The sequence below is a fragment of the Paracoccus seriniphilus genome, assembly GCF_028553745.1.
GTDB classification, from domain to species: Bacteria; Pseudomonadota; Alphaproteobacteria; order Rhodobacterales; family Rhodobacteraceae; genus Paracoccus; species Paracoccus seriniphilus.
Genome location: NZ_CP067129.1, coordinates 1,827,542 through 2,053,179, shown reverse-complemented (window position 1 = coordinate 2,053,179; position 225,638 = coordinate 1,827,542). Strand labels below are relative to the sequence as shown.

Below are 225,638 nucleotides of genomic sequence, written 5' to 3'. Positions count from 1 at the left end.
GCCCGAACGGAGACTCGTCTCCGTTCAGGTGCGCGAGGTGCGTCTGCCGGGCACTGACGGCGATCTGACCGCCATGCCCGGACATGCGCCGACGATCGTGACCCTGCGTCCGGGGCTTGTGACGGTGCTTGCCAGCGATGGCACGCCAAGCGAGTTCGCGGTGACCGGCGGTTTTGCGGAAATCAACCATGAATCCGTCAGCCTGCTGGCGGAGCGCGGTCACCCGCGTGAGGAACTGACCCAGGAAGTCTTCAACGACCTGATGGCCGATGCACATCGCAAGAAGAAGGCGATCGAGCAGAAGCATGGCAGCGTGGGCGAAGAATTCGTTGCCGCTGCGGTCAAGTTGCTGGCAGATATGGAAGCCCTTGGCACACATGTCGGGCTGGATCCGAACCAGGCCAGCGTTCCTGACTGATCTTCGCCTGCTGGTTGAGTTTGAAGGAAAAAACAAGGCCCCGGCAGATAGCCGGGGCCTTGTGTTGTCGAGGCCTCATTGTAGTCTGTCGCTGGGGAGGGACGAGAATGCAATTATTCAGCCATAGCGCTGTCGCCGTGATGCAGGGCAGTGTCCTGATGTTTTCCGCATTTCAGGACGATGGCCCCATGTGGACTGACACGGGGCCGCGCGCCGAGCGCAGGCAGATCTCGTTCGAAAAACCCTTCCTGGCACCTCCGGTCGTCCATGTTTCCTGCGGCATGTGGGATATCGACGGCAGACAGAACCAGCGCGCCGATATTTCGGCGGAGAATGTCACGACAACAGGTTTCGAGATCGTGTTTCGAACCTGGGGAGATACAAGGGTCGCGCGGATCCGTGCCGAATGGTTGGCCATTGGGGCCATGCGACACGAAGATGATTTCGATCTGTAGAATGCCCTGAACCGCCCGCGGTCCAGGGCTTCTCCTGTCTCAGGCCCGGTCCAGATTCAGCGCGACCAGCCCGGCGACTTCATCGGGATGGGTGATGGGCAGCATATGCCCGGCTGCAGGAACAGTGGCCCGCCCCACATCGGGCAGGCGCGCGGCAAGCGCATCGGCGATGCCATGAACCACGGCCGGAGAGCGCTCTCCTGAAATGAACAGAACCGGCGCATCTATGGCTTCCAGTCCACCGGGGCGCAGAAGATTCGCGTGATCGTGGCTCAGGGTTTCTCCGGCAGAATGGACCAGCCCGATACGGTCGCACATCTGTCGCTGCATGGCTGCGGGCAGTTTGTCATAGGGCTGGGCACCCCAGGTGGCCAGAAACAGTCGCGTGGCCTGCTCCATTTCACCTTTGGCAATCAGGTGGCCCATCTCGCGGTCACGGGCCTCTTGCTGGGTGTCGGCGGCGGCGGCAAAGAGCACCGGTTCGATCAATGTCAGGCTGCGCACGGCCTCTGGCGCGGCAACAGCGATGCGCAGGGCGACCGTCGCCCCCATGCTGTGGCCGATCAGATCGAGAGGGCGGTTGATGAAGCTTGCCGCCATCCGCGTGACCGCCGTGTGGTAATCCGGGTCATCGGCCTTGGGCTGCCAGTCATCGCTGCGACCATGCCCCGGCATGTCGAAGCTGTGCAGATCCACCCGTTGCTCCAGACGCTTGGCTATTGCACCCCAATAGCTGCCACTGGCCAACATGCAGTGCAGCGCAAGCGCCGGACGATCGGAATCGCCCGGCCAATGACGCGTATGAATGCCGGTCATAGGCTGGCCAGATGCCGGTCCAGAAAATCAAGCCGGTCCTGTCCCCAGAAACGCTGACCGGTTTCGCGCACCACATAGAAGGGCGCACCGAATGCGCCGTCATTGACGGCCTGTTCCAGATTGCGCTCATAGGTTTCGGCACCGACCAGCAGACCGGAATCGGCCAGTTGCGGGTCGAAGCCATGCGCGGAGAGGATATCGCGAATCACCGCGTCATCCGCGATATTGCGATCCTCGGCCCAGACGGCGCGAAGGAAACCCTGAACAAGCGCCCCGACATTGCCAGTGCCGCCGCGCTGTGCGGCGATCACCGCATAAGAGGATGGTGCCGCATTGCAGGGCCAGAAGGCCGGGTTCAGCTTGAAGGGCATGTTCAGATGGTCGGCCCACCGGGTCAGCTCTTGCGCGCGGTATTCCATGCGGCTGGGATGACGATCCGCCGGTTTGACCCCGCCCGTGCGCGAAAACAGCTGCAACAGGTCAACCGGTTTGTAATTGATGGTTGCGCCGTGTTTTTCGGCGATTTCTTCCAGCCTGTTCGCTGCCAGATAGCAATATGGGCTGATTGTCCCCAGATAATAGTCGATGTTAGCCATAACGACCGTCCTTGTTCATTTGCTCGCAGGCTAGCCCGGTGCTAATGGCTGTGCAATCCGACTAATCCTGCCAAAGGCCTGCCCCATGCCCGTCATGACCGAACCCAAGCTGATTTCTGGAAATGCGAACAAGACGCTTGCCACGTCGATCGCCCGACGCATGTCTATGCACCGGGGGATGAATGTCAGCCTGTGCGATGCGCGGGTCGAACGTTTCAACGATCAGGAAATCTTCGTCGAAGTTTATGAGAACGTCCGTGGCGAGGACATGTATATCGTCCAGCCGACCTCGAATCCCGCCAATGACAACCTGATGGAACTGCTGATCATGGCCGATGCGCTGAAGCGGTCCTCGGCAGCGCGCATCACGGCGGTGATTCCCTATTTCGGCTATGCGCGTCAGGATCGGCGCGCCAAGGCCCGCACCCCGATCAGCGCCAAGCTGGTGGCGAATCTGCTGACCGAGGCCGGGGTTGACCGGGTTCTGACGCTGGATCTTCACGCGGCACAGATTCAGGGCTTTTTCGATATTCCGGTGGATAACCTCTACGCGGCTCCGGTCTTCGCACTGGACGTGCAGCATCACTTCAAGGGTCGGATGGACGATCTGATGGTGGTATCGCCGGATGTTGGCGGTGTGGCCCGTGCGCGGGAACTGGCCGCCCGTATCGGCGCGCCCCTGTCGATCGTGGACAAGCGGCGCGAAAAGGCCGGGGAAGTGGCGGAAATGACCGTGATCGGCGATGTCGCCGGCAAGGCCTGCATCATCGTGGATGACATCTGCGACACGGCCGGCACGCTGTGCAAGGCCGCGCAGGTGCTGACCGATAATGGCGCCACCGAAGTTCACGCCTATATCACCCATGGCGTTCTCTCGGGCCCGGCGGTCGAGCGGGTGTCGAAATCGGTGATGAAATCACTGGTGATTACCGATTCGATCGAGCCGACCGAGGCTGTGAAGGCCGCACCCAATATCCGAATCGTGCCAAGCGCGCCAATGTTCACCCAGGCGATTCTGAATATCTGGAACGGCACTTCGGTCAGTTCGCTGTTCGAGACCGATACCCTGCTGCCTATCTATGAAGGGCTGTATTCGACCATCTGAATGGTTCGGCAACGGTCATGAAACGGGGCAGGGGGCCAGCAGGCATCCTGCCCTTTTTCCTGTCCGTGCCAATGGCCGAGCCGAATCAGCACCCATGCCCTGACCGGGATCGGTGCTGCGGATCATCTAAACTGGTGGGAAATGGGTGAGAGGCTGGACAGCGACCCAAGCGGGACTCGTTGCGGCTGCTTCCTTCCGGACCTGACCGGGTTGGCGAGGCGCTTGCCCGCGCCAACCTCTCGCCGCGACAGATATGACGAGAGGCGGGGCGATGCAACCCCCTCGGAAGATCACAGATGCAGTCGAAGCCGCAGAAAACCATCTTCGGCCCGGCCCAGGGCCTCGATTGCCCGGCCATGATGGCGGATCAGCGCATGGAGGTGTTTCAGCACGCCGGGACCGGTCCGAAACAGCGCTGTGGTGCCGGGCATCCGGACAAACTGCCAATTTCCTCTGTCCTGCATCGCGACATGACGGCGCTGTCGGACATAGTTGCGCAGAATGTCGGTGGTATGTGCCTGCCCCTCATACAGCAGTTCACATTGACGCGTGATGTCTTCGAACAGCCCGCAGGCCGACAACCGGAAGGAATTGGTCGCCAGAATGAAAGCTTCGTCCGGGTCGACCGCGCGACCACGATGACGCAATCCTGTCACCCGAAAAGCTGCGGGATCGGCAAGCCGACCATCAGCATGGAACCGGGCAGGACGGGACAGGTCGACCTGCCATGAAATTCCTGAGATCAGGTCGAAATTATAGGCGGGGAAATCCGGGTCGACCAAGGGTACATCCTTCTGACCGGGGTTGACTCTCCGGAACAGCGACGCGGTGCGCTCCAGCCAGTCGGCCAGCTGCGCGCCGGTGATCTTCAGTGCGCAGATGCGGTTGGGAAAGCAATAAAGATCCGACAGGTTGCGCAGGCGCAGGGGGCCGGCCGGAATATCGGTATAGAAATTCGGCCCGCCCCGACCTCCGGCCCGATAGGGCGCTGCGGCCGAGAGCACCGGAATGTCGCGGTTTCTTCCGCGCGACAGTCTTTGGCGGACATACCACATCTGCGCCATGTTGATCAGTCGCAATCCGGGATCGGCACCCAGCAACGCGCCATGGCTGAAGATTGCCGAACTGGAATGGCCGACCCGCCCGCCAAGGCGGCGGCGCGTGGCATGATGCGCGGCACTGGCCGCTGCCATGATGCGCCTGTCGACGGGCATATCCTGTGGGACCGCTTCGGCGCGGGTCAGAAAGCCCGAGACCTGCCATCCTTGCCCCTCCTTGCGGCAAAGTCGCAGGTCGATCCGGCCCAGATGCGAGCCGCCGACCCCGGGCATGACGGCAGGCTTGCCGGAAAGTGCGCCCAGAACCGGGTCGATGCCGAGCCGTGCGGCGATATCCGGTCCGGGAAAGACCTGATGTGCGTGCCCGGCAATGACGACGTCGATCTGCGGCACGGCGGCCAGTGCAGCCGCGGCATTCTCGCTGCCCGGTCCCGATGTGATGCTTCCGATGCCGCTATGGGCCAGCGCGATGATGATATCGGCACCTTCGGCCTTTATCCGTGGCAGGATGCGGTGCGCTGTCTCCAGGATGTCGAGGCATTCGACCTGACCGGCGAGCTGTGTGTCCCATGCCGCAGTTTGTGGGGGCAGCAAGCCGATGACGCCGATCGAAAGCTGATGTTCGATGCCGCTTCTGTCAATCAGGTTGCGCCGCAGGATCGTGTAGGGTTTGAAGCCCGGCCCGTTTCGGACATGCAGATTGGCAGCAAGAAACGGGAAGCGCGCCTTGCTGGAAAGCGCACGCAAATAACGCAATCCATAGTTGAAATCGTGATTCCCCAGCGCCGCCGCGTCATATCCAAGGATATTCATCGCCTCGATTGCCGGATGGCTTGTGCCCGCAGGGCTGCGTGCCAGAAAATCGCCCATTGGCGTGCCCTGAAAGATATCACCATTGTCAAACAGCAGGCAGTTGCGTGCCTCTTTCCGGCGTATGTCGATCAGTGAGGATATCCGGGCCATTCCCGGTTGCCCGCCCGGCTTGTCGGCATAATAATCATAGGGCAGCACCTGCATATGCAGGTCAGAGGTCGCCAGAATGCGCAAATCAAGCCAGCTCGTCGCCAAGGCGGAATCGGATTTGCCGCGGTCAATATCGCCACACCCGTCGGGCATTTATATCCTCCTCGGCCACGCAAGGCAGAGTTTGATTCGACATTTCATATGTCGGAAAATGCTGGAAGATAAATTTTTTATCAATCCATGGTTGTGATTTACTCAAAAATAATCCAAGAAGGCGGATTAGACAAATTGAACAAATCAATGAAATCCCGGTATGGCCGCTTTCTGTGACAACCGTCTGTTGAAATGCCCATATCGGCACGTTCCGCAACTTGGTTGAACAACTCGTCTTTTTCGGATTATGAGCGTGGTCAAACGGCTCAGCATCTCGTGCAGCCACGCATCGGCTACGGATTTTTGTCATGAAGTTTTCAGCGCGTTTCGATATCGACAGCCAGGCCGACGCCTTGTTCGATTCGATCGCCGATTTTTCCCGGTTTGAGCGGATGATGATGGGGCGCGGTGCTACCGTGACGCGAATTGATCCGGCCCAGCAGCAGGGCATCGGGATGGGCTGGCTGATCGGTTTCCTCTGGCGGGGACGTTCCCGTGATCTGCGCCTTGAAGTCACGCGCTTTGACAGGCCGGAAAGACTGTCGCTGGCCGGTCACTCGGATTCGCTGGATATCCGGATCGACGCGACGGTCATCGCCCTCAGCAAATCGCGGTCGCGCCTGATCTTTGAATGCGAGATTCGTCCGCGCAACATGAAGGCGCGGTTGATGTTGCAGACGGCCAAGCTGGGCAAGTCCCAGCTGGACCGCAAGTTCGAGCGCCGCGTGGCAGAATTCCTGCAGGAAATTCAGGCTGCCCACTAGGGCGGGCGTCTTATTGGTTGTCGGTGCCCTTCTGCCGGGCCCGCAGCGGATCGGCCGGATAGACCCCCAGAATATCCAGTCTGGATGTAAAATAGCTCAACTCGTCCAGTGCCAGTTTGACATTGGCATCCTCGGGGTGGCCCTCGATGTCGGCATAGAACTGCGTGGCGGTGAAGACCCCATCGACCATGTAGCTTTCCAGCTTGGTCATGTTCACACCATTGGTCGCGAAGCCGCCCATTGCCTTGTAGAGCGCGGCCGGAATATTGCGCACGCGGAAGACGAAACTGGTCAGCATCCGGTCGGCGCGACGGCTGCGGTCGGGTTCCCGCGCCATCAGCAGAAATCGGGTCGTATTGTTCTGGCGATCCTCGATTTCATCGGCCAGGCGTTCCAACCCATAGATCTCGGCCGCAAGGGGCGCGGCCAGCGCCGCCAGCGACCTATCGCCGCGGGCGGCGACTTCCTTGGCCGAGCCAGCCGTATCCGCCCCGGTGATCGCACGGATGTTGTTGTCACGCAGGAAGCCGCGGCACTGGCCCAGCAGGACAGTATGGCTCATGGCCTCGCGGATCTCGGACAGGGGCGTTCCCGGCACGGCCAGAAGGCTGATATGCACGCGCACGAAGGCCTCGTCCACGATATGCAAACCCGATTCGGGCAGCAGGTGATGGATGTCGGCGACCCGGCCATAGGTCGAGTTCTCGACCGGCAGCATGGCGATATCGGCCGCGCCGCTGCGCACGGATTCGATCACGTCCTCGAAGGTCCGGCAGGGCAAGGGCTCCATGTCGGGGCGGGCGTTGCGGCAGGCTTCATGGCTATAGGCGCCCGGCTCGCCCTGAAATGCGATCCTGTTGTGTGACATGAAGCGGCCTCATCGACTGAATTTTAAGTGCATATCGGTAACTATACCTTGATCACCCAAAGCGAAAGCGGATAGATACGGCGCGAATTGACGAGCTTACCAGAGCGGGGACCGCACGCGATGTTCAACACCATGACCGTGACCAAGGCCGCAGGTGCGCTGATTGGCGCGCTGCTGTTTCTCTTGCTGGCCAATTGGGCGGCCAGCGGTCTGTATTCCGTCGGCGCGGCCCATCACGGCGGCGAAGGCGAAGAACATGCCCAAGCCTATACGATTCCTGTCGAGGAAAGCAGCGGCGGTGCCGAGAAGGAAGAAGTGCAGATCGATTTTGCTGCGCTGATGGCGGAAGCCGATCCCGCCAAGGGCGAAAAGGCCTTTGGCAAATGCAAGGCCTGCCACAAGCTGGACGGCAACGATGGCGTCGGCCCGCATCTGAACGGTGTCGTGGGCCGCAACGTCGCCTCGGTTGACGGGTTCTCCTATTCCGATGCCATGCATGCACATGCAGATGAGGCGCCCCAGTGGACGCCCGAGGCGCTGCAAGAGTTCCTGACCAACCCCAAAGGCGTCGTGAAAGGCACCAAGATGTCCTTTGCCGGTTTGAAAAAACCCGAAGATCGCGCAAACCTGATCGCCTTTCTTGAAACGCAGCAGTAAACTGCCCTAGATCATGCAGACCGGAACAGGGCGCGGCCGAAGGCTGCGCCCTTTTTCCTTGCGCTGCCGACAATATGCCGGGTGCTCACGAAAACGCGGCTTGATCGTCTGCGCCAGACTGGCCTAGCGTGCCCGGACCTGTTTCCAGCCGGAGTTCGCCTATGCGCCCTTTCGCCCTGATCGCCCTTCTTGCCACCATTGCCGGCGGGCCCGCGCTGGCCCAGGAGGACAGGATCATCGCGCATGGCATTGGTGTCTTCGATGAGCTGAAGCTGCCGCCGGATTTCGACCATCTGCCCTATGTCAATCCGGACGCCCCCAAGGGCGGAGAGCTTTCCGAAGCCATCCCCAATTCCACGGGCTTCGACAATTACAATCCCTTCACCTTTCGCGGCCGCGCTGCCGTCCTGTCCTCGATCATGCTGGAATCGATCCTGACTGGCACGGCGGATGAGGTTGGCGCCGCCTATTGCCTGCTGTGCGAGTCGATCGAATATCCCAGGAACCGGGACTGGGTGATCTTTCATTTGCGGCCCGAGGCAAGATTCAGCGATGGCACGCCGTTGACCGCGAACGACGTGCTGTTCAGCTATGAGACCCTGCGCGACAAGGGGCTGTCCTCGTTTCGTCTGGTGATCGGCCAGCAGGTTTCCAAGGCCGAGGTGATCGACGATCACACCATCAAGTTCACCTTCACGCCCGATTATCCGCGCCGTGATGTGATCCAGTCGGTCGGTTCCCTGCCGATCTTCTCGCGCAAGGATTTTGTCGAGAATGACCGTGATCTGGAAGCGACCATGGAGACTCCGATGATCGGTTCGGGTCCCTATATGTTCGACAGCGCCGAGATCAACCGCAAGGTCATCTATCGCCGCAATCCCGACTATTGGGGCAAGGATTTGCCGATCAATCGCGGGCGGCATAATTTCGACAGGATTCGTTTCGAATATTTCTCGGATTACGATGCCGCATTCGAGGCCTTCAAGGCCGGCGAATATGCCTTTCGGCGCGAGGTCAGCAGCATAATCTGGGCGACGCGCTACAATTTTCCGGCGCTGGAAAAGGGCTGGGTCGTCAAGGAAACCCTGCCGGACGGGCAGATTGCCTCGGGTCAGGCCTGGGTGCTGAACCTGCGCCGCCCCGACTGGCAGGATATTCGTGTCCGCCAGGCCATCGGGCTGATGTTCAACTTTGAATGGTCCAATGACGCGCTGTTCTATGGCCTGTATGATCGTGTCGACAGTTTCTGGGACAACAGTGATCTCGAGGCCAGCGGTCCGCCCGACGAAGGCGAGCTGGAGCTTCTGGAACCCCTGGCGAAGGATCTGCCCGAGGGAATCCTGACACAGGATGCGGTCACCGCACCGGTCAGCGGGCCACGTCAGCTTGATCGCAAGAACCTGCGCAAGGCCTCGAAACTGCTGGACGAGGCGGGCTGGACCGTGGCCGACGACGGCAAGAGGCGAAATGCGCAGGGCCGTCAGCTGAGCATCGAAATCTTGAATGACAGCCAGACTTTCGATCGGGTTATCAATCCCTTCGTGCAAAATCTTCAGGCTTTGGGTGTGGATGCGCGCAATGTCCGCGTGGACAATGCCGAATATGAAAACCGCAAGCGCAGTCATGATTTCGACCTGATTTCCGACCATCTGGGACAGGATGAAATCCCCGGTTCGGGGCTTCAGCAGTATTTCGGCTCGGCCAATGTCGGGGATGTGTTCAACCCGATGGGTCTGGCCAATCCTGCCATCGACGCGCTGATCACCCAGGTCGAGGAAGCCGAGACGAAGGACGAGCTGACCACACGGGTCCATGCGCTGGATCGGGCGCTGCGCAGCCTGCGTTTCTGGATTCCGCAATGGTACAACGCCAATCACCTGGTCGCCTATTACGATCAATATGGCCGCCCCGAGACCCTGCCGCCCTATGCCCTGGGGGAAATGGATTTCTGGTGGTATGACGCGGACAAGGCCAAGGCATTGCGGGATGCGGGTGCGCTGCGCTAGGGCAAATGTCTTGATTTCCCCTGCCGGATTGCCGACAAGGCGGATCAATCGAACAGGACCGCCAAGGTCCGCAACGTCCCGAGGGGCGGGCAGAAGGACAGGCTGATGGGCGCCTATATCTTGCGGCGTTTGCTGCTGATCATCCCGACGCTGGTCGGCATCATGCTGGTCAATTTCACGCTGACGCAATTCGTTCCGGGCGGGCCGATCGAACAGATCGCCGCGCAGATCCAGGGCGAGGGGGATGCGTTCAGCAATATTACCGGCGGCGCCGCCGAGGCTGGCGGCGGGGCAATCAACGATCAATATCAGGGCGCGCGGGGTTTGCCGCCCGAGTTCATTGCCCAGTTGGAAAAGGAATTCGGCTTTGACAAGCCGCCGGTCGAACGGTTCTTTTCCATGCTGTTCAACTATCTGCGCTTTGATTTCGGCAGCAGCTGGTTCCGATCGGTCAGTGTCGTGGATCTGGTCATCGAAAAGATGCCGGTCTCGATCACACTGGGGCTGTGGTCGACGCTGCTGGCCTATATCATCTCGATCCCGCTTGGCATTCGCAAGGCGGTTCGGGACGGGTCGCGCTTTGACACCTGGACCTCGGCCGTGATCATCATGGGCTATGCGATTCCGGCCTTTCTGTTTGCCGTGCTGCTGATGGTGCTGTTCGCGGGGGGCAGTTATTGGAAAATATTTCCGCTGCGGGGCCTGACCAGCGACAATTTCGCCGATCTCGGCACATTGGGGAAGATCAAGGATTACGCCTGGCATGTCACCCTGCCGGTGCTGGCCTCGACGATTTCCAGCTTTGCCACGCTGACCCTGCTGACCAAGAACAGCTTTCTGGATGAGATCAACAAACAATATGTCATGACGGCCCGCGCCAAGGGGCTGACCGAACGCCGCGTGCTGTATGGTCATGTGTTCCGCAATGCCATGCTGATCGTCATTGCCGGTTTTCCGGCGATGTTCCTGGGCGTGTTCTTTGGCGCCTCGATCCTGATCGAGACGATCTTCTCGCTGGACGGGCTGGGGCGTCTGGGCTTCGAGGCGGCAGTGCAGCGCGATTATCCGGTGATCTTCGGCACGCTTTATGTCTTTGGCCTGATGAGCCTGATCGTCGGGATTCTGTCCGATCTGATGTATGTCTTCGTCGATCCCCGTATCGACTTTGAATCGAGGGGCGGCTGATGGCGATCTCGGAACTCAACAAGCGTCGCTGGCGGAATTTCCGCCGCAACGGCCGGGCCTTCTGGTCGCTGGTGGTCTTCTCGATCCTGTTTGTCGTGGCGATGTTTGCCGAGGTGGTGGCAAATGACAAACCCATCGTCGTCAGCTATCGCGGAGAGCTGTTCTTTCCGGCCTATCGCTTTTACCCCGAAACCGCGTTCGGTGGCGATTTCGGCACCGAGGCGATCTATCGCGACGAAGCCGTTCAATGCCTGATCGTGACCGGTGGGCGCCAGGAATGCTGGGACGAGCCCGAATCGCTGATAGAGGCGGTCAAATCCGGCGCCAGCGACATACCAAAGGATGAGCAGGGCTGGATGATCTGGCCGCCCATTCCCTATCATTACAAGACCATCAACAATGTCGGCACCGCCCCCAGCGCGCCGGATTCCGATCACTGGCTGGGCACGGATGACACGGCGCGCGATGTGCTGGCCCGGGTGATTTACGGGTTCCGCCTGTCAATCCTGTTCACGCTTATCGTGACGGTCGTGGCGTCGACCATCGGCATCGCGGCGGGGGCGATACAGGGGTATTTCGGCGGGCGGACCGATCTGGTGTTCCAGCGGGTGCTGGAGATCTGGGCCTCGACGCCGGGGCTTTACGTGATCATCATTCTCTTCGCGATATTGGGGCGCAGTTTCTGGCTGCTGGTCTTCGTGACGATCCTGTTCGGCTGGCCCGCGCTGGTCGGCGTGGTGAGGGCCGAATTCCTGCGCGCGCGAAATTTCGAATATGTGCGTGCGGCGCGGGCGCTTGGTGTCGGGGACCGGACCATCATGTTCCGGCATATCCTGCCCAATGCCATGGTGGCGACGCTGACCATGATGCCCTTTGTGGTGACGGGCACGATCAGCGGTCTGGCGGCGCTGGATTACCTTGGCTATGGGCTGCCGGCCTCGGCGCCTTCGCTGGGGGAACTGGCCTTGCAGGCCAAGCAGAACCTGCAGGCACCCTGGCTGGCCTTCACGGCCTTTTTTACCTTTGCCATCATGCTGTCGTTGCTGGTCTTTATCTTTGAAGGCGTGCGCGATGCATTCGACCCCCGAAAGACCTTCAAATGATCTTGCAAGACGACATGGCCGCGCCTGACACGGCCGCTTCCGCCGGGGACGTGGTTCTGAGCGTGCGGGATCTGACCATCGGCTTTCGTCAGGAAGGCGAGGTCATTCCAGCGGTCAAGGGCGTCAGCTTTCACATCAATCGTGGCGAAACCGTTGCTCTGGTAGGGGAATCGGGGTCGGGAAAATCGGTCACGGCGCTGTCCACGGTGCGTCTGCTGGGCGATTCCGCAGAGATCGACGGTTCGATCCTCTACGAGGGACAGCAGATGGTCGGTGCCTCTGAGCGGTTGCTGCGCAAGATTCGCGGCAATGACATCAGCTTCGTTTTCCAGGAGCCGATGACCTCGTTGAACCCGCTGCACACGCTGGAAAAGCAGTTGAGCGAAAGCCTTGCCCTGCACCAGGGCCTGACCGGAGAGGCCGCGCGCAAACGGATCATCCAGTTGCTGAACCGGGTCGGCATCCGCAATCCGGAAAGCCGTCTTGCCGATTATCCGCACCAGCTGTCGGGCGGGCAGCGCCAGCGGGTGATGATCGCCATGGCTCTGGCCAATGGACCCGATCTGCTGATCGCGGACGAACCGACAACGGCGTTGGATGTCACCATTCAGGCGCAGATCCTGGAATTGCTGGCCGAGTTGAAAGAGGATGAAGGCCTGTCGATGCTGTTCATCAGCCATGATCTGGGCATCGTTCGCCGCATCGCCGACCGCGTCTGCGTGATGAAGGACGGCCAGATTGTCGAGCAGGGCCCGACCGAACAGATCTTCAGCGACCCCCGGCATGAATATACCCGGATGTTGCTGGCCGCCGAACCCAGGGGCGAGGCCGATCCGGTGGCCGAAGGTGCCGAGGTGATGGTCGAGACGCGGGATCTGAAGGTCTGGTTTCCCGTCCAGCGCGGGTTGATGCGCAAGACGGTGGGCCATGTCAAAGCCGTGAATGGTGCCACGCTGACCGTGCGGGCGGGCGAAACGCTGGGGATCGTGGGCGAATCGGGCAGCGGCAAGACCACGCTGGCACTGGCGATCATGCGGCTGATCGAAAGCAACGGGCCGATCCTGTTCATGGGACAGGATATCTCAAGCTGGGGTGGCCGACAGCTGCGGCGCCTGCGCCGGGACATGCAGATCGTGTTTCAGGACCCTTACGGCAGCCTGTCCCCGCGCATGACGGTCGAGCAGATCATCGCCGAGGGGCTGAGCGTCCACGGCCTGCGCGAGGGGGTGGACCGGCGCCAGATGGTGGCGGATATCATGGTCGAAGTCGGCCTGAAGCCCGAGACCATGAATCGTTATCCGCATGAGTTCAGCGGCGGGCAGCGCCAGCGCATCGCGATTGCGCGGGCCATGATCCTGCGACCAAGGGTGGTGGTTCTGGATGAACCGACCTCGGCGCTGGACATGACGGTACAGGTGCAGATCGTCCAGCTTCTGCGGGGGCTGCAGAAGAAATACGGCCTGGCCTTCCTGTTCATCAGCCATGATCTGCGGGTTGTGCGCGCCATGTCGCATCAGATCATGGTCATGCGCGCGGGCGAGGTCGTCGAACAGGGCAGGGCCGCCGAGATATTCAACGCGCCTCAAAGCGACTATACTCGGGATTTGTTGAAGGCAGCATTTCTCGACAGGTCATGAAAATACTTTTCGTCCATCAGAACTTTCCCGGGCAGTTCCCGCATCTTGCGCCGGCACTGGCCAAGCGGGGGCATGAGGTTCTGGCACTGACGGACGAAAAGAACCAGCGCCCCAGCCCCGTGAAGACCCTGCGCTACAAATCGCCCGAGCCGGTCAAGACCAATGGCGTCCTGGGACGCTGCTATTCCGATTTTGCGGAACGTGGCTTGCTGGCCGCACGCGGTGCGCGGGCGATGCGCGACCGGCACGGTTATGTCCCCGATGTGATTATCGGTCATACCGGCTGGGGCGAGACCCTGTTCCTGCAGGAAATCTGGCCTGATGCGAAATTGCTGGTCTATGCCGAGCTGATGTATCGCACCAAGGGGCATGATGTCGGTTTCGACCCCGAGATGCATCCCGACAGCGACGAGGGGCGTTTTCTGACCATCTCTCGCTCTGCGCATTTGCTGCAGGGCATCGTGCAGGCAGATGCCGCGCTTTCCCCGACGCGATATCAGGCCGAGAGCTTCGCCCCGGAATTGCGCAGCAAGATCACCGTCATTCATGATGGCATCGACACGACGCGGGTCTGCCCCAATCCGGACGCCTGGATCCAGCTGCCTGACGGGCCGCGCCTTTGTGCGGGGGATGAGGTGCTCAGCTTCGTGTCGCGCTCGCTGGAACCTTATCGCGGCTTTCACGTCTTCATGAGGGCGTTGCCCGAGGTCCTGGCGGCCCGTCCCGATGCCCATGTCGTTCTGGTGGGGGGCGATGATGTCAGCTATGGCAGCGCCCCCCGCGACGGGCGAAGCTGGAAGGATGTCATGCTGGCCGAACTGGGGGGGCGGCTGGATCTGGACCGGGTCCATTTCGTCGGACGTCTGCCCTATGCCCATTACCTGTCGCTGATTCAGCTGACACGGGTGCATTGCTATCTGACCTATCCCTTCGTGCTGTCCTGGTCCCTGACCGAGGCTCTGTCTGCGGGCGGCTATGTGGTGGCCTCGGATACCGCGCCGGTGCGCGAGTTGATTCGTGACGGTGAAAACGGGCGGCTGGTGCCATTCTTCGACATTCCGGCGCTGTCGGCGGCGCTGATCCACGGGTTGTCGGGCGACCACGAGGCCCCAAGGCTGCGCGACGTCGCGCGTCAGACCATCTTGTCGGGTTATGACCTGCACCGACACAGCTTGCCGCGGCAGATTGAATGGGTGGAAAGCTTTGACCCGATGAGGTAAGTCGCTGTGACTTTATAACAGAGGCGCATCATGGTCGAAATCCGGCTGACGAATACCCGCACGCGCAAGAAGGAAATCTTCGAGCCGCTGGATCCTCGCAATGTCAGGCTGTATCTGTGTGGCCCGACGGTCTATGACCGGGCCCATCTGGGCAATGCGCGGCCGGTTCTGGTCTTTGATGTATTGGTGCGGCTGCTGCGACATGTCTATGGCGACAGCCATGTGACCTATGTGCGCAATTTCACCGATGTCGATGACAAGATCAACGCCCGCGCCGCCGCGACGGGGCGCAGCATTCGCGACATCACCGAAGAAACCATTGGCTGGTATCACGCCGATATGGATGCGCTGGGGGCCGAACGCCCCGATCACGAGCCACGCGCGACAGATTACATCACCCAGATGATCGCCATGATCGAAAACCTGATCACACGCCGCCATGCCTATGTTGCCGAAGGGCATGTGCTGTTCGATGTGCGATCCTACAGCGAATATGGGCGGCTGTCGGGGCGTTCGGTCGATGACATGATCGCGGGCGCGCGGGTCGAGGTTGCGCCCTTCAAGCGTGATCCGATGGATTTCGTGCTGTGGAAGCCTTCGGCGCCGGACCAGCCGGGCTGGGACAGCCCCTGGGGACGCGGAAGGCCGGGCTGGCATATCGAATGCTCGGCCATGTCGGCGGCACTGCTGGGGCCGACCTTCGACATTCATGGCGGCGGGATCGATCTGCAGTTCCCCCATCATGAAAACGAGGTCGCGCAAAGCTGCTGCGCCCATCCCGATGGCGATTTCGCGCGCTTCTGGCTGCATAACGAGATGCTGCAGGTCGAAGGCAAGAAAATGTCAAAATCTCTTGGCAATTTCTTTACCGTCCGGGATCTGCTGGACAAGGGCGTGCCGGGCGAGGTGATCCGCTTTGTGATGCTGTCGACCCATTACCGCAAGCCGATGGACTGGACCGAAGCCAAGGCCAGCGAAGCCGAGGCCGTGCTGCGGCGCTGGCGTGGTCTTGTGGCGGGCATCGAACCCGCCCCAAGCCCCGCGCCCTCGGTGGTCGAGGCTTTGTGTGATGACCTCAATACGGCGGGCGCGATGGCGGCCTTGCACGATCTGGCGGGCAAGGGCGATCTGCCGGGCTTGCTGGCCTCGGCCAATCTGATGGGGCTGCTGCTGCCCACGATGGGAAAATGGGCTGCGGTCGATGAAAGCGCCTCGGCGGTGATCGAATCCTTGCTGAATGCCCGGAGCGAGGCCCGAAAGGCGCGTGATTTCGCCCGCGCCGATGCCATTCGCGATGGTTTCGCGGCGGCGGGTGTCGAGGTGAAGGACACGGCGGCGGGGGCTGAATGGGCCTTGACCCCCGGTTTTGATTCCGATCGTCTGGATGAGCTTGCACGGAACTATGCATCGTGACGATTGAAGCCTGCACAGAACTGCTGCGGCAGCAGGACCCCGATCGCTTTGGCGCGGTTCTGGTGGCCGATGCCGCGCAGCGACCGGCGCTGGTGACGCTCTATGCGCTGAATCTTGAAATCGCCCGCGCGCCCTTTCAGTCGGATGAGCCGATGCTGGCAGAGATGCGCCTGCAGTGGTGGGTGGACCGGCTGACCGAGATGGGACGGGGCGTCGCGCCACCGCTGCATGATGTGCTGACCCCGCTTTGGGAACATTGGGGGGCAGAGGCGGGCGGTCTGGCCGATCTGGCCGAGGCACGGCGGCGCGATTGCCAGCGCGAGCCCATGTCTGGCCCCGAGGTCGTGGTCAGCTATGTGGATTCAACGACCGGGGCCTTGATGTGGCTGGCAGCGCAGCGGTTGGGCGCGCCGGCTTCGGCGCGGCGCATCGTCGCGGATCATGCGCTCGGTTGCGGAATCTCGGCCTGGTTGCGCGCCCTGCCGCGATTGCAGCCGCTGGGGCTGGGGCTGATCGAGCGCGACCCTGCGGCCTTGGTCCGTCTGGCCGAGATTGGCCAGGAGGCACTGCGCCGCGCGGCGCGCGGGCGCCGGGCAGTGCCCGGCAGTGCCGTGGCGGCGCTGTACCCAGGCCCGCGGGTGCCACGTTTCCTTGCCGAGGTCCGGCGGGGCAACATTGACTGCTACAATGAAACCCCGGCCATTTCGCCATTCCAGCGCCGGGCCTCGCTTGCGCGGCTGGCACTGACCAAACGGTGGTGGCGCTAGGGAAGTAAATTCACTTCCCATCCCGATCGCACTGTGGAAATACTTGGGGAAAGGCCCGTGCCAGACGGGTGGTTTTCGGGGCGGTGGAATGACGAAACGCTTTGACGCTGAAGCCAGACAGGGACTTTTCCTTCTTGCACCGCCGTTCGTCTATGCGTTGCTTGTGCTGGCGGCCCCGCTGCTGACGATTCTGACCTACAGCTTCTTCAAGGATGGCTATCTGGAGGTCATCAGCGAATTCACCCTGGACAATTACCGCGAGGTGCTCGGCGACCCCATCGTGCGCAAGATCATGCTGCGCTCGCTGATGGTGTCGGCGCTGGTGACGTTGGTAACCGTGGCGCTGGCCTTTCCGATTGCCTATTATGTCAGCTTCATGGTCCGGCCCGAGCGCAAGTCGATGTGGCTGTTCCTGATCACCATTCCCTTCTGGACGAGCTATCTGATCCGGGTGTTCCTGTGGAAGGTGATCCTTGGCTATAACGGCGTCATCAATTCGACCCTGACAGGACTGGGGATCATCGACGAGCCGCTGACCTTCATCCTGTATAACGTCAATTCGATCGTGCTGACGCTGGCCCATGCCTATGCGCCCTTCGCGATCCTGCCGATCTTTGTCGCGCTGGAAAAGATCGACCGTTCGCTGCTGGAGGCGGGGCGCGATCTGGGGGAAAGCCGGGTGATGACCTTCTGGCGAGTCACATTGCCGCTGGCGATGCCGGGGGTGATTGCGGCGACCCTGATCGTCTTTATCCCGACCATCGGTGATTATGTGACGCCGGAACTGATTGGCGGGGGCAAGATCCCGATGATCGCCAATATGATTCAGGTGCAGATGCTGGCGCTGGACAACCGGCCGCTGGGATCGGCGCTGGCGGTGACCGCAATGTTGATCGTGGCGCTGGTCAGCGTGATCTTCCTGTTCCTGAACCGTCGTTTCCTGAAGGTGCGCCAATGAGCCAGCATTCCCTTGAAGGCAGCGGTCTGCGGATCTACGCGATCCTGTATCTGCTGTTCCTCTATGCGCCGATTGCGCTGTTGCCGATCTTTGCGTTCAACTCGGGCACGATCATCGCCTTTCCGTTGCAGGGGTTCACCACCGACTGGTTCAGCCAGATGTGGGCCAATGCCACCCTGCGCCGCGCATTGACCAATTCGCTGATCATTGCGGTGTCATCCTCGGTTCTGGCGACCTGCCTGGGGATTTTCGCAGCCCGCGCCTCGACCCGGTTCAATTTTCCGGGCAAGGGCGGGATGATGGGCTTCATCATGCTGCCCATGGTCCTGCCCGAGATCATCGTCGCCATGTCCCTGCTGGTCGTGCTGCTGGGCAGCGGGCTGAAACTGTCCATCCTGACCGTGATTGTCGGGCATACGCTGATCTGCATGCCCTATGGCATCGCGATCCTGTCCACGGCCTTTTCCAGTCTGGACAAGTCGCTGGAGGAAGCCGCCTATGATCTGGGCGAAACGAAATGGAGTGCGTTTCGTCTGGTGACATTGCCCTTGGTGATGCCGGGGATCATCAGTTCGCTGTTGATTTCCTTTACCATCAGTCTGGACGAATTCATCATCGCCTTCTTTCTGGCGGGAAGCGAGCCGACACTCCCCACCTATATTTTCAGCCAGTTGCGGTTCCCCAAGCAGATTCCGATGATCATGGCCTTGGGAACGGTTCTGGTCGCATTGTCGATCGTCCTGTTGGCGGTTGGTGAATATTTCCGCCGGCGTGGCTTGGCCCGGATCGGCGGCAAGGATAGCGGAGGCTTTCTGTGAGCGACGACCCAAGGGCAATGATCGAATGTCAGGACGTTCATAAGTATTATGGCGATTATCACGCTCTGCGCGGGATCGATCTGACCATCCGCGAGGGCGAGTTCTTTTCGCTGCTGGGCCCCTCGGGCTGTGGCAAGACGACCTTGCTGCGCACCATTGCGGGTTTCGAGGACATATCTTCAGGGGCGGTGCTGATCGACAGCAAGCACATGGAGGATGTGCCTGCGAACCAACGTCCGACCAATATGGTGTTTCAGTCCTATGCAATCTTTCCGCATCTGACCGTGGCGCAGAATGTGGCCTTTGGCCTGCGCCGCGATCCGCGGAGCAAGGCGGAGAAGGCCGCCCTTGTCGAGGAAGCGCTGGGGATGGTCGGGCTGAAAGGCTATGGCAATCGCGCCGCTCATGCCCTGTCGGGCGGACAGCGGCAGCGGGTTGCACTGGCGCGCGCGCTGATCCTGAAACCCAAGGTTCTGTTGCTGGACGAGCCGCTTTCGGCACTGGATCGCAAGATGCGCGAACAGATGCAGGTGGAACTGATCAAGCTGCAACGGCAGGTCGGCATCACCTTTGTTCTGGTGACGCATGATCAGGAAGAGGCGCTGGTCATGTCGGACCGGATCGCGGTCATGTTCGAAGGCGGCATTGCCCAGCTTGACGAACCCGAGACGCTCTATGCGCGCCCGACCGACCGTCGCGTGGCCGATTTCATCGGCGTGATGAACTTCCTGCCTGCAGAAGTCATTGCCGAGAGTGACGATCTGGTCACTGTCGAGGTTGGCGGGCTGGGGCGTGTGGAACTGCCTCATGCACAGATCAGCCGATCCAATCCTGACGATAGCGCCGTGATGATCGGGTTCCGGCCTGAAACCATGACGCTGATCGGCCCGTCGCAGCCCCATACTCAGGCGCGAGAAACCGAAGCAATCATTGATGAAGTCGTCTATTACGGCGATATGACCTATTACGATCTGCGTCTTGAGGGCGTGCCAGATCCGGTGCGGATCTCCATGCGCAATGTCTTTGGGCGCGATGTGCAGGAGGTCGGCACGCGCACGCGGCTGGCCTGGTCGCCCGGCTCACTGGTGCTGTTTCGTTAAGCGGGGCGTTGCTTCGGGGCGCGGGGGGTCAGGCGCAGCATGATTCCGTTGCGCCCGCGCACGGTCAATCGGGCCACGGGGACCGGAGTCTGATCCGTGGGCGTCAGATGATAGGCTGCGGTGATGCGCGACAGCATCAACACGCCCTCCAGCATCGCAAAACCCGCGCCCGGACAGACGCGCTGACCGGCTGAAAAGGGGATATAGGCCTTGCTTGCGCTGGCCTTCCCGGCCTCGCTGTCCCAGCGGCCGGGGTCGAATTCATCGGGTCTTTCCCACAGACGCTCATGCCGGTGCAGATGCCATGGCGACAAGACAAGCTGGGCGTTTTTGGGTACATTTCGGCCGCGAAAGGTCTCTTGCTGACGCGGTTGGCGCACCATCATCGGCACGGGGGGATACAGGCGCAGCGTTTCGCGAAAGACGGCGCGGGTCGCACGCAACCGGTTGATCGCCGAAAAATCACGTGTGAGGGCGGCACCCTCGGTGGCAACGCGCTCTTGCCAGTCAGGATGCGCGGCCAGCAGCCAAAGCGCCCATGCCAGTGCCGAGGCGCTGGTTTCATGGCCGGCCAGAAAGAAGATCGCCACCTGGTCGACCATTTCCGGCCCCGAGAAACAACGGCCAGTTTCAGGGTCTGGGGTAGTCATGATCTTGTTGGCCAGATCGTCGGGGGCGGTGCCATTGCGGATCGCATCCAGCCGCTTGGCGACAAGGGCCTCGATCAGCCCGCGAATCTCGGCAGCGGTGGCGCGGGTCTTCCGCGAATGCAGGCGCGGCACCCATGGCGGCAGGGGCAGCAGTGCGGCGGGATTCACGATGGGCTGGGCTTCCTGATGGGCGCGAAAGGCGCGAAAGACACTGTCGGCGATCTGATGTTCGATCGGCAGGGAAAACAGGGTCCGAAAGATCGCATCGGCGGCGGCATGGCTGGTGGCGGGTTCGATATCCGTTTCGCCCGGTTCCAGCCGCGCGATGGCGGCATCGGTCGCCGACCACAGCGCCGGAAAGACTTCGCGCAACCGCCCACCTTCAAATGCCGGGTCGATAATCCGGCGCTGATGGGCCCATTCCGCGCCATTGGTGACAAAGACGGAATTCCCCAAGAGCGGCGCCAGACCTTCGCGCAACCGATTGGACTTGGGGAAATCATCGGGTCGTTCACGCAGGATCAGCCGGACCAGAGCCGGATCGTTGCAAACAAAGCTGTGGATCAGCGGGCTGCGATATTCGGCCATCCATGCGCGGTAAAGACGCGCGGGCAGGGCAGACAGAAGATCGCTGCGAAAGGCTTTGGCCAGGCGCAGGACATTGCTGCGGCCTTCGGTGGATCGCGGTTTGGGCGGGATCAACGGGCCAACCCCCGTCCAGCGGGAATGGTGATACGTCCCGGCGAATGGTCGCGCTGCGCAAAGCGCTGGGCAAGGCCAAGCGGCCCTGCCGTGATGGCGAAATAATCGTAATCATTGGGGCGATCAAAGGCGCAGAGATACTGGAAATGCAGGCGAAACCAGTGATGGCGCAGCTTTTTCATCGTTTCGGGCGACAGGGTCTGGTTGAAGGCGGCCGAGATCACCAGCGGCCAGCGCTGTTCCGGTCCGGCCACACCGGTCACCGCGACGGGATCGCACAGCCCGAAGCAGCAGGCATCGCCCGGCGCGGATACATCCAGCCAGAACAGTTGCGGGGACTGCGACAGCCAGGCCAGATCGGCACGCAGGCGTTGTGAACGGGGCAGGAAAGAGGCCATTGGCACCACATGTCCCAAGGTCAGCAGGGCAAGATGGGGTTGATCCGTCCGGGGCTTGTGCTGTCGCAGGACATCGGCCAGCAGCGAAATGGCCAGATAGGCCCCGGAACTGTGCCCGACGACCAGCACCTCATCCAGATCTTCGTTCAGGACATCCTGAAGTTGTGCGGCGAATTCGGCCAGGCGGGCCTCCAACTCGGGCGGATATGCCCCGCGGTTCTGGGCGGTAAAGGCGTAATCATGCATCAGGTAATAGGCAAAGATTCGGTTATCCAGTCGGCGAAACAGGTTCAGAACCAGCCAGACAATCACCAGCGCCACCGGCAGGCCCAGCCACCATGTGGAGATCTGGCTAAGCCCCCAACCCGCGATCGCGCCCGCGCCGATTGCCACGGCCAGTTGCAGCAGCAGCACCACAATCGGGTAGAGCGCGGCCAGAACCGGCCCGCGCCGCAACTTCATCAGCCGCCATAGAGCGCCCGATGCAATATAGGTCCAGGCCGTGCTGACCAGCTGTGCATAGGTGCCCGCAATCCCGCGGCGCATGGAATCCTGCACCAGGTCGTCCCAGACCAGGACTTCGAAACGGCTTTCTGCCCGGGATTCTGGAAAGCTGGCCGAGCAGTTCCAGCCAAATCGTCGTCCCGAGGTCCCGCGTGTCATGTCGATGCGATAGCCGGAAATCCGGCCCTGTTTCTCTGCCTCGCGGCGATACAGCTCGCGGTAGCGCCTTGGAGGGATCGGATCAAACCCGGGGATATAAAGAACTTTGCGGCGAAATGATTGTGACATGACCAGGCCTTTCTGCCCGGTGGCAGAATAGGACAAATACATCAGGTAACAAGGTGTTATTCCCGCGACCAACGGGTCTCATGGTTCTGGATGGCCGCGATCCGTTTCCGAGCGGGCGGGTGGGACAACAACCATGCCGGAGTGGTTCCGCGCGCAGTGCCGCTCATGCGGTCCAGTTTCCGGAACAGCGATTTCTGCGGTTCGGTGCCATAGCCGGCCTTGATCATCAGTGCCGAGGCAAAACGGTCGGCCTCGAATTCATCCTGGCGCGACAGCCGTGCCGAAACCGCCGTCGCGACGATATTGGCGATCCATGCCCCCAAACCGGGAATGAATCTGCCCAGAATGGTCGACAGCGCAAGGCGTATGGCGTTCTGACCGGCGAAATCGATCATCCGCCGCCGACTGTGCCCATGGGCGACATGGCCCAACTCATGGGCGATCACGCTTCCCAGTTCCTCTGGCGTGACCTCGCAGGCATCCAGCTTGCGAATGAAGCCGCGGGTCAGGAAGATCCGGCCATCGGGGGCGGCCAGACCGTTCACGGGTTCGACCTCATAGATATGGGCCTTGACCGGAGGCAGGTCCATTGCCTGTCCCAATTCGGCCAGAACCCTGTTCAGCCTTGGATGGTTCAGCGGGGTCGAATTTTCATCCAGATCGCGTTTGAGCCGCCAGGCCGAGAAAAACCACATGGCGGCGAGATAGGCGAACAGAAGAATGAGCGGCAGGAGCTTCAGCATGATCCATAAGATGGGGTGTCGGGGTCGCGCCTGCCAGTGGCTGGGCCGACGAAACTAGCCAAGTGCCTTCATCGCCTGTGTCAGCCCCTGCAGGGTCAGCGGCATCATGCGGTTTTCAAAGATTTGCCCGATCATCGCGATGGATTGCGTATAACCCCAGTGGTTCTGCGGCACCGGATTCAGCCAGACATGATCGGGCCATGTCTCGCAGGCCCGGCGCAGCCACAATTCGCCCGGTTCCTCGTTCCAATGCTCATTCGCCCCACCGGGCACGGCAATCTCATAGGGCGACATCGAGGCGTCGCCGACGAAGATGCATTTATAGTCGCGTCCGAAACGATGCATGACCTCCCATGTCGGAATCTGTTCGGTCCAGCGGCGGCGGTTGTCTTTCCAGACGCCCTCGTAGAGGCAGTTGTGGAAATAGAAATGTTCCAGGTGCTTGAATTCTGCCCGCGCGGCCGAAAACAGTTCATCCACCATGCGGCTGTGGTCATCCATGCTGCCGCCGGCATCCAGAAACAGCAGCACCTTGACGGCGTTGCGCCGCTCGGGGCGGGTCTGCACGTCGATATAGCCGTGATCGGCGGTGGCGCGGATGGTTGCGGGCAGGTCGAGTTCGTCATGGGCACCATGCCGCGCCCATTGCCGCAGGCGTTTCAGCGCCACCTTGATGTTGCGGGTACCCAGTTCCACCCGGTCATCGAAATCGCGGAACTCGCGCTTGTCCCAGACTTTCACGGCGCGGCGGTGGCGGCTTTGGTCCTGGCCGATGCGCACGCCTTCGGGGTTGTAGCCATAGGCCCCGAAGGGCGAGGTTCCTGCCGTCCCGATCCATTTGTTCCCGCCCTGATGGCGGCCCTGCTGTTCTGCCAGCCGCTCGCGCAGCTTTTCCATCAGCGCCTCGAAGCTGCCGCTGCCTTCGATTGCGGCCTTTTCTTCGGCGTTCAGCAATTTTTCGGCCAGCTTTTCCAACCAGTCGGCGGGGATTGTCTGTTCATGGACCAGAGCCTCGACCGGAATCTGTTCCAGCCCGGCAAAGCTTTCCGAAAAGGCGCGGTCGAACCGGTCCAGATGCCGTTCATCCTTGATCAGGACAAGACGCGCCAGATGATAGAACCCGTCCACCGAGAAATCGGAGACCCCGGCCTGAAGTCCGCCCATCAGATCCAGCCATTCCCGCAGCGAGACCGGCACTCCGTGGCGGCGCAGGCTGTCGAGAAATGGGATGAACATTACGCCAGCCGTTCGATGATGACGGTGGCAAACAGGCCCAGCATGGCAAAGGCCAGACCGAATGCGGCGGCATATTGAACCTTGTCGCGGGCCACTCCGCCAAGACGGGCAGCGCGATACCAGCCCACTGTCATGCCGATAAGAAGGGCAAGGATAACGATCATGGCTGCCTCACATGGTTAGCTTGCCCAGCAGATAGACTCTGACGGGTTCACGCGCAACCGCGTGGCGCCGTGACCTGTCCGCCCAACATGGCGCGAAAGGCATGCCAGCTGGCTTTCGGACTGCGCGCCAATGTGTCGTAGTCGACGTGAACAAGTCCGAAGCGTGGTCCATAGCCATGCGCCCATTCGTAATTGTCCAGCAGAGACCAATAGAAATAGCCGTGCAGATTGACGCCCCGGGCCAGCGCGTTCTGGCAGGCCAGCAGGTGATCGCGGATGAAGGCGATGCGGGGCCGGTCATCGGTGATGTCCCCGGAGGTGGCCAGGGCCATGCCGTTTTCGGTGACATGAACAGGCAGATCGCCGATATGGTCACGCGACAGCCGCAACAGGAATTCGCTCAGGCCTTCGGGGCGGATTTCCCAGCCCATCTGCGTTTTTGGCAAGGGGCCGTGGCTGGCCTGGTCATTGGGCCAGAGGCCGGGGGCATGGGCATGCAGGGTGCGGGTATAGTAATTGACGCCCAGCCAATCCAGTGGCGCGGCAATCGCCTGCATGTCATCCTGCCACCCCTGCGGCAGATGCGGCTCCAGCCCTTCCAGCGCGGCAGGGGGGTAACCCTGTCCCATAAGCGCGCGAATGAACCATTGATTGTAGATCGCGTCTTGTCGCTGCGCGGCCAGTTGCGACTGCTGGCTGTCATCGGCCGGATGTGCAGTTTCGAAATTCAGCACGATGCCCAGATTTTTCGCGCCTTCGGCCCGCAGCGTGGCAATGCCCTGCGCATGGGCCAGCAGGACATGATGCATGGCGCGGGCCGTCGCCCGGATGTCGCGCAGCCCCGGCGCGTGATGGCCAAGGAAATGTGACAGCCAGGCGATGCACCATGGCTCGTTCAAGGTGGCGGTGCTGGTCAGCCGGTCGCCAAGACGGGCATGAACCACGCGGGCATAATCGGCAAACCACAGCGCGCTATCCCGATTTCGCCAGCCGCCCCGATCGGCCAGCGCGGCGGGCAGATCCCAGTGATACAGCGTCAGAAAGGGTTTCAGGCCACGTTTCAGCATGCCATCCACCAGGCGATCATAGAAATCCAGCCCTTGCGGATTTGGGTTGCGCCCATCAGGCATGACCCGTGCCCAGCTTGTCGAAAAGCGATAGGCGTCAAAGCCCGCATCGCGCATCAGGTCCAGATCGCCTTCCCAAAGATGGAAATGGTCGCAAGCAAATGCGCCGCTGCTGCTGTCGGAGATATTGCCCGGCGTTGCCGCGAAACTGTCCCAATGCGATGGACCGGCTCCGCCGAATCGGGATCCTTCGATCTGATAGGCGGCGGTGGCGGCACCAAAGATGAAATCTTCGGGAAAGTCGGTTCTGCTGGGCAGCATGGCGGAACTCCGGTCGGGAACAGGGACAAACTGCCATGCCACCGCCCGTGGTGGAAGCCTGTCATCGGGGTGCCATCCGCCCCGCCGCGATGCTATCTGGCAAGGCAGCGGAATGGATGCAGGGCGGTTGCAGGAACGGATGCAGATATTTGACAAGATCATTTCCGACCGCGGGTCGCGCTATGCGGTCTCGGGCGGAGCGGCCTCGACCCGCGAAGAGGTCGCGGCCCTGTTGGCGCAGCTGAAGCGCAACAAGCGCTTTGCCAAGGCCACGCATAACAGCTGGGCCGCAATCCTGTCGGGTGAGCCGGTCAAGGATGACGATGGTGAATCCGGCGCAGGCGCATTGATGCTGCAGATGCTGGAAAGGGCCGGGCTGCAGGATCACGTGATCATCGTGACGCGCTGGTATGGCGGCAAGCATCTGGGCGGCGACCGGTTCCGCCATGTTGCGGATGCGGTGCGCCACTATCTGCGCGAAACGGGTCTGAACGGGGGCGCCTAGGGTGTCCTAGTCCTGTCCGGCCAGCTTTTCGGCCATGTAGCGCTGGAAATTCTGTTCCTTTTCATATCCATGTTCGCGGACCCATTGAAACAGGAACAGCGTGGTCCCTTTTTCAAAGGCGCCGGGCATGGTGGCCACTGCAGCCTGTGCGGCGCTGACATCTTCGGGCACCTCTTCGGGCAGAAACAACATGGTGGGCGTGAAGATCGCACCCCAGCGGTTGACCATCTTCTTTTCGCTCAGCTCGGTGCCATCGAAATCGGTCACCTCGACATCGCCGAACATGTTCAGCTGCACCACGAAATAATTGTCCGCGATATAGCTGGCGATCTCGGGATCGGAAAACACCTCTTCATGCATGCGGGTGCAATAGATGCAGCCGCGCTGTTCGATCAGCACCATCAGCCGCTTGTTCTCGGAGTTGGCTTCGGCCAGATCCTCGCGCAGATCCTTGAATGTCTCGCGGATCCAGGGCTCGTCATGCAGACCGTCATCGCCGAGCGTCGCGGCGGACAGGGGCGAGGCCAGCGTGGCCGCGAACAGCAGCGGGGGCAGAATTGATCGAAGAAAACTCATCTCGGCCTCATGTCAGGTCAGTGTGGCGGTCCAGTCGAAATTGCGGATCATCCAGTCGGCAATCAGGTTGACGGTATTGGTGGCGATCAGCAAGGCAAAGACGATCAGCATGATCCCCATTACCCGTTCGACATGGCGAAGATAGCGGCGGTTGCGATTGGCCCATGCCAGAAACGGTTTGGCAAAAAAGGCCGCCAGCACGAAGGGCAGGGTCATCGCCAGCCCGTAAACCAGCAGCAAGCTGCCGCCCCGCCACAGATCCTGCGAGACCGAAGCCACCATCAGGATCGCCGTCAGCGCCGGGCCGACGCAGGGGGTCCATCCAAATCCGAATGCCAGCCCCATGACATAGGCCCCCAGCAGAGAGGCGGGGCGGGCTGGCCCCTCGATCCGGGCTTCGCGATACAGGAAAGGAATCCGCAGCACGCCAAGGAAATGCAGCCCGAACAGGGCCAGAATGGCCGCAGCCAGATAGGACAGCGGTTGACGCCATTGTGCAAAGAGCTGCCCCAGCGCTGTCGCACCCAGACCCAGCAGCACGAAAATACTGGTCACGCCCAGGGCAAAGGCGATAGCGGACAGGACCAGACGGCGCTGCGCCCCCGCCGAAATGCGCCCGTCGCTGCGCAGTTCGGCCATGGAAATTCCGGCCATATAGGACAGGTAGAAGGGCACCATCGGCAGGATGCAGGGGGACAGGAATGACAGCAATCCGGCAATGGCCGCGCCCAGATATCCGATTTCAAACATGCCCGCTCCTGTTTGGTTCCCCCGCAACGGGCGCGGGATCGCCAGACTGATAGCAGAACGACGCCCGCGCGAAAGGGTGCGCGGGCGGATATTGTTCAACGGCTGTCAGATCGCGCCCGATCCCAGATAGTCCGCTATGGCCGCGCGCACGCCATGTTCATGGATCAGCGTCAGGCGCTCGGCAAAGCTTTTGCAAAAGCGCGGATTGTCGGCCAGCGCCCCGAATACCGCGCGGTTTTCAAGGAAGGCCTGTGGATCCTGACGCGATGCCAGCGCAAGACGGCGCAGCATCTCGTGATTGTCGTCATTGGGCGGCAGCGCATTCCCGGCCTCGTCACTGCCTTCGCAATAGCGGCACCAGAAGGCGACTTCTTGCGCCAGACCGTCAATCGCGCCATCGCCGCGCAGCCCGTCGGCCAGCGTCGGCAGGATGAATTTCGGCTGCCGGTTCGATCCGTCCTGGCAGAGGCGCGCGATGGTATCGCCGATTTCGGGATTGGCAAAGCGCGAGACGATCAGGTCAAGGTAGCTGGCGAAATTCACACCTTCGATGGGATCCAGCGTCGGAATGATCTCGCGGCTTTCCAGCGCCGACAGCCATGCGGTGATCAGCGGATCTGCCATGGCCTCATGCACGAAATGATGGCCCAGCAGGGCAGAGGGATAGGCGATGGCGGCATGTCCGCCATTGAGGATGCGCAGCTTCATCAGTTCATGCTTGCTGACATCATTGACAAATTCTGCACCGACGCGTTCCAGCGCAGGACGGCCCTGGGGGAAGTTGTCCTCCAGGACCCATTGCCGGAAAGGCTCGCAAACGACGACGGCATCGTCGCTGATCCCGAAACGTTCGCGCACAAGGGCCCTTTCGCGATCCGAGGTTGCAGGCGTGATGCAATCGACCATGGAGTTGGGGAAGGCCACATTGTCGCGCACCCAAAGCGCCAGATCGGGATCGGACAGCTGTGCCAGTTCAGTGACCGTGCGGGCGCAGACATGGCCGTTTTCGGGCAGGTTGTCACAGGACATGACGGTAAAGGGGGGCAGGCCCGCAGCACGGCGTCGGCGCAGGGCCGCCAGAATCATGCCAAAGACGCTTTTCGGTTCGTCGGGATGGGCGGCGTCATGGACCATGTCGGGATGGCTGGCATCGAAACCGTCGGTCTTGGCATCGACGTAATAGCCACCCTCGGTGATGGTCAGTGACAGGATGCGGATGGCCGGATCGGCCATGGCGGCAATGACGGACTGCGGATCGACGTCCACGAAATCGATCATCGACCCGATCACGCGGGCATTCAGCCCCTTGGGGTCCAGTTCGATCAGGGTGGTCAGCCAGTCCTGCCGTTCCAGCCGCGCGCGCATGACGCTGTCTCCGGCGCGCACGCCTGCGCCGACCAGCGCCCAGTCATGGCTTTCGCCCAGCTCGAACAGCCGGTCGAGATAATAACCCATATGTGCGCGGTGAAAATTGCCGACCCCGACATGCAGGATGCCGGGCGAAAGATCATCGCGCCGATAGCCGGGGGTCTCGACGGATTGCGGCAGTTGATCAAGCGCAGAGAGTGACAGGGGGGTCGTCATCGCGGAACCTTTCGTCAAAGGCCCGTCATGTCGCAAAGCGAGGGATTGCGCGTGTCGGGCTGTCATGGACCGGAAATGCGGCGCATCGCCCGCGCCGCCGGTGATATCTGTTCAGGACGGTCCGGGGCAGCGCCCTTGCGGCGCACCCCAGCCTGTTTCTTCTTCAGGGCGCCATACGGTCGCCATTGGCGTCGAATCGGTGGATCTTGTCCTCGGCCGGGGTCATCCAGATCGTATCGCCGTGACGCAGCGCGACCTCGCCATCCGCGCGTACGGTGACGGCCTCGGCCAGACCGGTATCCTCGACATAGAAGAATGTGTCGGAGCCCAGGTGTTCGCTGACCCCGATGCGCCCCTTCCATTTGCCGCTGTCGGGCGAAACGGAAATATGTTCGGGACGCACGCCGATGGTCTCGGCACCGTATTCGCGCGCGGCATCGCCCGTGAACAGGTTCATTTTCGGGCTGCCGATAAAGCCGGCGACAAAGACGTTGCGCGGGTTGCGATAGAGTTCCAGCGGGCTGCCCACCTGTTCGATCCGGCCCGCATGCAGCACGACGATCTTGTCGGCCATGGTCATGGCCTCGACCTGGTCATGGGTGACATAGATCATCGTGGTCTTCAGCCGATTGTGCAATTCGCTGATTTCCAGCCGCATGCCGACGCGCAGGGCCGCATCCAGATTTGACAGGGGTTCGTCGAACAGAAAGGCTGAAGGCTCGCGCACGATCGCCCGGCCGATGGCGACACGCTGGCGCTGACCGCCGGAAAGTTGTCCGGGGCGGCGGTCCAGGTAATCGGTCAGGTTCAGCGCCTTTGCCGCATTGTCGATGCGGCGTTTCTGTTCGGCCTCGTCAAGCCCCGCCATGCGCATGGGAAAGGCGATATTCTTGCGAACCGACATATGCGGGTAAAGCGCATAGGATTGAAACACCATCGCCAGACCGCGCTTGGCGGGGGACAGCGGGGTGGCATCGACGCCATCGATCAGGATGCGCCCGTCACTGACATCTTCCAGCCCGGCAATCAGGCGCAGCAGGGTGGATTTTCCGCAGCCCGAGGGACCGACGAAGACCACGAATTCACCGTCTTCGATGTCCAGGTTCAGTGGCGGGATGACCTCGGTCTCTCCGAAACGCTTGGCCACGCCTTCCAGGGTAATGCGTCCCATGATTTGTCTCCGTTACTTCACCGCGCCAAAGGTCAGGCCGCGAACAAGTTGCTTTTGGCTGAACCAGCCAAGGATCAGGATCGGCGCGATGGCCATGGTCGAGGCCGCGCTGAGTTTCGCATAGAACAGCCCTTCGGGGCTGGAATAGCTGGCGATGAAGGCCGTCAGCGGCGCGGCATTCGCAGCTGTCAGGTTCAGTGTCCAGAATGCCTCGTTCCAGGACAGGATGACATTCAGCAGCAGGGTCGAGGCGATGCCCGGTACGGCCATCGGCGTCAGCACGTAGAGGATTTCCGATTTCAGCGTGGCGCCATCCATGCGCGCGGCCTCGAGGATCTCGCCCGGGATTTCCCGGAAATAGGTATAGAGCATCCAGATGATGATCGGCAGGTTGATCAGCGTCAGGATGATGATCAGACCGCTGCGCGTGTCCAGCAGACCCGTGTTGCGAAACAGCAGATACAGCGGCACCAGCACGCCGACCGGCGGCAGCATCTTGGTGGACAGCATCCACATCAGCACATCCTTGGTGCGCTTGCCCGGCACAAAGGCCATGGCCCAGGCCGCGGGGATGGCAATGATCAGCCCGATCAGCGTCGAGCCGAAGGAGATCACGACCGAGTTCCAGAAATGCCGGAAGTAGTTCGAGCGTTCCTGCACGGCGGCATAGTTTTCCAGTGTCCAGTCAAAGAACAGGAAACGGGGCGGGGTCGCGACGGCCTCGGCCTCGGTCTTGAAGCTGGTCAGGACTGTCCAGAAGATCGGAAAGAAGATCAGAAGGCCGATCGTCCAGGCGATGACGGTCATGATCGCCTTGCGGCGGGGGGTGATTGCGCGTGCCATGGTCGGTTATCTCCTCACGCGTCCAGATTCTTGCCGATCATCCGCATCAGGAAGATGGCAACGATATTGGCCAGGATGATGGCGACAACGCCCCCCGCCGATCCCAGTCCGACATCGAACTGCAGCAGCGACTGGACGTAGACAAGGAAGGTCAGATTGGTCGTGGCTGTGCCGGGGCCGCCATTGGTTGTCACCAGGATCTCGGCAAAGACCGACAGAAGGAAGATGGTCTCGATCAGGATGACGACGGTGATCGCGCGCGACAGATGCGGCAGAATGATGAACCAGAACCGCTTGAGCGTTGGCGCGCCGTCCATTTCGGCGGCTTCCAGCTGTTCGCTGTCCAGGGATTGCATCGCCGTCAGCAGGATCAGCGAGGCAAAGGGCAGCCATTGCCAGCTGACGATGCCGATGATCGACATCAAGGGTGCTTCGGTCAGAAAGTCGACCGGCTGCATGCCAAGGGTTTTGAACAGCCAGGCAAAGATGCCGTTCACCGGGTTCATGAACATGTTCTTCCAGACCAGCGCCGAGACCGTCGGCATGACGAAGAAGGGGGCCAGCACCAGAAGGCGGACGAAGCCCTGTCCCCAGAACGGCTGGTCCAGCAGCAGGGCCATCAGGACTCCGCCTGTCACGCTGACCAGAAGCACGCCGCCCACCAGCAGCAGCGTATTGACCAGAGCCGAGGTGAATGCGGGGTCGCTGAAGAAATAGCGGTAGTTTTCCAACCCCGCCCAGCTTTCCATACCCGGCATCAACAGGTTGTAGCGGAGAAGCGAGAAATACACGGTCATCGCCAGGGGCACGATCATCCACATCAACAAGAGGATGACGGCGGGCGAGATCATCAACCGCGCGGCTGTTTTCGATGCCTTGGTTGCCATTGGAATCGCCTTTCGGATCGCGACATCTCATGCGCTTCACAAGTTGAAGCGCATCGGTAGAAGTGTCGCGGCGTCTGCTGTTCTTGAAGAAATTGGCGGGCCGGCCGGAGGAGGGCTGGCCCGCCGTTCGGCCTACTTGAAATACCCCGCGCGGGTCATTTCCCGTGTCGTCAGCTGCTGGGCATTCTGGAGCGCCTGTTCAGCCGAGACCTGCCCTGCGAGAGCGGCCGAAAACTGTTGCCCGACCAGGGTTCCGATACCCTGAAATTCCGGGATCGCGACGAATTGCACGCCGGTATAGGGGACGGGGTCCACGGTGGGATTGATCGGATCCGCGGCCATGATGCTTTCCAGAGTCATCTTCGCGAAAGGCACCTTCTGGTATTCGGGGTTGTCATAGAGGGATTTGCGCGTGCCCGGCGGAACATTGGCCCAGCCTTCGTTCTCGGCGATCAGCGCGGTATATTCCTTGGATGTGGCCCAGGCGACGAATTGCTTGGCGGCATCGACATGCTGCGATCCTGCCGGAATGCCAAGGGTCCATGCCCACAGCCAGTTGCCGCGCTTTCCCAGACCGTTATCGGGCGCAAGTGCGAAACCGACCTGATCGGCAACCGTCGATTCATCGGGATTGGTCACGAAAGAGGCCGCGACGGTGGCGTCGATCCACATGCCGCATTTGCCCTGTTGGAACAGTGCCAGGTTTTCATTGAAACCGTTGCTGGCTGCTCCGGGGGGGCCGTAATTGGTCACCAGGTCCAGGTAGTCGGTCAGCGTGTTGCGCCACGGCTCGCTGTCGAACTGGGGGGTCCAGTTCTCGTCGAACCAGCGGGCGCCATAGCTGTTCGCCATCGCCGACAGGAATGCGACGTTTTCGCCCCATCCGGCCTTGCCGCGCAGACAGATGCCATAGACTTCGTTGTCCTTGTCGGTCATGGCCGCAGCGGCTTGCTTGATGAGGTCCCAACTGGGTGCGTCAGGCATTTCCAGCCCGGCTTTCTCCATCAGGTCCTTGCGATACATCACCATCGAGCTTTCGCCATAGAAGGGCGCGGCAAACAGTTCGCCATCAATGGTCAGGCCATTGCGAATGGCGGGCAGCAGGTCGTCGACGTCATATTCGGCAGGCAGATCGTTCAGGGGCACAAGCCAACCTTGCCCGGCCCAGATCGGAACCTCGTAGGTGCCGACCGTGACAACATCATATTGCGCGTCATGAGAGGCACCACTGGTCGCGACATCGGTGGTGACGCGCTGGCGCAGGACGTTTTCCTCAAGCGTGACCCATTCCAGTTTGATGCCGGGGTGCTGTGCGGTGAACTCATCCGACAGGCTCTGCATGCGGATCATGTCGCCGTTGTTCACGGTGGCGATGGTCAGGGTGACGCTATCCTGGGCAAGGGCAGTGCCCGCAAGCGCACAAAGCGCGGTGGCGCCCATGGCGGCGCGTATTGTCTTGTTCATCGTGATCCTCCCTTAGATCTGGGCATATGCCAATCCCATGGGCAAATACTCACAACTTGCAGGCATTCTGTCAAGATGGATCTATGGAAAGGCCCCGCTCTCGCATGAGAGGCGGGGCCTAAATAACTGTAACAAAATTCAAAATTTCTTATCCGGAATCGGCCATGATCAGCAGTCGTTCAGCGGTTGCCTCCGACGTTATCAGCCCGTTGACCAGCCGTCCCGTCAGTGCCGCACGCATGGCGGGTACTTTGGCTTCTCCTGCGGCTACGGCGATGACCTGATTTTCCGGCGCTTGTGGCAGGGGGGCCGAGGCCACGCGGGCATTGAAATCGCAATCTATGATCCGCCCCTGGGCATCATAGACCCAACTGGTGATCTCTCCCGCAGCGCCGGCCCTGGCCAGTTGCTCCATCTCTGCCGCGCTGGCGAAACCATCAATGAACAGCGGTGCGCTGCGATCCATCTGGCCAATGCCGACCAGCGACAGATGCGCCTTTTCGCACAGAGAGATCGTGTTGCGCACGGCTTCCTGGCTTTGCAAGGTGGCAAGTTCGGCGGCATCGCGGGCCACCACCGGAAGCGGATAGGGATAGTGAGGCGCATCGATGCGCTCGGCAAGCCGGATCGTCGCGTTATAGGGCGAGGCCGAGCCATCCTGCATCATGTTGCCCAGACGCGAAACGATCACATGTTGCGGGCATGACATGCGTGGCAATTGTTCGACGGTGGATTTCAGTGCCCGACCGGTGCCGAGGCTTATGATCCGGCGTTCCGGTGATTTCAGCACGCGTTCCAGTTCGGCTGCGGCGGCAATGGCCAGCCCGGTCAGAAGGTCCGGCGCATCAGGATCCGAGGGCACGACCTCGCAAAGGGTCAGTTCAAAGCGGTCTTTCAATGCGTTTGCCAGATCCATGCAGCGTGCGATCGGGTGATCCAGCCGAACCTTGATCAGCCTTTCGCTGACCGCCATGGCCACAAGGCGTTGCGCGGATTGACGGCTGACGCCAAGCTTGCGGGCGATTTCATCTTGGGTGTTGCCCGCGACATAGTAAAGCCAACCGGCACGCGCGGCATCATCAAGGCGTGTCGTCTCGGGGTTGAAACGTCCTGCATTCACGAATGGGCCGCCTTCTGTTGGATTCCACCCAAGAGATGCTCAAATTCGTTCCAATTGTCAAAAGCAGGCACATCGGATCGTTGGTGCGGGACGTCCTTCAGATGGGTGCCGCCGGTGTAATGCAGAACGATCATGCCCGCCGCCAGACCCGCATCAATGCCGGGAGGGCTGTCTTCGATGACCACTGTGCGGGCGGGGTTGCTGTTCATCTGATGGGCGGCGAAAAGGAACAGATCCGGGGCTGGTTTGCCACGGGCGACCTGGCTGGCGGTAAAGACATGCGGGCCGAAACATTCGCTCAGTCCCAGGATCTCCAGGGTGCGGCGCACGCGCGGCGGGCTGGAAGAGGTGGCTACGCAGATCGGCAGGTCGATCCGGTCCAGCAGGTCGCGCAGGCCCGGTGTCGGGACCAGATCCTTTTCGAAGCGTGCCAGAAGGGTGGCGCGGTAGCGGGCCTCGAAGTCATCGGGCAGAGGGGTGCCGAAACGGTCGCGGATCGTCTGCGCGACGGTGGGAAAGCTGCGCCCCAGAAAGTCGCGCCGAACATCTGCGAATGTGACGGGAATGCCGATCTCGGCCAGTTGTTCGATCAGAACCAATGCGGACAGGACTTCACTGTCAGCGATCACGCCATCACAGTCGAAAATAACAAGCTCGGGCCGCAATCGGGTCTCCTGCACAGGGGCGGATTGGCCTGTCCGGCACGGATCCGGTTCTCAAAATGCCTTGGAATTGGGTGCCGATTCCTTTGCCGGGGCAAATCGGTTCATGGCAACCAGACCGATCTGGGTCAGCCCCAGGGTATAGATCAGCAGGCCCGCGACCCAGAGTTCCAGCCGCAGCGCATGATCAACCAATCGGGACAGGGCAGACGGGAAGCCGAGCGAGAGAGCATAGACGTGATTGTCGACATGTGCCTCGTTCAGGCCCAGGACCTTGCCGATCTCGTAGGATTGCAACTCGGCAGCCCAGAGCATCGGGGCATGGAAGGTCTGCCAGAAGATCATCACGAGCCCCAGGATGATGCATGCACCGGCCACGGCAAAGCCGATTCGGTCACGCAGCTGAAAGACCGGTTCGCGGTCCGTCGAGGCCATGAAAAGGCGGGGCAAGAGCGTCGCCAGCATGCCCAGATTTCCTGCCAGCCAATAGCCGATCAAGGCCGCTTTCAGGCCAAAACCGGTGACAAGCGCCATGCCGAATGCCGCAGAACCGCATGCAATCGCTACAATTATGGCGGGCACGATCAGCATGGGCTCACCGTGCCATGAAGCGGTTCGGCCGCTGATCTCTGGTCGGGAGTTCAGTGGGCAAAACCTCACGCAGAGCCGCGCGGCAAGTCATGTCACCTTGACGCTGGCGGTTCCGGTTCATGAAGGGTTCGGCACTAAAATACATGCTTATAAAATAGGTCAAATTCCTTGCGCTGTATAGCGGTGTCGCAACCCCTGGGTGAATTTCACCGCATGGCAAAATCCTGGGGGCGGGACGCTCCGCCTCGACAGAAGCACCGCAACGCAGTCGCTTGACGCCTTGGCAGAGTGGGATTAGGCAGTGGCTGCTGCGTGGGCCTGTAGCTCAATTGGTTAGAGCAGGGCGCTCATAACGCCTTGGTTGGGGGTTCGAGTCCCTCCGGGCCTACCACGTCCACTGCAAGCGCTTGATTATTAATCGCTTTTTCTGAAGTTTACAGAAATACGAGAACGGTTTACTTCGTTCTGTTTTTGTTTCGTTCCAGTAACAAGGAATTTCAACTGGGCCGAAGAGGTGTATTTCTGGGCCTCGGCAAGTGTCTTGTGACCGCCCCATGCCATGATGGCATGCGCAGAACCGCCATGTTCGGCGATTAGAGTCAGGCGGCTTTTCCGCAGTCCGTGGGCGCTTCGTCCGGTCAGACCCGCGTCCTGGGCGGCCTGACGGATCATGTTCCCAAGCCCTTTTACGCTGCGGGATTTTCCACCGGCGGTCTGAAGAAACGTCAATCCGCCGGACATGTGCTTGAGTGATTCGTGCATCATGTCTCGATCATCCAGCCACGTGCCGGCATAGTCGGGAAGTGTTGAAAACCACGGGACGTGGGCCTTGCCGCCAGTCTTGCTCTGGCTGAACACCAGCACGCCATCATCGCGATTGACATGCTGCGGGCCAATGCTGACAGCATCGACGGTGCGGGCGGCGGTCCAGAACAGCAATTCAAAGCACGCCCGCTGCACGGTTCCTATAGGCCATCTGGCGCGAAACGATTCGATTTCGGCGATGCTCCAGGCAGAATAGCCGTCTGTCTTGATGTTTATCTTCCGCAGCCCGACAGATGGATCGGAAGTGATTCTCGCCCCGTCCTTTGCGCTCTTGCAGATCAGTCGCCAGACCTTCAGGCGAGCGTTGCTTTGCCGATCGGTCAGTTTGTCCAGGTCGGCCCTGATGTGATGCTCGCGAAGTCCCGCAATCGGCGCAGTGCCGTAGAGGCTTCGGATCGTGTCGGCCTCTCTTCTGACCTCATGCCGGTAAACCTTCGAGTAGGCCTTATACTTCTTCGATGACAAGACGGCTTCGATTTCCGCCGCGATCGTCCCTCCGGGCGCCTTTCTGTCAGATGGCCGGACCGATGCTTCCGCAGAAGCCCATGCGGCAATAAAGTCAGGGTGCGTCTCGGGAATGCCGTCAGGCAGCTTGATTCGCGTAGGGCGGTGCCAGCGATAGACCTTGCCGCCCTTCGTGACCCTATGGACCCGCGGCAAATTCACAGACCGAATGCCTTGTCGCATGCCTTCACCTCGTCGGCCTCGCCCTCGGAGGGCAGGCCGGAAGCATAAGCATCAAGGGTCAGCCTGTCATAGAGTTTCTTCCCGTCCAGCAACCTGCGCGGGATGCCAAGCGTCCGCAGCTTTGTTTCGCTGACGCCAAGATAGGCGGCTGCGATGGGCGAGGGCAGCAAGCGCGGTGCAAATGACAGATCGGCGCGGCTCATTGCATTCTCCTGTCTGGGCAAGTTGGCGCGGTGGCGGTCTTGCGCCCGCGGCGGATCTCGCGTGCCTTGTGATCCAGCTTGGCGACGGCCATGACGGCGGGCTTCAGCTCGGCGGGGGCTTCGTCGTATTTCACGCCAGTCCAGCGCCCGCTCAGTCGGGGCAGCAGGGCCCGCGGGATCAGTTCCCAGTTGTCGGGGTCGCAATTGGTCTTGTCGCCATCCAGGCATTTCAGGACATGGCCTTTCGGGACCGGTCCATAGCGCTGTTCCCAGAGATAGCGGTGCTTGTGCACGGGGCGGGTGTCGGCGCCGGTCCAGGGGTTCTTCTCGGCGACGATCATCACGACATAGCCGTCCTTGCTGTCGATGCGCTCATGCCCGTGACCGCGATGATTGTGGGGAAGGTTGCCCTTCTTGAACGCGGTGCGCAGGCATTTCTGGCGCAGATCATCCGGCATCGGCTTGCCTTTGTTGTGTGGGGCAAGACCCTTTGGGAACTGCCCGGTGCGCCCGGTCATCCAGCCTTTGCGCTTGCAGAGCGCATTGTAGTTGCTGAGCGACACGTCATCGCGGCTCCAGGTCGCGCAAAACAGGGCGTGTGCCTGACGGCGCGGCATTTTCTTGCGCGCCTCGATCCATGCCAGTTCCTCGGCGCTGTAGCTGATCCGCTTGCCCTTCATTGGTCGGAACTCCCGATCTTGGGCAGCATCGGCATGATCTGCGAGCCATGCTCGGCCCAGAGCTTCGCGGCTTTCAGCTGAAGGTCTGCATTGCCGATGATCTTGTCGGCGACGGAAACGATGGCGTCGGCGCGTTTGGCCTCTTGCTCGATCTGGTCGCTGTTCAGATCCTCATCCGACAGCCGTTCGAGCGCGGCAAAGAGGTGATTGTTCAGGTCGCCAAGCTTGTTCTTCATGATGATATTTCCCTCTGATGTGGGGCGCGGGATCGTGCGCCGGTCAGACGAGCAGCCACAGGGCGATGGCCCCGCCCGCGAAGGTGCAGGCCATCGCGATCAGGGCCGCGATAATATCGCCCCAGATGATGGCCTGAAGCGGCGTCAGATCATCGGGTTCGGCAATGGCTGGCAGGTCGATTGGCAGGGTTTCGGTGTCGTCAGAGATCCGGCGTTGCGCGGCGATCATCGCGAGACGGCAGCGTTCGGACGCCTCGCGCTGGGTCAGGTCATCCCAGCCCAGATAGGGCGAGGCATAGACGATCCGGCATTCCTGATCGGTCAGCGGGCGGGTGCGATGCGATGCGTTCATCACTGCGGCCTCCGCAGCGATCGGGGGCGATGCGGCAACTGGCGAGCGGGCTGGCCATGGGCAGAGGCGGTGACAAGCCATGCCAGGCGGCGCAGGGATTCAGGGGCCGCCGCTGCGGCATTGGCGCAGGAGACCAGCGCACGCGCGTCATCGACGATGGCCGGGGTGATCGGGAGAAAGTGAGAGCGTGGCAGAGACATCGTTCAGATCTCCATCGGGTTTCGATGGTCTGAAGATGCGCGGTAAAATAACCGCTGTCAATAATGGGCGGTAAAAAAACCGCTAATAGATAGTTTTGTGCGATTCGCGTTTCTGCACGCGACATCTGGCAAAGTTCATTATGTGCAGTCTTGTGTCTGCCTTGATCGTTCGCTTAATGTTCCGTTGCGTAAGGTGGGAGGGCAACGATGACCGAGGTGGAGATTTTTCGACAGAGGCTGAAAGAGATCATTCTGACTCCTCCCGGTTCTGATCGCGAAACCCTCTTGCAGCAGCTCGTATCATCTGAAGCTCTGAAGCATCTAGTTGATGCAGAAGGTCAACAATTTCAGAAATTACAGAGTCTTCTGGGGCTGGATCCGGCCCCTCTCCGGTAAGAAGCCAATCCGGGGTGACGCCCAATGCGGCCGCGACCTGCTCAATCTTCGCTATCGTCGCACTTGCAGGTTTTCCAGCGGCCACACTGCGTCGCCAGTTCCGGATTGTGTCGGAGGAACCGGTTGCCGCCATGGAGATGGCGCGCTCGCTGGTTTTCTGGCCATCAGCATTCATCAGTTCGATGCGACTGCTGATCCTGGCTAAGATTGCATTCATATCCATGGCGGGAAAAATACCGCACTATAGCGGTTTAATAGAGCGGTTAAAAAACCGTTGACAATGCGGTAAAGAAACCGCACACATTGAACATGATCGATGTGACTTCTCTCATAAAACGTGCCGACGCCTACAAGCGCGCCGCGGGAATCAGTGAAGACAAGACCGTTTCCTATCGCGTCTTTGGCGATGGGAAGAAGTTGTCCGCAATGCGTGCCGGGGCCGACATCACGACCCGCCGTTTCAACGCGGCGATGGAGTGGTTCGATCGCAACTGGCCTGAAGACACCAACTGCACAAATCATAACGAGTACTCCCATGTTCAATCAGAAGATACCGATGCAGCGTGATCGCTGCGGTCGTCAAATGTCCCATGCCAAACAGTTCGAGGGCCGTGCGCGCAATCGCGCGGCGATGCGTCGGGCGCATGTTCACGCGCAGCGTCCCGACCGTGCGCGGTTCCTGCGGCGCTGGTCATTGCTGATGATTGCCAGCTTTGACAGCCGCGAAGCCTGCGCCGTGCATTTCGGCGTGACCTTCCAGACGGCCTGCAACTGGTTTGACGGGCTGAATGCGCCTTATGGCCATCACGTCGATTACGCGCATGCCACCTTGCCGCGTTTCGACCAGATCATGCGGCGTGGGTGATGCAGATCGGGTTAACAGGTTGCCCGAGGCGGGGGAGAGGTAGGGGCGCAGTACCTGGCCATGCACCCGTCGCGATTTCGTCCGCCTCGGGCGGCTGTGGAACCGGGATCGCGAAACCTGCGGCTGGCCCGGCCGAGAGTTGCGCGGGGGTGACGGAAGATCACCTTCAGCGGGCGGGGCAGAGTTTCCTGCCGGTCCGGGTCTTTGCCCGGTCCTGCAGATCTGCAGCGCAAAAGCTTTTTCCGAATATTTTGGGGGTGGAGATGACTGTCCGATTGTCCGGTTTCAAAAGCTCGCGGCTGCCATGCGTCGTGAAGGGCAATGAGCATATCACCGAAGACGATTGTCGCGAGCTGTGGTGTGCTGTGCTGGCCGAGGCGTGGCGCGAGGCATTCACGACCAGCACGACGGCTACCCCCAGGGATATCGCTGTTGCGCGCCGCTGGTTCGGATCACGCGATTTCCATACGGTCTGCGCCCTTGCCGGTCTGGACGGGGATTACGTGATGTGCGGGTTCAGGGCCGCAGTGCGCGGCGACCGGCCAAAGGATGTCGGCTTCAATCCCCGCGGCACCGGTCCGGTCCCGAAGGTCTGGGTGGCGGCATGAATACCTCTGTTCGCAACCTTAAGCCCGTGGATAGTGGAAACCTGCCGGCCTATCCGATTTCCAGCAAGGATCGGTTGGATTCGCATTTCTTCATCCAGTGGAACCTCAAGCGCTGGCGCAAGAGCCGGTTTCGTCAGCTTGCTGATCCCGAGGTGGGGTGGGTTGGTTTCCAGCTGTTCTGCGAGGCCCATGACGAAAGCCCGGTTGGCACGTTGCCGATTGACGAAAGGCTGCTGGCGCGGGCGGGCGGCGTGTCGGTCGAGAAATGGCGCGATCTGTGCGCAAGGCCGATCTCTCCGCTGCACAACTGGTACAGGGTCCGCTGTGACAACGGCGAGATCCGCTTTGCCCATGAGGTGGTCACCCAGGTCGCCATCGAGGCCCTGAACAGTCACCGCAAGAACCGCCTGGATATGGATCAGCGACGCCGGGCCAAGCGCATCAAGGATCTGCGCGAAATGATCGGGGTCCGGATCGGGGCCAAGCAGTTGCTTCAGGCGCCCGACTTCCTCGACCGGTTCAACGACTGGCTTGAAGAGCATCATCCCGAAGCGCAGCGCCGCGAGACATTCATTCGCCAAGCTTTGGAGGAGTTCCAGATGAGGAATGGGGCATGAGCGGTTCCGTCACATTCCGTGATATTCTGTCACCGTCACAGAATATTCCCGGAAAGTTACAGAACGGAACGGAAAAATCACGGAATCTTCCGTGTTTTTTCATGCTCGTCCCTTTTTTTTGCGCGGTTTCTGTCACCGCTGAAAAGAGAAGAAACGAAAAGAAATGAAAAGAGATTACGGGAAGCGCAACAATTCGAGCGCTCTGCCTGTGGATAAGTGGGCAGGCTGAGAAAGGAGGGAAGGCGGATGAATGGTGTAACGGGGCTTTGTTGCACAAATAGGCGGGGGATTCACTGCATGAATCCAGCGTGATAGCTGGGAGGCATGAGCAGTTGGGCCCCTACGAAGTACAAGACCAGGAACTGGCCTTCGTACAACACAGCACTGAAGCAACGCGGATCGCTTTCGATCTGGTTTGATCCGGAGATGGGCTGGACGCCACCGCCAACAGGCAAACGTGGGCGGCAGCAACAATTCAGCGATGCCGCGATCCAGACCTGCCTGACCCTGAAGGTGCTTTTCGGCATGCCGCTCCGGCAGACCACGGGTTTCGTCGAGAGCTTGCTGCGGTTGGTCGGGTTGAACTGGGCGGTGCCGGACTTCAGCACCTTGTGCCGCCGCCAGAAGACATTGAACGTGATCCTGCCCTTTCGTGGCGGCACCGGCCCGCTGAACCTGCTGATCGATAGCACCGGCATCAAGTCGGAAGGCGAAGGGGAATGGAACGCCCGCAAGCATGGCGGCTCAAAACGACGCATCTGGCGCAAGATACACATAGGGATCGACGAAGAAACGATGGAAGTGCGGGCGGTCGAAATCACCACCAGCAATGTCGGCGACGCGCCCATGTTGCCGGAGTTACTCGAGCAAATCCCGCCAAACCAAGCCATCGGTAGCGTCACGGCTGACGGGGCCTACGACACTCGAAATTGCCACGACGCGATTGCCACCCGCTATGCCCACGCCGTCATCCCGCCGCGCAAGAACGCCAAACCATGGAAACCCACAAGCGCCGGAGCTGTCGCCCGCAACGAGGCAGTCAATGCATCGCGATACCTCGGCCGCGCCATCTGGCGAAAATGGAGCGGATACCACCGCCGAAGCCGCGTCGAGAGCAAGATGAACTGCATCAAGCTTCTCGGCCAATCCCTGATGTCGAGAGACTTCAACCGGCAGGTCGCCGAAATCCAGATCCGCGTCGCGGTGCTCAACCGCTACACCGCTCTCGGCATACCCGTCACGGTGCCCGTAGGATAGGTCTGTCCGGGGAAAGGGAAAGTCAGGTCGCAATCCGATTTGTGCAACAAAGCCGTGTAACGGCAGAAGCGAAGGCGCGGGTTGAGCGGTTGCTGATGCAGCCCCTGGCGGGATTGGCGCGCAAACGCGGGGTCAGCGCCGAGGCGCATGAGAAGAGTCTCGAGCGGTTGCGGGGTTTCCTGACCTATATGTCGGATGCGAATCTGGTCGGTCTGGTTGATCTGATTGCGCGTCATGCGTCCAAGGGCGTCTGGCCGGAAGAAGGGCTGGTGCGTGCCTGGGCGATGACCTTGCAGACACCGCCGCCGCGCGACTGCGCCTATGCCCGCAGCCTGATCCGCTCGGCCATGGGGCGGCGCGCGAAGGAGGAAGGCTGGGCGGTCGAACTGTTCCAGGTGGCCCGTCGATTGGGCCCGCCGCCGGGCAAATACATCATCGCCCATCTGAAGCGGGACGCGGAAGAGCATCGCCACCGCCGCCGCGTGATCCGCGAGAATATCGAGGCCGGACTGGCGACAGCCGAAGAGCGCAGGTGGCTGGAGCGCTGGCATGCCGATCTGGCCGAGGTCGAAGCCATCCAGTCGGCAGTGGAAGAAGAGGCAGCAGCATGACAATCATCGACAGGCAGGCCGCATTGCAGCGCCATCAGGACGAGCGGGCGCGGATCGAGGCGATCCTTGCGCGGGCCATGCCGGCCGAGGGCTGCGGCCCTGCCATTCCGGTTGCACCGGCGCGCGGGGCATCAAGATCGGTCACACCGCAGGCCATGGTCCCCGATCCTAGGGACAAGACGGGATGGAAGGCGGAAAGCATGGGCTGGCGCGGGTTCAAGGCCGCAGTGGCGCTGGACATCTTCGATCGGCTGGCGATGAATGCCGCGCGGCGCAAGCAGCCGCCGCCCTTCACCAAGGGACAGGTGTCGATCGCGCGGCTCTATCGCGACCTGGTCGAGCGCCATGACGCAGGTGGCATGAAGCTGGCAAGCCTTGAGGGGCGCATGACATCGGGATCCGGCACCGGCAGGGATTTCATGGATGCCTATCTGGCCGAGGGCGATGCGATCCGGCGGTTGCGGGCCTCGATCGGCACGGGCGTGGCGATGCAGGTGCGACGGGTGCGCCCGTCGGCGCGAGGCGGGCAGGGCGCGCGGCCCATCCTCGACCGGCATCTGGTCGATGCGGTGTGTCTTCATGGCAAGAGCCTGCGCCAGGTGCTGCGCGATCATCGCTGGTCAGATGACGGGAAGCATGCAAAGGCGCTGACATCGGCGCTGCGCTCCTGCCTTGACCGGATGCAGGGCTATCATGGGTAGCGCAAAATTCTGCCTTGACGGTTAATCCCGCACGGCCCCATAAATATCGCCATCATCCAGAATTGCGCCCGGGGGAAACCTTTGCGGGCGCTTTTTCATTGCGAGGTGCGCCATGGTGATGAAGCTGTGCTGTGCGCCGGGTTGTGATGAGATTGCCATCGAGGGCCATCCGCATTGCGAGGAACATGCCGCGCTGGCGCAGGCGCGTCTGAAGGCGCGGCGCGATGTTGCGAAGACTTCGGCGGTCGCGCTGGCGGGCGCGGCGTTCTATCGGACACGGCGCTGGCGCAGGCAGTCGCGGCTCTTTCTCGATCGCCATCCGCTGTGCGCTGATTGCGCCGGGCTTGGCGTGGTCACTGCGGCGCGCGAGGTCGATCACATCACCCCACATCGCGGCGATGCGAAGCTGATGTGGGATCAATCGAACTGGCAGCCGCTGTGCAAGCCCTGCCACAGCAGGAAGACCGCGCGGGAAGTGCTGGTCGGAGCCGGATCTCGCGGCGGGCGCGGCTGAGCCGCAGGGACCGGGGGTGGTCGGAAAATTCTGGCCACCTGCCCGGGACCGGCGGGGGGAGCTTCCTGTTCGTGCGCGGCGATTTAATAAAAAAAGCCCACCTGTCAGCAGGTTAACCGACCTCGATCAGGTGATTTTCTGTCATTCCGGCAAGAGGAGACGCTACATGCGAGGTGCCAAACCATCGCTCGACAATGTCGTCCCGATGAAGGGTGACATGCCGGCACGTCATATCCCGGAACCCTTGCCGCATATGGCAGGCCGGTCCGTCGATGTCTGGAAGGAACTGGCGCCGCTTCTGGTGGCCAGGGATCGCCTTGATCCGCTCTATCTCTACCAGTTCGCCTCCTATTGCGAAGCGGTGGCCAATTTCATCGACGCGACCTACGCGCTCAGCGTCGACGGCCTCTATTACGAGGTCCAGACCCGCAACGGCCGCCAGCAAAAGGCCACGGCGGCATTCCGGGCCCAGCAGGAAGCGATGAACCAGATGCGCCGGGATTCGGCCCTGTTCGGGCTGTCGCCGGTCGATGCGGCGCGGATCTCGGCAGGAGCGCAGGGTGATCTTTTCGAAGACATCATGCGCAAGATCGATGGAACCGATTGACCATCCCGTCTCGCGTTACGCGCTCGACGTGGTCGAGGGGCGCGAGATCGCGGGGGAGCTGGTCACTCTGGCCTGCAAACGCCATCTGCTGGATCTGGAAACCGGCAGGGATCGCGGGTTGTGGTTTGATTGCAAGGCCGCCTCGCGGATCACGAATTTCGCGCAGTTGATCCAGCACACCACCGGGCCAAAGGGCGGCCAGCCGCTCAAGCTGGAACCGTGGCAGGTGTTTCGCCATGGCAGTGTGTTCGGCTGGAAGCGCGAGGAAGATGGGCTGCGCCGGTTCCGCTCGACCTATCACCAGGTCGCCAAGAAGAACGGCAAGACAACCGACACTGCGGTGCCGGCGCTGTTCACCCAGCTGTTTGACGGCGAGGCCGCGCCGCAGGGATATTGCGCCGCCACGACACGCGACCAGGCCGGGCTGCTGTTCAAGGAGCTGAAGCGGATGATCATTGCATCGCCCGCACTCAGCCAGTTGATGAAGCCCTGGCGCAGCTCGATCGAGGTCCCGCGCACCAGTGGCGAGATCAAATGCCTGTCGCGCGACGGCAATACATCGGACGGGATCAACCCGCATTTCGCGGCCCGCGATGAGGTCCACCGCTGGACGGATCGCGAGCTGGCCGAGATTGTCGTCAACTCGATGATCGCGCGGGCGCAGCCGATCGACTGGGCCATCACCACGGCCGGCGCGGATATGGTCTCGATCTGTGGCGAGCTGCGGGATTATTCCGAGCAGGTGCTGCGCGGCTCGGTCAGCGATGACCGGTTCTTTGCCTATGTGGCCGAGCCGCCCCATGAATGTGACATCCATGATCCCAAGATCTGGAAGATGGCCAATCCGAACCTCGGGGTGGCCTTCAAGGAAGAAGATTTTCGCGCCAAGCTGAACGAGGCCCTGGCGATTGCCGGGCGGATGCCGAATTTCCGCCGGTTGCATCTCAACCTCTGGACGGAAGGGGCGCAGTCCTGGATCGAGCGCAGCGTCTGGGACATGGGCGCCGAGCCTTTCGATCCGGTCAGTCTTTACGGGCGCAAGGCCTGGGTTGGATTGGACCTGTCCAAAACAACCGACCTCACCTCGATCGTGGTCGCGGTGCCGATGGACGGGCTGATCTACCTGATCTGCTACAGCTTCCTGCCCTCGGGGCCCAAGGGCTTCATCCAGCGCGCGCAGTCGGAAAAGCGCGAATATGTGCAGTGGCGACAGGAGGGATGGCTGGAGGTCCATGGCGGCGGTGCCATTGATGAGGATCAGGTCATCGAGCGGATGGAGGTCATACGCAATGTCTTTGATGTTCAGGAAGTCGCCTATGACCGCTGGGGCATGAAATATGTCGCCAAGGAACTGACCCGACGGCGCTTCCCGCTGATCGAACATGGTCAGGGCTATGCCTCGATGTCATCGCCGATGAAGCGCTTCGAACAGGCGGTCGCGCGGGGACGCCTTCGCCACAATGGCAACCCGGTGCTCGCCTGGGCCGTGGGCAATGTGCATCGCGATGAAGACGCGGCCGAGAATATCAAGCCCAACAAGGCGCGCTCGAAAGGCCGGATCGATCCGGCCGTGGCTGCGATCATGGCGGTCGGTCGCGCCGAGGCGGCCGAAGGGAAACGCAAGGCTCGGGAGATCGAGACGGTATGAGCATCTTCACGCGGATCTTTGGTGGCAGCTCCGGCCCGCAAAGGCGGGTCGAGCCGCCGGTCCGGGCTGTGGCCTGCGCGGGCGGCCCCGCCGGGACGGCATCGGCCACCAGCTGGATGGCCGATGCCGGCTGGACTGGTCAAAGCCGCGCAAAGACCCTACCGCGCGTCTCGGCCACCATCGCCCAGAAACATGCCACGGTGTTTGCCTGCTGCAATATCATCGCGGGCGATCTCTCGAAGATCCCGCTGAAGCTTTATCGGCGCCGCGATGACGGGCAGGAAGAACGGCTGCGCGATCACCCGGCCGCCTATCTGCTGAATGTCGAAAGCGCGCCCGGTGTTCCGGCGACCGTGACCCGCCTGGTGCTGGGCTATACCTTTGCCCTGCGCGGCAATGCCTATGCCTATGCGCCCCGCGACGGGGCCGGCGAGCTGGAGTTGATCGAGGCGATCGGCCCTGATGCGGTGTCGGTCCTGCGCAACGGGCGCGAGCGGTTTTACGATTTCGAGGATGGGGCAGGGGTTCTGCGCCGGGTGCCGTCGCGCTCCATGCTGCATCTGCGCTACATGGCGCTGGATGGCTGGAGCGGTCGCTCGCCTCTGGAAGTCGCTTTTGAAAGCGTCGGCGTGGCGCTGGCCGGGCAGGAGGCTGCCGCGCGAACAGCCTCGGGCACCTTGCTGCGCGCCTATATCAAGATGGAAGATGTCTTCGAGGATGACGAAGCCTTCCTGCGCAATGGCCGTCGGGTTCGCGCCGCGATCGATGATCCGGAAGCCAATGGCATGCCGATCCTCGGGGCCGGTGACGAGATCAAGCGGCTGGACCTTTCGGCGGCCGACCAGGAACTGCTGGCCTCGCGGCGTTTCGATCGCGAACAGCTCGCCTCGATCTATCGGGTGCCGATGCCGAAGCTGCAGATCCTTGAGAACGGCGTGAAGGCCAATGCCGAGCAGGCCGCCATCGACTATCTGACCGACTGCCTGCTGCATTGGGGCAAGCAGCTTGAAGATCAATATGCGCTGTCGCTGCTGAGCGAGCGGGAACGGCGCAGCGGCTTCTTCTTTCGCCATGATTTCGACACGCTGCTGCGCCCGACCACCAAGGAACGCTACGAGGCGCTTGGAAAGGCCGTTGGCGGGCCGTTCGTCTCGCCCAACGAGGCGCGGCGCAAAGAGGGATGGGCACCGATCGAGGGCGGAGATGCACTCTATCCGCCGCCCAACATGACACGCGACAGCAATGCAGGGGAAAACAGCGATGACGAATAGCATCAAGGCAATGCTGGCGGGGGCGCCCATGGCCATCGCGAGCGATCTTGCCCATGACCTGATGTCGATCGAGCTGCCCGACGCGGCGATGTCGCCCGGGCCGGAGGCGGCGGCACCGGTCGAGCGCTTCACCATCACCCGCGGCATCGCGGTCCTGCCGGTGCGGGGCATCCTGACGCCGAGCAGCGAGATCCTCGAGCGCTATCTGGGCTGGTCGACATATTTCGGGCTGACGGAAGCGGTGGCCGAACTGTCCGAGCGCGGCGATGTCTCGGCCATCGTGCTGGATGTGAACAGCCCCGGCGGGATGGTCGTGGGATGCGAGGGCGCGGCCGGTGCCATTGCCGCGGCAGCGCAGGCAAAGCCCGTCCATGCAATCGCGGCACCGATGGCGGCCTCTGCTGCCTATTGGCTGGCCTCGCAGGCCAACAGCATTGCGGTCATGCCCGGCGGTATCGTTGGCTCGATCGGTGTTGCGATGATGGCATCCTCTGTCGTTGGGCCTGACAGCCATGGCGAGCAAAAGTATTTCCTGACCTCGAGTCATGCCCGCGCCAAGCGCCCCGATCCCGGCACCGAAGAAGGAATGGCCGAGCTGCGCCGGTCGCTGGATGAGGCCGAGGGGCAGTTTCACGCGGCGGTGTCAGCGGGGCGGGGCATCGCGCGCGAGGCGCTGCCGGCGCAACTCTCTGTCACCGGTGACGAACGTGACGGTGGCGCGGTCTTTACCGGCCAGCAGGCGATTGCCCGCGGCCTGGCAGACAGCGTCGAAACAAGGGCGGCCTTCTATGCCCGGATGATCGAGACCTATGGCGCGGCGGGCGCAACCGGCCCGTCGGTCAGGTTCCGCGCGCGGGCCAGCGCCGCTGCGGCGCTCGCCCGGATCTAGACCTTTCTTCCCATTCCTGCCGGTCGCGGCAGGTTCACCCGGGCCGCGCAATGCGCGGCTTCTTTCGTAGGAGCACGGCAATGCCGAAAATCGATGACCTTCGCCGCGACCGTCAGGCCGCTGCCACGAAACTTCAGGACGCCGCCGACGCGATCGCCGCGCTGGAAGATGCCGGAACCGGTCCGGATGAGGATGCCCATAAGGAGGCCGTCGCCGGTTTCGATGCCGCCCAGGCAGAATTTGACACGCTGAATGCCCAGGTGAAACGCGCCGAGGCGGCTGAAGCTGCCCGCGCGGCCGCCGCTGTCGGAGATCAGGGTGCAACGGCGATCCCCGCGCCCCGTCCTGCCGTCGCGGCAGATCCCGATCAGAAAGGTGTCGGGCTGGGCTTCATGGTTCATGCTCTGGCGCGGTGTCGTGGCGATCGGGACAAGGCGGCCAGCTATCTTGATGCCGAGGGGCATTCGGGGATCTCGGCGGCGCTGTCGGGGGCCTCGGAAACCGCGGGCGGCGTGACCATCCCCCGGCCCCTGGCGCAGGAAATGATCGAGCTTCTGCGCTCGCGTGTCGTGGTGCGCCGGGCCGGGGCCCGGACCTTTCCGATGCCGGCCGGTCAGATCCGCCATTCCAAGCAGACCGCCTCGGCCACCGCGAGCTATGGCGCCGAGAATGCCCAGATTGCACCGAGCGAGCCCGAGTTCGACAAGCTCGACCAGTCCTTCAAGAAGCTGACCGGGCTGGTGCCCGTCGGCAATTCGCTGTTGCGCCATTCCGGCATGGCCATGGCGCAGCATGTGCGGGACGATCTTCTGAAGGTCATGGCCCGGCGCGAGGATCTGGCCTTCATTCGTGGCACCGGCACGGCCAATACACCGCGTGGGATCCGCAACTGGCTGCTGGCTGCAAACTGGATCGCCGCAACCGATGCAGGGATCGCGGCCAGCTCGGCGGCGGCCGAGGCGGCGCTGCGCACGGTCGTGTCGCGCGTCGAGGATGCCGATGTGAACATGAGCCAGGCGGGCTGGATCATGCGGGCCTCGGCCAAGAACTTCCTCGCCAATCTGCGCGATGACAATGGCAACAAGCTGTTCCCCTCGATCGAGGCCAATGGCCAGTTGCTGGGCTGGCCGATCCACATCACCTCGCAGATCCCGAACAATCTCGGATCCGGCGGTGATGAGACCGAGATCTATTTCGGGGAATTCTCCGAGGCGATGATCGGGGACAGCATGGATCTGAGCATCGGTGTGTCTACGGAAGCCGGGTATTTCGACGGCACGGAATGGGTCTCGGCCTTCCAGAACGATCTGACCCTGATGCGCGCCATCTCCGAGCATGATTTCGCGCTGGAACATGACGTGGCCTTCGCCGGTTTCAATGCCGCCGGCTGGTCGCTCTGATCGCCCGGGCGTGCGGGCGCAGATCCCGCGCGCCATTCCGTCCCCCAAATTTTCGGAGAGCAGCCATGAAGAGAGTGGCCATTGAATTCACGCGCGGCTGGTCGCGCTACAATCCCGGCGAGATCGCCGCCTTTGATGAAGCACAGGCCGTCGAACTGGAGAAATCCGGCTTTGCCAAACGCGCGAAGAAGCAACCCGCCCCCAAGCTGGAAAAGCTGACACTCGAGATCGGTGATATCCGCGACACCGATGCCTTCAAGGAGGCCCTGGGCGAGATCGAGCGCGAATGGCAGCGGCTGGAAGAAGAACGGGCCCGGCTGCTGGCTGAAGAGAAGCGCCTCGAAGGCGTTCGGGCAGAACTCGACCAGCGCATCGATGCCTCCGATCCGGGCGATTTCGGGGTCGTTGATGACAAGGACACGGCTCAAGACGGCGCGGAACCGGCAGAGCCCGAGGTGAAGCGTCCCGCCAAGGGCGGCCTGCCCAAGCAGGGCCGCTAGGGCGCGCTCACCATGAAGGTTCTCACCGATATCGTAGGGCTGCCGATCTCGGCCTCGGAGCTGATCGATCATATCCCCTTCGATCCCGAGGCCGCGCCCAAGCTGCAAGCGCTGATCGAGGCGGCCGTGTCGGTCGTCGAGACGGCCACCAACCGCCCGATGATGCGGCGCGAGGTCGAGATCGAGCTGCCCGCCTGCGGCTGGTCGCTCTTCTGGCTGCCCTGCGCGCCGGTCATTGCGCTGAGGGACGCGGAAGGTGCCGAACTGATCAGCGGTTTCAACGAGCCGCGCATCCGCCGGGGCACCTATGCTGGCGAGACGATCATTGCCGAGGTCGGCTATGAACATCGGGACAGGATCCCGCGCCAGATGCGCCAGGCGGTGATCCTGCTGGTGAAGGAATGGCTCGAGACCGAGATCTCGGTGGGCGAGCGCTATGATGCGCCGGTGCTGAGCTTCGGGTTTCACAGGCTGATCAAGCAGGTCAAATATACCCGCCCGCAGGTGCTGTGCTGATGGCGAGGTTTTCTTATGACCGGTCGGTGCAGTTCTTGCGGGCGGAAATCGTCGATGACGGGTTCCAGTCGCGCCGGGGTGAATATCGTCCCCATGGACCTCGTTGCTGGGCTGCAAAGAGCGAAATCAGCGACGCTGAGAAGTTCGGCGCGGGATCGGTCGTGCCCAACCTGCAGGCGAGGTTCAGACTGCCCTGGTCGAATTTTGCCGCCGGCATCGCACATACCGATCGGATGGCCTGCGAGGGCCGCGTCTACGCGATCGTCGGTATCAAGGAGATCGGGCGCCGGGCTGCCCTCGAGTTCACGACCGCATCGGTGACGCCATGAGTGTCACCATTGATGTCGAGGGCTTTGCCGAGCTGGAGAAGGCGCTCGACAACCTTTCCAAATCCGCGGGCAAAGCAGTCCTGCGCCGTGCATTGAAGAAGGCCGCGCAGCCGACGGCGGATCTTGCCCGCTCGATGGCACCGGTCAAGACCGGCAAACTGGCGAAATCGGTGATCGTGGGAACCCGGCTTGACGGTCGCCAGGCGCGGATCCACCGGCGCATGTTCCGCGATGACAAGGCAGCGGTCGAGATGTTCGTGGGGCCGTCCTATCTGCGTGGGGATGGCGGCAGACATGGCCATCTGGTCGAGTTCGGAACCAGCAAGATGGCGGCGCGACCCTTCATGCGCCCGGCATGGGATCAGGACAAGAACGCCATGCTCGAGCGGCTGTCCGACGAGCTGTGGGCCGAGTTGGAAAAGAGCATCAGGCGCGCCGAGAAACGGGCCGCGAAACTGGCAGCGAAAGGCTGAGCCATGGAAGAGGCGTTCCGCGCGATCCTGCTGGGCAATACCGCCATTGCGGTGCGGGTCGGGGATCGGGTCGACTGGGGCGAGGGGATGCAGGGCGGCGCGCTGCCCTCGATCACCTTGCAGGTGGTCAGCAGCGCAAACCAACACAGCATGCAGGGCCCTGACAGGCTGTCACAGTCGCGGGTTCAGGTCGATGTTTACGCAGCAAGCTATGGCGATGCGAAGGTGCTGCAACGTGCTGTCCTGGGCGCGCTGGACGGATATCGCGGCGGCTCGATGCAGGGAATATTTCACGCGGGATCGCGTGATGGACGGGAAACCGGAACCAGTGAGGCCGAACGGCCTTACCGGGTCTCGATGGATTTCATGACAAACTGGAGCGAATGACATGCCTGATGGTCAGATCGGCTATGGCAGCCGGGTGCGGATCGGAGTCGGCGAGACCCCGACCTGGACCGAACTGGAATTCGTGGGTGACATCGACATGCCTGACGAGCAGATCGATGAAATCGAAGTCACCCACATGAAGTCGCCCGGGCGGCGCAAGCAGTTCATCTCGGGGCTGACGGATGGCGGCGAAGTCAGCATTCCGATGAACTACATTCCCGGCAGCGCCACGGATGTTCTGCTTCTCGGGCTGAAGGCCTCGGGCGAAACCGTGCAGGTCGAAATCACCCTGACCGAGACCGGCACCCCTGAAATCTATGCCGGCTTCCTGAAGGGCTATGCCCGCACGGCCCCCGTCAATGACAAGATGATGGCGACGGCCACCTTCCGTCTGTCGGAGGCGATCGATCCATGAGCAACCGTTTTCTTGGCGAGGCGACGGCTGAACTTCACGGTCGGAGATACACGCTGCGTTGCGATTTCAACGCCATGTGCGAATTCGAGGATGCGACCGGCAAGGATGCCCTGGCGACTTTCGAGGCCTTCGAGGCGGGCAAGGTCAGCGTGAAGGACATGCGGGCCATCATGTGGTCCTTCATGCTGCATCATCATCCCGATGCCACGCTGAAAGAGGCCGGTGAATTGCTGAGCGCGGATGTCGATGTGCTCATGAAGGTCATCAAGGCCGCCAGTCCTTCCCGAGCCGAGGCCGCAGAACTGGGAAACGCCCCGGCCGGACCGGATCCGGCGGGTTAGATTACCTCGCGATGCTGCGCGCCTATGCGGCCGCCGGCTTCCCGCCGGGGGATTTCTGGGGGCTGACGCCGCGGCTCTATTTGACCCATATGCTGGGCGCGTCCGATCGCCTCGAGCGCGAGCATCGCAACACGGCCTGGCTGGCCTGGCATGTCGAGGCACTTCACCGCGCCAAGAAGCTGCCTGACGCAAAGCAGTTCATGTCCGGGGGCGGCGCGCGCGCTGAGAAGCAGGGGCAGGTCGCGATCCGTCTCGGGTGCCTGCGCGCCTCGCTCCCTCGCATCACGCAGGCGCAGTGGCGCGCGCGGTTTTCCAATCAATCGACATCGTAAGGAGGCTGGCCGTGTCGCAATCGGTCATTGGCGCGCTGCGGGTGAACCTCGGACTCGATAGCGCAAAGTTCGAAAGCGGTGCCCGGCGCGTCAAGCAGCCTCTTGCCACGATGCGCAAGCAGTTTCTGGCGGTTGCGGGGGCTGCCTCTGCCCTTGGGGCCGCGATCGGAGCCGCGGCTCTGAAGGGGGCTGGCGATATCGACAAGGCGGCCAAATCGGCCCGGCGGTTGGGCGCGACGGTTGGCGGTTTCCGGGCGCTGGAACTGGCCTCGAGCGAGGCGGGCGTGTCGCTGTCCACGCTGACGGATGCTGTTCAGACAATGGATCGCGAGGTCGCGCGCGGCGGCAAGAACGCGGCGGCGGCGCTTGAAAAGCTGGGCATTGCCGCGGCCGATCTCGATGGCAAGGATGCCGATGAGAAGCTGGCCCTGATCTCGGACCGGGTTGCGGATCTGGGCCTGTCGACCGGTGAAGCCTCGGCGCTGTTGCAGGATCTGGGGGTGCGCAACCGCGAAATGCTGCTGGCGGTCATGGCGGGCGGGAGTGCCTTCAGCAATGCCCGCAAGGATATTGAGGCATACGGGCTGGCACTTGGCAGCACGGATTCATCGGCCATCGAACAGGCAAACGACCGGATCGCGCGGCTGGGGCTGATCGGCAAATATGCCGGCCAGCAGCTTGCCATCACCATTGTGCCGTCACTTGGCCGGATGGCGCAGGCAATGACGGACAGCCTGCGCGAAGGCGGGTTGCTGCGCGCCGTGATCGACGGGTTGGTGAACAATATGCAGCGCCTGGCAAGCTATGTTGCGGTCGCGGTGACCGGCTTCGGTGTGCGCTATGTCGCCGCCCTGGCGGCCGCCAGAGTGGCAACGCTGAGCCTTTCGGGCTCGTTGGTGGTCCTGCGCGGTGCCCTGGTGCGCACAGGGATCGGCGCGCTCATCGTGGCCATCGGAGAACTGTTCTATTGGTTTGGCAGGGTGATCGGGGCCGCTGATGGTTTCCGGGATGCGCTGAGCCGTGTCTATACGGTCGGCAAGGCGGTCTTTTTGGGCGTTGGAAACACCGCCTGGGGATTGCTTGAAATTCTGGGTGGCGTCGCATCCGCGATTGCCTCGTCCTTCACGGCAGCCTTTGCCCAGATCGCGAAGGCCTGGGACGCGCTGGTGAATGGCATGGCGGCGGCATGGAATTCCATTGCGGGCTCGGCCCTTGGCGAAAAGCTCGGGCTTGGATTGCTGGAAAAAAGCGATGCCTCCGGAGATATCCAGAATCTGGCAGACAAGCTTTACAACAATGCCATCGAGAGCATCAGACGCGGCGGGCAGCGCATCAAGGATGCCGGGGCGGGGGTTGCCGAGGCCGTGGCGCAATCCATGACCCCGGTCGGGGGCGCCTCTGAGGCACTGGATCAAGGCATCGCATCTGCCGAGGATCTCGCCGAGTCCCTCGATGAGGTGTCGGCCGCGGCATCGGGAGGTGGGAAATCAGGTGGTGCCGCCGGGGCGATCCGCGATGTCGGCAAGGCCGCAGATGAAACCGGCAAACAGGCCAGCGATCTGAAGGCCTCTTTCGGCTCGGCCTTTGAAGGTCTGGTCACCGGCGCAAAGACCGCGCGGGAAGCGATCGGCGAATTGTTGAGCAGCCTTGCCAGGGTATTTGCGAACCGGGCCTTTGAGGCTCTATGGGCCGGGCTTTCCGGAGGCGGGGGTGCCTCGACAGCGGCTTTTGCAGCGATTGGCATCCCCGCTTTTGCAAATGGCGGGCAGCATGTCGGCGGGTTCCGCCTCGTTGGCGAGCGCGGCCCGGAAATCGAGGCAACCGGGGCGGCCCGCTATTACAGCGCCGCCCAGACCCGCGACCTGATGAGCGGTGGCGGCGGGGCGATGTCGAAGACGCAGGTCGAGATCGTGCCGAGCCAATATTTCGACGCGCGGGTGAAAGAGCTTGCTGACCAAAGCGCATCGCAGATGGGCGTGCAGGTCACCAAGTCGATCCCCTCGCAGATCCAGGAATACAACAAGAACCCGAGAAAGCGCCGCTGATGGCTTTGACATATCCCTATCCGTTAGAGTTCTTTTCCGACCTGTTGCGGGTGAACAAGAGCCGCCTTTACCTGCAGCGGTTTGACGAAAGCTCTGGGTCTGGTGACGGGCGGATCTGGTCGGCTGAACTGTCGCGCCCGCTCTGGGCGGCCGAGCTGAGCCTGGCGGATCGTCCTTCGCCTTTGGCGCGCGAGATCGACGGCAAGATCGACGGGCTGGACGGATCGCGCAAGAGCTTCCTGTTCAGCGATCCGACCTACGGTGGCCCGCAGAACGGTGCCACTGCGGGGCTGGACAGCGTCACGATCGCCAGCATTTCATCGGACAGGTCGCGTGCCGCGTTCTCGGGGTTTCCCGCGGGGTTCGAGCTGATGGTCGGGGATTACTTCTCGATCCGCTACGGGAGTGACAAGGTCTATTTCGGGCGGGTCATGGAAAGTGGCGGATCGGGGGGCGAATTGCGTGAGGTCCGCCCCTATCTGCCGCTGTCGATTTCCGTTGGCGCCAGCGTCGAGCTGGTGAAGCCGTATTTCAAGGCGATCATCTCGCCGGACGGATATGAACCGTTTGACTATGACTTGGGCGATATCGCGCGCGGTGGCAGCCTGAAGCTGGTCCAGAAGCCATGAAGATCCTTGAAGCAAGCCTGATGTCGTCGCTGCAGGCGGCGCGTGACGCGGGGATCGCCCCGGTCTATTTCGCGTGGATCGAGGGGCGCAACAGGGACACCGGCGCGGTCGAAGGGCTGGGGTTCTGGTCGGGCGATGAGGATCACGGCTTCAACGTCCAGACGCCCTCGGGCGGTCTGACCAGCCGCGCCTATATCGGGGGCTGCAATCTCGCGATCAGCGACCCGACCTATGTTGCAGACTGGACCGACAATCCGATCACCGTCTCGCTGTCCCAGATCGCCGATGCGGCGCAATACCTGGCCCGTGGCCTCGATCTGCGGCTGGCCTATGTCGAGACCCATGTGAGCACATGGGATGGCGGTCAGCTGAGTTCCAACCCGCAGCTGCACTGGATCGGGATTGTCGATGATGCGCAGATCTCGACACCCGCCGCCGGGGGCAATGGCGGCATCAGCCTGACCGTGCGCTCGGAGCTGCTGTCGCAGATGTCGACCGTGAACCCGGCCAAGTCATCGGATGCGCATCAGAAGCGCCGCCGGGCGGGTGACAAGTTCTCGATCTACAGCGGCATGATTGCCAGCCGCAAAATCCAATGGTGGAAAGAATGACGCTGCGCAGATTGGATGACTGGCGGGCCCGGCTGTCGGCCGAGCTGGACGCGCAGCGCCGCGTGCCCTTCACCTGGGGCAGCCATGATTGTGCGGTGGGCTTTGCCTGCCGGGTGGTCGAGGCGATCACCGGTGAGGATCTGGCCGCACCCTATCGCGGGCAATATGACAGCCCGCTGGGGGCGCTGCGGATCCTGCGCGAAAGCGGGGCGCTGACGCTTGGGGACTTCGTGGCCATGCATCTGCCCGAGATCAACCCGGCCTTCGCGCGCCTGGGCGATCTGTGCCTTGTTCCGTCAACTGGCCCGATCGGGCAGGGGCTGGGCATGGTCGATGCCACCAGCCTGATCGTGATGACCGAGAGCGGCCACGGGCGTCTGCCCCGCGCCGCCATGATCCGCGCCTTTCGCGTCGGGGAGTAAAACGTGAAGAAACTGCTGATGATCGCTGCCGCATTCTGTGCGGTGGCTGCGCCTGCCCATGCGGATCCGGTCACGGCGATTGCGACGTGGATTTCCGGGACCATCGGTGTGACCGGCGCGACGGCGCTTGCCATCGCCAATACCGTCATTGGTATCGGCGTTTCCCTGATCGCCTCTGCGCTGATGCCCAAGCCCGACTATCCCGGCGCGAATGTGTCGTTCGAGGTCCAGATGGGCGACGACCTGCCGCTGACCTTCACGGTGGGCGAATATGCGACGGCTGGGAAGCGTAAATACATCAAGTCATGGGGCAAGAACACGCGGTTCATCACCGAGGTGATCGAGTTCAGCGCCATGCCGCAGGGTCTGTCGCGCATGTGGATCGATGATGAGCCCTGGAGCGTGGTGCAGGGGCGGCGCGGGTCGGTTCCCACTGCATTCGGGCCTGACCCGATCGAGAGCGTGACCGGATATGACGAGGGCAATCTGCCGTCCGGCCATGTGGATCTGGGCATCGAGCTGGACAATTACCGCGACGATGGCGACAGCACCAACCCGCGCATGTGGGTCAAATGGTATGACGGCACGCAGGCGGCTGCCGACCCGCTGGTGATCTTCGCGGCGACGGATGACACGGATTACCCCTGGACCGATGAGATGATCGGCACGGGCAAGGCCTATGCGGTGGTGACGGTGCGCTATGACAGCGACTCGATGACCAGCTATCCGGCCTATCTGTTCGAACCGGAGCCGCTGCCCCTCTATGACATCCGCCATGACAGCACGAATGGCGGCAGCGGATCGCAGCGATGGGATGACCCGACCACATGGCAGCCGACCAGCAACGCGGCCGTGATCTCTTATAACATCATTCGCGGCATCTCTCATGGCAGCGAATGGATCTATGGCGGCAAGGGCCTGCCGGCATGGCGTCTGCCATCGGCGGAATGGATCGCGGCGGCCAATGCCTGTGACGATCCGGTCAGCCTGTCGGGCGGGGGCACCGAGCCACGCTATCGCTGCGGCATGGAGATCAGCGTCGATGTCGCGCCGGTCGATGTGCTGGAAGAGATCGGCCGGGCCGCGAACATGCGCTTTGCCGAGGTCGGTGGGCAGATCAAGCCGGTTGTCGACCTTCCGGCCACCAGTGTCTTTGCCTTCACGGATGAGGATATCATCATCACCGAAGGGCAGACGATGCAACCCTTCTATCCGGTGTCCGAGACCTATAACGCCCTGTCCGCCACCTATCCCGAACCCGGCGAGAAATGGGCCAGCAAGGACGCGGCGGAATATATCGACGCGGATGCCACGGCGGCGGATGGCGGGCGCTACCTGCCGACCTCGATGAGCTATGGCGCCGTGCCCTTTGCCAGACAGGTGCAGCGGCTTCAGCGCTCGCAGATGCGCGACTTTCGCCGGATGCGCCGTCACCAGTTCTATCTGCCCCCCGAGGCCTATGCGCTGGAACCCGGCATCGACACGGTGTCCTGGACCAGCGCCCGCAACGGCTATGACAACAAGCGCTTCATGGTCGAGACGGTCGTGAAGACGCCGGGCATGAATGTCCTGGTCTCGCTGCGCGAGATCGACCCGTCCGATTATGACTGGTCGGCCAGCTTCGAGGCCCCGGTCACCATCACCCCGCCCAAGAACCCGGTGCGCTTCACGCAGCCGATCAACGGGCTGACCGTGACTGCTGCGCTGATCGAGGATAGCGATGGGGTCGGCCGGCGCCCGGCCATTCTGGTCGCCTGCGATGGCGATGAGGCCGGCGTCACCAATATCCAGATCCAAGGGCGTGTGATCGGGAAGGACACCACGATCGACACGACGCGCAGCTTTGCCGATCCCTATGCCTGGTATCTGCGCGACGTGCTGCCTGCCACGACCTATGAGGTCCGGGCGCGGCTGCTGTCGAAGCTGACATCCAGATCGGAATGGTCGTCTTGGATCTCGGTTACAACGCCGGATGTTGGCCTGACGTGGGCAGACTTCGAAGACGAGGTCCGGCAGGCTGTCGATGATGCCCAGGCGCAGGCCTCCGCGGCGGCGCAGGCGGCTGGAGACGCGGAGGCGAATGCCGATCAGGTCCGCTCTGACCTCACCGCGGCGCAGTCTGCTCTATCCGACGAGGTCGAGGGCGTGCGGTCAGATCTGACGGCAGCGAATACGTCTCTGCAGGCGGATATCGACGCGGCCGAGCAGCTGGCGATGGACAACCTGAACATCGCCCGCGACTACACCGATACATCGGTGCAGAGCGAGGCCGTGGCCCGCCAGACGGCAACGGATGCTCTGGCCGCGCAGATCAACACCCTGACCGCTGTTCTGAACAGCGAGAACTATCTGGAAAACCCGCGCTTCAGCAACGGGCTGACCGGATGGTCCGGGCATACATCTGCGGCCACGGTGGTGGCTCAGGATGAATTGTCGGCTGATCCCATCATTGCCAATGTTCCGGCGGGTCAGTTTGTCGAGCTGGCCAGCAATGCGTCTTTCAATCGCGAGCTGTTGCAGTCGTTCCCGATCGATCTGAATGCTGGCGAGGTCGTCCAGTGGCGATTGCACGCCACCTCGGCCGGGGTCGATCGGGAACTGGCGGTGATGGTGCAGTTCCTTGATGACGGCGGCACGTCATTGGGACATCCCTCGAAAACGATCACGCTGGTCCAGGATGAGTGGCGGGTGTTCTCGGGTCAGGAGGTGCCGCCGGCGGGCACGGCAAGCATCCGGTTCCGGGTCCGCATCACGGCGACAGCCGAGACGGATCCGATTGCCATCACCGATGTCTCGTTCACCAAGGTCGACCAGTCGGCCATGGCCCGGATCACCGATCTGGAGGTCGTTGTCGCGAATGACCAGCAGGCTCTGGCGACATACATCACGACGGCAAACGCGCGGTTTGATGATGCCGAGGCGGCGATCCAGAGTGAGGCCACGACGCGGGCGAATGAAACCAGCGCGCTGTCCTCGACGGCCACCACCTTGAGCAGTCGGATCGATGATGCCGACGCGGCCATCTCTCAGGAGGCCATCACGCGGGCAGATGAAACAAGCGCGCTGAGTGGGACCGTCAGCACATTGAGCAGCCGGCTCGATGATGCCGAGGCCGATATCAGTCAGGAGGCCATCGCGCGGGCCGATGCGGACAGCTCGCTGTCTGCGCTGATCACCACGGTCGAGTCTCGGTTCGATGCCGCGCTGGATAGCGGCAATTACATCCGAAATGGCACGTTCTCCACCGGTGACTTCACCGATTGGGATTCCGTGAATGCGCAGTTCACCATCGAAGAGCGCGACGAGAATGGCAACCTGCATGCCATTCGCTCGGCGCCGACTGCGCATTTCCTGAAAGCGCCGAACACCACCGACCAGATTCAGCTGTTCAATCGTCCTGGCGTGGGCGTGCAGGAAGGGCAGAGGGTCTTGCTGGGTTTCTCTGCGGCTGTCGTGGGTGGGACGCAGTCGGTCTGGACCATTGGCGTGCGTTTCGTGGATGCGGCCGGTGACAATCTGAGTCTGGTGTCCCGCTCGATGACGGTGACGCAGAGTGGCTGGCAGACGAGCGATTTTGCTCCGATCGAGGTGCCAGCGGATGCGGTTGCCATCGGCTATGTCTACCTGCGCCGGAATTCCGGAGCCACGGGCGCGTCCTTTGTCACCAATGTCACGCTCGACAAGGAGCGGGCGTTCGAGGCCATGACGGCGGCGGCGATTGCGGAGGAGGTCGAGGCCAGATCGAGCGAAACTGGCGCGCTGGCTTCACAGATGACCACGGTTTCTGCAGAGGCGTCTCGCGTTCGGACCTTTCGAAATTCGACGGCGCCTGCGGATCCGCGCAATGGGGATATCTGGTATGACACCTCGGATCACAATCGGCCCTATCGTTGGTGGGATGACGAATGGTTGCCAGTCGAGGACACGCGCATCGGGACGCTGGAGGCTTCGGTCACGACGCAGGCGACGGCCATTTCCGACCTCGAGACTGGGGCCAGTGCCGGTTATCTGATCAAGGCGCAGGCGGGCAATTCGGTCTCGTTGCTGGACCTGGTCGCTGCCGATGGATCTGGCGGCACCGCTTCGGTCGCGAAACTGCAGGCTGACGATATCCTGCTGAAGGGCAGTGTCGCCGCCGACATGCTGACGGTGATGGATCTCTCCGGAAATATGGTTCCCGATGCCGAAATGGTCAGCGCGTCGAGCTGGAACGTCGAGGGTGATCCCGATTGGAGCCTGGCCGGTCCGGGGGCATTCGGCTGGTCCCAAAAGCGGAGCGCGGGCGAGGTCAGGTTCTCGGGCGGCGGCGGATCATTCGTCACCAAGTCTGGTGGCGTGTTCCGGGTGGTCGCGGGCGAGGAATACAGTTTTGCCGCCAGCATTCGGCGTGTGTCTGGCGGGACGGTCAATGCGGGCGTCCATGTGCAGTGGCTGGACAATTCCGAAAGCCAGCTGTCGGTGGGCTTGGTGGCGCGTCTGACCGACTCGTCCGGATCGACCCATGACAACACCTCCCTTGTGGCGCCGAATGACGCGCGGTTCGCGCGGATCCGTCTGTCTGTCTATTCCGGCAATATCGGCACGGTCGGCTTCAGCGGTGTGTCCTGTTTGCGCAAGCGCTCTGGCTCGACGCTGATCACGCCGGGCGGTGTCACGGCGGAGCTGATCACGGCAAACACGATGCGGGCGCTTAACGGCCAGTTCGCGGATCTTGCCGCCGCCAATATCCGCGTTGGCAATGCAGAGATCGGGACGCTGCAGATCGACAATAACGCGATCTATGCGCCGTATAATTTCAGCCGGTCGGACATGACCATTTCCCGCAGCCGATCGAACCCGCACAGGATTATCAGCAGGACAATCACTGGCTTTGAGGGTGGTGGCTTCTCGGTGATGTTCTCGGCAGTTGTGGATACGACAGCCCAGGGCCCTGACAACTTTTGCGAGATGTATATGGAAATTGACGGGGTCGAGGTGTCTCGCGCCCGTTTCGGGGCACGCGCCGGTGGTGGCGGGGACGTCAAATTTGCCATTCCTGCGCATCTGTTTGCAACGGCAGTCGGGAACAGCTCGGTGACTATCTCGGTCTATGGGTTCAGCCGTGAATTCAACGATACAACGGTTTCTTCTGGTCCTCTCGATATCACCAACATCACCTTGTCAGTTTCGGGGAGCAAGCGATGACCCGTTATGCCTATCTCGATCCTGATGACGGATCGATCGCCATCGACGATATCGCGCCGGCAGGGATTACATCCTATGCGGTCGCGGACAACACCGACCCGAACAGGATCTATATCAAGGATGATGCCGTCCATGCCGTGCCCCTGCGCCCGGATCATCCATTCGTGGTGTTCGATGTCGCGACAGAGCAATGGGTCGACCCGCGCGATCCGGCGCAGATTGCCGTCGATCTGCATCTGGCGCGATATGCGACCAATACGGACAAGAATCTGGTCTTCTATCGCCTCTCGGCCGCGGGGGCCTATCCGGCATCCGAACTGGCCGATGACAGCACATTCTTTCCCGCAACGGTCGAGGAATATCTGAACAGCCTGCCGCCGGCCGAGCATGACATGGTGAAGGCGGCCCTGAAATACGAGCCGAAAATCTGGCGGCTGCATCCCCATCTGGTCGGCGATGCGGGCATCACCGGTTTCGTGCCGTGGCTGGCCGTCCAGAAGGGCATCACCATCACCGAGGATCAGCTGGACCAGATCTTCGAGGTGCCGGTGCCCGAGCCGATCTACGCAGGGGAATAGGATGACGGTTTTTTCTTTCAAGCCGGGCGCGGCGGCACCCTTGGCAATCCGGCCCGAGCAGGATGACGGCATGGTCCCGGATCTGGCCGGGGTGGCGATGGAGCTGCGCATCGACACCGGCACGGCCTGCCTGTCCTTGCCGGGTATTCTGGATCCCGAGGATCAGCTCTTCGAAGTCGATGTCAACACGCTCGACCTGCCGCCCCGGCTGTATCCGGCTTCGGTCTGTTTCGACTGGGGTGATGGCTGGGTGCGCGAGGGCATCATTCATCTCGATATCGAAAGGGGCTGCTGAAGATGATCATCAAAGTCGGGTTTCGAGGGGGGCGCGGACCAGGCATTCCGGACGGCGCGCCCGGACAGGTCGTCGGATATGACGCGCAGGGCAACCCGGCCGCAATCGATCCCCGCGCAGCAGGGTTGCCGCCCGGCCAGCCGGGGCAGGTGCTGGGCTATGACGCAGAGGGCGTTCCCGGTCCGATCGATCCTCCGGTTCCCACGCATATCGACCTTGGCACGTTCAACTAGGAGAGAAAGATGCCTTCGATTCAACACAAGCGCGGCCTGAAGGCCAATCTGCCATCCTCGGCGCTGCTGGCGGGCGAGATTCATCTGACAACCGACCGCCAGACCGCGCATTTCCCGACCGATGCCGACACGATGGTGCCGATCGTGCCGGCCATTGGCGATCTGACCGCCATGGGCGCCGTCGATGGCGCGGCCGATTTCCTGATGCTGCATGACAGCAGCGCCGCCGGGGTGCAGGCGCGCCGCATCACCGTGGATGCGTTTCGTACCGCGCTGAACATCCCTTCGGGATCAAGCGATGAGCTGGTGGCGGTCACTTCCGGGGGAACCTCGGGCTATCTCTGGGGCACGGATGGCACCGACGGAATCATCCGCATGAACAGCTCGATGAGCTGGTCGAAGGATCCCGGCAACGGCTTCGTGACGCTGGCGGTCGGGGCGGTCGATTGCGGAGAGTTCTGAATGCCGAGCGTGCAGCATATGCGGGGGACGAGGGCGGCTCTGGATGCCCTCGCGAATGCCGGAGGGCTTTTGCCGTTCCAGATCTATGTCCTGACGGATGAGCAGCGCATTGCCGTTGCCTTCACCGAGCGCAGCTATCGGACCTTCTCGCCCGATGCGCCGCTCTATCCGCGCGCTGCCATCAGCCGCTCGACCGTGATCGGGCTCAGCGGCCACAGTTTCTCGGATGCGGGGTGGGGGCATGCTGCGGGCAAGCTGGGCGCGGATGGCAATACCATCCCGGACCACGGCGGCATCCTGTTAAGCGATATCTGGGGTGTCGATCTGAGTGTCGATCCAGATGCCATCCCCTATACGTTCCTGCCGTTTTCCTCGGAGGCGGCGCGCTACGCCATGAATGGTCCCGAGCGGACGGCCAGCTATGACGGCCCGCTCTGGGTGGCACCCTTTGGCAGCCAGGCCACAGGGCGCATGTGGGATCCGGGAACAACCGAATGGACCGAGCAGCGCAACACATTGGTGGCCTATGCTTCCGAGGCTGCCGCCGCCGGGCGGGCCTATATGGTCCTGCCGACGCTGTGGCCGCCGCAGGCGACCAGCGGGCCTGAATATTTTGAAGACATCAATCAGAAGACGCAGCGCCTGCGCGAAGAGATCGAGGCGGCCGTGCCGGGGTTCAAGGTCTGGGTTTGCCCGCGCGGGATGCTGTTCGAATATGCCCTGCAGACCTATGGCACCAGTGTCTATGGCGGCGACGCGCTGCATCCGCGCCGGCCAGATGAAAGCCCGACCCGCTACACCACATGGGCTTTCTCTCGCATGGATGACATGTTCATGACGCAGGAGCGTTGGGATACCACCGGCGATCCGGCTGAGCTGGCCGATCTGACCGACAAGGCCTGGGAGCTTCTGACCAGCTATGAATGGTGTGGCATGGGCGGCGCTGAGGTTATCACCGCGACGCCGGATCCGTGATTGTCGAGCGCGTTTTGCTCGCGGATATCCCAGAGCGGTCGTTCAGGAAGAGGGCATCCACGGACGAAAAGTAAGAGTTGAGCAGCTACTTTCCGATGGTCTCCATGCTGCATGATCGACGCTTCTTTAGGTTTGGCCGGATGAAACTACTTGAATTATGCTTAGCGATAACTTGGCGCATTCGGAGCGAAATCATGTTTCACAATACCCTCTACCGTTTAGAACGAAATCAGAAAGTAAGCCTAGCCTGTCTCGCAACACTTTTTTTGGTGTTGTGCGTCGTTTGGTCGATCACGGATGCAATGAAAGCAAGCTTCAACATGGAGCCAATCGTTGTTTTTTTCGGCGGTATCTCGACGCTTTTAGCTGTCTGGTGGCCTTTCTCGCCCGGATATCGCGACAAGCGGCTAAAGGGACGGATTGTCGCAGATTTTACATGCAACAATGGGCGCTTTTCGATCGGTAATGGAGAACTCACTTTCGAGTTGAAGTTTAGTCGCGCTGGAGTAGACAGTTTGCACTTTTATAACGATCACGTAGAAAGTGTGGCTCTCATTCCAGGCGCGGGCGCCTTTGAAAATGTCGCAGATTGTACATCTGCGAACTTCACCAGCAGGGTTGTCAATCTCGCAGAAGGGCAGATCGCTTGCGTTAAGAACAAGCTTGGCCACTACGCTCTGGTGCAGTTGTTGAGCGTAAGAGATACCAAAAGGGGAGACGATCGAAATGAGTTTAGTTTTCGGTACTTAATTAACCCCAAACAAGCGACAAATTTTACCTAACTGACTGCAGATATGGCTGCCCATGCGTGCTCTTGCTTCATCCTAATACGCTTTCCTGCTGCGGATTTGCAATCGTCCCGCACTGCTGCCTTTTGGCCATCGCGCTGCCTCCCGATCCCTTTACACGCCTCCACAGAAGTTCCCTTCATCAATTTGCATTCATCCTCGCAGGGCGAACCATCCGGGAGTCAATGAATGGGCATGACAGAGAAAACGCATTCGTTTTGGGATTTCGTGACCGATGAAGCAAAGAAATGGACAGCTCGCGTCGCCTTCGCGGGATGCGCGGCGCTGCTGGTTTTGCTGTTCACGCCCTGGCAAGAGCGGCTGCAGGCGATCTGGGACAGTCCCGATCGGTTGGCCAGCATCTCGGACAAGCTGGACTATCTGACGCAAGAGGTCATGCGCGCCACCGGCGAGGATCGCGTGATCCATGAGGCGCCGGGCCTGACCTATGTGACCGAGCCGGTCTACGTGGGCGACCGGATCACGCTGAACATCGTGGTGCGCCGCACCAGGACAGGTGCCGCCTGCACCTTGCTGACGCGCACGGCGCTGTTCACGGATGAGACCAATATCGCCACGCCCGGTCCCGGTGTCAGCCCTTCGCGGCAGGTGGGGGATTCTGACACGCCCATGCGCCTGCGTCTGGACGTGCCGCATCAGCTGAGACCGGGGCGTGTCACGGTGCATCTGTCGCTGGAATTCGATTGTGGGGGAAAGCGGGTTTTTGACCGAACCGCGCCGGTGGCATTCATGCTGCTGGAGCGAGATTGAATGAACAACCGGCGGCAAACCGCGCAACACAGAGTAACAAGCCACACACGCCGCACAGCTGGTGGCTAAACGATACCCTGATCAAACCTCAACGTCACGCTGACCTGAAGGATAGGTCCCACCTCCCGCCTCGCGCGGGTTTTTTCATGTGAGGATGCAATGAAACGGATCATCTGGCACTGGACCGCCGGATCGCATCGCGCCAGCGCGCTCGATCGCGACCATTATCACCTGCTGATCGAGGGCGACGGGACCGTGGTCTATGGCACCCGCCCGATCAGCGCCAATGCCGCCCCGCTGGCGGCCAATTATGCGCGCCACACGGCCAGCCTGAATACCGACAGCATCGGGATCGCCGTCTGCGCCATGCATGGGGCCGTGCAGTCGCCCTTTAGCGCCGGGCAGTATCCGATCACCGAAGAGCAGCTTCACCAACTGGTGCGCGAAACAGCGCGGCTGGCGAAAGGCTACGGGATCCCGGTCAGCCGCCAGACGATACTGTCCCATGCCGAGGTGCAGCTAACCCTTGGCGTGAAGCAGGCGGGCAAATGGGACATCGCGTGGCTGCCCGGCCGGACCAGCGCGACCGATCCGATCGGCTGCGGCGATCACCTGCGCTACCTGGTCGCCCAGGAACTGGCCGGCAAGAGCAGCCCGGCCGCTGTGGCCGATGACCCGGCGCCCGAGGCCGATCCCAAGAAATCAACGCCTGTCGCGCCCGCGCTGATCTTCGGCGGCGCGATCGGGGCATTCGCAATCCTGAAACTGATGGGAGTGATCTGATGCTGCGCATCATCCGTGAAATCAATGCGACCGTGAAGCTGGCGAATGAAATCGCCGCATCGGCGGGGCAGGGGCCACGCTGGACCCTGTTCGTCACCAACCGGTCCTTCATCGCCCAGGTGCTGGCCCTGGTCTTCGCGCTGGCCGGTCTGTTCGGGGTGCCGCTGCCCTTCGGGGCTGAGGATATCAGCGAGGTGATCTACCTGCTGGGATTCGCCGCGGCTGAAGGTTGGTCGATGGTCGAGCGTTTCACAGGCGACACCCGCGCTGTCTGGTCTCGTGAGCAAGCCGTGAAAGCCAAAGAGGAAGCCGACGCCCTGTCGGCCGCGTTGCGCCATGCGACATCGCAATGAAGGGGCGCAAGCTGCGCCCGAAGTGGTGGAAACTGTGGAGACGATGACGCCCGCCTCGATCAGCATCACCCGCGAGGGATTGTCTGTCTGGCAGGGCGGGCGTCGGATCCTGCTGGTCGATCATTGTGGCCTGCCGGGCATCGCGCAGCGGTGCCTGATCGCGTGGCATGAGGGGCAGTAAGGGGTGGCGCAAACTTTGTCTCATCGTTTGACAACCACCCCAAGAACACTGCCCGCGCCATGGACGGCGATTACAGCGTGATATCACCGTAGATCGGTTGCTTGTTGTGCAGGTGCCGCGCCACGAGTTTGCGCGCCTTCTTTGCGACGAATAGCGGTCGCGCGGGCTGAGCCAGGTTTTCAGGATCACACAGTTCGGGAAACAGGGCGCTGATTTCCTCGCGTGCCTCTGACGACAGTGATTTCAGCACTTCCGGTCCGGTGTACAGGGACTCCGTCTGGGCTCCCTCGGAGTAGACGATCTCGTGACGGTCGAACAGGATATGGAAATAGTCTACGCCCTGCTCGGGCGAATATTGCTCGATACCGGGCAGGTCCGTCAGCCGGATCGCGGGCACCAGCACTTCCGGAGTATCTGCCATCCGGTTGGCAATCTTTGAGCGCACCAGCACGCGGTGTTGTGGCGACACGATCAGGTCACGGGTCGGCAGTGATTCCCCGTCGGCAGATTGCCCCAGCGCACCGGCGCAAATCCGCACAGGGCAGAGTTTTGGCTGGTCGGCCAGGCGATGTGCATCAACATGGGTCATGCCCAGCCATTCAACGGGCTTCAACCCATTGTCGCGGGTCTTGACCAGATCACCCGGCTTCAGGCTCTCGACAGGGCGCGGCCCGTCCGCGGTTTCGATCAATGTGCCGCGCGCGAAGCAGAACAACGCATCCGACCCGATCATCAGCGCAGAGTTATAGTTGCTGTCGCCGAAATCGGCGATGACGATCTTCAGTTCATAGGTCTGACCTTCAACCACATTCAGCGTGGCCACGCCGGTCTTGATCGCGTTGAAGTCTGTCGAGTCATAGCTCAGCGTGTCATCAGTATCGCCATTGCTCAGATATGCGCCATTCTCGGTTGAATCGATGTTGAAATAACCACCGGTCTGATCGCTGATCGGAACCAGAACACCGTCAAGATAGACGGCGGCGGCGTCACTAAACCCGCTGTTGAAGTACTGGGGATATTCCTCGGTCATGAAAGTGAACGGAACAGTGAAAGACCCACTGGCATTGGCAGTGAAGTTGATCACCAGACCGGCCGCGTCCGCGCTGCCACCTGAGCCAACAGTGGTCTCCAACTGAGCATCGCCCGAGGAATCGAGGGAGTCACTCAGATGATCGTTGGTACTGTCGCCATCGTTGAAGTTGTAGGCGTTGCCCGTGGAGATGATCAGACCAGAGTTCTGCGGTGCAACGCCTTGGCTGACGGCATCTGCTGCATCGTCAAAAATCCTGATCTGCGCACCATTGCCAATCTGGGTGACCGAGTTGATCGTGGCCCCGGATCCAAGGATTTGCTGCGCGTATTCGGTGGCCGTTCCGGATGTAAAAGTTGCCATCAAGATGCCTGTAGGTGAAATGAGTGTGCAATTTCGGCAGGATTTACATGATTCAATTTTGAGTTGCAAACGGCAATCAAATCATGCCGCTACAGGCAAGAGGCTGTACGATGTCCCCAGTGAGGTGGTGCTATTGCTCCGTCCTTCACAGGGTGCCAAGCTACGCTGCAAGAGGTGTGCAGTGGCGCAATCTGTGTGCCGGAATCAGCACTTGCAAAGTGTGTAGCATCCGCCTGGATGCCGCCCTTCCTGCCAAAGTCTGTGACGCGCAGTAGGAAAATTGGAATTCCCCGTCTGCAAGTGCAGAATAATCGGCCCAGAACCGGGCTAGGCCACCACTTCAAAATGCTGCAATGCGGTCCGCCATTGCGGCCATTCGTGCTTCACGCAGCATCTCTGTCTCTCGAATAACAGCAGAGCCGGACGAAGCCGATTGTCGCGTCCTTATCGTCTGGCTGTTGTCTGAGATCATCATCGGCGCGACCGTTTAGCCGGGAAGCTCGTCGATCCTTGGGATGGAGCTCAGATCGTTGTCCCAGTCCGCGCGACTGGAACAGCAGATATGTGCGTTGGGTTGCATGTCGATCGGGCTGTCAAGCGACCCTGCCGGAACCACAAGCAAACCGACCTCCGGTTGGGAAACAGGCAGTGCGGATCCGCAGTCGGAGCAAAAGCTTTTCATGTGGCGTGAAGCGGGGAGACGGAAAGTCTTGATCTTTGCCTCGCCCGAAACCCAGATGAGCTTGGCCGTGGACGAAAACAGGTTTGCCGAATGGGCCGAACCGCTATCCTTGCGGCAGCGGGAGCAGTGGCACAGGAAAAAGCTCTCGAACTCTCCCAATATGCGGAATTTCACTGCGCCGCAGAGGCATTGTCCCGTAGTCGGATTGTTCTCCATTCACACTCCTCGCGACCGGCGCAGCCCTGCTGCCAGTCGAACGCATCTCTTTGTTCCCTTGTATCCGCGTGTTGGATCCCGGTCAAAAGCGGCTCAAAGAGAGACAGTCTCGGCGTCGCAGTACATCAGCGAATTGAAAACTATGTCTTCCGTCGTTCACGGCCGAGGCTGTGTGGAAACGTGCTGGCAAAACCTACCTGATGCTGGTTTCCCGCACTGCTCGTTTTTAGCGACCTCCGACCATTCCTTCGCGCGCATGGCGGCCTGATGAGCCCTTGCTGGGCAGAGCGTGACGACTGAGCCCGGGGCGGCTACCCGATCAGGCCGGAATGGCCTGCATCAGGCGCCGGAGGCCAATCAACGCGATCACTCGCTTGATATTATAGGCCAGAACATTGAGCGCCATTTCGGTGCTGACATTCTTCAGCCTCCGCGTCAGGAAATGGGTGTGCCCCATCCAAGCCTTGATCGTGCCGAACGGGTGTTCGACCGTGCAGCGGCGTAGGGTCATCGGGTCCGCGTCCCCGCTCAGCCTTTCGCGCATCGCATCGACCAGATGCTCATGGTCCCATCGCGTGATCCGGCGTTCTTTGCCACTGGTGCAGCGGTGCCGAACCGGACAATGCTGACAGGCATTGGTCCAGTAGCGACCGACCTGCAGCCCGTCTTCCTCGCGCGTGTAGCGGTAGGTCAACTCTTCACCCGCGGGGCAGGTATAGACATCGCGTGCCGGGTCATAGGCAAAATCGGCCTTCACATACATACCTTTGGCCCGGTTGCCCGAGGTTTCCGGGCGCGGCACGGTCGTGGTGATCCCCGCTTGATGGCAAGCCAGGATTTGAGACCCACTGAAATATCCCTTGTCGGCGACGGCGTGCAGGTCGTCGCGCTGCAGGGCTTCCTTGGCGGCGGTCGCCATTGGGCTGAGCTGGTCGCGATCGAAACCCTGATTGGTAACGTCGTGTGCCACGACCAGATGCGTCTCGGTATCGACCGCTGTCTGCACATTGTAGCCGACCATGCCGCTGTGCCGGGCGCTGGTCGACATGGCGCGGGCATCGGGATCGGTCAGGGATATCTGCCCGTCGGGCGCATCGGCCAAAGCCTTCTCCATTGACTTCAGCCGCGCGATCTCCTGCCGGATGCGGCCATAGCGACGGGCGAGATGGGCAACCTTTTCGGCCCGGGCCTTACCCTCCTCTTGACGGTCTATGCGCACCATCTCATCGATGTAGCGCTCAACATCGCTCTCGAGATGTGCCAGACGGCTGGCGATCTTGTTCTTCGTGAAGTTGTGGTCGCGGTTATTCACTGCCTTGAACTTACTGCCGTCGATGGCAACGCAATCCCCCTTCAGCACGCCGATCCGGCGGCAAAGTTCCACAAACTGTGCGCAGGTCCTGCGGATGGCCGGGCCATTGTCCCGCCGGAAGTCAGAGATGGTTTTGTGGTCGGGCACCAGGCGACCGGTTAGCCACATCAGCTCGACATTGCGACCGGCTTCGCGTTCCAGGCGGCGGCTGGACGGGATCCGGTTCAGGTAGCCATAGATGAAGAGCTTCAGGAGGACGGATGGATGGTAGCCCGGGCGACCGGTTCGAGCAGGCACACAGCGTCCGAACCCGAGCGCGAGAAGATCGAGCTCATCGACGAAGAGGTCGACAACACGGACCAGATGATCCTCCCCAATCCAATCTTCGAGACGCTCGGGGAAAAGCGTGGCTTGCTCCCGGTCGATGCCATCAATGAAACCCGCCATCCATGCCTCCCGCTGCCTCGCGGAAGTATACCATGGACTTCAGTTTCCACACAGCCTCGGCCCAATGCTGCCGTTCATCGAGGATCTGGACTGCTGCGGTGCGGCCTGCCATTCTGGACTTTTGCCGCGCATGCAAAGTCTAGTGGCCAACAACTCACGATGCTCTAGCAGATCAGCATTGAGAAACATGCTTACCAGAACGCAGTTAGCTGGCGAGGTTGTCAAATAGAGACAATTGCCGCTTGGGTAGCCACTGAAATGCATTGTTTTGGTCCCACTCCAAAGCTCTGCCCCTCATGTCTGACAGCAACATTTCGGACAGCCTCTTGCGGGAGAAGCTATTTGCTTCGTAGGATAATATCTCCTCATTGGAGATGTCCTTAAGCCCAGCTATAACGAATGCAGAAAGCCTTGGCCCGGTCTGAATTTCATCAGACAAGCAAATTGTTCGGAGTGTGCGCACAAGTGCACCAACTGCGTTCGGGTTCTCCTCCAGTACGAGCTCCAAATACTTCTGAGAAAGATCAGAAAAATAATTTTGGCCGTGGTGAAGCGAACCAGAGCGCCAGTCATATAGAATTGCGTCCCAATTGAAGAAGGTGGTTTCAAGGAGGGACAAGGGACTGTGAGCTTCGACGACACCCTCTGCAAAAGCCCAAGTTCGCGAGACCTCCCAAACATCAAAGTTCCATCGTCCAAAACGAACACGATGTCCGCCAAACTTGTTCTGCACTGCGTCGTGCCGCCCCAAGATGTCCATGAAGGTTTCACTATCGTGCACCTGAACAACGGTATCTACATCGCTGGCGAAGCTCGGAGCACCAAGAAGGGAGATATCCCTGAGCGCTCCACCAAAGACAAAAATATCTGCACAAACAGACACCTCATTAATGAAGCGCCCAACAGCACTACGTTCAGCCATCGGCTCATCAAAGAAGCGGTGTATACGCTTCTTGGCGGCTTTCCGGTCAAGTGCTGGTTTCATTTCTCTCCTCAACAGCGAAGCTCTCTAAGTTCCCGCTCGAAGCTTAGTGCGAAGCCATCTGTCATACCAGAGATCATATCTGCAAGCAATTGACAGCGGCGGTAACCTAGGGGCAGGGCCTCGTTCGGGCTTTCGAAAACTCGCCGATAATTCTCCGAGATACGTCCATAGGCGTATTTCTCAAAAGGAGTTCCAGGATGCCCTTTGGTCGCCTCCTGGGGGTCACCACGGCTAACGATGGCAGGCCAAAGCATATCCATAATTGAATGGATAACTTTGTGCCCTTCCAGTTCTAGCTCAAGAACACTTCGGTGCTTATAGGCGTTCTCGAGTGCAAAAGTTTTCAGCTTTTCGCAAAGCAACGCTGCGCTTGATACTGAGATCAGATCATCTTTCAAAGCACCTGTCTCGATGTCGGATTGCCTCTCTAAGAAAGCTTCAATTACCGCAGAAACCATGCTTCCGATGGCAAATACTCTGAACATCTGGGTTGAAAGATCATTTACTTCATTCGGCGATAGCTTAGAGTCTTTGTGCTTTTTGTGCTGTTCGTCCGCTCGCGTGCAGACATCCTTGATCACCGTGTCGGTTTCAGGTTTTCCGTCCGCCCCAGCTTCGAGATAGCTGATCAAGTCTCGATAGGAAATCAGCCCTTTCTTGACCGCATCTTCCACATCCAATACCGAGTAAGCAATGTCATCGCTAGCCTCCATCAAAAAGGTCAACGGGTGCCGCAGCCCAGCTTTCAGCCCTGTCTCTTTCTGAATGTCCGCCAGCACATCAAGTTCGGAGTGAAAGCACCCGAATTTTTTTGTTGCTATGTTTGACCTGTCCTGTTGCTCCGAAGTCCCAGGGTACTTCATTAGAGCAGCCAGGGCACCGCACGTAAGATTGAGCCCAAAGTTATCGTTCATAATCTGGAGTTTGGTGAGCACGCGAAGCGCTTGAGCATTGCCTTCAAACTTTTCAAAGTCGAGACGCATACGCTTCTTCTCATCTGAGGAAAAATTCAAGTTCTCGCATTCAAGAAACTCGAATACTGTGCCCTGATTCTTTTTGAACCAATCTCCAATGGCATACTCACCTTGATGACCGAACGGCGGGTTGCCTATGTCATGTGCCAGCCCCACTGTCGCTAGAATTGATGGCAGATCACGCTGATACTCAGCGGAATTGAACTTGGTCCCTTCGCGATGAGCAAGTGCGACACCAATACTCCGTGCAATATTGGACACCTCATGGGAATGAGTAAGGCGCGTTCTAACGCTGTCGTTTTTCTCCAACGGGAATACTTGGGTTTTGTCGGCCAACCGCCGAACGGGGGTGCTAAAAAGAACTCGGTCGTAATCTCGTTCAAATTCCGTTCGATCCCCGCCTGCATTCAGCGACTGCCCTTTGTCGTCGTGCATGTCCTTACGCCGGGTTGCGGACATGAGTTTTTTCCAATCCATTACATTCTCCATAATGTTCGGCTGTTCTGCAACTCGGTTCAAAGGAAGTGAAAAGACCTTTGTGGTGCCAGTCGTATTGTGTCTGTCCGTTTTATCATCTGTGGCTTCCGCCGTCTCCCGCCCGTTGCGGTCAAAATCTCTACTTCCGGTGATTTAATTAGTGCACTGTTAAGATCGTCGGAATGGGCAGGTGTTTGATTGTATGTCTGATCGAAAAAGTCTGCGACTGATAGCGAAGCCTCGGGAGTGCAATCTTTGAGGAACTTAGGTATGTCAGCCAAAAGTTCTTCCCTTGCTCCGCACCGTGAGTTCGCATCGAACAGGTACAGCGACGCATCCTCGATAGAGTTATACCGCAACATCTGCAAACCGGACCGACCCACATGCGCTTGCGAGTTCTTTTTTCGGTGTAAAATATCGTTGTAAACCTGTCTGGCCCGGAAAGAGTTTGCAAAATGTACCAGCCAGTACTCCCACCCACTTTTATTGTTAATAGAGAACGGGCTGACGAAATTTGCCAAAGCCTGGAATTCCTCAAATACTACCCTTTCTACTGCCGCAAGCCACTCCTTCTTGGTCTTGTGTAGGGAGATATCTGCAATCCGTCCGTCAAATATTCTCGTGTCTTGTCTTCTCGCAGGGCTGATAAATGCCAAGAAAGACTTGATAGAAAATGTCAGGAACACTTCGGAGGATCGCGTCAGCGAGAGAGCTGTACGAAGATGATCTTCAGATACATCAGCGTGACCATATTGATCGAGATTAAAGATGGTATTTCGAACCCTAGAGGCCAATACCATTTGAGAGATACTTGGAAGGTTTCTACCGAAATCTCCTTCGAAGTACTTCACGCGGAACATTGCACCGCCGTTCTCGTCTTGGTGTTCCTGCAGGAATGCATCAACACTACCTCGTAGGGTTTGTATAGCAACGGGGGAAAGATCATTGAAATACATGTAGAATTCGAAGCGAATCGGTTTGAACCCGTCTACTCTCCTTTTGAGATTCACCTCGGCGCTCACTGATTTTAGCGTTTGCAGCACCATCAGGGGTGAACCGAGCGTACCACATTCGTATGCGCCAGCCCCGCAGAAACCATCCACAAAGGACAGCCGAAATCTCTCTTGCTGAGGCAAACTGCACCTTACGCGAACGTACTCGTGAATGTACTCTTTGATAATCTCAAGTTTGATCTTGGAGTGCGGCCCAATCTTAGCACCGTTTTTCCAGTCATACTGTCTCTTAACCATGCTGAAGGCGCTCCGGTAACCCTATGGAGACACCGAGAATGTAGGCATTTCTTCCCAAACCTTCCCTCGAAACAGCCGCCCGTTGGCTTTCTTAGAGCGTTTCTTGTTGTCTTTTCCCCACGTTCCCCACTGCTTAAAGAAAAACGCGGTTCCGTAACGCTTGCACAAAGAATGGATTTCATCAATCCACTCCTCTTTGATGGGCCGCGCTTGCGGTCCACTTTCGCCTCCAACGATGGCCCAATGTATATTGCTTAGATCGACCTCTCCAACCGGAGCGATTAACGGCTCAAAGGAAATAAACCGGATTATTGCAGGAGTGCCAGAAAGGGCGTCAATTCTTGCAACTGTTTCCGCGCTTTCAACACTAGTTCCCAGCCAAACATTTGGAAGCACCGCATCGAGATGATCTCTCGTGAACTCAAGCATACGCTCAGGCCTTTTAGTCAAGATCTGATACTGGTGGTGCGGCGTATTCTTCATTGTTTGCCAAACTCTTTCGACGAAATCGAATGGCACTCTCTCGTGAAAGAGATCGCTCATGGAGTTAACAAAAATTTTTCGGGGCTTCCGCCATTTCAGCGGTGCCTCCAAAGACTTTTCATCCAGATTGATGGCACCTGTCCAAACGGTTCTTTTGCCTGAGCGCCGCGCGAGCCTTTGATACTTCTCCATTCCCATTGCTTCCAACCGCAGAGCCATATGCATCGCATAACAGTTCGTGCATCCGCTCGACGCCGCTGTACACCCTGCAACTGGGTTCCAAGTCGTGTCAGTCCATTCGATCTCTGACAAAACAGCCTCCATGGGTCAAAAATCCATCGATTTCCGAGAGATAGCACGAGAGCGGTAATCCTGTATCCCTGACGAGAGGTGAATTCTGATCGCTGAAGCGTACTTCCCGGAGACGACGATGGTGCCATGTTCGCAAACGGCAACCTAGCCGCACAATCGCCGAATGCCGTCCAAGTTGCAAGTTTGTTCACAGGTCGTCGAGCAAGTGAAAGACCTACCCATCGTCGTCAAGACGGGTCGGTTTCGTGTCGTGAATTCAACGTTGGCGTCGCAGGATGGATCGGTCGTGTCCTATTACGGTCTGAGGGGCTCCTCTCAGACCGCTTTGAATGTCAGCTTCCGCCCAGAATTCTTCGATACCGCTTTTGCAGCGAACGGCTGCTCTCCGCCCAAGTTGACGTGATTCGGTGTGCCAAAAAGTCGACCCAACCGCTGCACAAAAAAGCGTTCATAGCGTGAACCTATGGCCTTTCGCGGCCCTCTGAAGGCAGAGGTTTCAGGGGCGGCTGCACCATAATATTTGGACGAAAACCGGTTTACAATTTCATAGCTAACCCATTGAAATTTATAGACGTGGGTTTGCACCGGTTTACAGAATACGGGATTGATTTCACACGGTTTGCGCACGCCCTCCGGGCCTACCAGTGGGAGTCAAAATCCCTTTGAAATCCATGAATTTTTATTGTCCTGCCGTGCTGGTGGCATGGGGATAGGTCTTGCCAATGCCCACGAACCAGCCTTACGGGGCCAAAACGCTCTTGCCATCCGTGGGAAGGGTCTCTGCAAGATGGCGCATCATGTTGCCGCCCATGATCTTGGCAATCTGCGCTTCGCTCATGCCTCTGTCCAGCAGGGCCTGGGTCAGCGCCGCGAGATGCGCGGCATCGAAAGGTGCATCGACCGAGCCATCGTAATCCGAACCCAAGGCGACGTGGTTCTCGCCCAGCAGGGCGACGGCGGCCTCGATCGCGGCCGCAATATCCGCCGGGGTCGTGCCGCAGACCACATCGGACCAATAGCCGATGCCGACGATCCCGCCCCTTCGTGCGATTCGCAGCATCAAGGCGTCATCGAGATTGCGGGGCGTCCGGCAATGGGAATGTATGCCGGTATGGGACAGGATCGGTCGTGCGCCCTCGATCTCCAGAACATCCTCGACCATGCGTGGAGAGGCATGGGCCAGGTCGATGATCATCCCCTTTTCGATCATGCGCGTCACGACCTGTCGGCCAAAGGGGCTGAGGCCCGAACCTTCGCCGCCCTTTCCATGCAGGCTGCCACCCAGTTCATTGTCGAAGAAATGGGTCAATCCGATCAGCCGGAACCCTGCATCGAAGAAGACATCCAGATTGGCCAGATCACCCTCGAGCGGATGGCCACCTTCCGAGCCCAGCACTGCGCCCAGAATCCTCTGTCCGTTTTCGCGCGCGGTCAGAAGTTCTGCCAGATCCTCGCGGCTGCGGATCACGCGCAGTCGGTCGGGCGCGCGTTCGGCCATGTCGTTCAGGGCTGAGGCCTGAACCAGTGCTCGTTCGCGCAGCGAGAACCATGACCGCACCGGCCGCAGCTGCCCGATGAACAGCGGGGTGATATTGTCGGCGGCCCCGGCCTCGTTTTCCTCATAGTTCTGGCCGCGAGGGCTTTTCGTGACAGTGGTCAGCACCTGGACCGCCACATTTCCCTCCAGCAGGCGCGGGATATCGGTATGACCACGCGTGCTGCGCTTCAGCAGATCGCGATCCCACAGCAGCGGGTCGGCATGAAGATCCCCGATTACCAGCCGCTGATGCAACTGCTGCGCATTGTCGCTGACGGGCCAGCCGTCCTCGGGCATGCGCAGCGGGTTCAGCGCGTTCTCGACATAGCCAGGAGCCAGTGAAAAAAAGGCAATGGCTGCGGCGAAGATCAGCGCGCCAAAAAGGATCAGAATCCGTTTTGCCATTCCCCTCATGCCTTCTGCCTTATGCCTTATGCGTCTGTCTGAACGAAACCGGTCGCACCATCTGGCGCGGCCGGTTCAGCCTGGGGTCGGTCAGGCTTGCTGCTCAAGGGCTTCCAGCTCGTCGATGAAGCCTTCGATCATGGACAGGCCCTTGTCCCAGAAGGCCGGGTCCGAGGCATCCAGCCCGAAGGGGGCAAGCAGTTCCGAATGGTGCTTCGAACCGCCCGCGGCCAGCAGATCGAAGTATTTGGCCTGAAAATCGGGCAGGCCTTCTTCATAGGCCGCATAAAGTGCATTCACCAGGCCGTCGCCGAAGGCATAGGCATAGACGTAGAAGGGCGAATGCACGAAATGGGGCACATAGCTCCAGAAGGTTTCATAGCCCGGCATGAATTCAAAGACCGGCCCAAGGCTTTCGGCCTGAACGCTCATCCACAGGGCATTGATGTCATCGGGGGTCAGCTCGCCTTCGGCGCGGGCGGCATGCAGTTTGCATTCGAAATCATAGAACGCGATCTGGCGCACGACCGTATTGATCATGTCCTCGACCTTGCCGGCCAGCAGCGCCTTTTTCTGCGCGGGGTCGGTGGTCTTGGCCAGCAAGGCGCGGAATGTCAGCATTTCACCGAAGACCGAGGCCGTTTCGGCAAGGGTCAGCGGGGTCGAGGCCAGCAATTCGCCCTGTTTGGCGGCAAGACGCTGGTGGACGCCATGCCCCAGTTCATGTGCCAGTGTCATCACGTCACGGGGTTTGCCCAGATAGTTCAGCAGCACATAGGGATGCACGGTCGTCACCGTCGGATGCGCGAATGCTCCCGGCGCCTTGCCCGGTTTCACGGCCGCGTCGATCCAGCCCTTGTCAAAGAAGGGTTTGGCCAGTTCGGCCAGTTCCGGCGCGAAACCGGCATAGGCGTCCAGAACGGTGCTGCGGGCCTCGTCCCAACCGATGGTGCGTGGCGCATCGGTGGGCAGGGGCGCATTGCGGTCCCAGATCTGCAGTTTGTCCAGACCCAACCACTTGGCCTTCAGCGCGTAATAGCGATGTGACAGGCGCGGATAGGCCTGGGTGACGGCATTGCGCAGCGCCTCGACAACCTCGGGCTCGACATGGTTGGACAGATGTCGCCCGTGCTGGGGCGAGGGCATCTTGCGCCATTTGTCCTCGATGGCCTTTTCCTTGGCCAGCGTGTTGTGGATGCGCGAGAACAGTTTGATGTTGTCACCAAACACCTTGGCCAGCGCACGGGCGGCGGCTTCGCGCTGGTCACGGTCATGTTCGGTCAACAGGTTGAGGGTGGCTTCCAGCCCCATCGTTTCGCCGTTGACCGAGAATTCCAGGCTGGCGGTGGTTTCATCGAACAGCCGGTTCCATGCGGCGGCCCCGACAACCGAATTGTCATGCAGGAATTGCTCCAGCTCATCCGAGAGCTGATGGGGCCGCATGGCCCGCATGCGGTCAAAGACCGGCTTGTAGCGTGCGGGACCATCGGTGGCCGCGAAGACGGCTTCATAGGTCTCGTCCGGAATGCGGTTGAATTCGAGACTGAAGAAGACCAGTGCCGTGGTGATGTCGGTGATCCGGGCCTGCAGGTCCCCCAGCATCTTGGCCCGGTCCGCATCGGTGGTGTTCTGGTAATAGCGCAGCCCCGCATAGGACATGACTTGTCCGGCGATGATATCGATGGCCTCGTATTCGCGAATGCAGTCCAGCATTTCGGCGGGTCCGAGATCGGCCAGCTTGCCCTGGTAGCGTTTCGCAAAGGTCTCGACCTGCGTTGACAGGCTTTCCAGATCGGATTTCAACTCGGGTGAATCCGGGCCGGGGTAAAGATCGTTCAGGTCCCACTCTGGCAAATCGCCGAAAGCCGTGCCCTTTGTCTGCTCGACCGAGTCGAAATTCATATGTCCTGCCATCGGAATGTCCTTTTCAGCTTTTGACTAGATGTGGACCGCAGATGGCAGGATCGCAAGTCATCGAAGGATGAGAAACGCAATCACCATTCCTGCAGCAGCAATGACAACTGCGCGACGATACAGCGTCAGCGCGCGTTCCAGCGTGGTCGCATCGGGGTCGGGGGCCGCTCCGTTCAGCCACGGCTCATTGGCGACATGGTCGGCATAGACGCGCGGTCCCGACAGTCGGACCCCCAATGCCTTCGCCATGGCGGTTTCGGGCCAACCGGCATTCGGGGACCGGTGCCGCACCGCGTCCGCACGCAATCCGGCCCATTGCGTCTTTCCGCTGGCCAGCATGATCAGCAATGCGGTCAGGCGGGCGGGGATCCAGTTCGCCACATCGTCCAGCCGCGCCGCAAAACGCCCGAATTCGCCATGCCGGGGCGTGCGATGCCCGATCATCGAATCCAGCGTATTGATGGCCTTGTAGGCCGCGATTCCGGGCAGGCCTGCCATACAGGCCCAGAACAGCGGCGCAATTACCCCGTCCGAGGCATTCTCGGCCAGGCTTTCGGTGGCGGCACGCGACAGGGCGGCTTCGTCGGCGGTTCTGACATCACGGCCCACGATCATCGCCGTGGCCTGTCGGGCCTCGACAATATCATGTCGCGACAACGGCGTTGCAACGGCACGAAGATGATCATTCAGGGACCGTGCCGCGACCAGGGGCCAGGCAAAGACGGCGGCCAGCAGCGGCCCCAGCAGGATTTGCAGCACCACTGCAGGCAGCAAGGCCGCCGTGATGGTCACAAGGCTGGCGAACATGCCGCGCAGAACGCGCCAGTCTCCATGGTTCAGCCTGCGATCCAATCCGTCAATCAGGCGGCCAAGCCAGACGACAGGATGGCCGATCCGACGAAACAGGCGATCGGGCCAGCCGATCAGGGCATCGATCAGCAGGGCGATCAGGGCGGCCAGAATGGTCATGGCGCGGTCACATTGACGGCTTCGACGGACCAGAGGTCTCCGGTCCTGTGCAGCACCGTCAGCGACAAGGGTGCGACCGAAAAGGACAGTGCCTGCGGCCCCACCACCAGCGCAAGCGCGGCACGGACCGTTCCTGCATGGGCGATCAGCAGGCTGTCGCAGGTCAGGTCGCGGATGGCCTCATGGGCGCGTGCAGCCATATCGTGAAAGCTCTCACCCGTTTCGGGCCGGTAATCGGCCAACTCGCTGACTGGCAAGGGCCCCAGATCGGGCAGGCTTTCGAACGGCAGCCCCTCCCAGGCGCCGTAATCCTGTTCCCATAGCCGCTCGTCGTTGTGTGGAGCGGGAAAGCCCAGCATCCGGGCGGTCTGGCGGCAGCGCAGGGCAGGGCTGGTGATGACCTGATCCGGGTCGCCGATGCGTGCGCGCATGCGGGCAAAGGCGGCCTGGTCCGAACAATCGGCTTCGACATCTGTCCGCCCGGCCAGACGGCCATGGTTCAGCGCGGGGGCGTGGCGCAGGATCAGCAGTTTCACAGGGTCTCCTTCCGGGCAGGCTGCGGCGGCGCCAAGATGTCCTGTCACCGCCAGAGGGGCAAGACACCGTTGTTGACGCATTGCCCCATCCGGCGCAGGCTTTGCTTGACGTGACGCGGGGAGATACGGTAATACGCATTAAATGAACAACCGTTCAATAAATTCGGGAGGGCTCGGCGATGTTCACGCGAGGGATGGAATTCGATCTGGGAGAGGACGTCAACGCGCTGCGCGACATGGTGCATCGTTGGGCGCAAGAGCGGGTCAAGCCGCTGGCGGCACAGGTGGATCAGGACAATCAGTTCCCCAATGAGCTTTGGCCTGAAATGGGCGAACTGGGCCTGCTGGGGATCACCGTAGCCGAGGAATTCGGCGGTTCGGGCATGGGCTATCTGGCCCATGTGGTCGCAACCGAGGAAATCGCGCGGGCTTCGGCCTCGGTCAGCCTGTCATATGGCGCGCATTCCAACCTGTGCGTCAATCAGATCAAGCTGAACGGTACTGCCGAACAGAAGGCCAAGTATCTGCCCGATCTGTGTTCGGGCAAGGCGGTCGGTGCATTGGCCATGTCCGAAGAAGGCGCGGGCAGCGATGTCGTCTCGATGAAGCTGCGGGCAGAGAAGAAGAACGATCGCTATGTTCTGAACGGCAACAAATACTGGATCACCAATGCGCCGGACGCGCAGACATTGGTCGTCTATGCCAAGACCGATCCTGAAGCGGGCAGCAGGGGCATCACCGCCTTTATCGTCGAACGCGGCATGGAGGGTTTTTCCACCGGCCCCCATTTCGACAAGCTGGGGATGCGCGGGTCCAATACCGGCGAGCTGATCTTCGAAAATTGCGAGATCCCCTTCGAGAATGTTCTGGGCGAAGAGGGGCGCGGTGTACGCGTCCTGATGTCGGGGCTGGACTACGAACGTCTGGTCCTCTCAGGCATCGGCACCGGCATCATGGCCGCCTGTCTGGACGAGGTCATGCCTTATATCCGCGACCGCAAGCAATTCGGTCAGCCGGTCGGATCCTTCCAGCTGATGCAGGGCAAGATTGCCGACATGTATGTCGCGCTGAACACGGCGCGTGCCTATGTCTATGAAGTTGCGCGGGCCTGCGATGCGGGCAAGGTGACCCGCCAGGATGCGGCAGGCGCGGTGCTATATGCCAGTGAACAGGCCATGGTTCAGGCGCATCAGGCGGTGCAATCCCTGGGCGGTGCGGGCTTTCTGAATGACAGCACCGTCAGCCGGCTGTTCCGCGATGCCAAGCTGATGGAGATCGGCGCGGGCACCAGCGAGATCCGGCGGATGCTGATTGGCCGGGAATTGATGGGGCTGGTGTGACAGGCGCGGCGCAAGCCCTGCCGCAGCAGTTGCGGGGCCGACCGAAAGGGCGCCCCCGCCATGGCGACAGGGGACGCCGTCATCTGCACCGCAGGAGCGGCGGCTGGTCAGAATTTCATCACATAGCTGATGCCGGCGACGACAGGATCGACCTCGACCTCGCCAATCTTGCTGCCGTTCAGCTCGACATCGGCATCAATGTCGATCCAGCGCAGATCGGCCCGAATGGCGCTGCGGTCCGATACCCAGTAGTCGGCACCCAGATGCGCGGCCAGCCCCCAGCTGTTCTTGACCCGCAACTCGCTGCCCGCCAGCGCCCCGGTGGTGTCGGCATCGTAAAACCCGGTGAAGTTCACACCCACGCCGACGAAGGGCTTGAATTTCGGGGTCGCGTCAAAGTGGTATTGCAACGAGACGACCGGAGGCAGTTGCTTGACGGTTCCGATATCGCTGCCGTTCGAGGTGATCGTGTGCTTGAAGGGCAGCGCGGCCAGAACCTCGACACCCAGATTGTCGCGGATGAAATATTCCGCGGTGACGGTCGGACGGGTGCTGTCGTCGATCTCGACGGGAACCGTTCCTTCGGCCAGCGTGCCGTTGTCGGATTTGGGATTCACATTCGCAATGCCCAGCCCCAGGGTCCAGTCGCCCTGCGATTGCGCAAGCGCAGGCGTGGTCAGTCCCAGCCCGCAGGCGGTCAAGGTGGCGGCGATAAGCAGATGGCGCATCTTGGCGATCCTCATGTCTTGAATACCGGGGCGTCAAAACATGTTTTTCCCCCGTCATTCATTGATTTGAATCAATCACGGCACGCAGTCTTGCGGCCTGCGACAACCTGCCGCGTCGCTGCGAGTCACACGGAAGACAAGGCATCCGGCACGGCTGAGTCCGGGCACGCTTTCAAAACATGCAAGGACAAGGAATGAAACTGAGCTCTGCTGTCATCACGTCCTCGGACACCTTTCGTGCCAATCGCCAGGCGCATCTGGATCTGCTTGAGACGGCGCGTCAGGCCGCCGAACTGGCTGCCGCCGGGGGCGGTGCGCGCTCGATGGAGCGTCATATCGGGCGCGGCAAGATGGCGCCGCGCGAACGGGTCGCCAATCTGCTGGATCCCGGCTCTCCCTTTCTGGAAATCGGCGCGACGGCCGCGCATGGCATGTATGACGGTGCCGCGCCGGGGGCGGGTGTCATTGCCGGTGTCGGGCGCGTTCACGGGCAGGATGTCATGGTCGTGGCCAATGACGCGACGGTGAAGGGTGGCACCTATTACCCGATGACGGTGAAAAAGCACCTGCGCGCCCAGGAAATCGCCGAGGAATGCCATCTGCCCTGCGTATATCTGGTCGACAGCGGCGGGGCCAATCTGCCCAATCAGGACGAAGTCTTCCCCGATCGCGACCATTTCGGGCGGATCTTCTACAATCAGGCGCGCATGAGCGCGAAAGGCATTCCCCAGATCGCGGTCGTCATGGGATCCTGCACGGCAGGGGGCGCCTATGTCCCCGCCATGTCCGATGTCACCATCATCGTGCGCGATCAGGGCACGATCTTCCTGGCCGGACCGCCGCTGGTCAAGGCCGCCACGGGCGAGGTGGTCACGGCCGAGGATCTGGGTGGCGGTGATGTGCACACCCGCCTGTCTGGCGTGGCCGATTATCTGGCCGAGGATGATGCCCATGCGCTGGCACAGGCGCGCCGCGCCATTGGCAATCTGAACCGGCGCCTGCCCGACAGCGTGCTGTGGCAATCCCCCGAGGCCCCGGCCTATGATCCTGACGAGATCCTTGGCGTCGTGCCCGCCGATCTGCGCACCCCCTATGACATTCGCGAGGTGATCGCCCGTGTCGTCGATGGCTCGCGCTTTGACGAGTTCAAGGCCCGCTTTGGCGAAACTCTGGTCACGGGCTTTGCCCATGTCGAGGGCTGCCCGGTCGGCATTGTCGCCAACAATGGCGTGCTGTTCAGTGAGGCCGCACAGAAGGGCGCGCATTTCATCGAGTTGTGTTCGCAGCGCGGCATTCCTCTGGTCTTTCTGCAGAACATCACCGGTTTCATGGTCGGGCGCAAATACGAGAATGAAGGGATCGCCCGTCACGGTGCCAAGATGGTCACTGCGGTGGCCACGACCAATGTGCCCAAGATCACCATGATCGTGGGGGGCAGCTTTGGTGCCGGCAACTATGGCATGGCCGGACGCGCCTATTCGCCGCGTTTCCTGTGGACATGGCCCAACAGCCGGATTTCGGTAATGGGCGGCGAGCAGGCCGCTGGGGTTCTGGCCACCGTCCGGCGTGACGGGATCGAACGTCAGGGCGGAGAGTGGTCGGCCGAGGAAGAGGCCGAATTCAAGCGCCCGACCATCGAGATGTTCGAACGACAGTCCCATCCGCTCTATGCTTCGGCGCGGCTCTGGGATGACGGAATCATCGATCCGCGCAAGACCCGCGACGTGCTGTCGCTGTCGCTGCGGGCATCGCTGAACGCGCCGATCGAGCCGACGCGCTTTGGCATATTCCGGATGTAAGCCTTGCAAGATGCGTCAGGAAAAACCGGGCGGGTGCAGCGGGCGGGCAAAGGCCCGGTGCCTGGCCCGGTGATCGCGGGGCGCATCTGGAAAATTTATCTGCGGGGGCGCGGGGATGCGCGTGGCCTGCCCAGTTCAGCGAAGGTTCTGACATGTTTTCAAAGATCCTGATCGCCAATCGCGGTGAAATTGCCTGCCGGATCATCGACAGTTGCCACCGGATGGGTGTCGCAACGGTCGCCGTGTTTTCCGATGCCGACCGTGCGGCCCGACATGTCGCCATGGCAGATGAAGCGGTCCATATCGGCGGGCCGGCCCCGGCAGACAGCTATCTTCAGGCCGAGCGGATCATCGCCGCGGCGAAATCCACGGGGGCCGAGGCAATCCATCCGGGTTACGGCTTTCTCAGCGAAAATCCGGATTTCGTCGATGCGGTCGAGGCTGCTGGCCTGGTCTTTATCGGCCCCTCGGCCAGGGCGATCCGCGCGATGGGGCTGAAGGACGCCGCCAAGGCGCTGATGGAAGAAGCAGGCGTGCCGGTCGTGCCGGGTTATCATGGCAGCAACCAGGACCCGGACTATCTGGCCGGGCAGGCCGAGAGCATCGGCTATCCGGTGCTGATCAAGGCCGTTGCCGGTGGCGGCGGCAAGGGGATGCGCCGTGTCGATGACCCAGGGGACTTTGGCGAAGCCCTGATCTCGGCCCAATCCGAGGCCCGCAATGCCTTTGGCAATCCCGATGTGCTGATCGAGAAATATGTCCTGCAGCCCCGCCATATCGAGGTGCAGGTCTTTGGTGACGGGCATCGCGCGGTGCATCTGTTCGAACGCGACTGTTCGCTGCAGCGCCGTCACCAGAAGGTCATCGAAGAGGCCCCCGCGCCCGGCATGACCGCGGAGATGCGCAAGACGATGGGGGCCGCCGCCGTTCGGGCCGCCGAGGCCATCGGCTACAAGGGCGCCGGCACCATCGAATTCATCGTGGATGGGGCAAATGGCCTGCGTCCCGACGGGTTCTGGTTCATGGAGATGAACACCCGGCTGCAGGTCGAACATCCGGTGACCGAGGCCATCACCGGCGTTGATCTGGTCGAGTGGCAATTGCGGGTCGCAAGCGGCGAGGCCTTGCCCGCCCGTCAGGAAGACCTGCAGATTCGCGGTCATGCCTTCGAGGCGCGGCTTTATGCCGAGGATGTGCCGGCAGGCTTTCTGCCCGCGACCGGGCGTTTGGCCCATCTCAGCTTTCCGCAAGGGGCGCGGATTGAAACCGGTGTGCGCGAAGGCGATACGATTTCGCCCTGGTATGACCCGATGATCGCCAAGGTGGTCACCTATGGCCCGACCCGCGCCGTGGCGCTGCGGGCGCTGGAGACCGCGCTGGTCGATACCGAGGTGGCCGGATCGGTCACCAATCTTGACTTCCTGATTGCCTTGGCGCGCCATCCGGGCTTTCGCGCGGGCGAGGTGGATACCGGACTGATCGGGCGCGATCTGGACGCACTGGTGGCCGCCGCCGAACCTGATCCGCGCACGCGGGTGCTGGCGGTGATCGGTCTGGCCGGCCTGGCCGATCCTTCGGTCAAGGGCGGCATGACCCTGTGGCAGCCGCTGCGCCGGACCGTGGCATGGGAGGGCGGCGAGGCCGTGGTCGAGGTTCTGGGACCGGGTGCCGCACGGGTGACCCTGGACGGGCATGCGCATGAGGTTCGCTGGCAGGGTGACCGCTGGTGGGTTGATGACGCGCTGCGGCGCAACCGGATCGTCAGCCACGAGGCAGGGGTCAGCGTCTTTGGCGGGCGCACGGTGCATCTCAAGCCGCTTGATCCTCTGGCGCGCGATTCGGCCGGGGCGGGCGGTGACGCGCTGACGCTCTCGCCAATGCCGGGGCTGGTCAAATCCGTCCATGTCGCAGCCGGGCAAGAGGTCAAGGCCGGTGATCGTCTGGCGGTTCTGGAAGCCATGAAGATGGAACACAGCCTGACCGCCGCGCGCGACGGGGTCGTGGCCGAGGTGCTGGCGCAGGCCGGTGATCAGGTCGAGGCGGGTGCCGCGCTGATCCGACTTGAGGAGGAAGAGGAATGATCCGACTGCATCATGTACCCGGCTCACGTTCGATGCGAGTGTTGTGGCTGCTGGAGGAACTGGGTCTGACCGCCGAGTTGCAGAACTGGTCCCTGGTCGATGGTTCGCTGCGCAGCCCCGATTTTCGGGCGTTGTCTCCGGCGGGACGCATCCCGGCGCTGGAGGTGGACGGCAGGTCGATCTTTGAATCCGGGGCCATCGTGCAATATCTGACCGAGCGCGAGAACCGGCTGGCCCCGTTGCCGGGCGACCCCGAACGGATCGATTTTCTGGAATGGATCAATTTCGCCGAAACGCAAGCCAATATCATTCAGGCGCTGAACATCCATCATATTTTCCTGCGCCCGGAAACCGCGCGTTCGGTGGCGCTGATGAAGCTGGACACCAAGCGATTGGCGGTAACGGCGCGGGCGCTGAACGCGCATCTGGAAGGGAAGAAGAGCCTTCTTTCCTCGGGATTTTCTGCCGCCGACTGCATGATGGGCTTCAATATCGAGGCGCTGTTCCGCTTTCTGTCAGAGGGGGACTATCCCGCCGTCGTGGCCTATCGGGATGCGATGATGGCGCGTCCGGCCTATCAGCGCGCCCTGGCGCGGGGCGGCGAAGATGAAATCTATACCCGGGATTTCTACGAGTTGCCCGATGCCTGAACCCGTCGAGATATTTGAAATGGGGCCGCGTGACGGCCTGCAGAATGAAAAGCGGCTGATTCCCGCGGCAGAGAAGATCGCATTGGTCGATCTGTTGTCACAAGCCGGGTTTCGGCGCATCGAAGTGACCAGTTTTGTCAGCCCGAAATGGGTGCCTCAGATGGGTGATGCTGCCGAGGTCATGGCCGGTATCTCGCGTGTGCCGGGGGTCAGCTATGCGGTGCTGACGCCGAATATGAAGGGCTATGAGGCCGCCCGTGCGGCCCGTGCCAGCGAGGTGGCGATCTTTGCCAGTGCCTCGGAAGGCTTCAGCAAGGCCAATCTGAATGCGACGATTGCCGAAAGCCTTGAGCGTTTCGCGCCGGTCGTCGCCGCAGCCGCGCGCGACGGTATTCCGGTGCGGGGCTATGTCAGCGTGGTCACGGATTGCCCCTATGACGGCCCGACGCCGCCGGCGAATGTGGCACGTGTCGCTGCTGCGCTGCGCGATCTGGGCTGCTATGAAATCAGCCTTGGCGACACGATCGGGCAGGGCACGCCTGAAAGCGTCGACAAGATGCTGGCTGCCGTTCTTGATGAATTGCCGCCCGCGCAACTGGCGGGGCATTTTCACGATACGGCTGGTCGGGCACTGGACAATATCGACGCCTCTCTGGCGAGGGGCCTGCGGGTGTTCGATGCGGCGGTCGGCGGGCTGGGCGGATGCCCCTATGCCCCTGGTGCCAAGGGAAATGTCGCGACCGAGAAGGTTGCGGCGCATCTGGCCGCTGCGGGTCTGCAGACCGGGCTGGACATGACTGTGATCAATCGGGCGGCGCAGATGGCGCAGTCGATGCGGGAGGGTGCTGATGTTTGAAACGATCCGGATCGAGACCGACAGCCGCGGAGTGGCGCGGCTGTGGCTGGCGCGATCGCAAAAGCACAACGCGCTGTCACAGCAGATGATGGAGGAGCTGATCCAGGCCGCTGCCGATCTGGGCACCGATCCTGCCGTGCGGGTTGTTGTCCTATGTGCCGAGGGCAGCACTTTCTGCGCTGGCGGCGATCTGGCCTGGATGAAGGCGCAAATGCAGGTCGATGCCCAGACCCGTCGCGCCGCGGCGCGATGTCTGGCGACCATGCTGCAGGCGCTGAACCTGATGCCCAAGCCGTTGATTGCGCGGGTGCATGGCAATGCCTTTGGTGGCGGTGTGGGCATGATGTCGGTCTGCGACATCGCCATTGCCGCCCAGGGGACGCGATTCGGCCTGACCGAGGTCAAGCTGGGGCTGATTCCCGCGACCATCGGCCCCTATGTTCTGGCGCGAATGGGCGAGGACAAGGCTCGTCGGGTGTTCTTCTCGGGGCGACTGTTTGACGCAGATGAGGCCGAAAGACTGAACCTCGCTGCCCGTGTCGTGCCTGCGGAAGAACTGGATCAGGCCGTTGACGAAGAGATTGCGCCGTTCCTGCTGGGCGCCCCGCGTGCCATTGCTGCTGCCAAGGCACAATGCCGTTCGCTGGGTCCGCGCATTGACGAAGCGGTGATCGAGGACAGCATCGACCGTCTTGTTGCAACATGGGAGGATGGCGAAGCATCTGAAGGAATCGCCGCCTTTTTCGACAAGCGAAGGCCCGGCTGGCAAATCTGATCTGCTGGCAGGGCTGTTGCACAGGGGGCCATCGGCGCTATCAGGGTGGGGATTCGGCTAGACCGGAGTTCGACGACCTGGACGGCAGAGATGAAGCGAAAACTGATATACCGACCGGCGCAACGGGCGCGCGCTCTGGTCGGCCTGCGCAGATCGCCCCAAAGCGACCTTAGCCTTGCAACTCTTCTGGCCTTTGTGGCCGGGGCGTTGAATGCGGGCGGCTTCTTTGCACTGGGGCAATATACCTCGCATATGACCGGCTATCTGTCGCAACTGGCGGACAATCTGGTGATCCTGAATTTTCGTATTGCCTTTGTTGCGGCGCTGGCGATTTCGTCTTTTGTGGCGGGGGCAGGCTTTTCGACGATCCTGATCAACTGGACGCGCCGATATCGTGCCCGTCAGCAATATGCGCTGCCGCTGGCGCTGCAGGGCATCTTTCTGGTCTGTTTCGCAGGCGGCGGCATCTTTGCCTCGGAGGCAGGGCGGCTGTTCTCATTGGCCTGCCTGTGTTTCATCATGGGCATGCAGAACGCGACGATCACCAAGATTTCGCGCGCTCGCATCCGCACGACCCATGCGACCGGCATGATTACCGATATCGGAATCGAGTTGGGGCGCGGCATCTATGGGGCCATCATGCATGATGCGACGATCTTTCGCGATACCCGTAACCTGATGATTCTTGTCCGGCTGGTGCTCAGCTTTCTGCTGGGGGGAATCATTGGCGCGCTGGGTTTCGGGCATATGCGCTTTCTCTTCGCGCTACCGCTGGCCAGCCTGCTGCTGGTGGTGTCATTGCCCGCGCTGTTCCGGCAGACCTGGTGGCGCTGACAGGAAAACGCCGCCATGGCGGACCATGGCGGCGTGATCGTCTGATCATCTCCGATCCGTGGACCGAGGATTACATTCCGGCGTAGAGCGGGAAGCGGGCGCACATCTGGCTGACCTCGGCCTTGACCTTGGCTTCGATCTCGGCATTGCCCTCTCCGCCATTGGCGGCCAGACCATCGACCACTTCGACGATCCAGCGCGCGATCTGGCGGAACTCGTCCTCCTTGAAGCCGCGGGTCGTGCCGGCGGGCGCACCCAGGCGGATGCCCGAGGTCACGAAGGGTTTTTCCGGGTCGAAGGGGACGCCGTTCTTGTTGCAGGTGATATGGGCACGGCCCAAGGCAGCCTCGGTCGCCTTGCCGGTGACGCCTTTGGGGCGCAGGTCGGCCAGGCACAGATGGTTGTCGGTGCCGCCGGACACGATGTCGATGCCACCTTTCATCAGCTCATCTGCCATGGCCTGAGCGTTCTTGACGACCTGAGCGGCATATTCCTTGAACTCGGGGCGCAGGGCCTCACCGAAGGCAACGGCCTTGGCGGCGATGACATGCATCAGCGGTCCGCCCTGAAGGCCGGGGAACACCGCGCTGTTGACCTTTTTCGCGATATCCGCGTCATTGGTCAGGATCATGCCGCCACGCGGTCCGCGCAGGGACTTGTGCGTGGTGGTGGTCACGACATGGGCGTGGGGCAGCGGCGAGGGATGCTGTCCACCCGCGACCAGACCGGCGATATGGGCCATGTCGACCATCAGATAGGCGCCGACTTCATCGGCAATCTTGCGGAAGGCCGCCCAATCCCAGATGCGGCTGTAGGCGGTGCCGCCGGCGACGATCAGCTTGGGCTTGTGCTGGCGTGCGCTTTCGGCAATGGCCTCGAGATCCAGAAACTGATCCTGCTGGCGCACGCCATAGCTGACGACGTTGAACCATTTGCCGGACATGTTGACCGGCGAACCATGGGTCAGGTGGCCGCCCGAATTGAGGTCCAGCCCCATGAAGGTGTCGCCCGGCTGCAGCAGCGCCAGGAACACGGCCTGGTTCATCTGGCTGCCCGAATTGGGCTGCACATTGGCATATTCGCAGTCGAACAGCTCTTTCGCGCGTTCGATCGCCAGATTCTCGGCAATGTCGACATACTGGCAACCGCCGTAATAGCGCTTGCCGGGGTAGCCTTCGGCATATTTGTTCGTCAGGACCGAACCCTGGGCTTCAAGCACGGCTTTCGAGACGATATTCTCGGATGCGATCAGCTCGATCTCGTCACGTTGACGACCAAGTTCCTGACCGATGGCTTCGGCGATTTTGGGGTCACGGCTGGTCAGCGTTTCCGTGAAGAAACCGGTTTCGCGGGTAGGTGCGTTCATCTGTTTCGCATCCTCTCAGGCTAGGGGGCTGCAGGAATGGCGCTGTCATACCCCATGCCAGTCACCCTTGAAAGCGGCAAAACGACACCCGGGCCGCCAATGGCGGCAGCGGCAGCTTTGGTCGGGGGCTTGCCATCCCCGTCGCCCCGTTCGATGCTGCGCCCGGATCAGAGGGACCCGGACAAGATGACGCCTGCCATTCACTTCACCGCCAGCCATGCCGATCTTGCGCAAGAGGCGCTGAAACGCTTGTCCCATCGCTATGGGAATGCGCCTCTGGCCGAGGCCGGGGTGGTCGTTGCCCTCGGCGGCGACGGCTTCATGCTGCAGACCCTGCATGCGATGCAGGGCCGCGACATGCCGGTTTACGGAATGAACAGGGGCACTGTCGGATTTCTGATGAACAGCTATTCCGAGGAAATCCTGCACGACCGCCTGAACGCCGCTGAAGAGACCGTCATCAACCCGCTGCGGATGATCGCGACCTGCGCGGACGGGTCATTGCACGAGGCGCTTGCCATCAACGAAGTCAGCCTGCTGCGCGAAGGCCCGCAGGCGGCCAAGCTGCGCATCCATATCGATGGGCGCACCCGGATGGAGGAACTGGTTTGCGATGGGGCGCTTGTCGCGACTCCGGCGGGGTCGACGGCCTACAACTATTCTGCGCATGGGCCGATCCTGCCCATTGGCTCGGAAGTGCTGGCCCTGACCGCCATCGCCCCCTTCCGCCCACGCAGATGGCGTGGGGCCTTGCTGCCCAAGGCTGCCGAGGTCGAATTCGAGGTTCTCAATCCCGAGCGCCGCCCGGTCATGGCCGATGCCGACTCGCGTTCGGTCCGTCATGTCACGCGAGTCCGCATCAAGAGCGCCGCGGATATCCGTCACCGCCTGCTGTTCGATCGTGGCCATGGACTGGATGAACGGCTGTTGCGCGAACAGTTCGTCTAGCCTACCTAGCCCGCGCAGATCTGCTGCAGGGCCAGCCATTGCGGATCGGTCAACAGCGGCGGGCCGGGTGGGGCGGTTCTAGCGGGATCGTTCTCGATCAGTTCTGGCACCGCCGCGCCGGTCGGATCAATCGTGCGGGCATAGGCATCGCTGCCCAGCCCGCGCTGCGCAAGCTGTTCCAGCAGGGCTGCATCATCGGGACGGGGCGGGTTGCGCGACAGCAGCTTTTCGCCATATCCGGCCATGGCATCCGACGGCAGGTCGCCCAGGGTCATCAGGCGCAGCACCGCGCCCAATCCGGCATATTGCAGCGCGCCAAGGGTGACCTCGCGGTCGTCACTGGCAAGGCTTGCAGCGATGACATGGCCGGCGGCGGCCTCGGGGCCGGGGGCGCTGACCAGCAGATCGCCGCCCAGCACGTAAAGATCGCCGGGCAGGCGCAGCGCGCCGTTCAGCGGGCCGGGCACCACGCGCAGATGCGCCTTGCCGTCCACCAGCCGGGGCGAAAGCCAGTCCAGAACCGCCTGCCCGGATTTTCTCGTGCAGATCTTGCCGGTGCTGTTCTCGATATCCGACAGCACCGCCTGACCGATCTGTCGTGCCTGCGCCGGAGGGGCGATCTTCGCGGCATGACGAATGATCGCATCGGGCAGCCAGAAGACCAGTGCCGCCAGAACCGCCACCAGCGTCAGGATGGTCAGCGCTCCGCGCAACCGCCCCGGATGGGTGCGATGCAAGGAAATGGCCCGCTGAACCCGCGCGATGGCGTCGATCATCAGCGGGTCGTCGATTTCGACCGTCTCATCCGCGCGTTGCGAACCGGGCGCATAGACCGCAGGCATCTTGCCGGGGTTCAGCCGGGTGACGGCGGGCAGGGACCAATGCGTCAGGGGGCGGTCGGATTTCGGGTCGGACAGCACCAGCGTCGCCTCGCCGACCGACACGATCACCTCGCGCAGTTGGGCATCGGGTGTTTCCCGCCACGAGCCCTGTGCCTCTAGCCTTTGAAATTCCGTCAGCGCGGTCATGTTTATTGGTCTGCCTGCCTGTCAGGCGACCATAGCGTCACAACGCTTCAGGTCAATCATCGAGGCGCGCCTGCCGGCCGCTCAACTGTCGGGATCCGGGATGGTCATGCCCTTTTCCTGCGCCAGAACCCGCATCCTGGCCTGCAGCTTTTCAAAGGCGCGAACCTCGATCTGGCGAATGCGCTCGCGCGAGACCTCATAGCGACTGGACAGATCCTCCAGCGTCATCGGCTCGTCGCGCAGGCGGCGTTCCATCAGGATGTCCTTCTCGCGATCATTCAGCACATCCATTGCCGCGATCAGCATCTGGCGCCGGGTGTCCAGTTCTTCGGTCTCGGCATAGTTCTCGGCCTGATTGGCGTCCTCATCCTCCAGCCAGTCCTGCCACTGCGCGGTGGAATCGCCATCAGCCGAACCGACCGTGGCATTCAGCGAGGCATCGCCCCCCGACATGCGCCGGTTCATCTCGATCACTTCGCGTTCGGTGACATTCAGATCGGTGGCGATCTGCTTGACGTTTTCCGGGCGCAGGTCTCCGTCTTCCAGAGCGCCGATCTTCGACTTGGCCTTGCGCAGGTTGAAGAACAGCTTTTTCTGTGCGCTGGTGGTGCCCATTTTCACCAACGACCAGGACCGCAGGATATACTCCTGGATCGAGGCACGAATCCACCACATTGCATAGGTTGCCAGCCGGAAGCCCTTTTCAGGATCAAAGCGTTTGACCGCCTGCATCAGGCCGACATTCGCCTCCGAGATGACCTCGGCCTGCGGCAGGCCATAGCCCCGATAGCCCATGGCGATCTTGGCAGCCAGGCGCAGGTGGCTGGTCACCATGCGATGGGCCGCCTCGCTGTCGCCATGATCGGCCCATGCCTTGGCCAGCATGTATTCTTCTTCGGGTTCAAGCAGGGGAAACTTGCGAATCTCCTGCAGATAGCGGTTCAACCCCTGTTCGGGGCTGGGCGCGGGAAGATTACCGTAATTTGCCATGTCCGTGGCCTTTCGCAGAGTTCGGGCAACGCATCCACCAAGAATACGGTTCCGCCGTGCCGTCGTGATGCGGAGCCCGAAGAGTATGATAGCACTGTTTGCGATCTATTCTGTCGGGTTTCGAGGGCCGTGTAACGTGGTGATGAATCACGTTCCTGTCAAGGTGTCGCCCTGCGCAGTTCATCCAGCAATGATTGCATGTCATCGGGAAGGGGGCTGTCAAAGGACAGGAGTTCGCCGCTGACAGGATGTTCAAAGCCCAGATGTGCGGCATGCAGCGCCTGACGTCCGAAGGCTGCCACCGCCGTGGCGGCCGATCCCAGTGCTTTCGCCGAAGCCTTGCGGGCACCTCCATAGACGGGGTCGCCGATCAGTCCCAGCCCGGCATGTGCCATATGCACCCGGATCTGGTGGGTGCGCCCGGTTTCCAGCCTGCATTCGACCAACATGGCGCGGGGTGGCCTGCCGAAGGATTCCAGCAGGCGCGCCCGCGTCACCGCATGGCGGCCCTTGTCGAAATAGACGGCCTGTTTCTGCCGGTCGGTGGCATGACGGGTCAGCCGGGTCGCAATTTTCAGCGTGCCGCCGTCCTCGAAGCTGACCCCGGCGATGCCGCGCAGCCTTGGATCGGCGGGGTCGATCACGCCATGGGCCAGCGCCAGATAGCGTCGCTGCGCGCTATGCGCCTCGAATTGTGCGGCCAGACCGTGATGTGCGCGGTCGGATTTCGCCACCACCAGCAGGCCCGAGGTGTCCTTGTCGATGCGGTGGACGATTCCCGGCCGCCGTTCGCCGCCGATCCCCGACAATGTATCGCCGCAATGGGCCAGCAAGGCATTGACCAATGTGCCGTTCGGGCTGCCCGGAGCGGGATGCACCACCATGCCGGCCACCTTGTCGACCACGATCAGATCGTCATCCTCATAGGCGATGTTGAGCGGAATCGCTTCGGGGCGGGTCTCGACCTCTTCGGTCTCGGGCAGGGTGATATGGTATTCCTGGCCTTCGCTGACGCGGGTCTTGCCGTCGCGCACGACGCCGCCGGGGCCAGAGACCGCCCCCTGCTGGATCAGGCGCGACAGGCGCGACCGCGACAGCGCGGCTTCTGCTGGCACTGCCAGTGCAAGCGCCTTATCAAGCCGTTCGGGCGGCTGTGCCGGGATGGTGACAACGAGGTTGGACATGACCGAAGATGATAACGACTGGGACTCGGCAGCGAAAGCGGTTCCCGAGCTGCGGTTTCTCAAGGCGCTGGTGACCGGGCTGACGCTGGTGATGGGGCTGGGCATGATCGCGATTGTCGCCTTGCTGTGGATGCGTCTGGGCCAGCCGGTGCTGCCGGATCTGCCCGCCAATATCGAACTGCCGCCGGGCGCATCTGTCGCGGCCCTGACCTTTGCCGGTGACAGGATAGTGGTCGTCACCGGAGACGCGCAAATTCTGCTTTATGACAAATCAGGCCGGTTGCAGGGCAGTGCCGACCTGAAAGGTGCCGATCAGTCGCCCTGACGGCCAGCTTCCAGCGCATCCAGACGCGCCTTCAGTTCCGCGTTTTCGGTGCGTGCCTTGATGGCCATGTCGCGCACCGCGTCGAATTCCTCGCGGGTCACAAAGTCGCGATCAGCCAACCAGCGCTCGATCCAGCTGTTCATGGCTGTCTCGGCCTCGGACTTGGCGCCCTGCGCGACACCCATCGCATTTGTCATCAGTTTCGAGAAATCGTCGAAAAACTTGTTCTGTGTCGTCATTTGGCGTGGCCCTTGTCGCTTGCTTGCCCCCTATATGGGCCGGTCTGCGGTCGGGTTCAATGTTGACTCCGCGCGGGGTGAGACTAGCGTGCGCGGCGAATCCGATATCGAGGCCCCATGATCCCCTTTCCAAACATCAGCCCTGAAATCTTCACGATCGAACTGGGCGGGCTTTCGCTGTCACTGCGGTGGTATGCCCTGGCTTATCTGGCTGGCCTGCTGATCGGCTGGCAATTGATGATGCGCATGATGCGCCGTCCCGCCATCTGGGGGGATGGTGCGCCGATGAAGGCCGAGGATGTCGATGATCTGCTGACCTGGGTCATCCTGGGGGTCATTCTGGGCGGACGGCTCGGATTCGTGCTGTTCTACGAGCCGGGCTTCTACCTGTCCAACCCGGTCGAGATCCTGAAGGTCTGGCAAGGCGGGATGAGCTTTCACGGTGGATTCCTGGGGGTCATCCTGGCGGCGTGGTTCTTCTGTCGCGCCCAGGGCATTATGCCGTTGCGGCTGGCGGACGCCATGGCGGTGGTGGCACCGATCGGGTTGTTCTTTGGGCGGCTCGCCAATTTCATCAACGCCGAGTTGTGGGGGCGCCCGACCGACCTGCCATGGGGGGTGATCTTCCCCGGTGAGGCCGCACAGTCCTGCGCCACTGCCGCCGCGGCCTGCGCCCGTCATCCCAGCCAGCTTTACGAGGCCGGTCTGGAAGGGCTGTTGCTGGGGCTGATCCTTCTGGTCGTCGTGATGCGTGGCGGGCTGCGCCGCCCGGGGCTGACCTTCGGCATCTTTCTGGCCGGTTACGGTCTGGCACGGATGTTTGTCGAGCTGTTCCGTCTGGCCGATCCGCAGTTCATCACGCCGGACAACCCTCTGGGCCATGTCATCGGCGGGCCGGTCATCGGGCTGACCATGGGGCAGCTGCTGTCCTTGCCGATGGTGCTGCTGGGCCTGTATTTCATCCTGCGTGCCACGCGGCGCCCTGCTGTGGGCACCCCTGCATGACGGCGCTGAAGGATATCATTGCGCAACGGATCCGGGCCACAGGCCCGCTGACCATTGCCGATTACATGGAACTGTGCCTGCTGCATCCCCAGCATGGCTATTACGCCACCCGTGATCCCTTCGGGCGCGAAGGCGATTTCATTACCGCCCCTGAGATCTCGCAGATATTCGGAGAACTTTGCGGGCTGGCGCTGATGCAATCATGGCTGGATCAGGGCCGACCAGCGCCCTTTACCCTGGCCGAGCCGGGGCCGGGGCGGGGCACGCTGATGAATGACATGCGCCGCGCCATGCGTGCGGCCCCCGGTGCCATCGAGGCCGCGCAGATCGCTCTCATCGAACGTTCACCACATTTGCGGCAGGTTCAGCGGGATCTGCTGGGGCCGGTCCTGCACTTGGAGGATGTCACGGAATTGCCGGATCAGCCGCTGTTCATGGTGGCGAACGAGTTTTTCGATGCATTGCCCGTGCGGCAATTCCAGCGGGTCGAAAACGGCTGGGCCGAACGGGTTGTCGGACTGGGCGAGCAGGGGTTGCGGATCGGGCTTGCGCCACCGGTCGATCTGCCGCGACAGGGCAGGATCGGCGATGTGGTCGAGGATTGCGCGGCGGGTGTCGCCATCATCTCGGCGATTGCGGCGAGGATCGCGGCGCAGGGCGGGGCAGCGATCATCATTGATTATGGCGGCTGGAACGGTGTCGGAGACACATTTCAGGCGGTGCGCAATCATCGCAGCGAACATCCTCTGGACAATCCGGGCGAGGCCGATCTGACCGCCCATGTGGATTTCGCGCCTCTGGCGGCGGCCGCCCTGCGGGCGGGGGTCGAGGTTTCACGTCCGATCCATCAGGGCGACTGGCTGATGTCGCTGGGGGCCGAAACACGGGCCCGCAGGCTGGCAGAGGCTGGCGACACCGGCGCGATGGCCGCGCTTCGAAGGTTGACGCATGGTGATGAAATGGGTCACCTGTTCAAGGCGATGGCCATCTGGCCGAGAGGGGCACCCGCCGTGCCCGGATTCGATGCGCTGAGGCTGCATGCAAACGACACTTGAAATCCTGACTCATCCCTTGCTGGATGATGTGAAGCATGGCTTCTTTACCCGCAAGGGAGGTGCCTCTTCGGGGCTGTTTGCCGGGCTGAATTGCGGGCGGCGGTCCACGGATCAGGCCGATATGGTGGTGGTCAACCGGGCGCGCGTTGCGCAGGCCATGGGGGTCGCGCCCGAATTTCTGGCGACGGTCAAACAGGTGCATTCCGCCGATGTCGTGACCTTGGCCGAGGGTGATGATGTGGCGCAGGTGCGCGACATCAAGGCCGATGGAATCGTGACCCGGCGCGGTGACGTGGCGCTGGCGGTTCTGACGGCGGATTGCCAACCCATTCTGCTGGCCGATGGCAAGGCCGGAGTCATCGGGGCCTGCCATGCAGGCTGGCGGGGTGCAATGGCCGGTGTGATCGAGGCCACGGTTCAGGCCATGCGCGATCTTGGGGCCGACGATATCCACGCGGTCATCGGTCCCAGCATCAGCCAGGCCGCCTATGAGGTCGGTGAGGATTTCATGGAGGATTTTCTTGTCGAGGATCCCGGTTATCACCGTTTCTTCTGCGGTGGTCCCAACGGGCGTCCGCTGTTCAACCTGCCCGGGTTCGGCCTGATGAAGCTGCGCGACCTGGGGGTCGAGGCGGAATGGTCGGGTCATTGCACCTATTCCGATCCGGCGCGTTTCTTCAGCTATCGCCGCGCCACCCACGAGGGGCAGGTCGACTATGGAAGGCTGATCTCGGCGATCTCCCTGTAATTCGCGCGATTTGTCAGATATTCTGCGTAGTTACCTGGAATAATACGATTTTCTTGTTTTCAGGGCTTGCCGCAGCGCCAGTTTTAACAAGACGGCGGCAAGTGCGGCGATCTGACCCAGAACCAGACCGATCAGTCCGACAGCGAACATGACCAGATCGCTGACCCGGCGCAGCAGTTTCAGGCTCTTGCTTTTGCCCAGAACCTTCAATGTCTTGCGCGTGTCCTTTCGGGTGACCTCGGACAGACCGGCGATGCGGCGCAGGTCGGCGGGATCATCGGCGTAGCGCAGCAGCGGGATGACCTCTGCCATCGATGTCGATCGCGCCACCGTCGAGATATCGGACATGATGTGTTGCAGATCCTGTGCAGGCCGCGCACCGGTGGCCGCCGCGTGCAGGGCCCGGCGCATTCCCGGCGTCAGGGCCCTGGCGCGCCGTGCGCTGCGCAGCAACGTGGCCGATGTCTTGACCGGCACGGTGCTGCCGGCGCTGATCAGGCTTGATCCGGTGGCGACAAGACCAATAGCGGCCAGCGCAGCCTCGACTTCATCGACCTCGTCTCCGGCAATCGTGGCCTTGGCCTGACGGCCAAGCGCGGCCACATCGCCCGCAGGCGAGAGTTCGAAGGGGATGTTGCAGGCCGAAATCATGGTCAGGCTGGGGCAGGCCTCCATATCAGCCATGCAGCGCCCGCAATCTGCCATGGTGGCCCACAGGCCTTCATGCGCTTCCCGGCTTGTCTGGACACGGGCTTGCAGGGTTTCGGGCAGGGTGATGTCATGTTCCTGCGCCAGCCCGACCAGCAACTCCAGATCCTGCACGTCGCCTTTGTCCAGGGCCGCTTCGATGCGTGGTGTCAGCCATTCCAGATCTACCTGCCGCGCGATTGCCGCCTCGATCCGCAATTTCGCCTGAGCCGCTCCACGTTCGACATAGGGGTGAAGGAAAGGGTTCATCGACAGCACCCATACCGTTGCGGACAACGTGATCACTGCCCAGAGCAACAGGGTAAGACGGGCAATCCTGCGCAGGCCATCGGCAATCCGGTGAAATCCCGTCCGGCGCGGGGCGGGTGATGCCGGGCCGGACCCGGTCAGCAGGGATCCGGCAGGCAGCATGGCGGGGGCTATCCCGCCGCGCGGATGCGGGCCTCGACCACTTCGAAGGGCACGCCGGGTTCGTCCTTGGCGGCGCGGATCACCAGCGAAGTCTTGACGCTGGCGACATTGGGCGCGGCAGTCAGGTCATCGGTCAGGAAGCGCTGAAAGGTCGACAGATCGGGCGAGACGCATTTCAGGATGAAATCGATCTCGCCATTCAGCATGTGACATTCGCGCACAAGCGGCCAGTTCTGGATCAGTGCCTCGAAGGCGGACAGATCGCGTTCCGACTGAGAGGCCAGCCGCACCATCGCGAACACCTGCACTTCAAAGCCCAATTCACGCGAATCGATATCCGCATGATAGCCGCGAATGAAGCCCAGCTCTTCCAGCGTGCGGACCCTGCGCAGGCATGGCGGGGCCGAGATCCCGACACGCCGCGCCAGTTCGACATTTGTCATCCGGCCGTCGCCCTGCAGCTCGGCCAGAATCTTGCGGTCGATCTCGTCCAATTTTGCGCCGGCCATGCTGCCCGTTACCCCTTGGTCTTGTATTTTGCCGGAAACTACAATGTGCGCCCCTGACGCGCAACATTGTTTCTGTGGATAGCTTGTCCTGCGCAGGCATTGCGCGGGGGCTTCGGGATGTTTACCTAAGCCGCCAAAGGTTTACCTAAGCCGCCAAAGCTAGATCGGGGATATTGGCTGATGACTGACAGCACACATGTGAAACTTTTGATCGTGGGCTCTGGTCCTGCGGGCTATACCGCCGCCGTCTATGGGGCACGCGCGATGCTGGACCCGATGCTGATTCAGGGCATGCAGCCGGGCGGACAGCTGACCATCACCACCGAGGTCGAGAACTGGCCCGGTGAAACGGAAATCCAGGGGCCGGACCTGATGGTCAAGATGGAAGAGCATGCCCGCCAGATGGGGACCGATATCGTCACCGACATGGTGACCCGTCTTGATCTGCAGCAGCGTCCCTTCGTGGCCGAATGTGACAGCGGCAAGCGTGTCACGGCAGATGCGGTCATCCTGGCGACCGGTGCACAGGCACGTTGGCTGGGTCTGCCGAGCGAAGAGAAATTCAAGGGCTTTGGCGTCAGCGCCTGCGCGACCTGCGACGGTTTCTTCTATCGCAATCGCGAGGTTCTGGTGATCGGCGGCGGCAATACCGCCGTGGAAGAGGCGCTGTTCCTGACGAAATTCGCCAGCAAGGTAACGCTGGTGCATCGCCGTGACAGCCTGCGTGCCGAAAAGATCCTGCAACAGCGGCTGTTCAAGAACCCGAAGGTCGAGATCATCTGGGATCATGAACTGAGTGAAGTTCTGGGCACGGAATCTCCGATGGGGGTCACCGGCGCGGTGCTGACCTCGACCAAGGACGGTTCCACGCGGCAGGTTGCCGCTGATGGCGTATTCGTCGCGATCGGCCATGCGCCGGCCAGCGAATTGGTCAAGGATCAGCTGGAACTGCACAATGGCGGCTATGTGAAGGTCGAGCCTGGTTCGACACGCACTTCGATCCCCGGCGTCTTTGCCGCTGGCGATCTGACCGACCATGTCTATCGTCAGGCGGTGACCAGCGCCGGCATGGGCTGCATGGCCGCGCTGGATGCGGAACATTATCTTGCATCGCTGGACGAGGCCGGTGCCCCTGATGCGGCGCAGGATCAATTGCCCGCAGACGCCACGGCGGGCTGAAGCGGGGCGCGGGCGGCAAGTCGTGCCGCCCCCGTCCTTTCGGGGCCCTCCCGATCGGCGTATTCCCGCAGAGGCCCGGTGGCGTCGCGCTTGTGTGTCCGGAGCGGCGCGTCTAGTCATGATGGCACAAGCTGCATCGCTTCGTGCAAAGCGGTTTCGTCTTGTGTCCTGAACTGACGAGCATCCGATCATGACGACACCCAACCAGTTTCCCATCCCCGAGCTTTATGTGTCGCCCGAAGCGGCAGCGGCATTGACGCAAGAGGCCGCGCGCCTGCCCGGCTGGGTGCTGACGGCACGCCAGCTTTGCGATCTGGAACTGTTGATGAATGGCGGTTTCTATCCGCTGAAAGGGTTCCTGACACAGGCGGATTACGATCTCGTTCTGGCCGAGATGCATCTGGCGTCCGGGCATCTTTGGCCGATACCGGTCACGCTTGATGTCTCGGATGAATTTGCCCGCCAGATCGAACCGGGCAGGGATATCGCCCTGCAGGATCCGAAGGGTGCCGTCCTGGCGATCATGTCGGTCACGGACAAATGGGTCCCGGACAAACTTGCCGAGGCTCGTCAGCTTCATGGAACCGAAGACCGCTCTCATCCCGGTGTCGGCTATCTGATCGATAGCGCCGGGCCAGTCTATCTGGGTGGCAAGGTCAAGGGACTTCAGCGGCCATCATGCGGGTTTCACTCTGACTGCCGGACACCGAATGAACTGCGCCACCGGTTCAGAGATCTGGGTTGGACGCAGGTTCTGGCCGTGCAGCCCGCTGATCTGCCGGAACCCGACGGTCTGACGCGGATATCCCGCGTGGCGCAGGAAGCGCAGGCTGATCTGCTGATCCAGCCGATTGTCGGCATGGCCTCCCCGGCACAGGCCGATGAACTCTTGCGCGTGGCCCACGATTGGACGGGACCGGATGTCGAGCCTTCGGCGCTGAATCTGGCAACGCGGATGGCCGGCCCGCGCGAGGTGCTGTGGCATGCTCTGGTCCGCAGGAATCATGGAGCCACGCATGTCGTCTGCAGCGGGGCGGTGCAGGGCAAGGCCACCTATGACGCTGCGCAAAGGCTGTTTCAGCAGTATCACGGCGAGGCCGGAGTAACGGTGATCGGTCTGGAAACATGAAATTCATGAAATCGCCGGTTCCGGATACAGCAGCTTTCGCGTCAGGCAGGAGACAATGACCGGATTGGTGATCTCTCTGACGACGATCCCGCCGCGTCTGAACAGGATTCAGCCGACGCTGGACGATCTGCTGAATCAAAGCGCGCCGGTCGATGAAATCAGGCTGTATCTGCCCCGCAGCCATCGCAGGTTCCCGCTGGCCCGGTCGGATATTCCGCAGATGCCCAAAGGTGTCAGATTGATTCTGGTGGATGAGGATATGGGCCCGGCCACCAAGGTTCTGCCCGCGGCCCGTGATCTGCGCGGGCAGGATGTCGAGCTGATCTTCTGCGACGATGATCAGAAATATGATCCCGATTGGGCCGCGCGTTTTCTGGCGGCCCGCCCCGCGCATCCCGATGCCTGCCTGGTTCAGAAGGGCTACCATCTGGAAGACCGACCCAATGGGACCAAATATTTCCCGCGCCATGATCCGGCGCATCATCCGCGCGCGCAGCGTTTCCGCCGTGACCTGTGGTACCGGATGCGCCGCGCTGCCAGCCTTGGAGCATGGCGGCCTGCGCGACCTTTTGCCAGCTGTGGCTATGTCGATATCCTTGAAGGCTATCGTGGCGCGATGATCCGCCCCGATTTCCTGCCGGAGGAGGCCTGGCATATTCCCGATGTCCTGTGGACCGTCGACGACCCCTGGCTGTCAGGGCATCTGCTGCGCAACAATCACCCAATCTGGCTCATCTCGGACTGTCCGCCGCCGATAGCCACGCATGACGCGCATTGTCTGGAAGGCTTGCGCGACTTTGTCTGTCAGGGTCATGATCGGCGCAAGGCCGATACATTGACCATCGAATATTTCCGCCAGAACCATGGGCTGTGGCCTGATCGCCTGCCACCTCAGCAGCAAGAGGAACTGCCCGAAGTTCAGAGCCTCTTGGAAACCATGGGCGCGCCATATGGAAAGACGGGATAAATTAGGCATCATCGGCCCAGGACACCCTGTCGGAAATGCAGGGGCAGGGGCGCATGAACCGAAAGGGACAGCATGAGTAACATTCTGACGCTGAATGCAGGATCAGCGACGATCAAATTCTCGGTCTATCACGCGGGCACATCTCCGGTTCTGCGTCTCTCGGGCCATGTCGACGCGCTTGGCAGCGATGACGCCACCCTTACGGTCGGACATGGTGAATCCCGGCACTTCCGCCATCTGGGCCCGATCGATCACGCTGCCGGGATCCGCGCCATTCTGGAAGAGGTCGCCTCCGAACATATCGTTGCCGTCGGACATCGGATCGTGCATGGCGGTACGGAACATGACGCGCCGGCTCTGCTGGACGAGGCTGTCCTGAGCGATCTTGAGCAGCTCTCAGCTTTCGCGCCCTTGCATCAGCCGCATAATCTGGCCGGGGTTCGCGCGGCAATGGCTGCCTTTCCCCAGGCCGTGCAGATCGGCTGTTTCGATACTGCCTTCCATCGCGGGCACCCCTGGGTGAATGATGCCTTCGCCCTGCCGCGCGAATATTACGCCAAGGGAATCCGGCGCTATGGATTTCACGGGCTGAGCTATCGCTATATTGCTGAAGAACTGGCCCGCATCGACCCGGACGGCCACGAACGCTGCGTGGTCGCTCATCTGGGAAACGGGGCCTCGCTTTGTGCGCTTCGCGACGGACATTCGGTCAGTTCGACCATGGGATTCTCGGCACTGGACGGGCTGCCGATGGGCACGCGATGCGGCCAGCTGGATCCCGGCGTGGTGTTGTATCTGTTCCAGCAAGAGGGGATGAGCGCAGAGCAGATCAGCGATCTGCTTTATCTGGAGTCCGGGCTGAAGGGGCTGTCGGGCCTGTCGAATGACATGCGGGTTCTGCAGGACTCCGGCACCAAGGAAAGCCAGCAGGCAATTGACTATTTCGCCTTTCGGATTCGCCGTGAAATCGGTGCCATGGCGGCAGTTCTGGGTGGATTGGACTGCCTGGTCTTTACCGGCGGCATCGGCGAGAACTCGGCCGCGCTGCGGGCAAAGGTCTGCGCGGATCTGGGATGGCTGGGAATCGCGTTGCAGGATGAGGCCAACAGCCGGAACGACCCGGTCATCTCGGATGGCAAGGTCGTGGTGCGTGTCGTCCCAACCAATGAAGAACTGGTCATCGCGCGTTCGGTCTTCAACCTGCTTGACCGGCAAGGTAGCCCCGAAACCCCATAGGGGCGGAGCGCGCTAGAAATCCAGCCCCAGGTCGATCGTCGTGGCCGAATGCGTCAATGCGCCCGAGGAGATGTAATTGACCCCGGTCGCGGCGACTTCGGCGATGCGCTCCAGCCGCATGTTGCCTGATGCCTCCAGCACCAGCCGCCCGGCGTTCATCGCCACGGCCTTTTGCAGCATTTCGGTGGACATGTTGTCCAGCAGGACCACATCTGCACCGCCTTCGTCCAGGACCTGCTGCAGCTGGTCGAGGTGATCGACCTCGATCTCGACGCGCATCATATGCGAGGCATGGGCCTTGACCGATTGCAGGACCGGTCTGATGCCCCCCGCAGCGGCAATATGGTTGTCCTTGATCAGGATCGCATCGGACAGTGAAAAGCGATGGCTGAAGCCGCCGCCATGCAGCACCGCCTGTTTTTCGACCATGCGCAACCCGGGTGTGGTCTTGCGCGTGCAGGTGATGCGGGTGTCAGTGCCTGCGGTTTGCGCGACGAAAGCCGCAGTCATGGTGGCGATGCCGCAAAGCCGTCCCGCGAAGTTCAGCGCGACCCTTTCGCCCGACAGGATCGAGGCCGCATCGCCCTCGATGATGGCCAGTTCGTCGCCAGCGGCAAATTCGCTGCCGTCATCGCGGATGACGGTAATCTTCAGTGTCGGATCGACCAGCGAAAACGCGATTCGTGCCAGTTGCATCCCCGAGGCGATGCCGGATTGCCGTGCCACGATCCGTGCCCGGTAATGGGTTCCGGCAGGAATGACCGTCCGGGTGGTGATATCGCCATTCGTGCCCAGATCCTCCAGAAGCGCCGAGCGCACCAGCGGTTCAAGGATCATGTCGGGCAGGGCGGGCAGCGTGGTCATGAAACCTCCGATAGCAGGGTGTCGCGCAGGGCAAGCGCGCGTTGCAATGTCATCCGGCTGCGGCGCGCGGGTTCCGCCGCATTGGGGAAATCGTCGCGACAATGCGCCCCCCGGCTTTCGCGCCGTTCATATGCGGCGGCGCAGATCAGCGTGGCGGTGGCGGTCATGTTCAACAGCGCATCGCAACCGGGCTGGGCAGCTTCGATCCGGGCGATGGTGGCCAAGGTCTGTTGCAGCCCTGCCGCGTTGCGCAGCACGCCGGCACCGCGAGTCATGGCCTGACGCAATTCCTGCACCAGATCGTCGCGGGCCAGTGGTGCAACGGGCAGTTCGGGCAGTTTGACGGGTTCGGCCTCATCCTCGAATGGTGCAATGCTGTCGGCGATATCCATTGCGCAGATTCGACCAAAGACCAGCGCCTCGAGCAAGCCATTCGAAGCCAGCCGGTTGGCACCGTGCAGGCCGGTCGAGGAAGCCTCGCCACAGACCCACAGCCCTTCCAGGCTGGCGCGGCCATTCGCCCCGACCGCTACGCCGCCCATATGGTAATGCGCTGCAGCGGCCACCGGGATCGCCTGGGTGACCGGATCGATGCCCGCCTTGGCGCAGGCTTCGGCCACGGCGGGAAACTCCGTGAGGATGCGCGGGCCAAGACAGTCGCGTGTGTCCAGCATCGGGCGCTGACCGGCCTGTGTCTGCGCATAGATGGCGCGGGCCACGATATCGCGGGGGGCAAGCTCGGCATCGGGATGGACCGCAGGCATGAAACGTTCGCCTGCCGCGTTGAGCAGATGAGCACCTTCGCCGCGCAGGGCCTCGGTCGCCAGCGGCGCGGGATCGATCCCGCAATCTATCGCGGTGGGGTGGAACTGGACGAATTCGGCATCCGCGATCACCGCCCCCGCGCGTGCGGCCATGCCGATGACCTCGCCCCGGATGCGGGGAGGATTGGTGGTGATCGCATACAGCCCGCCCGAGCCGCCGCCCGCCAGCAGAACCGCCGGAGCATGCAGGGCCAGCGATGCCGAGCCTTCGCTCTTGGCGATGGAGACACCGGCAATGGCATTGCCCTGTCGGATCAGCCCCGTCGCGACGACCCCTTCCAGCACCTGAATTGAGGGTGTGGCGCGGGTCTGGGAAATCAGGGCGCGCATGATTTCCGCACCTGCCTGATCGCCCCTCACCCTGACGACGCGTGCAAAGCTGTGCGCGGCCTCACGCGACATGACATATCCGCCATCGGCCGAACGGTCGAAAGGCGTGCCGAGGCTGGTCAGGTCCAGGATATGCGCCTGCGCCTCATCGGTGACCATGCGGGCAATTTCGGCATCGACGCTGCCGGCACCGGCGCGCATCGTATCCCTTGCATGGGCCTCTGCGCTGTCATCGCCACTCATGGCGGCGGCAACACCGCCCTGTGCCCAGGCCGAACTGGCGCCTTCGCCCAGAGGGTCGGGCGAAATCATCAGGACCGGACGCGGGGCCAGCTTCAGCGCCGCGTAAAGCGCCGCAAGCCCGGCGCCCACGATCACGACGCGGTTGGTGTTGATCTGATGCACCTGTGGTCTGTCCTCAGGCTGCAAGCTTCTGGGACAGCGCGATCATCCGCTCGACCGAACGACGGGCATCGGCGGCAATCGCGGGATCGACCTCGACCGCGCCGGTCATGCTGTGCAGCGACCAGAGAATTTTCTCCAGCGTGATCTTCTTCATGTAAGGGCACATGTTGCACGGCCCCAGGAAATCGACTTCGGGATGCGCGTCCGAGATGTTCGAAGCCATCGAACATTCGGTCACCAGCATTGCCTGCGCCGGACGCTCGCGCCCGACCCACTCGAGAATTCCGGCGGTCGAGCCTGCAAAATCGGCCTCGGCCACGACGTCGGGCGGGCATTCGGGATGGGCGATGATCTTCAGATCCGGATGCCAGCTGCGGAAATCGCGCAGATCCTGAGGCGTAAAGCGTTCATGCACGATGCAGCGCCCGTCCCACCAGACGACACGTTTGTGGGGAACCTGTTTGGCGACATTCTGTGCCAGATATTTGTCCGGCGTCATGATGACCGTGTCGCCTTCCATCGCGCCGACGATCTGGGCGGCATTGGCAGAGGTGCAGCAGATATCCGAGGCCGCCTTCACCTCGGCAGTGGTGTTCACATAGCTGACCACCGCTGCGCCGGGATAGCGGGCGCGCATTTCCGCGATGCCTTCGGCGGTGATGCTTTCGGCCAGAGAGCAACCGGCCTCCATATCGGGCATCAGCACGGTTTTCTCGGGGCTGAGGATCTTGGAGGTTTCGGCCATGAAATGGACACCGCATTGCACGATGACATCGGCCTTGACCTTGGTGGCCTCGATCGCCAGCGCAAGGCTGTCCCCGACGACATCCGCGACACCGTGATAGATGTCGGGTGTCATGTAGTTATGGGCCAGGATGACGGCATTGCGTTCCTGCTTCAGCCGATTGATCGCGGCGACATAGGGGGCCGCGACCGCCCAGTCGGGCAGGGGCACCACGCGGTCCATGCGGGCATGAATGTCGGACATGCTTTCGGCAAGCTCGAGCGACGGTTTCAGATCGTAATGGGCCTGCAATTCGTCGCGAATGGCCGTCAGGTCTAGCAAAGTGGTGTCCTCCCGTGGTGGATCGGCCCTGCGGATATGGGAAATCTTGGTCCCGGCAGTGCATGGTTGTTTGCACCATGAGCGCGGTAGTTACCGAAAACCTGACCATCTAGCAATATTATGACATGTTCCTCGACGTCATTTAGAACGTTGCAACCGGATTATTCTGCCTTTCGGCGCTTTTGCCAGGGTGCGCCATAGGTCAGCCACATGACCGAAACCCACCAGAGTGCCAAGATTGCCCAAAGGTCCACCACCAGTTTGCGCAGGAACCCCTGATCGGGCGGATTCATCTGGAAGGCATCGCCAAGCACGGACAGCAGCACGCAGGCCAGGAATGACCACAGGCCACCCCGGCCGATCTGCTGCAGCCCCACGCCCAGTCTCGTGCTGGCCAGTCGCTCCATCACGTCGGCCAGCGGCACCGCGACCAGCCAGCTTGCGGCGACAATGGCCAGATAGCGCGTGCCGTCCAGATGCCATTTGTCGATGCTGCCATAGACCTGTTTCAGCGCCTGCCGCAGGGGCAGGGCTGGCTCTCCGATCTTCGAGGCGATGACGATGGTGGCTCCGAACAGGAACATGCCCGTGGCCAGAGAGGTCAACAGGGTGCGATGGCGCCGCAGCACCGGCATGAATTTCTGGCGAAACAGGCCCATGGCAACACCGGTAAAGAACAGCATCTGCCAGCCGAACGGGTTGAACAGCAGTCCGTTCTTGTTGTGATTGGGCAGAAGCGGGTTCAGAACGGGGGCAAACCACCACAGGATCAGCGATCCGATGGCGAAGATCAGCGGAAAGCGTTTCAGCACCGGCACAAGCAACGGCGCCGAGGCGATCAGCACCACATAGACCGCCAGCACATCCAGCAGATTGGGCTGCAGCCACATCGTCGCCAGAACACCCAGATAGCCAAGCGGGTTTTCGATGATCCAGACCGCATATTGGTTCCAGATCGCGGTATGTTTCATGCCGACCGCCAGCAGGCCTGCCGAAAGCAGGGCCATCACAACGCCGCCGACCACCAGGGCCCGCCAGACCTCGAAGGCGCGGCGGGCAAAACGCCATTGGGCCTTGCGCATGCCATCGCGCCGCTCGACACTTTGCCAGACCAGGCCAACCAGGAATCCCGACAGCAGAACGAACAGTTCGGCGGCGTCGAAGATCGAGAAATTTGCCAGCGTCAGGCCACGCAGGCCGGAGACCGGCATATGGTCCAGCATGATGCAGACCAGCGCATAGCCGCGCAGCATGTCAAGGGCGATCAGGCGGTTCATGATGTGGGCTAACCTTCGCTGTGTCCCTGATCAACAGGGCAGGCGGCTGAACTGCGCAAGCAGCGCAGGGTCCGAGACAAGCGCGCTGGTTTCTGCCGCGTCAAGAAAGTCCAGAGCCTCGGTCTGATCTGCCGCGTTCTCGATCTTGGCAGCTGCGGTGATATGGGGCAGCCGCTGCGCGACCGGACCTTCCGTCGTCATCGGCTCCAGCATGGAAACATGCCGTGCGCGGGCCTGAGGGTCACGGCCCAGACGCAGGATCGCCTCGGGTCCGCTCAGCGGGCGGGGCAGGGCGCGGGCCTTGGCGACCGCCTCGGAGAGGATCGCCGGAGGATTTCGCTCTTCGGGGGTCACCAGCAATCCGCGCATCCGGGCCCATCTGCCGAAAATCGGGCTGGCCGACAGGCGCGAGGTCAGTGGCGACAGAATCAGACCCGCGAGGATGGGTGACAGCCAGATCAACTGCGCGGGCGAGAACTGAGCCAGCACGATCAGCGTCGCCACACCCAGCAGGACATGCGCCCAGTGCCGGCTGAGCACCACTTGCCAGTCGGGCATATGGCCAGCCCGGGTTTGCGCCTGCCAGCCACTGTCACGGCCGCGCAGGATGTCGAAGATCTGGCGGGTCTGGATCAGCATCTGAACAGGGGCAATCAGGGCGGAAAGGACAATCTCGAACAGGGCGCTGGCAAAGATGTGCACCGGCCCGCCCGATTCCTGCCCCAAGGGCCGCATCCACGCCCGCAAGGTCGCGATCAGCTTGGGCATCAGCAACAGGCTCATGGCGGCGATGAACAGCCACAGCATGCGTCGCGCGTCAAAGACCGGCCAGTCGGGGAACAACTGATAGGAATTGGGGAAATATTCCGGCGTCGACAGCAGGACGGTCGCGGACAGCACCAGACCGACAAGGATCAGTGCCAGCCAGATGGGGCTCATCAGGAAACCCAGAATGCCGATCGCAAAATGCAGTCGGCTGATGGCCCGCGCGCCGCGCATGGTAAACAGGCGGGCATGCTGCAGGTTGCCCTGCGCCCAACGACGCTCGCGCGCGGCCATGTCCAGCAGTGTCGGCGGGCAGCCCTCGAAGCTGCCGCGCAGATCTGCATCCAGCCTGACCTTCCAGCCCGCGCGGCACAGGGCCGCGGCTTCGACGAAATCATGGCTGAGAATGGTGCCGCCAAAGGGCGGGCGGCCGCTCAGCCGGGGCAAGCCACAGGCGCTGGCAAAGGCGCTGACGCGGATGATGGCGTTATGGCCCCAATAGTTTCCGGTATCTCCGGACCAGGCGGCCACGCCGCGTGCAATCATCGGGCCGTAGACGCGCCCGGCAAATTGCGTCAGCCGTGCGAAGATGGTTTCACCACCCACCAGAATCGGCATGGTCTGGATCAGGCCCAGATCGGGATCTGCATTCATCCGCGCCGACAGTTGCGCAATGGTGTCACCGGTCATGACGCTGTCGGCATCCAGCACCACCATCTGATCATATCGCCCGCCCCAGCGACGCAGGAATTCGGCCACATTGCCGGATTTGCGATCCTCATTGCTGGTCCGGCGACGATACCAGATCGGCAGCGGCGCGTTTTCGCGGACCGCCGCAACGGCGAGGGTTTCATTGACGGCGACCGCAGGATCACGACTGTCCGACAGCACGAAAATCTCGGCCCGACCGGTCATTCCCTGCCGCGCCAGGTCGGTCGCAAGTGCCCCCAGTAAGCCGATGCTCTGGGCGGCATTTTCGTGATAGATCGGCATGACGACCGCGATTCGTGCATCATTGCGCCCCTGCGGCGTCGTGATGCGCGGTGCAAGCAATCCGGCGAGCAGTGCACAGAAGGAAAAACCGACCCAGGCAAATGTCGGCACGAAGAGCACCAGCAAGGCCATCTGCATGGGCGTGGGCTTGTCCCCGAAGGCCGCGAACATCTGCAACAGCCCGACCACGGCAATGGCTGCCGTGCCGCCAAAGGCGATGACGCGGGCCAGCCAGACACGCCAGCAATCGTGGCCGCGCGGACGCCTGACCTTGGGCGCCGTGGCAAAATCCTGCACCGGCATGGCCAGAGGGGCCTCGGGCGGCACCGGGGTCAGAATGGCGGTCATGTTCTGATCGTCGCTCATGCCGACCAGCGCGAAAGCCAGGTTTCGCTCAAGGCGACCCCGTCCTTGTCGACCAGCAGCGCCTGAAGATCGGCCAATGTGGCGGCACCCGGCTCGAATTCAAAGGCCAGACGCAGGACATTCTGTGCCACGAGCGGCTTGATATAGGAATGGACGATGCGACCGGCCGAGGCGCTGACCTGGAACTGGGGCAGTTCATCGGTGAAAAGCGACCGGTCAAAATCGATGATGAAGCTGCGGGTGGTTTCGACATTGATCGACCTGCCGGAGCGCACCTGCCGGACCTTGGCCAATGGCACGTCATTGGGCGGCAGCGGCGCAAAGCTGAGACGATAGCGGAATTCATGCCGCTGGTCCTTTTTCAGGACCTCCTTGGGAACCCAGTAGCTGACGATATTGTCGTTGAACTCGTTTTCGACCGGGATCTCGATGAGTCGGACCTCGCCTTCGCCCCATTCGCCCTCGGGCTGGATCCAGGCTGACGGGCGCTGATGATACATTGCCTCGGCATCCTGATAATCCGTGAACTGGCGGTTGCGCTGGATCAGGCCGAAACCACGCGGGTTCTTGTCGATGAAGGACGAAATCTGCAGGGTCTTGTGCGAGGACAGGCTGCGCCAGAGGGCCTGACCGGCCCCCGTGTGCATTTGCAGGCCATCGCTGTCATGGACGGCGGGGCGATAGTCATCGACATTGCGGCGGCTGGCCGGGCTGAACCAGAACATCGAGGTCAGCGGCGCAATGCCGGTATGTTGCAGATCGACGCGCGGGAAGATTGCCACGCGGGTGCGAACCATGGTCACGGCACCGGGATTGACGTCGAACTGAAAGGCCGCGGTCAACGACTTGCTGTCCAGCAGCGCGTGGATGCGCACCGATTCGGACGTTTCATCGGGCTCATGCACCCAGAAATCGGTGAACAGGGGGAATTCCTCGCCGTCGGGGCTGCCGGTCTTGATGGCCAGCCCCCGTGCCGACAGACCATAGAGTGTCCCCCGCGCGACGGCACGGAAGTAGCTGGCGCCCTGGAAGACCAGGAATTCATCCATGACACCGGGGCGATTCAGGATCGTGCGCAGGCGAAAACCCGACCAGCCCATGTCGCCCTTGGTTTCAAGGTCGGCACCATCGGGGAATTGCGACGGGTCGAATTCCAGCAGCTTGGGGTCGAAGTCGATCTTGATCGGCACACCGTCACGGACAATGTTGATATTGACCGGCTCGTAGAAAATCATCCCCGGCGGCAGCAGATCCATGGAAAACCGGCTGGTGCGGCTGAGCGGATCCTTGGCGCGGCGAAAGCGGATGGCGCGATATTGGTCATAGTTCAGATCGGCGAAACTTCCGACCTGATCCGCCACCGGTTGCTTGTAGACCTTCGCCGCCCGCTCGGTCGCCAGCCCGGCCACATCTTCGAAACTGAAGGCCATTGCTGCCGGCTGAGGGGGATGCATTGTGTCCGAGGCAGTGCTTTCGGCCTGTGCCTTTGCGCGGATGGGTGTTGCCACAAAGGCTCCGCCAGCGGCCGCAGCAGCAGCGGCATTGAGGAATTCACGACGCTTCATATCTGATGATCGATGCAAAAAAACCGTTTCCTTCTAAAGATGCAGCTGCATCCCAGCAAGCCGCATCGCTAACGCATCAGGACGTTGTTTGGTTGTCCAAAATTCGTGAGCAAGCCGTGAATCGGCGGTAATACGCCGATCCGGCTATTGCCGTGCCAGCCATTCGGTCACGGGACGGCGCAGACTGGTCAGGCCTGCCGCCTGCGCCTCTTCGATGACCTGGCGCAGATCCGAAATGGAAATGCGCCTGATCAGATGCTTGACCGGACCGATCGAGGCAGGCCGCATCGACAGCTTGCGAATCCCCAGGGCTGCCAGCGTGACGGCCTCGATCGGCCGACCCGCATCCTCGCCGCAAAAGGACAACGGCACACGGGCATCTTCGCAGCGGGCCACGATCTGGCGCAGCAGGTCGAGGAAAGAGCTGTTCAGCGTGTCATAGCGGCGGCGCACGCGTTCGTTTTCGCGGTCGGCCGCAAAGAAGAACTGCTTCAGATCGTTGCCACCAATCGAGACAAAATCGCACATTTCAAAGAATTTCTTTGGCGCAAAGGCAATCGACGGGGTTTCCAGCATGGCGCCGACGCGCACATCGGTGGGCAGTTCATGCCCCAGCCGCTGTTCGCGCGACAATTCCTGCATCAGCATGCGGTGGGCATCTTCATATTCGCTCATGTCGGCAATGAAGGGAAACATCACATGTAGCGGCCGTCCGACAGCTGCCCGGATCAGCGCCTGCAGCTGCATCCGCAACACGCCGCGCTTGTCCAGTCCGACACGGATGGCCCGCCAGCCCATGGCAGGGTTGGGTTCGTCCTGCGGTTTCATATAGGGCAGAACCTTGTCCGAGCCGATATCCAGCGTGCGGAACATCACGGGTTTGCCCATGGCCCGGTCCATGACATGGCGATACAGTTCCGCCAGTTCGCCCCGACGGGGAACATGATTGCGAACCAGGAACTGCAATTCGGTCCGAAACAGCCCGACTCCCTCGGCGCCCGAATCCTCGAGCGAGGGCAGATCTGCCATCAATCCGGCATTCATATGCAGTTGGATCGTCGTCCCGCAGGTGCCGGTCGCAGGCAGATTGCGCAGGCTTGCGTAACGGTTCTGCGCTTCGGCCTGCATGGCGATCTTGTCACGAAATGCGGTGGCGACACTGTCTTCCGGGCGCAGATGGACCAGCCCCTGATCGCCATCGACAAGGATCGGGTCGCCATTCAATGCCTCGGTGGTGATCCGGCTGGCGTGAATGACCAGCGGGATCGCCAGCGCACGTGCAACAATGGCGGCATGGCTGCCGACCGAACCCTCTTCCAGAACCACGCCCTTCAGCCGACGGCCATATTCCAGCAATTCGGCGGGGCCGATGTTGCGGGCAATCAGAATCGGCCGGGGCGGCAGTTCGGCGCCGGTATCCACGCCCTGGCCTGTCAGGATGCGCAGCAGACGGTTGGACAGATCATCCAGATCATGCAACCGGTCGCGCAGATAGGGGTCCGAGGCCACCTCCAGCCGCGCGCGGGCCGAGGATTGCTCTTTCTCCACCGCCGCCTCGGCAGAGAGGCCCAGCTGGATGTCCTCTTCCATGCGCTTGAGCCAGCTGCGCGAATGCGCAAACATGCGATAGGTTTCCAGAACGGCGGCATGGTCGGCGTCATCGATCATGTCCGAAGCGGCGACCATTGTATCTACGCGCTGGCGCAGGCGGGTGACACCTTCATGCAGGCGCTCGAGTTCGCGTTCGGGATCGTCACCGACCGGGTTGGTGACCACGACACGCGGTTCATGCAGCCAGACCTGGCCTTCGGCGGCACCTTCCTGCGCCGTGGCACCCTGAATCATCAGGGGAAAGCGATGTGCCTGCGGCATGCTGTCGGAATGGCTGTCCTGAAAGGCACCCAGTTCCGTCATTTCGGCCAGAACCATGGCAACGACTTCCAGTCCGTAGACCTCGTCTTCGCTGAACTGGCGGGAATCATTGCACTGCACGACCAGAACGCCGAGGCGCTCACCCACGCGCTGGATGGGAACACCCAGGAAGCTGGGAAAGACTTCCTCGCCGGTTTCGGGCATGAAGCGGAAGCCCGGCTCGGACGGAGCATCGGCGGTATTGACATGGCGGCCCGTGCGCGCGACGCGGCCGACCAGACCCTCGCCCAGGCGCAGACGCGTCTGGTGCACGGCCTCGGGACGCAGCCCTTCGGTCGCGCAAAGCTCCAGCGTGTTCGCGTCACGGAACAGGTAGATCGAGCAGACCTCGGTTCCCATCGAATCGGCGATGTGATGGGTGATCTGGTCAAGCCTGTCCTGACCATCGCCCGCGGCGGCGAGAATTTCTTTCAGCCGCCGCAGCAGCTTGCGTGATTCACTGTCTTTGCGGTCATTCATCGCGTGCCTGCCTTTGCTGTCGCGATGGCCCCGCGCGGGCCGTCGGCCGGAACAGAGGTTCTGTCCGGATCAGGCCGCTTCGAGGCCGAAGGCATCATGCAACGCCTGCACCGCCAGTTCCATATATTTGCGGTCGATCAACACCGAAATCTTGATCTCGCTGGTTGCGATCACCTTGATGTTGATGTTTTCGGCGGCAAGTGCCTCGAACATCGTCGCTGCAACGCCGGTATGGCTGCGCATGCCGATGCCGACGACGCTGACCTTGGCAACATCGGTGTCGACGATCAGTTCGTCATAGTCGATCTCGCCCGAAGCCTTCGCCTGTTCAATGGCTTTCTTGGCGCGCTCGACCTGGTTGATCGGCACCGAGAAGGTCATGTCGGTCACCGAACCGGGGTGATCGTCATAGTCTTTTTCCGAGATGTTCTGAACGATCATGTCGACATTCACGCCCGCATCGGCCAGCGGCTGGAATATGGCGGCGGAAATGCCGGGCCGGTCCGCCACGGTCACCAGGGTGATCTTGGCTTCTTCCCGGGAATAGGCGACGCCATTGACGACTTTCGATTCCATGATTTCATCCTCATCGCAGACCAGCGTGCCAGAATTCTCGTCGGTATCCTCGAAGGAGGATAGCACGCGCAGCCGAACTTTATAGCGCATCGCCAACTCGACCGAGCGGGTCTGCAAGACCTTGGCACCCAGGCTGGCCAGTTCCAGCATTTCCTCGAAAGCGATCTTTTCCAGCTTGCGCGCTTTCGTGGTGATGCGCGGGTCGGTGGTATAGATGCCGTCGACATCGGTATAGATATCGCAGCGTTCGGCATCGAAGGCGGCGGCAAAGGCAACGGCCGTGGTGTCCGAACCACCGCGACCCAGCGTCGTGATCCGCCCGTCAGGGGCCAGCCCCTGGAAGCCTGCCACGACCGCGACCTTGAAGCCTTCACTGAATTTCTGATCCAGGTTGGCGCGCGGAATGTCGACGAAACGGGCGGCGGAATGGGCCGCCGTCGTGTTGATCGGCACCTGCCAGCCCTGCCAGCTGCGCGCCGGAACGCCCATTTCCTGCAGGGTCAGCGCCATCAGGCCCGCGGTGACATTTTCACCCGAACTGACGACGGCATCATATTCGCGGGCATCAAACAGCGGTGAGGTCTGTTCGACCCAGCCGACCAGCTCATTGGTCCGGCCGGACATGGCGCTGACGATGACGATCACGTCATAGCCACGCTCGACCTCGCGCTGGACCTTGCTGGCCGCGTTCTTGATCCGATCCAGATCGGCGACGGATGTTCCGCCAAATTTCATCACCAGAAGCGGCATTGCAGGCCTCCAGCCAGAGGGTTGTCATTCGCGGGGGCTTTTATGATCGACTAAGGGAAAGGGCAAGAGCGCAATGAAATTGCCCAAGCGGTGATCCGCCTGCCTGTTTTCCCCGTTCCGATGAACAGGTGGCGGAAATCAATTGGCTTTCTGGCGCGGGATGAAGGGCAGGGGGGCAACGGGAACGCCGTCTTCCAGCAGCTTTCTTGCGTCCTCGGCACGGGCCTCGCCATGAATCGCGCGGCTGGGGCTGCGGCCTTCATGCATGGCGCGCGCCTCGTCCACGAACTTGTTGCCGACATAATCGGAATTGGCCTCGATATGCCGACGCAGCTTTTCCAGTGCCGCCGCAGCGGGATTGTCGGGCTGTGTCAGGCTGGGCGGCGCGGTTTTGTCCGCCCGGGCGCTGTCCTTGCTGACCGAGGGCGACATCAGCGCCTTTTCGATCTTGGTCGATCCGCATTGCGCACAGCTGATCTGCCCGGCGGCCAGCATCTTCTCGAAGCTGTCGGAAGAACGGAACCAGCCGTCGAACTCGTGATTGTTTTCGCAGCGCAAATCGTATCGGATCATCACCCAATTCCCAATCGGATATCGCCCATATATTGTGTTACTTGGCCCGGACCGCAAGATCGCGCAGGCTTGCGATCAGCGCATCGGGGTCTCCGGCCTGCGCAAGCAGCACCTCGCGCGCGGCTCGTCCCATGGCTTTCGCCGCCGCGGCGTCGCCGCTCAATTCGTTCAGGACATCGGGCAGAGCTTCGGTGCCGACCAGCCGTGCCCCGCCTGCCTCCTGCAGCGCGCCATAGGCATCGACAAAGTTCCCGATATTGGGGCCGTGCAGGATGGCGCAGCGATAGGCGGCTGGTTCCCAGGGGGTGTGGCCGCCGTGGTCGCTGAACGAGCCGCCAACGATGCACAGGCCCGCGCGGCGATACCAGCGGTCCATCTCGCCTAGGGTATCCGCCAGCAGCACATCGCCGCCTTCGGCCTCTTCCGAGCGTCGCCTCACCGCCAGATTCCGGCTCCGGATCAGGGCCGCAACCTCGTCGCCGCGCTGGGGGTGGCGGATGGCCAGAATCAGGCGCAGTTCGGGGTTTGCTTTGCGTGCCTGAAGCCAGGCGTCCAGAATCGGCTCTTCCTCGCCCTGATGGGTCGAGGCTGCCAGAATCATGTTTCTGCGGTTGGCATCCGATTCGGGCGGCATGATGGCGGCAGGCGTCAGCAGCTTCAGATCAAGGCGCGGCAGCACGGCCGCCCTTGGCAGCCCCAGCCCGATCAGCCGTGCCTCGCTGTAGGGATCCTGCGCCGATACGGCCGCAAGGCGTTCCAGCACCGGCCCGATCAAGCCGGGAAAGCGGGACCAGAGCCTTGCGGATTTTTCCGAGATCCGGGCGCCGATCATGGCCTGTGCAATCCGGCGTTGTGCCAGAAGGCGTGAACGCAGTGGCCAGAATTCACCTTCCAGCGTGACCTGCAGTCTGGGTTGGACGGCATCCAGAAAGCGCGTTGTCGCGCCGGGCATGTCCAGCGGCGCCAGATAGGCGGGCAGCCCCCAGCCAGCAACCAGATCGCGACCGGTTTCGCTGTTGGCTGTGACGATGACACGAAATTCGCTGGCCAGGGCCTCGATGATCGGGCGCGCCGAGGTCAGTTCTCCGACCGAGGCGCCATGCACCCAGATATCGCCCTGTTCGGGCCGGGGGGACATCCCAAGTCGTTGTCGCAATGCCCTTGATCCGCCAAGCCTTGCGCGAATCCGCAGGGCCGTTTCCGCAAGACGTGACGAGAGCGCATATATCATCGCGACCTTTCAGGGCTTTGACTGACAAGGCAGGCCGCGCGGCAATCCGCTTGCGGACCCGTCATTCCTAGAAGGCGGAAGATTTCTTGTAAACGCCCTGCACGACCGCCCCGCTTGGGGACGTCAGCACTCGATGGGCAAAACATTCCTGCGCACAACCGGGCTCTGGTGCCGCATGGCTTTGTTTTCTCTGGGAAAAGTGGCAGCCCGTAGGGGAGTCGAACCCCTCTTTCCAGGTTGAAAACCTGGCGTCCTAACCGATAGACGAACGGGCCACTTGTTTGCGCTGCCAGTGTCTCTGGCTGGCGTGGAGCGGTGTTTAGGCAAAGCTTCGGATGGGCGCAAGAGGATTTTTCATCCTTTTTCAAAAAAAATGAAAAAAGATGAAAACGGCAGGAATTTTCTCTGCCCTGCCCCTTTCCGCGGCGCGCGCGCGGCGAAGGGCAGGGGCACTTTATGGTGTCGTACCAAACCGTTGCGCTGATGGCCCCCCCGCGCGTGGTCTGGCGAAGACGGTGATATTGGCGCAGCGCCTGTTTCTGCGCTAAAGGGAAAGGCGCCCGTGGTGCAACTTGCGGTCGCGGGTTCTTGCAGCGCCTGTGCGAGGCGAGTAAACCGCAGGCCAAAACAAGGGACAACGCATGTCGATCACCGAAGACGAGGCCCGCAAGGTCGCGCATCTGGCGCGCATCGCGGTCAAGGATGAGGCGCTGCCCGCATTGGCGCGGGAATTGAGCGGTATCCTGAATTTCATGGAACAGCTGAACGAGGTCGATGTCACCGGCGTCGAGCCGATGACCGGCGTCACGCCGATGCGGCTCAAGCGTCGCGAGGATGTCGTGACCTCGGGTGGTTTCGCAGACAAGATCCTGTCCAATGCGCCCGATGCGCGTGAAGGATTTTTTGCCGTGCCGAAGGTGGTGGAATGAGCGAACTGAACAAACTGACCATCGCCGAGGCCCGCGATGCCCTGGCCAAGGGACAGGCCAGCTCGGTCGAACTGACCGAAGCCTGCCTTTCCGCAATTGATGCTTCGGCTTCGCTGAATGCCTTTGTGCATGGCACTGCCGACAAGGCCCGCGAGATGGCCCGGGCCGCCGATGCGCGCATCAAGGCCGGAAACGGCGTGGCAATGACCGGTATCCCGGTCGGCATCAAGGATGTCTTCTGCGTCAAGGGTGTGCCCAGTCAGGCCGCCAGCCGGATCCTGCAGGGTTTCGTTCCGGAATATGAATCGACGGTGACGCAAAACCTGTGGGACGCCGGTGCGGTCATGTTGGGCAAGCTGAACCAGGACGAGTTCGCCATGGGCTCGACCAATGAAACCAGCTGCTATGGCAAGGCAGTCAATCCGTGGAAAGCCGGTGACGGCAAGGAATTGACCCCCGGCGGATCGTCGGGCGGCTCGGCCGCGGCAGTTGCAGCCGATCTGTGCCTTGGCGCGACCGGCACCGATACCGGTGGTTCGATCCGCCAGCCCGCAGCCTTTACCGGTACGGTCGGCTTGCGTCCGACCTATGGTCGCGTCAGCCGCTGGGGCGTGATCGCCTATGCTTCTTCGCTGGATCAGGCCGGGCCGATGACCAAGACCGTGCGCGATGCCGCGATCATGCTGGGCGCAATGGCCTCGGTCGATCCGCAGGATTCGACCAGCGCGGATTACCCCGTGCCGGATTACGAGTCGCTGCTGACTGGCGACATTCGTGGCAAGAAGATCGGCATCCCGCGCGAATACCGCGTCGATGGCATGCCCGAGGAAATCGCCGCATTGTGGCAGCAGGGTGCGGACATGCTGCGCGATGCCGGTGCCGAGATCGTCGATATCAGCCTGCCGCATACGAAATATGCACTGCCGGCCTATTACGTGATTGCGCCGGCTGAAGCCTCGTCGAACCTCGCCCGTTATGACGGGGTGCGTTATGGTCACCGCGCCAGCCTGGGGCAGGGCGATGGCATCGTCGAGATGTATGAAAAGACCCGTGCCGAGGGCTTTGGCCCCGAGGTGCAGCGCCGCATCATGATCGGCACCTATGTGCTGTCGGCCGGATTCTATGACGCCTATTACAATCGTGCCCGCAAGGTCCGCGCGCTGATCAAGCGCGATTTCGACAATGCCTATGCGGATGGCATCGATGCGATCCTCGCCCCGACCACGCCATCGGCGGCTTTCCCGCTGGGGGCGATGGATCAGGCCGATCCGGTGAAGATGTATCTGCAGGACGTGTTCACCGTGACGCTGAACCTTGCCGGATTGCCGGGGATTTCCGTTCCCGTCGGTCAGGACAAGCAGGGGCTTCCATTGGGGCTGCAACTGATCGGGCGTCCGTTCGAAGAGGGCGAACTGCTGAACCAGGCGATGGTTCTGGAGCAGGCGGCAGGTTTTGTAGCCAAACCCGAACGCTGGTGGTAGTTTTCCCCCGGTTGCTGGCAGATTCATGAATGATGACCATGGGGGCGTGATGCGCGGTTGGGTGATGATTTCGGTGCTGGCTCTTGCCAGTTGTGGCGTACAGCAGGGTTGGAACCCGAACTATACGTATGATGCGACCCGTTATGGCGAATACAAGGTGGCGCGCGAAGTGGCGCTGACGACCGGGCAATCGGAATCGCAGGTGATTCCGATTGCCCTGCCGGCTGAGTCGCCCAGCCCGGAGAAGATCGCGGGGCATACGCCTGTCGCGGCTCCGGTGGCTTCTGATACCGTTGCCGCAGCTGTGGCTCCGGTCGCGGCTGCGGGGAATGCGCCGACACGCATCGTGCCTGACTCGATGCTGGCGGGGCAGGATGCGTCCTATCCGGGCTCGGTCCCGGTTCTGGTGCAATATGCCTATGGCGCAGACCATGCGGTGGGCAAGTCGATCTACAGCCGTGCCGGCGCGTCGAGCGCCACGGCGGCGCGGGTCTGTGCCAGCTATGAAGATGCGGATGCCGCGCAAATGGCATTTCTTGCCGCAGGCGGCCCCCGCAAGGATCCGCGCGGAATGGACCCTGACGGAGACGGTTATGTCTGCGGCTGGGATCCTGAAAAGTTCCGCCACGCGCAGCTTTGAGCAGGCATTATCCAAGTCCGAACTTCGGTGATCGGCGAGGGCAGAGGCCCTCGCTGATCGTTTTGCATTATACGGCCATGCGGGATGCAGCCTCTGCGCGACAGCGGCTTTGCGATCCCGATGCCGAGGTCAGCGCCCATTGGCTGATCGACGAATCGGGCCATGCCGAGGCGCTGGTCGCCGAAGAGCATCGCGCCTGGCACGCGGGGGCGGGATCTTGGTGCGGTCGGGATGATGTCAACTCGCGCAGCATCGGGATTGAAATCGCCAATCCCGGCGACCGGCCCTTCGCGGCGGCGCAGATGGATTCGCTGGTTGTCCTGCTGCGCCAGATCATGGCGCGCTGGTCGATTCCTCCGGCGGGGGTGATCGGACATTCCGATATGGCGCCTGGGCGCAAATCGGATCCGGGGCCAAGATTCGACTGGCGGCGTCTGGCGCTGGAAGGGGTGGCGATCTGGCCTGAAGGCAAGGAGCGGGCCTCTGTTGATCTGGATGCCAGTCTCGACCGGATCGGCTATCCGCCTTGCGATGCAGAGACGCGCCTTGCGGCCTTTCGCCTGCGCTTTCGCCCCTGGGCCAGAGGCGCGGCGGATGGGGATGATGCGCGCTGTGCGGCCATGGTTGCGGGGTTGGTCGAGCGTGCCGGGTGACGGTTCGGTGCCCGGAGGCATTGACCTGCTGGCCTTCCGGGGTCATATGCAGCCGGTGCGGGGGGCTGGATGACCGCGTGACCATGTGTTGCGAGGAAAGTCCGGACTCCATGAGGCGACGATGCCGGGTAACGCCCGGCGGGGGTAACCCCAGGGAAAGCGCCACAGAGAACAGACCGCCCGCGCTTGCGCGGGTAAGGGTGAAACGGTGGAGTAAGAGCCCACCGGAGGGCTGGCAACAGTCCTCGCATGGCAAGCCCCATCGGGAGCAATGCCGAATAGGGACCGCGCGCGGAGCAATCCGCAGGGCCGCCTTGCCCCAGCAGGTCCGGGTAGGCAGCTAGATCCGGTCGGTAACGGCCGGGCCAGAGGAATGGTCATCCAGAGAGAGTTTTCTCTTGGACAGAATCCGGCTTACAGGCCCCCCGCACATCTTCTGCTTCTCGGGGGGGGCAGATGCGGTGTAGCCCCCGGAAACCGGCGTGACGCGCGCTGCATGGCTGCCATGAGTGATCTGCGAAGGTTTTTCCATGATTCGCGGTTGACTCTGCGCCTTTCGCGGCTAAAAGGCGGGTTCAACACGAATTCCACGGGATGGCGCAGGCGGCGCGTATTCCGAAGTAGGAGCATTAGCCATGGCGAAGCCGACGACCATCAAGATCCGGCTGAACTCGAGCGCGGGAACCGGTCATTTCTATGTGACCAAGAAAAACGCGCGCACGATGACCGAAAAAATGACCGTTCGTAAATACGATCCGGTCGTGCGTCAGCATGTCGAATACAAAGAAGGCAAGATCAAGTAAGATCTGTCTCTGCATTCGCACGGATAAAAGGCCGCACCCGAAAGGGCTGCGGTCTTTTCGCTTGTCATCAGCCTATCACGACACTGATCATGCGGAACGGACAGCAAAAGGGGCGCCCGCTGCCGGACGCCCCCTTGCCATTCATCATGTGCCCCCTGTCGCCCGCAAGGGCAGGGTATTTGCGACCTAGCCCAGGACTTCGGTGATGGCGTCCTTGGTGACCGAGATGATCTGGTCGGCCTCTTGCCGGGTCAGGCACAGCGGCGGCGCAAAGCCGATGATGTCGCCCTGCGGCATGGCCCGTGCGATCACGCCGCGTTTCAGCATGGCGGCGACAACCTTCGCGCCCTTGCCCTCGGCAGGGTCGAAAAAGGCGCGCTTGTCCTTGTCAGCGACCAGTTCGACAGCGCAAAGCATGCCTTCACCGCGCACCTCACCGACATGGGCATGTCCGCCGACTTGCTCGCGCATGGTCTGCCAGAAGTAGGTGCCGGTTTCGCCTGCGTTCTTCACCAGACCCAGCTGGTCGATCAGCTTGAGGTTCGCGACCCCGGCTGCGGCACCGATCGGATGGGCGGAATAGGTCCAGCCATGGCCCAGCACGCCATATTCATCCGTGCCCCTGGTCAGCACATCCCACATCTTCTGTCCGACGATGGTGGCCGACAGCGGCGCATAGGCGCTGGTCAGGCCCTTGGCGCTGGTGATCAGATCGGGCTTGATGCCATAGTGATCGCTGCCGAACATGCTGCCCAGACGGCCAAAGCCGGTCACGACCTCATCGGCGATCATCAGGATGTCATGCTTGTCCAGGACCTTCTGGATGGCCTGCCAGTATCCGGCAGGAGGCGGAACGATGCCGCCGGTGCCCAGAACCGGCTCGCCGATGAAGGCGGCAATCGTGTCTGCGCCCTCGGCAGCGATCAGCTCTTCCAGTCTGGCCACGCAATGGGCGGTGAACTCGGCCTCGGACATGTTGCTGTCCTCGCGGCGATAGTAATAGGGCGCCTCGGTATGGATCACCTGTGCCAGCGGCAGGTCGAATTTCTTGTGGAACAGTTCCAGCCCGGTCAGGCTGCCCGTCATCAGCCCCGAACCGTGATAACCGCGCCAGCGGCTGATGATCTTCTTCTTTTCGGGGCGGCCAAGGATATTGTTGTAATACCAGACCAGCTTGATGTTGGTTTCATTGGCATCCGATCCGCCCAGCCCGAAATAGACCCGCGCCATGCCTTCCGGCGCGCGGTCCATGACCATCTTGGACAGGGTGATGTTCACCTCGGAGCCATGCCCGGCATAGGCGTGATAATAGGCCAGTTCGCGGGCCTGGTCGGCAATGGCCTCGGCGATTTCCTGACGGCCATAACCGACATTCACGCAATACAGCCCGGCAAAGCCGTCCAGCAGCCTGTTGCCGTCGCGGTCGGTGATGAACACGCCTTCACCGCTGGTCACGATGCGCTGGGGGGCCTCGCCACGTGCGAATTGTCCCAGATGGGTCGAGGGGTGAAAGAAGCTCTCGCGGTCCCATTTCGCCAGTTCGTCATTCGTCAACATCTTCGGTCCTTTCTTATCCCCAGTTACGGCAGACATACTTGATTTCGGTAAATGCCTCGAGGCCCTGTCGGGCACCCTCGCGGCCAATGCCGGATTGCTTCATCCCGCCAAAGGGGATGGGCGCACCGGTCACCTTGGTGCGGTTCACGGCCACCATGCCGAATTGCAGGGCGCGGGTGGCACGATAGATGCGCCGCGGATCAAGGCTGTGGACATAGGCCACCAGCCCGTATTCCGTGGAATTGGCGCGGGCGAAAACTTCGTCCTCTTCGTCAAAGACAGACAGCGCGGCGACCGGGCCAAAGGTTTCCTCGAACATGATCGCTGCCTCGTCAGGCACATCGGCCAGAACCGTCGGCGTGAAGAACAGCGGCCCCTTGTCGGCATCGACATCGCCGCCGGTCAGCAGCCGGGCGCCCTTGGCCAGCGCATCCCGAACATGGGCGATCTGCTTGTCGATCTGGCGATCATGAATCAGCGGCCCGATATCGGGATCCGTCATGCCATGGCCAACGGTCAGCCTTTCGACCGCAGCGGTGAACTTGGCGCAGAATTCCTCGTAGACGGGGCGGTGAATGTAAAAGCGGTTGGCACCAAGACAGTCCTGCCCTGAGGTGGCGAATTTGGCCTTGATTCCTTCGGCCACGGCGCGGTCGATATCGGCGCCCTGAAAGACGATGAAGGGGGCGTGTCCGCCCAGTTCCAGAACCAGGCGTTTGACGGTCTGGGCCGACTGGCGATAGAGCAGCCGTCCGATTTCGGTCGAGCCGGTGAAGGACAGTGCCCGAACCCGGGGATCCGCCGTCCATTCGCCGGCGATGGTTGCCGCATCGCCAATGACCGTGTTCACCACGCCCTCGGGGAAACCCGCGCGACGGGCCAGTTCGGCCAGAGCCAGTGCCGACAACGGCGTTTCGGCCGATGGGTGAATGACCACGGTGCAACCCGCCCCAAGCGCCGCGGCCGCTTTGCGGGTGATCATGGCCGAAGGAAAGTTCCATGGCGTGATCAGCGCTGCGACGCCGACAGGTTCACGCCACAGTTCCATTTCGGCATCGGCAAGATGGCTGGTGACGCCCTCGATATTGGGGCGCAGTGCCTCTTCGGCGTAGAATTGCACGAAGCTGGCGGCATAGTCGATTTCGCCCCGCGCCTCGCTGATGGGCTTGCCCTGTTCGGCGACCATGATGCGGGCCAGATCTTCCTTGTTGTCCAGCAGCAATCGGTGCCAGCGATGCAGAATGGCCGCACGGTCCTGGGGCAGCGTGGCAGACCATGGCGCAAAGGCGGCCTGCGCCGCATCGACGGCGGCGCGGGCCCCTGTAGCGTCGCTGATCGCGACCTGCGCCACCAGTTCTCCGCTAGCAGGGTCGCGCACGGCCAGACGGCCTTCACCGGCAAAATCACCCTGACATGGCAGCAGAGCGGCATCGGTCAATGTATCGGACAGGCGGGCAGACAGATCATCAAGCATCGCGAACCTCCTTGTTCAGCCAAGCATGGGGGCAAGCTGACAGATGATCTGACCAAAGACCCCATGGGCGGGGAGAGGATCTTTCTGATATGACGCTGCTGGCCGAGAGTTTTCTCGGCCCTCAGCCGTCCTTGGCCTCCAGAAGGGCCAGCGCGGGTGGCACCTCCTTGACGGGTTTGGTGACGATATAGCTGAAATACCGCCGCACGCCGGCGCGGCTTTCCAGCAGCCCGTCCATCATCGCCTGAAAGGTCGTGACATCGATGGCAACGATCTGCATCAGATAGTCGTATCCACCGCCAATCGCCCAGCAACCGACGATCTGGTCCATCCGCTCTATGGTGCGTTCAAAGATCTGGAAACTTTCGGCGCGGTGGCTTTCCAGTTCGACCGTGACAAAGACCTGCACATGCGGCCCCAGATCGGCAAGGCTGATTTCGGCGCGATAGCCACGGATGAGCCCGGCCTTTTCCAGCCGCTTCATTCGCTCCCAGCAGGGGGTCGGGGACAGGTTCACCCGCGCGGCCAGATCGGTCTTGGTGATTCGTCCCTCGCGCGACAGGGTCGCCAGAATGGCGATGTCACGATCATCCAGCCGAAGGTCGGGGCGCAAGCGGGTCATGATCTGCTTGTTCCCGCAAGGCCGTAAAATGTCAATCTGGACAAGCGCCTGCAGGGCAGCGATTCTGCGCGGATGACACATTGGCCCCTGACCCGTGCAGACATCACCCGCCCCGCCTATCGCAGTCTTGCCCAGGGGATCGCCGCCGCCATCGACGCGGGAAACCTGCGTCCGGGCGCGCGCCTGCCGCCGCATCGTGATCTTGCGTGGCGTCTGGGCCTGTCGGTGCAGACCGTCAGCCGGGCCTACGAGGAACTTATCCGCGCCGATCTGATCTCGGGTGAGGTCGGGCGGGGCAGCTTTGTCAAATCCGGCCCGCGAGAGACGGTCGAGGTGCCGTGGTTTCGGGCGCGCTCGGCCCGCCCGCCGATTGATCTGTCGATGATGACCCCGGTGCCTTTGCCCCGGATTGCCACGGCCTGGCAGGAATCACTGCAACGTCTCGCGGCGAATCTGCCCGATCCGGCGATGTATTCCTTTCGTCCGCGCCAGACCATGGCGCGCTATGGCGGCATGGCGGCCAGCTGGCTGGCGCGCTGTGGCGTGGTGGTTCCAGCGCAGCGGATCCTGATCACCAATGGCAATACGCCGGGGCTGATGGTGGCGCTGATGTCGGTGGCTCAGCCCGGCGAAGAGATCGCCACCGAAAGCTATACCTGCCATGCACTGCGCCCGGCGATCCAGCATCTTCATCTGAGGATACGCGGCATCGAGGGTGACGATCGCGGCATGTTGCCCGACGCCCTGGCCGAGGCGGCGCGTGCCGCGCATGGCAAGCTGCGCGCGGTATTCCTGTTGCCCTCCGGAGCGGGGCCGATCCCACGAATGATGGACCGCCAGCGGCGGGAAGAACTGGCCGCAGTGGCCGCCGAGAACGGCCTGATCATTGTCGAAAGCGATGTGACCGGCCCGGTGTCGCCGCGCCGCCCGCCGCCGATCTCCAGCCTTGCGCCAGACCGCAGCATTTACCTGACCGGCCTGACCAAATGCCTGTCGCCGGGGCTGAGGCTGGGATTCGTTGCCATGCCGGATGCCCTGACCGAGCGTATCCTCAACCGGCATCTGTCGGTGTCATGGATGGCGACCCCGATGATTGCCGAAATTGCCGAGGACTGGATCGGACAGGGGCTGGCCGACGATCTTTTGGTGGCGCAGCGCGCCGAGTTGGCCGCCCGCAACCGGCTGGCGCAGCGGATCCTGGGCGAGCGCAGCATCGGGCTGGCATATGGGTTGCATCGCTGGATTCCCCTGCCCGAGGGAAGCGATGAACCGGCGCTGGTGGAACAGGCATTGGAACAGGGCGTGGCGGTTGCGCCGGGTTCGGGCTTTGCGGTGTCGGATCGCCGCCCTGGCTTGCGTCTTTGCCTTGGCGGGGCAGGCCTCGGTGAACTGGACAAGGCCCTGACCATAATCTCGGCGCTTCTGCCTTCCTGACAGGCTTTCCGAGCATGCGGCGCAGGCCGCCGATTTGACAGTATCCGTCAAAATTGTCATGGTTTAATATAACAATTGACTTGGAAATGGGATCGTCTGAACTCTCGGGCAATCCGGAACGGGCAAAAAGAAACCCGAATCCCGCAACCAAGAGGGCTGGAGCGCGTTGCGTTTCCAAAGCCCATCAACAGGAGGTAACATGACCTATAAGACACTGACCGCTGCCAGTCTGGCGGCCCTGATACTGGGCGCCGGTGGCGCCATGGCTGACACCTGGCGCTATGCTTTCGAAGAGGCCCTGGACGAGGTGCAGGGCAAATTCGCACAGAAATTCAAGGAAGAGGTCGAGGCCAATTCCGACCATCAGGTTCAGTTGTTCCCCTTTGGCACCCTGGGCGAATCCGCGGACACGATGGAACAGGCGCAATCCGGCATCCTGCAGTTCGTCGACCAGTCGCCGGGCTTCACCGGGGCGCTGATCCCCGAGGCGCAGGTGTTCTTCGTGCCCTATCTGTTGCCGCAGGATCAGGACCAGCTGGACAGCTTCTTCCGCAATTCAAAGGCGATCAAGGAACTGTTCCCACCGCTTTATGCCGAACAGGGTCTGGAATTGCTGACCATGTTCCCGGAAGGCGAGGTCATGATGACCACGACGACCGAGGTCAAATCGCCCGAGGACCTCAACGAGGTCAAGTTCCGCGTGATGACCAACCCGCTGCTGGTCGAAGGATACAAGGCCTTTGGTGCCACCCCGACGCCGCTGCCCTGGGGCGAGGTTTATGGCGCACTGCAGACCGGCATCATTCAGGGGCAGGAAAACCCGGCATTCTTCATCGAATCGACCAAGATGTACGAGGTGACCGATTACATCACCCGTGCGGGCCACAACAACTTCACCACCGCCGTCATGGCAAACAAGGAATTTTTCGACGGGCTGCCCGATGAGGACAAGGACGTCATCCACAACGCCATCGGAACGGCATTTGACTATATTCTCGAGTATCAGACCGGCCTGACTGAAAAGTCGCTGGAAAAGATCAAGGAAGCCAAGCCCTCGATCACCATCAACACATTGACCGAGGAAGAGCGTGCGCCCTTCAAGGCAACGGCCGAGGCGGTCGAGCAGGAGTTCCTTGAAATCGGCGGACCCAAAGCCAAGGACATTCTGGACCAGATGAAAGCCGATCTGGACGCTGCCACCAAGTGATGGCCTGTCCCGCCGCGCCGCTTGTTGCGGCGGGATGTTTCAGACCCTGCCGACAGGTCGAGGCCTTCGGGCAATGCGATACGGATGCAGGGTTCATCAGATTATTTCAAATGGGACAGCGGCCATGACGCAAGACGACAAGCACGCCCCCGAAACTGATCCCGACATTCTTGCCGCTGCGGAAATCGGCGCAGTGGACGAAGATATCGACGATTCCCAATATGTCTCGGGCTTGCCGGGCATTCTGGGTGTCATTGATGTCGCCATCGCACGTATCGAGGCCGTATTGCTGGCCATCGGGGTGTTGCTGATGGCCGTCAATACCAGCGCGAACGTGCTGGGTCGATATGTCTTCGGGCAAAGCATTTTCTTCTCCGAGGAACTCAATCAGGCGCTGATCATCCTGATCACCTTTGCCGGTATCTCCTATGCTGCGCGCCATGGACGCCACATCCGCATGTCGGCCTTTTTCGACGCGATGCCCTTCAGGATGCGCAAGCGCATGATGATCCTGATAGCGGCTGTTACCTCGGCGGCCATGCTGCTGCTGGCCTGGTATTCTCTGGATTACGTGCTGGCACAGGCGTCGCGAGGCAGGTTGCTGCCGGCGCTGCAAATCCCGCAATGGTGGATCATCGTCTGGGCGCCGCTGGGGTTCTTTCTGACCGGGGTGCAATACGCGCTGACGACCATCAAGAACATCATCGACAAGGATATCTGGCTCTCGACAAGCACGCTCGAGGGCTATGACGACAGCCAGGAAGAAGAGGTCTGAACCATGGCATGGGCAATTTTCGGATCCATGATCGTCCTGCTTCTGCTGGGCTTTCCGATGATGATCCCGCTGATCGCGGGTTCGTTGATAGGCTTTGTCGCGCTGTTCGGCGGGCTTGGCCAGCTTGACACGATGGTGCAGCAGATACTGGGGGGCATCCGTCCAGCCAGCCTGATCGCCGTGCCGATGTTCATCTTTGCCGCCGACATCATGACGCGCGGGCAATCGGCCAACCGGCTGATCGATCTGGTCATGGCCTTTGTCGGCCATATCAAGGGCGGGCTTGCGGTATCGACTGCGACCGCCTGCACGCTGTTCGGCGCGGTGTCGGGTTCGACCCAGGCAACCGTGGTTGCCGTGGGCGGCCCACTGCGTCCGCGAATGCTGAAGGCGGGCTATAACGACAGTTTCATTCTGGCGCTGATCGTGAATGCCTCTGACATCGCCTTCCTGATCCCGCCCTCGATCGGCATGATCATCTATGGCGTCGTTTCGGGCACCTCGATTTCCGAGCTGTTCATCGCGGGCATCGGGCCGGGGCTGCTGATCCTGGCGATGTTTTCGATCTATTCCTACATCTATGCCGTGCGCAACAATGTCCCGGTCGAGGAAAAGACCAGCTGGGCGGATCGTGGGCGGGCGGTAAAGCGTGCGCTGTGGCCGCTTGGCTTTCCGGTCATCATCATCGGCGGGATCTATGGCGGGATTTTCTCGCCGACCGAGGCCGCTGCGGCCTGTGTGATCTATGCCGTCTTTCTTGAAACCATCGTTTTCCGCGAGATGAGCATGGCGCAGCTGTATTCGACCGCCAAATCGACGGGGTTGATCACGGCGGTTGTCTTTATCCTTGTCGGGGCGGGGGCGGCATTTTCCTATGTGATCAGCTTTGCCCAGATCCCGCAGGCTGTTCTGGGGGGAATCGGCATTGACGACATGGGCCCCTATGGCGTGCTGTTCACGATCTCGATCGCCTTCTTCGTGGGCTGCATGTTCGTGGACCCGATCGTGGTGATCCTGATCTTCGTCCCGATCTTTGCGCCGGTGGTGAATGCGGTTGGCCTGGACCCGGTTCTGGTCGGGACGATCATCACCCTGCAGGTCGCCATTGGCAGCGCGACGCCACCCTTTGGCTGCGACATCTTTACCGCCATTGCCGTGTTCAAACGACCCTATGTCGAGGTTGTCAAAGGGACGCCGCCCTTCATCTTCATGCTGCTGAGCGTGGCCGTCCTGCTGATCTTCTTTCCGCAGATTGCCCTGTTCCTGCGTGATCTGGCCTTCTCGAAATAAGGAATGACCCATGTTTGAACGGATTCTTGTTCCCTATGACGGATCGAACGGGGCCGAAATGGCGCTGGTGAAGGCGACCGAACTGGCCAGGATGTGTGACGCCCATCTGATCATCCTGACCGTCTATCGCCATCATTCGATGCTGGAAGCATCGCTGTCGATGGTGCGCGGCAACACCGATCCGGGCGGCAATCTGGATGCAACCATGCGTCAGACCGCCCGTGACGCGGCCGATTATGCCAAGAGCCATGCCCGCGACGCGGGTGTGGAAAAGGTCTCGGCCTTCATCAAGGCCGGGCAACCGGCAAGGACGATCGTCTCGATGGCCAAGGAAAAGGAATGTGACCTGATCGTGCTGGGGTCGCGCGGACTTGGGGCGACGGAAAACTATTTGCTGGGATCGGTCAGTCACAAGGTCACCGGGCTTGCCCATTGTCCTGTTCTGGTCGTCTGAAGAAAGGGCTCAACACCGATGTGGCGCGACAATCTGAACCGTTTCGGGCTGATCGCCCTAGCGACCGACCTGACGATCGAGGCCGACGCGGCCCGTCTGTTGCCCGATGACGCACGTCTGCATGTCACGCGGATCGCCTTTGACAATCCGACCACCGAGGAAAACCTGCGAAACACCGGTCCCCGCTTGCGGGCCGCCGCAGCCCTGTTGGTTCCGGATGTCGAGTTGAAGGGCATCGCCTTTGGCTGCACCTCGGCCTCGGCGGTGCTGGGCGATGGTGTGCAGCACGCCATAGGCGACCGCGCCCCGATTGCCACTCCGATGGCGGCAGCGATGCGCGGCTTTACTGCCATGGGCATCGACAGGATCGCGCTGATGACCCCCTATCTTCACGCCACGACCGATCTGGTTGGCGATCACTTCGAGGAACATGGCTTCAAGGTCGTCGCCCGTCATTCAATGAATTATGCCGATGATCGCGACATGGCCCTGCTGCCCGCCGATGAGATCGTGAATTTTGCCGTCGAGGCCAATCATCCCGATGCCGAGGCATTGTTCATTTCCTGCACGGCCTTGCCTGCCGTTTCCCTGATCGACCGGATCGAGCAGCGCCTTGGCAAGCCGGTGGTCAGCTCGAATCTGGCGCTGTTCTGGTCGATGCTGGATGTCGCGCAAATTCCGGCAAGTGGCCCCGGTCGTCTGTTCGAGGTCCGGACATGGTGACGCCTGATGATATCCGCGCAGCGGCGCAGCGGATCGAAACCATCATTCGCCCGACGCCGCTGCGCCCCGCGCCCGCCCTGTCCGCGATCGCGGGGGGCGAGGTCTGGCTGAAATGCGAACATTTGCAAGAGACAGGCTCTTTCAAGTTGCGCGGGGCGGCGAATGCCTCGGCGCGGCTTGGCGATGTGGCCGGTGTCACGACTGCTTCGACGGGCAATCACGGTCGCGCCCTTGCCTATGCCGCGCGGCAATTGAAACTGCCTGCGGTGATTTGCGTGTCCCGTCTTGTGCCGCAAAACAAGCTGGATGCCATCGCCGCGCTTGGCGCCGAGGCGCGTATCATTGGGGCAAGCCAGGACGAGGCCTTTCAAGAGGCGCGCCGTCTGAAGCGCGACGAGGGCTTTGCCCTGATCCCGCCCTTTGACCACTCCGACGTGATTGCCGGGCAGGGAACGCTTGGCTTTGAAATTCTTGATGAAATCCCCGATGCCGCCAGCATCGCCATTCCCCTGTCGGGCGGTGGCCTGCTGTCGGGTGTGGCGCTGGCGGCCAAATCGCGCCGCCCCGATCTGCGCATCATCGGTATCAGCATGGAGCGTGGCGCGGCCATGGCGGCCAGTCTGGCGGCGGGTCATCCCGTCGAGGTCGAGGAACTGCCCACGCTTGCCGACAGCCTGGGTGGCGGTATTGGTCTGAAGAACCGCCTGACCTTCCAGATGACGCGCGATCTGATGGATGATCTGATCTTGCTGAATGAAGAGGAGATTGCCCGCGGCATCCGGCATCTGTTCCGCGAAAACGGTGAATATGTCGAAGGTGGGGCTGCAGTTGGCGCCGGGGCCGTTCTTGCGGGCAAGCTGCGCGCGGAGAACGGGCCGCTGGTGCTGATTCTTTCGGGCCGGAATATCGACGCTGCGCAACATGCGGATATCCTGAGGAGTGGATCATGAGCGAGGTTCTGATCCTGTCCGAAGATCAACTGCGAGAACGGGTCGGGCTGGACGAGGCGCTGATCGGCGTGATCGAATCCGCTTTTGCGAGTCTTGCCGAAGGTGGGGTGGTCATGCCGCCGATCCTGTCGATGCATATGCCCGACATAAACGGGGAACTGGACGTCAAGACCGCCTATGTGCCGGGGCTGGACGGTTTCGCGGTCAAGATATCGCCGGGCTTTTTTGACAATCCGTCACTAGGGCTGCCTTCGACCTCGGGGCTGATGGTGGTGCTGTCTACCCGGACGGGGCGGGTTCAGGCGGTGCTGCTGGACAATGGATATCTGACCGATCTGCGCACGGCCGCCGCTGGCGGTGTCGCCGCCCGTCACCTGTCGCGCCCCGACAGCCGACGCGCCACGATCATGGGATCAGGGCTGCAGGCCAGAATGCAGTTGCAGGCGCTGCGGCTGGTGCGGCCGATTTCCGAGGTCACGATCTGGGCGCGCGACGGGGCCAAGGCCCGGGCGCTTTGCGCGGAACTGGGGGATGAGATGCTGTCGGCCAGATGCAGCGAAGATCCTGCCGAGGCTGTCACCGGGGCGGATATCATCGTGACCACGACCCCCGCACATCATCCGATCCTGCGCGCCGAATGGCTGCGCCCCGGACAGCATGTCACCGCCATGGGCAGCGACCAGTCCGGCAAGAACGAACTTGATCCCCATTGCCTGGATCACGCCGATCTCTATGTGGCCGACCGGGCCAGCCAGACGCGCCTGCTGGGCGAACTGCGCGCCGCGCTGGAGCTTGGGCTGATCGCCGCGGATGCCGATATCCCCGAGCTGGGACAAATCATCGCCGGCCACCATCCGGGCCGCACCTCACCCGAGCAGATCACGATTGCGGATCTGACGGGCACCGGCGTGCAAGACACTGCCATTGCCACCCACGCGCTTGCCGCGTTTTCGAAAGAGCCCTGAATGCCCGAACTGCAAAGGACAGCCGAACGTTTTTCAACTGCCGAGTATGAAGAACGCCTTCGCAAGACACGTTCCAGCATGGCCAAGCTTGGCCTTGACCTGCTGATCGTCAGTGACCCGTCGAACATGGCCTGGCTGACAGGCTATGACGGCTGGTCCTTCTATGTGCATCAATGCGTCATTGTCGGCCCGGAGGGGCCGCCGATCTGGTTTGGCCGCGGGCAGGATGCCCAGGGGGCGCTGCGCACGGTCTGGATGAGCGATAACCACATCATCGGCTATCCCGATTTCTACGTGCAGTCGGTCGAGCGCCATCCGATGGACTACCTCTGGGCGCAGTTGGCCGATCGTGGCTGGCATCGCGGCTTTATCGGCGTCGAGATGGACAACTACTGGTATTCGGCCAAGGCCCATGAACGGCTGGTTTACGGTCTGCCCGACGCCCAGATTCTGGATGCGACCGGGCTGGTGAACTGGCAGCGTGCCGTCAAGACCGACAAGGAACTGGAATATATGCGCAAGGCCGCGCGTATCGTCGAGCGCATGCACCGGCGCATCGCCGACAAGGTCGAGGTCGGTATGCGCAAATGCGATCTGGTCGCGGAAATCTATGATGCGGGCCTGCGCTTTGACGAATGGTCGGGTCATGGCGGCGACTATCCGGCCATCGTGCCGCTGCTGCCATCCGGGCCGGATGCGGCCGCACCGCATCTGACCTGGGACGACCTGCCGATGAAATCGGGCGAGGGCACCTTTTTCGAAATCGCGGGCTGCTATCAGCGATATCACGTGCCGCTGTCGCGCACGATCTTTCTGGGCAAGCCGCCGGTCGAGATGCTCGATGCCGAGAAGGCGGTTCTGGAAGGAATGGAGGCCGGTCTGGGTGCCGCCCGCGCCGGCAATACCTGCGAGGATGTCGCGGCGGCCTTCTTTACGGTTCTGGACCGCTATGGAATCGTCAAGGACAACCGCACCGGCTATCCCATCGGCCTCAGCTATCCGCCCGACTGGGGCGAACGCACCATGTCGTTGCGCCGAGGTGATCGCACCGAGCTGAAGCCGGGCATGACCTTCCACTTCATGACCGGTCTGTGGATGGATGAATGGGGTTATGAAACCACCGAATCCATCATCATTACCGATGGCGAACCGGAAACTTTCTGCAATCTGCCCCGCAAGATGTTGGTGAAGGAATGACTGCCAATCCCATTTCCCCGACAATTCCGCTGGATCAGCCCGGCAAGCATCACGGATTTCTGCGTCTGCCCTATAGCCGCAACGACAGTGCTTGGGGGTCGGTGATGATTCCCATCACGGTCATCGTCGGGGGCAGGGGGCCCACCGCGTTGCTGACCGGGGGCAATCATGGCGACGAATATGAAGGCCCCGTCGCCCTGCAGGCACTGGCCTGGGAAACCGATCCGGCAGATGTGACCGGGCGGATCATCATCGTGCCTTATATGAATTACCCCGCCTTTCGGGCCGGCACACGGGTCAGCCCGATTGATCAGGTCAATATGAACCGCTGCTTTCCGGGCAAGCCGGATGGCAGCGTCACCCAGAAGATTGCCCATTACTTCCATGACGTGCTGGTGCCTGCTGCCGATCTGGTGCTGGACTATCATTCGGGTGGCAAGACGCTGGACTTCCTGCCCTATGCCGCTGCCCACTATCAGGACGACGCCAGCCACGAGGCCGCCTGTGTCGCGGCGGTCAAGGCTTTCGCGGCACCCTATACGATGATGATGCGCGAGATCGACAATGTCGGCATGTTCGATACTGCGGTCGAAACGCAGGGCAAGATGTTCGTGACGACCGAACTGGGCGGGGGCGGGACAGCAACCGCAAAATCGACGCGGATCGCGATACGCGGCGCGCGTAACGTCCTGCGCCATGCGGGAATCCTGTCGGGCGAGATCGAAACCGATGGTCCCACGCAGATGCTCGATATGCCGGGTGATGACTGCTTTCACTTTGCAACCCGCGACGGGCTGATGCAGCCCTTGGCCGACCTGGGGGATCAGGTGCAGGCCGGGCAGGTGATCGCTCAGATCTGGCCGCCTGACCGCACCGGCGTCGAACCCGTCCAGGTCTTGGCCAACCGCGATGGGGTCATTGCCGCGCGCCATTTCCCCGGCCTTGTCCAGACCGGTGATTGTCTTGCCGTGATCGCGGTCGCCTAGTTGCGGTTCCATTGCGGCGGGCATGGCCTGCCGCCCGAGCGCCCCGGCATTATCGTGCCGGGGCGTTTTCAGTCGGGGCGGAATTGAACAGCCACATCAAAAGGTTCTCTCTTTCCCGATGAAGGTAGCCTGTCGCGGTGCAGAGCACATTGACACGCCTCTTTGCTTATGGTGCATCGGACCCGATCGGAACATAGGTGGAACAATGCGCGACGCAAAAGCTACTGAACACGACAAGACCAGCGCCGTAGCCCTGAATGTGTCCTTTGCCAGTTCTGCGAAAGTGAACTTTGCGTCCGCCCAGAACGGTGTTTCCATCGTCAACGATATCTGCCTGCGCAATGCTGGCGAACATGCGCTGGAAAACCTTGAAGTTCAGGTCATGACCAGTCCTGCCGTGATCAAGCCGGTCACCTGGATGGTGGATCGCCTGCTGCCCGGCAGCGAACGCATCCTGTCCGATCTGGAGATGCCTTTGGATGTCGGGCTGCTTGCTGGCTTGAATGAGGCTGAAATCGGCAATCTCACGCTGTCGGCGCGCTGTGGCGAAGATGAGATTTTCCGCGAAGACCGCCAGATCGAGTTGCTGGCCCGCGATGAATGGGGCGGTCTTGGTGACATGGCTCACCTGCTGGCAGCCCATGTTTCGCCCAATGACGGTGTTGTGGCGGCAATCCTGAAGGATGCCGGACGGCTGCTGGAGCGCGCGGGGCACAGCGGGGCCATTGACGGCTATCAATCCCGGGATCCGGGCCGGGCCTGGATGCTGGCCGGGGCGATCTGGTCGGCGGCCACCGCCCTGGGGCTGACCTATGCCTATCCTCCGGTGTCATTCGAACAAAGCGGGCAGAAGATCCGCGATCCGGGACGGATTCGTTCCGAGGGGCTGGCGACCTGTCTGGACAGCGCCTTGTTGCTGGCTGGCTGTTTCGAGGCCGCGGGACTCAATCCGGTTGTCCTGTTTTGCGAAGGCCACGCCTGGCTGGGGGTATGGCTGACGCCGCGCGACTTCGGATCGGTCACCGAACCTGACGTGATGACGGTGCGCAAGGCCATCGAGGCCCGGGAATTCGTGGCGATCGAGACGACATTGCTGACCAAGCGCCCGACAATTGGCTTCGAGGAAGCCGTGCAGGCGGGGCGGGAACATGTCGCAGAACGCAACGAACATACATTCCTGCTGGCGGTCGATATTTCGCGCGCCCGTGCGGCCAGAATCCGCCCTCTGGCCTCGCATCGCGTGGAACCCGAGGTTGATGTCTCCGAGATTCCGGCCAGCCCGGCGGCGCTGCCCAAACCGCTGGACTTCGACTTTCTGCCCGGAGACCTGATCGAGGATGAACCCGCGACTGCCGCCGACCGGATCTCCAGGTGGCAGAGCAAACTGCTGGATCTGTCGCTGCGCAACCGGCTGCTGAACTTTCGCGACACGAAGCAGACGCTGCCCTTCCTCTGCCCGGATGTTTCTGCACTGGAGGACCAGATCGCCGGTGGCGGAAAGTTCACCATCCTGTCGCTGAAGGATGAGGATCCGCTGCAGCGGCGCGATCTGCTGGCCAATCAGGAACCACGGGTTCTGGAAGAGGTCGCGCGCGATGCCTTTGCGCGCGGACAGATCGCGGTTCCCCTGACGGGCAAGGACAGCAGTAACCGCTTGCTGGCCCTGTATCGCAAGGCGAAGAGCGACATGCAGGAAGGGGGGACCAATACCCTGTTCCTTGCCGCAGGCTTCCTGCGCTGGAAGAAATCGGAGCATGACACGCGTGGCTATCGCGCGCCGCTGCTGTTGATTCCGGTCAAGATCTCGCGCCGCTCGGCCCAGTCGGATTTCGTGATCGAGCGTCACGAGGATGACGTGCGCATGAATGCCACCCTGCTGGAATTCCTGAAGCGCGATTTCGACCTGCGTATCCCGGAACTGGAAGGCGAACTGCCCCGCGACGACTGCGGATATGACCTGCCGCGCATCTTCGAGATCATGCGCCGCAAGGTCAGGGATGTCAGTGGCTTCGAGGTGGTCGAGGATCTGGCGATGTCGACCTTTTCCTTCGCCAAATTCCTGATGTGGAAGGATCTTGTCGCGCGCACCGACAGCCTGCGGGAAAGCGCATTGGTCCGGCATCTGGTCGACAACCCGACCGAACCCTATCTGTCCGAAGGCGATCCGGGCCTGCCTGCCGCCGCTGATGTCGACCGTCGCATCGCCCCGCGCGATCTGTTCACGCCGCTTCCGGCAGATTCCTCTCAGCTGTCCGCGGTTCTGGCCGCGCAAGAGGGACATGATTTCGTGCTGATCGGGCCGCCGGGCACCGGGAAAAGCCAGACCATCGCCAATATCATTGCGCAATGTCTGGCGGTGGGAAAGACCGTACTGTTCGTGGCCGAGAAATCGGCTGCGCTGGATGTCGTGCACCGCCGCCTTTCTGCGCATGGCCTGGCCGATGCCGTGCTTGAGCTTCATTCCAACAAATCCGATCGCAGATCGGTGCTGGATCAACTCGGCCGAAGCTGGGAACGGGCTGGAGAGGCCTCGGACAGTGAATGGATCCAGGTGACGGACGATCTGTCGGTTACGCGTGACCAGTTGAATGCCTATGTCACGGCGCTGCATCGCCCGGGCACGCAGGGCTTCAGCGTCTTTCAGGCTGTCGGTCATGCAGCCAAAGCACAAATGCCGTTCCGCCTGTCATTCGACAACAAGGACGCCCATGACGCCGAGACCTATCGCCATCTGCAGCGCCTGTCCGAAGCCGTCGGGCGCTGTCACCAGATTGTCGCCGGGCGGCCACCGCTGCCCCTGATCCGGTCGGACGACTGGTCCTTTGGCTGGCAGGCCGAACTGCTTGAGCGCGCCGAGGTCTTGCGCACAGCGACGCGTGAGTTGATGCAGGCCGCATCGGGATTGACGGCGCCATGCGGTCTGGGTCGCGACGAAACCGGGACCGTGCAGCGGCTGGAGTGGCTGAATGAACTGGCCGCCTTTCCCGAAAGTGGCGAGGATGTGACATGGGCGCTTTCTGGTGACATGGGGCGTATAGGCTCGGATGTCGATGACCTGCTGCAGCTTCTGGCGAGATACCGGGAAGCCGTGGCTAGATTGACGGCTTCCTATCCCATGGATCAACTGGACAGCATCCCGCTGGAACAGATGGATGCCGATTGGCGGCGGGCACAGACCAGGACATGGCCATTCTCGGCCCTTGCAAAATCCGCAGTCCGCAAGCTCTTGCAGACCTATGCGCTGGGCGGCAATGCCGATCCCGCCAGCGATCTGGCTGCGCTGTCGCAGGCAAGACGGTTGTGCAGCGAGATCGAGGCCGTGCCGCTGCAGGGCTGTCCGGCCTTTCAGGGATGTCAGACCGATGAAGCCCGCCTGAAGACCTGGGTTCAAGAGGCGAAGGCGCTGCGCGATACATTGCAGCGGATGTCGGGGGAGATCGTCGATGAGGCGCTCTGGCGCGAGACAGCGCAGGCGCTGGCGAGGCGCGATGCCGGCAGCTTGCGCGGCAAGCTCGACGAGTTCCGCGAACTCTATCAAGGCTGGCGCGCCAAATGTCAGGCCTTCCAGCAGACGGCAGGAGCGGACACCGGCCAGATATCACTGCGTGAACTGGGAGAAACACTGGACAATATCCTGTCTAACCGTGGCCATCTGCAGGACTGGACCCAATGGATGGGTGCGCGCAATCAGGCCTGTGCCGCCGGGCTTGGCCCCCTGGTCGAAGCCATCGAGTCCGGGCAGATCACGACCGACGCTGGCGAGGCGTTCGAGGCCGCCTATGCGGAATGGTGGCTGCCTCTGGCAATGGATGCCGAACCCTGTCTGAGAGGTTTTTCGCATTGGTCACATGAAGATGCGATCGAAAGGTTCAGGGCACTGGATGATCGGGCCACCGCCATGGCGGCCGGTCAGATCCTGCAGCGGATCCGCCACGGTCTGCCCGCCAGGGATGCGGTGGCGCGGCGCTCGGAACTGGGAGTCTTGCGTCATCAGCTTGGGTTGCGCCGTCCCAGCATGCCCATCCGGACATTGATTTCCGAGATGCCCGACAGTTTCACCAAGCTGGCTCCCTGCGTGTTGATGTCACCGCTGTCAGTGGCGCAATATCTGCCGGCGGGACAGACCGCCTTTGACGTGGTGATCTTCGATGAGGCCTCGCAGATCACCACATGGGATGCCATTGGCGCGATTGCACGCGGACGGCAGGCCATCATCGTGGGCGATCCCAGGCAGTTGCCGCCAACCAATTTCTTTGGCCGCACCGATGACTCGGAAGAGGATCTGCCCGAAAGCGAAAAGGATCTGGCCTCGATCCTTGATGAGGTCGCCGCCGCCGGGATCCCGACCTTGCAGCTCAACTGGCATTATCGCAGCCGCGACGAATCCCTGATCGCCTTTTCGAACTGGCATTACTACGGCGGCCGGCTTGTCACCTTCCCGTCACCCTCGACCACATCGCAGGCGGTCCGGCTGCATCAGATTGACGGCACCTATGCGCGCGGGCGCGGGCGCACGAATGAAGACGAGGCCCGCGCCATTGTGCGCATGAGCGTCGCACGGATGAATGACTGGCTGGCGCTGCCCGAAGAGGACAGGCCGACCCTTGGGGTGATCACCTTCAATGCCGAGCAACAGGGGCTGATCCTTGATCTTCTGGATGAAGAGCGCCGCCGCAATCCCGATCTGGAATGGTTCTTCGAGGAGGATCGCGAAGAACCCGTCATCGTGAAGAACCTTGAGAACATTCAGGGGGATGAGCGGGATGTGATGCTGTTCTCGATCACCTTCGGTCCCGATCACGCGGGCAAGCTGTCGATGGCCTTCGGGGCGTTGAACGGTGATGGCGGCGAAAAGCGTCTGAATGTCGCGGTCACGCGGGCGCGCCAGGAACTGCATGTCTTTGCATCGGTCCGGGCCGAGCAGATCGACCTGAGCCGCACCAAGTCGCTTGGCGTCAAGCACCTGAAGGGCTTTCTGGATTTCGCCGCGCGTGGCCCCGAGGCCCTGCCGGCGCAGGATGACGGCTCTCTTGGTCCGGTCGAAAACCCGTTCGAGGCCGCGATCAAGGTGGCCATCGAAGCCAAGGGGTGGGAGCTGCGCCCGCAAATCGGCGTTTCCGGTTTCCGCATTGATCTGGGAGTCGTGCATCCCGATCACGCCGGTGTCTATCTGGCTGGTCTGGAATGTGATGGCGCCACCTATCATGGCTCGGCCACGGCGCGAGACAGGGACAAGGTGCGTCAGGCCGTGCTGGAAAACCTTGGCTGGCGGATCCTGCGCATCTGGTCGACGGATTGGTTCAAGAACCCGGCGGCGGTCGTTGAACGCATCCATGATGCACTGACGGATGCACTGGAAGAAGACCGCCGGAAACGCGCAGCGGCGCGGGCGGATCACGCGATGAATCTTGCCGGTGGAGCCGCAGCGGCTGACGCGGCCGATGAAGCTGGCGAAGTTTCCGAAGCTCATTCGCAAGATCCGGACCCGGCGGTCGTCATGGGGCGGTCCGGAATGGTGAATGCGGCAGAAAGAGAAGGGCGCAAGGCTGATACCGGGCAACCCGTCCCCGAACCGGAACGCTTTCATGAGGCCGCCTATATTCCGACCCTTGAAGCTCTGGTTGTCAGGGTCGTCGAGGCCGAAGGTCCGATGCCGATTTCATTGCTGGGGCGACGTATCTCGACCATGCATGGGTGGCAGCGAACCGGGCGCCGCATTGCCGAGCGGGTCAGGGCAGCCCTTGGTCGCGCTGAAGTCCATCTGGAAGATGGTGTCGAATTCGTCTGGGCGCGGGGCAGCTATGCCTATCGCATCCCATTCCGGCCTGATCTGGATCGCAACCTGCGTGAAATCTCGCGCGCCGAGATCGCGGGTCTGATGGATGCGCATGAGGATGATCTGCGCCACAGCGAGGATCCGGTTCTGGAACTTGCGCGGCTGGCAGGTATCCATCGCCTGTCCGGAGATGCACGCAGCTATCTGGATCAATGCCTGCTCTGGCGCGCCGAAACCGCGCCCGACTGAGGTGATCATGACTTCCCGATAGTGGTTCGGCGCCGGTCAGATTCACCGGCCGGTCATTCACATGAACATCGCTCTGCCAGTGATGAACTGGCAGAGGACAGCCCCATGGATGCAGCAGCTTGCCCACCTGCTTGCGGCTGACATCACGCTGCAACCATCCAGATATTTCAAATCAGGTCAATGGCTTGGCATGGCGATGGCGCGCATTTCCGGCCCTGCTTGAACCTGCTTCAGATTCCTTACGCAGCTTGATGTCGTGACCATCCTTGCAGCAGGGCAAATTAATCTCTTGACGGAAAAACCATCCTCAACGTAGTTTTGCGTTATAAAAGTCGATTTCTGCAAAATGAAACTACATGTCCGACAAAGGAGATCCGAATGCTTGCGAAAACCACCATGGGACTGGTTTCCGGCCTTGCACTCATGCTTGCAGCCTGGCCAGCACTGGCCGAAGGGCCGCTGGATGAGATCACCATTGCCTATTACACGGAGTGGCCGATTCCGGTGATGGCCTACAAGGACAACCCCAAGCTCGAGGAAGAATTGGGCGTCAAGGTTAACTGGGTCTCTTTCGAGACGGGCACTGCCATGAGCGCGGCAATGGCTTCGGGCGATGTGCAGATCGCACTGAGCCAGGGTGTGCCGCCCTTTGTCGTGGCGGTGTCCAGCGGTCAGGACCTGCAACTGATCGATATTGCGGTCAATTATTCCGATACCGACAACTGCGTGGTTCGCTCGGATCTTGAAATCGACAAGACCAATGCCGGGGAACTGGCGGGCAAGAAAGTGGCCGTGCCCCTGGGAACAGCGGCGCATCACGGCTTTCTGCGCCAGATGGAGCATTTCGGGGTGCCGCTGGAAAGTCTGCAGATCGTCGATATGGACCCGCCCACCAGCGCAGCGGCGCTGGCGCAAGGGGCCATCGATTTTGCCTGCGGCTATGGCGGCGGCCTTGCCCGGATGAAGGAATACGGCAATGTGCTGCTGACCGGAGCCGAGAAAGAGGCGATCGGCATTCTGGTCTTTGATGCAACCACGGCCCCGGCCGATTTCATTGCCGAGCATGAGGACATCGTTACCAAGTTCCTTGCGATCAAGAATGAGGCCGCACGGACATATAATTCCGGCGAGGCCAGCGAAGAGATGCTGCAGGCCATGGCCGATGCCTCGGGTATGGATCTGGCGGGGGCCAAGGCCTCGCTTGAGCTGATGACCTTTCCTGAAGCCGAAGAGCAGCTGTCCGAGGATTGGTTGGGCGGACGGGTTGTGCCCTTCATGAAGGAAGTCGCCGAGGTTTTCGCCGAAACCGGCGCGATCGACCATGTTCTCGACAGCTATGAACATGCCCTCAATACCGGTCCGCTGAAGGCCGCATCACAAATGTGATGCCCCACCCGCAAGTTTTTCCGCCGCATGCGGCGTCGAAGTCTGCGGGTGCCGTATTTCTTACCTGAGAACGCAACAATTGATGGACAGGCCCCCGTGGCCTGAAGGAACGCGTATGAGCGGTTTACAACTCGACAATGTGTCGATGCGATTCAATCTGGCCAATGGAAACTACGTTCAGGCGTTGCAGGACGTGTCGTTGCAGCTGAAGCCCGGAGAGTTGCTGAGCATTCTGGGGCCTTCGGGATGCGGCAAGACCACCCTGTTGAACATCATCGCCGGTTTCCTGGCTCAGACCAGCGGCTCGATCCGGCTGAACGGGCACGAGATCACCGGGCCCGACGCCGAACGTGGCATGGTCTTTCAGAAAGGTGCCCTGTTCGAATGGATGTCGGTGCGTGAGAACGTGGCTTTTGGTCCGGCGATGCGGGGCGCGCCCAGGGCCGAGATCGGCGAGAAGGTCGATCACCTGCTGGATGTGGTGGGGCTGAAGGATTTCAAGGACAAGGCGACCTATGAACTGTCGGGCGGGATGCAGCAGCGCGTGGCGCTGGCGCGCTGCCTGGCCAATGATCCCGACATCATCCTGATGGATGAACCGCTGGGGGCGCTTGATGCGCTGACGCGCGAGAAGATGCAAAGCCTCGTGCTCAAGCTGTGGAAAGAGACCGGCAAGACCATCATCCTGATCACCCATTCGGTGGAAGAGGCGCTGCTGCTGGGAGAGCGACTGATCGTGATGGCGCCGCGCCCCGGGCGCATTCAGTCGGAATATCGGCTGCCTTTCGCGGACATGGGCGTCAGGACCGATCTGCGCGAGGTCAAGAAGCACCCCGATTTCGCACCGAAACGCGAAGAAATCCTGAGCATGATCTGGAACATGGAGGAAGAAATCATGGGACGTTCGGAGGCCGCGGCATGATACCGCTCTTGATATACCTCGGCTTGCTTTGCATGGCGGCACTGGCGATATCCACGGCGCGCAGATTTGCCCATGCCAGTGATTTCACCTCGCTCAAGACGGTCACCTTCGGCGATGAAAGCGCGGTGCGTCCCGACAGGGCTGCCGGGATCCTGTCGGTGCTGACGATCTTTCTGCTGTGGGGCGTCTTTACGGGATCAAGCCTGATTCCGTCCTTTCTGCACGCCCCGGCGCCTTTTGTCGGCACCACCAGTTTCACCTATACCGTCGAAGCGGATGGACAGCGCGACGATGCGACGGTGACCGTCGTGGTTCACAAGCCGGATGCCGATGTGTCGCTGCCCGAAGTTGATCCCGGTGACGGCTTTGTGCTGAATGATGTCGCCTCGGTCGCGCAATGGCGCTCGGCGCTGCTGCGGGTCGAGAAGAATGACCTGATCGGCAAGGCTGACGGGGCGCGGATCGTCGCGATTGACGGTCAACCGATCACGGCGGGGCAGACCGTCAAGGTCGCCAATGGTTCGGTCACCCTGTCCAGCCAGGGCACGCCGAATTTTGCGCCTGAGCGGGGTTGGCAGATGGAGCCGCTTTATCTGCCTGCGCCCGAGGATGTCTGGCAGCGCAGCCTGCAGATCCTCCACGACGGTTTCCGCAATTCCTCGCTGTCCGAACATCTGGGCTATTCGCTGTTTCGGGTCGTGGCGGGCTTTCTGCTGGGTTCGCTGGTCGGAATTCCCCTGGGCTATGCGATGGGGCTGAGCAATTTCTTTCGCGGCTGGTTCGATCCGATTGTCGAGTTCATGCGTCCGGTGCCGCCTCTGGCCCTGATCCCGTTGGTGATCATCTGGGCGGGAATTGGCGAAAGCGGCAAGATCATTCTGCTGTTCCTGGCGTCGTTGTGGATCATGGCCATCGCCGCGCGTTCCGGCGCCAGCGGCGTGAACATCTCCAAGGTGCATGCCGCCTATTCGCTTGGGGCCAGCAAGTGGCAGGTCTTGCGCCATGTGATCATCCCCAACTCGCTGCCCGAGATATTCACCGGTGCCCGGGTAGCTATGGGGGTGTGCTGGGGCACTGTCGTCGCGGCCGAACTGGTCGCCGCCGAACAGGGCGCGGGCATGATGATCATGACCGCGTCGAAATTCCAGAACACCGATATCGTGATCATGGGAATCGTCATGATCGGCGTGATCGGCTTTGCCATCGACGTGCTGATGCGCATGGCCGAGCGGGTTCTGGTCCCCTGGAAGGGCAAGGTCTGAACCGCGCACAGCGGATCGCACATTGCAGAAAGAACAGAGGCCGCGCCTTCAGGTGCGGCCTTGCTGCATTTGCGCGGCCCTGCCGGGTGCAGGAGGACGGAAGGATCTAGTGGGGGGCATGAAGAAAGGGGCCGCATCAATCTGGATGCGGCCCCTCTGGTCGTTTGTGTCAGGCAGCCTTCAGGCGGCGAGACATTCGATCAGGCGTTTGACCGCCATCATGCCAGGATCATCCAGCCCGACGGATTTCTCGGAATAGACCCTTGCGCGCCCGACCTTGTTGGGTTTGCCACGATATTCATCCAGCGTCTTGTTCGCCGCGCTGAGTGCGGCCTGCTGCATGTTGCGGGGATCGTCGCCCGCCTCGCGCAGAGCCGCGATGACGGAGTCGAGAACATCAAGCATGGTCTTGTCGCCAAGGCTGGCGCCGCCGCGGGCGATCATCGCCTCTTGTGCGCTGGCCAGCAGATCGGGCAGGCGGGTCAGTGCGACGCTGGTTTCTCCCTTGACCGATTTGCCTGCCGCCATCAGTGCCGTCGCCATCAAGGTGCCAAAGCTGGATCCGGATACTGCCGTGATCGCCTTGGCGGCGTTGAACAGCGCCTTGCCCAGATCCTCGGGCAGATCATCGCGTATCTCGGCAAGATTGTTGAACCCATTGACCAACGTCACGCCAAGATCGCCATCGCCAAGCTGGCCATCCAGCATGTTCATCTCGTCGCCAATGGGTCCGATCCGGTTCTGGATCCTGTCGATGGCGGTTTGCAGGTTTTCAGTGGTGATATTCATCTCAGGCTTTCCAGAACGGGTTGGATGCGGGGGCCTTCAGCAGTTCCTCCAGCGCATCGTCCAGATGCAGGACCGAGATCGACGCCCCGGCCATTTCCATGGCGGTCGCGTAATTTCCGACCAGATGGAAGGCGATCCTGGCACCTTCAGCCTCGACCCTCGCCTTGGCGCGGCGGAACACCAGATAAAGTTCTTCGGCCGGTGTCGCGCCCAGACCGTTGATCAACAGCGCCACTCGACTGCCCTGTGCCATGGGCTTGTCCGCCAACAACAGGTCGATCATCTCATCACAGATGTCATTGACCGGTCGCAGCTTGCCGCGACGCACGCCCGGTTCGCCATGAATGCCCATGCCGATTTCCATTTCGTCATCGGCGATCTGAAAGGTGGGCTTGCCGGCCTGCGGCACGGTGCAAGAAGTCAGGGCAACGCCGATCGAGCGCAGATTGTCCGCCGCCCGCTGCGCCAGCTCGGTGACCTCGGTCAGGGATTTTCCTGCCGCAGCCGCCGCCCCAGCAACCTTGGTGACCAGAACGAAGCCGGCCACGGCGCGCCGCTTGTGCGACTCTTCGGGGCCCGCGGCGGCCACGTCATCGGCGACGATCACGCGGGCACAGGCGATATCCTCCATCTCGGCCATCTCGCAGGCCATGTCGAAATTCATCCTGTCGCCGCCATAATTTCCGACGACGCAGAGAACACCCTTGCCGGTATCGGCGAATTGGATGGCTTCGAGCATGGGGTTCATGTCGGGCGAAGCAAAGACATCGCCCACTGCGCAGGCGTCAAGAAGCCCTTCGCCCACATAGCCCGCAAAGACCGGAATATGTCCGAATCCGCCGCCAGACACGACTCCGACCTTGCCGGAAACCGGCGCGGGGCGGTGCAGCATCCGCCCCGTGCTGCCACCTATGACGAAGCTTTCGGGATGCGCCAGCGCCATGCCCTCCAGCACTTCGTCAACGTAATCTTCGGGTTTGTTGATCAGTTTCTTCAAGCCACGGGTCCTCCTGTCACCGATGTCGGAATCATGGCTGCAGTTATCTCACAGAATTTTGCAATGTAAAAGTAAAGTTTGATAATATGAGATTTTCGTGACGCACGAAAAACAACTGCACCCCGGTGATGCTTTCGGGATAGGGTCCGCCCCGATGGTGAACACATAGAAGAACGGGAATTATGGCTCGGGAAGTACAAAGCTCTATTGTAGAAAAAAGCATTGCGGTGATGGATCTTCTGGCGCGCACCAAGGGGCGGCTGACGCAGACGGAAATCGCCAATCTTACCGGACTCAACAAAAGCTCGACCCATCGCATCCTGTCGATCCTGATGGGGCAGGAGCTAGTGCAGTTCGATGATCGCGACCGAAGCTATGGGGTCGGCACCCGGCTGATTGGTTGGGCGCGTGCGGCCTGGGAAAAGATGGATATCAGCCTGCTTGAGGATCAGGATCTGATCAAGCTGAGCGAAGAGACCGGCATGAATGTGGCGGTTGCGGTGCTGAGCGAGCATACGGTCACCTTTATTCGCACCCGGATTCCGCATCCCTATCGGTTGGCGGTCAAGACGGGCGGGCAATCGGAACTGCACAACACGGCCGTCGGCAAGCTGTTCCTGGCGCATATGACCGAAGAACAGCGCGATGCCTATTTTGCTCAGGCCGAGCTGGAAAAGTTCACAGAGACCACGCTGACCACCCGCGCGGCGCTGGAAACGGACATGAAGAAGACGCTGGAACGCGGCTATGCGATTTCGGACCGCGAGGAATTCCTGCAGGTCGCGGGGATCGCCGCGCCGATCCTGGATTACGACCGGCGAATCCTGGCGGGCGTCAGCCTGTGGTGCCCGCTGCGCCATGCGTCGCTGGATGAAATTCTGGCGCAGGCCCCCAGGCTTTTGGCGATGACGAAAGAGGTTTCTGCCCGCTTTGGCCTGATGGTCGGGACTCCTGACGAATGATTTTTCTTGCAGGGTGTTTCGTATTGTGCATTGTGAAACTCGATATTTGCAATATAAAACTGCAATGACGGATCACCGAAGGCGGTGATCCTGCCCTTCGAGAGGTTCGAGATGTACGATGGTTCTCACCCCAAGGATCAGGCCCTGTGGTCTGTGACGGCGCCGGCAGCGGTGCAAACGGATGTTCTGGACGGTGATTGCGGCTTTGATGTGGTCATCGTCGGCGGTGGTCTGACCGGCCTGCGCGCCGCCATCACCCTGGCCGAGGCCGGCAGCTCGGTGGCGGTCATGGACAGCCGTCATATCGGCTATGGCGCCTCGGGGCGCAGCGGCGGGCAATGCAACCCGATCTGGCGTGCAACGCCCGAGGAACTGGCCGCGAAATATGGTCAGGCACAGGCGGAGCGCCTGGTCCGCACGACCCTCAGCTGTGCGGATGATCTGTTTGATGATATCCGCCGGTTCGGGATTGATTGCGGGGCCGAGCAGAACGGCTGGTATCAGGCAGCCCACACCCGCAAGGCTGCCGCCGGGCTGCGTCGGCTGGGTGCGGCCTGGCAGAAGGCCGGCGCGCCAATCGATGTCGTCAAGGCACCTGACCTGCATGAGCGGATCGGTTCGAAAGCCTATGATTTCGCGTTGCGTCACGAGAAGGGCGGGTTTGTCCAACCGCTGGCACTGACGCGCGGCTTTGCCCATCGGGCGAAATCACTGGGGGTGCGACTGTTTGAAAACGCGCCTGCCAGACAGATGGAGCGGCGTGCGGGGCTGTGGCGGGTCAGCACCGACCGTGGCACGCTGAGCGCCGAGAAGGTCGTTCTTGCAACCAACGGTTATACCGATGCCCTTTGGCCCGGCCTGCGCAGGTCGATCCTGCCGATGGTCAGTATCGCGGTGGCGACCAGCCCTCTCAGCCCCGAACTTCAGGCCAGCGTGCTGCCGGGGCGGGTCACCTTTGCCGATACCCGGCTGGCGATCTATTTTGGCCGTTATGACGCTGACAACCGGCTGATTTTCGGCTGTGTGGGCAGCAATGAATCGGTCGGCAGTTTCGGCGGGCATCGCCGGTTGCGCAGCGGTCTGCTGACGGTGTTCCCGCAGTTGGCCGGGACGTCTCTGGATTATACCTGGATGGGCCGGATCGCGGTGACGCCCGACCTGATGCCGCATCTGCATGAACCCGCGCCCGGTGTGCTGGCGGGGTTGGGATACAGCGGGCGTGGCATTGCGATGACATCGGTCATGGGGCGCTGTCTGGCACAGCGTGCGTTGGGTGCAAAGGTTGACGATCTGCCGTTCCCGGTCTCTCCGATCGAAACGCTGTCCTTTCATGGGGTGGCGCGCAACTTCATCCCGCTCATGGCGCCGGCGATGTCGATGCTGGACCGGGCGACCGTGTTTCAGGATCGCGTCATGCGTCGCTTCAGCTAAGAGGTATTTCCATGCAGTTCATCCATTTTGCAAAGCAGGATGTCACCCCTTTCGACAAGGAATTCACAGAAGATATCATCGAGGGAGCGCCGAAGCAGAAGGTCTGGAGCCATTTCGTCGGCAATGACGGGCGGTTCAAGTCCGGCATGTGGGACAGCACCGCGGGCGTGTTTCGCGGACCGATGAACAACCAGATCGAATTTTGCCATATTCTTGAAGGTGAGGCGCGGATCGAGACTGCAGACGGCAAGTCCCACACCGTGCGTGCCGGAGATGCCTTCGTGATGGACAACGGTTTGCAGCCGATCTGGCATGTCGAGAAATATGTTCGCAAACACTATGTGATCGTCGCCGTCGACTGACGGCGCAAGACTTTCGATCTGACCCGGACAGGCCGCGCGATGTCAGGGCCCGTGTGATACGATATCATTCGGCGCTGAAAGGGATTGGCCAAGCATATGTTCTTGCCGGTCCTGCGCGGTGGGTCAGGTTGTCGGATCGGCAAGGCTTGCCTGATGAATCCGGGCAAGTCTTGCGTCTCCAACCGCCGCACCGTTGTTTTCCGGTCGCTGTTCAAGCCGGGGCAGGTGTGGGGCGATCCATTCCTCAAATGCGTCATCTCCGTCGCCAGAGCGCGCCCGGACGAAGGTCCCGGCGGCTTGCTGGCCGATCCACAGCACCACCTTGATGGCGGGGACGCTCTCGGGCGGCTGTTCGAGCACCTCGAAGAGGGGAATTCAGGGGCTGTTTGCGATTCGCGCCACGCGGGCCTTGAACGCGAAGAAGGCAAACCCGTCGGCGGTATTCTCACTCGGTCAGCGGATGGCGGACAGTTCCGGCTTTCGAAAGCTGGAGGCGATCCAGAGAACGCTCTGTGCCTTCAGCCCAGCCAGATAGGTCATGATCTGGCCCAGATGGATGTGGTCGGTGGTTTCCAGCTGTTTCTCGATCAGCCTGATCGAGCCGTCCATCGGGTTTCGCGCAGCGATATCCGCCGATAAGCCGTCCACTTCGACCTCGGTGCCGGCCATGGCATGGGGAACAGTCACGCGGCGAAAGGCCCCTGTCGCGCAGGTGATCCTGACGGAAAAGGTCCGGGCAGCATATGTCCCAGGCCGGTCGATGTTGCGAATCGAACGGTTCGGTATGGATTGCCGCTGGCCGGTCGTCTCGGCACGACCCGAGTGGGCCAAGGCCCCGGGACATGTCACACGATCAAGATGAATGATGGTGCTGTGAGAGAGGATTGAACTCTCGACCTCACCCTTACCAAGGGTGTGCTCTACCACTGAGCTACCACAGCGCCGTGGAGGGGCGTTTAGACAATGCTGCTGAGACGTGCAAGAGGGAATTTCAAATTTTCTTTCGATCCGCTGTCATCAACTGGCCGAACATGTTGCGGCATTGCTGGACTGCGGGGCCGCGTGGCGATAACAGAACCAGATGACTGATCGATCCAAGACCAAGCAAAAGGGTGGCACCACGCGCGAGGAAAGGCTTCGTGCGGCCCTGCGTGCCAATCTGCAACGCCGCAAGGCCCAGGCGCGGGCGCGCGCAGCTCAGGCCGATCAGGACAACAAGAATGAAAATGAGACAGGCGGAGACGACAGCTAGATGGATCAGATCATCGTTCAGGGAAACGGCCCGCTGAAGGGCGAAATTCCGATTGCGGGCGCAAAGAATGCCTGTCTCGCCCTTATGCCTGCCACATTGCTGACCGATCAGCCGCTGACTCTGACGAATGCGCCGCGTCTTTCGGACATTCGCACCATGACCGCGCTGCTCCAAAGCCTCGGGGCCGAGGTGACATCGCTGCAGGACGGTCAGGTGCTGGCCATGTCCAGCCATGATCTGACCAGTCATCGCGCCGAATATGACATCGTGCGCAAGATGCGGGCCTCTATTCTGGTGCTGGGCCCGATGCTGGCGCGTGACGGACAGGCCGAAGTGTCCTTGCCCGGTGGCTGTGCCATCGGTGCCAGACCCGTCGATCTGCATCTGAAAGCGCTTGAGGCGATGGGTGCCGAACTGGATCTGCGCGACGGCTACGTCCATGCCAAGGCGCCTTCGGGCGGGCTGCGCGGCGCGGTGGTGGATTTCCCCCTGGTCTCGGTGGGGGCCACGGAAAATGCGCTGATGGCGGCGACACTGGCGCGGGGCACCACGGTGCTGAACAATGCCGCGCGCGAACCCGAGATCGTCGATCTCGCGCAGTGCCTGCGCCGGATGGGCGCGCAGATCGAGGGCGAGGGTGAAAGCACCATCACCATTCAGGGCGTCGATTCGCTGCACGGGGCGACCCATCCCGTGGTGACCGATCGGATCGAACTGGGCACCTATATGCTGGCGCCTGCCATGTGCGGGGGCGAGGTCGAATGTCTGGGCGGGCGCATCAGCCTGTTGTCGGCCTTCTGCGAGAAGCTGGACGAGGCCGGGATCAGCGTCGAGGAAACGCCACGGGGCATCAAGGTCTCGCGTCGCAACGGACGTGTGCGGGCCGTGGATGTGGTGACCCAACCCTATCCCGGTTTCCCGACCGATCTTCAGGCGCAGTTCATGGCGCTGATGTGCATCGCCGATGGCACCAGCGTGCTGGAAGAAACCATCTTTGAAAATCGCTTCATGCATGCGCCGGAACTGATCCGCATGGGTGCCCGGATCGAGGTGCATGGTGGTCATGCCACGGTCACCGGGGTTGAAAAGCTGCGCGGTGCGCCGGTCATGGCGACCGATCTTCGCGCCTCGGTAAGCCTCATTCTGGCGGGCATGGCTGCCGAAGGCCAGACGAAGGTCAGCCGTGTCTATCACCTGGATCGTGGCTATGAGCATGTCGTGCGCAAGCTGCGCGACGTCGGCGCACATATTGAACGCGTGAAAGAGGAGCAGATCTGATGGTCAAGGACGCAAGTTTTGCGGACGGCGACGAACGCCCCCTTTTGCTGAAGGCCGAGGATGAACAGGATCTTCGGGTGGTCTCGGCGCTGGTTCAGGATGCGATCCTGCCGGCGTCCGAAATCAGCTTTGATCCCAAGACCCGCCGGCTGGCGTTGTTGATCAATCGCTTCCGCTGGGAGGATGTCGATCGCGCCCGTGCCGAGGGACGGGGATTCGAACGAGTTCGCAGCCTGCTGGTCATCAATGATGTCACCGCGCTGAAAAGTGACGGTATCGATCGCGATGGTGATACCGTGCTGGAGCTTCTGGCGCTTGGCTGGCAGGCTGGCGAGGATTGCACGGGGCGCATCACATTGGATTTCGCCGGCGATGGCGCGCTGATGGCGGATGTGGAATGCATCAATCTGGACATCCGCGACGTGACCAAGCCTTATCTTGCGCCATCGGGCAAGGTTCCGAACCATCCCGCGTAAGGGGTGTTCGAAGATATGAACAAGGATGGGACAGCCATGCCGGTCACGCTGAATACCGCAGATGCCGATTTCGAAGCACGTTTCACCGACATGCTGTCGGCCAAGCGCGAGGATTCCGTTGATGTCAATGATGCGGTTGCCGGAATCATTTCCGACATCCGCAAGGGTGGCGATCAGGTCCTTTGCGATCTGACTGCGCGTTTCGACCGCCTGGTCCTGACGCCCGAGCAGTTGCAGATCTCGGCCGAGGAAATCGCCCGCGAGGTCGCGACCGTCTCGCCCGAGGATCGCGCGGCGCTGGAACTTGCCGCAGCGCGGATTCGTGCCTATCACGAAAGGCAGTTGCCCGAGGACGCCAGCTGGACCGATGATACGGGTGCGACATTGGGCTGGCGTTGGACGGCGGTTTCGGCGGCGGGGCTTTACGTGCCCGGCGGGCAGGCGGCCTATCCGTCTTCGGTGCTGATGAATGCCATTCCCGCGCGGGTGGCAGGGGTGCAGCGCCTGGTCGTTTGTGTCCCCACACCGGAAGGGGTGCTGAACCCGCTGGTGCTTTTGGCCGCGCAATTGTCCGGGGTGGACGAGATTTACCGCATTGGCGGGGCGCAGGCCATCGCGGCGATGGCCTATGGCACGGAAACCATCGTGCCGGTCGACAAGATCACCGGACCCGGAAACGCCTATGTGGCGGCAGCCAAGCGTCAGGTCTTTGGCCGTGTCGGGATCGATATGATCGCCGGACCTTCCGAAGTGCTTGTCATCGCGCAGGGTGAACAGGATCCGGACTGGCTGGCGCTGGACCTGCTGGCACAGGCCGAACATGACGCCGATGCCCAGTCGATCCTGATCACCACAGATCCCGCGCTGGCCGATGCCGTCTCGGCTGCGGTCGAGCGTATTCTGCCGACCTTGCCGCGCGCGGAAATTGCTGCCGCAAGCTGGCGCGATTACGGCACGGTGATCGTGGTGCGCGACCTGCAAGAGGCCGCCGCATTGTCCAACCGGATCGCACCCGAGCATCTGGAGCTTTGCGTGGATGACCCCGAGGCGTTGGCGCAGCATTGCATTCATGCCGGCGCGATCTTCCTGGGCGCGCATACGCCTGAAGCGGTGGGCGATTATGTCAGCGGACCCAATCATGTGCTGCCGACGGCGCGTTCGGCGCGGTTTTCTTCGGGGTTGTCTGTCATGGATTTCCTCAAGCGCACGACGATGGCTCGGCTGACTCCGGGGGCGCTGGCCGCGATCGGACCGGCCGCAATGCGCCTGGCCGCATCTGAGGGCTTGCAGGCACATGGTGCTTCGGTAGAGGCTCGTCTGGCCCGGTTGAATGAAAGGCATGACGAATGAGCCGCCTGACCCTGATCAAGATCGACGATTCCGCCATGCCTCCGGCAACGGCGGAAATGGAGCAGGAACGCAAGGTCGCGGTCTTCGATCTGCTGGAAGACAACAGTTTCGCTCTGCCGGGGCGCGATGGCCAGCCAGCCCCCGAAGGGCCTTTCGTGCTGCAACTGTGCATCCGTGAAGGCCGGCTGGTCTTTGACCTGACGACCGAGGCCGAAGAGAAGGTTGCAGAGTTTCACCTGTCCATGGGGCCCTTCCGCCAGGTCGTCAAAGATTATTTCCAGATCTGCCAAAGCTATTTCGACGCGGTGAAAAAGCTGCCTCCGGCCCAGATCGAGGCCATCGACATGGCAAGACGCGGGATACACAACGAAGGTGCAAGAACGCTGCAGGAACGGCTGGAAGGCAAGGCCACGCTGGACATCGACACCGCGCGGCGATTGTTCACCCTGATTTGTGCCCTGATACCGCAGGGCTGACGCATGCCGCAGGGCAAGATACCCCATTCGATCCTGTTCTGCTGCGACCATAACGCCATTCGCTCGCCCATGGCCGAGGGGATGATGAAGAAGTTCTATGGTCATGCAGCCTATGTCCAGTCGGCCGGCGTCAAGAGCGATATGGAGGTCGACGGTTTTGCGGTCGCGGTCTGCGAGGAGATCGGCGTCAAGCTGGATGCCCACCGCAGTCGCAGTTTTGACGAAATGCAGGAGTGGGGCGATGATCTTGGCGGCTTCGACCTGATCGTGGCGTTGTCGCCAGCCAGTCAGAGGAAGGCGCTGGAGATGACCCGGCTGTTCCATCTGGAGATCGAATACTGGCCGATCATGGACCCTTCCGGGCTTGTCGAAGGGCGCGAGGCCAAGCTGGCGCTCTATCGCCAGACCCGTGATCAGATACAGTCACGGATGCTGGAAAGATTCGGCCCGCCAACCGAGTGATTGTGCCGACGGGCCACCGTCCTCAGACGACGACGCCCGCACCCGAGGTTGCCGGTCCGGCAACCGCGCGGAAGGCGGCAAACATTTCCCGCCCCATGCCTTCGATGCTGTCGCCGGCCTCGAAGGGAACTGCTGTTCTGGTTTCGAAATCCTCGGCCAGGCAGTCGATCGTGCCCATGGTCGCATCAAGCCGGATCACATCGCCATTGCGCACACGCGCCAAGGGGCCACCGACCGAGGCCTCGGGCGAAATATGGATCGCGGCGGGCACCTTGCCCGAAGCCCCTGACATCCGGCCATCTGTCACCAGGGCGACCTTCAGTCCGCGGTCCTGCAGGACTGCCAGCGTCGGCGTCAACGAGTGCAGCTCGGGCATGCCATTGGCGCGCGGTCCCTGGAAACGCACGACGACGATGGTATCCTCGGTGAACTCTCCTGCGCGGAAGGCCTCCTTGACCTGTTCCTGATCGGAAAAGACGCGGGCCCTGGCCTCGATGATATGGCGGTCCTGCGCAACGGCGCTGACCTTGATGACGCCTCGGCCCAGATTGCCCTGCAACTGCTTCAGCCCGCCCGTCTGCGCGAAGGGATTGGCCACCGGGCGCAGGATCTTGTCATTCAGCGAAGTGTCCGTGCCAGCCTGCCATTGCAGCCGTCCGTCCAGTATCTTCGGTTCGGTGGTATAGCCGTCCAGCCCGGTGCCATTGATCGTCTTGACGTCCTCATGCAGCAATCCGGCGTCCAGCAGATGATGGATCATGTAGCCGATGCCGCCAGCGGCGTGAAAATGGTTCACATCCGCAAGACCATTGGGATAGACGCGTGCCATCAGTGGCACGGCTTCGGAAATGTCGTGGAAATCCTCGATATCGATATGGATGCCCGCGGCCCGTGCCATGGCCGGAATATGCATCACCAGATTGGTCGATCCCCCGGTAGCCATCAGGCCAACCATGCCGTTCACGAAGGCCTTTTCATCCAGCACGTGACCAGCGGGCAGATAGTCGTTCCCCAGCCTGGTCAGCGCGGCCGCGCGCTGGACACCTGCAAGGGTCAGCGCATCGCGTAGCTCGGTATTCGGATTGACGAAGCTGGAACCGGGCAGATGCAGCCCCATGAATTCCATCAGCATCTGGTTGCTGTTTGCCGTTCCGTAGAATGTGCAGGTGCCGGGCGAGTGATAGGATGCCATTTCAGCCTCCATCAGGGCCTCGCGTCCGACCTCGCCCGAGGCGAACTGTTGGCGCACCCGCGATTTTTCGTCATTGGGCAGGCCCGAGGGCATGGGTCCGGCGGGCAGGAAGACGGCGGGCACATGGCCGAATGTCGCGGCGGCCATGACCAGGCCGGGCACGATCTTGTCGCAGACCCCCAGATAGAGCGCAGCATCAAAGCAGTCATGTGACAATGCGACCCCGGCAGCAAGGGCGATCACATCGCGCGAAAACAGCGACAGTTCCATGCCCGGACGGCCCTGGGTAACGCCATCGCACATGGCGGGAACGCCACCGGCAACCTGCACGGTAGCCCCCGCCTCATGTCCTGCGCGGCGGATCAGATCGGGATAGCGTTCATAGGGCTGATGCGCCGACAGCATGTCATTATAGGCGGTGATGATACCGATATTGGGTTTGCGTGTCGTGGCCATGTCATCCTTGTCGGACATGGCGGCATAGGCATGGGCCTGATTGCCACAGGACAGATGCGCACGACGGGGGCCATCTTCGGCGGCTTTGGCAATCTTTCTGAGATAAGCATCGCGGCTGTCTTGCGAGCGCGATCTGATGCGGTCTGTCACGCGGTCAATCGTAGCATTCAGGGTCATCGTCTGGGCTCCTCTGCAGCGGCGCCTTGATATAATGTTAGCGGTAACTATTCAAGCTTTGCGTCGATCTCTGTCCCGTCTGGCCTTGATCATTCATGAAACGCCGGTCCGATCATGGTCACGCTACGCTAGCAGATTCGCGCTTTTTGTGCGCTGCTTGCTTCTTGTGCCTTTTGGGATGGCATGCGAGATCGGCACGAGAAAAGGAACCGTCGTCATGAATGATCTGCCCGTTATCCGCCTGCGCCCGAAATCCAAACCCCAGGCCATCCGTCACGGTTTTCCCTGGGTCTATGCCGATGAAGCCGTGCTTGACCGGCGCACGCGCAATCTGGCACCAGGTGATTTTGCGGTGCTGGAGGATGCCGAGCGTCGGCCCATGGCGCTGGTCTCGGTCAACCCGGCCTCGAAAATCGTTGGCCGGGTGATGGATCGTGACGTGGACGCGCAGATCGACGCGGAATGGATCAGGAAGCGTCTGCGGATCGCCCTGCAGATGCGCGAACGTCTTTATGATACGCCTTTCTATCGTCTGGTTCATGCCGAAGCCGACGGCCTGCCGGGGCTGATCATCGACCGTTTCGGCGAGGTCGCGGTCATGCAGCCCAATGCCGCCTGGTCGGACAGGATGGCTTTGCAGATCGCGCAGGCCTTGGTGGATGTGACCGGGGTCAAGACCGTCATTCTGAACGGGCAGGGGCGTGCGCGCAGCCTTGAAGGTCTGGATGAGCGCATGGAGGCCCTTGTGGGCGAGGCCCCGACACAAGCCGTGCCGGTCATCATGAATGGTGCAACCTATTTCGCGGATGTGATGGGGGGACAGAAGACCGGCATTTTCTTTGACCAACGACCCAATCACGCCTTTGCCCAACGTCTGGCAAGGGGAAGCCGAGTTCTGGACGTATTCAGCCATGTTGGTGGTTTTGGCCTGGCGGCCCTGGCAGCCGGGGCGAATCATGCGACCTGTGTCGATGGCAGCGCCGCCGCGCTGAAACTGGCGGTCGAAGGTGCCCGGGCCGTCGGGCGGGAAGGCGATCTTGAAACCGTGCAGTCCGATGCGTTCAAGGCGATGGAGGCCATGGCAGCCGAGGGACGCCAGTTCGATCTGGTGGTCTGTGATCCTCCGGCATTTGCGCCCTCGCGGCAGACGCTTGAGGCCGGCCTGCGCGCCTATGAACGTGTGGCCAAGCTTGCCGCGCCTCTGGTGGCACCGGGCGGATATCTGGCCCTGTGCAGCTGTTCGCATGCTGCCGATCTGACCCATTTCCGCAATGCCAGTGCGCGCGGCATCGGTCGTGGCGGACGGCGCAGCGTGCAGATCTATAGCGGGCAGGCTGGTCCCGACCATCCGACCCTGCCGCAACTGGCCGAGACGGGATATCTCAAGTCTCTGTTCTTCCGGCTGGACGGATGAGGGCAGTTCTCGACGCAAATGTGCTGTTTCCCACGGTCTTGCGCGAGATCCTGATCGAAGTCGCGACCGGCGGGCTGTTCCAGCCTGTCTGGTCGCAGCGTATCTTGGACGAATGGCGTCATGCGGCGGGCAGATTGGGCAGGGAACAGGAGTTGGTGGCAGGTGCCGAGATTGCCCTGCTGTCCTTGCGCTTTCCCGATGCCATGGCGGCGCATGACGGGCAGCGCGCCATCGACCTGGATCTGCCGGACGCCGCGGACCGTCATGTCATCGAGGCGGCCCTGCATGTATCGGCGCCCCATATCGTCACCGCAAATTTGCGTGATTTCCCCCGTCATGTGATGCAGGGGCTGGGTTTGCGTGCGATTCACCCAGATGCATTCCTGTTGGAACTGATCAGGCTTGATGAGGCTCTTGTAGCGCAGGCGATCACCCGGGTTCATGCCAAGGCCGTGGAGATGGGCGGAGATATTGCCCTTCCACAAATGTTGAAACGAAGCAGGCTGCCCCGGCTTGCCAAACTGATGAAAGGTTGATCCGACTTGCTGTTATCGCTAACAAGAGCTATGGCAAATGCTGACGGTAAGGAGGACAGCATGGTCTCGCGCGTCATTCCGGTCGATGATTTCGATCTGGTCATTTTTGGTGCCACTGGCGATCTTGCACATCGCAAGATTCTGCCCGGACTGTTCCGGCGCTTTGTTGCCGGGCAGATCCCGGAGAGCTCTCGGATAATCGGTGCCGCGCGCACCGATCAGGATGATCAGGCGTTTCGCGATCAGGCCTGCAAGGCGATCTCGGAATTCGCCGGCGTCAAGAAAAATGATCCCCGTCTGGCACAATTCCTCGAATTGCTTGGATATACGCCCATTGACGCCAAGGGCGAGGGCGGCTGGAAGGAACTGAAGTCGCGGATGCGCGAGGGGGCTGTTCATGCCTTCTATTTCTCGGTCGCGCCGTCTCTCTTTGGTGACATTGCCGAACGTCTGGCCGGGCATGGGATCGCAGATGACGACAGCCGTATCGTGGTCGAAAAGCCCTTTGGCCGTGATCTTGAAAGCGCGCGGGCGCTGAACGCGACACTGGCCCAGCATTTCGACGAACATCAGATCTATCGGATCGATCATTATCTGGGCAAGGAAACCGTCCAGAACCTGATGGCCGTGCGTTTCGCCAATGTGCTGTTCGAGCCCTTGTGGAATGCGCAATATGTCGACCACATTCAGATCACCGTGGCCGAGACGGTCGGGGTGGCCGGACGTGGCAGCTATTACGACAAGTCCGGCGCAATTCGCGATATGGTTCAGAACCATATGATGCAGCTGCTTTGCCTGATCGCGATGGAGCCACCCTATCACTTTGACCCCGATGCGGTTCGCGACGAGAAGCTGAAGGTGATCCGGGCGCTGGAACCTGTTGAGCCGGGCGATATCGTGCGTGGCCAATATCAGGCCGATGGCGATGTCCCCGGCTATCTCGAGGATTCGGAAAACCCCGATTCGCGCACCGAAAGCTATGTCGCGATGAAGGTGCGGATTTCGAACTGGCGCTGGCAGGGAACGCCGATCTACCTGCGCACCGGCAAGAAGCTGCGTGCGCGCACCAGTGAAATCGCCATTACCTTCAAGGAGCCGCCGCATTCGATCTTTGACGATACCGGCGCGCCCAAGGCCAACCAGCTTGTCATCAGACTGCAACCCAATGAGGGTATGAACCTGAAGGTGATGATCAAGGAACCGGGCCCCGGCGGGATGCGTCTGGTACAGGTGCCGCTGGACATGTCCTTCGCCGATGCGCTTGGCACCGAGGGGCAGGACATGCCCGATGCCTACGAACGGTTGATCATGGATGTCATTCGCGGCAACCAGACGCTGTTCATGCGCGGCGATGAGGTCGAGGCGGCTTGGGCCTGGACGGACCCGATCATCAATGCCTGGGAGGACAGCAAGCAAGCTCCCGAGCCTTATGACGCGGGATCTTCAGGACCGGATGAGGCCTTGCGGTTGATGCATCGCGACAATCGACGCTGGAGGGAAATCCGATCATGAGCATGGAATTCAAGGAATACCCCGACCGGGAAATGCTGGCCCTGTCGCTGGCGGACAAACTGGCTTCGCAACTGGCGCAGCAATTGCGCTCGGGCGCCGAGGCCAGCCTCTGCGTGCCCGGCGGAACGACCCCCATGCCGGTGTTCGAAACGCTGAGCGGCACGGATATCGATTGGGATCGGGTGACGGTCTTTCTGGGCGACGAAAGATGGGTCGATGGCGATCACAAGCGTTCGAACAGCCGCTTGTTGCGCCGCCATCTGCTGAAGGATCGTGCCGCCGGTGCGAACTACATAGACCTCTATACAGGTCAGCCCGAACCCGAAGACGCGGTTGACGAATTGGGCAAGAATCTGGCCGCACATCTGCCGATTACGGTGGCGCTGCTGGGCATGGGCAATGACATGCATACCGCCAGCCTCTTTCCTGGCGCCGAAGGTCTTGCAACGGCCATGTCTAAGGACAGCCCGATGCTGATGCCGATCCGTTCCGAGGGTGCCGGAGAGCCGCGCATCACTCTGACGCGTTCGGTTCTGAACAACGCCATACACACCCATGTCCTGATCATGGGGCCTGAAAAACGCCAGGCATTGGAAAAGGCGCTGAAACTTGATCCAATCGAGGCGCCGATCCGTGCCTTTCTGGACAATGCGACCGTCCATTGGGCGGAATGAACAAGGGATATTTTCGGCATGACTGATATCTGGACCCGGCTGGCATCCTGCCGCGCGGCTCAAGAAGACCTGCGCATCACCGATCTGTTTGCATCCGAGCCCGCCCGCGCCGAAGCATTCTGCACCTCGGCCGATGATCTTGTCTTCGACTGGTCGAAAACGACCATCGATTCGGCCGCGCGTGACCTGCTGCTGGAACTGGCGCGACAGTCCCATGTCGAGGCGCGTCGCGATGCGATGTTCGCCGGCGAGAAGATCAATGAAACCGAAAACCGCGCCGTCCTGCATACCGCCCTGCGCAATCTGGGCGGCAGCGTGCTGGTGGATGGACAGGACGTCATGCCGAAGGTGCGCGATACATTCGCGCGCATGTCCGATTTTGCCAGCAAGGTTCGCAGCGGCGAATTCACGGGGCAGGGCGGCAAGATCACCGATGTGGTCAATATCGGCATCGGCGGATCGGATCTGGGGCCCTATATGGCGACGCTGGCGCTGGCGCCTTATCATGACGGGCCACGCACGCATTTCGTGTCAAACGTTGATGGCGCCGATATTGCCGATACCCTGCGGGGACTGAACCCCGAAACCACATTGGTCATCGTGGCCTCGAAAACCTTCACGACCATAGAGACCATGACCAACGCCAGGACGGCCCGCGACTGGATGGCGGGTGCGGTCGCAGAACCGGCAGCGCAATTCGTGGCGCTGTCCTCGGCCGTCGACAAGACCGGGGCCTTTGGCATCGACAGCAGCCGCGTCTTCGGGTTCGAGGATTGGGTAGGCGGCCGATATTCGGTTTGGGGCCCGATCGGACTGTCGGTCATGTTGGCGGTCGGTCCCGAGGACTTTGCCGATTTTCTGGCCGGTGGTGCCGCCATGGATGCGCATTTCCGTGCCGCGCCGCTGGACAGCAACCTGCCGGTGCTGTTGGCGCTGACGGGAATCTGGCATCATCAGATCTGCGGTTATCCGACCCGCGCGGTTCTGCCCTATGACAACCGGTTGATGCGTTTGCCCGCCTATCTGCAGCAGCTGGAAATGGAATCGAATGGCAAGCGCGTCGCGATGGATGGCAGCGATCTTGCCATGAATTCGGGGCCGGTGGTCTGGGGAGAGCCCGGCACCAATGGCCAGCATGCCTTCTATCAACTGATCCATCAGGGCACGACCCCGGTTCCCTGCGAGTTCATTCTGGCCGCGCGTGGCCACGAAGAGGAACTGGCGCATCACCATATCCTTCTGGCCGCCAATTGCCTTGCCCAATCCGAAGCCTTGATGCGCGGGCGCAGCCTGGAAGAGGCGCGTGGGCTGATGCGGGCCAAGGGGTTTGAAGGGGCGGAACTGGACCGGCAGGCGCGCCATCGGGTGTTCCCCGGCAATCGCCCTTCGACAACCTTGCTGATCCCGCAGCTGACGCCCTTCACGCTGGGTCAGATCATCGCCCTCTATGAACATCGCGTCTTTGTCGAAGGGGTGATTCTTGGGCTGAACAGCTTTGACCAATGGGGGGTCGAACTGGGCAAGGAACTGGCCCTGCAGGTCGAGCCGCTGCTGAAAGGCGATTCGGGCGAAGGACATGATCCCTCGACCCGGCATCTGGCGAAATTGTTTCAGGATTTGCGCCAGCCCTCCTAGGATGCGCCGTCACCTGATGAGAACAGCGATGAATGGCGGCGCGGGCTTGCGCCGCCTTTTCCTTGTCGGCGCAAAGCATTAGGGTTGCGCCGACGAATAGAGGTTCGGATATGTCGTTTTTTAACAAACTGCGCGAGCGGCTGACTCGCTCTTCCTCGAAGATAGCCGAAGGGCTGGACGATATCGTCAAGGAAGGTGCGCCCGAAGCGGATGCCCCGGCGGCACCCGAGCCTCCCCCCGCACCCGAACCGACCCCTGCGCCGCCAGCGAACCCCGAGCCGACCAAGACCGCGCAACCGGCCAGCCCGGAACCTGCCCCTGCGCAGCCCGCGAAAGCCGTTGGGTTGGTCGGGCGCCTGTTCGGCCGCTCCGAGGCCAAGCCAGAGGAACCCCGCAGGGCGCTCGACGACGCCATGCTGGAGGATCTGGAAGACATGCTGGTGCAGGCCGATCTGGGCGTTGAAACTGCGCTGCGGGTCACGGCCAATATCGCCGAGGGCCGGATGGGACGGCGGGTGACATCGCGTGAACTCAGGGAATTGCTGGCGGCCGAGGTCGCGCGGATCATGTCGCCGGTGGCCCGTCCGTTGCCGATCTATCCCAAGAAGCCGCAGGTGGTTCTGGTGGTTGGCGTGAACGGCTCGGGCAAGACCACGACGATCGGAAAATTGGCCAGCCAGTTCAAGGCGGCGGGAAAGAATGTGGTGATTGCTGCCGGTGATACTTTCCGCGCCGCCGCAGTCGAGCAGTTGCAGGTCTGGGGCACCCGTGCCGGCGTGCCGGTCATGGTGGCCGCACAGGGTTCTGATCCGGCAAGCCTTGCATTTGACGCCATGACCCGTGCCGAGGCCGATGGCGCCGACCTGCTGTTGATCGACACGGCAGGACGGCTGCAAAATCGCCAGGACCTTATGGAGGAACTGGCCAAGATCGTCCGGGTCATCCGCAAGAAGGATCCTTCGGCCCCGCATAACACCCTGCTGGTTCTGGATGCGACGACGGGCCAGAACGCGCTGGGGCAGGTGGAGACCTTCCGCAACTTGGCGGATGTGTCCGGGCTGGTCATGACCAAGCTGGACGGAACGGCACGGGGCGGGGTTCTGGTGGCGCTGGCAGACCGCTTTGGGCTGCCCATCCATGCCATTGGCGTTGGCGAACAGATCGACGATCTGGACGCATTCGATCCCGATGAATTCGCCCGCGCGCTGGTCGGATTGTAAGCAGGCCGTGCCGCGCGTGATTCGCGCGGCATCAGTCTGACAGGCTCAGTTCAAGCCAAGCTGATCCAGAAATTTCCGCATCTCGGGCCCCTTCGCGCGCCGGTTGGCGAACAATGTGGCCTGAGATTTCAGAATCGGCTCTTCGTCCAGAATCTTCAGGTTGTTTGCCCGCAGCGTGGCCCCCGACGAGGTGATATCGGCAATCGCCTCGGCCGTGTGATTGGCGACGGTGCCCTCGGTCGCGCCCTGGCTGTCGATCAACTGATAATCCGCGACCTCATGGCGGGCCAGCCATGCCCGGACCAGCCGGTGGTATTTTGTGGCAATGCGCAGGCGGAAGCCATGGGCAGCGCGAAAATCGCGGGCAATGGTGGCCAGATCGTCCAGATCTTCGCAATCGCGCCAGCATTCGGGAACGGCCAGAATCAGATCGGCATGGCCAAAGCCCATTTCCGCAACTGCTTCCAGGTCCGAAGCCCAGCCCGGCAGTTTTTCGCGCACCAGATCGGTGCCCGTCACGCCCAGTTCGATGCGACCGGCAACCAGTTCGCGCGGAATCTCTCCGGCGGACAACAGGACCAGAGACACGCCATCCGCGCCCTCGACCTGACCGGCATACTCGCGGTCGGACCCGGATCGCGACAGGCGCACGCCGCGCGTTGCGAACCAGTCGAAGGTCTGTTCCATCAGCCGCCCCTTGGACGGCACACCCAGTCGGATCATTGGCTTTGCTCCAGTTCGGCAAGCAGGCCGGGGCGCAGGATACCGCCAACCGCCGGAATCTCGCGTCCCTTGCCCAGCACGCGGGTCAGCGCGTCATAGCGCCCGCCCGAAGCCAGTGGCGGCCAGTCTTCGCGCCCGGCAGAAAAGCTGAAGGTGAAACCGTCGTAATATTCCATGGTGTTGCGACCATGTTCGGCATCATAGCGAATCGTGTCAGGATCGATTCCGCGTGCCGCCAGTGCCGAGGCACGCGCAATGACGCCCTTGGCCGAACCGGCAATTTCGGGCCAGTCCTGGGTGATCCGTTCCAGCTTGGCTGTCACCTCGGTCAATGTGCCGCGCAGGGAAAACAGCTCCCGCAGGCGCTTGGCCCAGATATCGGGCAGGGGGGGCGTGCTGGCATCGGCCTGCAGTCGCGCGATGCGAGTTTCCATTTCGTCCTGGCGGCGCATGCCGGCCCATGGAGCATTGCTGTCAGGGAATTCGCGCGGTGCGACCGGCGCCGAGAAACGTGACAACAGCCGCGCAAAGCGAGCGGGTCGCCAGATATGATGCAGCAGGGCGTCGCGGCGCGCCTGTGATACGGGCAGCGTGCGCACGGCTGCCATCAGCAGGCCCATGTCACCGATCACTGCCTGGGCGTCATAGGGGCGCAGCAGGTCGTGAAACATGCCAAAGACTTCGGCATCGGCGTCAGGGTCACGGCTGAACAACTCGAATCCGGCTTGCAGATACTCATTATCGCGCGCGGTCGAAGGGCGGGTGTCGCCCATGTCCTGCTTGCGGAAAACCTCGCCCAGATAACAATAGCGGGCAGGCTCTGCGCCGTTTGCCATATGCGCCTGAACGACGGGAACCGTGAAATCGGGGCGCAGCATCATCTCGCCCCGGATCGGGTCATTGGTCACATAGGCGCGGGCACGAATGTCCTCGCCGTAAAGATCCAGCAGGCTTTCGGCAGGCAACAGGATATCGGGCACGATCTCTTCGGCACCGGCATCGCGAAACACGGCCAGTGCCCGTTGCCCGAGATTGCGTTTGTCCCGTTTCGAGATCATCCCAGAATCCGCCGCACTTCTGCCACCAACTCGCTGCGCGCGACCTCGGTCTGGGCAGGCTGGGCCTTCCATTCCTCGAGGCTGGCCTCGGCCGCGATTCGCGCGCCAAGAACCAGATCCTTGATCTGCACCACGCCACGTTCGGCCTCATCCCCGCCCTGGATCACGGCCACGGGGGCGCGGCGCTTGTCGGCATATTTCAACTGGTTGCCAAAGTTCTTCGGGTTGCCCAGATAGACCTCGGCCCGAATTCCTGCGTTGCGCAATTCGGCGACCATGGCCTGATAGTCGGGCATCCGGTCGCGATCCATGACCGTCACGACCACGGGGCCGATCTGGGCTTCACCGGCCAGACCCTTGGCGCGCAGGGCGGCCAGCAGGCGGTCAACCCCGATCGAGACGCCGGTGGCCGGAACCTTCTGCCCGGTGAAACGCTCGACCAGACCGTCATAGCGGCCACCACCGGCGACGCTGCCGAACTGGCGCTTGCGACCCTTCTCGTCCAGAATTTCGAAGGTCAGTTCAGCCTCGAATACGGGGCCGGTGTAATATCCAAGGCCGCGCACGACCGAGGGGTCGATGATGGCACGATCACCACCAACACCCATGGCGTCAAGCATGGCCGCGATCTGAGCAAGCTCGTCTACGCCTTCGGCTCCGATGGCCGAGTCGCCGACCGCGCTGCGCAGATTGGCCAGAGTCTCGGCGTTGCTTGCCCCCTTGGAGGTCAGGAAGGCCAGAACCGGTTCAGCCTGATCGGGGCGCAGCCCGACGCCTTCGATCTCGGCACCGCTGGCATCCTTGCGGCCGGTGGTCAGCAGCGCCAGAACGCCGTCGCGTCCGACCTTGTCGAACTTGTCGATGGTGCGCAGGACGTCATCGGCCTTGTCGCCGCCCTCGACCTGCGCAGCTTCGAGCACGCCATTCAGAACCTTGCGGTTGTTGATCCGGACGATGTAGTCGCCGCGATTGATCCCCACCGCTTCCAGCGCATCGGCCAGCATGGCGCAGATTTCCGCATCCGCCGCCACCGAGGCCGAACCGACCGTATCCGCATCGCATTGATAAAACTGACGGAACCGTCCGGGGCCGGGTTTTTCGTTGCGCCAGACCGGACCCATCGCATAGCGGCGATAGGGGCTGGGCAGATCATTGCGGAACTGCGCCGCGACACGCGCCAGCGGCGCGGTCAGGTCATAGCGCAATGCCAGCCAGTCGCCCGAACCTCCGCCCGGGACGGCCTCTTCCTGCCATGCAAAGACGCCGGCATTGGGCCTGTCGACATCGGGCAGGAATTTTCCAAGCGCCTCGACCGTTTCCACCGCGCTGGTTTCCAAGGGGTCGAAACCGTGTCGGTGATAGATTTCGGCAATGCGGTCTAGCATTGCCTTGCGCTCGGTGACATCAGCGCCAAAATAATCACGAAAGCCCTTCGGCGTTTCCGCCTTGGGACGGGGCTGTTTTTTCTGACTTTTCGCCATGGTGCTGCCTTTTCGGCCAAATCCGAGGCTGCTGTAACGGAAGGGCGCGCTATGGACAAGCACATGCAGGAGAATCACATGGCAGATCTGGACAGGATCGGGCGACTCGAGGAGGCCCTGGCACATTTGAGCCGGGTGGCCGAGGATCTGAGCGATGTCATCGCGCGTCAGGATGCCGAGATCGCGCGCCTGACCCGCAAGGTCGAGATGCTGATGCGCGCGGAAGCGGCACGCGAGGCCGAAAACGGCAATTCCGTGACGCTGGCCGATCAGCGGCCGCCGCATTGGTAGGGCGGGATTGGTGACCTGTGGCCGTAACATGGAATTGTAACATGGCGGGGGTGAAATGGCGGGGGTGAAATGGGGCGGGGAACGCGGTGCGCCCCCATCGAGGGGGCGCACCGCGTCGGCGCGTTGCCCCGCGGCCCCTTGCGACGGTGTTGCACGAATTTCATTTCGCCGCTTTCCCCTTGCGGCCCCATGCGCTAGACCCTGAGCCGAACAAATTTCGGGCAACGGAAGGACCGGCTCATGGCCAATGTGGTGGTTGTCGGCGCGCAATGGGGCGACGAAGGCAAAGGCAAGATCGTTGACTGGCTGAGCGAACGCGCCGATGTGATCGCGCGTTTTCAGGGCGGACATAATGCGGGCCATACGCTGGTCATCGGCGACAAGGTATTCAAGCTGTCGCTGTTGCCTTCGGGCATCGTGCGTGATGGCAAGCTGGCCGTCATCGGCAATGGTGTCGTGCTGGACCCCTGGTCGCTTTTTGCCGAGATCGAAAAGCTGACGGCGCAGGGTGTGAATATTTCGGCCGAGCGTCTGATGATTGCCGAGAACACGCCGCTGATCCTGCCGCTGCATCAGGATCTGGACAAGCTGCGCGAAGAGGCCGCAGGCAAGGCCAAGATCGGCACGACCGGGCGCGGCATCGGCCCGGCCTATGAAGACAAGGTGGGCCGTCGCACCATCCGCGTGGCGGATCTGGCCGACGAAGAAACGCTGGATGCGCGTCTTGACCGCTTGTTGGCGCATCACGACGCCTTGCGCAAAGGTTTGGGCGCTGCGCCCATCGACCGCGATGAACTGAAAGCCAAATTGCTGGATATCGCACCGCGCCTGCTGCCCTATGCTCAGCCGGTCTGGAAGATCATGGCCGAGGCCCGCAAATCGGGCAAACGCATCCTGTTCGAAGGTGCGCAGGGCAGCCTGCTGGATATTGATTTCGGCACCTATCCCTATGTGACCAGCTCGACCACGATGTCTGGGGCTGCGGCTTCGGGCACCGGCATGGGGCCGGGCGCAATCGATTTCGTGCTGGGTATCGTCAAGGCTTATACGACCCGCGTGGGCGAAGGCCCGTTCCCGACCGAGCTGGACGATGCCGATGGCCTGCGTCTGGGCGAGCGGGGCCATGAATTCGGCACCGTGACCGGGCGCAAGCGCCGCTGTGGCTGGTTCGATGCAGTGCTGGTGCGCCAGACCTGCGCGATCAGCGGCATGAACGGCATTGCGCTGACCAAGCTGGACGTGCTGGATGGTTTCGAAAAGCTGAAGATCTGTGTCGGCTATGAAATCGACGGTCAGCATTATGACTATCTGCCGACGGCGGCGGCTTTGCAGGACAAGGTCACGCCGATCTATGAAGAGCTGGACGGCTGGCAGGAATCGACCGCCGGTGCACGCAGCTGGGCCGAACTGCCTGCCGCTGCAATCAAATATGTGCGCCGCGTCGAAGAGCTGATCGGATGTCCGGTGGCAATGCTGTCCACCAGCCCCGAGCGTGACGACACCATCCTTGTGACCGATCCGTTCTCGGACTGAGGCAAGAGGCACCCCATGAACCTGAAGACCCGCAAACGCCTGTCGCTGCTGATCCTGGTTCTGGGGCTGCCGGCCTATATCATGGTCGCCGTCACACTGGTGAACTGGATGGACCGGCAATGGGGCCGCCAGCCGATCTGGATCGAATTGCTGGTCTATATTGCCCTGGGGTTCATCTGGATCATGCCGCTGAAGCGTGTGTTCAACGGTATCGGCCGGGCGGAATGATCCCGGCCATCGTGACGTCGAAACAGGCTGTCACCGTCATCGGCGGCGGTGCCGTTTCCGCCGATGACCTTGAACTTGCGCGATCGGTGGCGCCGCTGCTGGTCGCTGCGGACGGCGGGGCCGATCGTGCGATCCAGCTCGGGCATCAACCCGATTGGGTGATTGGCGATCTGGACAGCATCAGCGCGCGCAGCCGTCAAAGCATCCCGCCCGAACGGCTGTGCCATGTCGCCGAACAGGACAGCACCGATTTCACCAAATGCCTGACCCGGATCGACGCGCCTTTCGTCCTGGCGGTGGGATTCGCGGGGCTGCGGCTTGATCATACCCTGGCGGCGTTGACCGCCATGGCCAATGTGTCGCAGCTAGTGACGATCATGATCACCTCGAATGACATCGTTTTTGTCGCGCCCCCACGTATTCATATGGCCTTGGCGGCGGGCACGCGGGTGTCGCTCTATCCTTTGGGGCCATCGCGCGGGCGCAGCAGCGGGCTGGAATGGCCCATCGACGGGATCGAATTCACGCCGGATGGGCGGGTGGGGACCTCGAACCGTGCGACGGGATCGGTCAGCCTGGAACTTGAAGGCAAGATGCTGATCATGCTGCCCCGCGAACAGTTGGGCGATGCCTTGTCGGCGCTGGGGCTGGATGACGCCTGACAGCGCAGAAGATCACAGCCACGTGCAGCGGTTGCCGTATGGCCGTGGATGGCATATCTCATGCGCGAACCTGCGGAGGCCCATATGTCGCTGAACCCGATCCGTCCCTGGCGCAATATCGAGCGGCGGAAATCCCGCCAGATCATGGTCGGCAATGTCCCCGTGGGGGGCGATGCGCCGATCAGCGTCCAGACGATGACAAATACCGACGGCCATGATGTGCGTGCAACGCTGGATCAGGTGATTCGTGCGGCGGATGCCGGTGCGGATATCGTGCGCATTTCAGCCCCCGATCAGGACACGACGCGGGCGCTGAAGGAAATCTGCCGCGAAAGCCCGGTGCCGATCGTGGCAGATATCCATTTCCACTACAAACGCGCCATCGAGGCAGCCGAGGCGGGCGTGGCCTGCCTGCGCATCAATCCCGGCAATATCGGCGATGAAAAGCGCGTGCGCGAAGTGATCAAGGCCGCGCGCGATCATGGCTGCTCGATACGGATCGGCGTGAATGCCGGGTCGCTGGAAAAGCACCTGCTGGAAAAATATGGCGAGCCTTGCCCCGACGCGATGGTCGAAAGCGGGCTGGATCATATCAAGATCCTGCAGGACAATGATTTTCACGAATTCAAGATCAGCGTGAAGGCGAGTGACGTCTTTCTGGCCGCCGCAGCCTATCAGCAGTTGGCCGAGGCAACCGATGCGCCGATCCATCTGGGCATTACCGAGGCAGGCGGCTTTGTCGGCGGCACGGTGAAATCGGCGGTCGGCCTGGGCAACCTGCTTTGGGCGGGAATCGGCGATACGATTCGCGTCAGCCTGTCGGCTGATCCGGTCGAAGAGGTGAAGGTCGGTTTCGAGATCCTGAAATCTCTGGGCCTGCGCACGCGCGGCGTGCAGATCATTTCCTGCCCCTCCTGCGCCCGGCAGGGGTTTGACGTGATCAAGACCGTCGAGGCGCTGGAAAAACGCCTAGAGCACATCAAGACCCCCATGAGCCTGTCGATCATTGGTTGCGTGGTGAATGGCCCCGGTGAGGCGCTGATGACCGATCTGGGCTTTACCGGTGGCGGGGCTGGCAGCGGCATGGTCTATGTCGCCGGCCGCCAAAGCCACAAGCTGTCCAATGAACAGATGATCGATGAAATCGTGCGTCTGGTCGAAGCGCGCGCCGAAACGCTCGAGGCGGAAAAGTCGAAAGCCGAGGCGACGGCCTGATCACTGCCTTAATGGCAGTGAACCGAGCCCCGCGAATTATCCATGTGGCAGCATTGACCCGGAGGAGAGCTTTTGCGGCAACCTCCACCATGTGCGGCCGCGATCTGCGGGCCGGCAAGCGCCATCAGAAGCGTGACCAGAAATAGCTGTTTCATCGGGTTCATCCTTCCGCCAACCTGAAATGGTTAACAGAAGCTTGATGGACTGCAAACGCCCTTTCAGCCGCCGGTATGGCTCATGTGGCGGGTCATCTGCCCGCCGACCGACTGACGCGAATAGTCGAAATCATGCCCCTTGGGCTTGCGGGCGATGGCGGCGCGCACGGCCTCTTGCAGGGGGGCGTCGTCTTCGCTGGCCCGCAGCGGCGCGCGCAGATCGGCGCGATCCTCCTGACCAAGGCACATATACAACTCACCCGTGCAGGTGACGCGCACGCGGTTGCAGCTTTCGCAGAAATTATGCGTCAGCGGCGTGATGAAGCCGATCTTCTGGCCGGTTTCCTGCAACTGGACATAGCGTGCGGGGCCGCCGGTGCGTTCGGCCAGATCGATCAGCGTGAAACGCTGCGCCAGTTGTGCGCGCAGATCGGTCAGGGGCCAATATTGGTCCAGACGGTCCTCATTGCCCAGATCGCCCATCGGCATGACCTCGATAAAGGTCAGGTCATGTCCCTGCTGGCCGCACCAGTTCACCAGATCGAACAATTCGCTGTCATTGACGCCTTTCAGCGCGACGGCATTGATCTTGACGCGCAATCCGGCGCGGGCAGCGGCTTCGATGCCGTCAAGCACCTGCTGCAGACGGCCCCAGCGGGTGATGCGGGCGAATTTCTCGGGGTCCAGCGTATCCAGCGACACATTGACACGCCGCACGCCGCAATCGACCAGTTCCTGCGCATATTTGCCCAGCTGGCTGCCATTGGTCGTCAGTGTCAGTTCGTCCAGCCCTTCACCCAGATGGCGCGAAATTTGCCGGAAAAAGCCCATGATGCCACGCCGGACCAACGGCTCTCCGCCGGTGATGCGCAGCTTGCGCACGCCCAGCCCGATGAAAGAGGTGCACAGGCGATCCAGCTCTTCCAGCGTCAGCAGATCCGCCTTGGGCAGGAACTGCATGTGCTCGGCCATGCAATAGACGCAGCGGAAATCACAGCGATCGGTCACCGACACACGCAGATACGTGATGGGCCGTGCAAATGGGTCGATGAGCGGGGCGTTCGCGATATGTGTCATTTCAGCAATCTAGGCTTGTGGCAGGCTGCGCACAAGACGGCGCCGTTCACGCAAGCGCTGGTGGACGCGACAAGGATAGGCGGGATAGGCTGTGACCGACAGTGAACACGAGGAACGTCCAGATGCGGATGATGACCACAGGCGCGACCACCGCCCTTGCAGTATTGGCGCTGGTCGCCTGCACCCCGGCAACGACCACCTCTCCGAGGGTCAGCCCCGAGGCGAAAGAAGCTGCCCCGACCAAGTCCGAACCGGTCGAAACAAGCCTGACCAAGGACCAGCTGGCGGCCGCCACGGCAATCACACGCGCCCCCGCGCCGAAACCTGCTGCCAAGGCGACGGCATCGCAGCTGGATACGACCACGGCGGCGCAGAAGGCCGCAGCGGCCAAGGCACCCGAAGTCGCGGAAACCCGTCTGGGCAGCACCATCGCATCGCTGGGGGATCCGACCGAGGGCGGCTTCTGGATCAAGACGCCGCTGGTCAAGGCGCGCGGGATCGGGCGGATATTCAACCCGGTGAACGGAAAATCCGCCAAGGTCGATCTGATCCCGCTGGACGGTCCGGCCTCGGGCGGCAGCCAGGTGTCTCTGCCCGCGCTGCAACTGATCGGGGTGTCCCTGACCGATCTGCCGGAGCTCGAGGTCTACAAGTCCTGAATCAGCCGCGCAGCCTCGCGCCGCGCAAAGGGTTTCATCCGGTCGCCATATTGCTGGAGAAAACCCGAGACACGGCTGGCGTCGCGCTTGGACAGGTCGCGCAGCCAGCCGGCGATGGCCTTCTGAATGAACCAGTTGCGATCCTCGACAAGGCCGGCAGCCCAGCCTAGCACAAGCTCTCGCTGTTCGATTTCATGCGGTTTGGGATTGTTCATCTTGGCCCATGGCAGGGTGATCGTCAGCGCCGCGCGCCGCACCCAGATATTGTCCTGCTGCAGCCACGGCGCGACCTCGACCAGACGTTGTGGCGCGGCGATGACCCGCTTTTGCCCCGCAATCATCGCGGCATCCGCGACGGCGCAGCCATCGAATTGCGGCACCCATGAGGTAATCAGTTGCCAGACCTCCTCGTCTGGGCGCATCCGGGCTTGTGTCAGCAGCTTGGCGGCGGCGATTCGCGCCTCGTGGATGTCGCTGTCCCAAAGCTGAGCGGCCAGAGCGATACGGTCGGGCAGGTCGCGCGCGGCGCGCCACTGGGCCACCAATTCGTCGATCCGGCCATTGCCGACACCCAGATAGCGTCGCTTGGCCTTGTGATAGGCGGCCATTTCGCAGGCCTTGTCGTCATTGGACAGCGCCTCGAGTGATTCGAGTTCCTGCATCATTGGCTCCTTCATGTTCCCTGTCTTCTAGGAATAGGGTTGCCCAAGCTCAAGATCATGGTGGCAGCGGGTCGATGGTAGCGGTAAAAGACGGGCGAAATCGAAAAGGTGCTTACATGTCCCATGCCAACCAGTCCCGCCCGATGACGTCTCGCCGCAGCGGTCCGTTGACAGGAGAGGCGCAGATCCCCGGCGACAAGTCGATCAGCCATCGCGCGCTGATCCTTGGCGCATTGTCCGTGGGCGAGACTCGGATCACCGGCCTGCTGGAGGGCGAGGATGTGCTGGACACAGCCAAGGCCATGGCAGCTTTCGGCGCCAAGGTCGAACGTCACGGCAGGGGAGAATGGAGCGTCAATGGCGTCGGGGTCGGCGGTTTCAGCGAACCCGAAGGGGTGATCGATTGCGGAAATTCCGGCACCGGCGTGCGGCTGATCATGGGGGCCATGGCCACCACGCCGATCACGGCGACCTTTACCGGCGATGCCAGCCTGTCACGTCGCCCGATGGCGCGTGTGACCGACCCGCTGTCCGAATTCGGCGCCCAGATCACCAGCCGTGAGGGCGGTCGCCTGCCGATCACCATTCAGGGCGTGCAGGACCCCATGCCGGTGCGCTATCGCACGCCGGTCGCCAGCGCCCAGATCAAATCGGCGATCCTGCTGGCGGGGCTGAATGCGCCGGGCAAGACGGTGGTCATCGAGTCCGAGCCGACGCGCGATCACTCGGAGCGGATGCTGGCCGGATTCGGCGCAGAAATTCACAGCGAAACCACGCCGGACGGCCATGTCGTCACCCTGACGGGGCGTCCCGAACTGCGGGCACAGCCGGTTGCCGTGCCACGCGATCCTTCCAGCGCGGCCTTCCCGGTGGCTGCAGCGCTGATCGTGCCCGGTTCCGCGATTCGGGTGCCCGGCATCAGTCGCAATCCGACACGTGACGGGCTGTATATCACCCTGCGGGAAATGGGTGCCGATCTTGTCTTTGAAAATGACCGCGAAGAGGGCGGCGAACCGGTTGCCGATCTGATTGTTCGCCACGGCAAGCTGAAAGGCGTCTCGGTTCCTGCCGAACGCGCAGCCAGCATGATCGACGAATTCCCGATCCTGTCGGTCATCGCGGCCTTTGCCGAGGGCAAGACGGTGATGAATGGCGTTGCCGAATTGCGCGTGAAGGAAAGCGACCGGATCGATGCCATGGCTCGCGGGCTTGAGGCCAATGGCGTGACCGTCGAGGAAACGCCCGACAGCATGACCGTCCATGGCATGGAAAAGGTGCCTGGCGGCGGGACTGCCGTCACGCATCTGGATCACCGGATTGCCATGTCCTTCATGGTGCTGGGAATGGCCAGCGAAGCGCCCGTCACGGTGGATGATGGCAGCCCGATCGCGACCTCATTCCCGGATTTCACAGCGTTGATGCGCGGTCTTGGTGCCGATTTGGGCTAAGGAAGAAGATGCGGCGGGACCGACCCCGCCGCGATCACCAGATTAGCTGCGGGGATAGCCAAGCCCTTTCAGCGCCTCTGCGATTTCATCGAGGATCGCCGGATCGTCGATGGTCGCGGGCGGTTTGAAATCTTCGCCGTTGGCGATCTTGACCATGGTCCCCCGCAGGATCTTGCCCGAGCGGGTCTTGGGCAGACGATCCACCACGCAGACCAGCTTGAAGGCGGCAACCGGGCCGATCTGATCGCGCACCATGGTCACCACTTCGCGGCAGACCTGTTCATCGCTGATATCGGCCCCCTTCTTGAGACAGAGGAATCCCAGCGGCATCTGCCCTTTCAGAGAATCCGCAATTCCGATCACCGCGCATTCCGCGACCGCAGGGTGGGCCGACAAGACCTCTTCCATCGCTCCGGTGGACAGGCGGTGGCCGGCCACATTGATGACATCATCGGTGCGGGCCATGATGTAGAGATAGCCGTCCTCATCGATATAGCCCGCATCGCCGGTCTCGTAATAGCCGGGGAAACGTTCGAGATAGGCTTTGCGAAAGCGCTCTTCGGCGTTCCACAGGGTGGGCAATGTGCCCGGCGGCAGGGGCAGTTTGATCGCGATGGATCCCAGCGTGCCCTGCGGCACCTCTTGTCCCGAGTCATCAAGGATACGCACGTCATAGCCGGGCATGGCGACCGAAGGGCTGCCCTTCTTGACCGGCATGGTCTCGATCCCGAAAGGATTGGCAGCGATCGCCCAGCCGGTTTCTGTCTGCCACCAATGGTCGATCACCGGCAGGTCAAGATGGGACTCCAGCCATTGGATGGTATCGGGATCGGCGCGTTCCCCGGCCAGGAACACCGCCTGCAGGCTGGACAGATTGTAATCCTTGATCAGCTCCCCGTCGGGATCGTCACGCTTGACGGCCCTGATTGCAGTGGGGGCGGTGAAGAAGCTTTTCACCTTGTGGTTCTGGATCACCCGCCAGAAGGCCCCGGCATCCGGCGTGCCGACCGGCTTGCCCTCGAACACGATGGTGGTCGCACCAGCGATCAGCGGCCCATAGCAGATATAGCTGTGCCCGACGACCCAGCCCACGTCCGAGGCGGCCCAGAACACGTCACCGGCGTCGATTCCATAGATGTTCTTCATCGTCCAGTTCAGCGCGACCAGATGGCCGGCGGTGTGGCGGATCACGCCCTTGGGCTGGCCGGTGGTGCCGGAGGTATACAGGATATATGCGGGATGGTTGCCCTCGACAGGCACGCAATCGGCGGGTTCGGTGTCGAACTGAAAGCTGTGCCAGTCGAAATCACGACCGGGGATCAGCTTGGCGACTTCCTGCTCGCGCTGGAAGATGACACAGAAATCCGGCTTGTGGGTGGCCTGTTCGATCGCGGAATCCAGCAGCGGCTTGTAATGGACCACACGCCCCGGCTCCAGCCCGCAAGAGGCCGCGATAATGGCCTTTGGGGTGGCGTCGTCGATCCGCACCGCCAGCTCATGGGCGGCAAATCCGCCAAAGACGACCGAATGAATGGCCCCCAGACGCGCGCAGGCCAGCATGGCCTCCAGCGCCTCGGGCACCATCGGCATGTAGATGATGACCCGGTCGCCCTTGGTCACGCCCTTGTCGCGCAGGGCACCGGCCAGCCGCGCCACGCGATCGCGCAGTTCGCCATAGGTCAGGCCGCGATAGGAATGGGTGATGGGGCTGTCATGGATAATGGCAAGCTGATCGCCGCGGCCGGCCTCGACATGGCGATCCACCGCGTTCCAGCAGGTGTTGACCGTCGCATCGGCAAACCATTCACCTGCGGGGCCCTGATCGAAATAGGCCTGGCTTGGCGGCGCAGCCCAGTCGATCTGTTCGGCCGCCTTCATCCAGAATGTTTCGGGATCGGATTGCCATCCCGCATAGAGATCTTGGTATGCCATTGCATGCCTCCTCCTGAAAGCTGGTTATTTCGTATCCAGCAGACATGACTTCACGCAACAATGTTAGCGTCATCAAGAGGGATATTTGCAGAATTATTTGGGGGGCGGTCAAAAAAATTTGCAAACAGCACAAAACTGCAAAATCAGGCAAAGGGGCCGGGGTTGTTTGCAAAATATATGAAGGGCAGGCGGCCCCTCTGGAGATGCGATTCGCGGTCCGGGGATGGCTGTCCCGGACCGCAAGAGGTCAACTGTAATGGGCGACCGGGGTTCCGGCCAGCACGCTCATGTTCAGCAGGCCGCGCGTGGTGATCGAGGGCGTCACGATATGCGCGCGGTTGCCCATGCCCATCAGGATCGGACCGACTTCCAGCCCGTCGGCGCGCATCTTCAGCGCATTCCTGACGCCGGATGCCGCATCGGTCCCGGCAAAGACCAGCACATTGGCCACACCTTCCAGGCGTGAACCGGGGAAGATCCGTTCGCGCAGGGCTGGGTCCAGCGCCGCATCGACATGCATTTCACCGTCATACATGAAGTCCGGTTCCTGCATGTCGAGGATTTCCAGCGCCGCGCGCATCTTTCGCCCGGTATAGGTGTCCAGATTGCCGAATTGCGAATGGGCGCAGAGGGCGATCTTGGGAGTCATGCCGAAACGGCGCACATGACGGGCCGCGCCGATCACGGCCTCGGCGACCTGCTCGGGGGTGGGGTCGTTGTGGCATTGCGTGTCGGCAATGAACAGCGGCCCGTTTTCAAGGATGATCATCGACAATGCGCCGACCGGATGCAGCCCGCCCCGTGCCAGGACCTGTCTGACATATTGCAGATGCCAGGAATACTGGCCGAAGGTTCCACAGATCAGGCTGTCGGCCTCGCCACGATGGACCATGACGGCAGCAATGGCGGTGGTATTGGTGCGCATGATCGCGCGGGCAATATCCGGGCTGACACCGCGCCGGGCCATCAGGTGGTGATAGGTCTCCCAATAGTCGCGATAGCGCGGGTCGTTTTCCGGGTTCACGATCTCGAAGTCGCGTTCCGGCCTGATCGGCAGGCCTGCGCGTTCGGCGCGCATGGCGATGACCTCGGGCCGGCCTATCAGAATGGGCGTGTCTGTCGTCTCCTCCAGCATCGCATTGGCCGCGCGCAGCACCCGTTCGTCTTCGCCCTCGGCAAAGACGATGCGACGCTGGGTGGTGGCGGCCGCTTCGAAGACCGGGCGCATGATCAGGGCCGAGCGGAAGACCGAGCCGTCCAGCTTGTGTCTGTAGCTGTCCATATCGGCGATCGGGCGCAGCGCCACGCCGGTTTCCATCGCGGCCTTGGCAACCGCCGAAGACACCACGCCCACCAGCCGGGGATCAAAGGGCTTGGGGATCAGGTAGTCCGGGCCAAAGGTCAGCGTCTCGCCGCGATAGGCGGCCGCGGCCTCGGCGGCGGTGGTGGTGCGCGCCAGAGCGGCAATGCCCTCGACGCAGGCGATTTCCATCTGGTCGTTGATGGTTGTCGCGCCCACGTCCAGCGCCCCCCGGAAGATGAAGGGGAAGCAGAGGACGTTATTGACCTGGTTGGGGTAATCGCTGCGCCCGGTGGCGATGATCGCATCCGGCGCAACGGCGCGCGCATCCTCGGGCAGGATTTCTGGCGTCGGATTGGCAAGGGCAAAGATGATGGGGCGCGATGACATCTTTTCGACCATCGCGGGCGTCAATACGCCGGGACCGGACAGGCCAAGGAACAGATCCGCATCCCCGATGACATCATCCAGCGTGCGCAGATCCGAAGCCTGTGCATAGGCGGCCTTTTGCGGGGTCATATCCTCGCTCCGACCTTCATGAACCAGGCCGTGAATGTCGCACAGCCAGACATTTTCGCGTCGCACGCCCAGCTTCAGCAGCATGTCAAGACAGGCAATGCCCGCGGCACCGCCGCCGGTCGACACGACCTTGATGTCTTCAAAGCGTTTGTTCGCAACCCGCAGCGCATTTGTCGCCGCCGCGCCAACGACGATGGCAGTGCCGTGCTGGTCGTCATGGAACACCGGAATATTCATGCGCTCGCGGCACAGTTTTTCGACAATGAAACAGTCCGGAGCCTTGATGTCTTCCAGATTGATCGCGCCGAAGGTCGGTTCCAGCGAGCAGACGATGTCGGCCAGTTTCTCGGGGTCGGATTCATTCACCTCAAGATCGAAACAGTCGATATTGGCGAATTTCTTGAAGAGCACGGCCTTGCCCTCCATCACCGGTTTCGACGCAGCGGCCCCGATATTGCCCAGCCCCAGAACTGCGGTGCCATTGCTGACCACGGCGACCAGGTTTCCCCGCGAAGTATAGCGGCTGGCCGTGGCGGGATCGGCCTTGATTTCCAGACAGGCTTCGGCGACGCCGGGCGAATAGGCCCGCGACAGGTCGCGGCCATTGGCCAGAGGTTTGGTTGCGCGGATTTCCAGCTTACCAGGGCGGGGAAATTCGTGGTAATCCAGTGCTGACTGGCGGGCGGTATCCTGCCTGCGCTCTTCCATCTCTTTTTTCTCCGGAATTTGGACTGATTTACCGTTAAACCAAATTGCTGCGGGGGAACAGCAGGCTTCGTCTTGCGTTGTTTCCTCCGGGCAAGCAAAATTGCCCGATCATGGCGAAAGGGGCAGGCAATGAGTTTGATGGATTCGGCGCGAGAGGTCCGCGAGGTCGCATATGCGCCATATTCGAAATTCAAGGTCGGCGCGGCGGTGCGCGGGGCTTCGGGGGCGATCTATCGCGGCTGCAATGTCGAGAATGTCGCCTATCCCGAGGGCACATGCGCCGAGGCGGGGGCGATTGCAGCCATGGTCGCGGCAGGGGAAACGGAATTGGTCGAGGTCGCGGTGATTGCCGACAGCCCCTCGCCGGTGCCGCCATGTGGAGGATGCCGCCAGAAACTGGCCGAATTCGGCAAGGGCGACACGCCGGTTCTGCTGGGCACCGTGGCTGGGCAGACCATGGAGACCACCATTCAGGAACTGTTGCCGGGACGATTTGACGCGGATCACATGAGGAATGCCGAATGACCGATCCCCGACCGGTCATTGCCGCGATTCGCGATGGCCGGCGGCTTGACGGCCCGGGTGCCGCCCTGATCGCGCAGGGGCTGGCGAATGGCTCGGTCAGTGATGCGCAGGCGGGGGCATTCGCGATGGCCGTGCTGATCCGCGGGCTGGATGAGGAGGGGCGCGTGGCCCTGACCCGCGCCATGCGCGATTCCGGTCAGTTGATGCGCTGGGATCTGCCCGGACCCGTGGTGGACAAGCATTCGACCGGCGGCATCGGGGATACGGTCAGCCTGATTCTGGCACCGCTGCTGGCGGCGCGGGGTGTCTATGTTCCGATGATCTCGGGGCGCGGGCTTGGCCATACCGGTGGCACGCTGGACAAACTGGAAGCGATACCCGGCTTCCTCTGTGATCAGTCGCAGGAGCAGCTTCAGACAATCGTCGGCAATATCGGCTGCGCGATCGTTTCGGCAACGGGCGATATCGCGCCGGCAGACCGTCGGCTCTATGCAATTCGCGATGAATCCGGCACGGTCGAGTCGCTTGACCTGATCACGGCCTCGATCCTGTCCAAGAAACTGGCCGCCGGGCTGGATGCGCTGGTGCTGGACGTGAAAGAAGGCAGCGGTGCCTTGCTGCGCAAGGGTAACTCGACCCGTGCCCTGGCCGAGGCCTTGGTGCGCACCGCCAATGGCGCCGGATGCCGCTGTTCGGCGTTTGTCACCGATATGGATCAGCCGCTGGCGCAGAGCGCCGGAAACGCACTTGAGGTGGCCGAGGCCATTGCAGTGCTGCGCGGCAAAAAGGGGGCCTTGCGCGATCTGACACTGGCCTTGGCACGCGAGGTTCTGGCGCTGGCCGGGCAGGGGACGGAAGGTCTGGATGAAACCCTTGAATCCGGTGCCGCAGCCGAACGATTTTCTCGCATGATTGCGGCGCAGGGCGGGCCGGCTGACCTGCTGGAACGCCCCGAGGCCTATCTGGCGCGGGCACCTGTGGTCCGGCCAGTTCCTGCGCCATCGGGCAAGGTTTCGAAGATCGATGTGACGGCACTGGGCCATGTCGTCGTCGCTCTTGGCGGTGGAAGAACGCGGGCTGGCGAGCAGATTGACCATCGGGTCGGACTGGACCGGATGGCCCGGTTGGGCGATGAGGTGGGCCATGAAAATCCACTGGGTTTCGTTCATGCCGCCGATGATGTCGGTGCCGAAATTGCCATCCGCGCGGTGCAGGACGCCTATCAGATCGCGCAGGATGCCCAATCGGGACCGCTGATCCGCCACAGGGTTGATGCCGATGAATGACAAGCGCGCATTTCTGATTGTCATGGACAGTGTCGGCATCGGCGGTGCGCCGGATGCGGACCGCTTCTTCAACGGTGATTTGCCCGACACTGGCGCGAATACCATCGCCCATATCGCCCAGGCGTGCGGGCTGAGCCTGCCGGTTCTGGATGGGCTGGGTCTGGGTGCGGCACTGGCGCTGGCCAGCGGAGAGACCGCTCCGGGGCTGGATGCGCAGCCACAGGGGCTGTGGGGCGCGGCGACCGAAATCTCGCCGGGCAAGGATACCCCTTCGGGGCATTGGGAAATCGCCGGGGTGCCGGTGCCCTGGCAGTGGCATTATTTTCCCGACGAGCAGCCTGCCTTCCCCGCAGCCATCACCCGCCGGATCTGCGAATTGGCCGGAACCGGGGGGATTCTGGGAAACCGCCATGCTTCGGGCACGCAGGTGATACAGGAATTCGGCGCGCGCCATATCCAGTCGGGCTGGCCGATCTGTTACACCTCGGCTGACAGCGTGTTGCAGATCGCCGCGCATGAACAGCATTTCGGACTGCAGCGCTTGCTGAAGCTTTGCGAAGATCTGGCGCCGATGCTGCACGCGATGAAGGTCGGTCGCGTGATCGCACGCCCCTTCATTGGCGAGGACGCCGCAAGCTTCAGGCGAACCTCGCACCGACGCGACTATGCCATTGCCCCCCCCGCGGATACGATTCTGGACATCGCCCTTGGCGCAGGTCGTACGACCCATGCCGTGGGCAAGATCGGCGATATCTTCAGCCATCGCGGCATTTCGCGGCTGCACAAGGGAGAGTCCGACGCCGATCTGGCCGGTCATCTGGTCCGCCTGGGGCAAGAGGCCGAACCGGGCAGCCTGACATTCGCCAATTTCGTCGAGTTCGACAGCCTCTATGGTCATCGGCGCGATATTCGGGGCTATGGCGCGCATCTGGAATGGTTTGACGCTGTGGCCGGGCGTTTCATCGCCACATTGCGTCCCGGCGATCTGGCGATCTTCACCGCCGATCATGGCAATGATCCCAGCTGGTGCGGCACCGATCACACGCGCGAACGGGTGCCGGTTCTGGGTGTCGGGGTCGGGACCAGGGCGATCGGCCAGGTCTCTTTCAGCGATATTGGCGCGTCGGTCATGGCCCATCTGGATCTGCCGGCACCACAAGAGGGAAAGTCGTTTCTTTGAAGAAAACCGAGTTGCATCTGCACCTTGAAGGTGCTGCCCCGCCAGATTTCATTCGCGCCATCGCGGCAGAGAAACACACTGATCTGTCCGGCGTCTTCGATGAACGCGGGCATTATGCCTATGATGACTTTGCAGGTTTCCTGCAGGTCTATGAGGCCGCGACCAGCGTGTTGAAAACACCGCAGGATTACGCCCGCCTGCTGGCCGAGGTGCTGGAACGGTCAGCCGAGGAAGGGGTGATTTACACCGAGCTTTTCGTCTCGCCCGAGTTTTGCGGCGGTGCCGATCTGTCGGCCTGGCGCGACTATCTGGCCGCGATGACCGAAGTCGCCGACAAGATGCGTGGCCATGGCATCGAAAGCCGCGGCATCGTCACCGCCATCCGCCATTTCGGGCCCGAACGTGCCCGCAAGTCCGCCATATGCGCGGCAGAAACCGCGGGAGACTGGATCACCGGATTCGGCATGGGCGGGGCAGAGCAGGTCGGCAAGGCCACCGATTTCGCCTGGAGCTTTGATTGCGCGCGCGAGGCCGGTCTGGGTCTGACCTGCCATGCCGGCGAATGGGGCGGCCCAGACAGCGTGCGCGAGGCGCTGGCGCTGGGTTGCACGCGAATTGGCCATGGGGTGCGCGCCATCGAGGATGAGGCATTGCTGCGCGATCTGGTGGATCGAGACATCCTGCTGGAAATCTGCCCGGGGTCGAATGTGGCGCTGGGGCTGTATCCCGACTGGGAATCCCACCCCATCGCGCGTCTGGCCGATGCGGGGCTGCGCTTTTGCGTATCGACCGATGATCCGCCGTTCTTTCATACCAGCATGCGAAACGAATATGACCGTCTTGCCAGCGCCTTCGGTTGGGGCGATGAGGTGTTCCGGAAAATCAATCAGTGGGCGGTGGAGTCGGCCTTCTGTGACAATGCGACGCAAGAGCGTCTGAGAAAGGAGTTTACGTGACCGGGCAACATCTGACCGTCATCACCCACCCGCTGGTTCAGCACAAGCTGACGATCATGCGCCAGCATGATGTCTCGACCGCGGGTTTCCGTCGTTTGCTGCGTGAAATCAGCCTGTTGCTGGCCTATGAGGTGACGCGTGAACTGGAACTGACCACCACGACCATCCAGACGCCGATCTGCGAAATGCAGGCTCCGACACTGGCGGGCAAGAAGCTGGCGCTGATTTCGATTCTGCGTGCGGGCAACGGGCTGCTCGATGGCATCCTGGAACTGATTCCATCGGCACGGGTCGGATTCGTCGGGTTGTATCGTGACCCGGAAACGCTGAAGCCGGTCGAATATTATTGCAAGGTTCCCACCCTGGACGAGCGCATGACCATCGTGGTGGACCCGATGCTGGCCACCGGGAATTCGTCGGTCGCGGCAATCGACATGCTCAAGGAACGTGGTGCGAAGAACCTGCGCTTCCTGTGCCTGTTGGCCGCCCCCGAAGGCGTGGCGCGCATGCAGGAGGCCCATCCCGATGTTCCGATCTATACCGCGGCGCTTGACGAGAAACTGGACGACCATGGCTATATCGTCCCGGGTCTTGGCGACGCGGGTGACCGGATGTTCGGCACCAAATAGCCGCGGTTAACCCGAAGTTCAGTCTTTCGCACTATCACGAGCCGCGGCTCTGATTTGTGGAAGCATGATGCGGGTTTTGCTTGGAACATTCGCGATACTGGCAATGGCGCTGGCGGCAGGTGCTGCCCCGGTGCCATTGCCACCCGATGATTTCGACGCAGCGCAATATGTTGACGGCGCAGGATGTGTTTTCCGCCGTGAAGAAGGGCGCTGGGAACCTGTGACCGACAGGAACGATCAGCCGATCTGCGGATTTCCCCCGACATTTGCGGATAGGGAGGATGATCGGACCGCCGCAAGAAAGGATCCGGAAGATCTGCTGGCCGGACAGCTTGCCGCCGACGCGCGTCAGGGTGAATTTCTGGCAGATCCCCGTGCCAGGGAAACACGGGCTGAACCTTTGTCTGAGACCGTTTCTTCACCTGTCTTGACCGGCATCGATGCTCTGGTGCGGCAAGGAGGATGGACGCTCACGTCGCAAGGGCCGCTGGCAAAGAGAACATGTGACCTGTTGGGATATGAGGCAGCCAGTGCAGATGACCTTGGCCTTGGTCAGGACGTCACACTGGGGCTGTGTCGAGGGATGAGCCTCGATTTGCCAGCCACCGCTTATGTCGATACGCCCGCCCGAGAGGTCGAGCGTTCGGACGAAGATTCCAATGTACGCGTTCGGGCAGCGCCCTCCGGATCGACCCGGGAATATCCGGCAAAACCACAAGAGCCAGACACGTCAGCTAGAAGCGCGCAAGCATCGGCAGGGAGGGGAGATGACGAAATAGAGATGATTCCGCCGACGGCGCGATATGTGCAGATCGGGGCCTATGCGGATGAACAGAAGGCACAGGCGGTCATGCGCCGCGTTGCAGACCTGGGCTACAGTCTGGCGCAAAAGCGGTTGCAGCAGGACAAATCCGAGATCCGTCTGGTCTTTGTCGGCCCATTCGCCAATCGGCGCGCGTTGATCGCGGCACTCAATCACCTGCGGTCCACAGGATATCCTCAGGCATTTGCCCGATAGAAAATGCTCTGATGGTTGGAAAACTCTTGGAGGTGGGTACCGGAATCGAACCGGTCTTCACGGATTTGCAATCCGGTGCGTAACCTCTCCGCCAACCCACCGCCGAACCAAGAGTTTCTGCGGTTTAGCTTCTTCGGCGCGGCCATGCAAGACTTCTTGGCAGAAGAAATTGGCACAAATTTCCTGCATCGGCACGGGTGTGCCTTTGCAACCGCCGCAGAGGCAGATCACCCTGCCAAAATGCATTGGGCGGGTAGGTGAATTCTGGCGGTTTATCGAAGGAAAATGCGCAAGCAGGGACGATTTCCATGCAGACATGCATTTTGAAAGTCCCCATTCTGGAGGGCAGGGCGCTGTGAACCGCCCCGCCCTTTGTGTGTTACAGCAACGCTTTCGCGCGCTCGACAACGGCTTCGACAGTGATGCCGAATTCCTTGTAGAGTTCAGGGGCAGGAGCCGAGGCACCAAAACCCTTCATGCCGATGAAGTCCGACTTCTCTTCGCGGCCACGTTCGCCCAGCAGCAGCCAGTCCCAGGGTTGGCGCACGGCGGCCTCGATGGCGATCCGTACGGTGCCGGCGGGCAGCACGTCCTGACGATAGGCCGCAGGTTGGGCGCGGAACAGTTCCATCGAGGGAACCGAAACCACGCGGGTCGGAGTGCCGGCGGCCTCGAGGGTGTCGCGTGCGTTGACGGCGATCTCGACTTCGGAGCCGGTTGCCATCAGCACGACCTCGGGCTTGCCGCCGGTCGCATCGCGCAGGACGTAGGCACCCTTCGCCGACAGGTTTTCGTCCAGATGGGTGTTGCGCAGGGTCGGCAAACCTTGCCGCGACAGCGCCATGACCGAGGGACGGTTGGTCTGGGTCAGGGCGATTTCCCAGGCTTCGGCCGTTTCGACCTGGTCACAGGGGCGCAGCATCAGCAGGTTCGGCGTCGCGCGACAGATGGCCAGATGCTCGACGGGCTGGTGCGTCGGACCATCTTCGCCCAGTCCGATGCTGTCATGGGTCATGACATAGACGACCGGCAGACCCATCAACGCCGAAAGACGTATTGCGCCACGGGCGTAATCGGTGAAGGTCATGAAGGTGCCGCCATAGGCGCGGAACCCGCCATGCAGCCAGATGCCGTTCATCGCGGCGGCCATGCCATGTTCACGGATGCCATAGTGAATATAGCGACCCAGGCGGTTTTCAGCCGAGAAGATCCCCATGTCGGGGGTCTTGGTGTTGTTCGATCCGGTCAAGTCCGCCGAGCCGCCAAAATTCTCGGGCATGTCGGGATTCAGAACCGCAAGGGTGTTTTCGCTGGCCTTGCGGGTGGCGAGCTTGGGTTTCTCTGCGGAGGTCTTCGATTTCAGGGCAGAGATATTCTCTGCCAGTTGCGCATTGGGTTTGTTTTCAATGCGACGGGTGAATTCCTCGCGGCTGTCAGTGCTCAGCGCGTTGACACGGGTTTCCCATGCGTCGCGGAGCTTGGCACCGCGCGCGCCGATTTCCTTCCAGGTGGCAGCAATATCCTGGGGAATTTCGAAGGCAGGCGCGTCCCAGCCAAAGGCTTTGCGCGTTGCTGCGATCTCTTCGGCGCCCAGGGGCGAACCATGCGCCTTGGCGCTGTCGGATTTGGTGGGGGCGCCGAAACCGATGATGGTCTTGCAATCAACCAGAACCGGGCGACCGTCATCCACGGCAGCTTCGCTCAGTGCGCGGTCGATATCGGCGGCATCATGGCCGTCGCAGGACAGAACCCGCCAGCCCGAGGCCTCGAAGCGGGCGCGCTGATCGGTCTTGTCCGACAGGCTGACGCGACCGTCGATGGTGATGTCATTATTGTCCCACAGCACGATCAGGCGGCCCAGCTTCTGAACACCGGCAAGGCCGATGGCTTCCTGACTGATGCCTTCCATCAGGCAGCCGTCACCGGCGATGACCCAGGTGCGGTGATCGCACAGCTCGGGGCCGAATTCGGCGCGCATGGCTTCCTCGGCCATGGCCATGCCGACTGCGGTGGCAATGCCCTGACCCAGCGGACCGGTGGTGGTTTCGACGCCTTCGACATGGCCGTATTCGGGGTGACCTGCGGTGATCGCACCCAACTGGCGGAAATTGCGGATCTGTTCGATCGTCATCTGCTGATAGCCGGTCAGATGCAGCAGCGAATAGATCAGCATCGAGCCATGACCGGCGGACAGCACAAATCGGTCGCGGTCGAACCAATGCGGCGCCGATGCGTCGAATTTCAGGTGGTTGCGAAACAATACCGTGGCAACATCGGCCATGCCCATGGGCATGCCGGGATGGCCGGAGTTCGCGGCCTCGACCGCGTCCATGGCCAACACGCGAATCGCGCTGGCAAGTTTCCAATGTTCGGGGTCGGATTTGCGGCGGGCGTCGATATCCATGGCGGTCCCTCTGGGCTGAGATGTTTCGTGGGTTGTTAGGGGCGAAGCGGCTCGGTTGCAAGCACTGCGCCACGGGTTCCGGGATGTCCGGGCCGGGGCCGCCGCTATTCTTCGATCGGGCGAAGGGGCCCCAGAGGTCTGACACGCAGGCGGGTGATCCGGTTTTCGCGCCGGGCGACGACCTCGAAGCGGTAGCCATGGAAGGAAAAGACCTGTCCGGGGTCGGGGATCGATTGGGCCATATGGATGACCAGACCGGCGACGGTATTGGCCTCGTCATCGGGCAGGGTCCAGTCCAGTTGGCGGTTGAGGTCGCGGATCGTCATGCCGCCGTCAACCGTGTAATCGCCCTGGGCGTTCGGGGTCAGGGTCTGATCGTCTTCGGTGTCATGCTCGTCGGCGATCTCGCCCACGATTTCTTCGAGAATGTCTTCCAGCGTGATCAGGCCGCGCAATGAGCCATATTCATCGACGACCAGCGCGAAATGCGTGCGCCGCTTGAGGAACTCGCGCATCTGTTCATCAAGCGCGGTGGTGTCGGGCACGAAATAGGGTTTCATGGCGACGGTCATCAGGTCCAGATTGCGCAGGGCATCCAGGCCCGCGCCTTCATGGGCGGCCTTGTTGACCGCGCGCAGCAGATCCTTGGTATGGACCACGCCGACCACGTTTTCGCGTTCATCCTTGTAGACCGGCAGACGCGTATGGGGGCTGTGCAGGACCTGATCCAGAACCTCGGTCGGAGGCAGATCGGCATTGATCATCTCGATCCCCGAGCGGTGGCGCATGATTTCCTCGACCGTGCGATTGCCCAGATCCAGTGCGCCCAGAAGGCGGTCGCGGTCTTCCTTGTGCACCGCGCCGGCAGCATGGCCGATGGAGAGCGCTCCGGCGATTTCGTCGCGAACCGAGAACATGTTCGAGCCAGGGTCCGTCTTCAGTCCGAAGAGCGACAGTATCCCGCGCACGATCACCCGAACCACGGCCACGATGGGCGACAGCAGCCGGGTCACCCAACGGATTGGCCGCGCGACCATGCTGGCGACGGTTTCGGGGGCGGAAATTGCATAGGTCTTGGGCATCACCTCGGCGAAGATCAGCACCAGGACCGTCATCACGATCGTTGCAAGTGCGACCCCGCCCGAACCCAGCATCCGGGTGAACAGGGCCGTTGCCAGGCTGGCAGACAGGATATTGACGACATTGTTGCCCAGAAGGATCGCGCCGATCAGCTTTTCACTGTCTTCGGTGACCTTCATTGCCGTTTCGGCCCCGGCGTCACCCTTGTCGGCGCGCGACCTCAGCTTGGCGCGGCTGGCTGCGGTCAGTGCCGTTTCCGAGCCGGAAAAGAACCCTGACATCATCAAAAGCACAAAGATTGCCGCGCTGGTCAGCCAGAAGGCGGCGTCGAACATACTCGAAGGGTCGTCCATGATTCCTTAACGTTCGCTGTCGGTTGGGGGCGCAGGATGCGCAAGAGGGTGATGGTTCAGGACCAGATCGCGCATGCGCGCATCCAGAACATGGGTATAGATCTCGGTCGTGCCCAGATCCGCATGGCCCAGAAGGGTCTGGATGCTGCGCAGATCTGCGCCACCCTGCAACAAATGTGTGGCAAAGGCATGGCGAATGACATGCGGAGTGACGCGCGACGGGTCGATTCCGGCGGCAATGGCGATATCTTTCAGCAATCGGCCAAAGCTCTGGCGGGGCAGATGGCCCGCAGCGCCGGGAGCGGGGAACAGCCAGCGCGCGCCCTGGCCCGCGATCAGACGGCCAAGGCGGCTGTCCTCGGGCGCGTTGTCGCGACAGGCAATCCAAGCCGAGAGAGCCGCGCGCGCAGGCGCGGTCAGCGGCACCATGCGGTCCTTGTTTCCCTTGCCGCGCACCATCAGCACTGCGGGGTCCCCCCGGCAAGAGGCGACGGGCAGCATCACCAGCTCACTGACCCGCATGCCGGTGGCATAGAGCAATTCCATCAGGCAGGCATTGCGCAGCCTCTCGGGCTCGTTTCGTCCCAATTCGGGAGCGGCGGCCAGCAGCGCATCCACTTCCTCGGTCGAGAGTGTCTTGGGCAGGCGTTTGGCCCGTCCCGGTCCCGAAATGCGGATCGCCGGATCATCATCGCGCCAGCCCTCTTCCAGCGCAAAGCGACAGAACTGCCGGATCGAGGAGAGGCGTCGGGCTCGCGTCGCGCGTGACAATCCCTGCGCATCGCAATGGGCCAGATAGGCCTCGATCTGGTCGCGGGTGATCGCCTTCAGAGACAGCCCGCGAGATGCCAGCCATTCGACCAGATCGCGCAGGTCGCGCCCATAGGCCATCAACGTGTTCTGTGACGAGCCAAGTTCTGCGGCAATGGCGTCAAGAAAGGTCGATATTGCCCGCAAGTCTGAATGGCTCATTTCGGTGCCTCCGTGAACCGGGGCAACAGAGCCAATTGGGTTGCCGCCAGAGTGGCATCCTTCTGCAAGCCCAGGGCGCGCAGCATCGCCAATCCCTTGCCTGCCCGCAGCAGATCGCCATCCATGCCGGCGTCGATATCGCTCATGGCCTGCAGCAAGGCTTCTCCCTGGCGTTCGGGAGGGGTGGATTGCTGGTCGCTGGCCAATTCGTCTGGGATATCGACGGGCCGTGGAACCGGCAGGCCTTGCCATTGACGCAGCCAGATCGCCATGTCGCCCGCCTCGCCGGTGCCATCCGCGGGCATATCCTCGGCCACCATCGCGGCCAGCACATGGGTCATGCCGTTGCGCCGGAACTCTTCAAAGGCAGGGGGCAGGGCGGTCAGCGGATTTCCCGCCGCGATGGCGGCTTCGAGCGTGCGCATGACGCCAGCGCGTTCCCAGACCCCTCCTGATGCGGCAGGTTTCTGTTCGGTATAGATGCCGCGCAGGATGGAGGCCGGAATGGCATTGGCCCGCGCCAGCCTTTCGGCGGCCTCTAGCCGGGCCTTCCAGCCGTTGTTCATGCGCAGGTCGGAATGCGCAAAGGCAATGGGCAGCGGCCCGGTGGGCAGGGGCTGGCCAATGGCCTCGTGAATGCGAAATTCCAGGGGCGTGACCCTGTCCGAAGGCGTCAGGCTTTCGCCCCCATCGACAAAGGCATCATCAAGGAAATGCGTCAGCAACAGGCTTTGTTGAGCGTTCAGAAGCCCCAGAGTTTCGGCACCGCGCAGGCTGATGGCCGCGGCGGCCCAATCGCCGGTCTGCGCAAGGCAGAAGATGCGTGCCGAAAAGCTGGGTGCGACGCCGGGCGTGTCATCCATCTCGTGACAGGCGCGGCCTTCCTCGCCGGTCAGCAGGGCGATGTCGAACAGACGCCGGAACACCTCGGGATCACCGGGGCCGGCGGACAGCAACAGCTGATCCGCCGGGGTCAGCGCGCCCATGTCCAGCAGGCGATCGGCGCGGGCCAGAAACAGTTTGCCCCGCTGATCGGTCTGCGAGATGGCGGGGGGCGTCAACTGCGCTGTGAGAATCCGGATCAGCAGGTCTGACATGGCAGGAAGACGGGCGGGAGTCTGCAGCACCAGCCTGGCCAGTTCGCCCGGATCGCTGCCTGCCCACAAACCGGCGGGCAGCCCGGCCCGGCTGGCGGTGATGATTCCGGCGGCGTCACGATCGACATCGGCCAGACGCGATACCTGCACCGGGCTGACCGCGCCGCTTGTGGCCACGGGCAATGTCGAGGGCTCCATCGATGGGCGCGGTATCGGTCGCCATGCCGAGCTTTCGCGTGCCGGTCCGCGCACGCTGCCCGACAGCCAATCGCTGGCCGACAGCGGCTGCTGCGCTGATCCTGCCCCGGCAAAGGCGGATATGGCCACTACCAGCAGCGACGGACCCAGCCTGAATGGCAGAGGGCCTCGTCCCGTTCCGATCCGGGCGGATCTATCAGTCACCCGGCACCTCATTGCCGACGGGACTGCGCACTTCCTGCCGCAGCGGCTCCATGTCACCCAGATAGGCATATCCGACCAGACCGATGAGCCCAGCCAGAATCAATACCACCAGAAGCTTGATCAACCGCATGAAAATTGCCTCGTTCGCCCTAGATTTCATCATTTTCCGGCGGCTCGGGCGCCGGTTGAGTTGGAATATATATGGCAATTGCCGAAAGATCACGCCATTCAGTCACCCGAATAAAGGAGGGCGCGGATGAATCATCGGCTCAAGCGTCATATCGTTCTGATCGGGATGATGGGGGCGGGAAAAACCGCGATCGGGTCAGAGATCGCGCGACGCTATGGCGTGCGTTTTACCGATATTGACGCCGAAATCGAAGCGGCAGCGGCAATGACGATCAGCGAAATCTTTGACCGCGATGGAGAAGAGTTCTTTCGACGACGCGAAACGCAGGTCCTGTCGCGAATTCTGGCCGGTCCGCCGGCAATCATTTCCACGGGTGGTGGTGCCTGGATGCGGCCGCAGAATCGCAAGCTGATTGCCGATTCGGGATTGTCGGTCTGGTTGAACTGCGATCTGGAGACGCTGTGGCACCGCGTTCGCCAACGCAGCACCCGGCCGTTGCTGAAAACGGCCGATCCCAAGGGCACATTGGCCAGGCTGATCGAGGAACGCTATCCGGTCTATGGTCTGGCCGATCTGATCTTCCACTCCCAAGGTGGCGACAGCGTCGAAGCATCCGCCACGCGTCTGATCGCCGAAATCCGTGCCGCCGACCCCGATCTGCTGGAGCCGAAATGACAGATACTACCACGATTCATGTCCCGCTGGGCGCGCGCGCCTATGATGTCCGCATTGGCGCTGGATTGATCGAGCGCGCCGGGCCGGAAATCGCGCCGTTGCTGTCGCGTCCGCGCGTCGCGATCGTCACCGATGAGACCGTGGCGGGGCTGCATCTGGCGCGTTTGCAGGCCGCGCTGGCCCGCGAAGGCATTGCCTCCCAGGCGCTGACACTGCCCGCCGGTGAAGCCACGAAAAGCTGGTCCCATCTGACGCGGACGGTTGAATGGCTGCTGGAACAGAAGATCGAACGGCGTGACATCGTCATCGGCTTTGGCGGTGGCGTGATCGGCGATCTGGTGGGATTTGCTGCCTCGATCTTGCGCCGTGGCGTGCGTTTCGTGCAGATCCCCACATCGCTGCTGGCGCAGGTGGACAGTAGCGTTGGTGGCAAGACCGGCATCAACAGCCCTCATGGCAAGAACCTGATCGGGGCGTTTCATCAGCCCTCGCTGGTTCTCGCCGATATCGCGGTACTGGATACGCTGACCCCGCGTGACTTCCGGGCCGGCTATGGCGAGGTGATGAAATACGGGCTGCTGGGGGATGAGAAGTTCTTTGGCTGGCTAGAGGAAAATGCCGTTTCGCTGAAGGATGACCTGGCGCTGCGACAGGAAGCCGTGGCCCATTCGGTCCGGATGAAGGCGGGTGTCGTGACACGTGACGAGACCGAACAGGGCGAAAGGGCGCTGCTCAATCTGGGCCACACCTTCGGACATGCGCTGGAGGCCGCGACGGGGTATTCCGACCGGCTGCTGCATGGGGAAGGTGTCGCGATTGGCTGTGCACTGGCATTCGATCTGTCCGCGCGCATGGGGTTGTGCAGTCAGGAAGCGCCCAGCCGGGTGCTGGAGCATCTGTCCCAGATGGGCATGCCCGCACGGCTGAGCGACATCCCCGGCGATCTGCCTGATGATCAGGCGCTGATCGGGCTGATGGCGCAGGACAAGAAGGTCGTCGACGGGCAGTTGCGCTTTGTTCTGGCACGCGGAATCGGCAATGCTTTCGTATGCGATGATGTCGAACGTTCGGCTCTGGTCGCGGTTCTGGCCGACGCACGCTGAGGGCCACCGACTTCGGTGCCGTCCCGGGGCAGGAAGCCTTGAGGCCCCCATCGAAGGGACCTCAAGGCTGGATGGCGTTGCCATCCCTCGCGGCGCACCTAGGCTGACCTGCTCCGTGCCAGCATCGATTCTACCATTTCATCGGCGATCACAGTGGTGCTACGGCCTTGCTCGCGCGCGGTGGAAAGCATTTGCGCCACACGATCCGCGATTCCGTCCAGTCTGGCTCGACGCCATGCATCCCCGGTGCCGTGGATTTCGCTGGCGACGCTGATGATCCCACCTGCATTGACCACATAATCGGGAAGATAGGTGATTTCGCGCGCCATCAGATCCTGCGCAACCTCAGGTGTGGCCAGCTGATTGTTGGCCGCGCCACAGACCAGTCTGGCCGAAAGCCGGGCTACATGCTCCGGAGTCAGTACACCGCCAAGAGCACAGGGAGCAAAGATATCCATCTGCTGGTCAAAGACTGCCTCCGGCGCGCAAATCTCGGCATCCAACCGGTCGCGAGCCTCCTGCAGCGCTGTTTGGGCGATATCGGTCACGATCAGACTTGCTCCTGCAACGTGCAGCTTTTCTGCCAGCGACAGACCAACATGCCCCAGCCCCTGAACTAGAACCCGGAGCCCGTTCAGATCATCGCTGCCAAAAGTATCCTGCGCGCCCAGTTTCAGGCAGCGGAACACACCCTCCGCCGTCCAGGGAGACGGATCGCCCGAGGCTTTCGACAGTCCGACAGCATAGCGGGTTTCCTCGGCTGCATGTGCCATGTCCCGAGGTGATATGCCGACGTCCTCGGCGGTATAATAGCGTCCGTACAGCGCCTGCACCGCACGGCCGAAGGCACGCATCAATTCAGGTGTCTTGTTGCGTTTTGCATCGCCGATGATCACCGATTTTCCGCCGCCAAGCCCCAGATCCGCCATGGCGTTCTTGTAGGTCATGCCCTTGGCAAGCCGCGTCACGTCGTCAATCGCTTCTGCCTCGGTGCCATATGCCCACATGCGGCATCCGCCCGCCGCGGGGCCCAGAACCGTCGAGTGCAGGCAGATCAGCGCGTGCAGCCCAACCTGAGGGTCTCTGGCTTCGATCAGCCGCTCATAGCCCTCCGGAGCCTCCAGATCTGTCAGTGTCAGGCCCATCCCGATCTCCTCCCGTATTTGCGAAATTCCTGATGAATTGTCCTTGAGATGGTCTCAGAACACCAGCATCGGTGCCTTTGGCAAGGGGAGGTTCTTTTGAAAAGCCGTGGCGTTGCAGGCGCAATTTTTCGCCGCTACCCGGCCCGCTGCGCGCAACAATTTTCGACGATCATATCTGCTGCGGTCGAACGCACAGGGGAGCGCGAATCACCGGCAAGTTTCCTGGGAGGAGTTGCCTCCTGGAAGCGGGCCGGCGCCGGATGCTCTCTGGCCCTCCATGTGGCCACGGCATGAGTAACGTCTGGTCGGGACAGCCCCTGCGTCTTCTTCTTCGCGAAAATACCCTTTCACGAAGGCCAGTATCTTCCGACGCCGGTCTGCTGATCGGAAAAGCTCTCTGCCCGCAGATGGCGCATGGCCATGGCATTGCCGCCAAACTTGGCCCCGGTTCATCTTGAAGGTCGAATGATCTCCTGATCAGTGACAATCAGGTCCAGAGGCTGGTCGAAGGATTCGGCTGGTATCCGCGGCAGTTCCTGGGTCGAAAAAGCCAGACCGATTGCCGCAGCATTGGAATTGCTGCGCAGTTGCTCCAATGTCCGGTCATAAAAGCCACCACCGTAACCGATACGGTTTCCCCGCCTGTCAAAGCCGGCAAGTGGAACAATCAGCACCTGTGGCACAAGAACGCCGGCCGATTCCGGCGGGTGCGAGGTTCCGAAAGGTCCGCTTTCCAGTTCTCCTCCTGACCAGCGCCGAAAGATCAGCGGCATGCCTTGTCCGGTCACGACCGGCAGGCAGGTCGCACCGTCATGCTGTGCCATGGCCCCGCGCGGATCGGCCTCGCCCCGCATGGGCCAATATCCGGCCAGAATCTGTCCGGCATGGGGCTGCAGGGCATGAACCAACCGGTGATGCAGGGCCTGTTGGTCCCCGCCAAGACGCAGACGCTGCTCGAGGGCCTGCTTGCGCAGTTCGGATTTGGCCGCGGCGCTCATTTTAGCACCGCCGATGCCAGGCCCAGAAAGGCGAAGAAGCCGACCACATCCGTAACCGTCGTCACGAATGTTCCCGAGGCAAGCGCAGGATCGGCGCCAGCCTTTTCCATTGCCAGCGGAATCAATATGCCTGCAAGCGCGGCCACGGTCAGATTGACGATCATGGCGATGCCGATGACTGCACCCAGTGACACGCCGTCAAACCAGAACCAGGCCACGACACTCATGACGATGGCAAAGGCCAGCCCGTTCATCAGCCCGACAATGGCTTCACGTTTGACGACCCGCCAGACATTGCTGCCGGTCAGACTCTTGGTGGCCAATGCGCGCACCGCGACGGTCAGCGTCTGGGTTCCGGCATTGCCCCCCATCGAGGCGACGATGGGCATCAGGACCGCCAGGGCCACGATCTGCTGAATGGTCGTTTCGAAGACAGCGATCACCAGCGAGGCCAGGATGGCCGTCACCAGATTGACCATCAGCCATGGCAGGCGCTGGCGCATGGTTTCCAGCGCGGTATCGGTGATGGCGGAATCCTCGCCGACGCCGGCCAGGCGCAGGATGTCTTCCTCATGCTCCTCGTCCAGAACATACATGGCGTCATCGATGGTGATCACGCCGACCAGACGATCATCGGCATCCACGACCGGCGCCGAGATCAGGTGATACTGGTTGAAGGCATAGGCAACATCGCCCTCTTCGGCATAGGCGCTGACGGTGCGAAAGCTGTCTTCGCACAGATCTTTCAGCGGAACCTCGCGTCGCGATGCCAGCAGGCGGCCCAGGGCCACGTAGCCGATCGGATGGCGGCGCGGATCGACCAGAATGATGTGATAGAACTGTTCGGGCAGCCAGTCCTCGGAGCGCAGGAAGTCGATCGTCTCGCCCACCGACCAATGTTCGGGCGCGGTGACGGTCTCCGATTGCATCAGGCGGCCGGCCGAATGTTCGGGATAGGCCAGAGACTGCTGGACGGCGGCACGATCACTGTCGTCCAGCGCGGCAAGGATCTCTGCACGTTCGGGCTCGTCCAGATCCTCGATCAGGTCTACGACGTCGTCGCTGTCCATTTCCCGCACGGCGTCGGCAAGGACATCGCGGGGCAGGAATTCCAGGACCTCTTCGCGAATCGCCTCGTCGATTTCAGAGAGGATCTCGCCATCGATCCTGTCGGAATAAAGCTGCAGGAATGCGGTTCGCTCGGAGCCGTGCAACTGTTCTATGATATCGGCGATATCGGCCGCGTGCATCGGCTCTAGCAGCGCGTTCAGCCGTTCGGTGTCCTCGGCTTCGATGGCTTCGTCGATCTGGTCAAGCAACTCGCGCCGGGGCAGGAACTCATCCTCTTCGCGTTCGGAATCGGACATGTTCACGATCTTCTTGTCGTCGTTTCGGGGGTCCTGCTGATCGGCCATGCGCCCTCCTGTCCGTCTTGCGGTATTATGCTGCGGAATATGCCTGTTCTTCGGTGTGTTGCTATGCCGTCATGCCGCCGTGCTGACCTGACAATAGCGCCAGCGCGGCCCGGTGCAATTCCGGGCTTGCCGCCGCAATCACCTGTCCGCCCTCGGTCGCCGGGCCACCGGCCCAGTCCGTGACAATCCCGCCCGCCGCTTCGACGACGGCCAGCGGACCTGCGATGTCGTAACTCTGCAATCCGGCCTCGATCACCAGATCGACATGCCCCAGCGCCAGGAGCGCATAGGCGTAGCAATCCAGCCCATAGCGCGTCAGCTGCGCCTGATCGGCCACCCGGCGGAAGGCGGCAGCTTCCTGTTGCGTGCCCAGTTCCGGAAAGGTTGTCAGCAGGGTCGCCCGCGACAGGTCACTGTTCGGGCGTGTCGCAAGATTCTGCTGTCCGGCCCGCGTCGTAAGCCGAGCAAGCCCCAGCCCGCCTTCAAAGCGTTCCTCGATATAGGGTTGGTCGATCATGCCATATCGGATGGTCGAACCATCGCTGAGCCCGATCAGAACGCCCCAACTGGTTGCACCGCAAATGAAGGCGCGGGTCCCGTCGATCGGGTCAAGGATCCATGTCAGCCCGCTGGTGCCGGGTCTATGGCCGAATTCCTCGCCCAGTATCGCGTCCTGAGGGCGACGACGGGCCAGAACCTCGCGCATGGCCTGCTCGGCGGCCCGATCGGCCTGGGTGACCGGGTCGAAATCGCTGGGGCGCTTGTTTTCCGTGATGATGCTTTGGCTGCGAAACAGCGGAAGAATCGCCTGCCTGGCGGCATCCGCCATCTCATGTGCGGTGTCGATGATCTGCTGTGCATCCTGCATCACTGTCCCAAACCTGCGAAAAATGATCTTGTCGCGGGTCTATCCGTTGCTGCGCCGCGCCGCCAGAGGTCAGCTTTCCGGATTTGTGGATCCGACCCTGATTCGACATGGAAACACGGCCACATATCATGGGGATGACAGGGCAGGGGGAGTGATGGGGAACAGCGGGCCAGTCATGGCCCGCCCGCCTTTCAGGCTGCGTCGGACAACACCCGCGCCAGTTCAAAGATCTGACGGCGCTGCGCCTCGGGCATGGCATAATAGGCACGCACCAGTTGCAAAGCTTCCTTGTCCGCAAGGATATCGCCTTCGACCGATGTCGGCATCTCGCCTTCGTGCAGGCCCTCGAAGAAGAAGCTGACAGGGACGTCCACGGCACGGGCAATGTCCCACAAGCGTGACGCGGAAACACGATTCATGCCGGTTTCGTATTTCTGAATCTGCTGAAACTTGATACCGACCTTGTCGGCAAGCTGTTGTTGGGTCATTCCGATCATCCACCGGCGATGGCGGATACGTTTACCAACATGGACATCAACACTGTGCTTCATAACAATACCTCTTACAATCTAAAGAGGCAGTAGCGCAATCAACCTCAATTATCGAGTGTCAACATGGTTAACAAGCCTGTTTCTGACCAAAAAGACAGGTCTGGACATGCAGATTCTGCAATTCGCCTTGATGCAGGAGTCAACTGCGCGCCCCTGGATCCCCCTAACCGGAGAGAATGATGGCCCAAAAGATACGAATCGCATCGGTTGAACAACTGGGGCAGGACCCGGTTCTGCGCAGCGTGGAGATGCCCGAATGCCCGCCAGGGTTGCTTTGCATCCGCATGAGGGCCGCAGCCCTGAACTTTGCCGACCTGCTGAAGGCCAAGGGACAGTATCAGGAGCCGCAGGATCCGCCCTTCCTTGCCGGGCTGGAGGGGGCGGGCGAGGTCATATCGGCACCCGAGATATCTGACCTTGTCCCCGGGGATCGGGTTGTCGTCTCCCATCCCGGCACCATGGCCGAAGTGATCTGCGTGCCCCCCGTGGCCTGCCAGAAAATTCCGGATTCGATGAGCTTCCAGCAGGCGGCGGGCTTTCAGGTCGCCTATGGCACCAGCCATCTGGCACTGGATGGGCGCGCCGATTTGCGTGCCGGTGAAACGTTGGTGGTGCTGGGCGCGGCCGGGGGCGTGGGTCTGACTGCGGTTGAAGTCGGCAAGGCGATGGGCGCGCGGATCATCGCGGTCGCGCGCGGCGAGGGGCGATTGCAGACGGTCAGATCCGCCGGTGCCGACGAGGTGATCGACAGCGAGACCTGCGAGGATCTCAAGGGGGCATTGCGCGCTCTGGGAGGCGTCGATGTCGTCTATGATCCGGTTGGCGGAAAGATGGGCGAGGCCGCCTTTCGCGCCCTGAAGCGGGGCGGTCGTTTCCTGGTGATCGGCTTTGCGGGGGGCGGCGCACCTGCGCTGCCGCTCAACCATGCGCTGGTGAAGAATATCAGCATCCACGGGTTCTATTGGGGTGGCTATCGGCTTCTCGATCCCGGTGCCTTGCAACACAGCCTGTCGCGCCTGTTTTCGCTGTTCGAAGCAGGGAAACTGCATCCGGTTGCGGGCAAGGTTCTGCCGCTGGAGCAACTGGTCGAAGGATATGAGCTGCTGCGCAGCCGCAAATCGGTCGGAAAGATTGTAATATCATTGTAACCAGCGGTGAATGAGGGCGGTTGAGCATTGAAATGCGCTGCCCTGCCGCCAATATTAGACTACAAATGGGGTTGAACACCCTGATCCGCCTTAAGGGGAGATATCGATGGCAGATTACAATACTTACCGCTCTGCGCAGGGCGTCGGCACCCGCGGTGCGGTGATCGACGAAGGGCTGCGGGCCTATATGAACAAGGTATATGGGCTGATGGCGGTTGGCATGGGGGTAACTGCCGTCGCCGCCTATGGTGTCAGCGCCATGGCGGTTGACGCATCCGGCCAGCTCAGTCAGTTCGGTGTGGCGATCTACACCTCGCCCCTCAAATGGGTGATCATGTTTGCGCCGCTGCTGATGGTCTTTGCCTTTGGGGCCGCGATGAACCGCCTGTCGGTGCAGGGCGCGACCATGATGTTCTACGCCTTTGCCGCGATGATGGGCCTGTCGATCAGCTCGATCTTTCTGGTCTATACGGCCTTTTCGATCGTGCAGACCTTCCTTGTGACGGCAATTGCCTTCGCTGGCCTGTCCCTGTGGGGCTATACGACCAAGAAGGATATCTCGGGCTGGGGCAGCTTCCTGATCATGGGTCTGATCGGGCTTATCGTGGCATCGATCGTGAACATCTTCCTGCAAAGCTCTGCAATGCAGTTCGCGATCTCGGTCATCGGCGTGCTGATCTTTGCCGGTCTGACCGCCTATGACACCCAGAACATCAAGAACACCTATCTGCGGATGGCGGGTTCGGATCGTGACTTCATCGGCAAGGCTGCCATCATGGGTGCCCTGCAGCTGTATCTGGACTTCCTGAACCTGTTCATGTTCCTGCTGCAGTTCTTGGGCAACCGCGAGTGATCCGGTTCTGACAGCCCGAAGAAGAGCAAAGCCTGCCGGAACCCAGTTCCGGCAGGCTTTTTCATGGGCAGCGGGTGGGGGGCGTCAGTTCTGTGACAGCGCCCGCCAGCCGATATCACGGCGGCAGAAACCTTCGGGCCAGTCGATCATGTCGACAAGGCGATAGGCGCGGTCATGCGCCTCGGCCAAGGTATTGCCGCGCCCGGTGCAGGCCAGAACGCGACCGCCCGTTGCGATGATCTGTCCCTGGTCCGACGACGTGCCGGCGTGAAAGACCATCTCGAAGCTCGACTCGGCCATATCGCCAAGGCCTGAAATCACGCTGCCCTTCTCATAGGCACCCGGATAGCCCTTGGCAGCCATGACGATGGTCATGGCGTGGTCATCGGCCCAGTTCACCCTGGTTTCGGCCAGACGTCCCTCGGCGCATGCCAGCAACAGGTCCAGCACCTGCGCGCCCAGACGCATCATCAGCGCCTGACATTCGGGGTCGCCGAAGCGGACGTTGTATTCGACCAGCCGCGCCTGTCCGTTCTCGATCATCAGCCCGGCATACAGCACGCCCTGAAACGGCATGCCCTGCCTGGCCATTTCGGCCACGGTCGGGCGGACGATCTGCGCCATGACCTGTTCCTGCAGGGCATCGGTCAGAACCGGAGCGGGGCTATAGGCACCCATGCCGCCGGTATTGGGGCCGGTGTCGCCTTCGCCGACGCGCTTGTGGTCCTGCGCCGTGCCGATGGGCAGGCAGTCGGTGCCGTCACACAGGATGAAGAAGCTGGCCTCTTCACCGGCCATGAATTCCTCGATGACAACGGATGTGTCGCCGAATTCCCCTTGAAAGATCAGGTCGATGGCATCATGGGCCTGGGCGACGGTCTCGGCGACGGTGACGCCCTTGCCGGCAGCCAGCCCGTCGGCCTTGATGACGATGGGCGCGCCTTGTGCGCTTACATAGTCGCGGGCCGCAGCGGCATCGGTGAATCGCGCCCATGCAGCCGTCGGAGCGCCGCAGGCATCGCAAATTTCCTTGGTAAAGGCCTTCGAAGCTTCCAGTTGCGAGGCCGCCTGCGAGGGGCCAAAGACCAGAAAACCCGCCGCGCGCAAGGCATCCGAAACCCCGGCAGCCAGCGGTGCCTCGGGGCCGATGACTATGAAGTCGATTGCGTTATCTTCCGCAAATTCAAGAACATCGGCGCGGGAATTAATGTCGATTCTGGCACAGTCCGCGATGCGTTCAATCCCGGCATTGCCTGGAGCGACAATCAATCGGTCACATTTCGGATTCTGACGGATCGCCCAGGCGAGCGCATGTTCGCGTCCGCCACTTCCGAGGATCAGGATGTTCATTTGCCGCCCTTTCACTTGCTGTCGCGGCGTTCTAGTCTGCGTTGCGAAAGGGAACAAGCCGCATGGACCTTCTGGAAGACGCACCGGGCAGCAACGCCCATGAATTCACCGTGTCCGAACTGTCGGGCGCGGTCAAACGCAGCATCGAAGACCGGTTCGGACGGGTCCGCGTGCGCGGAGAGATCGGCCGCGTGTCGCGCCCATCGTCGGGCCACCTGTATTTCGACCTCAAGGATGATCGCGCGGTTCTGGCTGCCGTCACCTGGAAGGGGCAGGCCGCGCGGCTGTCGCAACGCCCCGAAGAGGGGATGGAGGTCATTGCCACGGGGCGGATGACGACCTTTGCCGGGCAGTCGAAATATCAGTTGATCGTCGAACAGATCGAACCCGCTGGGGTTGGCGCGTTGATGGCCATGCTGGAAAAGCGGCGCAAGGCGCTGGCTGCCGAGGGGCTGTTCGATGAGGCACGCAAGAAACCGCTGCCTTTCCTGCCCCGGGTGATCGGGGTTGTGACCTCGCCTTCGGGGGCGGTGATCCGTGATATTCTGCACCGGCTGCGCGACCGGTTCCCTTCGCATGTGGTGATCTGGCCGGTGGCGGTGCAGGGCGAGGCCTGCGCGCCGCAGGTCGCTGCGGCCATCAGGGGCTTCAATGCGCTGGAGGCTGATGGCCCCGTGCCACGGCCAGATCTGATCATCGTGGCGCGCGGTGGCGGCAGCCTGGAAGATTTGTGGGGCTTCAATGAAGAGGCCGTGGTGCGTGCAGCCGCAGACAGCCGGATTCCGCTGATCTCTGCCGTGGGGCATGAAACCGACACGACGCTGATCGATTTTGCATCGGACCAACGGGCGCCGACACCGACCGCCGCCGCGGAAATAGCCGTGCCGGTGCGCAGCGATTTGATGGCGCGTCTGGCAGAGGCTGATGCGCGCATGCAGCGTGGTCTGGCCATGGCGATCGATCGGCCCCGTCAACGCCTGCGCGATCTGGCGCGCGCGATGGGCCGCCCCGGCGCGCTGACCGAGGCACAACGGCAAAGGCTGGACCTGTGGGGCGTGCGGCTGGAACCAGCCCTGCGAGGTCTGGTGCGGATGCGCCGCCAGCAACTGGCTTCGCGTCCGATTCCGGTTGCGACATTACGCCAGTTCACGGCGGCGAAACGGCATGGGCTTGAACGGGCCGGACTGCGCCTGGACTCGGGGCAAGAGCGTCGACAAGAGCGTCGCCGTGATCGGCTGACTGGCCTGCAGCAACGTCTGGACGGCTCATTGGCTCGCGTTGTCGCGACGACCCGGCGGGCGGTGGTCACTCAGGGTGAGCGTCTGGCGCAGCTGTCTGCCAAGCTGGATGCCGCCGTGCAGCGCAATCTGGATCGGCGTCGTGAGCTGCTGGACCAGCTGGACCGCACGCGCCAGACATTGGGCTATCGTGAGACGCTCAAGCGGGGCTATGCCGTCGTGCATGGTCAGGATGGGGTGCTGACCTCGGCAAAGGCCACGAACAAATCGCCACGGGTCGAGATCGAGTTCGCTGACGGCCGCGTTGCGGCGCGTCCCGAAGGCGGGTCGGCAAAGGGGCGGGGTCCGAAGAAACCGCCCGAACAGAAAACCCTGTTCTGACCTGAGGGGCTAGATCTTGGCGGGCCGCATGGCCAGCCAGATCAGCGAGGCACCGGCCAGAACCAGGAAGGGCAGCATCGCCAGATTGACGGCGCTCCACCCGGTCTGGGCCGAGCCGCCCATGCAGTTCATCAGACCGCCCGAAGACAGCGAGGCGACAAAGACACCACCAAAGACGAAGAGGTCATTGACGCCCTGAACGCGGCCGCGCTCTTGCGGGCTATGGTTTTGGGCCAGCATGGTGGTGGCGCCGATGAAGCCGAAATTCCAGCCCAGTCCCAGCAGGATCAGCGCGCCGAAGAAGTGGCTGAGCTCTACACCTGACAGGGCGACAGCCCCCGCGCATGCAAGAATGACCAGCCCGATCCCGACAATCAGTCGCGCGCCAAAGCGGGCGATCAGATGGCCGGTGAAAAAGCTGGGCGCGAACATCGCCAGGACATGGGCGCTGACGATATCGGCGGCATTTGATGCCTGATAGCCGCAGCCGACCACGGCAAGCGGGGTCGAGGTCATGACCAGGTTCATCAGCGCATAGGAGACCATGCCGCAGATCATCGCGACGGCAATGGGCGGGCTGCGCAGCAGTTCCGACAAGGGACGGCCCGCGGGCTCGGACTGGCTGGGTGCTGCGGGGCGGGGAATGTCCAGAAACAGGAACAGGATCGGCCCCAGAAGGTTCAGCGCGATCACGGCCAGATAGCTGGCCAGAAAGGGCACGGCGGTCAGGTCGCTTGTCGCGCGGACGATGGCGGGACCAATGATGGCCGAGACCAGCCCTCCGGCCATGACCCAGGAAATCGCACGCGGAGCAAAGTCTTCCGTGGCCGTATCTGTCGCAGCAAATCGATAGAAGCCCTGCGCCGACATGTAGACGCCGGTCAGCATGGCGCCGGCCAGGAACAGCAGGAACGAGCCCTGCCACAATCCGGCAGCCGAGACTGCCGCGCCCAGCCCGCCAGCAAGGACCGCCAGCATGAAGCCTGCCTGACGTCCATGGCGCTGCATGAAACGCGCCATGGGTCGCGCGGTCAGCGCCGAACCCAGAACGATCAGCGAAATGGGCAAAGTCGCAAGGCAGGGATTGGGGGCCAGAATTTGGCCTGCCAGCCCGCCAATGATGAAATTGATCGGCATCTGGGATCCCAGCACCGCCTGCGCGGCCACCAGAACCGCGACATTGCGGCGTGCGCTGTCCATCCGGTATTTCCGATCAGCTGTTGCGAAGCGCTGCGGCGGTCCGGGCGCGGTTCTCGATCGCGGACCAGTTTCCGGCGGCCACATCGGCATCGGTCACGATCCAGCTGCCGCCGACGCAGACGACATTGGGCAGATTGAGATAGCTGAGCGCATTGTCCGGCGAGACGCCGCCCGTCGGGCAGAAGCTGACTTTCGGCAGCGGACCGGCCAGAGATTTCAGGGCAGGGGCGCCGCCCACGGCTTCGGCAGGAAAGAATTTCAGCATGTCGAAACCGGCATCCGCGGCGCGCATGATTTCAGAGGCGGTGACGGCTCCGGGCAGCAGCGGCAGCTCCAGTTCCTCGCAGGCGGCAATGAGGCGATCGGTCAGGCCGGGCGAAACCGCGAATTTCGCGCCCGCATCCTTGGCGCGCCTGGCATCATCGGGGGTCAGCACGGTGCCAGCGCCAACCTGGCCACCTTCGACGGCAGACATCGCCTTGATCGCGTCCAGAGCAGCCTCGGAGCGCAGCGTGACTTCCAGCACCGGCAGTCCGCCACTGACCAGAGACCGCGCAAGATCGACGGCCTTGGCCGCGTCCTTGATGACGATGACGGGAATGACCGGGGCCAGATTGCAAAGGGTCCGAGTCTGCTGCGATTGCGCCGTGGGGTTCATGGTGACACCTTACCTGAATCTGGAATTTTGCGCGTAAAGTGACCGTTCATCTCCGGTGATGCAAGACAAATGGCGGAATCCCTGTCCGGTTCGTCCCGCATGGGATTGCCGCCGGGATGACCCGGACCCGGCCGGCTAAAGCGCAGCCTGACGAAATGCGGCCAGAACCGCGACGTAATGCGTGGCGGCGGCCGTCACGACGAAACTGTGCCAGATGGCGTTCTGATAGCGCAGCTTTTCCCAGACGTGAAAGATGACGCCGGCCGAGTAGATGATGCCTCCGACGACGATCAGCGTGACCGAAAGCGGCGGCAGATGTTCAGAAATCGGGCCCCAGGCCAGAATGCCGCTCCAGCCCATCAACAGATACAGCAGGATCGCCAGACGGTCGTGGCGCCCCGGCAGGGCACATTTCAGCGCAACGCCCATGGCCGCCATGATCCAGATGGCGATCAACAGGGTCAGAATCCGCCCATCCGAGGTTCCCGGCTGAAGAAACGGGGTATAGGTTGCTGCAATCAGAACGAAAATGGCAGAATGATCCATGCGCCGCAGGATCCATTTCAGGCGCGATGGCGGCAGCATGTTATAGATGAAGGATACGGTCAGCGCGCCGATCAGCCCCAGCCCATAGACCCAGGCCGCGATCCGCATGCCCGGATTGCCCCAGATGCTGGCGTGAAAGATCAGGGCCGTGACGCCGATCAGCGCCAGAACCACCCCCAGGCCATGCACGATGCCGTCTGCCAGAAGTTCCCTGAAGTCATAGTTTCTGCCAAAGCGGAACTGGCTGCTCATCGCGGCCTTTCCTTTCATCTCGGGATTTATGTATGACCCTATGTTGCAGGTTGCGACCCTGCGATACAATTCATCCTTTTAGTCAGTTTTGCCCTGCGGCGCTTTCCGGCCACCGAATGTCGCTTTGAGGCGACGGACCGGCGCAAACATGGCGCGCAGGGATGATGGCGGGGGTATCACTGGATAAAGTCGAGACGTGGAGAAGATGTGATGACCCAAGAAGCAGGCGCGGTGCGCCGTGGTCGCAGATCAGGTGGTGGGGCCGCGCGCCGGGCGGAACGAACGGCCACCCGGTCCGAGTTTTCGCGCTTTATCACCCGCAATGTGCCCGATTTCGAGATACTGAACACCGAGGCGCTGGAGATCATCGAGGCCAATGCCGAAACCGTGCTGCAGGAAGTCGGCGTCAATTTCGTCGACAACCCCGCAGCGCTTGCGCTGTGGAAGGATGCCGGTGCCGATATTGACGGGGAAAGGGTGCGCATCCCCCGGGGGCTGGCGCGCCAGCTTTGCGCAACGGCACCCTCGACCTTTACGCAGCATGCGCGCAACCCCGAACGCAATGTCGAGATCGGCGGGCGCAACCTGGTTCTGGCACCGGTCTATGGCCCGCCCTTCGTGCGTGATCAGGCGGGCGGTCGCCGCTATGCGACAATCGAGGATTTCCGCAATTTCGTGAAGCTGGGCCAGATGTCGAAATGGCTGCATCACAGTGGCGGCACTGTCTGCGAGCCGACCGATGTCGCGGTGAACAAGCGGCATCTGGATATGCTGCAGGCCCATATGACGCTGTCGGACAAACCCTACATGGGTTCGGTGACCCTGCCTGAAAGGGCCGAGGATTCGATCGAGATGTCGCGCATTCTCTTTGGCAGCGATTTTGTCGATCAGCACACGGTGATGACCAGCCTGGTCAATATCAACAGCCCGCTGACCTTCGATTCGGTCATGATGGGGGCGCTGGAGGCCTATGCCCGGGCCAATCAGGCCGCGATCATCAGCCCCTTTATCGTCGGGGGCGCGATGGCTCCGGTGACGGTCGCTGGAACCCTCACGCAGGTGCTGGCCGAGGTCATGGCCGGCGTGGCTTACAGTCAGTTGATCCGCAAGGGCGCGCCAGTGGTCTTTGGTGCCTTCGTGACCTCGATCGACATGAACAGCGGTGCGCCGACATTCGGCACGCCCGAGGCTGCGCAGATCACCCTTGGGGCCGGGCAACTGGCGCGGCGACTGGGTCTGCCCTATCGCAGTGCGGGATCGTTCTGCGGGTCAAAGCTGCCCGATGCGCAGGCGGCCTATGAGACGGCGAACAGCCTGAATATCGGCCTGCTGTCCGGGGTGAACTTCATGCTGCATGCCTGTGGCTGGCTGGAGGGCGGGCTGGTCTCCTGCTATGAGAAATATGTCATGGACGCGGACCAGTTGGGGGTGCTGCACAAGTTGGCCGCCGGGGTGGACATCTCTGCGAACGGGCAGGGCATGGATGCCATCCGCGAGGTCGGGCCGGGCGGCCACTTCCTGGGCTGCGCGCATACGCAGGACAATTACAAGGACGCCTTCTGGCGCAGCGGCCTGCTGGACTACAAGCCTTTCGAGACCTGGGAAGAGGAAGGTGCCCGCGATACCGCCACGCTTGCTGCGCAGAAGGTGCAGAAAATGCTGGGCGAATATCAGGCTCCGGCGATTGATCCGGGCATCGCCGAGGCGCTTGATGATTACGTCGCCCGCAAGAAAGCGGCCGTGCCGGACGCCTTCGTCTAGCAGGTCACGCGGAAAACACTTGCAATGGTCGCGGGCAGAGGCTATTTGCCCGCTCACTTCTCAGGCAGAGGAGGGCCCTTGCGGGAGACATCCGCGAAAGGTCCACCGGTTGAGGCATTTGCCTTCAAAACCTCTGCCAAGGCGCAAACCGGAAAGGACATGGATATGGCGCTTCCCGAATTTTCTCTGCGTCAGCTGTTGGAAGCTGGCGTTCACTATGGTCACCAAACCCAGCGGTGGAACCCCCGCATGGGCGAATACATCTATGGTGACCGTAACGGCATCCACATTCTCGATCTGACCCAGACCGTTCCCATGCTGGATGCGGCGCTGCAGGTCGTGCATGACACGGTTGCCAAAGGTGGCCGCGTGCTGTTCGTCGGCACCAAGCGTCAGGCCCAGAAAGCCATCGCAGATGCCGCCGAAAGATCGGCTCAGTTCTACATGAACCACCGCTGGCTGGGTGGCACGCTGACCAACTGGAAAACCGTGTCGCAGTCGATCAACCGCCTGAAGGCGATTGACGAAACCATGGCTGGCGGCGCCGAAGGCATGACCAAGAAAGAGCGTCTGGGCCTTGAGCGCGAGCAAGCCAAACTGCAGGCTTCGCTTGGCGGTATCCGCGACATGGGCGGCCTTCCCGATCTGCTGTTCGTCATCGACGTGAACAAGGAAGACCTGGCCATCGCCGAAGCCAAGAAACTGGGTATCCCGGTCGTGGCCGTCGTCGACACCAACTGCTCGCCCGATGGCGTGGATTACATCATCCCCGGCAACGACGATGCGGCCCGTGCCATCGCGCTGTATTGCGATCTGGTCAGCCGTGCGGCCCTGGAAGGCATGTCGGCACAAATGGGCGCTGCCGGCGTTGATGTCGGTGCTCTGGCCGAAGCTCCTGAAGAGCTGCTGGGTGAAGGCGAAGCCGAGGTCAAAGCCGAAGAGCAGGCCACGACCGACGCCTGATCCCGATCGGAACGGATCGAATTACGCCGTAGATTTACGGAATTGTCGTCAGGCGGGGATATGCCCCGCCTGACGTGTTGAACAAAGGAGACGGATCATGGCTATCACTGCCGCGATGGTGAAAGAGCTGCGCGAGAAAACCGGCGCAGGTATGATGGACGCCAAGAAGGCGCTGACCGAAAACGAAGGCAACATGGAAGCCGCCGTTGACTGGCTGCGCACCAAGGGCCTGGCAAAAGCTGCCAAGAAATCCGGCCGCGTTGCTGCCGAAGGTCTGGTCGGTGTCTCCGTCACCGATGGCAAGGGTGTTGCCGTCGAGCTGAACTCGGAAACCGATTTCGTTGCAAAGAATGCCGACTTCCAACAGCTGGTTCGGGACATCGCCGATGTCGCCCTGACCACCGGTGACGATATCGAGGTTCTGAAAGCGACCAATCTGAACGGCCGTCCCGTCGCCGATGTGCTGACCGATGCCATCGCGCGTATCGGCGAGAACATGACCCTGCGCCGGATGCACGTTCTGGAAGGCAACACGATCGTGTCCTATGTCCACAATGCCGCCGCTGAAGGCATGGGCAAGATCGGTGTTCTGGTCGCGCTGAATGGCCCCGAGGACAAGGCCAAGGAAATCGGCCGTCAGATCGCAATGCATATTGCGGCAACCAACCCGGCTTCGCTCTCGGCCGAAGATCTGGATCCGGCCCTGGTCGAACGTGAAAAAACCGTTCTGACCGAACAGGCTCGTGAATCGGGCAAACCCGATGCCGTGATCGAAAAGATGATCGAAGGCCGGATGAAGAAATTCTTCGAGGAAGTCACGCTTCTGGGTCAGAAATTCGTCGTCAATCCCGATGTGACCGTTGCCGATGCCGCCAAGGAAGCCGGTGTCGAAGTGACCGGCTATGCCCGCGTTGCTGTCGGTGAAGGCATCGAGAAGAAAGAAGAAGACTTCGCAGCAGAGGTCGCCAAGACCCTGGGCGGCTCCTGATTCCTGACGGGGCAGCATTGCCCATCGATGCAAAGGATGAACGCCGGCCATTGGCCGGCGTTTTTCATTGCGGCACTCCGGTGGTCGCGTTGGGGAAACCCGGCCCTGCCGGGCACAGCAAATGGCGTGACCGGCAGGACCGACCGGCAAGGCCGGTATGCACCCGTTCAGGCAACGTTGAACAATGGATGCAAGCTCCTGACACCGAGGTGTCACCACTCATGGAGCAGATCGAATAGAGTATTCCCTGCTTGGAAGATAAAGTCAGGAATCCCTTACCTTTTATCGTATTTGTCTGAACTTGTCGTGAACAGCTGATCGGTCACATAGGCTTTCAGAATGGCCTGTGCCGTATTGCCTGCGGACATCGCGGCACGGGCCAGGCGCAGGTGCTTTTCGACGGTCGCTGCCGAAACCCCCAGGATCACTGCGGTTTCCGAAACGGTCTTGCCTGTCGCACTCCATTCCAGAACTTCGCGCTGCCGACGGGTCAGGGATTGTGCGCGGCGGTTTCGCCGCAGGGTAGCCATACGGAAATGCAGCAGGGTGGACAGCATCCGTATTCGTCCGCCAGCGATCTCCCACAAACGACGGCTTTTGATCGGACTGGCATGCGCATGTGGTGTGACGACCACCATCCCGTGCACGTCGGGAATCTGGTTTCTGAGGCTGAGGACATATCCCGAATTCAGCCCGTGCCGATCCGCAAGGCGTGCGCATTCGGTGGTCAGTTCCGCATCGATCTGCTGGCAGGGGGCGCTGCCCGTCTGCTGATGGGACCACGTCATCCAATGAGACGAGGCAAGCAACTGCCGCGACTCGATGGCATCCATGAAGGGCGCCGGAAAATTGCCAAAGCAATAATAGTCCTCGCGGGATATGCTGTCTGGCAATGACAGCATGAAGCGTGCTGCATAAAGGCCGTGAGAAAATCCGAGATGGTCGAGGGTCTCGAGAAAATGGTGCTGCACGTCAGTATCGGTCCGTGCGCTCAGAATGGTTTCAAGAAAATCGGTCTGCATGAATACGACAGGAAATGGAAACTACAAATACAACGCGACCATTGGAGAACAAGGCAGGGCATTTGCCAAGCACAATTTCGAAAGACGCTGCAAGGAAGCCTCGCGGGCTGGACCTTGCGGGCGGACCTGTGCGATTGAGACGACTTCAAGCCTTGACCAGAAGCGGATCAATTTCACATGCCATTTGTCATCGCCATCGACGGCCCGGCTGCCTCGGGAAAGGGCACCATCGCGCGTGCGATCTCGGATCATTTTGGCTTTCATCATCTGGATACCGGTCTGCTTTATCGCGCCACTGGCGCCAAGGGCGGCGATCCGGTCGAGGCGGCACGCAGCCTGACGGCAGAGGATCTGGCGCGGCCGGATCTGCGCAGTGCCGAAGCCGGGCAGGCCGCAAGCCGCATTGCCGCCATTGCCGATGTCAGGGCCGCTTTGGTCGATTTCCAGCATCGCTTTGCCCTGCGTGAACCGGGGGCGGTTCTGGACGGGCGCGATATCGGCACGGTGATCTGTCCGCAGGCGCCGGTGAAACTTTATGTCGTGGCCTCGGATGAGGTCCGCGCCGCGCGCCGCGCCCAGGAATTGAATGCCGATCCGGCCGAGATGCTGGTGCAGTTGCGCGAACGCGATCGCCGCGACAGTGAGCGCGCCGCTGCCCCCCTTCGTCCGGCTGATGATGCGGTGATCATCGACACCAGCAACATGGATATCGACGAGGCCGTTGCCACCGCGATCGCGGCCGTGGAACGGGTGCGCGGCTAGGCAGGGCCTGTCTCAACCGGCGATGATCTCGAATTTCGTGACATCGACCAGCCCTCGATCGGTGATCTTCAGCGCCGGAATGACGGGCAGGGCCAGAAAGGCCAGTTGCAGGAAAGGCTCTTCCAGCATGACGCCCAGATCGCGCGCGGCAGCTCGCAGGGTGATCAGCGCGTCGCCGACCTCTTCAAAGGGCATCAGGCTCATCAGCCCGGCGACGGGCAGTGCCAGTTCGGCGAGGATTTCCCCGTCCCTGACGACGACGAACCCGCCTTCGATCCGGCTCAAGCGGTTTGCGGCCAGCGCCATGTCATCATAGTCCATTCCGACGACGGCAATATTGTGATGGTCATGACATACGGTCGAGGCGATGGCCCCGCCCTTGATGTCAAAGCCGCGCACGAACCCGGTGGCGATATTGCCGTTCTTGCCATGGCGCTCGATGACCGCGATCCGTGCCAGATCGCGGCTGGGATCGGGGCGCTTGTCACCATCGACGGGCCGGATTTCTTCACTCAGATGGCGGGTGATGATCTTGCCTTCGATGATGCCGATGACATCGGTCTGGCTGCGATTGCCGGTCGAACGGAAATCCTCGGCGCTCACTTGCGGGGCGAGAACCGAATTGCGGCCGACAGGGGCAATATCACGCCGCGCGGCAAAGGCCTCATCCGTGACCGGACGGCCAGCGGTCAGAACCAGTTGCGCCCGGCAGGACGCTAGATCGTCAATGGCGACGATATCGGCGCGCAACCCCGGTGCAATCAGCCCGCGATCCTTCAGGCCAAAGGCTTCGGCAGCGGAAAGCGATGCGGCGCGATAGGCGGCCAGCGGTGATGTGCCCAGTTCGATCAGGCGGCGGATCATGTAGTCCAGATGGCCATATTCGCCGATATCCAGCGGATTTCGGTCATCCGTGCACAGGCAGATATAGGCACTGGTGGCCTCGGTCAGCACCGGCTGCAGGGCGTCCAGATCCTTGGACACCGAACCCTCGCGGATCAGCACGCGCATCCCCTTGCGCAGTTTTTCCAGCGCTTCCTCTGCGGTCGTGGCCTCGTGCTCGGTGCGGATGCCGGCGCTGATATAGGCGTTCAGGTCGCGCCCGGACAGTTGCGGGCAATGGCCGTCGATATGACCGCCCTCGAACAGCTTCAGCTTGGCCAGTGCGGCCGGATCGCGATGGATCACGCCGGGATAGTTCATGAATTCGGCCAGACCGATGCCCGAAGGGTGGTTCATCATCTGCTGCAGATCGTCAGCCTCGATTCGGGCGCCGGATGTTTCCATCTCGGTCGAGGGCACGCATGATGACAGCTGCACCCGCAGGTCCATCAGCAGATGTTCCGACGCCTGCTGGAAATAGCGGATGCCGTCGATCCCGATGACATTTGCGATCTCATGCGGATCACAGATCGCGGTGGTGATCCCGCGGGGGGTGACGCATCTGTCGAATTCGAAAGGGGTCACCAGACTGCTTTCGACATGGAGATGCGTGTCGATGAAACCCGGAACCAGCGTCAGCCCGCTGACATCGATGATGTGCCGGCCCTCGTAATCCGCAGCGATTCCGACGATCCGGTCGCCGCAGATCGCGACATCGCCCTCGATCATCGTGCCGGTGATCAGATCAAAGACCTTGCCACCGCGCAGCACCAGATCGGCGGGCTCATCCCCGCGTGCCTGCGCGATACGCTGTTCCAGTTTCGTCATCGCGGACTCCATTTTGATATCGCCTGCACAGAACCCCATCCTGCGGGCGGGGTCCAGACCGGGCGAGGTCCAGACGGGGCAGTCAGGACGGGTCGCGCAGGCCGCAGCTTTCGATGCGTGTGGCATCGGTCAACTGGCCGCCCTGGGCAATGATCTCGCGCGGGGCGGGATGGCTGATGAAATTCACCGGGCTGGAGGTCGGACCATAGGCGCCGCTGGCGTGAATGGCAATCAGATCCCCTTCCTCGATGCGGGGCAGGGCGACCTTGGCCCCCAGCTTGTCAATCGAGGTGCAGAGCGGGCCGGTGATGTCGATCGGTTCCTCGCCCGCTCCGCCACCGACGCGATGGATCACGTAATTGCGTCGCAACACCATGCCGAAATTCCCCGAGGCCGCCAGATGGCCGTTCATGCCGCCATCGCAGATCGCGATGCGGGTGCCCCGCGATTCCTTTATCGAGGTGACACGGGTCACGAAATAGCCTGCCGGGCCGACAAGATAGCGGCCCAGTTCCAGCACCAGATCGGTGTCCGAAAAGCGCGGATCGCTGCGCAGCGCGTCCAGTTCGGGCGCGATGGCCTCGGCGATCTCATCCAGATCCAGAGCCTGGTCGCCGGGGTGATAAGGGATGCCCAACCCGGCTCCAAAGATCAGCCGGTCGGGATGCAGGTCATGGTGTTCGCACAGCTCGCGAAAGATCGAGATGAAGATCCCCCAGTTCTCGACAAGTGCGGCGGGCTTCAGGCATTGCGTGCCGGAATAGATATGCAGACCCGCGATGCGCAGATGGGGCAGGGCGGCGATCTCGGTCAGGGCCGCCGGAGCTTCCTCGATGTCGATGCCAAAGGGGCTGGGTCGCCCGGCCATCTGGTCGCCAAAGCCCTTGGGCACACGGTCCGGGGCTATGCGGATGACGACATTCTGGATCTTGCCGCTTTCACCGGCGATGCGATTCGCCAGCCGCGCCTCGCGCAGCGATTCGACCACCAGTTCGCCCAGCCCTGCCTCGATGGCATGGCGCAACTCGACCTCGCGCTTGGCGGGGCCGGTGAAACTCGCCTGATCTGCCCGCCATCCCGCGCCAAGCGCGAGCATCAGCTCTCCGCCCGAGGAGACGTCGATACAGGGAATGCGCTTGTGCAACCAGGACAGCAATTCGGGGTTCGGATTGCACTTCATCGCATAGGACAGCTTGAACCAGCGGCCCAGACTGCGTTCCAGCGCCGTGATCCGCGCATCGATCAGATCGGTGGAATAGACATAGGCGGGCGTTCCGAACCGGTCGGCGGCCTGCGTCAGAATGGGGTCGATATCGGATTCAGGCCTGTTCACGCGCATAATCCACGATGGCTTGGACGGTGTCGAAATTTTCCAGCGTTACATCGGCAGGGCGGACCTCGATTTCCGCCTTTTCTTCGACGAAGGCTATGATGTTCATCATCGCCACCGAATCCAGGATGGCGGTCGAGAACAATTCGGTATCCGCAGCGATTTCCTCTTCGACATTCAGTTCGTCACGAATGAAGCGGATCAGATCTTCGGTGGTCAGGCTCATTGCATATCCTTGTCAAAAGCGGCTTTTGCTGCGGCGATGATGGTGGGGCGGTCGAGTTTCCCGCTTGCGGTACGCGGCATGGCACCGCTCCAGTGATGAATATGGCGGGGCACCATGTAATGCGCCATGCTGCGGCGGGCATGGGACATCAGCGCGTCCACATCTGCCGTTCCGATCATCGTGGCGGCGACATGGACGACCTGCCCGTGATCGTCGTCATCGACACCATAGGCGACCACATCGCCGACCAGCCCCGATTGCGACAGCAGATCCTCGACCTCGGTCGGCGACAGACGGAACCCCAGTGTCTTGATCATGTCGTCCATGCGGCTGACGAACCACATGTCGCCATCCTCGTCCAGACGCACCAGATCGCCCGAATAGACGACCGGTGCATCACCCAGCTGGTCCCGCAATTCGGGACAGATGCGGATCTTTTCAGCCGTCATTTCGGGGCGTTCCCAATAGCCGAGGCTGACCAGAGGGCCGGCATGGACCAATTCCCCCTGTTCGCCGGGACCGGCAATGCCTTCGCCATGTTTGACGACAAAGATCTGCGCATTGGGGATGCCCCGCCCGATCGAGCCCATTTTCTGTGCGAAACGGTCAGGGGGCAGATAGGTCGAACGAAAGGCTTCGGTCAGACCATACATCAGCACGATGTCGGTGTCGGGAAACACCTTCGGCATCAGTTCCAGGATATTTGGCGGGATCTTGCCACCGGTATTGGTGACGCGGCGCAGATCCGGCAATCGAATATCGGCGTCATCCAGATAGCGCACCACCTGATTCCACAGCGGCGGCACCCCGGCAATGGTTGTCACGTGATGGTCGCGCGCCATGCGCACGACCTCGGAAGGCATCGAGACCGGCTGATGCACAACCGTCGCGCCCAGCAGAAAGGCGCTGGTCAACTGGTTCAACCCGGCATCAAAACTGTAGGGCAGGACCGACAGCAGCCGGTCATCCTCGCCCAGCCCCAGGTATTCGGCCACTGAATCCGCGCCGACGCGGATATTGCGATGGCTCAGCATCACACCCTTGGGTTTTCCGGTCGAGCCTGACGTATAGATGATCATCGCCAGATCACCCGGATCAGGCATGGCCTCATCCGCAGAAGAAGCCGGCAGATCGCTCCACAATGTCGCATTCCCGGGAATGGCGCTGGCGCGGCCCTGCACCAGCAGATCAGTCACCGAGGCGGGCAGAGGCTGGCTCGTCAGGGATTTCAACACGCTGGCGCCCAGAATGGCGGCGCGGGCGCGGCAGTCTTCGGCGACATAACCCAGTTGGGCGGCGGTCCATTGGTGGTTCACATTCACCACCACGGCGCCGATCTTCCAGACGCCGAACATGGCGGCGACCTCATCGATACCCTTGCGCAGATGCACGATGACGCGATCCCCTGCAGCTATGCCGCGCGCCTGCAGCCATGCCGCGACGCGGTTGGCCTCATCCGCGGCCAGAGCATAGGTCACATCGCGTTTTGCATCGATCAGCGCCGTCTTGTCGCCGCGTTCGGGAAGGTTGTCCGCCAACAGGCGCCACATGGATTTCTCGCCCGCGTCACTCATGCGTCACCTTTGGGTTTCTTGGTCTTCTGCGCAAAGATCGGCAGATTGGGATAGATCCGCGCCGGAGAGCCGACCACGATGCTGTCATCGGGCACATTGGTCGAGACGGCGGTGTTGGCACCGATGCGGACGCGATTGCCAATGCGGATTCTTCCCAGCACGGTCGAGTTGACGCCGATAAACACATCATCGCCGATCTTGGGTGCACCCGGCCCCATATTCGTGCCGATGGTGACATTGTGCATGACACCGCAGCGATCCCCTATCACCACCTCGGGGTGGATCGAAAGCGAGCCTTCGGCATGGATGATGTGAAAATCCTCTCCCAGTTTGACGCTTGGCGGAATCCAGACCTTGGTGACATTCAGGATCAGAATGCACAGCAGGCCATACAGCTTGTTGGCGAACCAGCGCAGGACGCGGTTTTCACGCTGCATGGCCCATCGGCCATAGCGATAGATGGCCAGAGAGACAAAGGCCGGATCGCTCAGGCGGCGGCCATGTGTTTCATAATCCTTGCAAATTTCACGCCACACGGGACCCATAACTCCGAACTGAACAACAAACCAAAAGGCGCGCCCCTGAACAGCGCATACATATGCAGGGCGTGTCGAAAATGACCGGAAGCCCCTGACAATTCAAGCTGATATTGATTTGAAAGCCTGAGGCCTGTCCTTATCTACAGGATCAGGTCCAGCGTGGCCTGCACTTCGGACCATTCAATTCGGAAACCTTCTGCCGTGCCATGCCCGACCATCAGGGCAAATCGCTGCTGCCAGCGGTCGGTCAGCAGCTTCATGGCCGTGGTCGCACGATCGGCAGGCTGCATGGTCAGCAGGGTGCCCCCCGGAGGCATGACGGCCATGCCGTGATTGAGCTGGCTGCCCTCGACGCCGGCGATGATCATCGTGTCGCCACAGGCGCAGATCAGTTCATCCACGCTGTGGTCTTCGGCGAAGATGATGCGGAAACCATATTGGCTTTCCAGCTTCTCGGCGATCTCGTCCTCATTCTCCAGAATCCGCGCATCGCCACTGCGTCCGCGATACAGGAAAACACCGGGGCAGGGGGTCAGCTCGTGCCCGGCAATCAGACGCTGGCGCATGTCCTGAGCGCGGGCAAGGCGGCCCGAGTTGTTGTGGTGGTCGTCAAACAGGATCAGTTCGTCGAAATGGACGTCGCCGATCCGCTGCGGGTTCATCGACAGCAGTTCTTCATAGCGGGGCACATGGCCACCTCGGGGCGGGGTGGACGTGACGGGCTGGCCATATTCCTCGGCAAGCCGATAGCTGAGACAATCGTCAAGCAGCCAGTTCCCGAACCAGCGATTGCCGACCCAGCTTTCATACAATGCACCCGAAATCGAGTCGCGCGGGTGGTGATGGGTCAGATGCGATCTTTGGCGCCGCCGCAGGTGCAGTTCGGCTCCGCCCGCGTAAAGGGCACCGTCCACGAAATCGACGTCTCGCAGCCGGTATCCCATGGTGGCGGGAATGAATTCGGCGGGGTCGCCAGCCAGCGATTGCAGAACCGCCTCGATGGGGGCGAATTCCGTGCGGGTGATGCGCTCGGCCTGACCGGGAAGGGCAATCACCGGCGGAACCTCGCGGGTTTCGGCGGGCGAGATCTCCCATCGCTCGATGGCAAGATCGGTCAGTTCCGGGCGGGGCAGGCCGACCAGACGGCAAAATCGGTTGGCAATCGGGCGTATGGGGTCCAGGCGCAACATTCGCGATACTGACAACTTTACAGATTGGACGGTTGAACACGCCGCAAACTAGCACGAATTCCTTTGCAAGGACAGATGATCACCTGCGGATCAGGGCATCCAGCGCAAGAAATTCGCAATCAGACGCAGCCCGACGGCCTGTGATTTCTCGGGGTGGAACTGGGTGCCGATGATATTGTCGCGCCCCACCACAGCCGTGACCGGCCCGCCATAATCGACATGGGCCAGAAGGTGTTCGTTGTGGGCGACCTGAAATTGCCAGCTATGGACGAAATAGGCGTGATCGCCCGTTGCGATGCCTTCCAGCACCGGATGGGGGCGGTCGATGACCAGATCGTTCCAGCCCATGTGCGGAACCTTCAGACCGGGGGCATCGATGGCCTTGACCTCGCCGCCGATCCAGTCAAGCCCGGCGGTCGGCCTGTATTCAAAGCCCGTTGTCGCCAGCATCTGCATGCCGACACAGATGCCCATGAAAGGGACGCCGCGCTGCAGGACCGCTTCGCGCAGGGCCTCGGCCATGCCGTCAACCTCGCCCAATGCGGTGCGGCAGGCGGGAAAGGCTCCATCGCCCGGCAACACGATCCTGTCGGCGCGGGCGGCGATTTCGGGGTCCGAGGTGACCACGATTTCGGCCTCTGCTTCGCGTCCCATCAGCTGGAACGCCTTTTCCGCCGAATGCAGATTGCCGCTGTCATAGTCGATCAGGGCGACGCGCATCACAGCGCCCCCTTGGTCGAGGGCAATACGCCCGACATGCGCGGATCAGGCTCGACCGCTTCGCGCAGCGCGCGGGCCACTGCCTTGAAGGCGGCCTCGGCGATGTGGTGGCTGTTGACGCCATGCAGACGGTCGACATGCAGCGTGATGCCGCCATGCGTCGACAGGGCCTGAAAGAACTCGCGCACAAGCTGGGTATCAAAGCTGCCGATCTTTTCGGTCGGAAAATCGACGTTCCAGACCAGGAAGGGGCGGGCCGACAGATCCAGCGCCGCGCGGATCAGCGTGTCGTCCATGGCCAGATGAAAGCTGCCATAGCGCCGGATGCCCTTCTTGTCGCCAAGCGCCTCTACCAACGCCTGACCGATGGCAATGCCGGTGTCTTCGACCGTGTGGTGATCATCGACATGCAGATCGCCATTGGCACGAATGGTCATGTCGATCAGCGAATGCCGCGACAACTGGTCCAGCATGTGGTCGAAGAAGCCGACGCCCGTCTGGTTGTCGTAAGTGCCGGTTCCATCCAGATTCAGGGATACCTCGATCTGTGTTTCAGCGGTTTTTCTGGAGACGGTCGCTTCGCGCATGCAATATCCTTTCACAGCCTGCGCCTTATAGGGCCCATGGCACGATCCGCCAAGGTCCTCTGATCCGTCGCGGTCGGGTCTTTGCGGAAATGTAATCCCGACGCGGCAGAATCGGCATCTGGGCTTCGAATGGAGTCGCGAATCGAGGATCAAATGTCGCGAATGCCTGCACCCTGAGGGGGCGCTGTGGTCATCCTGATGAAATTATGCAAGAAGCCCGACCTCGCAAGCGGATATCCGCTGTGTCCGACCGAGGCACGACCCGATCCAAACCTGAAGATAGAGAAAGGGACGCATGTCAAATGATCGTATCCCGAAGGACGGCCGCAAGAACTATAAAGGTCATCCCGAAGATGAAAAGCGCCAGCGCGACGCGCTGAGTGGCCGATTTGAACCCCAACCCGATGCCGGTGGCGAGGCAATTCCCCTTCCTGAAGGTCCCACCGAAATCATCGAGACCGATTACCAGATCGGTCAGCACAATATCGAGGGCGTCAAGCCTTTTGCCTTTGACGTCCACAACCCTGTCTTCATGATCTCGGCGCTCGCCGTGGCGCTGTTTACCATTGTGACCCTGCTGTTCCCTACCCAGCTTGAACCGGTCTTTACCGGTTTGCGGGCATCGCTGACCAGCAATCTGGACTGGTTCTTCATGCTGGCAGGCAATGTTTTCGTCCTGCTCTGCCTGGGGCTGGTGCTGTCACCTTTGGGCAAGATCCGTCTGGGTGGCCCCGAAGCAACCCCGGACTTTACCCTGACGGGCTGGTTTGCCATGCTGTTTGCTGCGGGGATGGGCATCGGTCTGATGTTCTATGGCGTCAGCGAACCCATCAGCCACTTCCAGACCTCCCTTGCCGGAACGACTGTCGAAAACGGCATCAGGACCGATTGGGCCCCCCTGAATGGCGCTGCCGGAGACGAGCTTGCTGCGCGCCATCTGGGCATGGCCGCGACCATCTTCCACTGGGGCCTGCACCCCTGGGCGATCTATGCCGTCGTGGCGCTGCCGCTGGCGCTGTTTGCCTATAACAAGGGCCTGCCGCTGACGATGCGCTCGATCTTCTATCCGATTTTCGGCGATCGCATCTGGGGCTGGCCGGGACATGTGATCGACATTCTGTCGGTCTTTGCCACCATCTTCGGTCTGGCCACCTCGCTGGGGCTGGGCGCCGAACAGGCAACCGCGGGGCTGAACTATCTGTTCGGCATCGCCAACAACAGCACGACCAAGGTGGTGCTGATCCTGATGATCACCGGTATCGCGACCACCTCGGTGGTGCTGGGCGTGGAAAAAGGCGTGAAACGCCTGTCCGAGATCAACATGGTGCTGGCGCTGGTGCTGCTGCTGTTCGTTATCCTGATGGGGCCGACGATGGAAATCATCAGCGGGTTCTTTGGCAACCTTGGAACCTATGCGCGTGACCTGGTGCCGCTGTCCAATCCCTTTGGCCGGACGGATGACAACTTCCGCCAGGGCTGGACGGCCTTCTACTGGGCCTGGTGGATCAGCTGGTCGCCCTTTGTCGGCATGTTCATCGCGCGGGTTTCCCGTGGCCGGACGGTGCGCCAGTTCCTGATCGCGGTGCTGATCGTTCCCTCGCTGATTTCGGTCCTGTGGATGACGGCTCTGGGCGGCACGGCGATCTCGATGACGCTGGCCGGTTTCGAAGGTGTCGCGGATGCGGCGCTTGAATTGAAGCTGTTCTCGATGCTGGGCAATCTGCCGCTGACCGCGATCACCAGCTTTATCGGGATCGTCCTGGTGATCGTGTTCTTTGTTACCTCGTCGGACTCGGGCTCGCTGGTGATCGACACGATTGCCGCAGGCGGCAAGGTTGATGCGCCGGTGGCGCAGCGGATCTTCTGGTGCAGCTTCGAAGGCCTGCTGGCGATCGCTCTGCTTCTGGGCGGTGGCCTGGGTGCCTTGCAGGCGATGGCCGTCTCGACCGGCCTGCCATTCACCATCGTCTTGCTTGGCGGATGCTGGGCCCTGGTGAAGGGATTGATGGGGGAACGGCGAGAACTTGCCTGAAAGGCCGTGAACAAGTGATGGAGCGGGCGGGATTTTCCCGCCCGTTCTTGTCATATGGTCCGCCGGGTGCGAAAACCGGGAAAGCACGACATCAAAGGACCGTCGGGATGAGCGATATCAACGCCAGTGAACGCCGGCTCAGCGCCGCGCTAGATCGCATCGACCAGTTGCTGGAGGCCGGTGGCCCGCGACGGGCAGGGGGCGATGACGCCGAAATCGCCGAATTGCGTGACAGCATTGCGACGCTGGATGCAGAAAACACACGCCTAGCCAATGAACTTGCTGCCCTGCGCACGCAGCGAGCCGGCCCGCTTGAGGCCGCGCTGGCCGAGGCCCGGGCCCGTCTGGAGGCCGTCGGGAATGAGGCGGCGCGATTGTCGGCGGCCAATGACGATCTTGCCGCGGCCAATCGCGCCCTGATCGAGGCGGCGTCGGGCAATGGCGATCAGGCCGATGCCACCATCCAGACACTGGAGGCCGAAATTACCGCCCTGCGGGCCGCGCGCGCGGCCGAAATCGCGCAGATGGGCGATATCATGCAGGAACTGGAGCGACTGATGGCCCAACAGCCGACGGCGAATGGGGCATCTCTCTCTGCCGCATTGCCAGAGGTTGCGGGAGATGCTGCAGGCGTGCCGGATGTGAAATCCGATCAGGACGGAGACAGGTAAATGGCCGAAGTTGATTTTGTCATCGGGCACAAGGAATACCGTCTGGGCGCGCAGGACGGCGAGGAAAAGCTGTTGCAGCGCGCTGCGGAAGTTCTGGACGGCGAGGCCCGCCAGATTCTGGAACAGGCAGGGCGCATGCCCGAGCCGCGCCTTTTGCTGCTGGCCGGCCTGATGCTGGCCGACCGTTATGTCACCATGGTTGAACGTGCAGAAAAGGCTGAACGGCACTTGAAACGTCTTCAGTCCAATCCGGCGCGGGTCGAGGTGCCGGTGATTCCATCCGATCTGAAAGAGGCCATGGCCGAATTGGCCGCGCGGGCCGAGACGCTGGCCGAACGGCTGGCGGATCAGCAGCAGGACCCGGCCTGATCCGACCAGGCGGATGGTCCGGCATGGCAGCGCGCCCATGACTTGCGTCATGGAGGGCGCGACTGCGCCTATTGGGCGTTCAGGAATGCGTCGAGGCTGTTGGCCACGGCTTCGGGCGTATCGGCGTGCAGCCAATGCCCGGCATTTTTCAGCGTGACGATGCGGACCTGCGGGAAATATTCGCGCAGCGCTGCCTGCCCCTCGGCCAGCACATAGTCCGATTCCGCACCTGCCAGCGCCATGACGGGACCATGAAAGCTGTTCCGGGGCAGATCCGACGGCCAGCCTACAAGGGCAGACATGCGTTCCTTGAGGACCGGCAGGTTCAGA

General features: G+C 61.7%; 223 protein-coding genes, 4 tRNA genes and 2 other RNA genes (2 of these 229 running past the window's edge). 130 read left to right on the top strand and 99 right to left on the bottom strand.

All coding sequences use genetic code 11. The annotated features are described in order from the left end of the window. Window positions 1-418: the 3' portion of a F0F1 ATP synthase subunit epsilon gene (locus JHW44_RS10055; RefSeq protein ID WP_089345792.1), read on the top strand. Its footprint begins 32 nt before the window's first position; only the last 418 of its 450 coding nucleotides appear in the window; the start codon falls outside the window, past its left edge; its stop codon occupies window positions 416-418. 107 nt (window positions 419-525) lie between these two features. After that, window positions 526-873, top strand: coding sequence for an H-type lectin domain-containing protein (locus JHW44_RS10050; protein ID WP_089345791.1), 348 nt, complete (start codon window positions 526-528; stop codon window positions 871-873). Between the two features lie 39 nt (window positions 874-912). On the opposite strand, the gene JHW44_RS10045 is transcribed toward JHW44_RS10050, so the two are convergent. Both JHW44_RS10045 and JHW44_RS10040 read right to left on the bottom strand, forming a co-directional pair. Next, window positions 913-1,689 carry an alpha/beta fold hydrolase gene (locus tag JHW44_RS10045; protein ID WP_089345790.1) on the bottom strand — a complete coding sequence of 259 codons (777 nt, stop codon included), beginning with the start codon at window positions 1,687-1,689 and terminating at the stop codon, window positions 913-915. Beyond that, window positions 1,686-2,285, bottom strand: coding sequence for a 2-hydroxychromene-2-carboxylate isomerase (locus JHW44_RS10040; RefSeq protein WP_089345789.1), 600 nt, complete (start codon window positions 2,283-2,285; stop codon window positions 1,686-1,688). The genes JHW44_RS10045 and JHW44_RS10040 overlap by 4 nt, the downstream gene beginning before the upstream one ends. Before the next feature lie 85 nt (window positions 2,286-2,370). On the opposite strand from JHW44_RS10040, the gene JHW44_RS10035 reads away from it, so the two are divergent. Continuing rightward, the gene (locus JHW44_RS10035) at window positions 2,371-3,390 is read left to right on the top strand and encodes a ribose-phosphate pyrophosphokinase (protein WP_089345788.1); all 1,020 of its coding nucleotides are present in this window, start codon (window positions 2,371-2,373) and stop codon (window positions 3,388-3,390) included. A gap of 144 nt (window positions 3,391-3,534) precedes the next feature. Here the strand turns inward: JHW44_RS10035 and ffs are convergent. Both ffs and JHW44_RS10025 read right to left on the bottom strand, forming a co-directional pair. Then, window positions 3,535-3,631: signal recognition particle sRNA small type (gene ffs, locus JHW44_RS10030), an RNA gene on the bottom strand. A gap of 49 nt (window positions 3,632-3,680) precedes the next feature. Next, window positions 3,681-5,564, bottom strand: a complete 1,884-nt coding sequence (locus tag JHW44_RS10025; protein WP_089345787.1) for a bifunctional 2',3'-cyclic-nucleotide 2'-phosphodiesterase/3'-nucleotidase — start codon at window positions 5,562-5,564, stop codon at window positions 3,681-3,683. Window positions 5,565-5,872: 308 nt separating this feature from the next. Between JHW44_RS10025 and JHW44_RS10020 the strand changes: the two genes are divergently transcribed. Next, window positions 5,873-6,328: an SRPBCC family protein gene (locus JHW44_RS10020; RefSeq protein ID WP_089345786.1), complete on the top strand. Its 456-nt coding sequence runs from the start codon at window positions 5,873-5,875 to the stop codon at window positions 6,326-6,328. 10 nt (window positions 6,329-6,338) lie between these two features. Here the strand turns inward: JHW44_RS10020 and JHW44_RS10015 are convergent, their stop codons facing one another. Next, on the bottom strand, window positions 6,339-7,196 hold the full coding sequence (locus JHW44_RS10015) for a prephenate dehydratase (protein ID WP_089345785.1): 858 nt from the start codon (window positions 7,194-7,196) through the stop codon (window positions 6,339-6,341). 120 nt (window positions 7,197-7,316) lie between these two features. Here JHW44_RS10015 and JHW44_RS10010 point away from each other — a divergent pair, with 120 nt between their 5' ends. The 11 genes from JHW44_RS10010 (at window position 7,317) to JHW44_RS09960 (ending at window position 20,060) form a co-directional block, all read left to right on the top strand. After that, window positions 7,317-7,853 carry a c-type cytochrome gene (locus JHW44_RS10010; protein ID WP_089345784.1) on the top strand — a complete coding sequence of 179 codons (537 nt, stop codon included), beginning with the start codon at window positions 7,317-7,319 and terminating at the stop codon, window positions 7,851-7,853. Window positions 7,854-8,014: 161 nt separating this feature from the next. Next, a complete protein-coding gene (locus JHW44_RS10005) occupies window positions 8,015-9,859 on the top strand; it encodes an extracellular solute-binding protein (RefSeq protein WP_089345783.1) in 1,845 nt (614 codons plus the stop codon). A gap of 105 nt (window positions 9,860-9,964) precedes the next feature. Continuing rightward, a complete protein-coding gene (locus JHW44_RS10000; RefSeq protein WP_089345782.1) occupies window positions 9,965-11,044 on the top strand; it encodes a microcin C ABC transporter permease YejB in 1,080 nt (359 codons plus the stop codon). Beyond that, entirely contained in the window at window positions 11,044-12,147 is a 1,104-nt protein-coding gene (locus JHW44_RS09995) for an ABC transporter permease (protein ID WP_089345781.1), read from the top strand. The genes JHW44_RS10000 and JHW44_RS09995 overlap by 1 nt, the downstream gene beginning before the upstream one ends. Further along, window positions 12,144-13,784, top strand: coding sequence for an ABC transporter ATP-binding protein (locus tag JHW44_RS09990; protein ID WP_419182499.1), 1,641 nt, complete (start codon window positions 12,144-12,146; stop codon window positions 13,782-13,784). The genes JHW44_RS09995 and JHW44_RS09990 overlap by 4 nt, the downstream gene beginning before the upstream one ends. Beyond that, window positions 13,781-15,004: a glycosyltransferase gene (locus JHW44_RS09985; RefSeq protein ID WP_089345780.1), complete on the top strand. Its 1,224-nt coding sequence runs from the start codon at window positions 13,781-13,783 to the stop codon at window positions 15,002-15,004. The genes JHW44_RS09990 and JHW44_RS09985 overlap by 4 nt, the downstream gene beginning before the upstream one ends. A gap of 30 nt (window positions 15,005-15,034) precedes the next feature. Further along, window positions 15,035-16,417 carry a cysteine--tRNA ligase gene (gene cysS, locus JHW44_RS09980; RefSeq protein WP_089345779.1) on the top strand — a complete coding sequence of 461 codons (1,383 nt, stop codon included), beginning with the start codon at window positions 15,035-15,037 and terminating at the stop codon, window positions 16,415-16,417. Beyond that, on the top strand, window positions 16,414-17,184 hold the full coding sequence (locus JHW44_RS09975; RefSeq protein ID WP_179217789.1) for a squalene/phytoene synthase family protein: 771 nt from the start codon (window positions 16,414-16,416) through the stop codon (window positions 17,182-17,184). Before cysS ends, JHW44_RS09975 begins: the two co-directional genes overlap by 4 nt. Window positions 17,185-17,272: 88 nt before the next feature. Beyond that, window positions 17,273-18,142 carry an ABC transporter permease gene (locus JHW44_RS09970; protein ID WP_089345777.1) on the top strand — a complete coding sequence of 290 codons (870 nt, stop codon included), beginning with the start codon at window positions 17,273-17,275 and terminating at the stop codon, window positions 18,140-18,142. Beyond that, entirely contained in the window at window positions 18,139-18,960 is an 822-nt protein-coding gene (locus JHW44_RS09965) for an ABC transporter permease (protein WP_089345776.1), read from the top strand. The genes JHW44_RS09970 and JHW44_RS09965 overlap by 4 nt, the downstream gene beginning before the upstream one ends. A 17-nt stretch (window positions 18,961-18,977) precedes the next feature. After that, a complete protein-coding gene (locus JHW44_RS09960; RefSeq protein WP_089345775.1) occupies window positions 18,978-20,060 on the top strand; it encodes an ABC transporter ATP-binding protein in 1,083 nt (360 codons plus the stop codon). Here JHW44_RS09960 and JHW44_RS09955 read toward each other — a convergent pair. Genes JHW44_RS09955 through JHW44_RS09930 form a run of 6 tightly spaced genes read right to left on the bottom strand, consistent with a single transcriptional unit; the run spans window position 20,057 to window position 26,133 of the window. Then, complete coding sequence (locus JHW44_RS09955) at window positions 20,057-21,412, bottom strand: cytochrome P450 (protein ID WP_089345774.1); 1,356 nt, start codon at window positions 21,410-21,412, stop codon at window positions 20,057-20,059. The two genes, JHW44_RS09960 and JHW44_RS09955, sit on opposite strands and share 4 nt — an antisense overlap. Beyond that, a complete protein-coding gene (locus JHW44_RS09950; protein ID WP_089345808.1) occupies window positions 21,409-22,602 on the bottom strand; it encodes a hypothetical protein in 1,194 nt (397 codons plus the stop codon). The genes JHW44_RS09955 and JHW44_RS09950 overlap by 4 nt, the downstream gene beginning before the upstream one ends. Window positions 22,603-22,658: 56 nt before the next feature. Beyond that, entirely contained in the window at window positions 22,659-23,345 is a 687-nt protein-coding gene (locus tag JHW44_RS09945; protein WP_089345773.1) for a M48 family metallopeptidase, read from the bottom strand. A 54-nt stretch (window positions 23,346-23,399) separates the two neighbouring features. Then, window positions 23,400-24,581, bottom strand: coding sequence for a vWA domain-containing protein (locus tag JHW44_RS09940; protein WP_089345772.1), 1,182 nt, complete (start codon window positions 24,579-24,581; stop codon window positions 23,400-23,402). Continuing rightward, window positions 24,581-24,745, bottom strand: a complete 165-nt coding sequence (locus JHW44_RS09935; RefSeq protein WP_179217788.1) for a hypothetical protein — start codon at window positions 24,743-24,745, stop codon at window positions 24,581-24,583. Before JHW44_RS09935 ends, JHW44_RS09940 begins: the two co-directional genes overlap by 1 nt. A 47-nt stretch (window positions 24,746-24,792) precedes the next feature. Then, window positions 24,793-26,133, bottom strand: a complete 1,341-nt coding sequence (locus tag JHW44_RS09930; protein ID WP_089345771.1) for a GH1 family beta-glucosidase — start codon at window positions 26,131-26,133, stop codon at window positions 24,793-24,795. A gap of 139 nt (window positions 26,134-26,272) precedes the next feature. Here JHW44_RS09930 and JHW44_RS09925 point away from each other — a divergent pair, with 139 nt between their 5' ends. Beyond that, entirely contained in the window at window positions 26,273-26,638 is a 366-nt protein-coding gene (locus JHW44_RS09925) for a YigZ family protein (RefSeq protein ID WP_089345807.1), read from the top strand. A gap of 6 nt (window positions 26,639-26,644) precedes the next feature. Here the strand turns inward: JHW44_RS09925 and JHW44_RS09920 are convergent, their stop codons facing one another. From JHW44_RS09920 to JHW44_RS09875, 10 genes are all read right to left on the bottom strand, one after another. Then, window positions 26,645-27,214 (bottom strand): thioredoxin family protein, encoded by a 570-nt coding sequence (locus JHW44_RS09920; RefSeq protein WP_089345770.1) that lies wholly within the window; start codon window positions 27,212-27,214, stop codon window positions 26,645-26,647. 12 nt (window positions 27,215-27,226) lie between these two features. Further along, entirely contained in the window at window positions 27,227-27,964 is a 738-nt protein-coding gene (locus tag JHW44_RS09915; protein WP_089345769.1) for a cytochrome c biogenesis CcdA family protein, read from the bottom strand. Window positions 27,965-28,069: 105 nt separating this feature from the next. Beyond that, complete coding sequence (locus tag JHW44_RS09910) at window positions 28,070-29,548, bottom strand: mannitol dehydrogenase family protein (RefSeq protein ID WP_089345768.1); 1,479 nt, start codon at window positions 29,546-29,548, stop codon at window positions 28,070-28,072. A gap of 163 nt (window positions 29,549-29,711) precedes the next feature. Beyond that, window positions 29,712-30,719 carry an ABC transporter ATP-binding protein gene (locus tag JHW44_RS09905; RefSeq protein WP_089345767.1) on the bottom strand — a complete coding sequence of 336 codons (1,008 nt, stop codon included), beginning with the start codon at window positions 30,717-30,719 and terminating at the stop codon, window positions 29,712-29,714. 12 nt (window positions 30,720-30,731) lie between these two features. Next, complete coding sequence (locus JHW44_RS09900) at window positions 30,732-31,562, bottom strand: carbohydrate ABC transporter permease (protein ID WP_089345766.1); 831 nt, start codon at window positions 31,560-31,562, stop codon at window positions 30,732-30,734. A gap of 14 nt (window positions 31,563-31,576) precedes the next feature. After that, window positions 31,577-32,449, bottom strand: a complete 873-nt coding sequence (locus tag JHW44_RS09895; RefSeq protein ID WP_089345765.1) for a carbohydrate ABC transporter permease — start codon at window positions 32,447-32,449, stop codon at window positions 31,577-31,579. A 132-nt stretch (window positions 32,450-32,581) separates the two neighbouring features. Next, window positions 32,582-33,913: an ABC transporter substrate-binding protein gene (locus tag JHW44_RS09890; RefSeq protein WP_089345764.1), complete on the bottom strand. Its 1,332-nt coding sequence runs from the start codon at window positions 33,911-33,913 to the stop codon at window positions 32,582-32,584. Between the two features lie 148 nt (window positions 33,914-34,061). After that, a complete protein-coding gene (locus JHW44_RS09885) occupies window positions 34,062-35,033 on the bottom strand; it encodes a sugar-binding transcriptional regulator (protein WP_089345763.1) in 972 nt (323 codons plus the stop codon). Further along, entirely contained in the window at window positions 35,030-35,698 is a 669-nt protein-coding gene (locus tag JHW44_RS09880; protein WP_089345762.1) for an HAD family hydrolase, read from the bottom strand. The genes JHW44_RS09885 and JHW44_RS09880 overlap by 4 nt, the downstream gene beginning before the upstream one ends. A 51-nt stretch (window positions 35,699-35,749) precedes the next feature. Further along, a complete protein-coding gene (locus JHW44_RS09875; protein WP_089345761.1) occupies window positions 35,750-36,286 on the bottom strand; it encodes a hypothetical protein in 537 nt (178 codons plus the stop codon). A 314-nt stretch (window positions 36,287-36,600) separates the two neighbouring features. On the opposite strand from JHW44_RS09875, the gene JHW44_RS09870 reads away from it, so the two are divergent. Further along, a tRNA-Ile gene (locus tag JHW44_RS09870) sits at window positions 36,601-36,677 on the top strand. Between the two features lie 23 nt (window positions 36,678-36,700). Here JHW44_RS09870 and JHW44_RS09865 read toward each other — a convergent pair. The 7 genes from JHW44_RS09865 to JHW44_RS09835 form a co-directional block, all read right to left on the bottom strand. Further along, on the bottom strand, window positions 36,701-37,798 hold the full coding sequence (locus tag JHW44_RS09865; RefSeq protein WP_089345760.1) for a tyrosine-type recombinase/integrase: 1,098 nt from the start codon (window positions 37,796-37,798) through the stop codon (window positions 36,701-36,703). Then, window positions 37,774-38,001 (bottom strand): DNA-binding protein, encoded by a 228-nt coding sequence (locus JHW44_RS09860; protein WP_089345759.1) that lies wholly within the window; start codon window positions 37,999-38,001, stop codon window positions 37,774-37,776. The genes JHW44_RS09865 and JHW44_RS09860 overlap by 25 nt, the downstream gene beginning before the upstream one ends. Further along, window positions 37,998-38,681: an HNH endonuclease signature motif containing protein gene (locus JHW44_RS09855; protein ID WP_089345758.1), complete on the bottom strand. Its 684-nt coding sequence runs from the start codon at window positions 38,679-38,681 to the stop codon at window positions 37,998-38,000. Before JHW44_RS09855 ends, JHW44_RS09860 begins: the two co-directional genes overlap by 4 nt. After that, entirely contained in the window at window positions 38,678-38,917 is a 240-nt protein-coding gene (locus JHW44_RS09850) for a hypothetical protein (RefSeq protein ID WP_089345757.1), read from the bottom strand. Before JHW44_RS09850 ends, JHW44_RS09855 begins: the two co-directional genes overlap by 4 nt. Before the next feature lie 43 nt (window positions 38,918-38,960). Next, window positions 38,961-39,269 (bottom strand): hypothetical protein, encoded by a 309-nt coding sequence (locus tag JHW44_RS09845; protein ID WP_089345756.1) that lies wholly within the window; start codon window positions 39,267-39,269, stop codon window positions 38,961-38,963. Further along, window positions 39,269-39,469 (bottom strand): hypothetical protein, encoded by a 201-nt coding sequence (locus JHW44_RS09840; RefSeq protein ID WP_143811496.1) that lies wholly within the window; start codon window positions 39,467-39,469, stop codon window positions 39,269-39,271. Before JHW44_RS09840 ends, JHW44_RS09845 begins: the two co-directional genes overlap by 1 nt. Before the next feature lie 247 nt (window positions 39,470-39,716). After that, on the bottom strand, window positions 39,717-40,088 hold the full coding sequence (locus tag JHW44_RS09835; RefSeq protein WP_143811495.1) for a hypothetical protein: 372 nt from the start codon (window positions 40,086-40,088) through the stop codon (window positions 39,717-39,719). An 80-nt stretch (window positions 40,089-40,168) separates the two neighbouring features. On the opposite strand from JHW44_RS09835, the gene JHW44_RS09830 reads away from it, so the two are divergent. The 36 genes from JHW44_RS09830 (at window position 40,169) to JHW44_RS09655 (ending at window position 68,456) form a co-directional block, all read left to right on the top strand. Then, the gene (locus JHW44_RS09830) at window positions 40,169-40,432 is read left to right on the top strand and encodes a hypothetical protein (RefSeq protein WP_179217787.1); all 264 of its coding nucleotides are present in this window, start codon (window positions 40,169-40,171) and stop codon (window positions 40,430-40,432) included. A gap of 16 nt (window positions 40,433-40,448) precedes the next feature. After that, window positions 40,449-40,730, top strand: a complete 282-nt coding sequence (locus tag JHW44_RS09825) for a hypothetical protein (protein WP_272850271.1) — start codon at window positions 40,449-40,451, stop codon at window positions 40,728-40,730. 275 nt (window positions 40,731-41,005) lie between these two features. After that, window positions 41,006-41,338 carry a hypothetical protein gene (locus JHW44_RS09820; protein WP_089345753.1) on the top strand — a complete coding sequence of 111 codons (333 nt, stop codon included), beginning with the start codon at window positions 41,006-41,008 and terminating at the stop codon, window positions 41,336-41,338. Then, on the top strand, window positions 41,335-41,955 hold the full coding sequence (locus tag JHW44_RS09815) for a hypothetical protein (protein WP_089345752.1): 621 nt from the start codon (window positions 41,335-41,337) through the stop codon (window positions 41,953-41,955). The genes JHW44_RS09820 and JHW44_RS09815 overlap by 4 nt, the downstream gene beginning before the upstream one ends. 324 nt (window positions 41,956-42,279) lie before the next feature. Then, window positions 42,280-43,212 carry an IS5 family transposase gene (locus tag JHW44_RS09810; protein ID WP_272850270.1) on the top strand — a complete coding sequence of 311 codons (933 nt, stop codon included), beginning with the start codon at window positions 42,280-42,282 and terminating at the stop codon, window positions 43,210-43,212. 95 nt (window positions 43,213-43,307) lie between these two features. After that, a complete protein-coding gene (locus JHW44_RS09805; protein ID WP_272850269.1) occupies window positions 43,308-43,823 on the top strand; it encodes a hypothetical protein in 516 nt (171 codons plus the stop codon). After that, window positions 43,820-44,524 carry a hypothetical protein gene (locus JHW44_RS09800; protein WP_089346020.1) on the top strand — a complete coding sequence of 235 codons (705 nt, stop codon included), beginning with the start codon at window positions 43,820-43,822 and terminating at the stop codon, window positions 44,522-44,524. Before JHW44_RS09805 ends, JHW44_RS09800 begins: the two co-directional genes overlap by 4 nt. 112 nt (window positions 44,525-44,636) lie before the next feature. Next, window positions 44,637-45,038 (top strand): HNH endonuclease signature motif containing protein, encoded by a 402-nt coding sequence (locus JHW44_RS09795; protein WP_089346019.1) that lies wholly within the window; start codon window positions 44,637-44,639, stop codon window positions 45,036-45,038. 166 nt (window positions 45,039-45,204) lie between these two features. Next, complete coding sequence (locus tag JHW44_RS09790) at window positions 45,205-45,645, top strand: P27 family phage terminase small subunit (RefSeq protein ID WP_089346018.1); 441 nt, start codon at window positions 45,205-45,207, stop codon at window positions 45,643-45,645. Beyond that, entirely contained in the window at window positions 45,632-47,293 is a 1,662-nt protein-coding gene (locus JHW44_RS09785; protein ID WP_089346017.1) for a terminase large subunit, read from the top strand. Before JHW44_RS09790 ends, JHW44_RS09785 begins: the two co-directional genes overlap by 14 nt. Beyond that, window positions 47,290-48,564 carry a phage portal protein gene (locus tag JHW44_RS09780; RefSeq protein ID WP_089346016.1) on the top strand — a complete coding sequence of 425 codons (1,275 nt, stop codon included), beginning with the start codon at window positions 47,290-47,292 and terminating at the stop codon, window positions 48,562-48,564. The genes JHW44_RS09785 and JHW44_RS09780 overlap by 4 nt, the downstream gene beginning before the upstream one ends. Further along, window positions 48,554-49,453 (top strand): S49 family peptidase, encoded by a 900-nt coding sequence (locus JHW44_RS09775; RefSeq protein ID WP_089346015.1) that lies wholly within the window; start codon window positions 48,554-48,556, stop codon window positions 49,451-49,453. Before JHW44_RS09780 ends, JHW44_RS09775 begins: the two co-directional genes overlap by 11 nt. A gap of 80 nt (window positions 49,454-49,533) precedes the next feature. Next, a complete protein-coding gene (locus JHW44_RS09770) occupies window positions 49,534-50,853 on the top strand; it encodes a phage major capsid protein (protein WP_089346014.1) in 1,320 nt (439 codons plus the stop codon). Window positions 50,854-50,918: 65 nt separating this feature from the next. Beyond that, window positions 50,919-51,353 carry a hypothetical protein gene (locus tag JHW44_RS09765; protein ID WP_143811507.1) on the top strand — a complete coding sequence of 145 codons (435 nt, stop codon included), beginning with the start codon at window positions 50,919-50,921 and terminating at the stop codon, window positions 51,351-51,353. Window positions 51,354-51,365: 12 nt separating this feature from the next. Continuing rightward, on the top strand, window positions 51,366-51,869 hold the full coding sequence (locus JHW44_RS09760) for a hypothetical protein (protein WP_089346012.1): 504 nt from the start codon (window positions 51,366-51,368) through the stop codon (window positions 51,867-51,869). Next, entirely contained in the window at window positions 51,869-52,198 is a 330-nt protein-coding gene (locus JHW44_RS09755) for a phage head completion protein (protein ID WP_089346011.1), read from the top strand. The genes JHW44_RS09760 and JHW44_RS09755 overlap by 1 nt, the downstream gene beginning before the upstream one ends. Beyond that, complete coding sequence (locus tag JHW44_RS09750; RefSeq protein WP_089346010.1) at window positions 52,195-52,671, top strand: HK97-gp10 family putative phage morphogenesis protein; 477 nt, start codon at window positions 52,195-52,197, stop codon at window positions 52,669-52,671. The genes JHW44_RS09755 and JHW44_RS09750 overlap by 4 nt, the downstream gene beginning before the upstream one ends. Before the next feature lie 3 nt (window positions 52,672-52,674). Beyond that, a complete protein-coding gene (gp17, locus tag JHW44_RS09745) occupies window positions 52,675-53,058 on the top strand; it encodes a tail completion protein gp17 (protein ID WP_089346009.1) in 384 nt (127 codons plus the stop codon). 1 nt (window position 53,059) lies between these two features. Next, a complete protein-coding gene (locus JHW44_RS09740) occupies window positions 53,060-53,473 on the top strand; it encodes a phage tail tube protein (protein WP_089346008.1) in 414 nt (137 codons plus the stop codon). Continuing rightward, window positions 53,470-53,814: a GTA-gp10 family protein gene (locus JHW44_RS09735; RefSeq protein WP_089346007.1), complete on the top strand. Its 345-nt coding sequence runs from the start codon at window positions 53,470-53,472 to the stop codon at window positions 53,812-53,814. The genes JHW44_RS09740 and JHW44_RS09735 overlap by 4 nt, the downstream gene beginning before the upstream one ends. Window positions 53,815-53,825: 11 nt before the next feature. After that, window positions 53,826-54,146, top strand: a complete 321-nt coding sequence (locus JHW44_RS09730; protein ID WP_089346006.1) for a hypothetical protein — start codon at window positions 53,826-53,828, stop codon at window positions 54,144-54,146. 11 nt (window positions 54,147-54,157) lie between these two features. Beyond that, entirely contained in the window at window positions 54,158-56,191 is a 2,034-nt protein-coding gene (locus JHW44_RS09725) for a phage tail tape measure protein (RefSeq protein ID WP_089346005.1), read from the top strand. Continuing rightward, window positions 56,191-56,820 carry a hypothetical protein gene (locus JHW44_RS09720; RefSeq protein WP_089346004.1) on the top strand — a complete coding sequence of 210 codons (630 nt, stop codon included), beginning with the start codon at window positions 56,191-56,193 and terminating at the stop codon, window positions 56,818-56,820. Before JHW44_RS09725 ends, JHW44_RS09720 begins: the two co-directional genes overlap by 1 nt. Then, the gene (locus JHW44_RS09715; RefSeq protein WP_089346003.1) at window positions 56,817-57,431 is read left to right on the top strand and encodes a hypothetical protein; all 615 of its coding nucleotides are present in this window, start codon (window positions 56,817-56,819) and stop codon (window positions 57,429-57,431) included. The genes JHW44_RS09720 and JHW44_RS09715 overlap by 4 nt, the downstream gene beginning before the upstream one ends. Further along, window positions 57,428-57,853: a DUF6950 family protein gene (locus JHW44_RS09710; RefSeq protein WP_245847458.1), complete on the top strand. Its 426-nt coding sequence runs from the start codon at window positions 57,428-57,430 to the stop codon at window positions 57,851-57,853. Before JHW44_RS09715 ends, JHW44_RS09710 begins: the two co-directional genes overlap by 4 nt. Before the next feature lie 3 nt (window positions 57,854-57,856). Next, window positions 57,857-63,037: a phage tail protein gene (locus tag JHW44_RS09705; protein ID WP_089346001.1), complete on the top strand. Its 5,181-nt coding sequence runs from the start codon at window positions 57,857-57,859 to the stop codon at window positions 63,035-63,037. Continuing rightward, window positions 63,034-63,615, top strand: coding sequence for a hypothetical protein (locus tag JHW44_RS09700; protein ID WP_089346000.1), 582 nt, complete (start codon window positions 63,034-63,036; stop codon window positions 63,613-63,615). The genes JHW44_RS09705 and JHW44_RS09700 overlap by 4 nt, the downstream gene beginning before the upstream one ends. 1 nt (window position 63,616) lies before the next feature. Then, window positions 63,617-63,910: a hypothetical protein gene (locus JHW44_RS09695; protein ID WP_089345999.1), complete on the top strand. Its 294-nt coding sequence runs from the start codon at window positions 63,617-63,619 to the stop codon at window positions 63,908-63,910. 2 nt (window positions 63,911-63,912) lie between these two features. Further along, a complete protein-coding gene (locus tag JHW44_RS09690) occupies window positions 63,913-64,143 on the top strand; it encodes a hypothetical protein (RefSeq protein WP_089345998.1) in 231 nt (76 codons plus the stop codon). Window positions 64,144-64,152: 9 nt separating this feature from the next. Then, on the top strand, window positions 64,153-64,605 hold the full coding sequence (locus tag JHW44_RS09685) for a hyaluronate lyase N-terminal domain-containing protein (RefSeq protein WP_089345997.1): 453 nt from the start codon (window positions 64,153-64,155) through the stop codon (window positions 64,603-64,605). After that, the gene (locus JHW44_RS09680) at window positions 64,606-65,580 is read left to right on the top strand and encodes a hypothetical protein (protein WP_143811506.1); all 975 of its coding nucleotides are present in this window, start codon (window positions 64,606-64,608) and stop codon (window positions 65,578-65,580) included. Window positions 65,581-65,657: 77 nt separating this feature from the next. Then, window positions 65,658-66,362, top strand: a complete 705-nt coding sequence (locus tag JHW44_RS09675) for a hypothetical protein (RefSeq protein WP_272850268.1) — start codon at window positions 65,658-65,660, stop codon at window positions 66,360-66,362. A 201-nt stretch (window positions 66,363-66,563) separates the two neighbouring features. After that, window positions 66,564-67,139 carry a hypothetical protein gene (locus JHW44_RS09670; RefSeq protein WP_143811504.1) on the top strand — a complete coding sequence of 192 codons (576 nt, stop codon included), beginning with the start codon at window positions 66,564-66,566 and terminating at the stop codon, window positions 67,137-67,139. A 159-nt stretch (window positions 67,140-67,298) separates the two neighbouring features. Beyond that, on the top strand, window positions 67,299-67,922 hold the full coding sequence (locus JHW44_RS09665) for a peptidoglycan recognition protein family protein (protein ID WP_089345993.1): 624 nt from the start codon (window positions 67,299-67,301) through the stop codon (window positions 67,920-67,922). Further along, window positions 67,922-68,275 (top strand): hypothetical protein, encoded by a 354-nt coding sequence (locus JHW44_RS09660; RefSeq protein ID WP_089345992.1) that lies wholly within the window; start codon window positions 67,922-67,924, stop codon window positions 68,273-68,275. The genes JHW44_RS09665 and JHW44_RS09660 overlap by 1 nt, the downstream gene beginning before the upstream one ends. Next, complete coding sequence (locus tag JHW44_RS09655) at window positions 68,259-68,456, top strand: hypothetical protein (RefSeq protein ID WP_089345991.1); 198 nt, start codon at window positions 68,259-68,261, stop codon at window positions 68,454-68,456. The genes JHW44_RS09660 and JHW44_RS09655 overlap by 17 nt, the downstream gene beginning before the upstream one ends. A 70-nt stretch (window positions 68,457-68,526) precedes the next feature. Here the strand turns inward: JHW44_RS09655 and JHW44_RS09650 are convergent, their stop codons facing one another. The 11 genes from JHW44_RS09650 to JHW44_RS09600 all read right to left on the bottom strand — a co-directional run bounded on the left by JHW44_RS09650 (window position 68,527) and on the right by JHW44_RS09600 (window position 82,348). Next, the gene (locus tag JHW44_RS09650; RefSeq protein ID WP_179217804.1) at window positions 68,527-69,918 is read right to left on the bottom strand and encodes a Hint domain-containing protein; all 1,392 of its coding nucleotides are present in this window, start codon (window positions 69,916-69,918) and stop codon (window positions 68,527-68,529) included. Between the two features lie 418 nt (window positions 69,919-70,336). Then, entirely contained in the window at window positions 70,337-70,747 is a 411-nt protein-coding gene (locus tag JHW44_RS09645) for a GFA family protein (RefSeq protein ID WP_089345990.1), read from the bottom strand. A 319-nt stretch (window positions 70,748-71,066) separates the two neighbouring features. Further along, window positions 71,067-72,506, bottom strand: a complete 1,440-nt coding sequence (locus tag JHW44_RS09640; RefSeq protein ID WP_076611129.1) for an IS1182-like element ISPse1 family transposase — start codon at window positions 72,504-72,506, stop codon at window positions 71,067-71,069. 205 nt (window positions 72,507-72,711) lie between these two features. Beyond that, window positions 72,712-73,491, bottom strand: coding sequence for a hypothetical protein (locus tag JHW44_RS09635; protein ID WP_089344611.1), 780 nt, complete (start codon window positions 73,489-73,491; stop codon window positions 72,712-72,714). 8 nt (window positions 73,492-73,499) lie between these two features. Next, entirely contained in the window at window positions 73,500-74,942 is a 1,443-nt protein-coding gene (gene dgt / locus JHW44_RS09630; protein WP_089344744.1) for a dGTP triphosphohydrolase, read from the bottom strand. A 38-nt stretch (window positions 74,943-74,980) separates the two neighbouring features. After that, entirely contained in the window at window positions 74,981-76,192 is a 1,212-nt protein-coding gene (locus tag JHW44_RS09625) for a three-Cys-motif partner protein TcmP (protein WP_089344612.1), read from the bottom strand. Between the two features lie 21 nt (window positions 76,193-76,213). Further along, entirely contained in the window at window positions 76,214-76,999 is a 786-nt protein-coding gene (locus JHW44_RS09620; protein WP_089344613.1) for a phage Gp37/Gp68 family protein, read from the bottom strand. Window positions 77,000-77,726: 727 nt separating this feature from the next. Then, on the bottom strand, window positions 77,727-78,929 hold the full coding sequence (locus JHW44_RS09615; protein WP_419182498.1) for a dipeptidase: 1,203 nt from the start codon (window positions 78,927-78,929) through the stop codon (window positions 77,727-77,729). Between the two features lie 90 nt (window positions 78,930-79,019). Beyond that, entirely contained in the window at window positions 79,020-80,843 is a 1,824-nt protein-coding gene (locus tag JHW44_RS09610) for a M3 family oligoendopeptidase (RefSeq protein ID WP_089344615.1), read from the bottom strand. A gap of 57 nt (window positions 80,844-80,900) precedes the next feature. Beyond that, on the bottom strand, window positions 80,901-81,812 hold the full coding sequence (cbiB, locus tag JHW44_RS09605; protein ID WP_089344616.1) for an adenosylcobinamide-phosphate synthase CbiB: 912 nt from the start codon (window positions 81,810-81,812) through the stop codon (window positions 80,901-80,903). Continuing rightward, window positions 81,809-82,348, bottom strand: a complete 540-nt coding sequence (locus JHW44_RS09600; protein ID WP_245847154.1) for a histidine phosphatase family protein — start codon at window positions 82,346-82,348, stop codon at window positions 81,809-81,811. The genes cbiB and JHW44_RS09600 overlap by 4 nt, the downstream gene beginning before the upstream one ends. 179 nt (window positions 82,349-82,527) lie before the next feature. Here JHW44_RS09600 and JHW44_RS09595 point away from each other — a divergent pair, with 179 nt between their 5' ends. After that, window positions 82,528-83,688 (top strand): isovaleryl-CoA dehydrogenase, encoded by a 1,161-nt coding sequence (locus tag JHW44_RS09595; protein ID WP_089344618.1) that lies wholly within the window; start codon window positions 82,528-82,530, stop codon window positions 83,686-83,688. Between the two features lie 107 nt (window positions 83,689-83,795). Here JHW44_RS09595 and JHW44_RS09590 read toward each other — a convergent pair whose 3' ends face one another. Then, complete coding sequence (locus JHW44_RS09590) at window positions 83,796-84,416, bottom strand: OmpW/AlkL family protein (protein ID WP_089344745.1); 621 nt, start codon at window positions 84,414-84,416, stop codon at window positions 83,796-83,798. Window positions 84,417-84,610: 194 nt separating this feature from the next. Here JHW44_RS09590 and JHW44_RS09585 point away from each other — a divergent pair, with 194 nt between their 5' ends. The 6 genes from JHW44_RS09585 (at window position 84,611) to JHW44_RS09560 (ending at window position 91,411) form a co-directional block, all read left to right on the top strand. Further along, window positions 84,611-86,215, top strand: coding sequence for a carboxyl transferase domain-containing protein (locus tag JHW44_RS09585; RefSeq protein ID WP_089344619.1), 1,605 nt, complete (start codon window positions 84,611-84,613; stop codon window positions 86,213-86,215). Window positions 86,216-86,367: 152 nt separating this feature from the next. Beyond that, window positions 86,368-88,296: an acetyl-CoA carboxylase biotin carboxylase subunit gene (locus JHW44_RS09580; protein WP_089344620.1), complete on the top strand. Its 1,929-nt coding sequence runs from the start codon at window positions 86,368-86,370 to the stop codon at window positions 88,294-88,296. Next, window positions 88,293-88,946 (top strand): glutathione S-transferase family protein, encoded by a 654-nt coding sequence (locus JHW44_RS09575; RefSeq protein ID WP_179217730.1) that lies wholly within the window; start codon window positions 88,293-88,295, stop codon window positions 88,944-88,946. Before JHW44_RS09580 ends, JHW44_RS09575 begins: the two co-directional genes overlap by 4 nt. Then, complete coding sequence (locus JHW44_RS09570; RefSeq protein WP_089344621.1) at window positions 88,939-89,802, top strand: hydroxymethylglutaryl-CoA lyase; 864 nt, start codon at window positions 88,939-88,941, stop codon at window positions 89,800-89,802. Before JHW44_RS09575 ends, JHW44_RS09570 begins: the two co-directional genes overlap by 8 nt. Further along, complete coding sequence (locus JHW44_RS09565; RefSeq protein WP_089344622.1) at window positions 89,795-90,577, top strand: crotonase/enoyl-CoA hydratase family protein; 783 nt, start codon at window positions 89,795-89,797, stop codon at window positions 90,575-90,577. The genes JHW44_RS09570 and JHW44_RS09565 overlap by 8 nt, the downstream gene beginning before the upstream one ends. A 90-nt stretch (window positions 90,578-90,667) precedes the next feature. Next, entirely contained in the window at window positions 90,668-91,411 is a 744-nt protein-coding gene (locus JHW44_RS09560) for a YoaK family protein (RefSeq protein WP_089344623.1), read from the top strand. A 70-nt stretch (window positions 91,412-91,481) separates the two neighbouring features. On the opposite strand, the gene glyA is transcribed toward JHW44_RS09560, so the two are convergent. Beyond that, complete coding sequence (gene glyA, locus JHW44_RS09555) at window positions 91,482-92,777, bottom strand: serine hydroxymethyltransferase (protein ID WP_089344624.1); 1,296 nt, start codon at window positions 92,775-92,777, stop codon at window positions 91,482-91,484. Window positions 92,778-92,963: 186 nt separating this feature from the next. Between glyA and JHW44_RS09550 the strand changes: the two genes are divergently transcribed. Then, the gene (locus JHW44_RS09550) at window positions 92,964-93,725 is read left to right on the top strand and encodes an NAD kinase (RefSeq protein ID WP_089344747.1); all 762 of its coding nucleotides are present in this window, start codon (window positions 92,964-92,966) and stop codon (window positions 93,723-93,725) included. A gap of 5 nt (window positions 93,726-93,730) precedes the next feature. On the opposite strand, the gene JHW44_RS09545 is transcribed toward JHW44_RS09550, so the two are convergent. From JHW44_RS09545 to JHW44_RS09535, 3 genes are all read right to left on the bottom strand, one after another. Next, window positions 93,731-94,753 carry a hypothetical protein gene (locus tag JHW44_RS09545; protein WP_089344625.1) on the bottom strand — a complete coding sequence of 341 codons (1,023 nt, stop codon included), beginning with the start codon at window positions 94,751-94,753 and terminating at the stop codon, window positions 93,731-93,733. A gap of 81 nt (window positions 94,754-94,834) precedes the next feature. Beyond that, window positions 94,835-95,743, bottom strand: coding sequence for an RNA polymerase sigma factor RpoH (gene rpoH, locus JHW44_RS09540; RefSeq protein ID WP_089344626.1), 909 nt, complete (start codon window positions 95,741-95,743; stop codon window positions 94,835-94,837). Between the two features lie 158 nt (window positions 95,744-95,901). Beyond that, a complete protein-coding gene (locus JHW44_RS09535) occupies window positions 95,902-96,927 on the bottom strand; it encodes an RluA family pseudouridine synthase (RefSeq protein ID WP_089344627.1) in 1,026 nt (341 codons plus the stop codon). On the opposite strand from JHW44_RS09535, the gene JHW44_RS09530 reads away from it, so the two are divergent. Then, complete coding sequence (locus JHW44_RS09530) at window positions 96,926-97,252, top strand: DUF6476 family protein (RefSeq protein ID WP_089344628.1); 327 nt, start codon at window positions 96,926-96,928, stop codon at window positions 97,250-97,252. The genes JHW44_RS09535 and JHW44_RS09530 overlap by 2 nt on opposite strands. Here JHW44_RS09530 and JHW44_RS09525 read toward each other — a convergent pair. Continuing rightward, window positions 97,240-97,491, bottom strand: a complete 252-nt coding sequence (locus tag JHW44_RS09525; RefSeq protein ID WP_089344629.1) for an accessory factor UbiK family protein — start codon at window positions 97,489-97,491, stop codon at window positions 97,240-97,242. The genes JHW44_RS09530 and JHW44_RS09525 overlap by 13 nt on opposite strands. A gap of 117 nt (window positions 97,492-97,608) precedes the next feature. On the opposite strand from JHW44_RS09525, the gene lgt reads away from it, so the two are divergent. From lgt to pgeF, 3 genes are read left to right on the top strand one after another with little or no spacing between them, the layout of a single operon-like run. After that, the gene (gene lgt, locus JHW44_RS09520) at window positions 97,609-98,496 is read left to right on the top strand and encodes a prolipoprotein diacylglyceryl transferase (RefSeq protein WP_089344630.1); all 888 of its coding nucleotides are present in this window, start codon (window positions 97,609-97,611) and stop codon (window positions 98,494-98,496) included. Continuing rightward, a complete protein-coding gene (locus JHW44_RS09515; protein ID WP_089344631.1) occupies window positions 98,493-99,551 on the top strand; it encodes a class I SAM-dependent methyltransferase in 1,059 nt (352 codons plus the stop codon). The genes lgt and JHW44_RS09515 overlap by 4 nt, the downstream gene beginning before the upstream one ends. After that, window positions 99,535-100,299, top strand: a complete 765-nt coding sequence (pgeF, locus tag JHW44_RS09510) for a peptidoglycan editing factor PgeF (RefSeq protein WP_089344632.1) — start codon at window positions 99,535-99,537, stop codon at window positions 100,297-100,299. The genes JHW44_RS09515 and pgeF overlap by 17 nt, the downstream gene beginning before the upstream one ends. 30 nt (window positions 100,300-100,329) lie before the next feature. Here pgeF and JHW44_RS09505 read toward each other — a convergent pair whose 3' ends face one another. Together JHW44_RS09505 and JHW44_RS09500 are read right to left on the bottom strand one after the other, a co-directional pair. Further along, window positions 100,330-101,418 (bottom strand): hypothetical protein, encoded by a 1,089-nt coding sequence (locus JHW44_RS09505; protein ID WP_089344633.1) that lies wholly within the window; start codon window positions 101,416-101,418, stop codon window positions 100,330-100,332. Between the two features lie 8 nt (window positions 101,419-101,426). Next, the gene (locus JHW44_RS09500; protein ID WP_089344634.1) at window positions 101,427-101,927 is read right to left on the bottom strand and encodes an Lrp/AsnC family transcriptional regulator; all 501 of its coding nucleotides are present in this window, start codon (window positions 101,925-101,927) and stop codon (window positions 101,427-101,429) included. A gap of 180 nt (window positions 101,928-102,107) precedes the next feature. Here JHW44_RS09500 and trxB point away from each other — a divergent pair, with 180 nt between their 5' ends. The 4 genes from trxB to JHW44_RS09480 all read left to right on the top strand — a co-directional run bounded on the left by trxB (window position 102,108) and on the right by JHW44_RS09480 (window position 106,438). Continuing rightward, the gene (gene trxB / locus JHW44_RS09495) at window positions 102,108-103,106 is read left to right on the top strand and encodes a thioredoxin-disulfide reductase (RefSeq protein ID WP_089344635.1); all 999 of its coding nucleotides are present in this window, start codon (window positions 102,108-102,110) and stop codon (window positions 103,104-103,106) included. 190 nt (window positions 103,107-103,296) lie between these two features. Beyond that, window positions 103,297-104,235: a bifunctional sulfate adenylyltransferase/adenylylsulfate kinase gene (locus JHW44_RS09490; protein ID WP_089344636.1), complete on the top strand. Its 939-nt coding sequence runs from the start codon at window positions 103,297-103,299 to the stop codon at window positions 104,233-104,235. A gap of 55 nt (window positions 104,236-104,290) precedes the next feature. Beyond that, a complete protein-coding gene (locus tag JHW44_RS09485) occupies window positions 104,291-105,202 on the top strand; it encodes a glycosyltransferase family A protein (protein WP_089344637.1) in 912 nt (303 codons plus the stop codon). 72 nt (window positions 105,203-105,274) lie between these two features. Continuing rightward, complete coding sequence (locus JHW44_RS09480; RefSeq protein WP_089344638.1) at window positions 105,275-106,438, top strand: acetate/propionate family kinase; 1,164 nt, start codon at window positions 105,275-105,277, stop codon at window positions 106,436-106,438. 12 nt (window positions 106,439-106,450) lie between these two features. Here the strand turns inward: JHW44_RS09480 and nadC are convergent, their stop codons facing one another. The 11 genes from nadC to JHW44_RS09425 form a co-directional block, all read right to left on the bottom strand. After that, window positions 106,451-107,302 carry a carboxylating nicotinate-nucleotide diphosphorylase gene (gene nadC, locus JHW44_RS09475; RefSeq protein WP_089344639.1) on the bottom strand — a complete coding sequence of 284 codons (852 nt, stop codon included), beginning with the start codon at window positions 107,300-107,302 and terminating at the stop codon, window positions 106,451-106,453. Then, window positions 107,299-108,861, bottom strand: coding sequence for an L-aspartate oxidase (locus JHW44_RS09470; protein WP_089344640.1), 1,563 nt, complete (start codon window positions 108,859-108,861; stop codon window positions 107,299-107,301). Before JHW44_RS09470 ends, nadC begins: the two co-directional genes overlap by 4 nt. A gap of 13 nt (window positions 108,862-108,874) precedes the next feature. Further along, window positions 108,875-109,927 (bottom strand): quinolinate synthase NadA, encoded by a 1,053-nt coding sequence (gene nadA / locus JHW44_RS09465; RefSeq protein ID WP_089344641.1) that lies wholly within the window; start codon window positions 109,925-109,927, stop codon window positions 108,875-108,877. Between the two features lie 161 nt (window positions 109,928-110,088). Continuing rightward, entirely contained in the window at window positions 110,089-111,204 is a 1,116-nt protein-coding gene (gene opgC / locus JHW44_RS09460; RefSeq protein WP_089344642.1) for an OpgC domain-containing protein, read from the bottom strand. 30 nt (window positions 111,205-111,234) lie between these two features. After that, window positions 111,235-113,328: a glucans biosynthesis glucosyltransferase MdoH gene (gene mdoH / locus JHW44_RS09455; RefSeq protein WP_089344643.1), complete on the bottom strand. Its 2,094-nt coding sequence runs from the start codon at window positions 113,326-113,328 to the stop codon at window positions 111,235-111,237. Then, entirely contained in the window at window positions 113,325-114,893 is a 1,569-nt protein-coding gene (locus JHW44_RS09450; protein ID WP_089344644.1) for an OpgD/OpgG family glucan biosynthesis protein, read from the bottom strand. Before JHW44_RS09450 ends, mdoH begins: the two co-directional genes overlap by 4 nt. Window positions 114,894-115,037: 144 nt before the next feature. After that, window positions 115,038-117,284 carry a phosphoenolpyruvate--protein phosphotransferase gene (ptsP, locus tag JHW44_RS09445; RefSeq protein WP_089344645.1) on the bottom strand — a complete coding sequence of 749 codons (2,247 nt, stop codon included), beginning with the start codon at window positions 117,282-117,284 and terminating at the stop codon, window positions 115,038-115,040. A gap of 69 nt (window positions 117,285-117,353) precedes the next feature. Then, window positions 117,354-118,610: an aspartate kinase gene (locus JHW44_RS09440; protein ID WP_089344646.1), complete on the bottom strand. Its 1,257-nt coding sequence runs from the start codon at window positions 118,608-118,610 to the stop codon at window positions 117,354-117,356. A 138-nt stretch (window positions 118,611-118,748) separates the two neighbouring features. Continuing rightward, a complete protein-coding gene (locus JHW44_RS09435) occupies window positions 118,749-119,183 on the bottom strand; it encodes a DUF1178 family protein (RefSeq protein WP_089344647.1) in 435 nt (144 codons plus the stop codon). 37 nt (window positions 119,184-119,220) lie between these two features. Further along, window positions 119,221-120,414, bottom strand: coding sequence for a 3-deoxy-D-manno-octulosonic acid transferase (locus JHW44_RS09430; RefSeq protein ID WP_089344648.1), 1,194 nt, complete (start codon window positions 120,412-120,414; stop codon window positions 119,221-119,223). 200 nt (window positions 120,415-120,614) lie between these two features. Continuing rightward, window positions 120,615-120,689: transfer RNA gene (locus JHW44_RS09425), tRNA-Glu, on the bottom strand. Between the two features lie 366 nt (window positions 120,690-121,055). Here JHW44_RS09425 and gatC point away from each other — a divergent pair. The 6 genes from gatC (at window position 121,056) to rpmG (ending at window position 124,920) form a co-directional block, all read left to right on the top strand. Next, window positions 121,056-121,343 (top strand): Asp-tRNA(Asn)/Glu-tRNA(Gln) amidotransferase subunit GatC, encoded by a 288-nt coding sequence (gene gatC / locus JHW44_RS09420; protein ID WP_089344649.1) that lies wholly within the window; start codon window positions 121,056-121,058, stop codon window positions 121,341-121,343. Next, window positions 121,340-122,824 (top strand): Asp-tRNA(Asn)/Glu-tRNA(Gln) amidotransferase subunit GatA, encoded by a 1,485-nt coding sequence (gene gatA, locus JHW44_RS09415; protein ID WP_089344650.1) that lies wholly within the window; start codon window positions 121,340-121,342, stop codon window positions 122,822-122,824. Before gatC ends, gatA begins: the two co-directional genes overlap by 4 nt. 25 nt (window positions 122,825-122,849) lie before the next feature. Beyond that, on the top strand, window positions 122,850-123,464 hold the full coding sequence (locus tag JHW44_RS09410; protein ID WP_245847159.1) for a hypothetical protein: 615 nt from the start codon (window positions 122,850-122,852) through the stop codon (window positions 123,462-123,464). A gap of 77 nt (window positions 123,465-123,541) precedes the next feature. Then, entirely contained in the window at window positions 123,542-124,117 is a 576-nt protein-coding gene (locus JHW44_RS09405) for an N-acetylmuramoyl-L-alanine amidase (RefSeq protein ID WP_089344748.1), read from the top strand. 57 nt (window positions 124,118-124,174) lie between these two features. Continuing rightward, window positions 124,175-124,550, top strand: an RNA gene (gene rnpB / locus JHW44_RS09400) — RNase P RNA component class A. A gap of 202 nt (window positions 124,551-124,752) precedes the next feature. Continuing rightward, window positions 124,753-124,920: a 50S ribosomal protein L33 gene (rpmG, locus tag JHW44_RS09395; RefSeq protein WP_089344652.1), complete on the top strand. Its 168-nt coding sequence runs from the start codon at window positions 124,753-124,755 to the stop codon at window positions 124,918-124,920. A gap of 186 nt (window positions 124,921-125,106) precedes the next feature. Here the strand turns inward: rpmG and JHW44_RS09390 are convergent, their stop codons facing one another. The 3 genes from JHW44_RS09390 to JHW44_RS09380 all read right to left on the bottom strand — a co-directional run bounded on the left by JHW44_RS09390 (window position 125,107) and on the right by JHW44_RS09380 (window position 128,573). Then, window positions 125,107-126,477: an aspartate aminotransferase family protein gene (locus JHW44_RS09390; RefSeq protein ID WP_089344653.1), complete on the bottom strand. Its 1,371-nt coding sequence runs from the start codon at window positions 126,475-126,477 to the stop codon at window positions 125,107-125,109. A 13-nt stretch (window positions 126,478-126,490) separates the two neighbouring features. After that, the gene (locus JHW44_RS09385) at window positions 126,491-127,951 is read right to left on the bottom strand and encodes an NAD-dependent succinate-semialdehyde dehydrogenase (RefSeq protein ID WP_089344654.1); all 1,461 of its coding nucleotides are present in this window, start codon (window positions 127,949-127,951) and stop codon (window positions 126,491-126,493) included. Window positions 127,952-128,072: 121 nt separating this feature from the next. Then, window positions 128,073-128,573, bottom strand: a complete 501-nt coding sequence (locus JHW44_RS09380; protein WP_089344749.1) for an Lrp/AsnC family transcriptional regulator — start codon at window positions 128,571-128,573, stop codon at window positions 128,073-128,075. Window positions 128,574-128,645: 72 nt separating this feature from the next. Here JHW44_RS09380 and ehuR point away from each other — a divergent pair, with 72 nt between their 5' ends. From ehuR to JHW44_RS09305, 15 genes are all read left to right on the top strand, one after another. After that, the gene (ehuR, locus tag JHW44_RS09375; RefSeq protein ID WP_089344655.1) at window positions 128,646-130,007 is read left to right on the top strand and encodes a MocR-like ectoine utilization transcription factor EhuR; all 1,362 of its coding nucleotides are present in this window, start codon (window positions 128,646-128,648) and stop codon (window positions 130,005-130,007) included. A 199-nt stretch (window positions 130,008-130,206) separates the two neighbouring features. After that, window positions 130,207-131,214 (top strand): TRAP transporter substrate-binding protein, encoded by a 1,008-nt coding sequence (locus JHW44_RS09370; protein ID WP_089344656.1) that lies wholly within the window; start codon window positions 130,207-130,209, stop codon window positions 131,212-131,214. A gap of 124 nt (window positions 131,215-131,338) precedes the next feature. Next, window positions 131,339-131,989 (top strand): TRAP transporter small permease, encoded by a 651-nt coding sequence (locus tag JHW44_RS09365; protein ID WP_089344657.1) that lies wholly within the window; start codon window positions 131,339-131,341, stop codon window positions 131,987-131,989. 3 nt (window positions 131,990-131,992) lie between these two features. Then, window positions 131,993-133,279: a TRAP transporter large permease gene (locus JHW44_RS09360; RefSeq protein WP_089344658.1), complete on the top strand. Its 1,287-nt coding sequence runs from the start codon at window positions 131,993-131,995 to the stop codon at window positions 133,277-133,279. Window positions 133,280-133,289: 10 nt separating this feature from the next. Beyond that, complete coding sequence (locus tag JHW44_RS09355; protein ID WP_089344659.1) at window positions 133,290-133,733, top strand: universal stress protein; 444 nt, start codon at window positions 133,290-133,292, stop codon at window positions 133,731-133,733. Between the two features lie 18 nt (window positions 133,734-133,751). Continuing rightward, window positions 133,752-134,456, top strand: coding sequence for a maleate cis-trans isomerase family protein (locus JHW44_RS09350; RefSeq protein ID WP_089344660.1), 705 nt, complete (start codon window positions 133,752-133,754; stop codon window positions 134,454-134,456). Beyond that, the gene (eutB, locus tag JHW44_RS09345; protein ID WP_089344661.1) at window positions 134,450-135,406 is read left to right on the top strand and encodes a hydroxyectoine utilization dehydratase EutB; all 957 of its coding nucleotides are present in this window, start codon (window positions 134,450-134,452) and stop codon (window positions 135,404-135,406) included. The genes JHW44_RS09350 and eutB overlap by 7 nt, the downstream gene beginning before the upstream one ends. Beyond that, complete coding sequence (locus JHW44_RS09340; RefSeq protein ID WP_089344662.1) at window positions 135,403-136,371, top strand: cyclodeaminase; 969 nt, start codon at window positions 135,403-135,405, stop codon at window positions 136,369-136,371. Before eutB ends, JHW44_RS09340 begins: the two co-directional genes overlap by 4 nt. Continuing rightward, the gene (doeA, locus tag JHW44_RS09335; RefSeq protein ID WP_089344663.1) at window positions 136,372-137,568 is read left to right on the top strand and encodes an ectoine hydrolase DoeA; all 1,197 of its coding nucleotides are present in this window, start codon (window positions 136,372-136,374) and stop codon (window positions 137,566-137,568) included. It begins immediately after the preceding gene. Further along, the gene (gene doeB / locus JHW44_RS09330) at window positions 137,565-138,554 is read left to right on the top strand and encodes a N(2)-acetyl-L-2,4-diaminobutanoate deacetylase DoeB (protein WP_089344664.1); all 990 of its coding nucleotides are present in this window, start codon (window positions 137,565-137,567) and stop codon (window positions 138,552-138,554) included. Before doeA ends, doeB begins: the two co-directional genes overlap by 4 nt. A gap of 205 nt (window positions 138,555-138,759) precedes the next feature. Then, window positions 138,760-144,579 carry a DUF3320 domain-containing protein gene (locus JHW44_RS09325; protein WP_089344665.1) on the top strand — a complete coding sequence of 1,940 codons (5,820 nt, stop codon included), beginning with the start codon at window positions 138,760-138,762 and terminating at the stop codon, window positions 144,577-144,579. A 61-nt stretch (window positions 144,580-144,640) separates the two neighbouring features. Further along, window positions 144,641-144,802 carry a hypothetical protein gene (locus JHW44_RS09320; protein ID WP_179217731.1) on the top strand — a complete coding sequence of 54 codons (162 nt, stop codon included), beginning with the start codon at window positions 144,641-144,643 and terminating at the stop codon, window positions 144,800-144,802. A 155-nt stretch (window positions 144,803-144,957) separates the two neighbouring features. Continuing rightward, on the top strand, window positions 144,958-145,965 hold the full coding sequence (locus JHW44_RS09315) for a taurine ABC transporter substrate-binding protein (protein WP_089344666.1): 1,008 nt from the start codon (window positions 144,958-144,960) through the stop codon (window positions 145,963-145,965). Between the two features lie 115 nt (window positions 145,966-146,080). Then, window positions 146,081-146,887 (top strand): ABC transporter ATP-binding protein, encoded by an 807-nt coding sequence (locus tag JHW44_RS09310; protein ID WP_089344667.1) that lies wholly within the window; start codon window positions 146,081-146,083, stop codon window positions 146,885-146,887. Continuing rightward, on the top strand, window positions 146,884-148,149 hold the full coding sequence (locus JHW44_RS09305) for an ABC transporter permease (RefSeq protein WP_089344668.1): 1,266 nt from the start codon (window positions 146,884-146,886) through the stop codon (window positions 148,147-148,149). The genes JHW44_RS09310 and JHW44_RS09305 overlap by 4 nt, the downstream gene beginning before the upstream one ends. A gap of 180 nt (window positions 148,150-148,329) precedes the next feature. Here the strand turns inward: JHW44_RS09305 and JHW44_RS09300 are convergent, their stop codons facing one another. Together JHW44_RS09300 and JHW44_RS09295 are read right to left on the bottom strand one after the other, a co-directional pair. After that, complete coding sequence (locus tag JHW44_RS09300) at window positions 148,330-148,938, bottom strand: dihydroxyacetone kinase subunit L (RefSeq protein ID WP_089344669.1); 609 nt, start codon at window positions 148,936-148,938, stop codon at window positions 148,330-148,332. Window position 148,939: 1 nt separating this feature from the next. Then, window positions 148,940-149,935 carry a dihydroxyacetone kinase subunit DhaK gene (locus JHW44_RS09295; protein ID WP_089344670.1) on the bottom strand — a complete coding sequence of 332 codons (996 nt, stop codon included), beginning with the start codon at window positions 149,933-149,935 and terminating at the stop codon, window positions 148,940-148,942. 182 nt (window positions 149,936-150,117) lie between these two features. On the opposite strand from JHW44_RS09295, the gene JHW44_RS09290 reads away from it, so the two are divergent. From JHW44_RS09290 to JHW44_RS09280, 3 genes are all read left to right on the top strand, one after another. After that, a complete protein-coding gene (locus JHW44_RS09290; RefSeq protein WP_089344671.1) occupies window positions 150,118-150,897 on the top strand; it encodes an IclR family transcriptional regulator in 780 nt (259 codons plus the stop codon). Between the two features lie 111 nt (window positions 150,898-151,008). After that, the gene (locus tag JHW44_RS09285) at window positions 151,009-152,328 is read left to right on the top strand and encodes an NAD(P)/FAD-dependent oxidoreductase (RefSeq protein ID WP_143811459.1); all 1,320 of its coding nucleotides are present in this window, start codon (window positions 151,009-151,011) and stop codon (window positions 152,326-152,328) included. Window positions 152,329-152,339: 11 nt separating this feature from the next. Then, complete coding sequence (locus JHW44_RS09280) at window positions 152,340-152,690, top strand: cupin domain-containing protein (RefSeq protein WP_089344673.1); 351 nt, start codon at window positions 152,340-152,342, stop codon at window positions 152,688-152,690. Between the two features lie 453 nt (window positions 152,691-153,143). Here the strand turns inward: JHW44_RS09280 and JHW44_RS09275 are convergent, their stop codons facing one another. Next, the gene (locus JHW44_RS09275) at window positions 153,144-153,377 is read right to left on the bottom strand and encodes a hypothetical protein (RefSeq protein WP_143811460.1); all 234 of its coding nucleotides are present in this window, start codon (window positions 153,375-153,377) and stop codon (window positions 153,144-153,146) included. A 179-nt stretch (window positions 153,378-153,556) separates the two neighbouring features. Further along, window positions 153,557-153,631 (bottom strand) — tRNA-Thr (locus JHW44_RS09270). Window positions 153,632-153,771: 140 nt separating this feature from the next. Between JHW44_RS09270 and JHW44_RS09265 the strand changes: the two genes are divergently transcribed. From JHW44_RS09265 to JHW44_RS09240, 6 genes are read left to right on the top strand one after another with little or no spacing between them, the layout of a single operon-like run. After that, complete coding sequence (locus tag JHW44_RS09265; protein WP_179217733.1) at window positions 153,772-153,942, top strand: hypothetical protein; 171 nt, start codon at window positions 153,772-153,774, stop codon at window positions 153,940-153,942. Then, window positions 153,943-155,220 carry a UDP-N-acetylglucosamine 1-carboxyvinyltransferase gene (gene murA / locus JHW44_RS09260; RefSeq protein WP_089344676.1) on the top strand — a complete coding sequence of 426 codons (1,278 nt, stop codon included), beginning with the start codon at window positions 153,943-153,945 and terminating at the stop codon, window positions 155,218-155,220. It abuts the gene before it with no gap. Beyond that, window positions 155,220-155,696 (top strand): DUF2948 family protein, encoded by a 477-nt coding sequence (locus JHW44_RS09255; protein ID WP_089344677.1) that lies wholly within the window; start codon window positions 155,220-155,222, stop codon window positions 155,694-155,696. Before murA ends, JHW44_RS09255 begins: the two co-directional genes overlap by 1 nt. A gap of 36 nt (window positions 155,697-155,732) precedes the next feature. Further along, entirely contained in the window at window positions 155,733-157,046 is a 1,314-nt protein-coding gene (hisD, locus tag JHW44_RS09250; RefSeq protein WP_089344750.1) for a histidinol dehydrogenase, read from the top strand. Next, window positions 157,043-157,522, top strand: coding sequence for a UPF0262 family protein (locus JHW44_RS09245; protein WP_089344678.1), 480 nt, complete (start codon window positions 157,043-157,045; stop codon window positions 157,520-157,522). The genes hisD and JHW44_RS09245 overlap by 4 nt, the downstream gene beginning before the upstream one ends. Window positions 157,523-157,525: 3 nt before the next feature. Next, the gene (locus JHW44_RS09240) at window positions 157,526-157,984 is read left to right on the top strand and encodes an arsenate-mycothiol transferase ArsC (RefSeq protein WP_089344679.1); all 459 of its coding nucleotides are present in this window, start codon (window positions 157,526-157,528) and stop codon (window positions 157,982-157,984) included. 22 nt (window positions 157,985-158,006) lie between these two features. Here the strand turns inward: JHW44_RS09240 and edd are convergent, their stop codons facing one another. Beyond that, window positions 158,007-159,809, bottom strand: a complete 1,803-nt coding sequence (edd, locus tag JHW44_RS09235) for a phosphogluconate dehydratase (protein WP_089344680.1) — start codon at window positions 159,807-159,809, stop codon at window positions 158,007-158,009. A gap of 217 nt (window positions 159,810-160,026) precedes the next feature. On the opposite strand from edd, the gene JHW44_RS09230 reads away from it, so the two are divergent. The 6 genes from JHW44_RS09230 (at window position 160,027) to ftsY (ending at window position 166,800) form a co-directional block, all read left to right on the top strand. Continuing rightward, window positions 160,027-161,223 carry an RSP_2647 family RNA methyltransferase gene (locus JHW44_RS09230; RefSeq protein WP_089344681.1) on the top strand — a complete coding sequence of 399 codons (1,197 nt, stop codon included), beginning with the start codon at window positions 160,027-160,029 and terminating at the stop codon, window positions 161,221-161,223. Next, window positions 161,220-161,759: an RSP_2648 family PIN domain-containing protein gene (locus JHW44_RS09225; RefSeq protein ID WP_089344682.1), complete on the top strand. Its 540-nt coding sequence runs from the start codon at window positions 161,220-161,222 to the stop codon at window positions 161,757-161,759. Before JHW44_RS09230 ends, JHW44_RS09225 begins: the two co-directional genes overlap by 4 nt. A 60-nt stretch (window positions 161,760-161,819) precedes the next feature. After that, window positions 161,820-163,271 carry a glucose-6-phosphate dehydrogenase gene (gene zwf / locus JHW44_RS09220; protein ID WP_089344751.1) on the top strand — a complete coding sequence of 484 codons (1,452 nt, stop codon included), beginning with the start codon at window positions 161,820-161,822 and terminating at the stop codon, window positions 163,269-163,271. Between the two features lie 2 nt (window positions 163,272-163,273). Next, window positions 163,274-163,945 (top strand): 6-phosphogluconolactonase, encoded by a 672-nt coding sequence (gene pgl / locus JHW44_RS09215; protein ID WP_089344683.1) that lies wholly within the window; start codon window positions 163,274-163,276, stop codon window positions 163,943-163,945. Window positions 163,946-163,963: 18 nt separating this feature from the next. Next, window positions 163,964-165,580 (top strand): glucose-6-phosphate isomerase, encoded by a 1,617-nt coding sequence (gene pgi / locus JHW44_RS09210; protein ID WP_089344684.1) that lies wholly within the window; start codon window positions 163,964-163,966, stop codon window positions 165,578-165,580. A gap of 110 nt (window positions 165,581-165,690) precedes the next feature. Further along, window positions 165,691-166,800, top strand: a complete 1,110-nt coding sequence (gene ftsY, locus JHW44_RS09205; protein ID WP_089344685.1) for a signal recognition particle-docking protein FtsY — start codon at window positions 165,691-165,693, stop codon at window positions 166,798-166,800. Window positions 166,801-166,845: 45 nt separating this feature from the next. Here the strand turns inward: ftsY and hisG are convergent, their stop codons facing one another. The 3 genes from hisG to hisS are packed head-to-tail and all read right to left on the bottom strand — an operon-like array spanning window position 166,846 to window position 170,062. Further along, window positions 166,846-167,523, bottom strand: a complete 678-nt coding sequence (hisG, locus tag JHW44_RS09200; protein WP_089344686.1) for an ATP phosphoribosyltransferase — start codon at window positions 167,521-167,523, stop codon at window positions 166,846-166,848. Beyond that, window positions 167,520-168,581, bottom strand: a complete 1,062-nt coding sequence (locus JHW44_RS09195) for an ATP phosphoribosyltransferase regulatory subunit (protein WP_336385702.1) — start codon at window positions 168,579-168,581, stop codon at window positions 167,520-167,522. Before JHW44_RS09195 ends, hisG begins: the two co-directional genes overlap by 4 nt. Next, window positions 168,578-170,062, bottom strand: a complete 1,485-nt coding sequence (gene hisS / locus JHW44_RS09190; RefSeq protein WP_089344687.1) for a histidine--tRNA ligase — start codon at window positions 170,060-170,062, stop codon at window positions 168,578-168,580. Before hisS ends, JHW44_RS09195 begins: the two co-directional genes overlap by 4 nt. Window positions 170,063-170,113: 51 nt before the next feature. Between hisS and JHW44_RS09185 the strand changes: the two genes are divergently transcribed. From JHW44_RS09185 to ispG, 5 genes are all read left to right on the top strand, one after another. Continuing rightward, the gene (locus JHW44_RS09185) at window positions 170,114-170,353 is read left to right on the top strand and encodes a SlyX family protein (RefSeq protein ID WP_419182497.1); all 240 of its coding nucleotides are present in this window, start codon (window positions 170,114-170,116) and stop codon (window positions 170,351-170,353) included. 240 nt (window positions 170,354-170,593) lie between these two features. Beyond that, window positions 170,594-171,886, top strand: coding sequence for an adenylosuccinate synthase (locus JHW44_RS09180; RefSeq protein ID WP_089344688.1), 1,293 nt, complete (start codon window positions 170,594-170,596; stop codon window positions 171,884-171,886). A 15-nt stretch (window positions 171,887-171,901) separates the two neighbouring features. Continuing rightward, entirely contained in the window at window positions 171,902-172,114 is a 213-nt protein-coding gene (locus JHW44_RS09175; RefSeq protein ID WP_089344689.1) for a DUF2842 domain-containing protein, read from the top strand. Beyond that, a complete protein-coding gene (locus JHW44_RS09170; protein ID WP_089344690.1) occupies window positions 172,111-172,776 on the top strand; it encodes a thiamine diphosphokinase in 666 nt (221 codons plus the stop codon). Before JHW44_RS09175 ends, JHW44_RS09170 begins: the two co-directional genes overlap by 4 nt. An 84-nt stretch (window positions 172,777-172,860) precedes the next feature. Further along, on the top strand, window positions 172,861-173,991 hold the full coding sequence (ispG, locus tag JHW44_RS09165; RefSeq protein ID WP_089344754.1) for a flavodoxin-dependent (E)-4-hydroxy-3-methylbut-2-enyl-diphosphate synthase: 1,131 nt from the start codon (window positions 172,861-172,863) through the stop codon (window positions 173,989-173,991). Between the two features lie 8 nt (window positions 173,992-173,999). Here the strand turns inward: ispG and JHW44_RS09160 are convergent, their stop codons facing one another. Together JHW44_RS09160 and moaA are read right to left on the bottom strand one after the other, a co-directional pair. Beyond that, window positions 174,000-174,146: a hypothetical protein gene (locus tag JHW44_RS09160; protein WP_272850267.1), complete on the bottom strand. Its 147-nt coding sequence runs from the start codon at window positions 174,144-174,146 to the stop codon at window positions 174,000-174,002. Between the two features lie 63 nt (window positions 174,147-174,209). After that, on the bottom strand, window positions 174,210-175,223 hold the full coding sequence (gene moaA / locus JHW44_RS09155) for a GTP 3',8-cyclase MoaA (RefSeq protein ID WP_089344691.1): 1,014 nt from the start codon (window positions 175,221-175,223) through the stop codon (window positions 174,210-174,212). Window positions 175,224-175,345: 122 nt separating this feature from the next. Between moaA and JHW44_RS09150 the strand changes: the two genes are divergently transcribed. Next, window positions 175,346-175,882: a hypothetical protein gene (locus tag JHW44_RS09150; RefSeq protein ID WP_089344692.1), complete on the top strand. Its 537-nt coding sequence runs from the start codon at window positions 175,346-175,348 to the stop codon at window positions 175,880-175,882. Here JHW44_RS09150 and JHW44_RS09145 read toward each other — a convergent pair. Beyond that, window positions 175,870-176,547 (bottom strand): DNA alkylation repair protein, encoded by a 678-nt coding sequence (locus JHW44_RS09145; RefSeq protein ID WP_336385701.1) that lies wholly within the window; start codon window positions 176,545-176,547, stop codon window positions 175,870-175,872. The genes JHW44_RS09150 and JHW44_RS09145 overlap by 13 nt on opposite strands. A gap of 113 nt (window positions 176,548-176,660) precedes the next feature. Between JHW44_RS09145 and aroA the strand changes: the two genes are divergently transcribed. Beyond that, window positions 176,661-177,992 (top strand): 3-phosphoshikimate 1-carboxyvinyltransferase, encoded by a 1,332-nt coding sequence (gene aroA, locus JHW44_RS09140; protein WP_089344693.1) that lies wholly within the window; start codon window positions 176,661-176,663, stop codon window positions 177,990-177,992. A gap of 42 nt (window positions 177,993-178,034) precedes the next feature. Here aroA and JHW44_RS09135 read toward each other — a convergent pair whose 3' ends face one another. Then, window positions 178,035-179,924: a propionyl-CoA synthetase gene (locus JHW44_RS09135; RefSeq protein WP_089344694.1), complete on the bottom strand. Its 1,890-nt coding sequence runs from the start codon at window positions 179,922-179,924 to the stop codon at window positions 178,035-178,037. A gap of 247 nt (window positions 179,925-180,171) precedes the next feature. Continuing rightward, the gene (locus tag JHW44_RS09130; RefSeq protein WP_089344695.1) at window positions 180,172-182,451 is read right to left on the bottom strand and encodes an NADP-dependent malic enzyme; all 2,280 of its coding nucleotides are present in this window, start codon (window positions 182,449-182,451) and stop codon (window positions 180,172-180,174) included. A gap of 129 nt (window positions 182,452-182,580) precedes the next feature. On the opposite strand from JHW44_RS09130, the gene JHW44_RS09125 reads away from it, so the two are divergent. The 6 genes from JHW44_RS09125 to JHW44_RS09100 all read left to right on the top strand — a co-directional run bounded on the left by JHW44_RS09125 (window position 182,581) and on the right by JHW44_RS09100 (window position 188,045). Then, the gene (locus JHW44_RS09125) at window positions 182,581-182,976 is read left to right on the top strand and encodes a cytidine deaminase (protein WP_089344696.1); all 396 of its coding nucleotides are present in this window, start codon (window positions 182,581-182,583) and stop codon (window positions 182,974-182,976) included. Then, a complete protein-coding gene (locus JHW44_RS09120; protein ID WP_089344697.1) occupies window positions 182,973-184,262 on the top strand; it encodes a thymidine phosphorylase in 1,290 nt (429 codons plus the stop codon). Before JHW44_RS09125 ends, JHW44_RS09120 begins: the two co-directional genes overlap by 4 nt. Continuing rightward, window positions 184,255-185,442, top strand: a complete 1,188-nt coding sequence (locus tag JHW44_RS09115) for a phosphopentomutase (RefSeq protein WP_419182496.1) — start codon at window positions 184,255-184,257, stop codon at window positions 185,440-185,442. Before JHW44_RS09120 ends, JHW44_RS09115 begins: the two co-directional genes overlap by 8 nt. After that, window positions 185,439-186,398 carry an adenosine deaminase gene (locus JHW44_RS09110; protein WP_089344699.1) on the top strand — a complete coding sequence of 320 codons (960 nt, stop codon included), beginning with the start codon at window positions 185,439-185,441 and terminating at the stop codon, window positions 186,396-186,398. Before JHW44_RS09115 ends, JHW44_RS09110 begins: the two co-directional genes overlap by 4 nt. Continuing rightward, the gene (gene upp / locus JHW44_RS09105) at window positions 186,395-187,027 is read left to right on the top strand and encodes a uracil phosphoribosyltransferase (protein ID WP_089344700.1); all 633 of its coding nucleotides are present in this window, start codon (window positions 186,395-186,397) and stop codon (window positions 187,025-187,027) included. The genes JHW44_RS09110 and upp overlap by 4 nt, the downstream gene beginning before the upstream one ends. A gap of 64 nt (window positions 187,028-187,091) precedes the next feature. Then, window positions 187,092-188,045, top strand: coding sequence for an SPOR domain-containing protein (locus tag JHW44_RS09100; protein ID WP_089344701.1), 954 nt, complete (start codon window positions 187,092-187,094; stop codon window positions 188,043-188,045). A gap of 27 nt (window positions 188,046-188,072) precedes the next feature. Here the strand turns inward: JHW44_RS09100 and JHW44_RS09095 are convergent. From JHW44_RS09095 to JHW44_RS09070, 6 genes are all read right to left on the bottom strand, one after another. After that, window positions 188,073-188,146, bottom strand: a tRNA-Cys gene (locus tag JHW44_RS09095). A 278-nt stretch (window positions 188,147-188,424) separates the two neighbouring features. Next, window positions 188,425-190,449 carry a transketolase gene (gene tkt / locus JHW44_RS09090; RefSeq protein ID WP_089344703.1) on the bottom strand — a complete coding sequence of 675 codons (2,025 nt, stop codon included), beginning with the start codon at window positions 190,447-190,449 and terminating at the stop codon, window positions 188,425-188,427. A gap of 104 nt (window positions 190,450-190,553) precedes the next feature. Beyond that, window positions 190,554-191,882, bottom strand: coding sequence for an HlyC/CorC family transporter (locus JHW44_RS09085; RefSeq protein ID WP_089344704.1), 1,329 nt, complete (start codon window positions 191,880-191,882; stop codon window positions 190,554-190,556). 6 nt (window positions 191,883-191,888) lie between these two features. After that, window positions 191,889-192,854, bottom strand: a complete 966-nt coding sequence (locus tag JHW44_RS09080; RefSeq protein WP_089344705.1) for a site-specific tyrosine recombinase XerD — start codon at window positions 192,852-192,854, stop codon at window positions 191,889-191,891. After that, entirely contained in the window at window positions 192,851-194,353 is a 1,503-nt protein-coding gene (locus JHW44_RS09075; protein ID WP_143811461.1) for a hypothetical protein, read from the bottom strand. The genes JHW44_RS09080 and JHW44_RS09075 overlap by 4 nt, the downstream gene beginning before the upstream one ends. After that, window positions 194,346-194,483, bottom strand: a complete 138-nt coding sequence (locus tag JHW44_RS09070) for a hypothetical protein (RefSeq protein WP_179217735.1) — start codon at window positions 194,481-194,483, stop codon at window positions 194,346-194,348. The genes JHW44_RS09075 and JHW44_RS09070 overlap by 8 nt, the downstream gene beginning before the upstream one ends. 126 nt (window positions 194,484-194,609) lie before the next feature. Between JHW44_RS09070 and JHW44_RS09065 the strand changes: the two genes are divergently transcribed. Continuing rightward, a complete protein-coding gene (locus JHW44_RS09065; protein WP_089344707.1) occupies window positions 194,610-195,158 on the top strand; it encodes a shikimate kinase in 549 nt (182 codons plus the stop codon). Then, on the top strand, window positions 195,155-196,261 hold the full coding sequence (gene aroB, locus JHW44_RS09060; RefSeq protein WP_089344708.1) for a 3-dehydroquinate synthase: 1,107 nt from the start codon (window positions 195,155-195,157) through the stop codon (window positions 196,259-196,261). The genes JHW44_RS09065 and aroB overlap by 4 nt, the downstream gene beginning before the upstream one ends. Window positions 196,262-196,359: 98 nt before the next feature. Here aroB and JHW44_RS09055 read toward each other — a convergent pair whose 3' ends face one another. The 5 genes from JHW44_RS09055 to JHW44_RS09035 all read right to left on the bottom strand — a co-directional run bounded on the left by JHW44_RS09055 (window position 196,360) and on the right by JHW44_RS09035 (window position 201,238). Continuing rightward, entirely contained in the window at window positions 196,360-197,406 is a 1,047-nt protein-coding gene (locus tag JHW44_RS09055; RefSeq protein WP_089344709.1) for a Glu/Leu/Phe/Val family dehydrogenase, read from the bottom strand. Window positions 197,407-197,855: 449 nt separating this feature from the next. Continuing rightward, on the bottom strand, window positions 197,856-198,404 hold the full coding sequence (locus JHW44_RS09050; RefSeq protein ID WP_089344710.1) for a 5-formyltetrahydrofolate cyclo-ligase: 549 nt from the start codon (window positions 198,402-198,404) through the stop codon (window positions 197,856-197,858). Further along, a complete protein-coding gene (mgtE, locus tag JHW44_RS09045; RefSeq protein WP_245847164.1) occupies window positions 198,401-199,819 on the bottom strand; it encodes a magnesium transporter in 1,419 nt (472 codons plus the stop codon). The genes JHW44_RS09050 and mgtE overlap by 4 nt, the downstream gene beginning before the upstream one ends. 61 nt (window positions 199,820-199,880) lie before the next feature. Then, entirely contained in the window at window positions 199,881-200,687 is an 807-nt protein-coding gene (gene hisN / locus JHW44_RS09040) for a histidinol-phosphatase (protein WP_089344711.1), read from the bottom strand. Between the two features lie 191 nt (window positions 200,688-200,878). Beyond that, window positions 200,879-201,238 carry a helix-turn-helix domain-containing protein gene (locus JHW44_RS09035; RefSeq protein WP_089344712.1) on the bottom strand — a complete coding sequence of 120 codons (360 nt, stop codon included), beginning with the start codon at window positions 201,236-201,238 and terminating at the stop codon, window positions 200,879-200,881. Between the two features lie 176 nt (window positions 201,239-201,414). On the opposite strand from JHW44_RS09035, the gene JHW44_RS09030 reads away from it, so the two are divergent. Beyond that, window positions 201,415-202,386, top strand: coding sequence for an NADPH:quinone oxidoreductase family protein (locus JHW44_RS09030; protein WP_245847167.1), 972 nt, complete (start codon window positions 201,415-201,417; stop codon window positions 202,384-202,386). Between the two features lie 106 nt (window positions 202,387-202,492). Continuing rightward, window positions 202,493-203,239: a Bax inhibitor-1/YccA family protein gene (locus JHW44_RS09025; RefSeq protein WP_089344714.1), complete on the top strand. Its 747-nt coding sequence runs from the start codon at window positions 202,493-202,495 to the stop codon at window positions 203,237-203,239. 84 nt (window positions 203,240-203,323) lie between these two features. Here JHW44_RS09025 and purD read toward each other — a convergent pair whose 3' ends face one another. After that, window positions 203,324-204,589 (bottom strand): phosphoribosylamine--glycine ligase, encoded by a 1,266-nt coding sequence (gene purD / locus JHW44_RS09020; RefSeq protein ID WP_089344715.1) that lies wholly within the window; start codon window positions 204,587-204,589, stop codon window positions 203,324-203,326. 62 nt (window positions 204,590-204,651) lie between these two features. Here purD and xseA point away from each other — a divergent pair, with 62 nt between their 5' ends. Continuing rightward, a complete protein-coding gene (xseA, locus tag JHW44_RS09015) occupies window positions 204,652-206,208 on the top strand; it encodes an exodeoxyribonuclease VII large subunit (RefSeq protein WP_089344716.1) in 1,557 nt (518 codons plus the stop codon). Between the two features lie 9 nt (window positions 206,209-206,217). Here the strand turns inward: xseA and JHW44_RS09010 are convergent, their stop codons facing one another. The 3 genes from JHW44_RS09010 to trhA form a co-directional block, all read right to left on the bottom strand. Then, on the bottom strand, window positions 206,218-207,408 hold the full coding sequence (locus JHW44_RS09010) for an MFS transporter (protein WP_089344717.1): 1,191 nt from the start codon (window positions 207,406-207,408) through the stop codon (window positions 206,218-206,220). A gap of 13 nt (window positions 207,409-207,421) precedes the next feature. Continuing rightward, window positions 207,422-208,066, bottom strand: coding sequence for a bifunctional 4-hydroxy-2-oxoglutarate aldolase/2-dehydro-3-deoxy-phosphogluconate aldolase (locus JHW44_RS09005; protein WP_089344718.1), 645 nt, complete (start codon window positions 208,064-208,066; stop codon window positions 207,422-207,424). Between the two features lie 135 nt (window positions 208,067-208,201). Beyond that, window positions 208,202-208,864 carry a PAQR family membrane homeostasis protein TrhA gene (gene trhA, locus JHW44_RS09000; protein ID WP_089344719.1) on the bottom strand — a complete coding sequence of 221 codons (663 nt, stop codon included), beginning with the start codon at window positions 208,862-208,864 and terminating at the stop codon, window positions 208,202-208,204. A gap of 210 nt (window positions 208,865-209,074) precedes the next feature. Here trhA and JHW44_RS08995 point away from each other — a divergent pair, with 210 nt between their 5' ends. The 3 genes from JHW44_RS08995 (at window position 209,075) to tsf (ending at window position 212,576) form a co-directional block, all read left to right on the top strand. Then, window positions 209,075-210,625, top strand: coding sequence for a trimethylamine methyltransferase family protein (locus JHW44_RS08995; protein WP_089344720.1), 1,551 nt, complete (start codon window positions 209,075-209,077; stop codon window positions 210,623-210,625). A gap of 165 nt (window positions 210,626-210,790) precedes the next feature. Beyond that, a complete protein-coding gene (gene rpsB / locus JHW44_RS08990) occupies window positions 210,791-211,588 on the top strand; it encodes a 30S ribosomal protein S2 (RefSeq protein ID WP_089344757.1) in 798 nt (265 codons plus the stop codon). 97 nt (window positions 211,589-211,685) lie between these two features. Then, window positions 211,686-212,576 (top strand): translation elongation factor Ts, encoded by an 891-nt coding sequence (tsf, locus tag JHW44_RS08985; RefSeq protein WP_089344721.1) that lies wholly within the window; start codon window positions 211,686-211,688, stop codon window positions 212,574-212,576. A gap of 275 nt (window positions 212,577-212,851) precedes the next feature. On the opposite strand, the gene JHW44_RS08980 is transcribed toward tsf, so the two are convergent. Further along, entirely contained in the window at window positions 212,852-213,598 is a 747-nt protein-coding gene (locus tag JHW44_RS08980) for a helix-turn-helix transcriptional regulator (protein ID WP_089344722.1), read from the bottom strand. A 177-nt stretch (window positions 213,599-213,775) separates the two neighbouring features. Here JHW44_RS08980 and JHW44_RS08975 point away from each other — a divergent pair, with 177 nt between their 5' ends. After that, window positions 213,776-214,360, top strand: coding sequence for a (d)CMP kinase (locus JHW44_RS08975; RefSeq protein WP_089344723.1), 585 nt, complete (start codon window positions 213,776-213,778; stop codon window positions 214,358-214,360). Window positions 214,361-214,372: 12 nt separating this feature from the next. Here the strand turns inward: JHW44_RS08975 and ade are convergent, their stop codons facing one another. The 8 genes from ade to hisB all read right to left on the bottom strand — a co-directional run bounded on the left by ade (window position 214,373) and on the right by hisB (window position 222,236). Further along, complete coding sequence (gene ade, locus JHW44_RS08970; RefSeq protein ID WP_089344758.1) at window positions 214,373-216,070, bottom strand: adenine deaminase; 1,698 nt, start codon at window positions 216,068-216,070, stop codon at window positions 214,373-214,375. Window positions 216,071-216,152: 82 nt separating this feature from the next. Next, a complete protein-coding gene (locus tag JHW44_RS08965; RefSeq protein WP_218822579.1) occupies window positions 216,153-217,403 on the bottom strand; it encodes a type III PLP-dependent enzyme in 1,251 nt (416 codons plus the stop codon). Next, window positions 217,390-217,626, bottom strand: a complete 237-nt coding sequence (locus JHW44_RS08960) for an acyl carrier protein (protein WP_089344725.1) — start codon at window positions 217,624-217,626, stop codon at window positions 217,390-217,392. Before JHW44_RS08960 ends, JHW44_RS08965 begins: the two co-directional genes overlap by 14 nt. Then, on the bottom strand, window positions 217,623-219,200 hold the full coding sequence (locus JHW44_RS08955; protein WP_089344726.1) for an AMP-binding protein: 1,578 nt from the start codon (window positions 219,198-219,200) through the stop codon (window positions 217,623-217,625). The genes JHW44_RS08960 and JHW44_RS08955 overlap by 4 nt, the downstream gene beginning before the upstream one ends. Then, entirely contained in the window at window positions 219,197-219,736 is a 540-nt protein-coding gene (locus tag JHW44_RS08950; protein ID WP_245847171.1) for a serine acetyltransferase, read from the bottom strand. The genes JHW44_RS08955 and JHW44_RS08950 overlap by 4 nt, the downstream gene beginning before the upstream one ends. A 143-nt stretch (window positions 219,737-219,879) precedes the next feature. Beyond that, entirely contained in the window at window positions 219,880-220,929 is a 1,050-nt protein-coding gene (locus tag JHW44_RS08945; RefSeq protein WP_245847173.1) for a glycosyltransferase family 61 protein, read from the bottom strand. 90 nt (window positions 220,930-221,019) lie between these two features. Continuing rightward, window positions 221,020-221,649 (bottom strand): imidazole glycerol phosphate synthase subunit HisH, encoded by a 630-nt coding sequence (hisH, locus tag JHW44_RS08940; RefSeq protein WP_089344728.1) that lies wholly within the window; start codon window positions 221,647-221,649, stop codon window positions 221,020-221,022. Beyond that, window positions 221,649-222,236: an imidazoleglycerol-phosphate dehydratase HisB gene (gene hisB, locus JHW44_RS08935; protein ID WP_089344729.1), complete on the bottom strand. Its 588-nt coding sequence runs from the start codon at window positions 222,234-222,236 to the stop codon at window positions 221,649-221,651. Before hisB ends, hisH begins: the two co-directional genes overlap by 1 nt. 295 nt (window positions 222,237-222,531) lie before the next feature. On the opposite strand from hisB, the gene JHW44_RS08930 reads away from it, so the two are divergent. The 3 genes from JHW44_RS08930 to zapA all read left to right on the top strand — a co-directional run bounded on the left by JHW44_RS08930 (window position 222,532) and on the right by zapA (window position 225,308). Further along, window positions 222,532-224,268 carry a BCCT family transporter gene (locus JHW44_RS08930; protein ID WP_089344730.1) on the top strand — a complete coding sequence of 579 codons (1,737 nt, stop codon included), beginning with the start codon at window positions 222,532-222,534 and terminating at the stop codon, window positions 224,266-224,268. 107 nt (window positions 224,269-224,375) lie between these two features. Beyond that, complete coding sequence (locus tag JHW44_RS08925) at window positions 224,376-224,939, top strand: hypothetical protein (RefSeq protein WP_179217736.1); 564 nt, start codon at window positions 224,376-224,378, stop codon at window positions 224,937-224,939. Further along, window positions 224,940-225,308, top strand: a complete 369-nt coding sequence (gene zapA / locus JHW44_RS08920; protein WP_089344731.1) for a cell division protein ZapA — start codon at window positions 224,940-224,942, stop codon at window positions 225,306-225,308. A gap of 68 nt (window positions 225,309-225,376) precedes the next feature. Here zapA and JHW44_RS08915 read toward each other — a convergent pair whose 3' ends face one another. Next, window positions 225,377-225,638: the 3' end of an alpha/beta fold hydrolase gene (locus JHW44_RS08915; protein ID WP_089344732.1), read on the bottom strand. The gene runs 512 nt beyond the window's last position; 262 of the gene's 774 nt are visible here — the last part of the coding sequence; the start codon falls outside the window, past its right edge — the gene reads right to left on this strand; its stop codon occupies window positions 225,377-225,379.

Excerpts from the sequence above, each read along its gene's own strand:
- JHW44_RS09385 (WP_089344654.1), bottom strand. The coding sequence starts at position 127,951 with ATGCTTGATGATCTGTCTGCCCGCCTGTCCGATACATTGACCGATGCC.
- JHW44_RS09770 (WP_089346014.1), top strand. The coding sequence starts at position 49,534 with ATGCCGAAAATCGATGACCTTCGCCGCGACCGTCAGGCCGCTGCCACG.
- JHW44_RS09325 (WP_089344665.1), top strand. The coding sequence starts at position 138,760 with ATGCGCGACGCAAAAGCTACTGAACACGACAAGACCAGCGCCGTAGCC.
- JHW44_RS09865 (WP_089345760.1), bottom strand. The coding sequence starts at position 37,798 with ATGCGACAAGGCATTCGGTCTGTGAATTTGCCGCGGGTCCATAGGGTC.
- JHW44_RS09690 (WP_089345998.1), top strand. The coding sequence starts at position 63,913 with ATGATCATCAAAGTCGGGTTTCGAGGGGGGCGCGGACCAGGCATTCCG.
- JHW44_RS09895 (WP_089345765.1), bottom strand. The coding sequence starts at position 32,449 with ATGGCAACCAAGGCATCGAAAACAGCCGCGCGGTTGATGATCTCGCCC.
- JHW44_RS09890 (WP_089345764.1), bottom strand. The coding sequence starts at position 33,913 with ATGAACAAGACAATACGCGCCGCCATGGGCGCCACCGCGCTTTGTGCG.
- JHW44_RS09805 (WP_272850269.1), top strand. The coding sequence starts at position 43,308 with ATGCAGCCCCTGGCGGGATTGGCGCGCAAACGCGGGGTCAGCGCCGAG.
- JHW44_RS09910 (WP_089345768.1), bottom strand. The coding sequence starts at position 29,548 with ATGACGACCCCCCTGTCACTCTCTGCGCTTGATCAACTGCCGCAATCC.
- JHW44_RS09065 (WP_089344707.1), top strand. The coding sequence starts at position 194,610 with ATGAATCATCGGCTCAAGCGTCATATCGTTCTGATCGGGATGATGGGG.
- JHW44_RS09935 (WP_179217788.1), bottom strand. The coding sequence starts at position 24,745 with ATGATCGTTATCCTTGCCCTTCTTATCGGCATGACAGTGGGCTGGTAT.
- JHW44_RS09585 (WP_089344619.1), top strand. The coding sequence starts at position 84,611 with ATGAAACTGAGCTCTGCTGTCATCACGTCCTCGGACACCTTTCGTGCC.
- JHW44_RS09720 (WP_089346004.1), top strand. The coding sequence starts at position 56,191 with ATGGCTTTGACATATCCCTATCCGTTAGAGTTCTTTTCCGACCTGTTG.
- JHW44_RS09845 (WP_089345756.1), bottom strand. The coding sequence starts at position 39,269 with ATGAACGCATCGCATCGCACCCGCCCGCTGACCGATCAGGAATGCCGG.
- hisG (WP_089344686.1), bottom strand. The coding sequence starts at position 167,523 with ATGATCCGACTGGGTGTGCCGTCCAAGGGGCGGCTGATGGAACAGACC.
- JHW44_RS09670 (WP_143811504.1), top strand. The coding sequence starts at position 66,564 with ATGACAGAGAAAACGCATTCGTTTTGGGATTTCGTGACCGATGAAGCA.
- JHW44_RS09430 (WP_089344648.1), bottom strand. The coding sequence starts at position 120,414 with ATGATATATGCGCTCTCGTCACGTCTTGCGGAAACGGCCCTGCGGATT.
- JHW44_RS09615 (WP_419182498.1), bottom strand. The coding sequence starts at position 78,929 with ATGGCAAAACGGATTCTGATCCTTTTTGGCGCGCTGATCTTCGCCGCA.
- JHW44_RS09905 (WP_089345767.1), bottom strand. The coding sequence starts at position 30,719 with ATGGGACGCATTACCCTGGAAGGCGTGGCCAAGCGTTTCGGAGAGACC.
- JHW44_RS09195 (WP_336385702.1), bottom strand. The coding sequence starts at position 168,581 with ATGATCTCGAAACGGGACAAACGCAATCTCGGGCAACGGGCACTGGCC.
- JHW44_RS09035 (WP_089344712.1), bottom strand. The coding sequence starts at position 201,238 with ATGAAGCACAGTGTTGATGTCCATGTTGGTAAACGTATCCGCCATCGC.
- JHW44_RS09710 (WP_245847458.1), top strand. The coding sequence starts at position 57,428 with ATGACGCTGCGCAGATTGGATGACTGGCGGGCCCGGCTGTCGGCCGAG.
- JHW44_RS09715 (WP_089346003.1), top strand. The coding sequence starts at position 56,817 with ATGAAGATCCTTGAAGCAAGCCTGATGTCGTCGCTGCAGGCGGCGCGT.
- JHW44_RS09965 (WP_089345776.1), top strand. The coding sequence starts at position 18,139 with ATGAGCCAGCATTCCCTTGAAGGCAGCGGTCTGCGGATCTACGCGATC.
- JHW44_RS08995 (WP_089344720.1), top strand. The coding sequence starts at position 209,075 with ATGACCCAAGAAGCAGGCGCGGTGCGCCGTGGTCGCAGATCAGGTGGT.
- JHW44_RS09500 (WP_089344634.1), bottom strand. The coding sequence starts at position 101,927 with ATGGCCGGCGCAAAATTGGACGAGATCGACCGCAAGATTCTGGCCGAG.
- JHW44_RS09950 (WP_089345808.1), bottom strand. The coding sequence starts at position 22,602 with ATGTCACAATCATTTCGCCGCAAAGTTCTTTATATCCCCGGGTTTGAT.
- JHW44_RS09410 (WP_245847159.1), top strand. The coding sequence starts at position 122,850 with ATGAATGATGACCATGGGGGCGTGATGCGCGGTTGGGTGATGATTTCG.
- eutB (WP_089344661.1), top strand. The coding sequence starts at position 134,450 with ATGGTGACGCCTGATGATATCCGCGCAGCGGCGCAGCGGATCGAAACC.
- hisH (WP_089344728.1), bottom strand. The coding sequence starts at position 221,649 with ATGCGCGTCGCCCTGATCGACTATGACAGCGGCAATCTGCATTCGGCG.
- cysS (WP_089345779.1), top strand. The coding sequence starts at position 15,035 with ATGGTCGAAATCCGGCTGACGAATACCCGCACGCGCAAGAAGGAAATC.
- pgl (WP_089344683.1), top strand. The coding sequence starts at position 163,274 with ATGGAATTCAAGGAATACCCCGACCGGGAAATGCTGGCCCTGTCGCTG.
- JHW44_RS09565 (WP_089344622.1), top strand. The coding sequence starts at position 89,795 with ATGTTTGAAACGATCCGGATCGAGACCGACAGCCGCGGAGTGGCGCGG.
- JHW44_RS09305 (WP_089344668.1), top strand. The coding sequence starts at position 146,884 with ATGATACCGCTCTTGATATACCTCGGCTTGCTTTGCATGGCGGCACTG.
- JHW44_RS09130 (WP_089344695.1), bottom strand. The coding sequence starts at position 182,451 with ATGGAAGAGCGCAGGCAGGATACCGCCCGCCAGTCAGCACTGGATTAC.
- JHW44_RS09115 (WP_419182496.1), top strand. The coding sequence starts at position 184,255 with ATGAATGACAAGCGCGCATTTCTGATTGTCATGGACAGTGTCGGCATC.
- JHW44_RS09915 (WP_089345769.1), bottom strand. The coding sequence starts at position 27,964 with ATGTTTGAAATCGGATATCTGGGCGCGGCCATTGCCGGATTGCTGTCA.
- ehuR (WP_089344655.1), top strand. The coding sequence starts at position 128,646 with ATGACACATTGGCCCCTGACCCGTGCAGACATCACCCGCCCCGCCTAT.
- JHW44_RS09030 (WP_245847167.1), top strand. The coding sequence starts at position 201,415 with ATGATGGCCCAAAAGATACGAATCGCATCGGTTGAACAACTGGGGCAG.
- JHW44_RS09765 (WP_143811507.1), top strand. The coding sequence starts at position 50,919 with ATGAAGAGAGTGGCCATTGAATTCACGCGCGGCTGGTCGCGCTACAAT.
- xseA (WP_089344716.1), top strand. The coding sequence starts at position 204,652 with ATGGACCTTCTGGAAGACGCACCGGGCAGCAACGCCCATGAATTCACC.
- JHW44_RS09750 (WP_089346010.1), top strand. The coding sequence starts at position 52,195 with ATGAGTGTCACCATTGATGTCGAGGGCTTTGCCGAGCTGGAGAAGGCG.
- JHW44_RS08925 (WP_179217736.1), top strand. The coding sequence starts at position 224,376 with ATGAGCGATATCAACGCCAGTGAACGCCGGCTCAGCGCCGCGCTAGAT.
- ispG (WP_089344754.1), top strand. The coding sequence starts at position 172,861 with ATGTCGCTGAACCCGATCCGTCCCTGGCGCAATATCGAGCGGCGGAAA.
- JHW44_RS09855 (WP_089345758.1), bottom strand. The coding sequence starts at position 38,681 with ATGAAGGGCAAGCGGATCAGCTACAGCGCCGAGGAACTGGCATGGATC.
- JHW44_RS09590 (WP_089344745.1), bottom strand. The coding sequence starts at position 84,416 with ATGCGCCATCTGCTTATCGCCGCCACCTTGACCGCCTGCGGGCTGGGA.
- JHW44_RS09640 (WP_076611129.1), bottom strand. The coding sequence starts at position 72,506 with ATGGCGGGTTTCATTGATGGCATCGACCGGGAGCAAGCCACGCTTTTC.
- JHW44_RS09920 (WP_089345770.1), bottom strand. The coding sequence starts at position 27,214 with ATGAGTTTTCTTCGATCAATTCTGCCCCCGCTGCTGTTCGCGGCCACG.
- JHW44_RS09010 (WP_089344717.1), bottom strand. The coding sequence starts at position 207,408 with ATGGACAGCGCACGCCGCAATGTCGCGGTTCTGGTGGCCGCGCAGGCG.
- JHW44_RS09700 (WP_089346000.1), top strand. The coding sequence starts at position 63,034 with ATGACCCGTTATGCCTATCTCGATCCTGATGACGGATCGATCGCCATC.
- JHW44_RS09450 (WP_089344644.1), bottom strand. The coding sequence starts at position 114,893 with ATGAAGCGTCGTGAATTCCTCAATGCCGCTGCTGCTGCGGCCGCTGGC.
- JHW44_RS09620 (WP_089344613.1), bottom strand. The coding sequence starts at position 76,999 with ATGGAGGCTGTTTTGTCAGAGATCGAATGGACTGACACGACTTGGAAC.
- JHW44_RS09125 (WP_089344696.1), top strand. The coding sequence starts at position 182,581 with ATGAGTTTGATGGATTCGGCGCGAGAGGTCCGCGAGGTCGCATATGCG.
- zwf (WP_089344751.1), top strand. The coding sequence starts at position 161,820 with ATGGTCTCGCGCGTCATTCCGGTCGATGATTTCGATCTGGTCATTTTT.
- JHW44_RS09575 (WP_179217730.1), top strand. The coding sequence starts at position 88,293 with ATGATCCGACTGCATCATGTACCCGGCTCACGTTCGATGCGAGTGTTG.
- JHW44_RS09255 (WP_089344677.1), top strand. The coding sequence starts at position 155,220 with ATGGTCAAGGACGCAAGTTTTGCGGACGGCGACGAACGCCCCCTTTTG.
- JHW44_RS08930 (WP_089344730.1), top strand. The coding sequence starts at position 222,532 with ATGTCAAATGATCGTATCCCGAAGGACGGCCGCAAGAACTATAAAGGT.
- JHW44_RS08945 (WP_245847173.1), bottom strand. The coding sequence starts at position 220,929 with ATGTTGCGCCTGGACCCCATACGCCCGATTGCCAACCGATTTTGCCGT.
- JHW44_RS09070 (WP_179217735.1), bottom strand. The coding sequence starts at position 194,483 with ATGCGGTTGATCAAGCTTCTGGTGGTATTGATTCTGGCTGGGCTCATC.
- JHW44_RS08955 (WP_089344726.1), bottom strand. The coding sequence starts at position 219,200 with ATGAGTGACGCGGGCGAGAAATCCATGTGGCGCCTGTTGGCGGACAAC.
- JHW44_RS09655 (WP_089345991.1), top strand. The coding sequence starts at position 68,259 with ATGCGACATCGCAATGAAGGGGCGCAAGCTGCGCCCGAAGTGGTGGAA.
- JHW44_RS10020 (WP_089345786.1), top strand. The coding sequence starts at position 5,873 with ATGAAGTTTTCAGCGCGTTTCGATATCGACAGCCAGGCCGACGCCTTG.
- JHW44_RS09945 (WP_089345773.1), bottom strand. The coding sequence starts at position 23,345 with ATGCTGAAGCTCCTGCCGCTCATTCTTCTGTTCGCCTATCTCGCCGCC.
- JHW44_RS09595 (WP_089344618.1), top strand. The coding sequence starts at position 82,528 with ATGTTCACGCGAGGGATGGAATTCGATCTGGGAGAGGACGTCAACGCG.
- JHW44_RS09180 (WP_089344688.1), top strand. The coding sequence starts at position 170,594 with ATGGCCAATGTGGTGGTTGTCGGCGCGCAATGGGGCGACGAAGGCAAA.
- ftsY (WP_089344685.1), top strand. The coding sequence starts at position 165,691 with ATGTCGTTTTTTAACAAACTGCGCGAGCGGCTGACTCGCTCTTCCTCG.
- JHW44_RS09225 (WP_089344682.1), top strand. The coding sequence starts at position 161,220 with ATGAGGGCAGTTCTCGACGCAAATGTGCTGTTTCCCACGGTCTTGCGC.
- JHW44_RS09960 (WP_089345775.1), top strand. The coding sequence starts at position 18,978 with ATGATCGAATGTCAGGACGTTCATAAGTATTATGGCGATTATCACGCT.
- JHW44_RS09525 (WP_089344629.1), bottom strand. The coding sequence starts at position 97,491 with ATGACGACACAGAACAAGTTTTTCGACGATTTCTCGAAACTGATGACA.
- moaA (WP_089344691.1), bottom strand. The coding sequence starts at position 175,223 with ATGACACATATCGCGAACGCCCCGCTCATCGACCCATTTGCACGGCCC.
- JHW44_RS09390 (WP_089344653.1), bottom strand. The coding sequence starts at position 126,477 with ATGTTGACGAATGACGAACTGGCGAAATGGGACCGCGAGAGCTTCTTT.
- JHW44_RS09645 (WP_089345990.1), bottom strand. The coding sequence starts at position 70,747 with ATGGAGAACAATCCGACTACGGGACAATGCCTCTGCGGCGCAGTGAAA.
- JHW44_RS09370 (WP_089344656.1), top strand. The coding sequence starts at position 130,207 with ATGACCTATAAGACACTGACCGCTGCCAGTCTGGCGGCCCTGATACTG.
- JHW44_RS09405 (WP_089344748.1), top strand. The coding sequence starts at position 123,542 with ATGCGGGATGCAGCCTCTGCGCGACAGCGGCTTTGCGATCCCGATGCC.
- JHW44_RS09050 (WP_089344710.1), bottom strand. The coding sequence starts at position 198,404 with ATGAGCGCCGCGGCCAAATCCGAACTGCGCAAGCAGGCCCTCGAGCAG.
- aroA (WP_089344693.1), top strand. The coding sequence starts at position 176,661 with ATGTCCCATGCCAACCAGTCCCGCCCGATGACGTCTCGCCGCAGCGGT.
- gatC (WP_089344649.1), top strand. The coding sequence starts at position 121,056 with ATGTCGATCACCGAAGACGAGGCCCGCAAGGTCGCGCATCTGGCGCGC.
- JHW44_RS09480 (WP_089344638.1), top strand. The coding sequence starts at position 105,275 with ATGAGTAACATTCTGACGCTGAATGCAGGATCAGCGACGATCAAATTC.
- JHW44_RS10040 (WP_089345789.1), bottom strand. The coding sequence starts at position 2,285 with ATGGCTAACATCGACTATTATCTGGGGACAATCAGCCCATATTGCTAT.
- rpsB (WP_089344757.1), top strand. The coding sequence starts at position 210,791 with ATGGCGCTTCCCGAATTTTCTCTGCGTCAGCTGTTGGAAGCTGGCGTT.
- JHW44_RS08980 (WP_089344722.1), bottom strand. The coding sequence starts at position 213,598 with ATGCAGACCGATTTTCTTGAAACCATTCTGAGCGCACGGACCGATACT.
- zapA (WP_089344731.1), top strand. The coding sequence starts at position 224,940 with ATGGCCGAAGTTGATTTTGTCATCGGGCACAAGGAATACCGTCTGGGC.
- tkt (WP_089344703.1), bottom strand. The coding sequence starts at position 190,449 with ATGGATATCGACGCCCGCCGCAAATCCGACCCCGAACATTGGAAACTT.
- JHW44_RS10000 (WP_089345782.1), top strand. The coding sequence starts at position 9,965 with ATGGGCGCCTATATCTTGCGGCGTTTGCTGCTGATCATCCCGACGCTG.
- hisN (WP_089344711.1), bottom strand. The coding sequence starts at position 200,687 with ATGCAGGATGCACAGCAGATCATCGACACCGCACATGAGATGGCGGAT.
- JHW44_RS09695 (WP_089345999.1), top strand. The coding sequence starts at position 63,617 with ATGACGGTTTTTTCTTTCAAGCCGGGCGCGGCGGCACCCTTGGCAATC.
- lgt (WP_089344630.1), top strand. The coding sequence starts at position 97,609 with ATGATCCCCTTTCCAAACATCAGCCCTGAAATCTTCACGATCGAACTG.
- JHW44_RS09365 (WP_089344657.1), top strand. The coding sequence starts at position 131,339 with ATGACGCAAGACGACAAGCACGCCCCCGAAACTGATCCCGACATTCTT.
- JHW44_RS09940 (WP_089345772.1), bottom strand. The coding sequence starts at position 24,581 with ATGTTCATCCCATTTCTCGACAGCCTGCGCCGCCACGGAGTGCCGGTC.
- JHW44_RS09635 (WP_089344611.1), bottom strand. The coding sequence starts at position 73,491 with ATGAAACCAGCACTTGACCGGAAAGCCGCCAAGAAGCGTATACACCGC.
- JHW44_RS09005 (WP_089344718.1), bottom strand. The coding sequence starts at position 208,066 with ATGAACCCCACGGCGCAATCGCAGCAGACTCGGACCCTTTGCAATCTG.
- JHW44_RS09835 (WP_143811495.1), bottom strand. The coding sequence starts at position 40,088 with ATGGATATGAATGCAATCTTAGCCAGGATCAGCAGTCGCATCGAACTG.
- JHW44_RS09265 (WP_179217733.1), top strand. The coding sequence starts at position 153,772 with ATGACTGATCGATCCAAGACCAAGCAAAAGGGTGGCACCACGCGCGAG.
- JHW44_RS09355 (WP_089344659.1), top strand. The coding sequence starts at position 133,290 with ATGTTTGAACGGATTCTTGTTCCCTATGACGGATCGAACGGGGCCGAA.
- gp17 (WP_089346009.1), top strand. The coding sequence starts at position 52,675 with ATGGAAGAGGCGTTCCGCGCGATCCTGCTGGGCAATACCGCCATTGCG.
- JHW44_RS09780 (WP_089346016.1), top strand. The coding sequence starts at position 47,290 with ATGAGCATCTTCACGCGGATCTTTGGTGGCAGCTCCGGCCCGCAAAGG.
- mdoH (WP_089344643.1), bottom strand. The coding sequence starts at position 113,328 with ATGAGCGACGATCAGAACATGACCGCCATTCTGACCCCGGTGCCGCCC.
- trxB (WP_089344635.1), top strand. The coding sequence starts at position 102,108 with ATGACTGACAGCACACATGTGAAACTTTTGATCGTGGGCTCTGGTCCT.
- JHW44_RS09570 (WP_089344621.1), top strand. The coding sequence starts at position 88,939 with ATGCCTGAACCCGTCGAGATATTTGAAATGGGGCCGCGTGACGGCCTG.
- JHW44_RS09535 (WP_089344627.1), bottom strand. The coding sequence starts at position 96,927 with ATGTCCAACCTCGTTGTCACCATCCCGGCACAGCCGCCCGAACGGCTT.
- pgeF (WP_089344632.1), top strand. The coding sequence starts at position 99,535 with ATGCAAACGACACTTGAAATCCTGACTCATCCCTTGCTGGATGATGTG.
- JHW44_RS10015 (WP_089345785.1), bottom strand. The coding sequence starts at position 7,196 with ATGTCACACAACAGGATCGCATTTCAGGGCGAGCCGGGCGCCTATAGC.
- pgi (WP_089344684.1), top strand. The coding sequence starts at position 163,964 with ATGACTGATATCTGGACCCGGCTGGCATCCTGCCGCGCGGCTCAAGAA.
- glyA (WP_089344624.1), bottom strand. The coding sequence starts at position 92,777 with ATGAACGCACCTACCCGCGAAACCGGTTTCTTCACGGAAACGCTGACC.
- JHW44_RS09900 (WP_089345766.1), bottom strand. The coding sequence starts at position 31,562 with ATGGCACGCGCAATCACCCCCCGCCGCAAGGCGATCATGACCGTCATC.
- JHW44_RS09240 (WP_089344679.1), top strand. The coding sequence starts at position 157,526 with ATGCCGCAGGGCAAGATACCCCATTCGATCCTGTTCTGCTGCGACCAT.
- JHW44_RS09170 (WP_089344690.1), top strand. The coding sequence starts at position 172,111 with ATGATCCCGGCCATCGTGACGTCGAAACAGGCTGTCACCGTCATCGGC.
- JHW44_RS09755 (WP_089346011.1), top strand. The coding sequence starts at position 51,869 with ATGGCGAGGTTTTCTTATGACCGGTCGGTGCAGTTCTTGCGGGCGGAA.
- JHW44_RS09760 (WP_089346012.1), top strand. The coding sequence starts at position 51,366 with ATGAAGGTTCTCACCGATATCGTAGGGCTGCCGATCTCGGCCTCGGAG.
- purD (WP_089344715.1), bottom strand. The coding sequence starts at position 204,589 with ATGAACATCCTGATCCTCGGAAGTGGCGGACGCGAACATGCGCTCGCC.
- JHW44_RS09875 (WP_089345761.1), bottom strand. The coding sequence starts at position 36,286 with ATGCTGATCGTGCCCGCCATAATTGTAGCGATTGCATGCGGTTCTGCG.
- JHW44_RS09100 (WP_089344701.1), top strand. The coding sequence starts at position 187,092 with ATGATGCGGGTTTTGCTTGGAACATTCGCGATACTGGCAATGGCGCTG.
- JHW44_RS08960 (WP_089344725.1), bottom strand. The coding sequence starts at position 217,626 with ATGAGCCTGACCACCGAAGATCTGATCCGCTTCATTCGTGACGAACTG.
- JHW44_RS09435 (WP_089344647.1), bottom strand. The coding sequence starts at position 119,183 with ATGATCCGATACGATTTGCGCTGCGAAAACAATCACGAGTTCGACGGC.
- JHW44_RS09815 (WP_089345752.1), top strand. The coding sequence starts at position 41,335 with ATGAATACCTCTGTTCGCAACCTTAAGCCCGTGGATAGTGGAAACCTG.
- JHW44_RS09025 (WP_089344714.1), top strand. The coding sequence starts at position 202,493 with ATGGCAGATTACAATACTTACCGCTCTGCGCAGGGCGTCGGCACCCGC.
- JHW44_RS09485 (WP_089344637.1), top strand. The coding sequence starts at position 104,291 with ATGACCGGATTGGTGATCTCTCTGACGACGATCCCGCCGCGTCTGAAC.
- doeB (WP_089344664.1), top strand. The coding sequence starts at position 137,565 with ATGACTGCCAATCCCATTTCCCCGACAATTCCGCTGGATCAGCCCGGC.
- JHW44_RS09840 (WP_143811496.1), bottom strand. The coding sequence starts at position 39,469 with ATGTCTCTGCCACGCTCTCACTTTCTCCCGATCACCCCGGCCATCGTC.
- JHW44_RS09135 (WP_089344694.1), bottom strand. The coding sequence starts at position 179,924 with ATGGCATACCAAGATCTCTATGCGGGATGGCAATCCGATCCCGAAACA.
- JHW44_RS09360 (WP_089344658.1), top strand. The coding sequence starts at position 131,993 with ATGGCATGGGCAATTTTCGGATCCATGATCGTCCTGCTTCTGCTGGGC.
- JHW44_RS09550 (WP_089344747.1), top strand. The coding sequence starts at position 92,964 with ATGACGCCTGCCATTCACTTCACCGCCAGCCATGCCGATCTTGCGCAA.
- nadC (WP_089344639.1), bottom strand. The coding sequence starts at position 107,302 with ATGACCACGCTGCCCGCCCTGCCCGACATGATCCTTGAACCGCTGGTG.
- JHW44_RS09810 (WP_272850270.1), top strand. The coding sequence starts at position 42,280 with ATGAGCAGTTGGGCCCCTACGAAGTACAAGACCAGGAACTGGCCTTCG.
- trhA (WP_089344719.1), bottom strand. The coding sequence starts at position 208,864 with ATGAGCAGCCAGTTCCGCTTTGGCAGAAACTATGACTTCAGGGAACTT.
- JHW44_RS09160 (WP_272850267.1), bottom strand. The coding sequence starts at position 174,146 with ATGAAACAGCTATTTCTGGTCACGCTTCTGATGGCGCTTGCCGGCCCG.
- JHW44_RS09490 (WP_089344636.1), top strand. The coding sequence starts at position 103,297 with ATGACGACACCCAACCAGTTTCCCATCCCCGAGCTTTATGTGTCGCCC.
- mgtE (WP_245847164.1), bottom strand. The coding sequence starts at position 199,819 with ATGGCCGATCAGCAGGACCCCCGAAACGACGACAAGAAGATCGTGAAC.
- JHW44_RS09085 (WP_089344704.1), bottom strand. The coding sequence starts at position 191,882 with ATGGACGACCCTTCGAGTATGTTCGACGCCGCCTTCTGGCTGACCAGC.
- edd (WP_089344680.1), bottom strand. The coding sequence starts at position 159,809 with ATGACCCTGAATGCTACGATTGACCGCGTGACAGACCGCATCAGATCG.
- JHW44_RS09985 (WP_089345780.1), top strand. The coding sequence starts at position 13,781 with ATGAAAATACTTTTCGTCCATCAGAACTTTCCCGGGCAGTTCCCGCAT.
- JHW44_RS10025 (WP_089345787.1), bottom strand. The coding sequence starts at position 5,564 with ATGCCCGACGGGTGTGGCGATATTGACCGCGGCAAATCCGATTCCGCC.
- hisS (WP_089344687.1), bottom strand. The coding sequence starts at position 170,062 with ATGGCGAAAAGTCAGAAAAAACAGCCCCGTCCCAAGGCGGAAACGCCG.
- JHW44_RS09505 (WP_089344633.1), bottom strand. The coding sequence starts at position 101,418 with ATGCTGCCTGCCGGATCCCTGCTGACCGGGTCCGGCCCGGCATCACCC.
- murA (WP_089344676.1), top strand. The coding sequence starts at position 153,943 with ATGGATCAGATCATCGTTCAGGGAAACGGCCCGCTGAAGGGCGAAATT.
- JHW44_RS09350 (WP_089344660.1), top strand. The coding sequence starts at position 133,752 with ATGTGGCGCGACAATCTGAACCGTTTCGGGCTGATCGCCCTAGCGACC.
- JHW44_RS09245 (WP_089344678.1), top strand. The coding sequence starts at position 157,043 with ATGAGCCGCCTGACCCTGATCAAGATCGACGATTCCGCCATGCCTCCG.
- tsf (WP_089344721.1), top strand. The coding sequence starts at position 211,686 with ATGGCTATCACTGCCGCGATGGTGAAAGAGCTGCGCGAGAAAACCGGC.
- JHW44_RS09925 (WP_089345807.1), top strand. The coding sequence starts at position 26,273 with ATGCAGATATTTGACAAGATCATTTCCGACCGCGGGTCGCGCTATGCG.
- JHW44_RS09790 (WP_089346018.1), top strand. The coding sequence starts at position 45,205 with ATGCGAGGTGCCAAACCATCGCTCGACAATGTCGTCCCGATGAAGGGT.
- aroB (WP_089344708.1), top strand. The coding sequence starts at position 195,155 with ATGACAGATACTACCACGATTCATGTCCCGCTGGGCGCGCGCGCCTAT.
- JHW44_RS09930 (WP_089345771.1), bottom strand. The coding sequence starts at position 26,133 with ATGCTGCCCAGCAGAACCGACTTTCCCGAAGATTTCATCTTTGGTGCC.
- JHW44_RS09685 (WP_089345997.1), top strand. The coding sequence starts at position 64,153 with ATGCCTTCGATTCAACACAAGCGCGGCCTGAAGGCCAATCTGCCATCC.
- ptsP (WP_089344645.1), bottom strand. The coding sequence starts at position 117,284 with ATGAATGACCGCAAAGACAGTGAATCACGCAAGCTGCTGCGGCGGCTG.
- doeA (WP_089344663.1), top strand. The coding sequence starts at position 136,372 with ATGCCCGAACTGCAAAGGACAGCCGAACGTTTTTCAACTGCCGAGTAT.
- JHW44_RS09145 (WP_336385701.1), bottom strand. The coding sequence starts at position 176,547 with ATGATGCAGGAACTCGAATCACTCGAGGCGCTGTCCAATGACGACAAG.
- JHW44_RS09860 (WP_089345759.1), bottom strand. The coding sequence starts at position 38,001 with ATGAGCCGCGCCGATCTGTCATTTGCACCGCGCTTGCTGCCCTCGCCC.
- ade (WP_089344758.1), bottom strand. The coding sequence starts at position 216,070 with ATGACGAAACTGGAACAGCGTATCGCGCAGGCACGCGGGGATGAGCCC.
- JHW44_RS09320 (WP_179217731.1), top strand. The coding sequence starts at position 144,641 with ATGAACATCGCTCTGCCAGTGATGAACTGGCAGAGGACAGCCCCATGG.
- JHW44_RS09775 (WP_089346015.1), top strand. The coding sequence starts at position 48,554 with ATGACGAATAGCATCAAGGCAATGCTGGCGGGGGCGCCCATGGCCATC.
- JHW44_RS09185 (WP_419182497.1), top strand. The coding sequence starts at position 170,114 with ATGGACAAGCACATGCAGGAGAATCACATGGCAGATCTGGACAGGATC.
- JHW44_RS09340 (WP_089344662.1), top strand. The coding sequence starts at position 135,403 with ATGAGCGAGGTTCTGATCCTGTCCGAAGATCAACTGCGAGAACGGGTC.
- opgC (WP_089344642.1), bottom strand. The coding sequence starts at position 111,204 with ATGAACCGCCTGATCGCCCTTGACATGCTGCGCGGCTATGCGCTGGTC.
- JHW44_RS09580 (WP_089344620.1), top strand. The coding sequence starts at position 86,368 with ATGTTTTCAAAGATCCTGATCGCCAATCGCGGTGAAATTGCCTGCCGG.
- JHW44_RS09285 (WP_143811459.1), top strand. The coding sequence starts at position 151,009 with ATGTACGATGGTTCTCACCCCAAGGATCAGGCCCTGTGGTCTGTGACG.
- JHW44_RS09730 (WP_089346006.1), top strand. The coding sequence starts at position 53,826 with ATGCTGCGCGCCTATGCGGCCGCCGGCTTCCCGCCGGGGGATTTCTGG.
- JHW44_RS10050 (WP_089345791.1), top strand. The coding sequence starts at position 526 with ATGCAATTATTCAGCCATAGCGCTGTCGCCGTGATGCAGGGCAGTGTC.
- JHW44_RS10010 (WP_089345784.1), top strand. The coding sequence starts at position 7,317 with ATGTTCAACACCATGACCGTGACCAAGGCCGCAGGTGCGCTGATTGGC.
- JHW44_RS09795 (WP_089346019.1), top strand. The coding sequence starts at position 44,637 with ATGGTGATGAAGCTGTGCTGTGCGCCGGGTTGTGATGAGATTGCCATC.
- JHW44_RS09740 (WP_089346008.1), top strand. The coding sequence starts at position 53,060 with ATGCCTGATGGTCAGATCGGCTATGGCAGCCGGGTGCGGATCGGAGTC.
- hisD (WP_089344750.1), top strand. The coding sequence starts at position 155,733 with ATGCCGGTCACGCTGAATACCGCAGATGCCGATTTCGAAGCACGTTTC.
- rpoH (WP_089344626.1), bottom strand. The coding sequence starts at position 95,743 with ATGGCAAATTACGGTAATCTTCCCGCGCCCAGCCCCGAACAGGGGTTG.
- gatA (WP_089344650.1), top strand. The coding sequence starts at position 121,340 with ATGAGCGAACTGAACAAACTGACCATCGCCGAGGCCCGCGATGCCCTG.
- JHW44_RS09665 (WP_089345993.1), top strand. The coding sequence starts at position 67,299 with ATGAAACGGATCATCTGGCACTGGACCGCCGGATCGCATCGCGCCAGC.
- JHW44_RS09610 (WP_089344615.1), bottom strand. The coding sequence starts at position 80,843 with ATGGCAGGACATATGAATTTCGACTCGGTCGAGCAGACAAAGGGCACG.
- JHW44_RS09970 (WP_089345777.1), top strand. The coding sequence starts at position 17,273 with ATGACGAAACGCTTTGACGCTGAAGCCAGACAGGGACTTTTCCTTCTT.
- hisB (WP_089344729.1), bottom strand. The coding sequence starts at position 222,236 with ATGCGCGAAGCGACCGTCTCCAGAAAAACCGCTGAAACACAGATCGAG.
- rpmG (WP_089344652.1), top strand. The coding sequence starts at position 124,753 with ATGGCGAAGCCGACGACCATCAAGATCCGGCTGAACTCGAGCGCGGGA.
- JHW44_RS09120 (WP_089344697.1), top strand. The coding sequence starts at position 182,973 with ATGACCGATCCCCGACCGGTCATTGCCGCGATTCGCGATGGCCGGCGG.
- JHW44_RS09530 (WP_089344628.1), top strand. The coding sequence starts at position 96,926 with ATGACCGAAGATGATAACGACTGGGACTCGGCAGCGAAAGCGGTTCCC.
- JHW44_RS09625 (WP_089344612.1), bottom strand. The coding sequence starts at position 76,192 with ATGGTTAAGAGACAGTATGACTGGAAAAACGGTGCTAAGATTGGGCCG.
- JHW44_RS09230 (WP_089344681.1), top strand. The coding sequence starts at position 160,027 with ATGAATGATCTGCCCGTTATCCGCCTGCGCCCGAAATCCAAACCCCAG.
- JHW44_RS09545 (WP_089344625.1), bottom strand. The coding sequence starts at position 94,753 with ATGACCGCGCTGACGGAATTTCAAAGGCTAGAGGCACAGGGCTCGTGG.
- JHW44_RS09735 (WP_089346007.1), top strand. The coding sequence starts at position 53,470 with ATGAGCAACCGTTTTCTTGGCGAGGCGACGGCTGAACTTCACGGTCGG.
- JHW44_RS09310 (WP_089344667.1), top strand. The coding sequence starts at position 146,081 with ATGAGCGGTTTACAACTCGACAATGTGTCGATGCGATTCAATCTGGCC.
- JHW44_RS09560 (WP_089344623.1), top strand. The coding sequence starts at position 90,668 with ATGAAGCGAAAACTGATATACCGACCGGCGCAACGGGCGCGCGCTCTG.
- JHW44_RS08975 (WP_089344723.1), top strand. The coding sequence starts at position 213,776 with ATGCCATTTGTCATCGCCATCGACGGCCCGGCTGCCTCGGGAAAGGGC.
- dgt (WP_089344744.1), bottom strand. The coding sequence starts at position 74,942 with ATGGATTGGAAAAAACTCATGTCCGCAACCCGGCGTAAGGACATGCAC.
- JHW44_RS09850 (WP_089345757.1), bottom strand. The coding sequence starts at position 38,917 with ATGAAGAACAAGCTTGGCGACCTGAACAATCACCTCTTTGCCGCGCTC.
- JHW44_RS09800 (WP_089346020.1), top strand. The coding sequence starts at position 43,820 with ATGACAATCATCGACAGGCAGGCCGCATTGCAGCGCCATCAGGACGAG.
- JHW44_RS09990 (WP_419182499.1), top strand. The coding sequence starts at position 12,144 with ATGATCTTGCAAGACGACATGGCCGCGCCTGACACGGCCGCTTCCGCC.
- JHW44_RS09785 (WP_089346017.1), top strand. The coding sequence starts at position 45,632 with ATGGAACCGATTGACCATCCCGTCTCGCGTTACGCGCTCGACGTGGTC.
- JHW44_RS09825 (WP_272850271.1), top strand. The coding sequence starts at position 40,449 with ATGTCCCATGCCAAACAGTTCGAGGGCCGTGCGCGCAATCGCGCGGCG.
- JHW44_RS09080 (WP_089344705.1), bottom strand. The coding sequence starts at position 192,854 with ATGAGCCATTCAGACTTGCGGGCAATATCGACCTTTCTTGACGCCATT.
- JHW44_RS10045 (WP_089345790.1), bottom strand. The coding sequence starts at position 1,689 with ATGACCGGCATTCATACGCGTCATTGGCCGGGCGATTCCGATCGTCCG.
- JHW44_RS09280 (WP_089344673.1), top strand. The coding sequence starts at position 152,340 with ATGCAGTTCATCCATTTTGCAAAGCAGGATGTCACCCCTTTCGACAAG.
- JHW44_RS09680 (WP_143811506.1), top strand. The coding sequence starts at position 64,606 with ATGCCGAGCGTGCAGCATATGCGGGGGACGAGGGCGGCTCTGGATGCC.
- JHW44_RS10005 (WP_089345783.1), top strand. The coding sequence starts at position 8,015 with ATGCGCCCTTTCGCCCTGATCGCCCTTCTTGCCACCATTGCCGGCGGG.
- JHW44_RS09175 (WP_089344689.1), top strand. The coding sequence starts at position 171,902 with ATGAACCTGAAGACCCGCAAACGCCTGTCGCTGCTGATCCTGGTTCTG.
- JHW44_RS09055 (WP_089344709.1), bottom strand. The coding sequence starts at position 197,406 with ATGGGCCTGACACTGACAGATCTGGAGGCTCCGGAGGGCTATGAGCGG.
- JHW44_RS09995 (WP_089345781.1), top strand. The coding sequence starts at position 11,044 with ATGGCGATCTCGGAACTCAACAAGCGTCGCTGGCGGAATTTCCGCCGC.
- JHW44_RS09660 (WP_089345992.1), top strand. The coding sequence starts at position 67,922 with ATGCTGCGCATCATCCGTGAAATCAATGCGACCGTGAAGCTGGCGAAT.
- JHW44_RS09150 (WP_089344692.1), top strand. The coding sequence starts at position 175,346 with ATGCGGATGATGACCACAGGCGCGACCACCGCCCTTGCAGTATTGGCG.
- JHW44_RS09440 (WP_089344646.1), bottom strand. The coding sequence starts at position 118,610 with ATGCCGCTTCTGGTGATGAAATTTGGCGGAACATCCGTCGCCGATCTG.
- JHW44_RS09290 (WP_089344671.1), top strand. The coding sequence starts at position 150,118 with ATGGCTCGGGAAGTACAAAGCTCTATTGTAGAAAAAAGCATTGCGGTG.
- JHW44_RS09315 (WP_089344666.1), top strand. The coding sequence starts at position 144,958 with ATGCTTGCGAAAACCACCATGGGACTGGTTTCCGGCCTTGCACTCATG.
- JHW44_RS09380 (WP_089344749.1), bottom strand. The coding sequence starts at position 128,573 with ATGACCCGCTTGCGCCCCGACCTTCGGCTGGATGATCGTGACATCGCC.
- JHW44_RS09300 (WP_089344669.1), bottom strand. The coding sequence starts at position 148,938 with ATGAATATCACCACTGAAAACCTGCAAACCGCCATCGACAGGATCCAG.
- cbiB (WP_089344616.1), bottom strand. The coding sequence starts at position 81,812 with ATGACCATTCTGGCCGCCCTGATCGCCCTGCTGATCGATGCCCTGATC.
- JHW44_RS10035 (WP_089345788.1), top strand. The coding sequence starts at position 2,371 with ATGCCCGTCATGACCGAACCCAAGCTGATTTCTGGAAATGCGAACAAG.
- JHW44_RS09515 (WP_089344631.1), top strand. The coding sequence starts at position 98,493 with ATGACGGCGCTGAAGGATATCATTGCGCAACGGATCCGGGCCACAGGC.